At 71.3% G+C, this 226,645-nt stretch carries 196 protein-coding genes, 2 rRNA genes, 2 pseudogenes and 2 riboswitches (1 of these 202 cut by a window edge); of the genes and pseudogenes, 91 read left to right on the forward strand and 109 right to left on the reverse strand.

The annotated features are described in order from the left end of the window. The 3 genes from ABUW04_RS09070 to ABUW04_RS09080 all read left to right on the forward strand — a co-directional run. Nucleotides 1-80: ribosomal RNA gene (locus tag ABUW04_RS09070) — 23S ribosomal RNA — on the forward strand; the annotation flags it as partial. An 80-nt stretch (nt 81-160) separates the two neighbouring features. Beyond that, nucleotides 161-277, forward strand: a 5S ribosomal RNA gene (gene rrf / locus ABUW04_RS09075). 758 nt (nt 278-1,035) lie between these two features. Continuing rightward, the gene (locus ABUW04_RS09080) at nt 1,036-1,362 is read left to right on the forward strand and encodes a hypothetical protein (protein WP_380563929.1); all 327 of its coding nucleotides are present in this window, start codon (nt 1,036-1,038) and stop codon (nt 1,360-1,362) included. A gap of 116 nt (nt 1,363-1,478) precedes the next feature. On the opposite strand, the gene ABUW04_RS09085 is transcribed toward ABUW04_RS09080, so the two are convergent. The 6 genes from ABUW04_RS09085 to ABUW04_RS09110 form a co-directional block, all read right to left on the reverse strand. Beyond that, nucleotides 1,479-2,639, reverse strand: a complete 1,161-nt coding sequence (locus ABUW04_RS09085) for an FAD-dependent oxidoreductase (RefSeq protein ID WP_380563930.1) — start codon at nt 2,637-2,639, stop codon at nt 1,479-1,481. A 124-nt stretch (nt 2,640-2,763) separates the two neighbouring features. Next, nucleotides 2,764-3,627 (reverse strand): class I SAM-dependent methyltransferase, encoded by an 864-nt coding sequence (locus ABUW04_RS09090; RefSeq protein ID WP_380563931.1) that lies wholly within the window; start codon nt 3,625-3,627, stop codon nt 2,764-2,766. 7 nt (nt 3,628-3,634) lie between these two features. After that, complete coding sequence (locus tag ABUW04_RS09095; protein WP_380563932.1) at nt 3,635-3,982, reverse strand: VOC family protein; 348 nt, start codon at nt 3,980-3,982, stop codon at nt 3,635-3,637. A gap of 6 nt (nt 3,983-3,988) precedes the next feature. After that, nucleotides 3,989-4,168 (reverse strand): ribbon-helix-helix protein, CopG family, encoded by a 180-nt coding sequence (locus ABUW04_RS09100; RefSeq protein WP_030255477.1) that lies wholly within the window; start codon nt 4,166-4,168, stop codon nt 3,989-3,991. Between the two features lie 17 nt (nt 4,169-4,185). Next, nucleotides 4,186-4,737: a GNAT family N-acetyltransferase gene (locus tag ABUW04_RS09105; protein WP_380563933.1), complete on the reverse strand. Its 552-nt coding sequence runs from the start codon at nt 4,735-4,737 to the stop codon at nt 4,186-4,188. A 3-nt stretch (nt 4,738-4,740) separates the two neighbouring features. Next, nucleotides 4,741-6,081, reverse strand: a complete 1,341-nt coding sequence (locus ABUW04_RS09110) for a lysine N(6)-hydroxylase/L-ornithine N(5)-oxygenase family protein (RefSeq protein ID WP_380563934.1) — start codon at nt 6,079-6,081, stop codon at nt 4,741-4,743. A 95-nt stretch (nt 6,082-6,176) separates the two neighbouring features. On the opposite strand from ABUW04_RS09110, the gene ABUW04_RS09115 reads away from it, so the two are divergent. Both ABUW04_RS09115 and argB read left to right on the forward strand, forming a co-directional pair. Next, nucleotides 6,177-7,121: a methionyl-tRNA formyltransferase gene (locus ABUW04_RS09115; RefSeq protein WP_380563936.1), complete on the forward strand. Its 945-nt coding sequence runs from the start codon at nt 6,177-6,179 to the stop codon at nt 7,119-7,121. Then, nucleotides 7,118-7,963 (forward strand): acetylglutamate kinase, encoded by an 846-nt coding sequence (argB, locus tag ABUW04_RS09120; protein ID WP_380563937.1) that lies wholly within the window; start codon nt 7,118-7,120, stop codon nt 7,961-7,963. Before ABUW04_RS09115 ends, argB begins: the two co-directional genes overlap by 4 nt. 65 nt (nt 7,964-8,028) lie before the next feature. Here the strand turns inward: argB and ABUW04_RS09125 are convergent, their stop codons facing one another. The 3 genes from ABUW04_RS09125 to ABUW04_RS09135 are packed head-to-tail and all read right to left on the reverse strand — an operon-like array spanning nt 8,029 to nt 11,016. Beyond that, the gene (locus ABUW04_RS09125) at nt 8,029-8,910 is read right to left on the reverse strand and encodes an ABC transporter ATP-binding protein (RefSeq protein ID WP_380563939.1); all 882 of its coding nucleotides are present in this window, start codon (nt 8,908-8,910) and stop codon (nt 8,029-8,031) included. A 4-nt stretch (nt 8,911-8,914) separates the two neighbouring features. Next, nucleotides 8,915-9,988: a FecCD family ABC transporter permease gene (locus ABUW04_RS09130; RefSeq protein WP_380563940.1), complete on the reverse strand. Its 1,074-nt coding sequence runs from the start codon at nt 9,986-9,988 to the stop codon at nt 8,915-8,917. A 2-nt stretch (nt 9,989-9,990) separates the two neighbouring features. After that, complete coding sequence (locus ABUW04_RS09135; RefSeq protein WP_380563942.1) at nt 9,991-11,016, reverse strand: FecCD family ABC transporter permease; 1,026 nt, start codon at nt 11,014-11,016, stop codon at nt 9,991-9,993. Between the two features lie 186 nt (nt 11,017-11,202). On the opposite strand from ABUW04_RS09135, the gene ABUW04_RS09140 reads away from it, so the two are divergent. Both ABUW04_RS09140 and ABUW04_RS09145 read left to right on the forward strand, forming a co-directional pair. Continuing rightward, on the forward strand, nt 11,203-31,506 hold the full coding sequence (locus ABUW04_RS09140; RefSeq protein ID WP_380563944.1) for a non-ribosomal peptide synthase/polyketide synthase: 20,304 nt from the start codon (nt 11,203-11,205) through the stop codon (nt 31,504-31,506). A 40-nt stretch (nt 31,507-31,546) separates the two neighbouring features. After that, a complete protein-coding gene (locus ABUW04_RS09145; protein WP_380563945.1) occupies nt 31,547-31,759 on the forward strand; it encodes an MbtH family protein in 213 nt (70 codons plus the stop codon). A 76-nt stretch (nt 31,760-31,835) separates the two neighbouring features. On the opposite strand, the gene ABUW04_RS09150 is transcribed toward ABUW04_RS09145, so the two are convergent. The 4 genes from ABUW04_RS09150 to ABUW04_RS09165 form a co-directional block, all read right to left on the reverse strand. Further along, nucleotides 31,836-32,906, reverse strand: a complete 1,071-nt coding sequence (locus tag ABUW04_RS09150; protein ID WP_030255452.1) for an iron-siderophore ABC transporter substrate-binding protein — start codon at nt 32,904-32,906, stop codon at nt 31,836-31,838. A gap of 55 nt (nt 32,907-32,961) precedes the next feature. After that, a complete protein-coding gene (locus ABUW04_RS09155; RefSeq protein WP_380563946.1) occupies nt 32,962-34,740 on the reverse strand; it encodes an ABC transporter ATP-binding protein in 1,779 nt (592 codons plus the stop codon). Beyond that, a complete protein-coding gene (locus tag ABUW04_RS09160) occupies nt 34,737-36,425 on the reverse strand; it encodes an ABC transporter ATP-binding protein (protein WP_380563947.1) in 1,689 nt (562 codons plus the stop codon). Before ABUW04_RS09160 ends, ABUW04_RS09155 begins: the two co-directional genes overlap by 4 nt. Nucleotides 36,426-36,511: 86 nt before the next feature. Beyond that, complete coding sequence (locus tag ABUW04_RS09165; RefSeq protein WP_380563949.1) at nt 36,512-37,537, reverse strand: ArsR family transcriptional regulator; 1,026 nt, start codon at nt 37,535-37,537, stop codon at nt 36,512-36,514. Nucleotides 37,538-37,595: 58 nt separating this feature from the next. Between ABUW04_RS09165 and ABUW04_RS09170 the strand changes: the two genes are divergently transcribed. Further along, nucleotides 37,596-38,801 (forward strand): MFS transporter, encoded by a 1,206-nt coding sequence (locus ABUW04_RS09170; RefSeq protein WP_380563951.1) that lies wholly within the window; start codon nt 37,596-37,598, stop codon nt 38,799-38,801. Nucleotides 38,802-38,824: 23 nt separating this feature from the next. On the opposite strand, the gene ABUW04_RS09175 is transcribed toward ABUW04_RS09170, so the two are convergent. Then, a complete protein-coding gene (locus tag ABUW04_RS09175; RefSeq protein ID WP_380563953.1) occupies nt 38,825-39,979 on the reverse strand; it encodes a DUF5685 family protein in 1,155 nt (384 codons plus the stop codon). Between the two features lie 183 nt (nt 39,980-40,162). Between ABUW04_RS09175 and ABUW04_RS09180 the strand changes: the two genes are divergently transcribed. The 3 genes from ABUW04_RS09180 (at nt 40,163) to glnII (ending at nt 43,500) form a co-directional block, all read left to right on the forward strand. Next, a complete protein-coding gene (locus ABUW04_RS09180; RefSeq protein WP_380563954.1) occupies nt 40,163-40,837 on the forward strand; it encodes a YigZ family protein in 675 nt (224 codons plus the stop codon). Nucleotides 40,838-41,005: 168 nt separating this feature from the next. Further along, on the forward strand, nt 41,006-42,226 hold the full coding sequence (locus ABUW04_RS09185; RefSeq protein WP_380563955.1) for a beta-ketoacyl-[acyl-carrier-protein] synthase family protein: 1,221 nt from the start codon (nt 41,006-41,008) through the stop codon (nt 42,224-42,226). A gap of 251 nt (nt 42,227-42,477) precedes the next feature. After that, the gene (gene glnII, locus ABUW04_RS09190; protein ID WP_030255430.1) at nt 42,478-43,500 is read left to right on the forward strand and encodes a glutamine synthetase; all 1,023 of its coding nucleotides are present in this window, start codon (nt 42,478-42,480) and stop codon (nt 43,498-43,500) included. A 72-nt stretch (nt 43,501-43,572) separates the two neighbouring features. Here glnII and ABUW04_RS09195 read toward each other — a convergent pair whose 3' ends face one another. Next, complete coding sequence (locus ABUW04_RS09195) at nt 43,573-44,124, reverse strand: YceI family protein (RefSeq protein ID WP_380563957.1); 552 nt, start codon at nt 44,122-44,124, stop codon at nt 43,573-43,575. 98 nt (nt 44,125-44,222) lie between these two features. Here ABUW04_RS09195 and ABUW04_RS09200 point away from each other — a divergent pair, with 98 nt between their 5' ends. Further along, entirely contained in the window at nt 44,223-44,717 is a 495-nt protein-coding gene (locus ABUW04_RS09200) for a MarR family winged helix-turn-helix transcriptional regulator (protein ID WP_030255425.1), read from the forward strand. Between the two features lie 44 nt (nt 44,718-44,761). Here the strand turns inward: ABUW04_RS09200 and ABUW04_RS09205 are convergent, their stop codons facing one another. Next, nucleotides 44,762-46,312 carry an ATP-dependent DNA ligase gene (locus ABUW04_RS09205; RefSeq protein ID WP_380563958.1) on the reverse strand — a complete coding sequence of 517 codons (1,551 nt, stop codon included), beginning with the start codon at nt 46,310-46,312 and terminating at the stop codon, nt 44,762-44,764. Nucleotides 46,313-46,395: 83 nt separating this feature from the next. On the opposite strand from ABUW04_RS09205, the gene ABUW04_RS09210 reads away from it, so the two are divergent. After that, nucleotides 46,396-47,160, forward strand: coding sequence for a hypothetical protein (locus tag ABUW04_RS09210; RefSeq protein ID WP_380563959.1), 765 nt, complete (start codon nt 46,396-46,398; stop codon nt 47,158-47,160). Between the two features lie 29 nt (nt 47,161-47,189). Here ABUW04_RS09210 and ABUW04_RS09215 read toward each other — a convergent pair whose 3' ends face one another. The 3 genes from ABUW04_RS09215 to ABUW04_RS09225 form a co-directional block, all read right to left on the reverse strand. Beyond that, nucleotides 47,190-48,092 (reverse strand): ABC transporter permease, encoded by a 903-nt coding sequence (locus tag ABUW04_RS09215; RefSeq protein ID WP_380563960.1) that lies wholly within the window; start codon nt 48,090-48,092, stop codon nt 47,190-47,192. Further along, entirely contained in the window at nt 48,089-50,830 is a 2,742-nt protein-coding gene (locus ABUW04_RS09220; RefSeq protein WP_380563961.1) for an alpha/beta fold hydrolase, read from the reverse strand. The genes ABUW04_RS09215 and ABUW04_RS09220 overlap by 4 nt, the downstream gene beginning before the upstream one ends. Before the next feature lie 318 nt (nt 50,831-51,148). Further along, nucleotides 51,149-52,600 (reverse strand): cellulose binding domain-containing protein, encoded by a 1,452-nt coding sequence (locus tag ABUW04_RS09225; protein WP_380563963.1) that lies wholly within the window; start codon nt 52,598-52,600, stop codon nt 51,149-51,151. Nucleotides 52,601-52,955: 355 nt separating this feature from the next. On the opposite strand from ABUW04_RS09225, the gene ABUW04_RS09230 reads away from it, so the two are divergent. The 5 genes from ABUW04_RS09230 to ABUW04_RS09250 are packed head-to-tail and all read left to right on the forward strand — an operon-like array spanning nt 52,956 to nt 58,577. After that, nucleotides 52,956-54,281: an extracellular solute-binding protein gene (locus tag ABUW04_RS09230; RefSeq protein ID WP_380563965.1), complete on the forward strand. Its 1,326-nt coding sequence runs from the start codon at nt 52,956-52,958 to the stop codon at nt 54,279-54,281. Nucleotides 54,282-54,292: 11 nt separating this feature from the next. Then, nucleotides 54,293-55,255: a carbohydrate ABC transporter permease gene (locus ABUW04_RS09235; RefSeq protein ID WP_380563966.1), complete on the forward strand. Its 963-nt coding sequence runs from the start codon at nt 54,293-54,295 to the stop codon at nt 55,253-55,255. Next, nucleotides 55,252-56,091 (forward strand): carbohydrate ABC transporter permease, encoded by an 840-nt coding sequence (locus ABUW04_RS09240; RefSeq protein ID WP_380563968.1) that lies wholly within the window; start codon nt 55,252-55,254, stop codon nt 56,089-56,091. The genes ABUW04_RS09235 and ABUW04_RS09240 overlap by 4 nt, the downstream gene beginning before the upstream one ends. Before the next feature lie 60 nt (nt 56,092-56,151). Continuing rightward, nucleotides 56,152-57,744: a beta-N-acetylhexosaminidase gene (locus tag ABUW04_RS09245; RefSeq protein WP_380563969.1), complete on the forward strand. Its 1,593-nt coding sequence runs from the start codon at nt 56,152-56,154 to the stop codon at nt 57,742-57,744. Then, on the forward strand, nt 57,741-58,577 hold the full coding sequence (locus ABUW04_RS09250) for a GntR family transcriptional regulator (RefSeq protein ID WP_380563971.1): 837 nt from the start codon (nt 57,741-57,743) through the stop codon (nt 58,575-58,577). The genes ABUW04_RS09245 and ABUW04_RS09250 overlap by 4 nt, the downstream gene beginning before the upstream one ends. 33 nt (nt 58,578-58,610) lie before the next feature. On the opposite strand, the gene ABUW04_RS09255 is transcribed toward ABUW04_RS09250, so the two are convergent. Further along, complete coding sequence (locus ABUW04_RS09255) at nt 58,611-59,339, reverse strand: Clp protease N-terminal domain-containing protein (RefSeq protein ID WP_380563972.1); 729 nt, start codon at nt 59,337-59,339, stop codon at nt 58,611-58,613. Between the two features lie 131 nt (nt 59,340-59,470). On the opposite strand from ABUW04_RS09255, the gene ABUW04_RS09260 reads away from it, so the two are divergent. From ABUW04_RS09260 to ABUW04_RS09275, 4 genes are all read left to right on the forward strand, one after another. Next, a complete protein-coding gene (locus tag ABUW04_RS09260; RefSeq protein WP_030255392.1) occupies nt 59,471-61,225 on the forward strand; it encodes a cation:proton antiporter in 1,755 nt (584 codons plus the stop codon). Between the two features lie 118 nt (nt 61,226-61,343). After that, nucleotides 61,344-61,631 (forward strand): hypothetical protein, encoded by a 288-nt coding sequence (locus tag ABUW04_RS09265; protein ID WP_157623796.1) that lies wholly within the window; start codon nt 61,344-61,346, stop codon nt 61,629-61,631. Between the two features lie 93 nt (nt 61,632-61,724). Further along, nucleotides 61,725-62,747, forward strand: a complete 1,023-nt coding sequence (locus ABUW04_RS09270) for an ATP-binding cassette domain-containing protein (RefSeq protein ID WP_380563974.1) — start codon at nt 61,725-61,727, stop codon at nt 62,745-62,747. After that, the gene (locus ABUW04_RS09275; RefSeq protein WP_380563975.1) at nt 62,744-63,580 is read left to right on the forward strand and encodes an ABC transporter permease; all 837 of its coding nucleotides are present in this window, start codon (nt 62,744-62,746) and stop codon (nt 63,578-63,580) included. The genes ABUW04_RS09270 and ABUW04_RS09275 overlap by 4 nt, the downstream gene beginning before the upstream one ends. Here ABUW04_RS09275 and ABUW04_RS09280 read toward each other — a convergent pair. Next, nucleotides 63,564-66,938: an AfsR/SARP family transcriptional regulator gene (locus ABUW04_RS09280; RefSeq protein ID WP_380563977.1), complete on the reverse strand. Its 3,375-nt coding sequence runs from the start codon at nt 66,936-66,938 to the stop codon at nt 63,564-63,566. The genes ABUW04_RS09275 and ABUW04_RS09280 overlap by 17 nt on opposite strands. 199 nt (nt 66,939-67,137) lie before the next feature. On the opposite strand from ABUW04_RS09280, the gene ABUW04_RS09285 reads away from it, so the two are divergent. Together ABUW04_RS09285 and ABUW04_RS09290 are read left to right on the forward strand one after the other, a co-directional pair. Further along, complete coding sequence (locus tag ABUW04_RS09285) at nt 67,138-69,267, forward strand: hypothetical protein (RefSeq protein ID WP_380563979.1); 2,130 nt, start codon at nt 67,138-67,140, stop codon at nt 69,265-69,267. Nucleotides 69,268-69,411: 144 nt separating this feature from the next. Continuing rightward, entirely contained in the window at nt 69,412-70,137 is a 726-nt protein-coding gene (locus ABUW04_RS09290; protein ID WP_380563981.1) for an FAD binding domain-containing protein, read from the forward strand. A gap of 46 nt (nt 70,138-70,183) precedes the next feature. On the opposite strand, the gene ABUW04_RS09295 is transcribed toward ABUW04_RS09290, so the two are convergent. The 4 genes from ABUW04_RS09295 to ABUW04_RS09310 form a co-directional block, all read right to left on the reverse strand. Then, complete coding sequence (locus ABUW04_RS09295) at nt 70,184-70,561, reverse strand: YybH family protein (protein WP_380563982.1); 378 nt, start codon at nt 70,559-70,561, stop codon at nt 70,184-70,186. A gap of 50 nt (nt 70,562-70,611) precedes the next feature. Continuing rightward, nucleotides 70,612-71,394, reverse strand: coding sequence for an alpha/beta fold hydrolase (locus ABUW04_RS09300; RefSeq protein WP_380563984.1), 783 nt, complete (start codon nt 71,392-71,394; stop codon nt 70,612-70,614). Nucleotides 71,395-71,526: 132 nt separating this feature from the next. Then, nucleotides 71,527-72,423 (reverse strand): helix-turn-helix domain-containing protein, encoded by an 897-nt coding sequence (locus ABUW04_RS09305; RefSeq protein WP_380563985.1) that lies wholly within the window; start codon nt 72,421-72,423, stop codon nt 71,527-71,529. 387 nt (nt 72,424-72,810) lie between these two features. Then, on the reverse strand, nt 72,811-73,404 hold the full coding sequence (locus tag ABUW04_RS09310; protein WP_380563986.1) for a TetR/AcrR family transcriptional regulator: 594 nt from the start codon (nt 73,402-73,404) through the stop codon (nt 72,811-72,813). A gap of 163 nt (nt 73,405-73,567) precedes the next feature. On the opposite strand from ABUW04_RS09310, the gene ABUW04_RS09315 reads away from it, so the two are divergent. Beyond that, nucleotides 73,568-74,200: an NAD(P)-dependent oxidoreductase gene (locus ABUW04_RS09315; RefSeq protein WP_380563988.1), complete on the forward strand. Its 633-nt coding sequence runs from the start codon at nt 73,568-73,570 to the stop codon at nt 74,198-74,200. 67 nt (nt 74,201-74,267) lie between these two features. On the opposite strand, the gene ABUW04_RS09320 is transcribed toward ABUW04_RS09315, so the two are convergent. Then, nucleotides 74,268-74,663, reverse strand: coding sequence for a winged helix-turn-helix transcriptional regulator (locus ABUW04_RS09320; RefSeq protein ID WP_380563989.1), 396 nt, complete (start codon nt 74,661-74,663; stop codon nt 74,268-74,270). Between the two features lie 158 nt (nt 74,664-74,821). Between ABUW04_RS09320 and ABUW04_RS09325 the strand changes: the two genes are divergently transcribed. Beyond that, the gene (locus tag ABUW04_RS09325) at nt 74,822-75,553 is read left to right on the forward strand and encodes an alpha/beta fold hydrolase (protein WP_380564541.1); all 732 of its coding nucleotides are present in this window, start codon (nt 74,822-74,824) and stop codon (nt 75,551-75,553) included. Between the two features lie 171 nt (nt 75,554-75,724). Here the strand turns inward: ABUW04_RS09325 and ABUW04_RS09330 are convergent. Next, nucleotides 75,725-75,814, reverse strand: a pseudogene (locus ABUW04_RS09330) (hypothetical protein); the annotation flags it as partial. Between the two features lie 445 nt (nt 75,815-76,259). Between ABUW04_RS09330 and ABUW04_RS09335 the strand changes: the two are divergent. From ABUW04_RS09335 to ABUW04_RS09365, 7 genes and pseudogenes are all read left to right on the forward strand, one after another. Beyond that, on the forward strand, nt 76,260-76,631 hold the full coding sequence (locus tag ABUW04_RS09335) for a hypothetical protein (RefSeq protein WP_380563990.1): 372 nt from the start codon (nt 76,260-76,262) through the stop codon (nt 76,629-76,631). A gap of 212 nt (nt 76,632-76,843) precedes the next feature. Next, on the forward strand, nt 76,844-77,143 hold the full coding sequence (locus ABUW04_RS09340) for a transposase (protein WP_380563991.1): 300 nt from the start codon (nt 76,844-76,846) through the stop codon (nt 77,141-77,143). Further along, nucleotides 77,140-77,919 carry an IS3 family transposase gene (locus ABUW04_RS09345; protein ID WP_380563992.1) on the forward strand — a complete coding sequence of 260 codons (780 nt, stop codon included), beginning with the start codon at nt 77,140-77,142 and terminating at the stop codon, nt 77,917-77,919. The genes ABUW04_RS09340 and ABUW04_RS09345 overlap by 4 nt, the downstream gene beginning before the upstream one ends. Beyond that, on the forward strand, nt 77,810-79,183 hold the full coding sequence (locus ABUW04_RS09350) for an IS30 family transposase (RefSeq protein ID WP_380563994.1): 1,374 nt from the start codon (nt 77,810-77,812) through the stop codon (nt 79,181-79,183). The genes ABUW04_RS09345 and ABUW04_RS09350 overlap by 110 nt, the downstream gene beginning before the upstream one ends. Before the next feature lie 10 nt (nt 79,184-79,193). Then, nucleotides 79,194-79,463 (forward strand): annotated as a pseudogene (locus ABUW04_RS09355) (integrase core domain-containing protein); the annotation flags it as partial. 39 nt (nt 79,464-79,502) lie between these two features. After that, nucleotides 79,503-79,847, forward strand: coding sequence for a hypothetical protein (locus ABUW04_RS09360; protein WP_380563996.1), 345 nt, complete (start codon nt 79,503-79,505; stop codon nt 79,845-79,847). Nucleotides 79,848-81,584: 1,737 nt separating this feature from the next. After that, complete coding sequence (locus tag ABUW04_RS09365) at nt 81,585-82,187, forward strand: HNH endonuclease signature motif containing protein (protein ID WP_380564542.1); 603 nt, start codon at nt 81,585-81,587, stop codon at nt 82,185-82,187. A 251-nt stretch (nt 82,188-82,438) separates the two neighbouring features. Here the strand turns inward: ABUW04_RS09365 and ABUW04_RS09370 are convergent, their stop codons facing one another. The 4 genes from ABUW04_RS09370 to ABUW04_RS09385 all read right to left on the reverse strand — a co-directional run bounded on the left by ABUW04_RS09370 (nt 82,439) and on the right by ABUW04_RS09385 (nt 85,332). Continuing rightward, nucleotides 82,439-83,299 carry a hypothetical protein gene (locus tag ABUW04_RS09370; RefSeq protein ID WP_380563998.1) on the reverse strand — a complete coding sequence of 287 codons (861 nt, stop codon included), beginning with the start codon at nt 83,297-83,299 and terminating at the stop codon, nt 82,439-82,441. Then, a complete protein-coding gene (locus tag ABUW04_RS09375; protein ID WP_380563999.1) occupies nt 83,296-83,571 on the reverse strand; it encodes a hypothetical protein in 276 nt (91 codons plus the stop codon). The genes ABUW04_RS09370 and ABUW04_RS09375 overlap by 4 nt, the downstream gene beginning before the upstream one ends. Nucleotides 83,572-83,962: 391 nt before the next feature. Next, nucleotides 83,963-84,508 carry a transposase gene (locus ABUW04_RS09380; RefSeq protein WP_380564543.1) on the reverse strand — a complete coding sequence of 182 codons (546 nt, stop codon included), beginning with the start codon at nt 84,506-84,508 and terminating at the stop codon, nt 83,963-83,965. Continuing rightward, complete coding sequence (locus ABUW04_RS09385; protein ID WP_380564000.1) at nt 84,406-85,332, reverse strand: hypothetical protein; 927 nt, start codon at nt 85,330-85,332, stop codon at nt 84,406-84,408. Before ABUW04_RS09385 ends, ABUW04_RS09380 begins: the two co-directional genes overlap by 103 nt. A gap of 269 nt (nt 85,333-85,601) precedes the next feature. On the opposite strand from ABUW04_RS09385, the gene ABUW04_RS09390 reads away from it, so the two are divergent. Beyond that, nucleotides 85,602-85,961, forward strand: coding sequence for a hypothetical protein (locus ABUW04_RS09390; protein WP_380564001.1), 360 nt, complete (start codon nt 85,602-85,604; stop codon nt 85,959-85,961). 713 nt (nt 85,962-86,674) lie between these two features. On the opposite strand, the gene ABUW04_RS09395 is transcribed toward ABUW04_RS09390, so the two are convergent. After that, the gene (locus ABUW04_RS09395; protein ID WP_380564002.1) at nt 86,675-87,607 is read right to left on the reverse strand and encodes a LacI family DNA-binding transcriptional regulator; all 933 of its coding nucleotides are present in this window, start codon (nt 87,605-87,607) and stop codon (nt 86,675-86,677) included. Between the two features lie 457 nt (nt 87,608-88,064). On the opposite strand from ABUW04_RS09395, the gene ABUW04_RS09400 reads away from it, so the two are divergent. From ABUW04_RS09400 to ABUW04_RS09415, 4 genes are all read left to right on the forward strand, one after another. Further along, a complete protein-coding gene (locus ABUW04_RS09400; RefSeq protein ID WP_380564003.1) occupies nt 88,065-89,399 on the forward strand; it encodes an aminomethyl transferase family protein in 1,335 nt (444 codons plus the stop codon). A 111-nt stretch (nt 89,400-89,510) separates the two neighbouring features. Further along, on the forward strand, nt 89,511-90,377 hold the full coding sequence (locus ABUW04_RS09405; protein ID WP_380564004.1) for a methylenetetrahydrofolate reductase: 867 nt from the start codon (nt 89,511-89,513) through the stop codon (nt 90,375-90,377). Between the two features lies 1 nt (nt 90,378). Beyond that, on the forward strand, nt 90,379-91,281 hold the full coding sequence (purU, locus tag ABUW04_RS09410; protein ID WP_380564006.1) for a formyltetrahydrofolate deformylase: 903 nt from the start codon (nt 90,379-90,381) through the stop codon (nt 91,279-91,281). Nucleotides 91,282-91,343: 62 nt separating this feature from the next. After that, a complete protein-coding gene (locus ABUW04_RS09415; protein ID WP_380564007.1) occupies nt 91,344-92,324 on the forward strand; it encodes a bifunctional 5,10-methylenetetrahydrofolate dehydrogenase/5,10-methenyltetrahydrofolate cyclohydrolase in 981 nt (326 codons plus the stop codon). On the opposite strand, the gene ABUW04_RS09420 is transcribed toward ABUW04_RS09415, so the two are convergent. Then, on the reverse strand, nt 92,278-92,943 hold the full coding sequence (locus ABUW04_RS09420; RefSeq protein ID WP_380564008.1) for a response regulator: 666 nt from the start codon (nt 92,941-92,943) through the stop codon (nt 92,278-92,280). The genes ABUW04_RS09415 and ABUW04_RS09420 overlap by 47 nt on opposite strands. A 52-nt stretch (nt 92,944-92,995) precedes the next feature. Beyond that, the gene (locus tag ABUW04_RS09425; protein ID WP_380564009.1) at nt 92,996-94,216 is read right to left on the reverse strand and encodes a sensor histidine kinase; all 1,221 of its coding nucleotides are present in this window, start codon (nt 94,214-94,216) and stop codon (nt 92,996-92,998) included. A gap of 204 nt (nt 94,217-94,420) precedes the next feature. Between ABUW04_RS09425 and ABUW04_RS09430 the strand changes: the two genes are divergently transcribed. Continuing rightward, nucleotides 94,421-95,266, forward strand: a complete 846-nt coding sequence (locus ABUW04_RS09430) for an ABC transporter ATP-binding protein (protein WP_380564011.1) — start codon at nt 94,421-94,423, stop codon at nt 95,264-95,266. After that, a complete protein-coding gene (locus ABUW04_RS09435; RefSeq protein ID WP_380564012.1) occupies nt 95,263-96,321 on the forward strand; it encodes a transporter in 1,059 nt (352 codons plus the stop codon). Before ABUW04_RS09430 ends, ABUW04_RS09435 begins: the two co-directional genes overlap by 4 nt. Before the next feature lie 168 nt (nt 96,322-96,489). Here ABUW04_RS09435 and ABUW04_RS09440 read toward each other — a convergent pair whose 3' ends face one another. The 3 genes from ABUW04_RS09440 to ABUW04_RS09450 form a co-directional block, all read right to left on the reverse strand. After that, on the reverse strand, nt 96,490-97,425 hold the full coding sequence (locus ABUW04_RS09440) for a heavy metal-binding domain-containing protein (protein ID WP_380564014.1): 936 nt from the start codon (nt 97,423-97,425) through the stop codon (nt 96,490-96,492). A gap of 147 nt (nt 97,426-97,572) precedes the next feature. Then, entirely contained in the window at nt 97,573-98,148 is a 576-nt protein-coding gene (locus ABUW04_RS09445) for a TetR/AcrR family transcriptional regulator (RefSeq protein WP_380564015.1), read from the reverse strand. A 7-nt stretch (nt 98,149-98,155) separates the two neighbouring features. Then, nucleotides 98,156-98,848: a hypothetical protein gene (locus tag ABUW04_RS09450; RefSeq protein WP_380564017.1), complete on the reverse strand. Its 693-nt coding sequence runs from the start codon at nt 98,846-98,848 to the stop codon at nt 98,156-98,158. Between the two features lie 202 nt (nt 98,849-99,050). Between ABUW04_RS09450 and ABUW04_RS09455 the strand changes: the two genes are divergently transcribed. After that, complete coding sequence (locus ABUW04_RS09455) at nt 99,051-99,833, forward strand: VOC family protein (protein ID WP_380564018.1); 783 nt, start codon at nt 99,051-99,053, stop codon at nt 99,831-99,833. A 115-nt stretch (nt 99,834-99,948) separates the two neighbouring features. On the opposite strand, the gene ABUW04_RS09460 is transcribed toward ABUW04_RS09455, so the two are convergent. Continuing rightward, nucleotides 99,949-100,470 (reverse strand): hypothetical protein, encoded by a 522-nt coding sequence (locus ABUW04_RS09460; protein ID WP_380564019.1) that lies wholly within the window; start codon nt 100,468-100,470, stop codon nt 99,949-99,951. Nucleotides 100,471-100,504: 34 nt separating this feature from the next. Beyond that, on the reverse strand, nt 100,505-100,879 hold the full coding sequence (locus ABUW04_RS09465) for a hypothetical protein (RefSeq protein WP_030255261.1): 375 nt from the start codon (nt 100,877-100,879) through the stop codon (nt 100,505-100,507). 301 nt (nt 100,880-101,180) lie between these two features. On the opposite strand from ABUW04_RS09465, the gene ABUW04_RS09470 reads away from it, so the two are divergent. Continuing rightward, nucleotides 101,181-101,750: a carboxymuconolactone decarboxylase family protein gene (locus ABUW04_RS09470; RefSeq protein WP_380564021.1), complete on the forward strand. Its 570-nt coding sequence runs from the start codon at nt 101,181-101,183 to the stop codon at nt 101,748-101,750. Beyond that, nucleotides 101,743-102,567 (forward strand): helix-turn-helix domain-containing protein, encoded by an 825-nt coding sequence (locus ABUW04_RS09475; RefSeq protein ID WP_037595526.1) that lies wholly within the window; start codon nt 101,743-101,745, stop codon nt 102,565-102,567. Before ABUW04_RS09470 ends, ABUW04_RS09475 begins: the two co-directional genes overlap by 8 nt. A 35-nt stretch (nt 102,568-102,602) precedes the next feature. Here ABUW04_RS09475 and ABUW04_RS09480 read toward each other — a convergent pair whose 3' ends face one another. Continuing rightward, complete coding sequence (locus ABUW04_RS09480; RefSeq protein ID WP_380564023.1) at nt 102,603-103,232, reverse strand: hypothetical protein; 630 nt, start codon at nt 103,230-103,232, stop codon at nt 102,603-102,605. A 196-nt stretch (nt 103,233-103,428) separates the two neighbouring features. Beyond that, complete coding sequence (locus ABUW04_RS09485) at nt 103,429-104,166, reverse strand: glycoside hydrolase family 16 protein (RefSeq protein WP_380564024.1); 738 nt, start codon at nt 104,164-104,166, stop codon at nt 103,429-103,431. A gap of 336 nt (nt 104,167-104,502) precedes the next feature. Here ABUW04_RS09485 and ABUW04_RS09490 point away from each other — a divergent pair, with 336 nt between their 5' ends. Then, entirely contained in the window at nt 104,503-105,540 is a 1,038-nt protein-coding gene (locus ABUW04_RS09490) for a LacI family DNA-binding transcriptional regulator (protein ID WP_380564026.1), read from the forward strand. 51 nt (nt 105,541-105,591) lie between these two features. Here ABUW04_RS09490 and pflA read toward each other — a convergent pair whose 3' ends face one another. The 4 genes from pflA to ABUW04_RS09510 all read right to left on the reverse strand — a co-directional run bounded on the left by pflA (nt 105,592) and on the right by ABUW04_RS09510 (nt 111,829). Continuing rightward, nucleotides 105,592-106,404, reverse strand: a complete 813-nt coding sequence (gene pflA, locus ABUW04_RS09495; RefSeq protein ID WP_380564028.1) for a pyruvate formate-lyase-activating protein — start codon at nt 106,402-106,404, stop codon at nt 105,592-105,594. 9 nt (nt 106,405-106,413) lie between these two features. Beyond that, nucleotides 106,414-108,687, reverse strand: coding sequence for a formate C-acetyltransferase (gene pflB / locus ABUW04_RS09500; RefSeq protein WP_380564029.1), 2,274 nt, complete (start codon nt 108,685-108,687; stop codon nt 106,414-106,416). Between the two features lie 120 nt (nt 108,688-108,807). Further along, entirely contained in the window at nt 108,808-111,468 is a 2,661-nt protein-coding gene (gene adhE, locus ABUW04_RS09505) for a bifunctional acetaldehyde-CoA/alcohol dehydrogenase (RefSeq protein WP_380564031.1), read from the reverse strand. A gap of 133 nt (nt 111,469-111,601) precedes the next feature. Next, on the reverse strand, nt 111,602-111,829 hold the full coding sequence (locus tag ABUW04_RS09510; RefSeq protein WP_030255227.1) for a hypothetical protein: 228 nt from the start codon (nt 111,827-111,829) through the stop codon (nt 111,602-111,604). Between the two features lie 407 nt (nt 111,830-112,236). Here ABUW04_RS09510 and ABUW04_RS09515 point away from each other — a divergent pair, with 407 nt between their 5' ends. Then, a complete protein-coding gene (locus tag ABUW04_RS09515) occupies nt 112,237-113,478 on the forward strand; it encodes a S53 family peptidase (protein ID WP_380564033.1) in 1,242 nt (413 codons plus the stop codon). Between the two features lie 106 nt (nt 113,479-113,584). On the opposite strand, the gene ABUW04_RS09520 is transcribed toward ABUW04_RS09515, so the two are convergent. Next, a complete protein-coding gene (locus ABUW04_RS09520) occupies nt 113,585-114,265 on the reverse strand; it encodes a TetR/AcrR family transcriptional regulator (RefSeq protein ID WP_380564034.1) in 681 nt (226 codons plus the stop codon). Between the two features lie 119 nt (nt 114,266-114,384). Between ABUW04_RS09520 and ABUW04_RS09525 the strand changes: the two genes are divergently transcribed. Further along, a complete protein-coding gene (locus tag ABUW04_RS09525) occupies nt 114,385-114,942 on the forward strand; it encodes an NAD(P)H-dependent oxidoreductase (RefSeq protein WP_030255220.1) in 558 nt (185 codons plus the stop codon). A gap of 179 nt (nt 114,943-115,121) precedes the next feature. Here ABUW04_RS09525 and ABUW04_RS09530 read toward each other — a convergent pair whose 3' ends face one another. From ABUW04_RS09530 to ABUW04_RS09540, 3 genes are all read right to left on the reverse strand, one after another. After that, on the reverse strand, nt 115,122-115,943 hold the full coding sequence (locus tag ABUW04_RS09530) for a pentapeptide repeat-containing protein (RefSeq protein WP_380564036.1): 822 nt from the start codon (nt 115,941-115,943) through the stop codon (nt 115,122-115,124). A 106-nt stretch (nt 115,944-116,049) separates the two neighbouring features. Beyond that, nucleotides 116,050-116,349 carry a DUF6295 family protein gene (locus ABUW04_RS09535; protein ID WP_030255214.1) on the reverse strand — a complete coding sequence of 100 codons (300 nt, stop codon included), beginning with the start codon at nt 116,347-116,349 and terminating at the stop codon, nt 116,050-116,052. Between the two features lie 38 nt (nt 116,350-116,387). Next, nucleotides 116,388-117,149, reverse strand: coding sequence for a dienelactone hydrolase family protein (locus tag ABUW04_RS09540; RefSeq protein ID WP_380564038.1), 762 nt, complete (start codon nt 117,147-117,149; stop codon nt 116,388-116,390). A gap of 277 nt (nt 117,150-117,426) precedes the next feature. On the opposite strand from ABUW04_RS09540, the gene ABUW04_RS09545 reads away from it, so the two are divergent. The 5 genes from ABUW04_RS09545 (at nt 117,427) to ABUW04_RS09565 (ending at nt 122,087) form a co-directional block, all read left to right on the forward strand. Next, entirely contained in the window at nt 117,427-118,755 is a 1,329-nt protein-coding gene (locus ABUW04_RS09545) for an NAD(P)/FAD-dependent oxidoreductase (RefSeq protein WP_380564040.1), read from the forward strand. 37 nt (nt 118,756-118,792) lie between these two features. Beyond that, nucleotides 118,793-119,509 carry a DUF4232 domain-containing protein gene (locus ABUW04_RS09550; protein ID WP_380564042.1) on the forward strand — a complete coding sequence of 239 codons (717 nt, stop codon included), beginning with the start codon at nt 118,793-118,795 and terminating at the stop codon, nt 119,507-119,509. 5 nt (nt 119,510-119,514) lie between these two features. Beyond that, on the forward strand, nt 119,515-120,066 hold the full coding sequence (locus ABUW04_RS09555; RefSeq protein ID WP_380564043.1) for an SMI1/KNR4 family protein: 552 nt from the start codon (nt 119,515-119,517) through the stop codon (nt 120,064-120,066). 25 nt (nt 120,067-120,091) lie between these two features. Beyond that, nucleotides 120,092-121,534 carry a serine hydrolase domain-containing protein gene (locus tag ABUW04_RS09560; RefSeq protein WP_380564045.1) on the forward strand — a complete coding sequence of 481 codons (1,443 nt, stop codon included), beginning with the start codon at nt 120,092-120,094 and terminating at the stop codon, nt 121,532-121,534. A 232-nt stretch (nt 121,535-121,766) separates the two neighbouring features. After that, a complete protein-coding gene (locus ABUW04_RS09565; RefSeq protein ID WP_051725407.1) occupies nt 121,767-122,087 on the forward strand; it encodes a hypothetical protein in 321 nt (106 codons plus the stop codon). Between the two features lie 62 nt (nt 122,088-122,149). On the opposite strand, the gene egtD is transcribed toward ABUW04_RS09565, so the two are convergent. From egtD to ABUW04_RS09590, 5 genes are all read right to left on the reverse strand, one after another. Beyond that, nucleotides 122,150-123,145, reverse strand: a complete 996-nt coding sequence (gene egtD, locus ABUW04_RS09570; protein ID WP_380564046.1) for an L-histidine N(alpha)-methyltransferase — start codon at nt 123,143-123,145, stop codon at nt 122,150-122,152. A gap of 187 nt (nt 123,146-123,332) precedes the next feature. Then, nucleotides 123,333-123,455, reverse strand: coding sequence for a type B 50S ribosomal protein L36 (gene ykgO / locus ABUW04_RS09575; protein WP_030255193.1), 123 nt, complete (start codon nt 123,453-123,455; stop codon nt 123,333-123,335). A gap of 105 nt (nt 123,456-123,560) precedes the next feature. Then, nucleotides 123,561-123,914 (reverse strand): UBP-type zinc finger domain-containing protein, encoded by a 354-nt coding sequence (locus ABUW04_RS09580; RefSeq protein ID WP_030255191.1) that lies wholly within the window; start codon nt 123,912-123,914, stop codon nt 123,561-123,563. Next, complete coding sequence (locus tag ABUW04_RS09585) at nt 123,911-125,344, reverse strand: ATP-binding protein (protein WP_380564544.1); 1,434 nt, start codon at nt 125,342-125,344, stop codon at nt 123,911-123,913. Before ABUW04_RS09585 ends, ABUW04_RS09580 begins: the two co-directional genes overlap by 4 nt. Nucleotides 125,345-125,397: 53 nt before the next feature. Beyond that, nucleotides 125,398-127,083, reverse strand: coding sequence for an FAD-dependent oxidoreductase (locus ABUW04_RS09590; RefSeq protein ID WP_380564047.1), 1,686 nt, complete (start codon nt 127,081-127,083; stop codon nt 125,398-125,400). A gap of 267 nt (nt 127,084-127,350) precedes the next feature. Continuing rightward, a riboswitch (cyclic di-AMP (ydaO/yuaA leader) is annotated at nt 127,351-127,511 on the forward strand. 6 nt (nt 127,512-127,517) lie between these two features. On the opposite strand from ABUW04_RS09590, the gene ABUW04_RS09595 reads away from it, so the two are divergent. Continuing rightward, a complete protein-coding gene (locus ABUW04_RS09595) occupies nt 127,518-128,729 on the forward strand; it encodes a transglycosylase family protein (protein WP_063757518.1) in 1,212 nt (403 codons plus the stop codon). Between the two features lie 73 nt (nt 128,730-128,802). On the opposite strand, the gene mug is transcribed toward ABUW04_RS09595, so the two are convergent. Next, nucleotides 128,803-129,354: a G/U mismatch-specific DNA glycosylase gene (gene mug / locus ABUW04_RS09600; protein WP_380564049.1), complete on the reverse strand. Its 552-nt coding sequence runs from the start codon at nt 129,352-129,354 to the stop codon at nt 128,803-128,805. Nucleotides 129,355-129,461: 107 nt separating this feature from the next. Between mug and tap the strand changes: the two genes are divergently transcribed. Both tap and tpg read left to right on the forward strand, forming a co-directional pair. Continuing rightward, nucleotides 129,462-131,492 carry a telomere-associated protein Tap gene (gene tap, locus ABUW04_RS09605; protein ID WP_380564051.1) on the forward strand — a complete coding sequence of 677 codons (2,031 nt, stop codon included), beginning with the start codon at nt 129,462-129,464 and terminating at the stop codon, nt 131,490-131,492. Nucleotides 131,493-131,501: 9 nt separating this feature from the next. After that, nucleotides 131,502-132,056: a telomere-protecting terminal protein Tpg gene (tpg, locus tag ABUW04_RS09610; RefSeq protein WP_380564053.1), complete on the forward strand. Its 555-nt coding sequence runs from the start codon at nt 131,502-131,504 to the stop codon at nt 132,054-132,056. A gap of 45 nt (nt 132,057-132,101) precedes the next feature. On the opposite strand, the gene ABUW04_RS09615 is transcribed toward tpg, so the two are convergent. The 3 genes from ABUW04_RS09615 to ABUW04_RS09625 all read right to left on the reverse strand — a co-directional run bounded on the left by ABUW04_RS09615 (nt 132,102) and on the right by ABUW04_RS09625 (nt 134,916). Next, on the reverse strand, nt 132,102-133,424 hold the full coding sequence (locus tag ABUW04_RS09615; protein WP_380564055.1) for a M48 family metalloprotease: 1,323 nt from the start codon (nt 133,422-133,424) through the stop codon (nt 132,102-132,104). 122 nt (nt 133,425-133,546) lie between these two features. Beyond that, nucleotides 133,547-133,969 carry an organic hydroperoxide resistance protein gene (locus ABUW04_RS09620; protein ID WP_380564057.1) on the reverse strand — a complete coding sequence of 141 codons (423 nt, stop codon included), beginning with the start codon at nt 133,967-133,969 and terminating at the stop codon, nt 133,547-133,549. 23 nt (nt 133,970-133,992) lie between these two features. After that, a complete protein-coding gene (locus tag ABUW04_RS09625) occupies nt 133,993-134,916 on the reverse strand; it encodes a helix-turn-helix domain-containing protein (protein WP_380564058.1) in 924 nt (307 codons plus the stop codon). Between the two features lie 108 nt (nt 134,917-135,024). On the opposite strand from ABUW04_RS09625, the gene ABUW04_RS09630 reads away from it, so the two are divergent. Then, nucleotides 135,025-135,534 (forward strand): hypothetical protein, encoded by a 510-nt coding sequence (locus ABUW04_RS09630; protein ID WP_380564060.1) that lies wholly within the window; start codon nt 135,025-135,027, stop codon nt 135,532-135,534. 9 nt (nt 135,535-135,543) lie between these two features. Here ABUW04_RS09630 and ABUW04_RS09635 read toward each other — a convergent pair whose 3' ends face one another. Continuing rightward, nucleotides 135,544-136,776: a low temperature requirement protein A gene (locus ABUW04_RS09635; RefSeq protein ID WP_380564061.1), complete on the reverse strand. Its 1,233-nt coding sequence runs from the start codon at nt 136,774-136,776 to the stop codon at nt 135,544-135,546. Between the two features lie 148 nt (nt 136,777-136,924). On the opposite strand from ABUW04_RS09635, the gene ABUW04_RS09640 reads away from it, so the two are divergent. The 4 genes from ABUW04_RS09640 (at nt 136,925) to ABUW04_RS09655 (ending at nt 140,656) form a co-directional block, all read left to right on the forward strand. Next, nucleotides 136,925-137,404 carry a MarR family winged helix-turn-helix transcriptional regulator gene (locus tag ABUW04_RS09640; protein ID WP_030255155.1) on the forward strand — a complete coding sequence of 160 codons (480 nt, stop codon included), beginning with the start codon at nt 136,925-136,927 and terminating at the stop codon, nt 137,402-137,404. Then, nucleotides 137,401-138,933, forward strand: a complete 1,533-nt coding sequence (locus tag ABUW04_RS09645) for an MFS transporter (protein ID WP_380564062.1) — start codon at nt 137,401-137,403, stop codon at nt 138,931-138,933. The genes ABUW04_RS09640 and ABUW04_RS09645 overlap by 4 nt, the downstream gene beginning before the upstream one ends. Then, a complete protein-coding gene (locus ABUW04_RS09650) occupies nt 138,930-139,526 on the forward strand; it encodes a cysteine hydrolase family protein (RefSeq protein ID WP_380564064.1) in 597 nt (198 codons plus the stop codon). The genes ABUW04_RS09645 and ABUW04_RS09650 overlap by 4 nt, the downstream gene beginning before the upstream one ends. Before the next feature lie 134 nt (nt 139,527-139,660). Beyond that, nucleotides 139,661-140,656, forward strand: coding sequence for a S66 peptidase family protein (locus ABUW04_RS09655; RefSeq protein ID WP_380564065.1), 996 nt, complete (start codon nt 139,661-139,663; stop codon nt 140,654-140,656). Between the two features lie 35 nt (nt 140,657-140,691). On the opposite strand, the gene ABUW04_RS09660 is transcribed toward ABUW04_RS09655, so the two are convergent. Both ABUW04_RS09660 and ABUW04_RS09665 read right to left on the reverse strand, forming a co-directional pair. After that, the gene (locus ABUW04_RS09660; protein WP_030255144.1) at nt 140,692-141,069 is read right to left on the reverse strand and encodes a MerR family transcriptional regulator; all 378 of its coding nucleotides are present in this window, start codon (nt 141,067-141,069) and stop codon (nt 140,692-140,694) included. Nucleotides 141,070-141,095: 26 nt separating this feature from the next. Continuing rightward, complete coding sequence (locus ABUW04_RS09665; protein WP_380564067.1) at nt 141,096-142,121, reverse strand: MDR family NADP-dependent oxidoreductase; 1,026 nt, start codon at nt 142,119-142,121, stop codon at nt 141,096-141,098. Between the two features lie 126 nt (nt 142,122-142,247). Here ABUW04_RS09665 and ABUW04_RS09670 point away from each other — a divergent pair, with 126 nt between their 5' ends. Continuing rightward, entirely contained in the window at nt 142,248-142,775 is a 528-nt protein-coding gene (locus ABUW04_RS09670) for a hypothetical protein (RefSeq protein ID WP_380564069.1), read from the forward strand. A gap of 20 nt (nt 142,776-142,795) precedes the next feature. Here ABUW04_RS09670 and ABUW04_RS09675 read toward each other — a convergent pair whose 3' ends face one another. Beyond that, entirely contained in the window at nt 142,796-144,046 is a 1,251-nt protein-coding gene (locus ABUW04_RS09675) for an MFS transporter (RefSeq protein WP_380564070.1), read from the reverse strand. 153 nt (nt 144,047-144,199) lie between these two features. Here ABUW04_RS09675 and ABUW04_RS09680 point away from each other — a divergent pair, with 153 nt between their 5' ends. Next, a complete protein-coding gene (locus tag ABUW04_RS09680) occupies nt 144,200-145,123 on the forward strand; it encodes an LLM class F420-dependent oxidoreductase (RefSeq protein WP_380564072.1) in 924 nt (307 codons plus the stop codon). Nucleotides 145,124-145,217: 94 nt separating this feature from the next. Here the strand turns inward: ABUW04_RS09680 and ABUW04_RS09685 are convergent, their stop codons facing one another. From ABUW04_RS09685 to ABUW04_RS09695, 3 genes are all read right to left on the reverse strand, one after another. Continuing rightward, the gene (locus ABUW04_RS09685; protein WP_157623781.1) at nt 145,218-145,703 is read right to left on the reverse strand and encodes a hypothetical protein; all 486 of its coding nucleotides are present in this window, start codon (nt 145,701-145,703) and stop codon (nt 145,218-145,220) included. 60 nt (nt 145,704-145,763) lie between these two features. Then, a complete protein-coding gene (locus tag ABUW04_RS09690; protein ID WP_380564073.1) occupies nt 145,764-146,231 on the reverse strand; it encodes a GNAT family N-acetyltransferase in 468 nt (155 codons plus the stop codon). A 61-nt stretch (nt 146,232-146,292) separates the two neighbouring features. After that, nucleotides 146,293-146,877: a TetR/AcrR family transcriptional regulator gene (locus tag ABUW04_RS09695; protein WP_030255123.1), complete on the reverse strand. Its 585-nt coding sequence runs from the start codon at nt 146,875-146,877 to the stop codon at nt 146,293-146,295. Nucleotides 146,878-146,983: 106 nt separating this feature from the next. On the opposite strand from ABUW04_RS09695, the gene ABUW04_RS09700 reads away from it, so the two are divergent. Continuing rightward, on the forward strand, nt 146,984-147,685 hold the full coding sequence (locus ABUW04_RS09700) for an SDR family oxidoreductase (protein ID WP_380564074.1): 702 nt from the start codon (nt 146,984-146,986) through the stop codon (nt 147,683-147,685). A 61-nt stretch (nt 147,686-147,746) separates the two neighbouring features. Here the strand turns inward: ABUW04_RS09700 and ABUW04_RS09705 are convergent, their stop codons facing one another. Both ABUW04_RS09705 and ABUW04_RS09710 read right to left on the reverse strand, forming a co-directional pair. Beyond that, nucleotides 147,747-148,250, reverse strand: coding sequence for an FMN-binding protein (locus ABUW04_RS09705; protein WP_030255119.1), 504 nt, complete (start codon nt 148,248-148,250; stop codon nt 147,747-147,749). Between the two features lie 43 nt (nt 148,251-148,293). Beyond that, nucleotides 148,294-149,691 carry a ferredoxin reductase family protein gene (locus tag ABUW04_RS09710; RefSeq protein WP_380564076.1) on the reverse strand — a complete coding sequence of 466 codons (1,398 nt, stop codon included), beginning with the start codon at nt 149,689-149,691 and terminating at the stop codon, nt 148,294-148,296. Nucleotides 149,692-149,886: 195 nt separating this feature from the next. Between ABUW04_RS09710 and ABUW04_RS09715 the strand changes: the two genes are divergently transcribed. Beyond that, on the forward strand, nt 149,887-150,624 hold the full coding sequence (locus ABUW04_RS09715) for a response regulator transcription factor (RefSeq protein WP_030255114.1): 738 nt from the start codon (nt 149,887-149,889) through the stop codon (nt 150,622-150,624). Beyond that, entirely contained in the window at nt 150,621-152,078 is a 1,458-nt protein-coding gene (locus ABUW04_RS09720) for a sensor histidine kinase (protein ID WP_380564078.1), read from the forward strand. Before ABUW04_RS09715 ends, ABUW04_RS09720 begins: the two co-directional genes overlap by 4 nt. Here ABUW04_RS09720 and ABUW04_RS09725 read toward each other — a convergent pair. Then, nucleotides 152,066-152,839, reverse strand: a complete 774-nt coding sequence (locus ABUW04_RS09725) for an MBL fold metallo-hydrolase (RefSeq protein WP_380564079.1) — start codon at nt 152,837-152,839, stop codon at nt 152,066-152,068. The two genes, ABUW04_RS09720 and ABUW04_RS09725, sit on opposite strands and share 13 nt — an antisense overlap. Before the next feature lie 79 nt (nt 152,840-152,918). Between ABUW04_RS09725 and ABUW04_RS09730 the strand changes: the two genes are divergently transcribed. The 3 genes from ABUW04_RS09730 to ABUW04_RS09740 all read left to right on the forward strand — a co-directional run bounded on the left by ABUW04_RS09730 (nt 152,919) and on the right by ABUW04_RS09740 (nt 154,686). Next, nucleotides 152,919-153,530 (forward strand): ABATE domain-containing protein, encoded by a 612-nt coding sequence (locus tag ABUW04_RS09730; RefSeq protein WP_030255106.1) that lies wholly within the window; start codon nt 152,919-152,921, stop codon nt 153,528-153,530. Between the two features lie 80 nt (nt 153,531-153,610). Further along, complete coding sequence (locus tag ABUW04_RS09735; protein WP_380564081.1) at nt 153,611-154,174, forward strand: isochorismatase family protein; 564 nt, start codon at nt 153,611-153,613, stop codon at nt 154,172-154,174. Continuing rightward, on the forward strand, nt 154,171-154,686 hold the full coding sequence (locus ABUW04_RS09740) for a GyrI-like domain-containing protein (RefSeq protein WP_380564083.1): 516 nt from the start codon (nt 154,171-154,173) through the stop codon (nt 154,684-154,686). Before ABUW04_RS09735 ends, ABUW04_RS09740 begins: the two co-directional genes overlap by 4 nt. Nucleotides 154,687-154,700: 14 nt before the next feature. On the opposite strand, the gene pcp is transcribed toward ABUW04_RS09740, so the two are convergent. The 7 genes from pcp to ABUW04_RS09775 form a co-directional block, all read right to left on the reverse strand. Further along, a complete protein-coding gene (pcp, locus tag ABUW04_RS09745; RefSeq protein ID WP_380564084.1) occupies nt 154,701-155,294 on the reverse strand; it encodes a pyroglutamyl-peptidase I in 594 nt (197 codons plus the stop codon). 81 nt (nt 155,295-155,375) lie between these two features. After that, on the reverse strand, nt 155,376-157,052 hold the full coding sequence (locus ABUW04_RS09750; RefSeq protein WP_380564086.1) for a molybdopterin-dependent oxidoreductase: 1,677 nt from the start codon (nt 157,050-157,052) through the stop codon (nt 155,376-155,378). A gap of 265 nt (nt 157,053-157,317) precedes the next feature. After that, nucleotides 157,318-158,901 carry a glycerol-3-phosphate dehydrogenase/oxidase gene (locus ABUW04_RS09755; RefSeq protein ID WP_030255093.1) on the reverse strand — a complete coding sequence of 528 codons (1,584 nt, stop codon included), beginning with the start codon at nt 158,899-158,901 and terminating at the stop codon, nt 157,318-157,320. A gap of 142 nt (nt 158,902-159,043) precedes the next feature. Then, nucleotides 159,044-160,576 (reverse strand): glycerol kinase GlpK, encoded by a 1,533-nt coding sequence (gene glpK / locus ABUW04_RS09760; RefSeq protein ID WP_030255090.1) that lies wholly within the window; start codon nt 160,574-160,576, stop codon nt 159,044-159,046. Nucleotides 160,577-160,650: 74 nt separating this feature from the next. Beyond that, nucleotides 160,651-161,361, reverse strand: coding sequence for an MIP/aquaporin family protein (locus ABUW04_RS09765; protein ID WP_380564088.1), 711 nt, complete (start codon nt 161,359-161,361; stop codon nt 160,651-160,653). Nucleotides 161,362-161,599: 238 nt separating this feature from the next. Further along, the gene (locus ABUW04_RS09770; RefSeq protein WP_030255087.1) at nt 161,600-162,364 is read right to left on the reverse strand and encodes an IclR family transcriptional regulator; all 765 of its coding nucleotides are present in this window, start codon (nt 162,362-162,364) and stop codon (nt 161,600-161,602) included. 206 nt (nt 162,365-162,570) lie between these two features. Beyond that, nucleotides 162,571-164,358, reverse strand: a complete 1,788-nt coding sequence (locus ABUW04_RS09775; protein WP_380564545.1) for an ABC transporter ATP-binding protein — start codon at nt 164,356-164,358, stop codon at nt 162,571-162,573. A gap of 387 nt (nt 164,359-164,745) precedes the next feature. Here ABUW04_RS09775 and ABUW04_RS09780 point away from each other — a divergent pair, with 387 nt between their 5' ends. Then, a complete protein-coding gene (locus ABUW04_RS09780; protein WP_030255084.1) occupies nt 164,746-165,261 on the forward strand; it encodes a putative immunity protein in 516 nt (171 codons plus the stop codon). A gap of 29 nt (nt 165,262-165,290) precedes the next feature. Here ABUW04_RS09780 and sigJ read toward each other — a convergent pair whose 3' ends face one another. The 6 genes from sigJ to ABUW04_RS09810 all read right to left on the reverse strand — a co-directional run bounded on the left by sigJ (nt 165,291) and on the right by ABUW04_RS09810 (nt 172,738). After that, nucleotides 165,291-166,250, reverse strand: a complete 960-nt coding sequence (sigJ, locus tag ABUW04_RS09785; protein ID WP_380564090.1) for an RNA polymerase sigma factor SigJ — start codon at nt 166,248-166,250, stop codon at nt 165,291-165,293. Between the two features lie 134 nt (nt 166,251-166,384). Beyond that, a complete protein-coding gene (locus ABUW04_RS09790; protein ID WP_380564091.1) occupies nt 166,385-168,955 on the reverse strand; it encodes a DUF3616 domain-containing protein in 2,571 nt (856 codons plus the stop codon). A 165-nt stretch (nt 168,956-169,120) separates the two neighbouring features. Beyond that, nucleotides 169,121-169,765 carry a transglycosylase SLT domain-containing protein gene (locus ABUW04_RS09795; RefSeq protein WP_380564093.1) on the reverse strand — a complete coding sequence of 215 codons (645 nt, stop codon included), beginning with the start codon at nt 169,763-169,765 and terminating at the stop codon, nt 169,121-169,123. Nucleotides 169,766-170,290: 525 nt separating this feature from the next. Next, entirely contained in the window at nt 170,291-170,764 is a 474-nt protein-coding gene (locus ABUW04_RS09800; protein WP_380564095.1) for a carboxymuconolactone decarboxylase family protein, read from the reverse strand. Nucleotides 170,765-170,885: 121 nt separating this feature from the next. Further along, the gene (locus ABUW04_RS09805; protein WP_030255076.1) at nt 170,886-171,548 is read right to left on the reverse strand and encodes a response regulator; all 663 of its coding nucleotides are present in this window, start codon (nt 171,546-171,548) and stop codon (nt 170,886-170,888) included. After that, nucleotides 171,545-172,738: a sensor histidine kinase gene (locus ABUW04_RS09810; protein WP_380564097.1), complete on the reverse strand. Its 1,194-nt coding sequence runs from the start codon at nt 172,736-172,738 to the stop codon at nt 171,545-171,547. The genes ABUW04_RS09805 and ABUW04_RS09810 overlap by 4 nt, the downstream gene beginning before the upstream one ends. Nucleotides 172,739-173,008: 270 nt before the next feature. On the opposite strand from ABUW04_RS09810, the gene ABUW04_RS09815 reads away from it, so the two are divergent. Continuing rightward, nucleotides 173,009-173,737: a COG4705 family protein gene (locus tag ABUW04_RS09815; protein ID WP_380564098.1), complete on the forward strand. Its 729-nt coding sequence runs from the start codon at nt 173,009-173,011 to the stop codon at nt 173,735-173,737. On the opposite strand, the gene ABUW04_RS09820 is transcribed toward ABUW04_RS09815, so the two are convergent. Beyond that, nucleotides 173,682-174,314: a TetR/AcrR family transcriptional regulator gene (locus ABUW04_RS09820; protein ID WP_380564100.1), complete on the reverse strand. Its 633-nt coding sequence runs from the start codon at nt 174,312-174,314 to the stop codon at nt 173,682-173,684. The two genes, ABUW04_RS09815 and ABUW04_RS09820, sit on opposite strands and share 56 nt — an antisense overlap. 138 nt (nt 174,315-174,452) lie before the next feature. On the opposite strand from ABUW04_RS09820, the gene ABUW04_RS09825 reads away from it, so the two are divergent. Beyond that, on the forward strand, nt 174,453-174,977 hold the full coding sequence (locus ABUW04_RS09825; protein ID WP_380564101.1) for a cysteine hydrolase family protein: 525 nt from the start codon (nt 174,453-174,455) through the stop codon (nt 174,975-174,977). Between the two features lie 57 nt (nt 174,978-175,034). Then, a complete protein-coding gene (locus ABUW04_RS09830) occupies nt 175,035-176,447 on the forward strand; it encodes a CoA transferase (protein WP_380564102.1) in 1,413 nt (470 codons plus the stop codon). A 49-nt stretch (nt 176,448-176,496) separates the two neighbouring features. On the opposite strand, the gene ABUW04_RS09835 is transcribed toward ABUW04_RS09830, so the two are convergent. Next, nucleotides 176,497-177,750, reverse strand: a complete 1,254-nt coding sequence (locus tag ABUW04_RS09835; RefSeq protein ID WP_380564104.1) for an amidohydrolase — start codon at nt 177,748-177,750, stop codon at nt 176,497-176,499. Nucleotides 177,751-177,888: 138 nt separating this feature from the next. Beyond that, nucleotides 177,889-178,821, reverse strand: a complete 933-nt coding sequence (locus tag ABUW04_RS09840; RefSeq protein WP_030255057.1) for an SDR family oxidoreductase — start codon at nt 178,819-178,821, stop codon at nt 177,889-177,891. Between the two features lie 138 nt (nt 178,822-178,959). Here ABUW04_RS09840 and ABUW04_RS09845 point away from each other — a divergent pair, with 138 nt between their 5' ends. The 3 genes from ABUW04_RS09845 to ABUW04_RS09855 all read left to right on the forward strand — a co-directional run bounded on the left by ABUW04_RS09845 (nt 178,960) and on the right by ABUW04_RS09855 (nt 180,790). Next, complete coding sequence (locus ABUW04_RS09845) at nt 178,960-179,466, forward strand: sigma-70 family RNA polymerase sigma factor (protein ID WP_380564106.1); 507 nt, start codon at nt 178,960-178,962, stop codon at nt 179,464-179,466. After that, nucleotides 179,463-180,146, forward strand: coding sequence for a hypothetical protein (locus ABUW04_RS09850; protein WP_380564108.1), 684 nt, complete (start codon nt 179,463-179,465; stop codon nt 180,144-180,146). The genes ABUW04_RS09845 and ABUW04_RS09850 overlap by 4 nt, the downstream gene beginning before the upstream one ends. Before the next feature lie 77 nt (nt 180,147-180,223). Beyond that, the gene (locus ABUW04_RS09855; protein WP_380564109.1) at nt 180,224-180,790 is read left to right on the forward strand and encodes a TetR family transcriptional regulator; all 567 of its coding nucleotides are present in this window, start codon (nt 180,224-180,226) and stop codon (nt 180,788-180,790) included. A gap of 202 nt (nt 180,791-180,992) precedes the next feature. Here the strand turns inward: ABUW04_RS09855 and ABUW04_RS09860 are convergent, their stop codons facing one another. The 6 genes from ABUW04_RS09860 to ABUW04_RS09885 all read right to left on the reverse strand — a co-directional run bounded on the left by ABUW04_RS09860 (nt 180,993) and on the right by ABUW04_RS09885 (nt 184,988). After that, the gene (locus tag ABUW04_RS09860; protein WP_380564111.1) at nt 180,993-181,643 is read right to left on the reverse strand and encodes a hemerythrin domain-containing protein; all 651 of its coding nucleotides are present in this window, start codon (nt 181,641-181,643) and stop codon (nt 180,993-180,995) included. After that, nucleotides 181,640-182,512 (reverse strand): NAD(P)H-binding protein, encoded by an 873-nt coding sequence (locus ABUW04_RS09865; RefSeq protein ID WP_380564113.1) that lies wholly within the window; start codon nt 182,510-182,512, stop codon nt 181,640-181,642. The genes ABUW04_RS09860 and ABUW04_RS09865 overlap by 4 nt, the downstream gene beginning before the upstream one ends. A gap of 401 nt (nt 182,513-182,913) precedes the next feature. Beyond that, a complete protein-coding gene (locus tag ABUW04_RS09870) occupies nt 182,914-183,405 on the reverse strand; it encodes a MarR family winged helix-turn-helix transcriptional regulator (RefSeq protein WP_380564114.1) in 492 nt (163 codons plus the stop codon). A gap of 255 nt (nt 183,406-183,660) precedes the next feature. Beyond that, on the reverse strand, nt 183,661-183,882 hold the full coding sequence (locus tag ABUW04_RS09875) for a helix-turn-helix domain-containing protein (RefSeq protein ID WP_030255035.1): 222 nt from the start codon (nt 183,880-183,882) through the stop codon (nt 183,661-183,663). Then, nucleotides 183,882-184,367, reverse strand: a complete 486-nt coding sequence (locus ABUW04_RS09880; RefSeq protein WP_380564116.1) for a DUF2975 domain-containing protein — start codon at nt 184,365-184,367, stop codon at nt 183,882-183,884. The genes ABUW04_RS09875 and ABUW04_RS09880 overlap by 1 nt, the downstream gene beginning before the upstream one ends. 108 nt (nt 184,368-184,475) lie before the next feature. Continuing rightward, nucleotides 184,476-184,988 (reverse strand): hypothetical protein, encoded by a 513-nt coding sequence (locus tag ABUW04_RS09885; protein WP_030255029.1) that lies wholly within the window; start codon nt 184,986-184,988, stop codon nt 184,476-184,478. A 255-nt stretch (nt 184,989-185,243) separates the two neighbouring features. On the opposite strand from ABUW04_RS09885, the gene ABUW04_RS09890 reads away from it, so the two are divergent. After that, a complete protein-coding gene (locus ABUW04_RS09890; RefSeq protein WP_380564118.1) occupies nt 185,244-186,230 on the forward strand; it encodes an LCP family protein in 987 nt (328 codons plus the stop codon). Nucleotides 186,231-186,292: 62 nt separating this feature from the next. On the opposite strand, the gene ABUW04_RS09895 is transcribed toward ABUW04_RS09890, so the two are convergent. Continuing rightward, a complete protein-coding gene (locus ABUW04_RS09895; RefSeq protein WP_380564119.1) occupies nt 186,293-187,024 on the reverse strand; it encodes an SDR family NAD(P)-dependent oxidoreductase in 732 nt (243 codons plus the stop codon). Nucleotides 187,025-187,119: 95 nt separating this feature from the next. On the opposite strand from ABUW04_RS09895, the gene ABUW04_RS09900 reads away from it, so the two are divergent. After that, nucleotides 187,120-187,968: a LysR family transcriptional regulator gene (locus ABUW04_RS09900; RefSeq protein WP_380564120.1), complete on the forward strand. Its 849-nt coding sequence runs from the start codon at nt 187,120-187,122 to the stop codon at nt 187,966-187,968. Nucleotides 187,969-188,035: 67 nt separating this feature from the next. Here the strand turns inward: ABUW04_RS09900 and ABUW04_RS09905 are convergent, their stop codons facing one another. The 4 genes from ABUW04_RS09905 to ABUW04_RS09920 all read right to left on the reverse strand — a co-directional run bounded on the left by ABUW04_RS09905 (nt 188,036) and on the right by ABUW04_RS09920 (nt 193,871). After that, complete coding sequence (locus ABUW04_RS09905; RefSeq protein ID WP_380564122.1) at nt 188,036-188,680, reverse strand: hypothetical protein; 645 nt, start codon at nt 188,678-188,680, stop codon at nt 188,036-188,038. After that, a complete protein-coding gene (locus ABUW04_RS09910) occupies nt 188,677-189,258 on the reverse strand; it encodes an RNA polymerase sigma factor (RefSeq protein WP_380564123.1) in 582 nt (193 codons plus the stop codon). Before ABUW04_RS09910 ends, ABUW04_RS09905 begins: the two co-directional genes overlap by 4 nt. Nucleotides 189,259-189,390: 132 nt before the next feature. After that, complete coding sequence (locus tag ABUW04_RS09915) at nt 189,391-192,954, reverse strand: protein kinase domain-containing protein (RefSeq protein ID WP_380564125.1); 3,564 nt, start codon at nt 192,952-192,954, stop codon at nt 189,391-189,393. A 188-nt stretch (nt 192,955-193,142) separates the two neighbouring features. Beyond that, nucleotides 193,143-193,871: a 3-keto-5-aminohexanoate cleavage protein gene (locus tag ABUW04_RS09920; RefSeq protein WP_380564126.1), complete on the reverse strand. Its 729-nt coding sequence runs from the start codon at nt 193,869-193,871 to the stop codon at nt 193,143-193,145. Nucleotides 193,872-193,958: 87 nt separating this feature from the next. On the opposite strand from ABUW04_RS09920, the gene ABUW04_RS09925 reads away from it, so the two are divergent. Together ABUW04_RS09925 and ABUW04_RS09930 are read left to right on the forward strand one after the other, a co-directional pair. After that, nucleotides 193,959-194,351: a MerR family transcriptional regulator gene (locus ABUW04_RS09925; RefSeq protein WP_380564128.1), complete on the forward strand. Its 393-nt coding sequence runs from the start codon at nt 193,959-193,961 to the stop codon at nt 194,349-194,351. Nucleotides 194,352-194,444: 93 nt separating this feature from the next. After that, the gene (locus ABUW04_RS09930; protein WP_380564130.1) at nt 194,445-195,044 is read left to right on the forward strand and encodes an AAA family ATPase; all 600 of its coding nucleotides are present in this window, start codon (nt 194,445-194,447) and stop codon (nt 195,042-195,044) included. 68 nt (nt 195,045-195,112) lie between these two features. Here ABUW04_RS09930 and ABUW04_RS09935 read toward each other — a convergent pair whose 3' ends face one another. The 5 genes from ABUW04_RS09935 to ABUW04_RS09955 form a co-directional block, all read right to left on the reverse strand. Next, nucleotides 195,113-195,373, reverse strand: a complete 261-nt coding sequence (locus tag ABUW04_RS09935) for a CBU_0592 family membrane protein (RefSeq protein ID WP_380564132.1) — start codon at nt 195,371-195,373, stop codon at nt 195,113-195,115. Between the two features lie 17 nt (nt 195,374-195,390). Beyond that, nucleotides 195,391-195,457: riboswitch (guanidine-III (ykkC-III) riboswitch) on the reverse strand. A gap of 53 nt (nt 195,458-195,510) precedes the next feature. Further along, nucleotides 195,511-196,464 (reverse strand): alpha/beta hydrolase, encoded by a 954-nt coding sequence (locus ABUW04_RS09940; RefSeq protein WP_380564133.1) that lies wholly within the window; start codon nt 196,462-196,464, stop codon nt 195,511-195,513. 95 nt (nt 196,465-196,559) lie between these two features. Then, complete coding sequence (locus ABUW04_RS09945; protein ID WP_380564135.1) at nt 196,560-197,372, reverse strand: alpha/beta fold hydrolase; 813 nt, start codon at nt 197,370-197,372, stop codon at nt 196,560-196,562. A gap of 43 nt (nt 197,373-197,415) precedes the next feature. Next, the gene (locus tag ABUW04_RS09950; RefSeq protein ID WP_380564136.1) at nt 197,416-198,138 is read right to left on the reverse strand and encodes a glucose 1-dehydrogenase; all 723 of its coding nucleotides are present in this window, start codon (nt 198,136-198,138) and stop codon (nt 197,416-197,418) included. 133 nt (nt 198,139-198,271) lie between these two features. After that, the gene (locus ABUW04_RS09955; protein ID WP_380564138.1) at nt 198,272-198,991 is read right to left on the reverse strand and encodes a TetR/AcrR family transcriptional regulator C-terminal domain-containing protein; all 720 of its coding nucleotides are present in this window, start codon (nt 198,989-198,991) and stop codon (nt 198,272-198,274) included. A 67-nt stretch (nt 198,992-199,058) separates the two neighbouring features. Here ABUW04_RS09955 and ABUW04_RS09960 point away from each other — a divergent pair, with 67 nt between their 5' ends. The 10 genes from ABUW04_RS09960 to ABUW04_RS10005 all read left to right on the forward strand — a co-directional run bounded on the left by ABUW04_RS09960 (nt 199,059) and on the right by ABUW04_RS10005 (nt 211,936). Beyond that, complete coding sequence (locus tag ABUW04_RS09960) at nt 199,059-200,174, forward strand: oxygenase MpaB family protein (protein WP_380564140.1); 1,116 nt, start codon at nt 199,059-199,061, stop codon at nt 200,172-200,174. Between the two features lie 68 nt (nt 200,175-200,242). Then, nucleotides 200,243-201,676, forward strand: coding sequence for an aldehyde dehydrogenase (locus ABUW04_RS09965; RefSeq protein WP_380564141.1), 1,434 nt, complete (start codon nt 200,243-200,245; stop codon nt 201,674-201,676). An 80-nt stretch (nt 201,677-201,756) separates the two neighbouring features. Further along, nucleotides 201,757-203,409, forward strand: a complete 1,653-nt coding sequence (locus ABUW04_RS09970) for an MFS transporter (RefSeq protein WP_380564143.1) — start codon at nt 201,757-201,759, stop codon at nt 203,407-203,409. Between the two features lie 165 nt (nt 203,410-203,574). Continuing rightward, nucleotides 203,575-204,768: an amidohydrolase family protein gene (locus ABUW04_RS09975; RefSeq protein ID WP_380564144.1), complete on the forward strand. Its 1,194-nt coding sequence runs from the start codon at nt 203,575-203,577 to the stop codon at nt 204,766-204,768. A 36-nt stretch (nt 204,769-204,804) separates the two neighbouring features. Next, the gene (locus tag ABUW04_RS09980; protein ID WP_030254973.1) at nt 204,805-205,182 is read left to right on the forward strand and encodes a hypothetical protein; all 378 of its coding nucleotides are present in this window, start codon (nt 204,805-204,807) and stop codon (nt 205,180-205,182) included. Then, nucleotides 205,146-207,386 (forward strand): acyl-CoA dehydrogenase family protein, encoded by a 2,241-nt coding sequence (locus ABUW04_RS09985; RefSeq protein WP_380564146.1) that lies wholly within the window; start codon nt 205,146-205,148, stop codon nt 207,384-207,386. The genes ABUW04_RS09980 and ABUW04_RS09985 overlap by 37 nt, the downstream gene beginning before the upstream one ends. Further along, complete coding sequence (locus ABUW04_RS09990) at nt 207,383-208,489, forward strand: MBL fold metallo-hydrolase (RefSeq protein WP_380564148.1); 1,107 nt, start codon at nt 207,383-207,385, stop codon at nt 208,487-208,489. Before ABUW04_RS09985 ends, ABUW04_RS09990 begins: the two co-directional genes overlap by 4 nt. 62 nt (nt 208,490-208,551) lie before the next feature. Then, complete coding sequence (locus tag ABUW04_RS09995; protein WP_232242175.1) at nt 208,552-209,388, forward strand: amidohydrolase family protein; 837 nt, start codon at nt 208,552-208,554, stop codon at nt 209,386-209,388. Nucleotides 209,389-209,465: 77 nt separating this feature from the next. Continuing rightward, complete coding sequence (locus tag ABUW04_RS10000) at nt 209,466-211,181, forward strand: class I adenylate-forming enzyme family protein (RefSeq protein WP_380564150.1); 1,716 nt, start codon at nt 209,466-209,468, stop codon at nt 211,179-211,181. A gap of 122 nt (nt 211,182-211,303) precedes the next feature. After that, nucleotides 211,304-211,936, forward strand: a complete 633-nt coding sequence (locus ABUW04_RS10005) for a TetR/AcrR family transcriptional regulator (protein ID WP_380564152.1) — start codon at nt 211,304-211,306, stop codon at nt 211,934-211,936. Between the two features lie 83 nt (nt 211,937-212,019). Here ABUW04_RS10005 and ABUW04_RS10010 read toward each other — a convergent pair whose 3' ends face one another. The 4 genes from ABUW04_RS10010 to ABUW04_RS10025 form a co-directional block, all read right to left on the reverse strand. Further along, nucleotides 212,020-213,483, reverse strand: coding sequence for an MFS transporter (locus ABUW04_RS10010; RefSeq protein ID WP_380564153.1), 1,464 nt, complete (start codon nt 213,481-213,483; stop codon nt 212,020-212,022). Between the two features lie 118 nt (nt 213,484-213,601). Next, nucleotides 213,602-214,198: a TetR/AcrR family transcriptional regulator gene (locus tag ABUW04_RS10015; RefSeq protein ID WP_030254955.1), complete on the reverse strand. Its 597-nt coding sequence runs from the start codon at nt 214,196-214,198 to the stop codon at nt 213,602-213,604. A gap of 57 nt (nt 214,199-214,255) precedes the next feature. Next, a complete protein-coding gene (locus tag ABUW04_RS10020; protein ID WP_380564155.1) occupies nt 214,256-215,497 on the reverse strand; it encodes an amidohydrolase in 1,242 nt (413 codons plus the stop codon). Nucleotides 215,498-215,740: 243 nt separating this feature from the next. Beyond that, on the reverse strand, nt 215,741-216,490 hold the full coding sequence (locus ABUW04_RS10025) for an SDR family NAD(P)-dependent oxidoreductase (protein ID WP_030254952.1): 750 nt from the start codon (nt 216,488-216,490) through the stop codon (nt 215,741-215,743). Between the two features lie 153 nt (nt 216,491-216,643). On the opposite strand from ABUW04_RS10025, the gene ABUW04_RS10030 reads away from it, so the two are divergent. Beyond that, nucleotides 216,644-217,258, forward strand: coding sequence for a TetR/AcrR family transcriptional regulator (locus tag ABUW04_RS10030; protein WP_380564157.1), 615 nt, complete (start codon nt 216,644-216,646; stop codon nt 217,256-217,258). Nucleotides 217,259-217,449: 191 nt separating this feature from the next. Here the strand turns inward: ABUW04_RS10030 and ABUW04_RS10035 are convergent, their stop codons facing one another. Beyond that, nucleotides 217,450-218,709: a S53 family peptidase gene (locus ABUW04_RS10035; protein WP_380564159.1), complete on the reverse strand. Its 1,260-nt coding sequence runs from the start codon at nt 218,707-218,709 to the stop codon at nt 217,450-217,452. An 11-nt stretch (nt 218,710-218,720) separates the two neighbouring features. After that, entirely contained in the window at nt 218,721-220,709 is a 1,989-nt protein-coding gene (locus ABUW04_RS10040; protein ID WP_380564161.1) for a hypothetical protein, read from the reverse strand. Nucleotides 220,710-220,905: 196 nt separating this feature from the next. On the opposite strand from ABUW04_RS10040, the gene ABUW04_RS10045 reads away from it, so the two are divergent. Then, nucleotides 220,906-223,794 carry an ATP-binding protein gene (locus ABUW04_RS10045; protein WP_380564163.1) on the forward strand — a complete coding sequence of 963 codons (2,889 nt, stop codon included), beginning with the start codon at nt 220,906-220,908 and terminating at the stop codon, nt 223,792-223,794. Then, nucleotides 223,784-224,242: a hypothetical protein gene (locus tag ABUW04_RS10050; RefSeq protein WP_380564165.1), complete on the forward strand. Its 459-nt coding sequence runs from the start codon at nt 223,784-223,786 to the stop codon at nt 224,240-224,242. Before ABUW04_RS10045 ends, ABUW04_RS10050 begins: the two co-directional genes overlap by 11 nt. A gap of 85 nt (nt 224,243-224,327) precedes the next feature. Here ABUW04_RS10050 and ABUW04_RS10055 read toward each other — a convergent pair whose 3' ends face one another. From ABUW04_RS10055 to ABUW04_RS10065, 3 genes are all read right to left on the reverse strand, one after another. Beyond that, on the reverse strand, nt 224,328-225,446 hold the full coding sequence (locus ABUW04_RS10055) for a DUF2332 domain-containing protein (RefSeq protein WP_380564167.1): 1,119 nt from the start codon (nt 225,444-225,446) through the stop codon (nt 224,328-224,330). Nucleotides 225,447-225,508: 62 nt separating this feature from the next. Beyond that, a complete protein-coding gene (locus ABUW04_RS10060; RefSeq protein ID WP_380564169.1) occupies nt 225,509-225,865 on the reverse strand; it encodes a VOC family protein in 357 nt (118 codons plus the stop codon). A gap of 87 nt (nt 225,866-225,952) precedes the next feature. Then, on the reverse strand, nt 225,953-226,645 hold the 3' end of the coding sequence (locus tag ABUW04_RS10065; protein WP_380564171.1) for an aldehyde dehydrogenase family protein. It continues 1,344 nt past the right edge of the window; 693 of the gene's 2,037 nt are visible here — the last part of the coding sequence; its start codon lies beyond the right edge, outside the window — the gene reads right to left on this strand; the stop codon is at nt 225,953-225,955.

A 226,645-nucleotide genomic window follows, 5' to 3' on the forward strand; every position in this document is an offset into this window, starting at 1 on the left:
CGACTGGGTTGATAGGCCGGATGTGGAAGCCCTGTAAGGGGTGGAGCTGACCGGTACTAATAGGCCGAGGGCTTGTCCATAGTTGCTACGCGTCCACTGTGTTGTTCTGAAGAAACGACCCCCGCTTCCGGCGGCGATTTGGTTGATATCTTCATAGTGTTTCGGTGGTCATAGCGTGAGGGAAACGCCCGGTAACATCCCGAACCCGGAAGCTAAGCCTCACAGCGCCGATGGTACTGCAGGGGGGACCCTGTGGGAGAGTAGGACGCCGCCGAACAACCTTTAACAGGAAGCCCCCTGACCACCGGTCAGGGGGCTTCCTGCATTCCCCCGCCAGTGCGGTGGGGGAGGCCGGCCGCCGCAGGTGGGGGCGGCTGCTGTGGGTGGCTTACATGGCGCCACCGTTGCCGAATGGCACGCCCGTGGCTTGTTGCTGTTGCTCGGCTCCGCCTCGCGGGCCAACTACAGCGGGGGAGCAGGGCCGGTGCCGGGCACGGTTGCCGGGTGCGGGCGCGCAGAAACGGTTCTGCGGCCGGGTCTCGCGGGAACCGGGGTCGATTCTCGTACGTCGGGTCACTCGTGGTACGCCAGGACCGGGTTAAATAGGGCATTACGGCATGATCGAGTGACACCTTGTCCCGAAAGTGACCCCGGTTCAGTCCAGGGCCCGGCCGCAGAACCGTTTCTGCACGCCTCACCCCGCACCCACCCGCCGCCCGGCAACGGAGCCCTACCCACCACCCCCTGGCTCCTCGTAGTTGGCCGCGAGCGGAGCGAGCCACCCCAGCCACCAACACACCAACGCGCCCCATGGAAGTGATGGCGGATCACCGGGAGCGAACACGCACCGGCAACCCGGCCACAAGATGGGGGCTCGGCAGCCAAACAGATCCCGCACCACCACCCCCGCCCGCCGTGACCCTTGGCTGGCGCAGAAGAGTGGAGTGCGGTGGAAGTGGTGTGAGTTGCGCTGTGGTGTGGCAACGGATGTGGCTGTTCGGCCCTGTTCGAGGGCTGCTCAGCGAGAGGACTTCCATGCGTACCGGACGACTCGTCGGTGCCGGACTGGCAGGGGTGGCACTGACAGCCATCCTGGCCGGTCCCGCTCTGGCCGACAACCTTCCCGAGACCGTGTCCGCCACCGGTTCCCCGAGTGGCGTGACCGCCGTCTGTCCCCAGGGACTGCTGCCGGCTGACAACTGGACCATCACCAACGGCGATGGCACCCCGCTGGGCAAGGACCAGCGATGGACCTGGCGGACCTACGAGGGAGGTCGTGCTCTCACGGTCTGGATCGGCGGGTACCTCAACTCGCCGCCCCCGCCCCCGAGTATCACCTTGACGGTCTCCTGCACCTGCTGAGCAGTCGGCACCGCACTGGAGAGCGTGTCCTCGTCCGCCGTCGCGAAGTCGGTTCCGCGGCAGCGGCGGCAGGCGAGGACGCCGAGCGTGATCGCGCCGTCCGGACGTCCGGGTCTCTAGCGGGTCTCGTCGCGGAGCCGGTCGTACTGGGCGAACTGGTCGACCAGGGACTGCGGGGCGGTGTCGTCGAAGCACAGGACGAGATTGTCGGCGGACTCGGCGGCGAAGGCCTCGCTGCGCGGGAACAGCTTCTCCTCGTAGGCGGCGAGGGCCTGTTCGGTGTCGCCGGGGTGGGCGGCGAGGGCCAGGGCGAGTTCAGCCCCGTCGAACATGGCGAGGTTGGCGCCCTCGCCGGCGAAGGGGGACATCAGGTGGGCGGCGTCGCCCAGCAGGGTGACGCCGGGTGTCCGGTCCCAGCGGTGGCCCACCGGCAGGGCGTGGATCGGGCGGGGGATCAGTGCACCGTCCGCCTCGGAGACCAGGGAGCGCAGGCGCGGGTCCCAGTCTGCGAAGTGGGTCAGCAGTGCGGTCCTTGCGGCCCCCGCGTCGGTGAAGTCGACGGTGGCGGCCCAGTCCTCCGGCGCGGTGAGCGCGGCGTAGACGTGCAGGCTGCCGTCGGGCTCGTTGTGGGCGAGGAAGCCCTTGCCCGGGCCCAGGGCGAAGAGCATCCCGCCGCCGACGAGTTCGACGGCCTCGCGGTGCCGGGTGTTGGCGTCCTTCAGGTCGAACTCGACGAAGGACAGGCCCGAGTAGACGGGGGTGGCCTGGGAGACGAGGGGTCGGATCCGCGACCAGGCGCCGTCGGCGCCGATCAGCAGGTCGGTGGTGAACGTCGTCCCGTCGGCCAGGGTCACCTCGTGCCGGCCCGCGTCCAGGGGGCGGGCGGCGGTGATCTTGCTGCCCCAGTGGACGGTGCCCTCGGGCAGCGAGCCGAGCAGCAGGTTCCGGAGGTCGCCGCGCTCGACCTCGGGACGGGTGCCGTTGCCCTCGTCCTCCTCCTTGCGGAGCACCACGGCGTTCCGGTCCAGGATGCGCATGGCCTCGCCGCCGGGCAGTACCAGGGTCCGGAACTGCTGGTACAGGCCGGCGGCGTGCAGTGCGGCCTGGCCGGTGTCCTCGTGGATGTCCAGCATCCCGCCCTGGGCGCGGGCGGTGGCGGAGGCGTCGAGGTCGAACACGGCGGCCTCGACGCCGTGGGCGTGCAGGACGCTCGCCAGGGTCAGGCCGCCGAGTCCGGCGCCGACTACTGCGATGGGGTGGTGTGTGGTGGTGGTCATCGGCGGCTCCTGGATCGTGAGGTGGGTTCTTCGGCACCTGCTCTCATGAATCCAGGATGACGAACATGTTCGTTACGGTCAAGTTTCCCACGAACATGTTCGCCCAAAGAGGTGATCAGAGTGATCAGACCCTGGCCACCAGCAGTTCCTCGCCGCTGGAGGTGCCGAGCCCGTCCGTCCGGTCGGCGAAGTAGCGCTGGTTGAGCATGGCTGCCGAGATGTGCTCGGCTTCCTTGAAGCCGGCGGCCTCGGCCATGGCCAGGATGTCCGGCGGGGCGAAGAAGCTGAGGAACGGGGTTCCGGCGGCCCTGGCGCCTTCCGTCGCCGCTCGCATGCCGGCGCGCTTGTCCTCGTCGAGGAGGTCCGCGGGCAAGTGGAAGGTCATGGCCAGGGTGGAGCCCGGGGCCAGGGCGGCAAGCCGGCGCAGCATCGCCGCGTTGGCGTCCCTGGTGAGGTACAGGGCCACGCCGGCCGAGGCCACCACGGTGGGGCGGTCCGGGTCGAAGCCGGCGGCTGCCAGCTCGTCCCACCACGATGCGCCCGCCTCGAAGTCGACCGGCACCAGTCGGAGCCAGTCCGGGACGCCGTAGCCGAGTTCGTCCAGGCGTCGGCGCTTCCAGGCCTGGGGTTCGGGCTGGTCGACCTCGAACACCCTCAGTCGGGAGGCGATCTCGGGTCGGCGCTGGGCGAAGGTGTCCAGGCCGGCCCCCAGGATGACGTACTGGGTGACGCCGTGTCCGGTGGCCTGCTCCACCACCAGGTCCTCGATGAACCGGGCCCTGGCCACGATCGAGGCCCGGAACCAGCTGGTCCCGGTCGGATCCATGTCCCCGCGGCTGCGCCAGCCGTCGTCCGGGGCGACCAGTTGCAGGCCGATCTCGTCCTCGAGGACGTGCGGCGGTGCGTCGACCTGGACGTGCAGGGCCCGCCAGAGGGCCACCCGCACTGCGGTGTTGTCCGGTGCTGCGGTGCGTCGTTCGTCGGACATGGCGCGATCAGCCCTTGCCCGGGGCCTGAAGGCTCCACAGGCGTCCGTCCGGGTCGCGGACGGTCATCTCCCTGGTCCCGAAGTGGGTGTCCTCGAACGGGGTGACCACCTCGACGCCGGGGCCCGGCTGGAAGGCGTCCTCGTCGGTCACCTGCAGCACCAGCCGCGTTTCCGGCTCCTTGCTCTCCGGGACCTCGGCGATGAAGAGGTAGGGGCCGTCGCCGTTGCGCAACTGGCCGGAGTTGTGGCCGGTGTCGAACTCGAGCCGGTAGCCCAGCCCCTGGAAGAACTTGGCCGCCCTGCCCCAGTTGTGGGTCTCCAGGAACACGGCCTCGATGCCCTCGGTCGTCGTCATGTCGGCTCAGCTCTCCTTCTCGGACGTTGGCTCTGGCTCACTCGGGGCGTCGTCGAGGTAGGCGCGCAGCGCTGCGGCGACCAGCGCCGACAGCGACAGCTCCGATTCGATGGCCCGGTGCTTGACCTGCTTGATCAAGCCGATCGGCAAGTACACGTTGAACTGCTTCACATCCTCGTCGCCCACATGAGCATGCTAGCAAACTATCCGGCTAGTGGCAGGGTGAGGATGCGGGAATGCCGATCGGGGTCGAGGGCGGACGCCCAGAGCGGTGGGGCGGCGCTGGCCGGGACCTCCTGGAAGCCGGCCCGGAGGAAGACGCGGGCATGGCCGGTGGTGGCGGTGTAGACGGCGGGGAGGCGGTCGGCCTCGGCCCGGGCCAGGGCTCGGGCCAGTAGCAGCGACCCCAGGCCGGCGCCTTGGGCGCGGCGCAGGACGCAGAAGTTGTGCAGCACCCCGGCCGGGCGGCCGTTCACGCCGGCCTCGTCGGCCCCGCCCGCCCCGCCCGCCCCGCCGGCCTGGCCGGTGGCCCGACCGCGTGCCGCGGCCGGGTAGTGGCGCAGGGCCAGGCAGCCCTGGGGTGTGTTGCGGTCGTCCTCGGCGACCAGGAACTCGTGCGCGGTGGCGGTGTAGAGGCCCGGTGGGCGGTGGCGGAGTTCGCCGGAGCGCATGAAGGGTGTGGAGAGCAGGTAGAGCGTGTAGGCGTCGGCGGCCCGGGCCGGGCGGATCCGCCCGGCCGTCAGCGTGGTGCTCATCGCTCAGGCACGGCTCGCGGAGAGCTGCCGGGAGCGCAGCGATTCGAAGATCTCGCCGGCTCGGACCGCGGTGTTGGACAGGAGTGTCGAGGTGATGCCGTGGGTGTGCTCGGTGCCACCCTGGAGGTAGATGCCGGCGGTGGTGCCCGGTGCGAGTTCGGCCCGGTGGTCGCGGCCGACGCGGACCGCGTCGGCCTCGTCGCGCAGGCAGAGCTTGGCGGCGTCGCCGAGGAAGGTGGAGAGGTCCCGGGGCCGGTAGCCGGTGGCGTGCACCAGCAGGTCGGCGGAGAGCACCTCGCGGTCGCCGGTGGGCAGGAACTCCACGGTGACGTCCAGGCGGTCCTGAAGCTCGGTCACCTCCCGGATCCGGGAGACGTTGAGCATCCGAAGCCGTTCCCGGCCCTGTACCCGCTCCCGGTACCTGGTCGCGTAGAGGGACTCGATCAGTTCCTGGTCGACCACCGAGTAGTTGGTGCTGCGGTGGTAGTCGAACAGCGCCTGCTTCACCGCGGGCGGGGACTGGAAGTAGAGGTCCACCGCCTCGGGGTCGAAGATCCGGTTGGCGAAGGGGCTGTCGTCCGCCGGGGTGTAGCCGTACTTGGCGAAGACCGCGCACACCTCGGCCTGCGGGAAGCTGCGGTGCAGGTAGTCCACCGCCTCGGCGGCGCTCTGTCCGGCGCCGAGGACGACGGCCCGGCGCACCGCAGTGCTGGTCTCGGCCCGCTCGGCTCGCTCGGCCAACTCGGCCACGCGGGGCAGTAGTTCACTGGTGTGCCAGACCCGGTCCGAGCGGACCGTGCCGGGCGGCAGATGGGGTTCCAGGCCGACGGCGACGCACAGGTTGCGGGCCCTGCGGACCACGGTCCCGTTCCCCGGCGCGTCGGGATCGCGGCTGACCACGTCGAACCAGTGGACCTCCCCGTCGGGTCCGGTCACCGGTTCCACCGAGACCACCTCGGTGGAGTAGTCGACCAGGTGGGCGACGCGGGCGGCGGCCCAGTCGAAGTAGTCGTGGAACTCGATCCGCAGCGGGAAGAGGGTCTTCGCGTTGAGGAAGTCCACCAGCCGGCCCTGCTCGCGCAGGTAGCAGAGGAAGCTGTAGTCGCTGGTCGGGTTGCGCATGGTGACCAGGTCCTTCAGGAACGAGACCTGCATGGTCGCGTCGTCGATCAGCATGCCCCGGTGCCAGCCGAACCGGGGCTGCCGCTCCAGGAAGGCGGCCCGGATCCGCCGGTCCTCGGGGACGGCGGCGTTGTGCTCCTCGACTGCGATGGCCAGTGCGAGATTTGACGGGCCGAAACCGATGCCCAGGACGTCGTGGATCTCCGTGCGCGGAGTGTTCATTGCGTGGTGCCTCCCTTGACCAGCGACAGACTAAGTAAGGTTAGGCTTACCTTGCAACATTGCCTCTGCACCACTGCCCTCCGAGAGGAACTTCCATGCGGGTCGTCATGTTCGGTTATCAGACCTGGGGCCACCGGACACTCCAGGCCCTGCTGGAGTCGGAGCACCAGGTGGTCCTCGCCGTCACCCATCCGCGCAGCGACCATGCGTACGAGCGGATCTGGAGCGACTCGGTGGCCGAACTGGCTGAGAAGCACGGGGTTCCGGTGCTGCTGTGCAGCCGCCCTGACGACGCGTTGCTGGCGGCCGTACGCGAGGCCGAGCCCGATCTGATCGTGGCCAACAACTGGCGCACCCTGCTGCCGCCGGAGATCTTCGACCTGCCCCGGCACGGCACCCTCAACGTCCATGACTCGCTGCTGCCGGCCTACGCCGGCTTCTCGCCGCTGATCTGGGCGCTGATCAACGGCGAGCGGGAGGTCGGGCTGACCGCGCACCGGATGAACGCCGAACTCGACGCCGGGGACGTGCTGTTGCAGCATGCGGTGCCGGTTAGCCCGGAGGACACGGTGACCGACCTGTTCCACCGCACGGTGGACCTGATCGGCCCGCTGGTGCGGGAGTCGCTGGACCTGATCGACTCGGGGCGGGCGCAGTGGACCGCCCAGGACCGCAGCCGGGCCAGCTTCTTCCACAAGCGCTCGGAGGAGGACAGCCGGATCGACTGGAGCTGGCCGGCCGAGTCCATCCAGCGCCTGGTCCGGGCCCAGTCCGACCCGTACCCCAACGCCTTCGCCTACCACCGCGGGGAGCGGATCCGGATCGTCGCGGCCGAGGTGTCGCAGGCCTGCTACGGCGGCACGCCGGGGCGGATCTTCATCAGGGAGGGCGACGGCGTGGTCGTCGTCGCCGGGGCTGAGGCCCGCAGCGGGCGGCTGCGCGGCCTCGCCGTCACCCGGGTGCGTACCGAGGACGGTACGGAGCACGCGGCCACCGACTACTTCCGCACCATGGGCGGCTACCTGACCGCGCGTCCGTGACGGCCGCACGCACCGTGGTCGTCAAGTACGGCGGCCACGCCATGACCGAGCCGGCGCTGCGGCGGGCCTTCGCCCGGGACGTGGTGCGGTTGCGGGAGGAGGGGCTGCGGCCGGTGGTGGTGCACGGCGGCGGCCCGCAGATCGGCGCGGAGCTGGACCGGCGGGGCATCAAGACGCCGTTCCTGAACGGCCTGCGGGTCACCGGCCCCTCGGCGCTGGACGTAGTCCGGATGGTGCTGGCCGGACGGGTACAGCCGGAGCTGGTCGGCCTGCTCAACGAGCACGGGCCCTACGCGGTCGGGCTCAGCGGGGAGGACGCACGCACCCTGACCGCGGAGCGGCGGTACGCCGAGGTGGCGGGGGAGCGGGTGGACCTCGGGCTGGTCGGCGATGTGGCTCGGGTCGACACCGCGCTGCTGGAACTGCTGCTGGACCACGGCCACATCCCGGTGCTCTCCTCGCTGGGGCGCGGCGAGGACGGCCAGGTCTACAACGTGAACGCCGACACGGCCGCGGGCGCGGTTGCGGCGGCGCTGCGGGCGGAGACGCTGGTGGTGCTCACCGACGTCCCCGGCCTGTATGCGGACTGGCCGCGGAGCGAGCGGGTGGTGGACCGGATCGGCGCGGGGGAGCTGGAGTTGATGCTGCCGGGGCTGAGTGGGGGGATGGGACCCAAGATGGAGGCGTGCCTGCGGGCGGTCCGCGCGGGGGTGCGGTCCGCACGGGTCCTGGACGGACGGTCACCGCACGCCCTCATGGCCGGGCTGGCCGGGAGCGCCGGTGCGGCGGGCACAGCGGGCGCGGCGGGTGTGGGGACGACGGTGCTGCCGGACGAGCGGTAGCCAGTGGGTTGAGGGTGACGGGCCCGTCAGCGTTGTGCCGGCGGCCCGTCACCTGTGCTTGCGGGTCAGCCCGTCGCTGTGGCGGGAGCGGGAGCAGGGGCGTGGTGGCGGCCCATGGGGATGACCATGGGGGTGCCGCTGACCGGGTCCTGGGCGACCTGGCAGCGGAGGCCGAAGACCTCCTCCACCGTCTCGGCGGTGATCACCTCGGCCGGTTCGCCCTGGGCGACGATCCGGCCGGACTTCATCGCGATGATGTGGTCGGCGTAGCGGCAGGCCTGGTTGAGGTCGTGCAGCACCATCACCACCGTCCGGTGCTCGTTCCGGTTGAGGTCGGTGACCAGGTCGAGCACGTCGATCTGGTGGGCCAGGTCCAGGTAGGTGGTGGGCTCGTCCAGCAGCAGCACCGGGGTGCCCTGGGCCACCGCCATGGCGATCCAGGCGCGTTGGCGCTGGCCGCCGGAGAGTTCGTCGACCGGGCGGTCGGCCAGCTCGGTCATCCCGGTGGCGGCCAGTGCCGCGTGCACGGCCAGCTCGTCGGCCCGGGACCACTGCCGCCACCAGGTCTGGTGCGGGGAGCGGCCGCGGTTCACCAGGTCGAGCACGGTCATCCCCTCCGGGGTCACCGGCCCCTGCGGCAGCATGCCCAGGCGCTGGGCCAGTTCCCGGGTCGGGATCGACTGCAGCACCCGGCCGTCCAGCTCGACCGTTCCCCGACGCGGCGTCAGCAGCCGTGCCAGTGCCCGGAGCAGGGTGGACTTGCCGCAGGCGTTGGCGCCGACGATGGCGGTCACCTGCCCAGGCGGGATGGCGAGGTCGAGGTCGCTGACGATCTGCCGGTCGTCGTAGGCCAGGTGCAGCGAACGCACCGTCAACTCCGGGTGGGCGGGGCTCTTCGTGCGTTCCGTGCGGTCCGGGCGTTCGGTGGCAGCGGGGGGCGTGGGCATGGGTTCAGCCTCCAGATCCGGCGCGGTTCGCGCGGGTGAGCAGCCAGAGCAGGACCGGCGCGCCGATGACGCCGGTGACGATCCCGACCGGCAGCTCGGTGCCGGGGATCACCTCGCGTGCGACCAGGTCGCCGACGAGGACCATCAGTGCCCCGGTGAGTCCCGAGGCGAGGGTGGGCGGCCAGGCGGTGCCGGCCAGCCGCTGGGCGGTCTGCGGTGCGGCCAGGGCCACGAAGGCGATCGGGCCGGCGGCCGCGGTGCCGAAGGCGATCAGGCCGACGCCGGTGACCAGGACGGCCAGCCGGACCGTCTGCACCCGGGTGCCCAGCCCGGCGGCGACGTCGTCGCCCAGCTGCAGCGTGCGCAGTTGACGGCCCAGCAGCAGCGACACGGGCAGCAGGACGAGCAGGGCCAGGGCGAGCGGGCGGGCCTGGTCCCAGGTGCGGCCGTTGAGGTTGCCGACCAGCCAGCCGATCGACTCGGACGCCTGGAACCTGCTGCCGTTGGCGACCAGGTAGTCGGTGGCGCTGGAGCAGATCCAGGACACCCCGATGCCGATCAGGATGATCCGGTAGCCGGTGCTGCCGCGCTTCCAGGAGAGCAGGTAGACGATCAGGGCGGTGCCCAGCGCGCCGAGCAGGCCCAGGGTCTGGGCGCTGACGTGGCTGTCCCAGCCCCAGACGATGCCGGCCACCACGGCGGTGCCCGCGCCCTCGGTCAGGCCGATCATGTCCGGGCTGGCCAGCGGGTTGCGGGTCATCGTCTGGAAGAGCGCGCCGGAGATCCCGAAGGCGGTGCCGACCAGCAGTCCCACCACCGCCCGTGGCAGCCGCAGGTCGCGGACCACCAGCAGGGTGCCCGGATCGCCCTTGTCGACCAGCGCCTTGACCACGCCGAGCAGGCTGACCGGGTAGTCCCCGATGGAGACGCCCCAGCAGAAGACCAGGAAGACAGCGACGGCGAGTCCGGCGCTGACGGCGATCAGCCGCGGTCGCAGCAGGGCGGAGACGGGCGGCACGGCCAGTCGCAGCGCGCGTACCCGTGGTGCGGCGGCGGAGTTCGCGGTGGGGAGGGTCATGGTCAGATCTCCGCGAGTCGGCGTCGGCGTACCAGGGCGATGAAGAAGGGGCCGCCGATGAAGGCGACGATGATGCCGGCCTGGACCTCGATGGGGCGTTCGATCAGCCGGCCGACGATGTCGGCCAGGAGTAGCAGACAGGGGGCCAGTACCGCGGAGATCGGCAGCAGCCAGCGGTGGTCCGGGCCGAGGCCGGCCTGCTGGGCCACGATCCTGGCCGCGTGCGGGACCACCAGGCCGAGGAAGACCACCGGACCGATCACCGCCACCGCGCCGCCCGCCAGCAGCACGATCGCGACGACGCCCTGGAAGCGCACCAGGCCGAGCCGGCGTCCGAGCGAGGCCGCCACGTCGTCGCCCAGCGCCAGGCTGTTGAGCGCGGGCGCGCAGCTCAGCGCGAGCAGTGTGCCGAGGGCGAGGAAGGGCAGGAAGTGCAGCACGGTGGAGCCGGTGGCGGTCCCCAGTGAGCCGGCCGACCAGAACCGGTAGCGGTCCAGGGCGTCCGGGTCGGTGAGCACCACGGCGCTGGTGAGTGAGGACAGCAGTGCGGTGACGGCCACACCCGCCAGGGCCAGTTTGACCGGTGTCAGTCCGCTGCGGCCGGTGCGGCCCAGCAGGTAGACCACGAGGCTGGCGGCCATCGCGCCGGCGAAGGCGAACCAGATGTAGCCGAGCAGCGAGCCGAGCCCGAACAGTTCGATGGCCAGCACGATCGCGAAGGACGCGCCGGCGCTGACCCCGAGGATGCCGGGGTCGGCCAGCGGGTTGCGGGTCAGTGCCTGCATCAGCGCGCCGGACAGGCCCAGTGCCGCTCCCGCGGTCAGGCCGAGGGCGGTGCGCGGGACCCGCGCCGACCAGACGATGTCGTGCACGTCCTGGTCGGGCGGATGGCCGAGCAGGGTCCTGGCGACCTCGATCGGCGGGATGCTCCGGGCGCCAAGTGACAGCGACAGCAGACAGATTGCCAGCAGAGCGGTGCCGAGCAGGGCCACGAGCAGGGTGGGGCGAAGCGCCGCACTCCGGGTCACCGGCGGGCCTCCTTGGGGGTGCCGTCAGGGGAATAGCTTTTTAGGTTAGGCACACCTTAGCTTGATCGCCCTGGAGGGTTCTAAGTTAGGTAATCCTTACCTTAGTATGGCGACTGATCGTCCGGCTTCGCGCCGGTTCCGCACGTCCTGAGAGGCACGGTCGACTCGGTGTCCGGTATCCAAGAAGTGACGGCGTATGAGGGCTCCGACGCGGCCCCCCTTCCCGAGGAAGGGCTGCTGACCTGGCCCGAGCTCTTCGCCGAACAGGTACGGCTGCGGCCGGACGCCGTGGCGCTGGTCTTCGAGGACGTCGAGCTCAGCTATGCCGAGCTGGACCGACGGGCCAACCGGCTCGCCCATGCGCTGATCGCCCGTGGCGCCGGCCCCGAGCGGGTGGTGGCGCTGGCGCTGCCCCGATCGGCCGAGCTGATCGTCGCCGAGGTGGCCGTGCTGAAGTCCGGCGCCGCCTACCTGCCGCTGGACACCGACTACCCGGCCGAGCGGATCGGCTACATGCTGGCTGACGCCGCGCCGATCTGCCTGGTCGGCACCGTCGAGACGGTGGACGGGATCGGCGCGCCGGACGGCATGGCGGTGCTGGCGCTCGACACCGACGAGACCGAGCGGGAGTTGACGGGCCGTCCGAGCCACGACCCGACCGCGGGCGACCGTGGCGTACTGGCGCTCGACAACGCCGCCTATGTGATCTACACCTCCGGATCCACCGGCCGGCCCAAGGGCGTGGTGCTCTCCCACGCCGGGGTGGCCAAGCTGGTGGCCACCCAGAGCGAGCGGTTCGGGATCGGCCCGGACAGCAGGGTGCTGCAGTTCGCCTCGCCCAGCTTCGACGTCGCCTTCTGGGACCTGTGCCTGGGGTTGCTCTCCGGCGGCCGGCTGGTGGTGGTCCCGTCCGAGCGGCGGGTGCCGGGCGCCCCGCTGGCCGACTACGCGCGCGAACACGGCGTCACCTTCATGATCCTGCCCCCGGCACTGCTCGCGGCGATGCCGGCCGACGTCGAACTTCCGCCCACCGCAACGCTGCTGGCCGGCACCGAGCGGGTCTCGCCGGAACTGGTGAGCCGCTACGCCCGGGGCCGGATGATGTTCAACGCCTACGGCCCCACCGAGGCGACCACCAACTCCACCCTGGGCCTGTGCGACCCGGACATCCCGGCCGGCTCCATCGTGCCCATCGGCGTGCCCGACCCGGGAACCTGGGCCCATGTGCTGGACGACCGGCTGGAGCGGGTCCCGGTCGGCGAGCCGGGGGAGCTCTACCTCGGCGGGTACGGGCTCGCGCGCGGCTACCTCGGCCGTCCGGACCTGACCGCCGAACGCTTCGTGGCCGACCGCTTCGGAGCGCCCGGCGCCCGGCTCTACCGCACCGGTGACCTGGTGCGCTGGAACGCCGAGGGCAGGCTGGAGTTCCTGGGCCGGGCCGACGCCCAGGTCAAGATCCGGGGCTTCCGGATCGAGCCCGGCGAGATCGAGTCCGCGCTGCGCCGCCACCCGGCCGTGGACCAGGTCGCGGTGGTGGTCCGCGAGGACCGCCCCGGCGACCGGCGGCTGGCCGCCTACGTCGTCCCCGCGCTGACGGTCCGGCCGGGAGCGGGACAGGCGGGAGAGGAGCTGACGGGAGCGGGCGAGCCCGGGCAGGATGCCGCCGAACAGGTCGAGGACTGGAAGGAACTACACGAACTGCTCTACGCCGCCGCCGGTTCCGAGGGATTCCAGGAGAACTTCGCCGGCTGGAACAGCATGTACGACGGCCTGCCCATCCCGGTCGCGGAGATGCGCGAGTGGCGCGACACCACCATCGCCGCCATCCAGGAGCTGAAGCCGCGCCGGGTGCTGGAGATCGGCGTCGGCAGCGGGCTGATCCTGTCCCGGATCGCCCCCGACTGCACCGAGTACTGGGGCACCGACCTGTCCGAGCAGGCCGTCAGCGCCCTGCGCACCCAGGTCGACGCGGTGCCCGCACTCAAGGACCGGGTACGGCTGGAGGCCCGTCCGGCAGACGACCTCGTCGGGCTGCCGGCCGGGCACTTCGACACCGTCGTCATCAACTCCGTGGCCCAGTACTTCCCCAGCGCCGAGTACCTGGCCGCGGTGGTGCGCGCGGCCGGTGCGCTGCTGGCCCCCGGCGGCAGCCTGTTCGTCGGCGATGTCCGCAACCACCGGCTGCTGGACTGCCTGCGCGCCGCCGTGGAGACCCGGCGGCAGAGCGAACCGGTGGACGCGGCGGCGCTGCGGGACGCCGTCGAGCGCTCCACGGCCTGGGAGGGCGAGCTGCTGCTCGACCCCGACTTCTTCGCGGCGCTGGAGGGCTTCGACGCCGAGATCCGGGTCAAGCGCGGCGACCACCACAACGAGCTGACCCGCTACCGCTACGACGTGGTGCTGCGCAGGGCGGGCGACGCGCCTGCGCCAGCGCCGGAGTTGGAGCCGGAGACCCGGCTGGACTGGGCCGAACTGGGCTCGCTGGCGGCGCTCGACGACCGGTTGGCGGCGGACGGCCGTCCGGCCCGTCTCCGGGTCACCGCCCTGCCCAACGCCCGCTTGACGGCCGACCTCGCCGACCTGGCCGCGGTGCGGGACGGTGTCCGCCGCCCCGGCGCGGTCGGGGTGGATCCGGAGGAACTGCACGCACTGGGAGCCCGGCACGGCTACCAGGTGGCCGTGACCTGGAACGGTTCGGCCGAGGACGGCAGCCTCGACGCGGTGCTGGTCGCCGGGGGGCTTCCGCTCGGCGCGGTCTACCTCCCGTCCGGGGCGGAGCGGCGGGCGCCTACGGCCAACCGGCCGGTGCCGTTCCGCGACGTCAACGCGCTGATGCGGCGGCTGCGTTCGTTCGCGGCCGAGTCACTGCCGGACTACATGGTGCCCAGCGCCCTGGTTCCGGTGCTGCGGATTCCGGTGACGCCCAGCGGCAAGATCGACCCGGCCGCCCTGCCGGTCCCCGACTACGCCGCCCTCAGCGCCGGCCGGGCCCCGCGGGACGAGCGCGAGGAACTGCTCTGCGCGGCCTACGCGGAGGTGCTCGGTCTGCCCGCCGTCTCCATCGACGACGACTTCTTCGCCCTGGGCGGCGACAGCATCGTCGCCGTCCGGCTGCTGATCCGGGTGCGTGAGGCAGGGCTGCGGATCAGCTCGCGCGAGGTGTTCCGGCACCGCACGGTCGCCGCGCTGGCCGAGGTCGCGGTGGTGCACCAGGAGACCGCAGTCGACGACGCGCCGCTGATCCGGGTCTCGGACGCCGAGCTGGCCGAGCTGCAGGGCGCAGACCCGCTGACGGTACGGGAGTTGCTGCCGCTGGGGCCGCTGCAGCAGGGCTTCTGGTTCCACTCGCAGCTGGACGGACCGGAGCGGGACGCCTATGTGGTGCAGCAGGTCCTGGAGCTGGGCGGGCCGGTCGATCCGGCCGCGCTGCGCCGGGCCGCCCAGGGGCTGCTGGACCGCCATGCGCCGCTGCGGGCCGGATTCCGGCAGACCGCCGAGGGCCGGGCGGTGCAGATCGTCCCCGGTCCGCTGGAGCTCCCCTGGCGCGAGGTGGACCTCTCCGCGCAGGACGCCGAGGTGCAGCGGTCGCTGGCCGACGCCGTGGCCGCCGACGAGCGGGCGGCCCGCTTCGACCTCGCCCGTCCGCCGCTGCTGCGCTGCGCGCTGATCGGGCTCGGGGACGGACACAGCCGCCTGGTGCTGACGTTCCATCACATCATCGCCGACGGCTGGTCACTTCCGGTGCTGCACCAGGAGTTGCTGGCCGGATACGGCAGTGACGGTTACGGCAGCGGCAACGGCAACGGCAACGGCTACGGCAGCGGGGCGGCCGAGCTGCCCGCCCCCGCCCCCTACCGGGACTACCTGCGGCACGTCGCCGGCGCCGACCAGGACGCGGCGCGGGCGGCCTGGCGCACCGCACTGGCCGGGTTGGAGGAGCCCACCCGGCTGGTGGCCACCGCCCCGGACGGCAGCGCACCCCGGCCGGGACAGGTGCGGGTCGAGCTCTCCGAGCGGCTGACCGCCGCGCTCTCGGCCCGGGCGCGCGAGCACGGGGTCACCCTGGGCACCGTGGTCCAGAGCGCCTGGGGCCTGCTGCTGGGGCGGTTGACCGGTAGTCAGGACGTGGTGTTCGGCACCACCGTCTCCGGGCGTGACGCGGCCGTCCGCGGCATCGAGTCGATGGTCGGCCTGTTCATCAACACCCTGCCGACCCGGTTCGCCTGGCAGCCCGCCGACCGGTTGGCGGACCTGCTCGGACGGCTCCAGGAGCAGCAGACGCAGCTGCTGGAGCACCAGCACCTCGGCCTCGCCGAGATCCAGCGGGTGGCCGGACCGGCCGGCGTCGGCGAACTCTTCGACACCCTGGTGGTCTTCGAGAACTACCCGACCGGGAGCGGCCTCACCGACCCCTCCGGCGCGGTGCGGATCACCGGCCACGAGTTCCACGACACCGTGCACTACCCGCTGGCCCTGATCGTCAAGCCCGGTGCCCGGCTGGACCTGCGGCTGAAGCACCACGCCCAGCGCATCGACGCGGAGGCCGTGCGGCGGATCGCCGACCGGCTGACCCTGGTGCTGGAGGCGCTGGCCGCCGACCCCCGGGCGCTGGTCGCCGACCTGGACCTGCTCAGCGCGCAGGAGCGGGCCCAGGGGCAGCTGCTCGGCACCGAGCAGCCGGTCCCCGGCACCACCCTGACCGCCGCCATCGCCGACCAGGTGCGCCGCACCCCGGACGCCACGGCGGTGCTCTTCGAGGACAGCACCGTCAGCTACCGCGAACTGGACGCCCGTGCCGAGGCGCTGGCACAGCGGCTGGTCGCGCGCGGCGCCGGACCGGAGACGGTCGTGGCGGTCGCGGTGCCACGCTCGACGGAGCTGATGACGGCCCTGCTCGGGGTACTGAAGTCCGGGGCCGCGTACCTGCCGGTGGACACGGACTACCCGGCCGACCGGGTCGCCCACATGCTCGCGGACTCCGGGGCGAGCGTCGTACTGGCCACCGCCGCCACCGCCGCGCTGCTGCCCCAGGATTCCGGACGCGCGCTGCTGCTGGTGGAGGAGAGCGAAACGGTCCAGGCCCGGCCACTGCCGGTGGCCGGCCTGGACCACCCCGCCTACCTGATCTACACCTCCGGCTCCACCGGCCGTCCCAAGGGCGTGGTGGTCACCCACCGCGCCATCGTCAACCGGCTCGCCTGGATGCAGGGCGAGTACGGCCTGACGGCCGAGGACCGGGTGCTGCAGAAGACCCCCTCCAGCTTCGACGTCAGCGTCTGGGAGTTCTTCTGGCCGCTGTGCCAGGGCGCGGCCGTCGTCCTGGCCCGGCCGGACGGCCACCGCGACCCCGCCTACCTGGCCGGGCTGATCCGCGAACGGGCGGTCACCACCCTGCACTTCGTCCCGTCCATGCTGGAGGCCTTCCTGCAGTCGGAGGAGATCACCGCCGACCCCGGCTGGGCCCGCAGCCTGCGCCGGGTGTTCAGCAGCGGCGAGGCCCTTCCGGCGGCGGCAGCGGGGCGCTGGCGCGAACTGACCGCCGTCCCGCTGCACAACCTCTACGGTCCCACCGAGGCCGCGGTGGACGTCACCCACCACGCCTACGACGGCGCGGCCGGGACGACGGTGCCGATCGGGCGCCCGGTCTGGAACACCGGACTGCGGGTGCTGGACTCCTGCCTGCGCCCGGTGCCGGCCGGGGTCCCTGGCGAGCTGTACCTGACCGGCGTCCAGCTGGCCCGCGGCTACCACGCGCGGCCCGCACTGACCGCCGAGCGCTTCACCGCCGACCCGTACGGTCCGGCGGGCAGCCGGATGTACCGCACCGGGGACCTGGTGCGGCTTGGTGCGGACGGCGCGGTCGAGTACCTGGGCCGGACCGACCGGCAGGTCAAGCTGCGCGGCAACCGGATCGAGCCGGGCGAGGTCGAGGCCGCGCTGACCCGGCTGCCCGAGGTGGCGCAGGCCGCCGTGGCGGTGGTGGGCACCCAGCTGGTCGCCTATCTGGTCCCGGCCGCCGGCCCGTTGGACCTGACGGCTGTTCAGAACGCTTTGGCGGCTGAGCTGTCGGCTGCGCTGCTGCCCGGCGCCTATGTGCTGCTGGAGGCGCTGCCGCTGACGCCGAGCGGCAAGCTGGACCGGGCCGCGCTGCCCGCACCGCAGTCGGTGCGCGCCGAGCTGCGCGCGCCGCGTGACGGGCGCGAGCAGGCGCTGACCGAGATCTTCGCGGCCGTGCTGAAGCTGGAGCAGGTCGGTATCGACGACGACTTCTTCCTGCTCGGCGGCGACAGCATCAGCTCCATCGGCGTCTCCAGCCGGGCCCGTCGGGCCGGCCTGGCGCTGAGCCCGCGCGAGGTCTTCGAGCACCGCACCCCCGCCGCGCTGGCGGCGGTCGCGGGCGCGGTGGCGGAGCCGGATTCCGGGGCGTCGTCCTTCGGCTTCGAGCTGAGCGAGGAGGAGGCCTCGCGGGTCCGTGCGACCAGCCCGGGCCCGGTGGCGGACGTCTGGCCGCTGGCCCCGTTGCAGGAGGGCCTGTTCTTCCACGCCACCTACGACGCGACCGCCGTGGACGTCTACACCGCCCATGAGTCCTTCGACTTCGCCACCCCGCTGGACGCCGGGCGGCTGCGTACCGCCGCCCGGCTGCTGCTGGCCCGCAACCCCAGTCTGGGCGCCGGGTTCACCAGCGACGGGCTGAGCCGCCCGGTGCAGTTCATCACCGCCGGCCTGGAGCCGCCGTTCCAGGAGGTCGACCTCTCCGGGTCGCCGGCCGAGGAGCAGCAGGCCCGCCTGGACGCCCTGATGGACGAGGAGCGCACCCGCCGCTTCGACCTGGCCCGCCCGCCGCTGTTCCGGCTGCTGCTGGTCCGTCTCGGCGCCGGGCGCGGGGACCGGCTGGTGATCGGCCGTCATCTGCTGCTGTGGGACGGCTGGTCCGCCTGGCTGTTCCTGGACCAGCTGTTCGCGCTCTACCAGAACGGCGGGGACGAGTCCGTCCTTCCGCGTCCCGGCTCCTACCGCTCCTACCTGACCTGGCTGGAGGCCCAGGACAGCGCCGAGGCCACCCGCGCCTGGCGCTCGGCCCTGGCCGGCCTGGAGGAGCCCACCCTGCTCGCGGCCGCCGACGCGGGCCTGGAGCCGGACATCCCGGAGAGCCTGGAGACCTGCCTGCCGGACCGGTCGGCGGACTGGCTGCGCACGGAGGCGCGCCGGCACGGCCTGACCATGAACACCGTGCTCACCGCCGCCTGGGGCCTCACCCTGGCCGCCGCGACCGGGCGCACCGACGTGGTCTTCGGCACCGCGGTGGCCGGGCGGCCCAGCGAGGTGCCCGACGTCGAGAACGTCATCGGGATGTTCCTGAACACCGTCCCGGCCCGGATCGCCTACGACCCGGCCGAGTCGGTACTGGAGCTGGCCCGCCGGATCCAGGACGAGCGGCTGGCGCTGATGCCGTACGAGTACCTGGGCCTGGGCGTGCTGCAGGCCGAGACCGGCCACCGGCGGCTGTTCGACACCCTATTCGTGCTGCGCGACGCCGACACCGGGGACCGGCTGGCCGAACTGAAGCAGCGTCATGGCGCCACCGCCGTCTCCAACATCGACGCCACCCACTACCCGGTCACCCTGATCGTGACACCGGGCGAGCGGATCAGGATCACCCTGGCCCACCGGCCCGACGCGGTCCCACGCGAACAGGCCCAGGCGCTGCTGGACCGCTTCACCACCCTGCTGGACCGGTTCACCCGGCAGCTGGACGGGCAGGTGGCGGCCCTGGACCCGCTGCTGCCGGCCGAACGCGCCGCACTGCGGCAGGAGTGGGCCGCCGGCCGGGTCCCGGCGCCGGAGCTGACCATCGCCGAACTGCTGGCCGAGCAGGCCGCGCACACCCCGGACGCCGTCGCGCTGGTCTTCGGCGACGAGAGGCTGACCTACGCGAAACTGGACGACGCCGTCAACCGGACGGCCCGGCTGCTGCTGGACCGGGGCGCCGGGCCGGAGCGGATCGTCGCGCTGGGGCTGCGCCGGTCGATCGAGACGGTGGTGGCGCTGTTCGCGGTGCTGCGCACCGGCGCTGCCTACCTGCCGCTGGAGCTGGACCATCCGGACGACCGGCTCGCCGGGATGCTGGACGACGCCCGCCCCGCGCTGCTGCTGGCGGAGTCGGCGGTGGCCGGGCGCCTGGCGCTGGCCGTGCCGGGGACGCGGCGGGTGCTGCTGGACGACGCCGCGGTCCGGGCCGAACTGGACCGGCTTTCCGGGGCGCCGATCACCGAGGAGGAGTGCCCGCGGTTCAGCCTGGAGCACCCCGCCTACGTCATCTACACCTCGGGCTCCACCGGCCGTCCCAAGGGCGTGGTCACGCCCTACCGCGGCCTGACCAATATGCAGCTCAACCACCAGCGGGAGATCTTCGACCCGGCCGTCGCCTCGGCCGGTGGCCGGCGGCTGCGGATCGCGCACACCGTCTCCTTCGCCTTCGACATGTCCTGGGAGGAGCTGCTCTGGCTGGTGGAGGGCCACCAGGTGCACATCTGCGACGAGGAGCTGCGCCGCGACGCCGAGGCCCTGGTCGACTACTGTGCGACGCACTTCATCGACGTCGTCAACGTCACGCCGACCTATGCCCATCTGCTGCTGGAGCAGGGCCTGCTGGACGCCCCGGGGCACCGGCCGCCGCTGGTGCTGCTGGGCGGCGAGGCGGTGTCCGAGGCGGTCTGGAACCGGCTCAGGGACACCGAGGGCACCTACGGCTATAACCTCTACGGTCCGACCGAGTACACCATCAACACCCTGGGCGCCGGCACCGGTGACAGCGCCACCCCCACCGTGGGCCGGGCCATCCGGGGCACCCGGGCGCTGATCCTGGACCAGTGGCTGCGACCGGTCCCCGACGGTGTGCCGGGGGAGCTCTACATCGCCGGGGTGGGGCTGGCCCGGGGCTATCTGAACCGCGCCGACCTGACCGCCGAGCGCTTCGTCGCCGACCCGCACGGTCTGCCGGGGGAGCGGATGTACCGCACCGGCGACCTGGTGCGCCGCCGCGCCGACGGCAACCTGGACTTCCTGGGCCGTACCGACGACCAGGTGAAGATCCGTGGCTACCGGGTCGAGCTGGGCGAGATCGAGAGCGCCCTCAACCGGCTGCCGGAGGTGGCCCAGGCGGCCGTGGTCGCCGCTGACGACAGCTCGGTTCCCGGGGCCCGCCGACTGATCGGATACCTGGTGCCCGACGTGGGTGCGGACCGCGCCGGGCTGGTGCCCCGGGTCAGGGAGGAGCTGCGGCGGCAGCTGCCCGACTACATGGTCCCGGCGGCCTTCGTCACCCTGGACCGGCTGCCGGTGAACGCCAACGGCAAGCTGGACGTGCGCGCGCTGCCGCAGCCGGAGCCCTCGGTGGCGCTGGGCGGCGGTCGCGGGCCGGAGACGGTGGCCGAGGAGGTGCTCTGCGGGCTGTTCGCCGAGGTGCTGGGACTGCCCCGGGTCGGCGCCGAGGACGGCTTCTTCGACCTGGGCGGGCACTCCCTGCTCGCCACCCGGCTGATCGGCCGGGCCCGCACCGCGCTCGGGGCCGAGCTGGCGATCCGCGACCTGTTCGAGGCCCCCACCCCCGCACTGCTGGCGCTGCGCGCCGAGGCCCCGGGCCGGCCGGCGCGTCCGGCGGTCACGGCGCTCGCCGACCGCCCCGAGCTCGTGCCGCTCTCACCGGCGCAGCGGCGGCTGTGGCTGGCCGAGCAGTTCGGCGCCGGGGACGCCTACCACTTCCCGCTGGTCTTCCGGCTGCGCGGGAGCTTGGACCTGGAGGCGTTGCGGCAGGGGCTGGCCGATGTGACGGAGCGTCATGAGGCCCTGCGTACGGTGGTGGTGGAGCAGGGCGGTGAGCTGTACCAGCAGGTTGCTTCGGGCGTTGAAGTGCCGTTCCGGGTCCATGGCTGCCGGGAGGGCGAAGTCGCCGGGCGTATCGACGAGTTGACGGCCCTGCCGTTCGACCTGGGGCGCGGGCTGCCGCTGCGCTGCGATGTGTTGATGGTGAATCAGGACGACCAGGTGGTCGTCATCGTGCTGCACCACATCGCCACCGACGAGTGGTCCGACCGTCCGTTCCTGGCCGACCTGGGCACCGCCTACCGCGCCCGCGCGGCGGCTGGGGCCCCGGAGTGGGCGCCGTTGCCGGTGCAGTACGCCGACTACACCCTCTGGCAGCGGCGGCTGCTCGACGCCGACGGTGCCCGGCAGCTCGACTACTGGCGGCAGGCCCTCGCCGGGCTGCCGGAGGAGTTGGCGCTGCCGCTGGATCGACCGCGTCCGGCCGAGCCGACCGGTCTCGGTGGCGCGGTGGAGGTGGAGCTGCCCGCCGCGACTGCCGGCGCCCTGCGCGAACTGGCCACCGCGACCGGCACCAGCATGTTCATGCTGTTCCACGCCGCGGTCGCCGCCCTGCTGCACCGGCTCGGTGCGGGGGAGGACATTCCCGTCGGTGCGCCGATCGCCGGACGGACCGACAGCGCGCTGGACGACCTGGTGGGCTTCTTCGTCAACACCTTGGTGCTGCGCACCGACCTGTCCGGCGATCCGGGCTTCGGCGAACTGCTGGCCCGGGTCAGGGAGGCTGACCTGGCCGCCTTCGACCACCAGGACCTGCCCTTCGACCAGCTGGTGGAGGTGGTCAACCCGCCCCGGCTGCCGGGGCGCAACCCGCTGTTCCAGGTGATGGCCGGCTACCACTACCGCCCGGAGGGCGAGCCGCAGCTGCTGGACCTGCCCACCGAATGGCTGCCGACGCAGAGCGGCAGCGCCAAGTTCGACCTGGACTTCACCTTCGTCGACCACGCCGCCGAGAACCGGATCACGCTGCTGCTCAAGTACAGCGCCGAACTCTTCGACCGGAGCACGGTCTCGGGCATGGCCGCCCGGTGCGTCCGGCTGCTGCAGGAGGCGGCAGTTGCCCCTGATCGTCCGCTGCGGGAGCTGGAGCTGCTGGACCCGGCCGAGCGGACGTTGGTGCTGGAGGGTTGGAACGACAGCGACCACGCCGTTCCGGCGGTGACGCTGCCTGAGTTGTTCCGGGAGCAGGTGGCCCGGACGCCGGATGCTCTGGCGTTGGTCTTCGGTGATGAGCGGTTGAGCTATGCCGAGTTGGATGCGCGGGTGGAGGTAACCGCTCGGGTGCTGGCGGGGCTGGGTGCTGGTCCTGAGCGGACGGTGGCGGTGTCGTTGCCGCGTTCGATCGAGCTGGTGGTGGCGCTGCTGGCGGTGCATCGTGCGGGGGCTGCCTATCTGCCGTTGGATCCGGAGTATCCGGCCGAGCGGCTGGCGTTCATGCTGGCTGACGCCCGTCCGGTGTGCGTGGTCCGGGAGGGGTTGCCGGAGGGTTCGTTCGGTGAGTTGCCGTCTGCCTATGACCCGCGTGATCCGGCGTATGTGATCTACACGTCGGGGTCGACCGGGCGTCCGAAGGGCGTCGTGGTTCCGCACGGGGGTATCGCGAACCGGCTGTTGTGGATGCAGGCCGAGTACGAGCTGACGGCTGCGGACCGGGTGTTGCAGAAGACGCCGTCCAGCTTCGACGTCAGCGTCTGGGAGTTCTTCTGGCCGCTGATCACCGGCGCCGCCCTGGTGCTGGCCCGACCGGACGGGCATCGGGACCCCGAGTACCTCGCCGGGCTGATCCAGGACGAAGGCGTCTCGACGGTGCACTTCGTGCCGTCGATGCTGCGGGCCTTCCTGGACGAGCCGACCGCCGCCGGATGCACCGGCCTGCGCCGGGTGCTGTGCAGCGGCGAGGCACTGCCGGCCGAACTGGCGGACCGCTGCCTCGCGTTGCTCCCGGCTGAGTTGCACAACCTCTACGGGCCGACCGAGGCGTCGGTGGACGTCACCGCCGTGCGGGTGCGCCCTGGCGGCAGGCAGGTGCCGATCGGGCGGCCGGTGTGGAACACCAGGGCGTATGTGCTGGACGCCGGGCTGCGTCCGGTGCCGCCGGGCATGGCCGGCGAGTTGTACCTGGCCGGCGCCCAGCTTGCCCGGGGGTATCTGGGCCGGCCCGGACTGACCGCGGAGCGCTTCTGCGCCGACCCGTTCGGGCCGCCCGGGGCGCGGATGTACCGCACGGGCGACCTGGCGCGCTGGAACAGCGAGGGGGTGCTGGAGTTCCTGGGCCGCGCAGACGACCAGGTGAAGCTGCGCGGCTTCCGGATCGAACTGGGTGAGATCGAAGCGGTGCTGGGCCGGCACGAGACGGTGCGGCAGGTGGCCGTGGCCGTGCACGAGCAGCGGCTGGTCGCCTACGTGGTGCCGGGTTCGGCCGACTTGGCGGCACTTCGGGCCCATGCGCGGGCGGTGCTGCCAGAGCACATGATTCCCGCCGCCTTCACTGCCCTGGACGTACTGCCGTTGACGCCCAGCGGGAAGCTCGACCGCAAGGCCCTGCCCGCACCGGACTTCACCGCGGAATCGACGACGGCACTGCCGCGCTCTCCGCGCGAGGAGCTGCTGGCGGGACTGTTCGCCGACGTCCTGGGGCTGGAGCGGGTCGGGATCCATGACGACTTCTTCGCCCTGGGCGGGCATTCGCTGCTGGCGATGCGGCTGGTCAGCCGGGTCCGCACGGTGCTGGACGCGGAGTTGGCCCTGCGCGCGGTGTTCGAGGCCCCCACGGTGGCCCGGCTCGCGGCCCGGTTGACGGGCGGCGGGCGCAGCACTCCGCTGCCCGCCCTGCTCCCGACGGAGGACCGTCCTGAGCTGCTGCCGTTGTCCTCGGCCCAGCAACGGCTTTGGGTGCTGCACCAGTTGGAGGGCCGGACGCCGACCTACAACCTTCCGGCGGCCTGGCGGCTGGTGGGCGAGCTCGACCGCGACGCTCTGACGGCCGCCGTCCATGACGTGATGATCCGTCATGAGAGCCTGCGCACCGTCTTCCCGACCCGGGACGGGCGGGCGTACCAACTCGTCCTGGACCCGGAGCAGCTGCCCGGAGTCGTCCACGTCGAGCAGGTGGACGAGCAGGACCTTGCGGGGCGACTCGCCGAGGCTGCTGCGCAGGGCTTCGAGCTGGACCGGGAGCCTCCCCTGCGTGCGCATGTGCTGTGCACCTCGGGGCAGGAGCAGGTACTGCTGCTGGTGGTCCATCACATCGCCACCGACGAGTGGTCGGACCGGCCGCTCTGGCGCGACCTGGCCATCGCCTACCGGGCCCGGATCGAGGGGCGGACTCCGGAGTGGGCTGCGCTGCCGGTCCAGTACGCCGACTATGCGCTCTGGCAGCGGGAGGCCCTGGGCGAGGCCGTCGAGGCAGATCAACTCGCCTACTGGCAGCAGGTACTGGCTGGAATCCCGGACGAGCTGGCGCTGCCGGCCGACCGTCCGCGTCCGCTGGAGAGCAGCCACCGGGGCGGGGCGGTCGGGCTGACGCTGAGCCCCGAGCTGGCCGGCGCCCTGCGGGCGCTGGCCCGGGAGCGGTCCGTCAGTATGTTCATGCTGGTCCAGGCTGCCGTGGCGGCGCTGCTGCACCGGCTGGGCGCGGGGGAGGACATCCCCCTGGGCGCGCCGATCTCCGGGCGCAGCGACGAGAAGCTGGAGGAACTGGTCGGCTTCTTCGTCAACACGCTGGTGCTGCGCACCGACCTGTCCGGCGCACCGTCCTTCGGCGAACTGCTGGCCCGGGTGCGGGAGACCGACCTCGCGGCCTACGAGCACCAGTCGCTGCCGTTCGAGCGGCTGGTGGAGGCGGTCAACCCGCCGCGCTCGCTGGCGCGGCACCCGCTGTTCCAGGTGATGGTGGTCCACCTCGCGGCTCCGGGCGGTGTCCCGGATCTGCCGGGGCTGTCCGCCGCTCCCGAGCCGCTGGACCAGCACACCGCCAAGTTCGACCTCAGCTTCGACTTCGTGGAGCAGGGTCCGGACGGCGGCATGCAGAGCTGGATCGAGTACAGCGCCGACCTCTTCGACCACAGCACGGTCGAACGGCTTGCGCAGCGGCTGCTGCGACTGCTGGAGCAGGTCGCGGAGGCCCCCGACGTCCCGCTGCGCGAGATCGAACTGCTGGACGGCTCCGAGCGCGACCAGGTGCTGGGTGAGTGGAACGAGACCGACCACGCCGTGCCGGCGGTGACGCTGCCGGAGCTGTTCCGGGAGCAGGTGGCTCGGACGCCTGACGCGTTGGCGTTGGTCTTCGGGGATGAGCGGCTGAGCTACGCCGAGTTGGATGTGCGGGTGGAGCGGACCGCTCGGGTGCTGGCCGGGCTCGGGGCGGGTCCTGAGCGCACGGTGGCGGTGTCGCTGCCCCGGTCGGTGGAGCTGGTGGTGGCGCTGCTGGCGGTGCACCGCGCCGGGGCCGCCTACCTGCCGCTGGACCCGGACTACCCGGCCGACCGGCTGGCCTACATGCTGGCGGACGCGCAGCCGGTCTGCGTGATCGAGGACCGGCTGCCGGTGGGACCGTCCGGCGAGCTGCCGACCGGCTACCACCCGAGCCACCCCGCCTACGTTATCTACACCTCGGGGTCCACAGGTCGGCCCAAGGGCGTGGTGGTACCGCACCAGGGCATCGCCAACCGGCTGTTGTGGATGCAGGCGGAGTACGGGCTGACGGCTGAGGACCGGGTGTTGCAGAAGACGCCGTCCAGCTTCGACGTGTCGGTCTGGGAGTTCTTCTGGCCGCTGATCACCGGCGCCGCCCTGGTGCTGGCCCGACCCGAGGGCCACAAGGACCCCGCCTACCTGGCCCGGTTGGTCCAGGACGAGTCCATCACCACCTGCCACTTCGTGCCGTCGATGCTGCGGGCCTTCCTGGACGAGCCGACCGCCGCCGGCGCCACCGGCCTGCGCCGGGTGCTGTGCAGCGGCGAGGCGCTGCCGGCCGAACTGGCCGTGCGTTTCCATGCCCTGGTGCCAGGGGTCGAGCTGCACAACCTCTACGGGCCGACCGAGGCGTCGGTCGACGTGACCGCGACGGCCGTGCTCCCCGGCAGCAGCCGGGTGTCGATCGGGCGGCCGGTGTGGAACACCCGCGCCTATGTGCTGGACGATGCGCTGCGCCCGGTTCCGCCGGGCTGCACGGGTCAGCTCTACCTCGCCGGGGTCCAGTTGGCGCGCGGCTACCTCAACCGTCCTTCGCTGAGCGCCGAACGCTTCGTCGCCGACCCCTTCGGCGCACCCGGCGCGCGGATGTACCGCACCGGCGACCTGGCGCGCTGGGACGGCGGCGGGGAGCTGGAGTTCCTGGGCCGTGCCGACGACCAGGTGAAGCTGCGCGGCTTCCGGATCGAGCTGGGCGAGATCGAGTCAGTGCTGAGCAGCCATCAGAGTGTGGCCCACGCCGTCGTGGTGGCGCGTGAGGGCCGTCTGGTCGGCTACGTCGTGCCGGCTGCGGGCGAACCCGCGCCGGAGCCGGCCGCGCTTCGGGCCCGTACCGCCGCGGAGCTCCCGGAGCACATGGTGCCCGCCGCCCTCATCGTCCTGGGGGCGCTGCCGCTCACCCCGAACGGCAAGCTGGACCGCAGGGCGCTGCCCGCGCCCGACTTCGCCGCCGGAACCACCGACACCCAGCCGCGCACCGCGCGCGAGGCCCTGCTGTGCGAGCTGTTCGCCGCCGTGCTGGGCCTGGAGCGGGTGGGGGTCGAGGACGACCTCTTCGCTCTGGGCGGGGACAGCATCGTGGCCATGCAGCTGGTCGGTCGGGCCCGGGCGGCCGGTCTGGCCTTCACCCCCCGCGATGTGTTCAGGCACAAGTCGGCTGCGGGTCTGGCCGCCGTCGCCGGGGAGGTGTCGGGCGTCGCTCCGGCCGCCGATGCCGCGCTGCTCGACCTCACCGAGGCCGAGCTGGCGGAGCTGGGCGCCGACCCGGCGGTGGCCGAGCTGCTGCCGCTGACGCCGCTTCAGGCCGGTCTGCTGTTCCACGCCTCCTTCGACTCGGGCGCGGAGGGGCCGGACGTCTACACCGTCCAGATCAGCCATGACCTGGACGGTCCGCTGGACCCGGCCGCGCTGCGCGCGGCCGGTCAGGCACTGCTGGACCGGCACGCCAACCTCCGGGCGGGCTTCCGCTACCTGTCCTCCGGTCGTCCGGTTGCTCTGGTGCCGCGCACGGTCACGCTGCCCTGGCGTGAGCTGGACCTCTCGGGTCTGGACCCGGAGCAGTTCGAGGTGCGCTGGAGCGACCTGCTGGCCCAGGAGCGCCGCCGCTTCGACCCGGCGGTGCCCCCGCTGCTGCGGCTGCTGCTGGTCCGCTGCGGACCCGAGCGGCACCGGCTGGTCCTGTCGCACCAGCACCTGCTGCTGGACGGCTGGTCGCTGCCGCAGCTGATGGACGAGCTGGCCGAGCTCTACGCCGGACGCGCGCCGCAGCCGGTCGCCCCCTACCGCGACTACCTGGCCTGGCTGGCGGCCCAGGACGCTACCGCGTCCGCCGACGCCTGGGACAAGGCCCTGGACGGGCTGGAGGAGCCGACCCATCTGGTCCCCGCCGATCCCGAGCGGGCCCCGGCGGTGCCGCAGACCCGCACCCTGCTGCTGACACCGGAGCTGACCGGCGCGGTCACCGCTGTCGCCCGCTCGCGCGGGCTGACCGTCAACACGCTGGTCCAGGGCGCCTGGGGGCTGCTGCTGACCCGACTCACCGGCCGGAGCGACGTGGTCTTCGGCGCGACCGTCTCCGGGCGGCCGGCCGAGCTGGAGGGTGCGGAGTCGATGATCGGACTGTTCATCAACACCGTGCCGGTGCGGGCGAGGATCGACGAGAGCGAGTCGCTGGCCGCGTTCCTGGACCGGCTGCAGGACCAGCAGTCGCAGCTGATCCCCCATCAGTACCTCGGCCTGTCCGACATCCAGCGGCGGGCCGCACTGGGCGACCTCTTCGACACCCTGGTCGTGTTCGAGTCCTACCCCGGCGGTGAGGGACCCGGCCTCGGGGCGGAGCAGGGGCTGCGCAGCAGCGTCCGGGACCACCGGGACGCCACCCACTACCCGCTGGCCTGGGCGGTGGAGCCCGGGGAGCGGCTGTCGCTGACGGCCGAGTACCGGTCCGACCTGTTCGACGCGGCCACCATCGATCGGATCACGGCCGCGATGGTCCGGCTGTTCGAGGCCATGACCACCGACCTGGAGCAGCCGCTGGCCCGGGTGGACATCCTCGACCCGGCCGAGCGCCGTGCCGTCCTGCAGGACTGGAACGACACCGCCCTGCCGGTCGGTGCCGATGCGCCGGGGACGGTCCCGGCGCTGTTCGAGGCGCAGGTGGCCGCCGGTCCGGAGGCCGTGGCGCTGGTCTGCGGTCCGGTCTCGCTGACCTTCGCCGAGCTCAACGGCCGGGCCAACCGGCTGGCCCGGCTGCTGGTCGAGCGCGGCGCCGGCCCCGAGCGGATCGTCGCACTGGCCCTGCCGCGCACCGAGGACTACCTGGTCGCGCTGCTGGCCGTACTCAAGGCCGGCGCCGCCTACCTGCCGCTGGACCCGGACCTGCCGGCCGAGCGGATGCTCGCCATGCTGGACGACACCGCGCCGCGGCTGCTGCTGACGACCGATCGGCTGGCCCCCGGGCTGCCGCAGAGCGCGGTACCCGTGCTGCTCCTGGACGCGGGATCGACCCGGCAGCAGCTGGACGCTTTCCCTGCCGGGAACCTGCCGCAAGGACCCGACCCGCGGCATCCGGCGTACGTCATCCACACCTCCGGCTCCACCGGGCGCCCCAAGGGCGTGGTGGTCTGCCACAGCAGCGTCGCCAACCTGTTCCGCAGCCACCGCCGCACCCTGCACGACCCGGCCAAGCGCCGCACCGGCCGGCAGCGGCTGCGGATCGGGCACGCCTGGTCCTTCTCCTTCGACGCCTCCTGGCAGCCGCAGCTGTGGTTGCTGGACGGGCACGCCCTGCACATCCTGGACGACGAGACCCGGCGCGACCCGGAGCTGACCGCGGCTGCGATCCGGGACCAGGGGTTGGACTTCATCGAGGTCACCCCCTCGTTCCTGGGCCAGCTCGCCGACAGCGGTCTGATCCAGGACGGCGAGTGCCCGTTGGCGGCGGTCGGCGTCGGCGGCGAGGCGGTGCCGGACGCGCTCTGGCGCCGGCTCGGCGCACTGCCCGGCACCGAGGCGTTCAACCTTTACGGGCCCACCGAGGCCACCGTGGACGCGCTGGTCGCCCGGGTGGGCGACAGCGAGCACCCGCTGGTGGGCCGGCCGGTCGGCAACACCCGCGCCTACGTCCTGGACGCGGCGCTGCGGCCGGTGCCGCCGGGCGTCAGCGGCGAGCTGTACCTGGCCGGCGCCGGGCTGGCCCGGGGGTACCTGGGTCGGCCGGACCTGACCTCCGAGCGTTTCGTCGCCGACCCGTTCGGGGCGCTGCACGGCGACCCCGGCTCCCGGATGTACCGCACCGGCGACCTGGCCCGCTGGAACGGGCAGGGACAGCTGGACTACCTGGGCCGCGCCGACGACCAGGTGAAGCTGCGCGGCTTCCGGATCGAGCTGGCCGAGATCGAGGCCGTGCTGGCCCGGCACCGGGACGTCGCCCAGGTGGTGGTGGTCGCCCGTGAGGACCGGCCCCGGGTCAAGCAGCTGGTCGCCTACGCGGTCCCGGCGGAGGGTGCGGGCGGGCTGGACCCGGCCTCGCTGCGGGCGGCCGCGGCCGCCGCGCTGCCCGACTACATGGTCCCGGCGGCGGTGGTGGTCCTGGACGCGCTGCCGCTGCTGTCCAACGGCAAGCTGAACCGCCGGGCGCTGCCGGCGCCTGACTTCGGCGCCGACGGCTCGTCCGGGGGCCGTGAGCCTCAGGGCGAGCTGGAACAGCTCCTGTGCGGGGTCTTCGCCGAAGTGCTCGGCCTGCCGGACTGCGGGGCCGACCAGGACTTCTTCGCCCTGGGCGGGGACAGCATCGTGGCCATGCAACTGGTCAGCCGGGCCCGGGCGGGCGGACTGCGGATCACCCCGCGCCAGGTCTTCCAGCTGCGGACGGTGGAGGCGCTGGCCGGGGTCGCGCTCCGGTCGGCCGTCGCGGTGGCCGGGGACCGGGCGCACGACCGGGGCACCGGTCTGCTGCCGATCACCCCGATCATGCACGCGCTGCGCGAGCAGGGCGGCCCGTTCCAGGGCTACCACCAGGTCGCGCTGGTGCAGACACCCTCCGGGCTGGACCGTGCCGGGCTGTTGACGGTGCTTCAGGGGCTGGCCGACCACCACGACATGCTGCGGGCCCGGCTGGAGCGGATCCCCTCGGGGAGCTGCGTCGGCGGCGCGGGCGCGGAGCAGTGGTGGCTGCAGGTCCCCGCGCCCGGCGCGGTGGACGCGGCGTCCTGGCTGGTCGAGGTGGACGCCGCGGGCGCCGACGAGGCCGGGCTGCGCGCGCTGGTCGCCGAGCACGCCCGGGCGGCCCGGGACCGGTTGGACCCGGAGTCCGGCCGCATGGTCCGGGCGGTCTGGTTCGACGCGGGCCCCGGGGCATCCGGACGGCTGCTGCTGATGGTCCATCACCTGGTGGTGGACGGCGTCTCCTGGCGGGTGCTGCTGCCCGACCTGGAGACGGCCTGGCGGGACGTCACGGCGGGCCGGCAGGTGACCCTGCCCCCGGTCGGGTTCTCCTTCCGCCGCTGGGCCGAACTGCTGGAGCGGCGCGCCGTCGACCCGGTCGCCGAGGACGAACTGCCGCTGTGGAGCTCGATCCTGGACGACGCCGACCCGCTCCCGCTGCCCCGGCCGCTCGACCCGGCCCTGGACACCGTCGGCACCGAGCGGCAGCTCACCCTGACCCTGCCGCCGGCCCGTACCGCGCCGCTGCTCAGCCGGGTGCCGGCCGCCTTCGGCGCGACCGTCAACGATGTGATGCTCACCGCCCTGGCCCTGGCCGTCGCGGACTGGCGCACCCGGCAGGACCCGCAGGACCGGGCCACCGCCGTGCTGGTGGACCTGGAGGGGCACGGCCGCGAGGAGGAGCTGGCCGGGGACGCGGACCTGTCGCGCACCGTCGGCTGGTTCACCAGCGTGGTCCCGGTCCGCCTGGACGTCGGCGCGGTCGACCTGGCCGGTGCGCTGTCCGGTGGCCCGGAGCTGGACCGCGCGCTGGAGCGGGTCAGCGGGCACCTGGCGGCACTGCCCGCCTCCGGCCTGCACCACGGGCTGCTGCGCCACCTCAACCCGGTGGCCGGCCGCGAGCTGGCCGAACTCGGCACCCCCGGGATCGAGTTCAACTACATGGGCCGCTTCGGCCACCCGGAGGCCACCGACTGGTCCTACGCGCCCGAGGGCGATGCCGCGGACCTGGACGGCGACCCCGGGATGCCGCTCTCGCACGCCCTGACCGTGAACGCGCTGACCGAGGACCGGCCCGAGGGGCCCGAGCTGGCGGCGCACTGGTCCTTCGCCGCGGGCCTGCTGTCCGAGGCGGCGGTCAGGGACCTGGCCGAGACCTGGTTCCGGGCGCTGGAGGCCCTGGTGGACCGGGCCGAGGCGCTGGAGCGCACCAACCCCCGTACGAACCCCCCTACGAACCTTCCTTCCTGAACAGAGCTCAACCCGCAACCCCTGCAAGGAGAGAACCACGATGAGCAACAGCAACCCCTTCGAGAACCCCGACGGCGTCTACACGGTCCTGGTCAACGACGAGGGCCAGCACAGCCTGTGGCCCGACTTCGTCGACGTCCCGGCGGGCTGGACGGTGGCCCACGGGCCGGCCGCCCGCCCGGAGTGCCTGGAGTACATCGAGGCCAACTGGACCGACCTGCGGCCCAAGAGCCTGGTGCGGCAGGACGGTTGACCCGAGAACGGCGAAGGGGCCGGCCCGCGAAGTCGATTCGCGGGTCGGCCCCTTCGGCGTACTGCGGTGGGCGGGATCAGGAGGTCGGGGTGACCACCTTGGTCGCCGGGTTGCCGTCCACGGCCTCGGACAGCATCGGCACCAGCCGCTCCAGGGTGTAGGGCAGGCTCAGCACCGAGACGAAGGAGGTCGCGTTGCCGAAGTCGCTGCTGCTGGGGACGAACACCTCGCGGCCCTGCTTGACCACCGCCAGGTCGCCGTAGAGCTTGTTGGCGTGCAGCGCGGCCTCGTCCTTGGCCGGGTCGTCCACCAGCCAGACGATGGCGTCGGTGTTCAGCAGGTCGGTGCGCTCGTTGCTGATGTTGTCGCCGAACTGGTTGCCGATGACCTTGTCCAGGGTCGCGGGCAGCTTGAAGCCGAGCGAGGTGAGCATGCGCGAACGCGGGTCCTCGCTGCCGTAGACGAAGAAGCCCTGGTACGGCGTGGCCATCACGGCGGTCTTCCCGGCGAACTCCGGGTGCGCCTTGGCGGCCGCGGCGAAGTCGGCGTCGACGCCCGAGACCAGGGTCTTGGCCTCGGTGGCCTTGCCCAGCGCCTGGCCGATGATCTCGGTCTGCTGCTGCCAGGGGACCCCGTAGTCGTTGTAGCCCTTGGGTGCGGCGACCACCGGGGCGATCTTGGACAGGGTCTTGTACTGGGCGTCCGTCAGGCCCGCGTACACCGCCAGGATCAGGTCCGGGTGCAGCGCGGCGATCTGCTCGGCATTGGGCCCGGTGCCGGGGTCCTTCAGCACGGTCGGCAGCGCGGCACTGCCCAGCTTGGCGGTGGCCCAGGGGCCGATGGCGCCCTTGTACGCGCCGAGCCACTCGGTGGTGGCCACCGGTACCTGACCCAGCGCCAGCACCGCGTCCTGGTCGGTCAGTCCGACCGTGACGATGCGCTTGGGTGCGGCCTTGACGGTGGTGCTGCCGAACTTGTTGGCGATGGTCACCGGGAAGGCCGAGCCCGCGGTGGCACTGGCCTTGGCGTCGCCGGCCGAGGCGGTGGTCTCGCCGGTGCTGGAGCCGCAGGCGGTGGCGGCGCCGAGCAGGACCAGGCCGGAGGCCAGTGCGGTGGCGGTGCGGGTGCCTCTCGGGAAGGAGCGCATGAGTCATGTCCTTTGGTTCGCTGTGGTGATGCCGTGGAGGGAAGGTCTGTTGGGGTCAGTGGGTGGTGCCGGTGCGGGTCCCCGACCAGGCCGCCCACAGGTCGGCGTAGCGGCCGCCCGCGCTGCTGAGCCGGTCGTGGGTGCCGCTCTCGACGATCCGGCCGCCGTCCATGACGACGATCCGGTCCGCGGTTGCGGCCTGGCTGAGCCGGTGCGCCACGATCAGCGCGGTGCGGCCCTGCAGCGCTTGTGTGGTGGCGGCCTCCAGCAGGAGGGCTCCGGCGCTGCCGGCCTCCGCGGTGGCCTCGTCCAGCACGGCGACCGGCGGGTCGGCCAGGATCAGCCGGGCCAGTGCCAACTGCTGGGCCTGGGTGGGGGTGAGGCGGTGGCCGCCCTCGCCGACCACGGTCCGCAGCGCCTCGGGCAGCGCCTCGGCCCAGGCCAGTGCGCCCACCTTGTCCAGGGCGGCGCGCAGTTGGGGTTCGCCCGCGTCGGGGCGGGCCAGCCGGAGGTCGTCCGCCAGGGGTCCGGCGAAGACGTGCACCTCCTGGGTGACCAGTCCGACCGGGAGGCTGTGCGGGTCGCTGTCGTTGAGGGCGGTGGCGAGACGGACGGTGCCGCTGGTCGGGCTGTGGATGCCGGCGATCAGGGCGGCCAGGGTGCTCTTGCCGGCGCCGCTCTCGCCGACCAGGGCCACCTTCTCGCCGCGGCGCAGGGTGAGGTCGATGCCGTGCAGCACCGGCCGGCCGGGGGCGTAGGCGTGGCCGAGGGCGGTCACCTCGACGGCGGTGTCGGTGCCGGTGCCGGAAGCGGAAGGAAGCGGCGGGTCCTGATGGTCCGCCAGATCGGTGACGCCGACCAGCCGGGCCAGCCCCGCCCCGGCCGACTGCATGTCGTCCAGCAGCACCAGCGCCGCGTTGACCGGGTCGAAGAGGCTGTGGAAGTACAGGGCCGCGGCCGTGGCCACGCCGATGCTCGCGGAGCCGTCCCGTACCAGCAGCAGGCCGGTGAGCAGCACGGCGGCCAGTCCGACGTACTCGGCGACGTGCAGCCGGCTGTAGAAGCCCAGGATCAGCCGCACCCCGCGCATGGTGATCTGCACCGCGGCCCAGGAGCGCTGCTCCATCCGTTCGGTGTGCGCCGCCTCCAGCCGGAAGGCCCGGATGGTGGCCGCTGCCCCGACGGTGTCCAGCAGTTCCTGCTGCTGGGCGCCGGTGGCGATGCGCTCGGAGGCGTAGAGCGGTACGGCCCGGCGCAGGTACCAGCGGGCGGTGGCCGCCTGGATCGGCACGGCCAGCAGCGCCGCCAGCAGAAAGCGCCAGTCCAGCAGCGCGAGCGCGCCCAGGGTCAGCACGATCGCCAGCGCCGAGCGGACCAGCTCCGGCAGGGCGGTGCGGACGGCCTCGGCCACCCGGGAGACGTCCCCGGTGACCCTGGCGGTGAGATCGCCGGAGCCGGCCTGCTCCAACTGCTGCTGCGGCAGCCGCAGCGCCCGTTCGACGAAGTCCTCGCGCAGTGCGGCCAGTACGGTCTCGCCGAGCCGGGCGGTCAGTGAGCGGCCGAGCGCGGTGGTGGCGCCCTGCACCACGGCGACCAGCACCAGCAGCACGGCCGGGGGGGTCAGGGCGCCGGGGCCGCGGTGGTCGGCGACCAGGTCGACGATGTGGCCCAGCAGCGGCTGGGTGAGCAGTCCCACGGCGGTGGCGCCGGTCATGGTGGCGAGTCCGGCGAGGGCCAGTGCTCCGCGCGGGCGCAGCAGGCGCCGGACCGCGGCCAGGGTCTGCGCCGGGTCGGCGGTGGGCAGCAGTTCCCTGGTCCGGTCGGTGCCGCTCATGCCAGAACCGCCGCGCAGTAGCCGGACTGACGCTGGATCAGTTCCAGGTGCGGGCCGGTGTCGGCGACCCGTCCGTGCTCGATCAGCACCACCCGGTCGGCAACCGCCAGCAGTGCCGGGCTGGTGGTGATCAGCACGGTGGTGCGGCCGTGGCGCAGGGTGCGCAGGCCGTCGGCGATCGCGGCCTCGGTGACCGCGTCGACCGCGGTGGTCGGGTCGTGCAGCACCAGGACCTCGCGGTCGGCGGCCAGGGCCCGGGCCAGCGCCACCCGTTGGCGCTGGCCGCCGGAGAGCGAGCGGCCGCGTTCACTGACCGGGGTGTCGTAGCCCTGGGCCAGGGCGGCGGCGACCTCGTCGGCGCCGGCCGCGGCGGTGATCGGGGCGAGATCGGTCGACGGGTCGGCGGCGGCTGCGACGTTGTCGTGCAGGGTGCCCGCGAAGAGGTCGGCGTCGTGGTCGGCGACCAGCACGAGCGAGCGCAGTTCGGCCGGGTCCAGGGCGGTCAGCGGTATCCCGTCCAGCTCGACCGCTCCGGTGCCGGGGTCCTGCCGCCGGGCCAGGCACTGGATCAGCGCGGTGGCGTCCGCGGGGTCGGCCACGGCGACGCCCAGCAGTTCGCCGGGGGCGATGTCCAGGTCCAGGCCGCGCAGGCTGCCGTGGCCGACGCCGCGCAGCCGGATGCCGCCGCGCACCGGTGCGGCCGGGGGCAGCGGCTCGGCGGTGGTGATCTCCGGTGCGGCGGACAGGACTTCGGCGATCCGGCGGGCCGAGGCGCGGCCCTGGGCCAGGTCGGCGTTGACCCAGGTGAGCGTCTCCAGCGGGCCGAGCAGGAACATCGCCAGGCCGACGGCCGAGACCAACTGGCCCAGGCTGATGCTTCCTTCGGCGGCCAGCCGGCCGCCGACCAGGGCGATCACCGCGATGAAGACCCCGGTCAGGGCGAGCACCAGGCCGTTCTGCAGCGCCTGGGCGCGGGTGGCGCGCAGTGTCGCGGCCAGTGAGTCGCGGCTGGTGCGGCGGTAGCGTTCGACGGCGGCGGGCACCGCGCCGAGGCCCTTGAGCACCCGCAGCCCGGCGACCAGGTCGGCGGCGACGCCGGAGGCGTCCGCGGCCCGCTCCTGCTCGGTCTCGCTGCGCTGCTCCAAGGGCTTGCTGAGCAGATGGCCCAGCGCGGTCATCGCGGGCGTGCCGAGCAGGACCACCAGGCCCAGCGGCAGGGAGGTGCGCAGCAGTACGGCCGCGGCGACCACCAGGCCCATCAGTGCCGAGATGCCGAACACCAGCCCGGTGTTGACGGCGCCGACGCGCCGGGCGTCCTCGGTGGCCAGGGTGGCCAGTGCCCCGGGCAGCCGGCCGTTCTCGGCGCCGCCGGCCGGGTGCAGCACCCGCCGGACCAGGTCCATCCGCAGCCGGTGGCCCGCCTGCTCGGCGGCGCGCTCCCCGGCCCGGGCGCCGAAGCGGAAACTGAAGGAGAGTCCGACGTAGACCGCGGCGAGCACCACCAGCCAGCCGAGCAGTGCCGTCAGGCTGCCGCGGGCCACCGCACGGTCGACGACCACGCCGATCAGCACCGGCACCATCGCCTCGCCGGCCTGGTGCCCGGCCCCGAGCACCGCCCCGGTCACCACGTCGCGCAACTCGCCGCTGACCGCCCGGCCCAGTACCGCCCGTCCGGAAACGCGCACCCTCACCCCTCCGCACAGCTCGGCAGCATGGAAACAAAGGTGAGGCTAACCTAAGTTACCTGCCGTAGCCAGCTCGCCCGGGGGCGTCAGGTCTCGCGGCCCCCCGAGGCCGACACCAGCGACTCCCCGGCGCCGGACCGGTAGTAGAGGACCGAGCGGCCGGACCGCCTGCGCCGCACCAGCCCCGCGTCGTGCAGCACCCTGAGGTGCCGGCCGACCGAACCCAGGCCCTGTCCGGTCAGGGCGACCAGCTGGGTGGTGCTCTTGGGCGTCGCCAGCAGCACCAGCACCGCGGCCCGTCCGGGACCGAGCAGGGCGGCCAGCGCCCGGGGCGCCGGGTCCGGCCGTCCGGCCTCGGCCAGGGCGCCCGAGCACGGGTAGACCACGGCGTAGCGGTGGTGCGGCAGCGGGGCCGGCGGATCCCCCTCCACGCCGTCGGCCGGCTTGGGGGACCAGGAGACCCAGCCCTGACGCGGCGTCACCGGTACGAACAGCAGCTGCGCTCCGGAGATGTCCCGAGGCGGGTAGTCATGGACGTTGACCTGCAGCCGGCCGTTGCCCAGCCAGCGCATACCCCGCCGCATGGCGTCGAAGGCCCCGGCCCAGCCGCCCTGGCTCAGCTCGGCGGTGCGCGCCACGATGTCCGCCTCCAGCACCCGCCGGCGCTGCGGCCAGTACGGCAGCACGGTCTCGGTCCACACCCACTCCAGCAGGCCGGCGGCGCGGTGCGGAAGATCGGCGCGGTGCAGTTCGGGCGGGAGCGGGCCGCCCAGCGAGACGGTCAGATTGGTCCTGGCGACCTCGGGGGAGGCCTCGCGCACCCGCGCCACCTCCTGCTCGAAGGCGGGATCGGGTGCCGCCCCGGGGGCGGGGGTCAGGAAGTCCGCGATCCAGCTGCGGCCCAGGGCGGACCGGATCAGCAGCGCGGTGACCGGGTCGGCGGCCAGGCGCCGCCGGTAGGCGGCCAGGTGCGCGTCCAGCCAGGCCCGCTCGCCGGGATGCGCGGCGGTCCCCCGCTCCAGCGCCTTCAGGCTCGCGGTGGCCTCGGCCAGCGGGGACAGCACGAACCTGCTGCCCGCCAGGGTGTCCGCGTCGACCTGCCACCAGCCCATGGTTTCGCCTCCGCGCGAAACTCTAACGCCCCCGAACAGCACCACCGGAGACTGCGGCATGCGCACCTACCAGGAGCTCTTCCGCACCCCCGAGTTCACCCCCTTCTTCCTGGCCTCGGCGGCCGGGATCGGCGCCTCCACGGTCAGCGGGCTGGCCCGGGGCACGCTGGTCTTCGGCGCCACCGGCTCGCCGCTGCTCTCCTCGCTGGCCATGTTCGGACCCTCGCTGGCCCAACTGGTCGGAGCGGCAACCCTGCTGTCGGCCGCCGACCGGCTGCCGCCCCGGGCGGCGATGAGCGGCCTGACGCTGCTGCTGGCCCTGGCCACCGCCGCGCAGGCGGTTCCCGGTCTGCCGGTGTGGGCCGTCTTCGCTCTGCTCGCCGGACAGGGGCTGGTCTCCTCGCTCGGCGGCGGGGTCCGCTACGGGCTGCTCAACGAGATCGTCGACCGGGACGGCTACCTGCTCGGCCGCTCGCTGCTCAACATGGCCACCGGCACCCTGCAGATCTGCGGCTACGCCGTCGGCGGGCTGCTGATCGCCGGGATGTCGCCACGCGGCACGCTGCTGGTCGGCGCCGCCCTCTACACCTGCGCGGCGCTGGTGTCGCGGCTCGGCCTCGGCGCCCGGCCCGCACGCTCCGGCGGGCGGCCCTCGGTCACCGAGACCTGGCGGACCAACGCCCGGCTCTGGTCCGCGAAGCCGCGCCGCTACGTCTACCTGGCGCTGTGGGTGCCGAACGGGTTGATCGTCGGCGCCGAGTCGCTCTTCGTGCCGTACGCTCCGGGCCGCTCCGGACTGCTGTTCGCCTTCGCCGCGTTGGGCATGCTGGCGGGGGACACGCTCACCGGCCGCTTCGTCCCGGCATGGTGGCGCGAGCGGCTCGGGGCGCCGATGCGGCTGCTGCTGGCCGTCCCCTACCTGGTGTTCGCCCTGCGGCCCTCGCTGCCGTTCGCGCTGGTGGCGGTGCTGCTGGCCTCGGTGGGCTACGCGGCCAGCCTGCTGCTGCAGGAGCGGCTGATGGCGCTGGTGCCGCAGGAACTGAGCGGACACGCCCTGGGGCTGCACTCCTCGGGGATGCTCGCCATGCAGGGCGTGGGCGCGGCCCTGGCCGGGGCGGTCGCCACCAGGACCTCGCCGGCGACGGCGATGTCACTGATGGCGGCGGCTTCCGTGGCCGTCACCCTGTGCCTGGCACCGGGGCTGCGGGGCCCGGTCCGGCCCGAAGAGCGGCAGCCCGAGGTGCCGGTGGCTCAGCACTCCTGAGGGGCAGCGTCACTGACGGAGTATCAGCAGCCGCCGCAGTCGCAGCACTCACAGCACTCGCAGCACTCCAGCGCCTCACAGCAGTCCCCGTCGCAGCAGTCCACGTCGCTGCAGGGGCCCTGGCGACGACGACCGTTGCAAGGGTCCTCGTAGTCCTCGCGGCAGCAGGCCTGGCAGGTGCAGCAGAGCAGGGCCCACATCGCGCAGCCGGCCACCGGGTTGCGGCGGCGCGGCGGGGGCGGCGGCGGGACGTCGAAGGGGCCGCGCGGACCGGCCGGGCCGTAGGGGGCGGCCGGACCGAAGGAGCCCTGGGCGCCGGCGCCCGCGTGGGCGAAGGTGCGGCGCACCGCGGCGGCGGTCTCATGGGCCAGCAGCCGGTGGGCCAGCGTGCCGTCGCTGAACTCCAGGTCGCGCAGCGCCAACCGGATGCCGTGCACGGCGTCGTCGCACAGCCGCCGGGCCTCGTCGGTGCTGGTGCCGGTGGCGAGCAGCGGGTTCCAGGCGCCGGTGGCCCGGTCCTCGGCCAGGTCCTCGACGGCGTCCAGCAGATGGGCCAGCCGGCCGAAGAGCCGGCCGATCTCGGCCAGCGGGGCGCGGTTGCCGGGGCGGCCCGCGAGCACGGCGGTGTGCTCCAGCGCCAGCGAGGTCGCGTGCTCGGTCGGCGCCGTCACCAGCAGCACCGAACTGCCGGGCAGGGCGGCGCGTTCCAGCGTCCCCTGCTGGGCCAGGGTGTCGAAGAGCAGGCCGGTGTCGAAGCCGAGGCTGCTGCCGCCGCTGCGGCTCTGCCGTCCCCAGCGCTCGGCCACCCCGCCGGCCGCGAGCGCCACCGGGCGCCGGGCGTAGGCGCCGTCGCCGTCCTCGACATGGTCGCGGACCTTGGCCGAGGCCAGCGCCAGCGACACCGCGGCGGCCAGCCTTGCCCCCTCGCCCCGGGCCACCGAGGCGGTGCGCATCCCGCGCAGCGGACAGGGGCCCGCCTTGCGGCGTCCGCCGACCGGATCGTCGCTCTGCGCCTCGACCAGCACCGAGACGATCAGCCCGTCGTAGTTGGTGGCGGTCCGGGCCAGCTGGCCGTGGTCGTCGCGCAGGGCCAGGCACAGCCCGCACAGGTGGGCGGTCCAGGACTGGTGCAGCGCCTCGGTGAGCCGGTGGCGGCAGGGCCTGATGATTCCGAACATCCGCGCGTGGGGGCCTTTCCGAGAGACGAGGGACATCCGCCTGACGGCGTACCAGGGGAGCCTAGTGCGAGCCGTGTTCGAGAGGCAGGGAGACCGCTGATCTGCCCGCCCCCGCCTCGGTGCTCGTCCGGGCCGCGCGCCGGCCGAAGCGGCGGGTCCGCTCAAGGCGGTTACGCTGGGCCGATGACGGCGCAGCAGATCCCCTACCTGACCGTCTCGACGCCGGACGGGCCGGTCGTGCACGAGACCGAGGTCAAGAAGTCGCGCTTCCTGTGCTCCCTGCTGCGGGTGCAGGACGAGGCCGAGGCGCAGGCGTTCGTCGCCTCGGTGCGCCGGCAGTACTGGGACGCGCGGCACAACTGCACCGCCTTCGTGATCGGGGACCGGCCGCGCCGCGAGCGCTCCAACGACGACGGCGAGCCGGCCGGCACGGCGGGGGCGCCGATGCTGGAGGTGCTGCGCCGGCGCGGGCTGACCGACACGGTGGCGGTGGTGACCCGGTACTTCGGCGGGGTGCTGCTGGGCGCGGGCGGCCTGGTGCGCGCCTACGGCGGTGCGGTGTCGGCGGCGCTGGACCAGGCCGTGGTGGTGGAGCGGCGGCTGGTGGCCCTGCTGGCCGTGGGCGTGGACCACCAGCGCGCCGGGCGGTTGGAGAACGACCTGCGCGCCGCCGGGCACCTGGTCCGGGAGGCCGTCTACACCGGGTCGGGGGTCCGCTTCGAGATCGGGGTGCCGGCCGGGGAGGTGGCGGCTTTCGAGGCCTGGCTGGCGGCGGCGAGCGCGGGCGCCGCCGAGTTGGAGCCGATCGGGACCGAGCGCGTCGACGTGCCCTGGGGCGGGGTCCGGCCCTCCCGCTGATGGTTGTGGGGACTCCACAAGGTCGGCAAGGTCAACTCGGTGCGCTGTGGCGCCCCTGCGCGGCTCGATCATCGTGACAGTGTGGAGGTATGCAGCAGAGGCCGCAGTGCTGACGGCTCGTCGGCACAGTGCAGCCTTCGTTTGTTTCCTACTGACGGGAGTGCGGCGATGGCGATGGGGACGATCGAGGTCGCGGTGACCGGACTGGGTGCCAGCACCCCGCTGGGCGGGGACATGGCCGGTACCTGGGAGGCGATGCTCGCCGGACGCTCCGGGACGTCCGTGATCGCCGAGGACTGGGCCGCGGCGCTGCCGGTGCGGATCGCCGCGCCGCTCGCCGTCGAGCCGACCGAGTCCCTGTCCAGGGTCGAGGCCAGGCGGCTGGACCGGTGCGAGCAGCTCGCCCTGGTCAGTGCCCGCGAGGCGTGGGCGCACGCCGGGCGGCCCGAGGTGGATCCGGAGCGCCTGGCCGTGGTGATCGGCACCGGCACCGGCGGCGCCCGCTCCCTGCTGGCCCAGGACGACCTGCTGGAGCAGTTCGGGCCGCGCAAGGTGTCCCCGTACGCGGTGCCGATGCTGATGCCCAACGGTCCGGCCGCCTGGGTCAGCATCGACCTCGGCGCGCTGGGCGGGGCCCGTACCCCGGTCAGTGCCTGCTCCTCGGGGGCGGAGGCGATCGCCATGGGCCTGGACCTGATCCGGCTGGGCCGGGCCGACGTGGTGGTGGCCGGCGGCACCGAGGCCTGCCTGGCCCCGCTGCCGCTGGCCGGGTTCGCGCAGATGACGGCGCTGTCGACGCGCAACGAGGACCCCGGCGCGGCCTCGCGCCCGTTCGACCTGGACCGGGACGGCTTCGTGATGGGGGAGGGCGCGGCGGTCCTGGTCCTGGAGCGCGCGGACCTGGCCCGGGCCCGGTCGGCCCGGGTGCACGCCCTGCTGGCCGGGGCGGGCGTCACCTCCAGCGCGGTCCACATCACCGCCTCGGACCGGTACGGCCAGGTCCGGGCCATCGGGCAGGCCCTGGCCGACGGCGGCCTGGGGCCGCTGGACATCGGGATGGTGCACGCCCATGCCACCTCGACCCCGGCCGGGGACCTGGTCGAGGCGGAGGCGGTGGCCGACGCTGTCGGCACCCACCCGGTGGTCACCGCGACCAAGTCGATGACGGGTCATCTGCTCGGTGCCTCCGGCGCGCTGGGCGCCGCGGTGGCGGTGCTGTCGCTGCGCGAGGGCGCCACCCCGGCGATCCGCAACCTGGACCGGCCCGACCCGGAGGTCAAGCTCGACCTGGTCCGCGGCAACCGCCGCCGGGGCGTCTGGGAGGCGGCGCTGGCCAACTCCTTCGGCTTCGGCGGGCACAACGTCACACTCGCCTTCACCCGCGCCTGAGCCGCGCCCTCACCCGCGTCTGAGCTGCTACGACGTGCACGATCCGCCCGTTTCTGCCGGGTTCGGACGTTCTGTTCATGTGAGTTGTGGCACTAACCAGCCCGGTTAACCTGCTGTTCACACATGGGCAACAGGAGGGAAATTGCGGCCTGTGAGTCTCGGGCGCAGAAAAACAGCGGACCTCCTCAGCGTCGCGGAGCACCGCAACGCGTCACCGCATCGTTCCCACCCCACCGCGAGGAATGCCGCCCGTGAGCTTCAAGGCTGAGTACATCTGGATCGACGGCACCGAGCCGACCGCCAAGCTTCGTTCGAAGACGCGTGTCCTGGCCGACGGTGCAGAGCTGCCCACCTGGGGCTTCGACGGCTCCAGCACCAACCAGGCCGAGGGCCACGCGTCCGACCGTGTGCTCAAGCCGGTGTTCTCCTGCCCGGACCCGATCCGCGGTGGCGACAACGTGCTGGTGCTGTGCGAGGTCTTCAACATCGACGGCAGCGACCACGAGTCCAACACCCGCGCGCTGCTGCGCCCCATCGCCGAGCAGTTCGCGGCGCAGGAGGCCATCTTCGGCATCGAGCAGGAGTACAACTTCTTCAAGGACGGCCGTCCCTTCGGCTTCCCGGTCAACGGCTACCCGGCCGCCCAGGGCGGCTACTACTGCGGCGTCGGCGCCGACGAGGTCTTCGGTCGCGAGATCGTCGAGCTGCACCTGGACCGCTGCATCGAGGCCGGCCTGGCCATCTGCGGCATCAACGCCGAGGTCATGCCCGGCCAGTGGGAGTTCCAGATCGGCCCGGTCGACGCGCTGACCGTCTCGGACCACCTGTGGGTGGCCCGCTGGCTGCTCTACCGCACCGCCGAGGAGTTCGACGTCGCGGTGACCATCGACGCCAAGCCGGTGAAGGGCGACTGGAACGGCGCCGGGGCGCACACCAACTTCTCCACCAAGGCGATGCGCGAGGGCTACGCCGCGATCATCACCGCGTGCGAGTCGCTGGGCGCCGACCAGGAGAAGGTGCTGGAGCACGTCAAGCAGTACGGCCACGGCATCGAGGACCGTCTCACCGGCAAGCACGAGACCGCCCCGTGGAACGTCTACAGCTACGGCGTCTCTGACCGCGGCGCCTCGGTGCGCATCCCGTGGCAGGTCGAGGTCGAGCAGAAGGGCTACATCGAGGACCGTCGCCCCAACGCGAACGTGGACCCGTACGTGGTGACCCGCCTGCTGGTCAACACCTGCTGCACCGCGCTGGAGAAGGCCGACCAGGTCTGATCCGCAGCTGAGCCCAGAACACGCAGCGCCCGCCGGGACTCCCGGCGGGCGCTGCGTGCTGAATCCTGTCGATCAGGCGTTCTTGACCAGCGAGACCTCGAACTCCAGCACGACCTTGTCGCTGACCAGGACGCCGCCGGTCTCCAGCGGGGCGTTCCAGGTGATGCCGTAGTCCTTGCGGCTGATGGTGTGCGAGCCCTCGAAGCCCAGGCGCTTGTTGCCGAACGGGTCGGTCGCCGCGCCCTCGAACTCGAAGTCGATGGTGATCGGGTGGCTGACGCCCTTGATGGTGAGGTCGCCGCTCAGCTTGGCGTTGTTCTCGTCGACCAGCTGGGCACTGGTGGAGCGGAAGGTGATCTCCGGGTAGTTGTCCAGGTCGAGGAAGTCATTGGTGCGCAGGTGGCCGTCGCGGTCGGCGTTGCGAGTGTCGATGCTGTCGACCTTGATGGCGAGCTCAGCGGTGGACTGCTCGGGCTTCTCGGCGTCGATCACGACGGTGCCGGTGAACTCGTTGAAGGAACCGCGGACCTTGGTGACCATCGCATGCCGGGCGACGAAGCCGATGCGGGTGTGCGCCGGGTCGATGGTGTAGGTGCCGGACAGCTCGGGGGTGATGGCGGCCATGTTGCGCTCCTCGATCGTTGTTCGTCAGTGGTTGATGTGTCACCTTGATAGTGGCGCAGGATGGATGATGTGTCAACCAAGAGAGGTAAGGTGGTTTCATGAACGACATCGACACCGCTGCTGAGCCGCGCTGGCTGAACGACACCGAGCAGCACGCCTGGCGCAGTTTCCTGCGGATGCAGGCCCAGCTCACCACCCGGCTGGGCCGCGAGCTGCAGGCCGAGTCCGACCTCTCCATCGCAGACTACGACGTACTGGTGCATCTGACAGATCTGGAGGGCGGACGGCGCCGGATCCTCGAACTGGCCAGGGAACTGGACTGGGAGAAGAGCCGGATGTCGCACCACCTGGCCCGGATGGCCAAGCGCGGACTGATAGCCCGCGAGGAGTGCGAGGCCGACGGACGCGGCGCCTTCATCGCGATCACCCCGCAGGGGCAGGCCGCGATCGAGGCGGCGGCCCCGCGCCATGTGGAGACGGTCCGCCGGCTGGTGTTCGACGCGCTCACCAGCGAGCAGGTCGCCGCACTGGGCGCGGTCTCCGACCGGATCCTGGAGCAGCTGGGCACCCCCGCGCCGAGCTGCGAGGACTGAGGGCCGGTGCTGCTGCCTTCGGGCCGAGGGCCGGCCGCGGCCGGTCACAGCCCTTCGGCCGCGAGCTCCCGGACGGCGGCGACGGTGTCGGCGTCGGCCGGGCCCTTGTCCTCGCGGTAGCGCAGCACCCGGGCGAAGCGCAGGGTCAGCCCGGCCGGGTAGCGGGGGCTGCGCTGCACCCCGTCGAAGGCGATCTCGACCACCAGCTCGGGCCGGACGTGGACCACCCAGTCGTCCCGGCGGACCTCGCGGAGCAGCAGCTCACGGGTCTGGAAGGCGAGGATCTCGTCGGTGAGGCCCTTGAAGGTCTTGCCGAGCATCACCCATTCGCCGGTACCCGGCGGCAGTCCCTCGGCGCCGTCGGCCCGCGCGCCCAGGTGCAGGTTGCTCAGCCAGCCGCTGCGGCGGCCGCTGCCCCACTCGGCGGCCAGCACCACCAGGTCCAGGGTGTGCCGGGGCTTGACCTTGATCCAGCCGGCCCCGCGCCGCCCGGCCGCGTAGGGCGCGTCGGGATCCTTGACGACGACTCCCTCGTGGCCGTGGGCCAGCGCGTCCCGGAAGAAGGCGTGCGCGGCCCCGTCGTCGCCGGTGAGCAGCCGGGGCACGCGCAGCTCCGCCGGCACGGTCGCCGCCAGCGCCTCGACGCGGCGCTGGGCGGGCTGGTCCAGCAGGTCGGCGCCGTCCAGGTGCAGCAGGTCGAAGAAGAAGACGCTGAGCGGGACCTCCTCGCGCAGCGCCGCCGCGTCCTTGCGGGAGGCGGTGCGCGCGGCGGTGACCTGGAACGGCCGGGGACGGCCGTCCGGGCCCAGCGCCACCGCCTCGCCGTCCAGGACGGCCGAGCGCAGCGGGAGGGCCCGCACCGCCTCGACGACCTCGGGCACCCGGGCGGTGATGTCGTCCAGGCTGCGGGTGTAGACGCCGACCTGGTCGCCGTCGCGGTGCACCTGCACCCGGATGCCGTCCAGCTTCCACTCCAGCGCGGCCGGCCTGACCCGCTCCAGGGCGGAGCCGACGTCCGGCGCCGAGGCCGCCAGCATCGGGCGGACCGGGCGGCCCAGTTCCAGGCCGAAGGCCCGAAGGGCGGGCGATCCGCCGGTGATCGCCGCGTCGGCGACCGCCGCCGCCGACCCCCGGAACATCAGCGCCCGGCGCACATCCGTCACCGGCACCCCGGCGGCCTTGGCGACGGCGTCGCCCATCACCGCGTCCAGCGCGCCCTGCCGCAGGTCCCCGCCGAGCACCCCGCGCAGGAAGGCCTGCTCCTCGGCCGTGGCGCGGGAGAACAGGTCGGTCAGCAGCTGCTGCCGGGCGGCCTGGGAGCCGGGCCCGTGCACCTCGGCGATCTGCTGCAGGATCCGCTCGGTCTCGGCGACGCCCAACTGCGGGCGCTCCGCGGCGGCGGGCAGGTCGCGCAGCGCCGCCGGTCCGACGCCGACCCGCATCCGGCGCGACTCGCCGGACAGCAGCACCACCGCCGCGTGCAGGTCGGCCCGGTCCAGCCCGCGGAGCAGGTCGGCGAGCAGGGCGACCTTGGCGTTGCGGGCCGGCTCCGCAGCGGTGGCGTGCGAGACCGCGGCTACCTGCTGAAGCTGCATGGGGTCATTCTGGCCCGGCGCGGCCGGGGGCGCCCGCGGGCTGCCCGCGGGCAGTCCTCGATCATGATCTGCATGATGGACGCATGGGCGATTGGTGGTACCGCAACATCACGGAGCCCGGCAAGCTGCCGCTGCTGCTGGCACTGGCCTCGTTCATCATCACCTTCCTGGTCACCCGGCTGATCACCCGACTGATCCGGGCCGGCCGGGGCCCGTTCCGGGACATCACCCCGGGCGGGGTGCACATCCACCACGCGGTGCCCGGGCTGGTGCTGACCGTCGTCGGCGGGTTCGGCGCGGTCGCCACGGATCTGCACAGCGCCTCGGCGAGCGTGTGCGCGGTGGTCTTCGGCGTCGGCGCCGGCCTGGTGCTCGACGAGTTCGCGCTGATCGTGCACCTGGACGACGTCTACTGGAGCGAGGAGGGCCGGCGCAGCGTGGAGGTGGTGGTGCTGGCGGCGGCGCTGGGCGGGCTGGTGGCGCTGGGCTTCTCGCCGCTGGGCGTGGACGACCTGTCCGGCCAGCAGGCCGGCGACCGCAGTTCGGTGGTCACCACGCTGGTGGTCAACTTCCTGCTGGTGGTCCTCGCGCTGCTCAAGGGCAAGCTGCGGATGGCGCTGATCGGCGTGCTGGTGCCCTTCGTGGCCCTGTTCGGGGCGGTACGGCTGGCGCAGCCCGGGTCGTACTGGGAGCGCCGCTTCTACCGGCGGCGCCCCCGCGCGCGGGCCAGGGCCCGGCTGCGTGCCTACCGGCACGCGCGGCGCTGGTCCCGGTTGGGGCGCCGGTTCAACGAACTGGTCGGCGGCGCCCCGACCGGGGAGCCGGCCCGGAGCGACCGGCCGGGCTGAGCCGGTTCCAGGTTGTCAGGACGCCGGGCTCAGGACACGACGTCCTTGGCGCGGAAGTGGCGGAAGGCCAGGGCGAACAGCACCAGGGCGTAGCTCACCGAGACCGAGACGCCCTTGGCCATGCCGCTCCACTGCGGATCGGTCTGCAGCAGGTCGGCCCAGGAGTAGGCCCAGTAGGTGGGCAGGAAGTCGCGGACGCTGCCCAGGGCGCTGATCGCGCCCAGGATGTTGCCCAGGATGGTCAGGCCCAGGGCGCCGCCGACCGCGCCCAGCGGCGCGTCGGTGACCGTGGAGAGCCAGAACGCCAGCGCCGCGGTGACCAGTTGGCTCAGCAGGATGAATCCGATCGCGACCAGCAGCCGCACCACGGCGGTACTCGTGGGCAGCGATCCGCCGGCCGGCAGCTGCAGCGGCTTCCAGCCGTAGGCGGCGGTGCCAGCAGCCAGGGCGACCAGCGGGACCAGCAGGGTGGCGACGGTGCTGAAGGCCAGAGCCACCGTCAGCTTGCTGACCAGCAGCCGGGTCCGCGGTACCGGTGCGGCCAGCAGGTAGCGCAGCGAGGACCAGCCGGCCTCCGAGGCCACCGTGTCGCCGAAGAACAGCGCGACCGGCACCACCAGGAAGAAGCCCGAGGACAGGAACAGGCAGGTCGCGGTGAAGTTGGCGCCCGAGGCGGTGGCGACGGTGAGCAGCCCGTTCTGGTTGCGTTCACCGCCGGGGCTGCCGCCGACCTGGAAGGCGATCAGGATGATCAGCGGCAGCAGCACCACCAGCGCGCCCATCGCGAGGGTGCGGCGCCGGCGCAGCTGGCGGACCGCCTCCACCCGCAGCGGCAGGGTGCTGCGCGCGGTGCTGCGATTCTTGAAAGGCCCGTGCGCGGTGGCCGGGGAGCCCGAGGGCGGGCCCGACGGGGCGTCAGTGAGCGTGCTCATCGGGCTGCTCCTCCGATCAGGGTGAGGAACGCGTCCTCCAGGCGGCGGTGCGGGCCGAGGCTCTGCACCGGGATCTCCAGTCGGACCAGGTCGACGGTCAGCTCGGCGGCGGTGGCCCCGTCCAGCCGTACCAGCAGGCCTTCGGCGACCGGCTCGGCCGAGGCCACCCCCGGCAGCGCCGCCACCTTGCCGACCAGGTCGGGGTCGAGCGGCTGCTCCGTGCCGACCAGCAGGGTGTCCGCGGAGCCGACGATCTCGGCGACCGGTCCGGCCTGGGCCAGCTGCCCGTGGTCCATCACCACCAGGTGGGTGCAGGTCTGTTCGACCTCGGCGAGCAGATGGCTGGAGACGATGACGGTGCGTCCGGCCGCGGCGTAGCCGACGATCACGTCGCGCATCTCGCGGATCTGCGGCGGGTCCAGTCCGTTCAGCGGCTCGTCCAGGATCAGCAGGTCGGGCAGGCCCAGCATGGCCTGGGCGATGGCCAGCCGCTGCCGCATGCCCTGCGAGTAGGTCCGCACCGCGCGTTCCACGGCGTCGCCGAGCCCGGCGATGGCCAGTGCCTCGTCCAGGTGGGCGTCCTCGGCGGGGCGTCCGGTGGCCTGCCAGTACAGCTCCAGGTTGGCCAGTCCGGACAGGTGCGGCAGGAAGCCGGGGCCCTCGACGAACGCGCCGACCCGGGAGAGCACCGGCGCGCCCGGACGGATCGGCTGCCCGAAGACCCGGATCTCGCCGCTGTCCGGGCTGATCAGGCCCATCAGCATGCGCAGGGTGGTGGTCTTGCCGGCGCCGTTGGGGCCGAGCAGTCCCAGCACCTGGCCCGGCTCCACCTGGAAGGACAGGTCGCGCACGGCGTAGCGGTCGGCCGATCCGGCGTAACGCTTCGTCAGACCCTGGATCCGCAGCGGTACCAGCACCAGTTCCGGGTCGGCGGCCGGCTGCCCGGCCCGGCGGCGTAGGCGTCCGGTGCGACGGTTGCGCCCGGTGAGCAGCAGCGCCGCCGCGACCACCAGCGCCAGCAGCGGCAGGCCCCAGACCCACCAGGGCAGCGGGGAGGCGGCGGTGCTGAGCGCCGGGTCGGTGGGCACGCTCAGGTCGTTGCCCAGCAGCGACACGGTGTAGGAGGCGGGCGCGGCGGGGGAGGCGTAGGCCAGGTCGGTGGAGGACAGCACCAGCTCCAGCCGGTGCCCGGCCGGGACCTGGTGGTCCACGGTGGGCAGGTGCACCAGCACGTCGGCGCCGGCCCTGGCGCCGGTCACCCGCAGCGGGGTGACCAGTTGCGAGGGCAGCACCTTGCTGCCGCCGGTGCCGGGGGCGACGTCGTAGAGCTTGGCGAACAGCACCGCGTCGTCGCTGTCGGCGCGGACGTGGATGCGTACGGTGGGGGAGCCGGTGATCCGCAGTGAGGTGGTCAGCGGTTGCGAGAGGAACTCGGCGGACTGGCCGGGGAAGTCCAGTGAGAGGCCGACGCCCAGGCCGGAGAGCTGGCTGAGCGAACCGATCCCGGGCAGCGCGGAGATGGCCGGCGGTGCGCCGCCCGGCGGGTTCTCGAAGGTCTGCGGCGGCCCGGAGAGCGAGACCGCGACCGGGGAGTTCTCCAGGCCGGGGTAGGAGTCGGCGCTGGCGCCCTGGAGGGTGACGGTGCCGCTGGTGCTGTCGACGCCGCCGCTGCGGCTGACCCGGAAGGCCGGGCCGGTGCCGACGGCGGTGTCGCGCTTGAGGTAGCGGTCGAACCAGGCCGAGGTGCGCTGTTCGATCCGGGCCGACTCCAGGTCGCCGCCGTCGTGGCCGCCGGCGATCCAGTCCACCGACACCGGGGCTCCGTTGGCCTTGATCGCGGCTGCGGCCTGGTCGGCCTGGTCCAGCGGGAACAGCGAGTCGGTCTGGCCCTGGACCAGCAGCGTCGGCACCTTGATCTGCTTGGCCACCGCCGAGGGGCTGCGCTGCTCCAGCAGTTGCTCGGCGGCCGCGTCCGGTTTCCCGGAGACGGCCACCCGCTGGTACATCGCGCACAGGTCCGCGGCGAAGCGGCCGCAGGTGGAGTCGTCGGTGGCGGTGATCCGGGGGCCGGCCTGGCCGGTCGTGGTGGTCGCGGACTGGTCGGTGGAGCCGGTGGTGAAGAAGATCCCGGCCCACAGCTTCTTGAACACGCCGTCGGGGAACAGCGCGTCGGACAGGTTCCAGTAGGTGATCTCCGGGGCGATGGCGTCGACCCGCTTGTCGTATCCGGCGGCCAGCAGGGCCACCGCGCCGCCGTAGGAGGCTCCGGCGATGCCGACCCGGGGGTCGCCGGGGGCGTCCAGTTGCACGTCGGGCTGCTTGGCCAGCCAGTCGATCAGGCCGCTGACGTCGGCGACCTCGCGCTGCGGGTCGTTCAGGCCGATGTCGCCGCCGGAGGCGCCGAATCCCCGTGCCGACCAGGTCATCACGGCGTAGCCCTGGCGGGCCATGGTCTGCGCCTCGCCGGTCAGGTCGTCCTTGTTGCCGCCGAAGCCGTGGGCCAGCAGGACGGCCGGGCGGCGGACGCCGGGGGAGCCGGAGGTGAAGTAGGAGGTGTCGATCCTCACCGTGGTGCTGCTGCCCGGCGACTCGGGCAGTGCCAGTACCTGGTCGGTGCGTTGCACCGGCGCGGGACCGTGGTCGGCGACGGCGGTCCAGGTGCCGGCTCCCACCAGCAGGGCTGCGGCGACCGCGCCCGCGAACAGTGCTCGCCGCGGGCGGAGCAGTCGGAATCCCATACGGGGGGTGCCTTTCGAAGGGGCGTCAGGAGCTCAGTGGGTCCGCGTTCGGCGGATCACTGCTGGGAGAACGATCCCAGACGCGCGCTGGTGCCCTTCGACCAGGAGGAACTGCGGGGGTGTCGGGCGGACCGCCGCGCAGCCCACGCGCGCCAGGAAGCGCGGGGCTGCACGGGGTGGTCGCCTCGGCCGTGAAGGCAGTCCTGATGACCACTGGTCAGATCACCTGGGGAGGCTGAGTACCAAGGTGACGTGACACCACGCGCAGTGTCAAGACCGCCTCGGCCGGCCTGCTCCCCGGGTGGTTCCGGGGCCGGGTCAGTTCGGCACGGTGTCCGTGAAGTGCGTGCCGGCCGCCTCGTAGGCGTTGACGGCGCTCTGGACGGTGGCCGGGGACTGGGCGCCGGAGGCGTTGTAGTAGACCCAGTTGACCTTCTCGTCCCAGGTGCGGGCGCCGGTGAAGGGCAGGTCGATGAACCACTCGTTGAAGTCGATGGTCATCTTCTCGCGCGGGTAGTACTTGCCGGTGCTGGAGAAGACCTGGGTGCCGTCGATGTAGTAGGTGACCGTGCCGCCTGCGACCGTTGCGACCAGGGTGTGCCAGCCCTGGAGGCTGCCGATGGTGTCGTTGGTGACCCGGTCGAAGGCGTCGGAGCTGTACCAGGAGGTGGTGTACATCGAGTTCGCCGGGCCGCCCCAGCCGCCGTTGGGCAGGTACTCGAAGTCGTCCTCGCTGTAGAGCGAGTCGTCCGGGGTGATGGTGTAGAAGGTCTCGTTGACGTGGTCGCCGTTGGCGCCGCTGGTGGGGGCGTCGTTGAAGTAGACCCGGGCGGCGTAGGTGCCCTCGAAGAACTTGCGCTGGGTGGTGTCGATCTCGGCCTGGGTGGTGCCGGCCGTGGTGCCGTCGGTGCTGGCCTGCAACTGCATCACCCGGCCGCCCTGGGCGGTGGAGTCGCTGGGGAAGCTGATGGCGTTGGCGGACCAGGTGTTGGCAACGCCGGGGCCGCCGGAGCCGGTGCGCACCGTCCAGTCGTGTGCGGCCAGGGCGGGGTCACTGGGGCCGGTGTAGTGGAAGTCGTCGAACAGGGTGGCGCCGGAGGGCGGGGTGGTGGAGCCGCCACCGCCGGTGGGCGTCGGGGTGGGGGTGGGGGTGGGGCTGGAGGTCGGACCGCCGCCGCCGGCCGGTTCGGTGCCCCAGACCAGGGCGCCGCTGCGGTAGGCGGTCACCGTGCTGGACGCGGTGTAGGAGGTGTCGGCTCCGTTGAAGGAGTAGTCGTTCGCCTGGTTCACGTTCTGCCAGTCGCTGCGGTAGAGCCGCAGCTGCAGGTCGCCGGTGCTGGCGCCGGGGGCCAGCGATCCGGCCCCGGCGCCGAAGCTGATCTGCAGGTAGTGGTCGGCGGTGGCGCTCGGTGTGGCCAGTGCGGCGACCGTGCCGGTGACGTTGGAGCAGCTCACCACGGCCCAGGCGCAGGCGAAGGTGTACGAGGAGGCGCCGTCGGCGGTGAAGTAGTAACGCAGTGTCACCTGGCTCAGCGGGACGGCGGCGGTCGAGTTGTTGACGACCTGGAACCAGGGCTCGGCCTCGTCGGCGCTGGCCCCGGTGGTGGTCTTGTACAGCACCGACAGTGCGGGGGAGTCGGCGTGTGCGGGGTGCACGGTCGGGTACAGCGCGGTGGCCGCGCAGACCAGTGCGGCGGCGCCGGCCAGCAGCGCCCTGCGGGTCCGGCGGCGGAGGTCGAACGGTGTGCGGTGGGGGTGGACGTGCTCCATCGGTGCTCCTCGGGAGATGGGAGGTGCGAACGCGGCACGCCGTACGGAGTCCGCGCGCCAGGAAGCGCGGATCCCGTACGGCCCGGTGCAGCCGGCACAGCCCCGTCGGGCTGACCACTGGTCATTAACTGCTTGCCGGTTGACGTACAAGGTGGGGCCTTGTCCTGCGACTGTCAAGGGCCTGATGGGTGCTAAGGCCTTGGAAATACTGGTCTCCGCAGGTCGGAGCGGACATTTCTCCGCGGGGTATTGACATGACCAATGGTCACCTGGGAGCGTCTGCGCTCATCAGCCGACGAGCCGGGCCCGCCACGGTGCGGGCCCCGGTGCGGCGACGTTTCCCGAGGAGGATTCCGTGCACAAGAGAGCCCTGTCCGCGCTTGCCTGCGGTGCTGTGCTGGCCCTGTCCGTGACCGCCTGCGGCAGCAGCGGCGGTAGTACCGGCACCGGGGCCACCGGTTCGGCCGGCTCCTCCGGAGCCGCCTCCGCCGCCGGGAAGACGATCACGGTCTGGTACATGGACGGCGACCTGAGCACCAAGGCCACCGACGCCGTCAACGCGGCCTTCGAGAAGGCCACCGGCGCCAAGGTGAAGGTGCAGATCCAGGAGTGGGACAACATCAACACCAAGATCAGCACCGCGCTGGCGCAGGACAACCCGCCGGACGTGCTGGAGATAGGCAACACCGACGTCCCGCTGTTCGCGGCCAACGGCGCGCTGAGCGACATCACCTCGGACAAGGCCGACCTGTCGGCGGGTCAGACCTGGCTGTCGGGCCTGGCCGACCCGGCCACCGTGGACGGCAAGCTCTACGCGGTGCCGCTGTTCGCCGGCAACCGCGCCGTGGTCTACAACAAGACCATCTGGTCCAAGGCCGGGGTGACCGCGCCGCCGACCACCATGGCCGAGTTCACCGCGGACCTGGCCAAGATCAAGGCGGCCAACCACGCCGCGGACTTCTCCCCCTTCTACTTCCCCGGCGAGTACTGGTACGGCGCGCTGCAGTTCGTCTGGGACGCCGGCGGCCAACTGGCCACCCAGAGCGGCGGCAAGTGGACCGGGGCGCTGGAGTCGCCCGCCGCCCAGCAGGGCCTGCAGGCCTGGAAGGCCTTCCAGAACACCTACTCCAGCGCGGCCTCACGCAACGTCGACACCACCGCGCCGGACCAGCGGGCGCTGTTCGCCGGCGGCAAGACCGCCACCATCCTGGACACCAGCATCAACACCGTGCTCAAGGACAACCCGGCGCTGAAGGGGCAGTTGGGCACCTTCCCGTTCCCGAGCGCCACCGCCGGCAAGACCCAGCCGGTCTTCCTGGGCGGCTCCGACCTGGCGGTGGCGACCAAGAGCCCCAACCAGGCGCTGGCGCTGGCCTACCTCAAGGCCGCCTCCAGCCCGGCCGTGCAGACCAGCGCCATCGTCGGCATCGACGCCTGGACCCCGGTGTCCACCCAGCTCATCGACTCCACCAAGGGCTCGCTGCCGGACACCTCCGCCGCCTTCTTCGAGGCCGCCAAGACCAGCGTCGGCACCCCGGCCACCCCGGGCTGGGCCACCATCGAGAGCGACAAGTCGATCAACACCTTCTTCGCCGACATCGCCACCGGGCGCAAGACCACCGCCCAGGCGGCCAAGGACTTCGACACCCACCTCGACCAGGCCCTGAACGCCTCCCAGTGACGATGACGACCTTGATCAAGGCACCGAGGAAGCGCGCCGCTGCCCCCCAGGGGGCGGCGGTCCCGCCGCGGCGCCGGCCGCGCCGGCGCGGCCGCGCCCTGCCCTACCTGCTGCTGGTGCCCGCCGCCGCCGTACTCGGCCTGGTCCTGGGCTACCCGCTGGTGCGGGTGGTGGTCATCTCCTTCCAGGACTACGGGCTGCGCGCCCTGTTCACCGGCAGGATCACCTGGGCCGGCTGGGCCAACTACCGCACTGTCGTGGACGACGCCCAGTTCGTCCCGGTGCTGCTGCGCACCGTCGGGTTCTGCGCCGCGCTGGTGGCCGGGACGCTGCTGATCGGACTCGCCGCCGCGCTGATGATGGAGCGGCTGGGGCCGCGGATGCGCACCGCGGTGACGCTGTGCCTGATCGCCGCCTGGGCGGTGCCCAACGTGGCCTCCAGCCTGGTCTGGCAGTGGCTGTTCCAGCCCGTCTACGGGGTCGTCAACTGGATGCTGACGCAGACCCACTTGTTCGGCGACCTCACCCAGCGGGACTGGTCGGGATCCACCTACAGCGCCTTCCTGCTGGTCTGGCTGCTGGTGGTGTGGCAGTCGGTGCCGTTCGTGGCGCTGACGCTGTACGCCGGCCTCTCGCAGATCCCGCGCACCTACTACGAGGCCGCCGCGCTGGACGGAGCCGGCCCGGTGACGGTGTTCCGGGTGATCACCCTGCCGTTCCTGCGGCCGATCCTGGGCCTGGTCACCATCCTGTCGGTGATCTGGGACTTCAACGTCTTCAACCAGCTCTGGATCCTCACCAGGGGCGGCCCCAACCAGAGCACCACCACGCTGCCGATCTGGTCCTTCACCAAGGCCTTCAGCAGCAACTCGTTCGGGCAGGGCGCGGCCGTCGCGGTGGTCTCGGTGCTGCTGCTGCTCGCCGCCAGCGCCCTCTACGTGCGCCGACTGGTGCGGTCAGGAGAAGACCTGTGAGCCTCCCCACCGCGGTACGGGCCCGCCGGATCGGGCTGAACACCGCAGCCGTGCTGTTCTGCGCGGTGTGGATCTTCCCGGTCTACTGGATGGTCAACACCGCCTTCAAGCCCTACGGCGACATCCTCAAGCCCACCCCGGGCTTCCTGCCCTTCCCCTTCAGCCTGTCCAACTTCGACGACGCGGTGCACAAGTCGGGCTTCCTGACCGACCTGGCCAACAGCGCCGTGGTCACCTGCTCGGTGGTGCTGCTGGCCATCGTGGTGGCGTTCCTGGCGGCCACCGCATTGACCCGGTTCCGCTTCTTCGGCCGGCGCAGCTTCCTGGTCGGGGTGCTGATCGTGCAGATGGTGCCGACCCCGGCACTGCTGATCCCGATCTTCCTCAGCCTGAAGAGCGCCCACATGCTCAACAGCCTGTTCGGCCTGACCCTCACCTACCTGGCGCTGGTGCTGCCGTTCACCATCTGGGTGCTGCGCGGCTTCCTGCAGGGCATCCCGGTCGAGCTGGAGGAGGCGGCGATGGTCGACGGCGCCAGCCGGATGCGGATCATCCGCACGATCCTGCTGCCGCTGGTGCTGCCCGGCGTGATCGCCACCAGCGTCTTCGCCTTCATCACCGCCTGGAACGACTACCTGTTCGCCTATGTGCTGATGAAGGACCAGAGCCACTACACCTTGCCGGTGTGGCTGGTCTCCTTCAGCACCAGCGCCGGCACCGACTACGGCGGCCTGATCGCCGCCTCCACCCTGTTCGCCCTGCCGGTGGTGGTGTTCTTCATGCTCATCCAGCGCCGGCTGGTGGCCGGCATGACCGCAGGAGCCGTCAAGGACTGACCCCCACCCCGCCGCTCTCCCACCCGCTCATCCGCACGTCCGGCATCATGAAGGGCCACCGTGATCATCCCCCGCCCCCGCGAGCTCACCCCCCGTCCGGGCACCCTCCCCGTCGGCCCCGACCTCCACCTGTCCGCAGGCCCGGGCGCCGAGCAGGCCGCCGGGCTGCTGGCCGAGTACCTGGGCCTGCCGGACGCACCGACCGGGCCGGGACCACGGCTCCGGCTGGAACTGGTCCCGGACCACCCGGCCACCGCGGAGCAGTCCGCACTCGGCCCGCAGGGCTACCTGCTGGAGATCCGCCCCGACGGCGCCACGCTCTCGGCACCGGCCGAAGCCGGGCTGCTCTCCGGGATCCAGACGCTGCGTCAGCTGCTGCCCCCCGAGGCGCTGGACCCGGAGCGGCCCCTCGGCGCGGACGGCCACTGGCCCTGCCTGACCATCAGGGACAGCCCGCGGCTGCCCTGGCGCGGCTTCATGCTCGACGTGGTCCGGCACTTCTTCCCGCTGTCCTACCTGCTCGAACTGGTCGACGAGCTGGCCCTGCTGAAGTTCAACGTGCTGCAGTTGCACCTCACCGACGACCAGGGCTGGCGCTTCGAGGTCGACGGCCTGCCCCGGCTCACCGAGGTCGGCGCCTGGCGCACCGAGACCCAGGTCGGCCCGCCCGGATCCGGGCTGGCCGACAACACCCCGCATGGCGGCTACTACACCCGCGCCGAACTGCAGCAGCTGGTGGCCTTCGCGGCCCGGCGCGGGATCACCGTGGTCCCCGAGATCGAGATGCCCGGACACGTCCGCGCCGCGCTGGCCGCCTACCCCGAGTACGGCAACCACCCCGAGCACCGGCTGCCGGTGTGGACCCAACGCGGCATCAGCGAGGACATCCTGTCGGTGGACGACAAGACCCTGGCCTTCTGCCGGCAGATCCTGGACACCGTGGTGCAGGTCTTCCCGTCCCGGCACGTCCACATCGGCGGCGAGGAGTGCCCCACCGTCCAGTGGGAGCAGAGCGAGGCGGCCCGCGAGCGCGCCCGCGAACTGGGCCTGGCCCATCCGGCCCAGCTCCGCGGCTGGTTCCTGGGCCGGATGCAGGAGCACCTGGCCGGACACGGCCGGCGCACCGTGTGCTGGGACGAGACCGGCCACGCCGCCGGCGAACCCCCGGCCGGGATGGTCCTCGGCGCCTGGCGCGACCCGGTGCACGGGGTGCTCGCGGTCGGCCGCGGCCACCAGGTGGTGATGGGGCCGCACCGCTCCACCTACCTCGACTACCCGCAGCGGGACCATCCGCACGAGCCGCACGGCCAGCCCGGCGAGATCGTCGGCCTCGACGACGTGCTGCGCTTCGACCCGCTGGCCGCGGACCTGCAGCCGGGCGGACTGCCGGTCGCCGATCCGGCGCAGGACGAACTCCCCGGCGTGCTGGGGGTGCAGGGCTCGCTGTGGACCGAGTACGTGGCCACCCCGGCGCACGCCCGCTACCTGCTCTACCCCCGGCTGTGCGGGATCGCCGAGGTCGCCTGGCGGCCCGGACCGCACGACCGCGAGTCGCTGCTGGAGCGGGCCGCGACGCACCGGCGCAGGGTCGCCGCGCTGCTCTCGGCGGGCGGTACGCACACTCCCCGAATGATTGGGACGATAGAGGCGTGACCAGTACCGACAGCAGCACTGACAGCGGCATCGACAGCGGCACCGACAGCGCCGTCGCCGCCCCGGCGGCTCCATCGGCCGCAGCGGCCTCGGCGGCCCATCCGGCCCGGAAGCTGCCCACCGCCAAGCGCGACCGGGTCCGCCGGCACCTGCTCGACGTCATCGAGCGCTCCGGGCCGGGCACCAGCCTGGCCCCCGAGCGCGACCTGGCCACCCAGCTCGGGGTGTCCCGGCCCACGGTCAGGGCCGCCGTCGAGGAGCTGACCCGCAGCGGGCTGCTGGTGCGCCAGCAGGGTAAGGGCACCTTCACCAGCCCGCACAAGGTCACCCAGGAGATGTCCGGCACCACCACCAACGCGCTGGCGGTGCCGCCCGCCGAGGGCGACTGGACCAGCCGGGTGATCCGCTTCACCGTCGCCCCGGCCGGACCGCCGCGTGCGGCCCGGCTGGGCATCGGCCCGGACGAGCCGGTGCTGCGGATCACCCGGGTGCGCGACGTGGACGACGAGCCGATGTCCATCGAGCAGCTGGAACTGCCGGCCGCCATCGTCCCCGGGCTGGCACCCGAGGACATGGAGAGCGGCAACTTCTACCGGCTGCTGCGCGAGCGCTTCGACGTGGTCGTCGCCGACGCGGTGCAGACCCTGGAACCCGCGGTCACCAACCCGGAGCAGGCCGAGCTGCTCGACGTCCCGGTCTACGCCCCGATCCTGCAGGTGGAGCGGACCACCCGGGACACCACCGGACGCATCGTCGAGTTCGCCCACGCGGTCTACCGCGGCGACCGCTACCGGATCACCTCCAAGCTGCGCTTCGACGCCTCCTCGGGCTGAGCCGGCGCGCCGGTACTTCGGGAGCGACCGGCTTCAGGGGGCCGCCGGGTAGCCGGCCAGTGCCTCGGCGACGGAGGTCTCGACGGCGGCGCGGTCGATGCCCAGGCCGCTGAGCACGCCGTTGCCGTCCTCCTGGTCCAGCAGGGCCAGCAGGATGTGCTCGGTGCCGATGTAGTTGTGGCCCAGGCGCAGGGCCTGGCGGAAGGTCAGTTCCAGGGCCTTCTTCCCCTGGGCGTCGTAGGGGATGAGGTCGGGCACCGGCCCGCCGGGCGCTGGCAGCGAGGCCGTCGCGGCCTCGCGGAGCGCTTCCAGCGTCACGCCCTGGGCCAGTACGGCCTTGGCGGCCAGTGCCTCCGGTTCGCTCAGCAGCCCCAGTACCAGGTGGCCGGTGCCGATGGTGTCGTTGCCGGCTGCGCGGGCCTCGTTCTGGGAGGCCATCACCACGTTCCTGGCCCGGGTGGTGTAGCGGCTGAAGCCCTGGCTCGGGTCCAGGTCGGCGGCGTCCGAGGCCTTGGGGACGAAGCGCTTCTGGGCTGCCTGCCGGGTGACCCCCATGCTGCGGCCGATGTCGGTCCAGGAGGCTCCGGAGCGCCGGGCCTGGTCCACGAAATGGCCGATGAGGTGGTCGGCGACCTCGCCGAGGTGGTCGGCGGCGATGACCGCGTCGGAGAGCTGGTCGAGTACGTCCGGGTGGACCTTCCTGATGGCCTGGATCAGGTCGTCCAGCCGGACCTGGTTCGTCATTCCCACGGGTTCCGTCATGTGACAACCGTAGGTTGACAGTGCGAGGACTGTCAACCCGTGGTTGTCACTCGGCCGCTCGGTCGCTCGGGGGTTCACCCCGATGGCTGTTCGGCGCGGCGCAGCGATCTTCACCGCACCAAGCTGGGGACATGACGTCCGATCAGGTCTTCACGGGGGTCGGGCTCATCGCCGTCCTGGCCGTCGGTTCGCAGGTGCTCGCGGCACGGCTGCGGCTGCCGGGGATCATCCTGCTGCTGCCGGCCGGGTTCGTCGCCGGCGCGCTGACCGACGACGTGCACCCGGACCTGCTGGTCGGCACCGCGTTCTCGCCGCTGGTCTCGCTGGCGGTGGCGGTCATCCTCTACGACGCCGGCCTGGAACTGGACGTACGCCGGCTGACCGGCGGTGCCCGGCGCACCGTGGTCCGGCTGATCTGGATCGGCACCCTGCTGACCTGGCCGATCGCCGCCGTGGTGGCGGCCCCGCTGCTGGACATCTCGGCCAAGGCCGCCGCCATGCTCGGGGTGATCCTGATCGTCTCCGGGCCCACCGTGGTGGGACCGCTGCTGAGCTTCGTGCGCCCGGGCGAGGGGCTGCGCCGGATCCTGGTCTGGGAGGGCTCGCTGATCGACGGCGTCGGCGGCGTGCTGGGCGCGCTGGTGTTCGCGGCGCTGGAGTCCGGGCACCGGGTCACCCTGGCCGCGGCGGTGCTGCAGACCCTGGGCAGCGCCGGCGTCGGGCTGGCCGGCGGGGCGCTGGGAGCGGCGGTGCTGTGGCTGCTGCTGCGCCACCTCGGGCTGGGCGAGACCCTGGGCACCACCGCGCAGCTGGCCGTGGTGATCGGGGTGGCGGCCGGCTGCAACGTGCTGCGCGACGACGCGGGGCTGATCGCGGCCATCGTCATGGGCGTGGCCATGGCCACCCTGCCCGGGCTGGACCTGCCGGTGCGGCGCCCGTTCTTCGAGACGCTGGTGTCGCTGACCATCGGCGTGCTGTTCGTGTCCATCTCGGCGACGGTCACCCCGGCGTCGCTGCGTCATGTGGTGCTGCCGGCGCTGGGGCTGACGGCGGTGCTGGTCCTGGTGGCCCGTCCGCTGGTGGCGGCGCTGTCCACGCTCGGCGGCGACCAGAGCCGGGGCGAACGCGCCTTCCTGGGCTGGATGGCGCCGCGCGGCATCGTCGCGGCCTCCACCGCCTCCACCTTCTCGGCCACGCTGGTGCAGAAGGGCGTCGGCGGCGCCGACCGGATCCTGCCGGCCACCTTCGTGGTCATCGTCGCCACGGTGCTGGTCTACGGGCTGACCGCGGTCCCGGTCGCGCGCCGGCTGGGCGTGACCGGCTCCACCCGCTCGCGGCCGCTGCTGGTCGGCGGCGATCCCTGGGTCACCGACCTGGGCCGGGCGCTGCACGGGCTGGGGCTTGACGTGCTGATGTGGGCGGGCGAGCCGGAGGAGCGCACCCGGATCACCGAGGCGGGGCTGGAGCTGGCGCCGGGGGAGCTGCTGGCCACCGCCGCAGGCGAGGGGGCCGAACTGGAGGGGATCACCTCGGTGCTGCTGCTCACCGGCGAGGACGACTTCAACGCCCTGGCCGCGACGCTGCTGCGCAGCGAGAGCGGCCCCGAGGTCTACCGGCTGGTCGAGCGGGGTGAGGGGCGGGGGGTGGTGGCGCCGTTCATGAGCGGGGAGGCGCTGTTCGCGCCGGGGCTCTCGGGCCACGCCCTGGCCGGCCGGCACCGCTCGGGGGAGACCATCCAGGTCCGCCCGGCGGAGCTGGCGCTGGAACCGGACCACGACCTGCTGTTCACCGTGGACCGGACCGGCCGGCTGTGGCCGGCCACCACCCGGCCCGGCACCGGGCAGCGCCCCGACGGCCACACGGTCTCGCTGGGACCGGCCCGCTGAGCGCCGCCGGGTACCGGGCAGCCCCTGTGTGCGGGGCAGCCACCACGTACGGGGGATCCTCGGCCGCGCCCGCCCGTGTCTGCGGCGATTCCCCGGCACCGACGGGCAGGGTGGGCCGGTGACCCGTCTCGTGTGCACCGCCTCGGTCCTCGCGCTGGGCCTGTCGCTGCTGACCCTGGCGGGCTGCGGCAGTCCGGTCCCGGCCCACACCATGGCGGCCGGAGCCAGGACCTGCCTGACGCTGCCGGTGGCCCTGCCGCCCGCGCACCGCCCGACCGACTGGGCCCAGCGCCCGGCCCGCCGCCGCGCCCCGCGCCCCCGCCCGTCGCTGACCACCCCGCCCACCCACCCGGTCCGGCAGCCCGCCCCGGTGGCGCCGCTGCTGCCCGCGCCGCTGCTGCCCTAGCCGGACCGGCCGTGTCAGCGATATGTCAGCGGAGCCGGGCCGCTGTCGGCGGGATGTAGGCGGCCTGTCGGCGGGGTCCGGCACCTTGGCGGCATGACGCGAATCGACAAGCACCCCGAATCCGGCCGCCCGGTGGCCGTGTCCGTGCGGGGACTGGTCAAGCACTACGGTGCGACCAAGGCCCTGGACGGCGTGGACCTGGATGTGCACGAGGGCACCGTCCTCGGGGTCCTCGGCCCGAACGGCGCCGGCAAGACCACCCTGGTGCGCTGCCTGTCCACCCTGATCACGCCGGACGCCGGCCGGGCCGTGGTGGCCGGGTACGACGTGGCGAAGCAGCCCCGGCAGCTGCGCCGGGTGATCGGCCTCACCGGCCAGTACGCCTCGGTGGACGAGAAGCTCTCCGGCCGCGAGAACCTCTACCTCATCGGCCGACTGCTGGACCTGTCCAGCAAGGAGGCCCGCTCCCGCGCCGACGCGCTGCTGGAGCGGTTCTCCCTCACCGACGCCGCCACCCGCCCGGCCCGCACCTACTCCGGCGGCATGCGCCGCCGCCTGGACCTGGCCGCCTCGATGATCGGCCGCCCGCACGTGCTGTACCTGGACGAGCCCACCACCGGCCTGGACCCGCGCACCCGCAACGAGGTGTGGACCGAGGTCAAGGGCATGGTCCGGGACGGCGTGACGGTGCTGCTCACCACCCAGTACATGGAGGAGGCCGAGCAGTTGGCCTCCGAGCTGACCGTCATCGACCGCGGCAGGGTCGTCGCCAGCGGCGGCACCGACGAGCTCAAGGCCAGGGTCGGCGGCCGCACCCTGCGGGTCCGCCCGGCCGACCCGCTGGAACTGCGCCCGCTGGCCGACGCCCTGGACGGGCTGCGCCTGACCGGCTCCGCCACTGCCGCCGTCGACACCGAGACCGGCGAGGTGCTGGTGCCGATCGTCAGCGACGAGCAGCTGACCACCGTGGTCGGCGCGGTCACCGCGCGCGGTCTGACCATCGGCTCGATCACCACCGAACTGCCCAGCCTGGACGAAGTGTTCCTGTCCCTGACCGGCCAGAAGGCGTCCGCACCGCAGGACGTCAGGCCCGTACTCGAGGAGGTCGCGGTATGAGTGCCGCCGTTCTCACCACCCCGGCCCCCACCATCACCATCGAGGCCGACCCGAAGATCGGCCTGCGCGGCCATCTGCGCCACACCGGCGCGCTGATCCGCCGCAACCTGCTGTGGATCAAGCAGGACCCCGAGTCGATGATGGACGCGGTCCTGATGCCGGTCATCTTCACGCTGCTGTTCGTCTACGTCTTCGGCGGCTCGATCGGGCAGGCGCTCGGCGGCGGCCACGGGGCGTACGTCCAGTACGTGATCCCCGGCATGATCGCGATGATGAGCATGAACATCGCCCAGGGCGTCGGCACCGGCTTCAACGAGGACTTCAACAAGGGCATCATGGACCGCTTCCGGTCGCTGCCCATCGGCCGGGGCTCGGTCCTGGTCGCGAAGATCGCCGTGGAGCTGCTGCGGCTGCTGGTCGCCATCACCGTGGTGATGGCCATCGCGCTGCTGGTGGGCTTCCACGTCAACGGCCACTGGGGCGGCCTGCTGGCGTTGGTGGGACTGACCGCGCTGTTCGGCTCCTCCATCATGTGGATCTTCCTGGTGCTCGGCGTGACCATGAAGAACGCCCAGTCCGTGCAGGGCGTGGGCTTCCTGGTGATGATGCCGCTGCAGTTCGGCTCGTCGATCTTCGCGCCGACCGGCTCGATGCCGGGCTGGCTGGAGAACTTCACCAAGTACAACCCGATGTCCGGACTGGCCGACGCCGCCCGCGGGATGATGACCGGCGGCCCGGTTGCCCACGGCCTGACCATGACGCTGGCCTGGAGCGTGGGTCTGACGGTGGTCATGGCGCCGATCGCGATCCGCAAGTTCACCCAGAAGAGCTGACCTGTGCGTGCAGCAGGGCGGCGGCCTCCTCCACGGTGAGGCCGCCGCCCTCGGCGTAGGCGGCCTGGTAGGCCGCCTCGTCCAGCGGGGCCCGCGCCTCGGCCTCGGCCTCGGCGCGCCAGTGCCGCTCGGACGCGGACCGGACGTGAGCGTCCGGCAGCGCCGCGTCGGAGGCGCCGACGAGGTGTGCGGCGAGCACCGCGCTGCCCCGGTCGCCGCGCTGGACCAGGGCCCGGGCCGCGATCAGCAGGTGCAGCGCCCGCAGATGCGGCATCACCATCGCGGTCAGCGGGTCGTCGCCGAAGGAGAGGGCGTGCGCCGCATGCTCCAGGGCGGAGCCGGTGCGCCGGTCGACGACGTCGAGCATCGCCTCCATCCCCGCGATCATGCCCTGGACGAACGGGGCGCTGTGGGTCCTGGCGTCGATCCGCAGCAGCGCCAGCTGCTCGCGCGCCTCGACGGTCCGGCCGGTCTCGCCGAGGTGGACCACCAGCAGCATCCGGGCGGCCGGCCGCGCCTCGTTGGTGGACCGCCGGGACACCTCCAGGGTCTCCCGCAGCAGCTGCTCGCCGCGCTGCCCCTCGCCCTGCGCGATCAGCACCTGGCCGAGCCGCACCTGCAGGATCGTGGCCTGGGAGTGGGCCCCCATCGCCTCGGCGACCTCACGGGCCCGCAGGTAGTCGGCGGTGGCCTCGGCGAACCGGCCGAGCTTCTCGTGCGCCTCGCCGCGGACCGACAGCCCCTCGGCGACACCCCATTCGTCGCCGATCCGGGCGAACAGCTCGATCGCCTCGTCCGCGTCGCCGACGGCGTCCTGGGCCCATTCGCTGCGGTTGGCCAGGATGTTGGCGCGCAGCTGCAGCACCAGGGCCAGCTCCCACTCGTACCCGAGTTCGCGGCAGGTGCGCACGGTCAGCTCGGTCAGGTCCTGCAGGCGGTCCGGGCGGCCCGACATCAGCACCGCGAAGTACCAGACGTTGCCGGGCGGGCGGCAGGCCTGCGGCAGGTCGGCGCGGTAGGTGTCGATGATGGCGTTCAGCCGGGCCCGGCCCTGCTCGGACTGCCACGAGTCGGTCTCCAGGTCCATGTGGACCAGCCGGTACAGGTGCACCTGGCGCCGGGCCTCCTCCAGCAGCTCGCCGCTCAGCGGCGGCGGCACGTCGGTGCAGCGCTGCAGCAGCGGCGGCGCGGGCCGCACCGGGCCGGCGAACGGGTCCGGGCCCAGCTCGCAGGTGGCCAGGACCCAGGTCCGGGCGTCGGCGTTCAGGTCGCGCATCTGCCAGAACCAGCTCAGCGACAGGACCAGGCTGATCGCCTCCTGCTCGTCGCCGGCGTCGATGGCACGGCGCAGCGCGGTGCGCAGGTTCTCGTAGTCGCCTTCGAGCCGGGCCAGGGCGGCGCGCTGACCGCGGCCGCGCAGCAGCGGGTCGGTGGTGCGGGCGAGTTCCCGGTAGTGGGTCAGGTGCGCCCGCTCGGCGTCGGCGCGCTCGCCGCTCTCGTCCAGCCGGTCGCCGGCGTACTCGGCGACGGTCTCCAGCAGCCGGTAGCGCATGCCCGCCCCGTTGTCCTCGGGCACGGCGACCACCAGCGACTTGTCGACCAGTGAGGCCAGCAGGTCCAGTGTCTCGGGACCGCACACGGCCTCGGCGGCGGCCAGGTCGCAGCCGCCCCGGAAGACCGACAGCCAGGCCAGCACGGTCCGCTCGGAGCCGTCCAGCAGGTCCCAGGACCAGTCCACGACCGCGCGCAGGGTCTGCTGCCGGGGCAGCGCGGTGCGCGCGCCCGAGGTGAGCAGCCGGAACCGGTCGTCGAGCCGGTCGGCGATCTGCCGGGGCGTCAGCATCCGCAGCCGGGCCGCGGCCAGTTCGATGGCCAGCGGCAGCCCGTCCAGGCGGCGGCAGATCTCGGCGACGGCCTCCGGGTCCTGGTCCGGGCTGAAGCCGGGGCGCACGGCGGCGCCGCGCTGACCGAACAGCAGCTGCGCGTACGGCTCCGGCAGCGGCTCCACCGGGTACAGCAACTCGCCCGGTACGCCCAGTGGTTCGCGGCTGGTGGCCAGGACGGTCAGCCCCGGGCAGCGGGTCAGCAGGGTCTGGGCCAGGTCGGCGGCGGCGCCGACGACATGCTCGCAGTTGTCGAGGATGAGCAGCATCCGGCGCTCGGCGCAGTGCTCGACCAGGCGGACCAGCGGGTCGTCGCCGTGCCGGTCGGACACCGCGCGCAACTCCTCGGCGCCGGCCCCGTGCAGCACGGTCTCGCGGGCGCCGAGCGCACCGACCACGGCCTCCGGGACGGCGGACGGGTCCTTCACCGGGGCCAGTTCGGCGAACCAGACGCCGTCCGGTGCCGCCGCGGTGCCGCCGAGCGCCTCGGCGGCCTCCTGCGAGAGCCGGGTCTTGCCCGCGCCCCCGGGGCCCAGCAGGGTGACCAGCCGGAACCGGGTCAGGTCGGTGCGGATGGCGTCGATGTCGCAGCCGCGGCCGACGAAGGAGGTGATCCGGGCCCGCAGATTGCCCGCGGTGCGGGCCGCAGTGGCCGGGCCGGGGGCGGTCTCCGGCGCCGGGGCGGGCCGGGTCCCCGGTCGGGTCTCAGGCTCGGCCGCCGCGGTTTCGGGTTCAGGTTTGGGTTCGGTCGGCGACAGCAGTTCGGCGTACAGGGCCCGCAGTTCGGGGCCCGGGTCGGTGCCGAGCTGGTCGGCGAGGGTGCGCCGCACCTGCTCGTAGCCGACCAGCGCCTCGGCCACCCGGCCCGCGTCGCGCAGGGCGCGCAGCCGCTGGGCCTGGAGCGGTTCGTCCAGCGGATGCGCGTCGCACAGGGCGGCGAGCTCGGGCAGCACCGTGCCGGTGCGGCCCAGCGCAAGCAGCGCCGCGAAGCGGGTCCGGCGCGCGTCCAGGTGCCGGCTGTCCCAGCGGGCGGCCTGGGCCTGCCGGTCCGGCAGGTCGGCCAGGGCCGGCCCCTGCCACAGGGCGAGCGCGTCGTCGAGCACGTCGGCGGCCTTGGCCGGGTTGCCGTCGGCCAGGGCGCGGGCGCCGTCCGCGGCGAGCCGGTCGAAGCGGAACAGGTCGACCTGGTCGGCGGCGGCAGCGAGCCGGTAGCCGCCCTCGACCGAGACGACGGCGTCCTGACCGAGCGCCCGTCGCAGCCGCCCCACCAGCGCCTGCAGTGCGCCCGCGGCGTCGGCGGGCGGGTCCGCGCCCCACACCTCGTCGATCAGCACGGCGACGGGCACGGTGCGCTCCGGCCGCAGCGCGAGCACGGCGAGCAGGGCACGCAGCCGCGCCCCGCCGACCGGGACGGCCGTGCCGTCGTCGCGGAACGCCTGCGTGGTGCCGAGAATGCGGTAGCGCACGGATCCCATTGTCCCCGGTGCGCCCGGGGGCAGGTACCACCGTCCGGTGCGGCCGCGTCGAGCGCCCGCGGACGCCGCTGCCAAGAAGTGTTATCGCAGCGGCGGCCGGGCGCCCTCCACAGTCATGAGCGAGAGCACACAGAGTCGACCATCTGCCGCTGATCCACACCGTCGCGCGTCGAAGCGCAGGCCGCGCCGGGCGCACCGGATGCGGTACCGGATCCCGCTGCCGGCCGCGATCGTCGCGGCCCTGGCCGTGATCGCCGCGCTGATTGCGGCCCCGTTCCTGACGGCGGGCGCCGCGACGCAGGCCGCCGCGGCCACCCCGCTGTGGTCCACACAGCTCAAGTGGGACAACAACGGCACCGCGTGGTCGCAGGCCAGCTTCGCCGCGCTCAAGGCCAAGGGCCTGACCACCGCCGCGATCGACATGCCGTGGAACACCGTCGAGCCGGCGCAGGGCACGTTCAACTACACCGAACTGGACCAGGAACTGGCCAACGCCGCCGCCGCCGGAATCCGCCTGGTGCCCATCTTCTGGTACTCCGGGTGGAGCGGCAGCCCCGCGTCCTGGGTCACCAGCCACGAGGTGTCCGACACCGGTGCGCAGAGCGCCACCCCGGCCTGGTGGGACCCCACCGACGAGCCGGCCTACCTCACCTACGTCACCAGCACGGTCAAGCACATCGCCGGTGAGGCGGGATACGGTGGCAGCGTCCTGGACTACGGACGACTGGACTCGTTCTGGGACAGCACCGTCAGCGGCACCGTCGACGGCTGGGCCCAGGCCGACATCAATGAGTTCCACAACGTCTACCTGCCGCAGACCTACAGCAGCATCAGCGCGTTCAACACCGCGAACAAGACCTCGTACACCGCGTTCTCGCAGGTCCCGGCGGCCAAGTCGGGCCAGGCCCTGGCCAGTGTCGACCAGCTGTTCCGGCTGTGGAGCGTGCAGCAGGTCTACGGACAACTGGCCGCCGACGTGCGCGCGGTGACCGCGAACACCCCGCTCTACTACTACTTCGGCGGCCACGTGGGGAACTTCGCGACCTACGAGAACGCTCCGGAGGGGCTGTTCGTCCTCGCCAAGAAGTACAACGTCACCATCATCCAGGACTGTTCGGGATCCTCGGGCATCGACCTGCTCTTCGCCGGCCTCGCCCGCGCCTACGGGGTCACCGTCGCAACGGAATGGACCGCGCCGAGCGACAGCACCCAACTGGCTGCCCAGGGCGTGCAGTGGATCAGCAACTACGGCCTGATGCTGCCCGAAGGCGGCGGCACGGACTTCTTCATCCACGACGGCACCCAGAAGGACACCGTCGTCTACCCGATCTACACCGACTGGCTGCCGAACATCAAGAGCCTGTCGGGGTCCTACCCGCAACAGCCGGTCGCCGTGTACCTGGACGACTCCCTGGCCTACGGCAACACCTCCGGCGGAGCCCTGGGTGCACCGGAGGACGACATCGCCGCCGCATGGCACCAGTACCAGGGCGGCTTCAGCGTCGTCACCAGCGAGGAGGTCGCCACCGGGATCGTCAAGCTCGCGCAGTACCAGGCGATCCTGCCGATCAACGGCGTGGACGCGAACCTGACCGCCTACAAGAACGCCGGCGGCACCCTGCTGACGGCCGCCTCGCAGCTGTCCCAGCACGCCCCCGCCTACGCGACGCTGGCCAACAGCGGCATCGTGCAGGTCGTCCCGGTCGTCTCGGCCGCCAAGAACAGTGCGCAGCTCACCATCGCCGACATCAACTCCAGCACTGCCTACACCAACGCGATCACCATCAACCCGGCCGGCCTCGGCCTGGCCGCAGGCAGCTACCACCTGGTCAACGCCGCAGGCACCGTGATTCCGCAGAAGGCGGTCACCGGTGGCATCTGCGCCGCCGCCGGCCTCACGGCTGCCTCGCTGACCAAGTGGTCGGTGGTCGCCGGAGCCGTGCCGTCGGGCACCGCCGCGCCCGCCAACTGCGGCGGCACCGCCCCGACGTGCGGCCAGCTGACCGCCAATCAGCAGCTGACTCCGGGCCAGTCGCTGGCCTCCTGCAACGGCAGCTACAGCCTGGACCTTCAGGGCGACGGCAACCTCGTGCTGTACCGCAGCGGCACCGCGCTCTGGTCCTCGGGCACGGCCAACTCGGCCGCGAGCCAGGCGATCATGCAGGGCGACGGCAACCTCGTCCTCCGCAACAGCGCCGGCACGAGCCTGTGGTCCAGCCGGACCAGCGGCAACACCGGCGCCTACCTCGCGGTCCAGAACGACGGCAACGCCGTGATCTACAGCGCGACCGGAACCGCCCTGTGGTCTACCGGAACCGCCGGGAAGTAGCGCCACCGGAGCCGGCCCGACCCCTCGCGGAGTCGGGCCGGGTCTGCGCGGCTGAGTCGACATCTCGCGCCCTGTACGCGGTGCGGCCCGGACCGCAAGAATGGCCGTGCGCCGTCCGACTCCGATGAGAGCAGGTGTGCCTCCGTGCTGCTGCGTCTGCCCACGACGTTGACCGAAGCCCTGGAGTGCGTCGCCGAGGGCGCGGTGCCCGTCGGCGGGGCGACGCTGGTGTGGGCCGAGTGGCAGCGGGACGGGTTCCCTGCACAGGCGGTGTCGCTGCGCAGTCTTCCGCAGGCCAATGTGCTCGGGCGCGAGGCGGTCGGCGCAGCCGTGGTCCTGCACCGCATCGACGAGCGCGTGCCGGACGTCCTGCGACTCGCCGCCCAGCAGGTCGGGACAGGTGCGGTGCGGCGGACGGCAACGGTGGGCGGAAACCTGGTCGGCAGCGCGCTGCGCTGCCTGTTACCGGCCGCTCTCGTGCTGGACGCCCGTGCCATGGTGCTGGCGCCCGAGGGCGCCTACGAGACCGACCTCGGCACGCTCGTGGCGAAGCACCCGATGCTGCTCGGGCTGCGCTGGACCGAACCCACGGCCAGCGGCTACCGCAAGTTCGCCGGCGAGGCAGGCGGTCCGCCGCCTGCCGTCGTCGCCACCGCGGTCCACACGCCGGAGGCCGGCCCGCCGCGGCTGCGGATCGCCGTCCGTGAGGGCTACCAGGTGCACAGCGAGAGCACGGTCTGCGACGGCGGTGCGGACCAGGTCGCGGAGGCCCTCGTCCGCACGCCGATCGGCGACCTCCTGTCGCGGCCGGTCCTGGCCGCGGTCCGGGAAGAGGTCGCCGACGTCCTCAGGCGTGCGAACGCGGACTGATCGAGCGGCGGCGGCCGCAGGCGCATGTCCGGCCGCTGGTGGATGCTCAGGCGGTACCGAGGGGGTTGAGGACTGCCATGCGCCAGCCTCCGTCCTGGCCGCGCCGGGCGACGTTGGCGGTGGTGCCGGTGGCCTTCTTCCGGTTGCCGTCGGGGGTGGTGACCTCCATGGTCCACTCCTCGGTGATGAAGGCGATGTCGTCGCCGGCGACGACGCGCGACGGGCCGTTGGACAGCTGGGCGTTGCCGGCGATCGAACCGGCCGTGTAGTCGCGCAGCGCCTGACCGGTCACGGTCTCACCGGTGACGGTACGCATGACGGCACCGGGTGCGAGCAGGCTCAGGACCTCGTCGAGATCCCCGGAGTTCATGGCCTTCTCGAAGGCCGGGGGGAGCTGCGCCGGGTCGGTGATGGGAGTCGACATGGTCGTTCCTTCCGGAAAATGTCGGATAGCTGAACGGGACTGATGGAGCGTCAGGCGGACCGGCGGAGGAAGCCGGCCAGTGCCGGGTTGACGCGGTCGGGGTGGGTGAGGTTCGGGGTGTGTCCGGCCCCGGTCACGGTGACCAGTTCCTTGGCAGCGGGGAGCTGTTGGGCCAGTGCCTGGCCCAACGGGTAGGGGATCGGCTGGTCCGCGTCGCCGTGGACGACCAGAGCCGGTATCGCGATCTCACCCAGCCGGTCGGTGATGTCGTCCGCGCCCATCAGCACCTGCACCGCGTCGGCGAGCCGCTCGCGGGGCTGTGCCTTCCACTTCGTCAGCCACTGATCGTGGATCACGGGTTGTCCCAGCAGCATCCCCAGCAGCACCGGGGCCACTGCCTCCGGACCCGCTGCGCGGAATCCCTCCGACACGCCGCGCATCTGCGCGAGCGCCTCGGCCGGCCAGGCGACCGATGTCGTGTCGATCAGCGCCAGGGCCTTGACCCGCTCAGGCGCCAGCAGAGCGGCCCGCATCGACAGGAAGCCACCCTGCGAATGCCCCACCAGCGCCGCCTGCTGCAGGCCCAGGTGGTCCAGCAGCCCGATCAGGTCGGCAGCGGAGTCCCAGTAGCTGTGGGTCTTTCCGTCGTCCTCGGTCCGGCCGTGCAGCCGCTCGTCCCACCCGATGACCCGGAAGTCCCGCTCCAGGGACCGGACCTGATGCACCCACATCTCACGGTCCATGAGGTTGCCGTGGCTGAGGACCACGGCCGGGCCCGCACCTCCGCTGTCCTCGAAGTAGAGGCGGGCACCGTTGACATCCGCGTACGGCATGGTTGTTTTCTCCCTTGCTCCCGGTAGCACCACGGCTTCGTGCTTCAACAATGCGCGATGCGATGCGGTGCGGGCGAGGTGCGCAGGGGACCCACCATGGTCAAAAGTGGACTCGTCCCGGCGGGTGGGCCCTCAGCGTTCGGTGGCGCGGAATGCCCCGGGAGTGGCGCCCACCGTGCGCTCGAAGAACTTCCCGAAGTTGGTGGGCTCGGTGAAACCCAGCATGCGTCCGACGGAGGCGACCGGGAGGCCGGTGTGGACCAGCAGCCGCTTGGCCTCCAGGGCGACACGGTCGTCGATGAGATCCTTCGCGGTACGGCCCGTCGCGGCCAGACACGCGCGGGTGAGCGTCCGCGGCGAGTAACCGAGGCGCGCGGCGTACTGGGCGGCACTGCGCCGGGTGGCGAACGCGCGTTCCAGCTCGCCGCGGAAGGCCCGGAACACCTCGCCCCCCGCCGCCGGACTCCAGGCACCGGGTTGCGGCAGCCGCGCGATGCGCAGCAGCAGCGCGGCGAGGAGCTGCCGCAGTAGTTCCACGGTGAGTTCGGCCTGCGCGGCGTCCTGCTCGTCCAGCGTGGCGTATTCCGCCGCTATCTCGGCCACCGCCACCGACACGGCGCGGTACTCCAGCGCGGACAGGGAGAACGCGGCCGGGCTGAGCCCCTCGTCGATGACGGCCGCAGCGGCGGGCACCGGCGGCGGAAAGGCGGGCGTGAACACCACCAGAGTCGCATCGAGATCCGCGATGCCCCCCTGCGGGCCGGCAGGGAAACGCTGCACCTGGCCGGGGCGTACATGCAGCAGAGTCCCCGGGCCGCACGGGTATCCCACAAAGTCGATCAACGCGGTGCCCTCGCCACCGGTGACCAGGGTCAGCTGGTGGAAGTCCGGACGGCTGGGCGCTCCCGCGACACTCGGCACCAGCCGCTCACGCAGCGTCGCGAAGGACATAACCTCCAGCCCCAGCCGGGGCTGATCCGGATTGTCATAGCTGACGTCGACAACGTCCGGGCTTCCAGAACCAGCCATCCACCCATGATCGCAGCTGTCGGCGCTCTGTTCGGAGACAGGGGTCCGGCGGGTCGGGCCCCTTCCGACTGCGGTGAGTCCTTCCGCAGCGAAGATCGCGCGGCCTGCGCGAGATGGCGGAGTTCATCATCTCCCGGCTCGGCACCGCGGCCCTGGCCGCCGGACTGGAGATGGGCGCGGCCGAGGAGCCTTCCCCCCTGCACCGCGTTCTGGACCCGCCGCCCGGGCGACATGGCGCCGATCTTCGAACCTGCCTAGGCCCGGGGGCGAGTTGCCCAAGGACTACGACGAGGCGCCGACAGCGCGCGGCGACTGACGTGCGGCGCCCAGCAGAGACCGGCTGCGGGACCAGGTGGCCGGTCCGCGGGCCGCCGGCAACGCGCCGGGTCAGGCCGGGTCGGCCACGCGTGCCCCGGGGCGGTTGCCGGCGGCGAAGCCGGCCAGCATCAGGGTCAGCCAGCGCTCGCGCGCGGCGGGCGGCGCGTCGGCCGGGGCGGTGTGCAGCAGTAGGAAGACGTCCTCGATCGTGATGTCGGGGTGCATGTCCCCGTCGGCCTGGGCACGGGCGACCAGGTTGCGTCCGGCGTCGGTGGCGCGCTGGAGACGGTCACCGGTGAAGCGGTACTCCTGCGCCATCCGGTCGGCGGCGGCGCGGATCGCACGGTCGCACGAGGCGTGCTCGACATACCGGCCTGCCAGTGCCCGGAACTCGGCCATGGCCCCGGCTTCACCGCGTTCCACACGAACCCAGGCGTCCTCCGTCAGCTGCGCCAGTTCATCGACCGCGCCGCTGAGCACGGCGTCGATCAACGCCGCCTTGTCCGGGAAATGCCGATACAGCGTGCCCGCGGCTACCCCTGCGGCCTCGGCGATGGCGTCGGTGGGGACCTCGGCTCCGTACTGGGTGATCAGGTCCCGGGCGCTGTCGAGGATCTTCTTGCGGTTGCGCAGCGCATCCGCGCGCAGCGGCCTGTCCTGCATCGTCCCTGCTTCCCGTCCTGGTGGTGTTCCTCGGTCCATCATGCCGTTTGCCAAAACCTGAGCGCCCGCTCACTATAAAGGTGGGCGCACGCTCACTATGACTGCCCGCGCTCCCAGCCGCCTCGCCGTGAGGCGCACGCACGCAGAGGAAGAGACCGGAACCATGCAGCTCACCGTTCTCGGGGCCACCGGCCCCACCGGCCAGCAGGTCGTCCAGCAGGCCCTGGCCGCGGGCCACCGCATCACCGCCCTGGTCCGCGACCCGGACCGGCTGCCGCAGCGCGAGGATGACCGGGTCACCGTCGTCGTCGGCGACGCCACCTCCCGCACGGACGTGGAGAAGGCGCTGCACGGCAGCGACGCACTGATCTCGGCCCTGGGCCCCGGCAAGGACTTCAAGTCCACCCTTGCCACCCAGTCCGCCGGCCCCGTCCTCGAAGCGGCAGCCACCGCGGGCGTGCAGCGCCTGGTCTGGCTCTCCGCCCTCGGCGCGGGCACAAGCGGCCAGCGCCAGTCCCGCGTCCAGGCCAGCGCCTCCAAGCTGCTCATGAGCAAGCTCATGGCCGACAAGGGCACCGCCGACGACACCATCGCCCGCAGCGCCCTCGCCTGGACCATCGCCCTGCCCGTCATGCTCGGCAACGGCTCCGCCACCGGCACGTACAAGGCCCTCCCGCTGGACGGCGGCACCACCCGCATCGGCGGAAAGCTCAGCCGCGCCGACCTCGCCGACGCCCTCCTCGCTGCCGCCACCACGAACAAGTGGACCCGCCAGCGCATCATCCTCACCCACTGACCCCCGTCGGGGCGGGTGCCCACCGAAAGACGGACTCAGCACCCGCCCGACCATGGGTGAAAACGGGTCAGGTGGGTGGGGTGTCTGGGCGGGCGTCGTACACGGCGCGGGCGGCGTCGATGTGCGTCAGGTGCGTGATGCTCCACTCCAACAGGGGTGCGGTGGCGTCGCGGAGGGTCCTGCCCATCGGAGTGAGTTCGTAACTGACGTGCGGCGGCATGACGTTGCGGACGGTCCGTGTAAGGATCCCGTCGCGTTCCAGGCCGCGCAGGGTGACGGTGAGCATACGCTGGCTGATCCCGTCGACGGCCCGCTTGAGTTCGGTGAAGCGGCGCGGCCCCTGGCTGAGGTTGCGCACGATCAGCAGCGACCACTTGTCGCCGACGATGCCGAGCACTTCACGGGCCTGGCACGGGTCCTGCGACCGTGCCGGCCGCGACTCGCCGCCCGCTGTGACGCTCATGGTTACCTCCAGAGAACCGGGGCACCGAAATGTGCCTTATTGATCAGGGTGCGGCCGGTGGAGCACGATGATTTCAGTTCCTGAAGAGTACCGAGGCACAGACAGGAACCGTAATAGTGCCGCCCTTCCACACCCTGAAGAGGAAGAAGATTCCCCTCATCTCGACTTTTCTGCTGATACACGGCGCCTGGCACAACGGCCGGTGCTGGGAGCGGGTGGTCCCGCTGCTGGAGTCGGCCGGACACCGCGTGTTCGCACCTTCGCTCACCGGCTACGGCGACAAGGCGCACCTGCTCGGTCCCGAGGTGGGGCTCGACACGCACGTCGAAGACGTCGTGAAGCTGATCCACGAGGAGGACCTGACCGAGGTGGTGCTCGTGGGTCACAGCTACGCGGGGCTGGTCGTCGCGTCCGTGGCCAACGAGATACCGGAACGGATCGCGCACCTGGTGTACCTCGACGCGATGGTCCCGGAGCACGGCGAGACCGCCGTCGACGTGCAGCCCATGACCCAGCACCTGATCGACCTGGCCGCCAAGTCCGATAACGCCTGGCGCATCCCGCCGCTGCCCGAGATGCCTGCGCCTCTTGGCCTGTTCGGAGTCACCGACGCGGCGGACGTCGCATGGCTGCGTGCGACGCTCTCCGACCATCCAGTGCGCTGCCTGCGGCAACCGGTCCGGCTGGACAACCCTGCTGCGCAGTCGGTTCCGCGCACGCACATCCACTGCGTCGGCGCAGAGCCGGAAGGCATCGTGCGGCGGCCCGTCCCCGCAACACAGCCCAACGGCTCCCCGGCACGGATACGGGAACTGCCAACCGGGCACGACTGCATGATCACCATGCCGGCGGACCTGAGCGAACTGCTGCTTGAATCCACCCGTCGGTAGCGTGCGGGCCGCGACTGCGGCCGCCTGTGACGCGAAGCAGGTCCAGTTTCCCCGCTTCCGGTCGCTGCGGTGTAGGTGACCATGCGCAGGTCTGCGCCGGGGACGATGAGGACGAAGCAGGATGTCGCCGATCTCGGGGTGCCGGATCGTCTTGCGGTCCGTGGTGTGCTGGGCGGCGGCCGTCGGTGCGGCCCAGTGATGGGCGAAGGCATCGGAGGCTTCTCGCAGATCCCGCACGAGACGGTCGAGCTGGGCGTCCATGGCGTCCGGTCATCCCGTGGCGGTGAGACTGGTGCGCAAGGTTCCCGTTGGCGTAGCCCGTCTGGAGGACCTTGAGGAGCACGGCCCGAGCGCCGCGGTGTGGACCGCCCTGGACGGCCGGGATGAGCCGTGCGGATGGATGGAGCTGTGGCCGGTGGTGGTGGCCGGATAGCCCTGGCCGGCCACCACCGCGTGTCACCGTCGGTCTCGGGGACCGCTTGGGACGCGCATTCCGCGCCGCCGCGGCGGCAGCCAGGGGCTTGAGCGCTGCGCGGGTCTGTTGGGCTTGGTTCGGCGGTGCCATCATGCAGCGGTGGATACGGTTCGCTTTCGGCTGCCCACGGGGCGGCGGGTAGGCGCATATGTTTTGGCGGGCGTGTGTGCCGCTGTGGCTGTCGTCTTGGTGGTTGTGATCCTCCGTGAGTCCCTCGGAAATGACCCCTGGGTGGACACTGCCGTTGCTGTCGCCGTGTACGGGGGTTTCCCCGGGGGCTTGGCCTTGTTCGCGGCCCTCTACGGCTCGGCTCACACGGTGTTGAACGACAAGGGCATCAGGAGCGTGTTCATCCGTCGCCGTCGGATCGCATGGTCGCAGGTGGAAAGGATCTCGGTCCGAAGCACGGCGAACTACGGGGGCAAGCTGCGACGAGTGCAGATCTTCCGGAAGGGCGGGCGGCGCTGCTTCACGATGTGGACGCCGCAGGACCTGGTCGGCAACAATCCTGAGTTCGATGCCCAGGCCGAGCAGATCAAGTGGTACTGGACGATGGCCCAGGGCCAGGCACCCAGCGCGTTCCTACCGGGTTCGCAACAGTGACCACGCGCCTCCGCCCGGCTGCCCGTCGCTCGCTCCGGTAGTGGTGGCGAGGGTTGCCACGCCCGGCGGCAGCTGGGACTAAACGTGGACCACCTCGGACTCGGCTCACGGCGGCACGGCCCTGCGATCCGAGCATCCGTGAGGTTGGTTCGCTTTGACGGACATCCGAGATCAGGGGTCACGGCCCCGGAGGGATGTCCATCATGGAAGGCATGGGGAAGAAGAAGCCTCGGCCGCGGCGGTCGTTCACGCCGCAGTTCAAGGCCGACATCGTCGAGCGCTGCCGGCGCGGGGACCGCACCGTCGGTCAGGTGGCCAAGGACTTCGACCTGACCGAGACCGCGGTGCGGGACTGGGTCAAGCAGGCCCAGGTCGACGCCGGCGAGCGCGAGGGCCTGACCAACGGCGAGCAGGAGGAGCTGGCGGCTCTGCGGCGAGAGAACCGCCGCCTGCGCGAGGACGTGGAGATCCTGCGGCGCGCGACAGCTTTCTTCGCAGCGGGGACCCGGTGAACGTTCACCCGTTCATCGAGGCGGAGAAGCAGCAGGGCCACAACGTCAAACGCGCGTGTGAGCTCCTGGAGGTCTCCCGGACCGCCTTCTACGCACGCCGCAGCGGGACTATCGGCCCGCGCCGGGCCCGCGACCTGGAACTGACCCAGGAGATCAGCGCCGTCCACGCCCAGTCACATGGCACCTACGGAGCCCCGCGCGTCCACACGGTCCTGCAGCGCCAGGGTCAGCGGTGCGGCCGTCGACGCGTCGCCCGTCTGATGCGCCAGGCCGGACTGCAGGGTGCCCACCGTCGCCGACGCCCGGTCACTACCGTCCCCGATACGGGGGCCTCCAGGCGTCCGGACCTGATCAACCGCCAGTTCACCCCCGACGCGACCGCGTTGAACCAGCGCTGGTGTGGCGACATCACCTACATCCCCACCGACGAGGGCTGGCTCTACCTGACTACCGTCATCGACATCGCCTCCCGCAGGATCGTCGGCTGGGCCACCGCCGACCACCTGCGCACCGAACTGGTCGCCGAAGCTCTGCAAGCAGCCCACCTGCAACGACGCCCGCCCCACGGCGTGATCTTCCACGCCGATCGCGGCTGTCAGGGCGGATTCAACCGATCGTCGCAACACCTCGTGTTCGGAGGTGTTGATGGGTCGGCCAGCAGGGTGGATGCAGGCGTTGACGGGCAGGTCTCCGATGAAGTCGCCGGGGGCGCCTGCGCATCGGCGGGAGGTGGAACGCCAGTTCTGGCGGGAGATCGCCAAGGGGTTGCTCGCTGAGGAGGCGGCAGCTGCGGTCGGCGTGTCGCAGGCTGTGGGCGGGCGCTGGTTCCGGCACGGTGGCGGCATGCCGCCGATGGATCTCGCCCCGCAGTCCGGCCGATACCTGTCCTTTCACGAGCGTGAAGAGATCGCGCTGCTCAAAGCGCAGGGCATCGGAGTCCGGGAGAGCGCACGACGCCTGGGCCGGGATCCGGCGACGATATCGCGGGAGCTGCGGCGCAACGCCGCGACCCGTGGGGGCCGGCTGGACTACCGGGCCTCGGTCGCACAGTGGAAGGCCGACCTGGTGGCCCAGCGTCCGAAACCGGCGAAACTGACCGTGAACGATCGGTTGCGGGACTACGTGCAGGAACGACTCGCGGGCGAGGTCGGCCATCCCGGCGGGGAGGCACTGGGGCCGCAGGCCGTGCCGTGGAAGGGGCGGAACAAGCCGCACCGCGGCGACCGCCGATGGGCCACGGCCTGGAGCCCGGAACAGATCGCGAACCGGCTGAAGGTCGACTTCCCCGACGACGAGTCCATGCGGATCAGCCACGAGGCCATCTACCAGGCCCTGTTCATCGAAGGCCGCGGAGCGCTCGAGCGCGAACTCGTCATGCGCCTGCGCACCGGCAGGGCCTTGCGGGTTCCCCGGGCCCGAGCGAAGCGGAAGGCATGGGCTCATGTCACGCCCGACGTGCTGATCGGCGAGCGGCCAGCCGAGGCCGATGGCAGGGCCGTGCCCGGGCACTGGGAAGGCGACCTGGTGATCGGGCTGGAGCGGTCGGCGATCGGTACCCTGGTCGAGCGCACGACCCGGTTCACGGTGCTGGTCCACCTGCCCCGCCAGGACGGCTACGGCGTCGTCCCCCGTACCAAGAACGGGCCGCCCCTGGCCGGATACGGCGCCGTGACCATGAAGGACGCACTGGCGGCGACAATAGCCACCCTTCCCGAGCAGATATGGCGGTCACTGACGTGGGACCGGGGCAAGGAACTGTCGGCACACGCCCAGCTCACGGCCGAGACCGGTGTCGCGGTCTACTTCGCCGACCCGCACAGTCCCTGGCAGCGCGGCACCAACGAGAACACCAACGGACTGCTGCGACAGTACTTCCCAAAGGGCACCGACCTGTCCCGGTGGACAGCCGAGGAGATCAAGGCAGTCGCCGCCACACTCAACAGCCGACCCCGCAAGAGCCTCGGCTGGAAGACACCCGCTGAAGCCCTCGACGATCACCTACGATCGCTCCAACAAGCCGGCGTTGCGTCCACTGGTTGAACCTGGTCAGTACACGAGCCGGGCGCTGGCCGAACGCGCCGGGCAACTCGGCGTGCGGCTGTCGGTCGGGCGCACCGGACAGTGCTGGGATAACGCCCTGGCCGAGGCGTTCTTCTCCACCCTCAAGCGTGAACTGATCAGCACCCGCAGCTGGCCCACCCGGGCCGCAACCCACAACGCGATCTTCGACTTCATCGAGGGCTGGTTCAACCTGCACCGGCTCCACAGCAGCCTGGGCTACCTCAGCCCCAACGACTACGAAGCCCTTCAAGCAGCCTGAACAACACAACGAACCTGTCCGTCAAAACGGAGCAAGCTCATGGAGTACGAGCGGCACAAGGCCAAGCTCGACCAGTTGGTCACCGACTACGCCACCGATCTGCTCACTCGACAGCAGTTCACCCTTGCCAAGGGCATTGCCGAAGCCGGAGTGCAGGAAGCGCGGGAGGCCCTGGATCAGCACCAGGACGATTACCCGTTGTCGAGCGTGCCGAGTGACCAGACGCTCCGCGAGACCTGGGAGTCCGCCGGGCTGGAGTGGCGACGCAGCGTCATCCGGCTGGTGGTGGAGCGCGTCATCATCCACCCCGGGCACCTGGGTTACATGAAGTGGCATGGCTATCGCTTCAACCCTGACCACATTGAGATTGTGTGGAAGGTCTAGGCAGCGCGTTCGTACTGCTCAGCGCGGCGGGCCTCCTCCGTCGCCTGAGCGACGCGCACCAACTCGGCGAGTGCCGCCACGGTGTCCGGGTCTGTCACCTTCTCCGGAAGCCCCTGCTTCGTGCGGGACAGTTGTACCCATGTAGCAATGTCAGGCTCGGACAAGGGCGTCACCTGCATACGCCCCGATGTTGGTGATGGGGGCCGCTGTTGTCTTCATGGGTACAACTGTCGGGCACCTTCACGCTCACGCGTGGCAACGCGGTGGCAAAACGATCAATACTGGCATCGTTGGGATTCCGGGCAGCAGTTCCGGATCGTGATGAGTATGACCGACTGGATTCCTTGCCTGAGGCATGCAAAGGGCGCGCTCACACGCGGCTACTCTGGAATCTAGGCACCTAATGCTGCGACCTTTCAAACGGAACTACTGCCAACGTATGCCGTACGAGTGAAGACGCTTCGGGCGTTCAACCCGTTGTACATAGTCGACATAGCCAGGGATGTTAAAGGATCGCTCAAATTGAAGGGCCCCAACGGTCCTGGCCTCTCGTCTCGTACGATCAACAATAACGCCCTGCACGCCCTTCTCTCCAGGGTCCTCTGCATCAGCAAATCGAGTGATTGTCACTAGCGACCGTGCGGTAATTTTTCCGCTTCCACCCCAATGGAAAGGCTCCATTGGCCGCAGGTCATCCTCAAATGTCTGACTCAGCTTGAACTCTTCAACCTCCCCTCGCGATAGCGGACGTCCGAAATAGACAAAAGTATGGCCGACTCCATTTCTCTCTGGCCGCATGGAGCTAAAAGCCACAAAGTTCGGATTATCCACCGCCGGGGTGGTCACATTACCGGCACTAGCGAAACCAGTCCATAGTTCAGTAAATTGAACGATGCGAACTCCATTGCGGCGCGCTCGCACTGCGACACTTCTCGAATATATGTATCTGCGATGATTTCCAACACGCTCTATTGTCAGCTCGTGAACCAGGGACAAGTATTCGATAGGAATTGGATCGTACATCCAAGTTAAGAATAACCAAAGCGCAGCGCCTGCACTCACTGCGATCCCGCACGTAATTACGACGCCAGCTGACCCTCGTGTATGGCTGGCAGCAACCCATCCAACTCCTGCGCCTACCATGCCGACTATGAGGATGACGGCGTTAATCGTCGCCGAGAGCTCACGCAGCGTCTTCGCTGCATTGCTACCCAAAAGGGTGCTCAATATTTCTCCCGACTATAAGCGTTACAACTTCAGGCGATCCGGCTCCAGATGGTCCCATGAGATTGCAAGCCACGGCTATAGGATGAGTTACAAGGGAAGCGACGTAGTACGAGAGTGAAAGATGAGGCCTAGGCAGACAACCGAGTTGGGGGCGCTTCACGCCAACCGTGGCGTTGCCCTTGACCCCACCGTTGACGCTGACCTTCGACATCGAGAGGCCGGCGGATGGGCAGAGCTCTCGCTACACCGTGACCTACGACGGCCAGGCCGCCTACAGCAACTGCTGTTGAGCCACGCTGAGTGTGTGTCAGCTTCCCTCACGCTGCAACGGGCTGGTGTAAGCCCGTTGCACTACCAAACTCAATGCCGGAAGTCGGCCGACGGGTAGCTGTGTCGAGTGTGCTGTCCTCCGCTCTCCTTGGGCCCTGTCGCCCCCGGTCGTAGCATGGCGGGGTGGCCACTTTTGCGCGCCCGGATACGCCCAAGTACCTTGCCAAGCTCACATACCGAATGCTGGGTGATCGCTGCCTTCGATGCGGCCTGGAGCGCCCCTTGGAGGTGGCGCACATCATTGAGTGGCCGCGATGCTTCGCTATTGCTGGCGAGGAGATCGACGGTCAGAAGCCCCCACGAGAGTGGCACTATGGTGAAGCCGTTCGCCACTTTCACCACCTCGGCAACATGTTGCCCTTGTGCTCCAACTGCCACACCCTTTTCGATGGCAAGCAGTACCCCGAGGTGACCGAAGAGCAGATCAGAGCCCTCCGGGATGCGGTCGTAAAGAAGCCAGAGACCTTGCTTCGGCTCATAGAATTCATCGGTGAGGAGCTTTCCGGTCGGCCCGGTCGCTGCACTCATAATGTCGACGGGAAGCGGAAACACTCACATGCGGTCGACGTCACCGCCTGCACTTGGCCCCTCATTTGGCTCTCCGAGAGCTACAAGCTGGGCACTATAACCGATAACCCCAACTTGCTCATCGAGCCATCCGGTGGTGGGTATCACTATCATGCGAGCCTTGATACCGGCACGATTAGCTTGTGTTCGGCAAGGGTCAGCGATTGTCGTCCTGGGGCTCGAATTTTGCATCGAAACCGTCGGGCACGCGGGTAGAGTATGCCCCCGCTGACAGGCCAGACTCCAACTGCTCTCCCTTTATTCGCCGTACGGCGTGCGCCTCGCCCAAACTACGGCATCTACCGAGCTAGGACGAAGCAGCGTTGGGCCGCCGTCACGTTAGGCGTAAGCCCCGTCGGCCCAGTACATTATTCGGTTTTGGCCGGCCTCTCGGCGCAGCCTATGGCCAAGGCGAAGGCTGGGCCAGCCTAGGGCAGTTGCGCAGGCTAAAGGCGACCCACTGTCAATTAATTGAAATTCTCCACGTAGCCAAATCCGTGGGCCTTGAATACCACTTTGTACTTTGACAACGGCGAGGCCGCGCTTAATTCGAAGTCTTTAGTCGCATTCTTCACAAGGTAGTTGTCGTCCTTGATGGCGTAGGTCTTCTGAACTCCATTTGCAATATATGTAACCTGGAAGTAGTAATCACAGTAGGACGCGTTGGCGCTTGGCTTCACGGTGATGTTAAAGGTATCGCCAGCTTTCAGGGGCACGGATTGCTGGATGAATAGGCCACCAGCGCTTGTTTTGAGCGTTGGATAGTGCTCATCGAGATCAAGGGACGCAATGGTGCCCTCCACTGGCGCCGCGCCGCCCAAGGGTTCGTACCAGGCTGCCGTGAGCGGCGGCTCGCGCTTCACAATTATGGGTTTGATGTCCTCAATAGTTGCGAGGGTGCCCCCGGCATTTGTGATCGAGAGCTTATAGGCGTCCCTCACTCTGACCAAATGCGCTCTGCTCCAGAAGCTCACATAGCTGGCATCGCGCGTTTGACCCTGCAAAGTATCAAGATATTTGGAGTATTCAGACTCTGTTGGAATGTAGTCAGAGACGCTTTCCCCACCATCCTGACGGTACGTGATGCTGGACTTCAGATCTGCAGGGCTTGGCGATTCACTGACTGGTGGTTGAGGCTGGTGCAGTGATGCGTCAAAGTGGGCGAACACTAGGGCGGCCACCGTAAACGAGAGGACAGCTGCAACTACGAGTATCGTTGCTTGACCGCCTGATAACCCAACGAAGATGTTCCCATGAGGTGCCACGTTCCCATCAATCGACCCATTGAACTGATTCTCAACAGATTCGGATGGCTTCCTTTTGCTCACGGCTGCTTCTTTCGACGCTTCGGCTGATTTACATAAATCTTGCCGTGCGGTGCAACATTCCCCTTAATATTTCCATTGATCTGGGTTTCGATTGTTGCAGCCGTCTTTTTCGACATCTCTGGTGTCGCGGTTGATTCGCTAGATGAAGCCGATTCTCGCCCCGCCCACCAGGCGCCGGAGGCCAGCACAGCGGAGGAACTTACCGTCGCAGCTGCCGCAGCGAGTACATACCGGTTCACGTCCTCGGTGTGCACCCAGTCCCAGGCGATCAAGCGTGCGAATAGTAGCGTCAAGACGAAGGTTGCTACCGTGGCCGCATTTGTGACAATCCACTTAGTTGATCTACTCATACTGTTCCCCCTGGCCCAGTCTAAGTCTGGCACGGAGGCGTCTGGCGAGTCAGTGCGTTTAGGAAAGATCAGGCATCCATTGACAATATGGATCATGCTGAAATTTTCCAGCAACCTACTCGGCTGCAGCGTTAGCTGCCGTCAACTCGTCCTCCAACACCCACACGAACGCCACCCCGCCCTTGGGGAACACCCACCCCGGGAAGCTCACCTCAACGGATGGAGTCGGGTCGCTGGCGAGTAGCCCCGAGATGCGTGTCGGCGACGGGTGAATCGTGGTTCTGACCCACTTTCAGGATGTTGTTGGTGATCTTCAGCAGTTGAGGCTTTGGCAGAGCCGGTGGAAGGGGGTGCTTGATCGGTGTTGGCGGTCTGGGCGCTGGCTGAGGCGTATGACGTTGGTGCCTGCTGCGGTCAGGACGTGTTGGACGTGGGTCTTCTCAGTGCCGCGGTAGCGGCAGGTCCGTAGGCCGTGGGCGTGGACGGTCTCGGAGACCGTGGCCTCGCAGCCGGCTCGCAGTGCGAAGCGCTCCCGCCATTCGTGCGTGGTCTGCTCTTGTCGGACCCGGGTCTGGATCTCCTGCTGGGCCTGAGGAAGCAGGAAGATGTGGCGGCCCTTGCCGTCGATGGTGCCGGTGCAGCTGAGTCGGTCGTCGCACTCCCGGCAGGCCTTGCGCGGGAAGAGCACGGACAGTCGTGCATGGCCGTCGCCGGGGGTGGGTTTCCAAGGTGGGCTGGTGATGCCGTGGGGGCAGGTCAGGGTGCCTGCCAGTCGATATGGAAGTCCTGCTTGGTGAAGCCGGCGTGTTCGCCTGCGCGGGGGTCGTCGCGAACCGGGCCCAGGAGGGTGATGTTCCAGTGCTGGGCGGCGTGGTGGATGCTGTCGGGGCTGGTGTAGCCGCGGTCGACGACGTGCTCGACGGGCTGGAAGCCCTGGCCGGTCAGGCCTGCGTGGATGAGGTCGAGGGCGTCGATGTCCTGCTCGGTGGCCGCTTCGGGAGCAGCGCCATTGAGGCCGGCGAGCGGCTCGAAGTACCAGGCATCCGTCACACTGAGGTCTTGGCGCAGCTCTCGGTACTCGTCCAGATCGGACACACAGGCGAACCGCATGGTCGAACTGGTCGGGGTAACGCGGTACTCCCACCGGATGGTGGCGACGAACATGGAGTCACCAGTGGACGGGTCGCCCTCCCACGGAGCCAGGTCGGCCGACACCCGGGCGTCGTAGAAGCGCTCCGGCGACCGAACCACCTGCTCCCGGAGATCGGTGTAGGAGTCGGCGGCCAACTCGGGATCGCCCAACTGGATCGTCAGGCAGTTGGTGATGATGCGGTCGAGGGTCTCCGGAGAGGAGACGTTCGTCAGGGCCTCTGGCGCAAAGGCGAAGCCGTCGACCACGGCGTCCCGGATGGCCGGGGCTTCCTCTTTGAGTACCTTGCGGAGCCGTTCATTAGCGCGTTCCTCGGCGTCCGCCTGGTTGATGTACTCGAACAGGATGGCGATGAGGCCTGTGGTGAAGAGCGCCGAGCCGACGTCGCCGATGGGCAGGTTCAACACCCACGAGCCGTACAGGTGGCCACTCACCCAGTGCGCCAGCACCAGTAAGCCGATACCCGCCACGGTCGAGACGGTGGCGAGGAGAGCGAGCTTCGTGCGGTAGAGGCGCTGTAACGGGCTTTGCATATCGCACTAATTATACCAAATGACCAATTTGACTTTCCATTAACTGACGGCTGAAGTCCCAGCGCCCCGGCTTCAGGAAAGCCAACTGGCGTGGCCGGCGGCGCAGCATCGCTCAAGGGTCAACTGCACGGTGCCCTCCCATGGGAGCCGGTTGTAGTTGAGCGGATCGGCTGCGCGCATCCGGACATTGACCTAACGTGCCTAGATCGACACAATCTGTTACGTGGGCCTCTGGTGTGGCCCGGGCCGGGGGGCTCTACATGGGATGCATGGCGACGGCACTTACCTTCGTTTTTGGCATCGTTGGCACCTGGATTCTCATCTTCTATGGGGCAGCCCAACACGACGTAGCGAGCATCATCTTCGGTGCCTTCCTCATCATCCTGGCAATCTGCTCGGGCGTTGTCGCAGCAGAAGCCCAGGGGAAGGTGGCCCGCCACAACGAACACCGCCGCCAAGCTGCCCTCCGCGCTGGCTGGCGAGAGTGCCGCTTTTGCGCTGGTACCGGCATCGTCACCACGTACGAGTGGAGGCGCAACGGCCCCGAACCGTTTCACCGATCTTGCCGCACCTGTAACCAGTACGGCTGGTTTTCTCCCAGCGGGCCGCCTGGAACACCGCCCTACTGAAGTCGGCAACTGTCCAATGCCGATGGTCACTTCAGGCAAGGCCCGGATGCCCGGTGAAGAGCTCGCAGCCTGCGGTTTGCCGCTCATGCTCACACGTGACGACCATGCAGCGGTCTCGACCCCAACGCTTCGGAGTCGAGACCGCTCGTACCGCAGGCGCGTTAGCGTCCAGCGCCACTACGGAGACCGCCCGACTTGTCGGTCTGCTTGCCGCCACCACCCGTTCCACCGCCGCCACCGCCAGTACCGGCCGTGGAGTTGGTCATGTTGGATTCGGTCATCTCGTTCACCTCCTCGACAGGGCCGAGCAACGGGTTCGAGCCGCGTTGGTACACGTCTGCACCGCTCGGACGCGGCCCTTGCTCCTGTGGTTGTTGGGGTCTACGTCGACGTGTGGTGACGATAGTCGGGGCAGCGAACACCAGGCATGCGGTGGCCGTATCGGACACCCCGACCCGTATGCGCCGCGCGCATCGGCCCAGCTGGAGCGCCGGGGCGCGCACGAGCTCGATCGCGCGTACCCATCGCTAAACTGACAACTCCCCTGTTGGGCTTGGGTAGGGCGCGCTCGCCTGAACCGCTTCAGGACAGTGCCCGCCGCCCAGGAACTCGACCAGCGGGCCGCGGCCCTCGCCTGATCTGGATCCGCCCGCCCCACGCTCAGTTGCAGCAACCGATCGTGCCCGGCGGAGGCTTCCGCCTTGCCCTCGGGGTCAGGCTGATCCGCGGGCGAGCACGCGGGCGGGGGTGCTGGGAAGGCCGGTGTCGTCCAGGCCCAGAGCGGCGCGGGCGGAGCGCCGTCCGTGGGCTTCGGCGTCGATGTGGACGGTGGTGAGGGCCGGGGTGGTGAGGCTGCCGTACTCGGTGTCGTCGAAGCCCATCACGGCGATCTGCCCCGGGATGTCGATGCCGAGGTCGTGCAGGGAGGCGAGGGCGCGCAGGGCCACGCGGTCATCGAAGGCGGCGATGGCGGTGACCTGTGGGTGGGCCTGGAGAAAGGCCTGGACTGCGGTCTGCTGTCCGGTGCGGGGGAGGGGAACGACGAAGGGCTGGATGGGGGGTAGGTCCAGTCCGCGCGCGGCTTCGGCTGCGAACTGCTCGCGTACGGCGATGAGTGGGGAGTCGGTGTCGGGGAGGGCGAGCGCGATGTGGCGGTGGCCGGCCTGGGCGAGGTAGCGGATCTGCAGGGCGGCGTGGGCGGCCAGGCCGTCGTTCCACCCGCCGCCCTGGTCCTCCAGGGCGTGTCCGCTGAGGTAGGCCTCGCCGAAGCGCAGGACGGCGCGGGGCACGATGGTGTCCAGGATCTGCTGGGTGGCCTGGGGGGCCGCGTGGCCGTGGCGCACCAGCAGGACGTGGTCGTGGGCGGCGAGTTCGTCGTCGAGTCCGCGGATGTAGCTCTGGCAGTAGTTGCCTTCGAGCTCTCGGTCCAGGTTGAGCACGACGATCCGTGAGGTGCCCTCGCGCAGGGCGCGGGCCAGGCCGTGGGGCACGTATCCGAGCTCATGGGCGGCCCGTCGGACCCGGTCGCGGGTACTGGCGGGGAAGCTCTGCCTGGGGTCGTCGTTGAGGACGAAGCTGGCGGTCGCGCGTGAGACGCCGCTGGCTGCGGCGACGTCCTTGAGTGTGACCCGCTTGCGACCGTCCATGAGTCACTCCCCGCAGCGATTGCCGCGCCGGGCGGCGCGAGCAGGCCTTGTGGATTCTAAGGCGAACCGCGGCGCAGGTGGTGCGCGGCTGACCCGGGCCCCGGTGTTCGTTGCCGGGAGACCGCGCTGAGGCGTCCTGCGCTTTGCACGCTTAGGTTGCGCACGGCGCGGCCTCCGGCTCCTCCAGGGGCGGAGGACGTCCGCGCGGGGTTGTATCTGCGCAGTTCAGGGGTTCAGGGCTGGGAGCTGCCGATGCGCGGTGGGCTTCCTTGTAGCAGCTCGGCGCTCAGGGGACGGCGGGGTGCGCCGCAAACACGTGTCATCCGATCACTGGATCGATCTAGTGATCCGTGGGTAACGTGCTCGCAATCAACCCCGGTCAACCGGTCGACTTGCTCTCTGCCTATTACTAGATCGATCTAGTCGAATGATCGCACTGACTGAAGGAGCCGCACGCATGACCACTCCCAGCCTCCAGGACGGGATCGACAAGGCCGGATCGCCGGTCGCGCTGCTGTGGAAGCCGGGCGCCGCCCCCTGGACCCCCGAGGTCGTCGAGCGCGAGTACGCCGGCTGGCGCCAGGAGCAGGCCGCCTGGCACCGGGGCGTGGCGCTGCTCAACCTCTCGCACCACATGTTCGACCTGTTCATCGAGGGTCCGGACGCGCTGCGGCTGCTGAGCGAGACCGGCTCGAACAGCTTCGAGGACTTCGCCGTCGGCCAGGCCAAGCAGTTCGTGCCGGTGACCGCGAACGGGCACATCGTCACCGACGGCATCCTGGCACGCGACGGCGAGCAGTCCTTCACCCTCAGCGGCGTCCCGGCCGCCCAGCACTGGGTGCAGTACCACGGCGAGAGGAACGGCTACGACGTCTCGTTCCGCACCGACCCGTCCTCGGCGTTCCGCAAGGGCGGGGACCCGGTGCTGTTCCGCTACCAGGTCCAGGGGCCGCTGGCGGCCGAGCTGATCGAGCGGGTCTTCGGCGGACCGCTGCCCAAGACCAGGTTCTTCCACTCCAGCCCGGTCGAGCTGGACGGCCGCCGCTTCCGCGCGCTGCGGCACGGCATGGCCGGCCAGGCCGGGTTCGAGTTCATCGGCCCCTGGGAGCACGGGCAGTACGTGCAGGACGCGCTGCTGCGCGAGGGCGAGCCGCTGGGCCTGGTGCGGGTGGGCGCGCTGGCCTACACCACGCCCAGTGTGGAGAGCGGCTGGGTCCCCTCCCCGGTGCCCGGCATCTACACCGACCCCGAGCTGCTGGAATACCGGCGCCAGCTGGCGCTGTTCGGCATCGAGGGCCAGCGCCCGCTGAACGGCAGCTACTTCTCCCCGGACATCGAGGACTACTACTGCACGCCCTACGACCTCGGCTACGGCAAGGTCGTGTCCTTCAACCACGACTTCATCGGCCGCGAGGCGCTGCAGAGGGCCGCCGCCCAGCCGCACCGCGCCAAGGTCACCCTGGTCCTCGACCCCGGGGAGGTGCGCCGGGTGCTGGGGCAGGACCCGGGTTTCGTGCTGACCTACTCGCGCCACCGCATCGAGCACCAGGGCCGGTTGGTCGGGGTCACCATGCAGACCGCCTCCATCGACCCGGTCGGCACCGTGCTGGGCCTGTCGCTGGTCGACAGCCCGTACGCAACGCCGGGTACGCAGGTCGAGGTCGTCTGGGGCCAGCACCCCGGCGGCGGAACCGCGCCCGAGGCCGACCTCGGGTTCCCGCGCATCCGCGCCACCGTCCAGGCGGCCCCGTTCAACCAGCACGCCCGCACCCTGTACCGCCACAACGCCTGAGCAGCGCGCCGCCCGCCCCCGCCGCACCGGGAGCGGGCCCGGCCCGGCCGCCCGCCTCCCCTGTCGCCGTCCGGGCCGCCGCGCGCGGCAGACACCGAAACGAGGAATCCGATGAACCCCGGCACCCCGCTGTCCGAGACCCTGGCCCCGCCGCTGATGGACGACTTCTCGCTGGAGATGACCGGCAAGGACGTGGCCGGACTCGAACAGGCCCGCACCGCCATCCCGGCCGGCACCCGGATCAACGTCACCTTCCTGGGCAACGAGGACCTGGCCATGCGCCGCGAGGCCGCCCGCGCCGTGCGGCGCCTGGGCTTCGTGCCCGTCCCGCACATCTCCGCGCGCCGCCTGGCCTCGCGCGCCGCCTTCGAGGAGTTCCTGGCCGCCCTCGAGGCCGACGGCACCAGCGGGGAGGTGTTCGCGGTCGGCGGCGACCCGGCCACCCCCCACGGCCCCTACCCCGATGCCCTGTCGCTGATCCGCTCCGGACTGCTGCCGCAGTACGGCGTGCGCAGCGTGGGCATCAGCGGCTACCCCGAGGGCCATCCCGCGATCGCGGACTCCGCCCTGTGGGCGGCTCTTGAGGACAAGTCCGCAGCGCTGCGTGAGGAGCGGATGAGCGGCAGTGTGATCACGCAGTTCGGGTTCGACGTGGACCCGGTGCTGGACTGGCTGGAGGAACTGCGCGAGCGCGGCATCGACCTGCCGGTGCGCATCGGGGTGCCCGGCCCGGCCGGGGTGCGCCGGCTGATGGGCTACGCGGCCCGCTTCGGGGTGGGCACCAGCGCCTCGATCGCCAGGAAGTACGGGTTCTCACTGACCAACCTGATGGGCACGACCGGCCCCGACCGGTTCCTGCGCGCCCTGACCCGGCGTCACGACCAGCGCCGCCACGGCCGGGTCAGTGTGCACCTCTACACCTTCGGCGGCCTGGAGGCGACCTCCGCCTGGGCCGCCCGCTTCAGCAAGGAAGGCTGAGATGACCCTCACTCAGGAAACCCCCGCCCGCCCCCGTCAGGCGGCCGGGGCCAACACGGCCACCCTCATCGTCCAGGGCCCGGACCGCACCGGCCTGGTCGCCGCGGTCGCCTCCACGCTGGCCCTGCACGGCGCCAACATCCTGGCCCTGGACCAGTACTCCGACGACCCGTACGGCGGCGCATTCTTCCAGCGCACCGTGTTCGGACTGGAGAACCTGCCGGCCGCCCTGCCCCGGCTGCGCGAGGACCTGGACACCCAGGTCGCCGCCGCCTCCGGACTGAGCTTCACGCTGCGCGACACCTCCGTGCCCAAGCGCGTGGCCATCTTCGCCTCCAAGTCCGACCACTGCCTGCTGGACCTGCTGTGGCGGCACCGACGTGGTGAGCTGCCAGTGACCGTGGCCATGGTCGTCTCCAACCACCCCGACGTCGCCGAGGAGGTCCGCGGCTTCGGCATCCCCTTCTTCCACGTGCCCTCCGCCGGACCCGACAAGTCCGCGGCCGAAGCCCAGCACCTGCGCCTGGTGCGCGACAACGTCGACTTCATCGTCCTGGCCCGCTACATGCAGATCCTGTCAGCGGACTTCATCGAGCAGGCGGGCGTGCCCATCATCAACATCCACCACTCGTTCCTGCCCGCGTTCATCGGCGCCGGCCCCTACGCCAAGGCCAAGGAACGCGGCGTCAAGCTCGTCGGCGCCACCGCCCACTACGTGACCGCCGACCTGGACGAGGGACCCATCATCGAACAGGACGTCGTCCGCGTCACCCACGCCCAGAGCACCGCCGACCTGATGCGGCGCGGCGCGGACGTCGAGCGGGCCGTGCTGTCGCGCGCCGTGCTGTGGCACGCCGAGGACCGCGTCATCCGCCACGGCAACCACACCATCGTCTTCACCTGAGCCGGCGCCCCGCGCCGGCGCGGACCGCTCGCCACGAACAGAGAAGGAGGCGTCCCGCCACCATGACCACCACCATCGACGGCCGCAAGGTCGCGCAGCGGATCCGAACCGGCGTGGCCGAGGACGTGGCCCGCGCTGCCAGGCTCGGCGGCCCGGTACCGGGACTGGCGACCATCCTGGTCGGGGACGACCCGGCCAGCACCGTCTACGTGGCGGCCAAGCGCCGCGCCGTCCGCGAGGCGGGCATGCGCGACTTCCACCGCTCGCTGCCCGCGACCAGCACCCACGACCAGGTCGCGGCCGTCATCGACGAACTGGCCCTGGACCCGGAGGTCTCCGGCATCCTGCTGCAACTCCCGCTCCCCGGCGCACTGGACGCCGCCGCCCTGATCGACCGCATCCCGGTGGGCAAGGACGTCGACGGCCTGACCACCGCCAGCGCCGGACTGCTGACCCGCGGCCGGTTCGGTCTGCGCCCCTGCACCCCCAGCGGCGTGATCGAACTCCTGGACGCCGCCCGGGTCCCCCTGCGCGGCGCGCACGCAGCCGTGGTCGGCTGGGGCGAACTGGTCGGCCGCCCCATGGCGCAACTCCTGCTGCGCCGTGGCGCGACGGTGACCGTCGCCCACGAGCACACCCCCGACCTCGCCGCGGTCACCCGCCCCGCCGACGTCCTCGTGGTGGCCACCGGGGTGCTCGGCCTGATCGGCCCCGAACACGTCAAGCCCGGAGCAGCAGTCATCGACGTCGGCATCCACCGCACCGACCGGGGCCTGAGAGGAGACGTGCGCACCGCCGAACTCGACGGCATCGCCGGATGCATCACCCCGGTACCCGGCGGCGTGGGACCCATGACCATCGCGATGCTGATGGTCAACACCCTGCAGGCCGCCCGGTGGGCGGCAGACCCCGGCACACCCCCCGGCACACCGCCCAGCACACCCTCACCACCTCCACGGCCCTGCCCGCCTGACCGCCCGGTTCGGGCACAGCACATCACCCCGACCGGGGCCGCACCAGGCCGGCGTCATAGGCGGCTATGACGAGCTGAGCCCGGTCGCGCGCGCCGAGCTTCATGAGCAGGCGGCCGATGTGGGTCTTGGCGGTGGACAGACTGACGTGGAGCCGGTCGGCGATCTCGGTGTTGGACAGGCCCAGGCCGATGAGGGTCAGCACTTCGCGCTCGCGCTCCGTGGTCTCGTGGAGCGCCGCTGATGGTGGCCGCCCGGCCTCGGGACTTCGGGTGAACTCCTCAATGAGCCTGCGGGTCACGGCCGGGGCGAGCAGTGCTTCGCCGGCCGCGACGACGCGAATCGCGGCGAGCAGGTCGCCCGGCGGAGTGTCCTTGAGGAGGAAGCCGCTGGCGCCGGCGCGCAAGGCGGCGAAGACGTACTCGTCGATGCCGAACGTGGTCAGGATCAGGATTCTGACTCCCGTGGTACCCGGTGACGACATGATCCGCCGGGTCGCCTCGATGCCGTCGAGATCCGGCATTCGGATGTCCATCAGGACGACGTCGGGCCGCTCGCTTCCGGCGAGCCGGACGGCTTCGGCTCCCGTTGCCGCTTCCCCGACGGCGGTGAGGTCGGCGGCGGTGTCGACCAGGATGCGGAAACTGCCGCGGACGAGTGCCTGGTCGTCGGCGACGAGTACGCGGATCACCTGGCCAGGGCTCCCGGACGGATGACCGACCTCGGGAACGGCGCCTCGCCGGTCACGCCGCCGTACCCGACGCAGGTGACGGACCGGAACGGTGCAGCGGGCCCGAACCGTCCGTCAGCCCCGACCCGCGCAGCGAGAACCGCGCAGCGACCCGGAATCCGCGCTCCGGCCCCGGACCGGCCTCGAACTCGCCTCCGTACATGCCCACCCGCTCCCTCATCCCCACGAGGCCGTGGCCCGGCCCCTGGATGCCGCTGTTGCCGCGCATTCCGCGTCCGCAGTCCGTCACTTCAAGCGCCAGTGCATCGTCCGCATACGTCACCGTGACCCGGCAGTCGCCGGCCGCGGCGTGCTTGATGACATTGGTGACGGCCTCCTGGATCACCCGGTAGGCCGCGAGGTCGATCCCGGCGGACAGGTGCGGCCGACTACCCCTGACGCACAGGGCGACCCGAACGCCGGCTTCGGCCGCCCGCTCGACCAGCGCCTTCAGATCCTCGAGCCCGGGAGCGGGCCCGAGCCTGTCACCCTGGTCGTCGGCGCGGAGCACCCCCAGCATGGCCCGCATCTCGGCCAGTGCGTTCCGACTGATCCCCTCGATCGACGCCAGAGCACGGGGCGCCTCCTCCGGCCGCTCGGCGACGACGAAGTTCGCGACCCCCGCCTGCACCGCGATCAGGCTCAACGTGTGCGCGACGACGTCGTGCAGCTCCCGCGCGATCTGCAGCCGGTCCTCCACCAGCATCGCCCGCGCGCGCCGCTCCGCGAGATCCTGCATCCCGGCCGAGTAGGCCCGCTGCTGCCGGACCAGCAACCCCGTCAGCCAGGCGCCACTGATCAGTACCGCGTTCGCGCCGAGATAGCCGTAGCCGTTCGGGAACGGATGCGCGGCGACGAAGCCGATCGTCGTCACGGCCACTGTCCCGATCAGCAGCAGCAGCGCCTTGCGTCGCGGGAACCGCAGCGGGACGAGGTAGACGACAAAGGCGATCGCGACAGCCGGCTGCTCAGGCAGATAGCTCCGCACCATGACAGCCACCCACGCGACGACGACCACGGCCAGCACCGTCCGCGGCCAGATCCTCCGCAGAGCGGCAGGGAGCATCGCGGCGGTGACCAGTGCGGAGTCCAGGACCTGAGAGCCCACCAGACCGCTCGCCCCTCGGAACGTCGTCCGGTAGAGGAAGGTGAGGAACAGGACGGCCACGCAGTCGACCGCGACCCAGTGCGCGGGTGTCAGGCGCTTCAGCAGCGGCGCATGCAGCGGGTCCATGCCCAGACGATAACTCCCGTATCCGCCATGCGAGTCGTACCTGGGTACAACCCGCCCCGTGGTACCTGCGGCCAGCTCAGGGCCTTGAACACTGCCCCGTGGTCGGACGCTGTCCCGAAGCGCCGACGGCACCGTTGGAGCCATGAGAGACATCCGGATCCCGCACCGCCGAACCGATCGCAAGCGATCATGACCCCCGTCCTCGTGGCCGACGCGCTCAGCAAGCGCTACCGCACGACCTGGGCACTCACCGACTGCAACCTGTCCATCCCGGCCGGCCACGTCGTCGGCCTGGTCGGGCCGAACGGCGCCGGAAAGTCGACGCTGCTGAACCTGGCCGTCGGGCTGACCCCGCCGACCTCGGGCAGTGTCGAGGTCCTCGGCAGACGTCCCGGGTCGTCTCGCGCCCAGCTCGCACGAGTCGGCTTCGTCGCACAGAATCCCTCGCTCTACACAGCGCTCTCGGTTGCCGACCACCTCAAGCTCGGGGCCAGGCTCAACCGGACCTGGGACGCGCCGTACGCGCAGCGACGGATCGACAGGCTCGGCGTGGACCCCGGCCGGAGTGCCGGGGAACTGTCCGGCGGGCAGCTCGCCCAGCTCGCCCTGACGATGGCGATCGCCAAGCGGCCCGAACTGCTGATCCTCGACGAGCCGGTGGCCAGCCTCGACCCGCTGGCCCGCCGGGACTTCCTGACGGAGCTGGCCGACGCGGTGGGCGAAGCCGACATGAGCGTCATCCTCTCCTCGCACCTGATCACCGATCTGGAGCGGGTGTGCGACTACCTCATCGTGCTGACGTCCGCGCGCGTGCAGGTCGCCGGACCGGTGAAGGAACTGCTCGCCGGGCACCGCGTCGTAGCCCCTCCGGACGACGCCGATGATCGGCGGAGCCCGTCCGTCATCAGCATCGGCGAACTGGCCGACCGCGCTGCGCAGGACCCCGCGTGGAGCGCACCGCAACCGAGCCTGGAAGACCTCGTCCTGGCGTACCTGAGCCGCGACCCAACCCCTGGTGGCAACCGGACCGTTCTGGAGGCACGGCAATGATCTGGCTCACCTGGCGCCAATTCCGCACGCAGGCCATGGTGGCGCTCGGCGTCCTCGCAGGTGTCGCGGTCCTCTTCTGCCTCACCGGCCAGAATCTGCACCAGATCTTCGACTCCAGCGGGATCGCCACCTGCCGTACCGCTGACGCGTGTTCCGCGGCACAATCGGCGTTCCTGGACCGAGTGAAGGGCGACAGCCTCTACCCGGTCCTCTATTTCGCCGGTATCGGCGGCAGCTACCTCGCGCTGGCCGCCATGGGGATGTTCTGGGGCGCTCCGCTCATCGCCCGCGAACTGGAGGCCGGGACGTTCCGCCTGACCTGGAACCAGAGCACCACCCGCACACGCTGGCTGGCCGTCAAGCTGGGTGTCACCACGCTCACCGGCATGGCTGCCGCGGGGCTCTGCAGCTGGCTGATCACCTGGTGGTCCGGGCCCATCGACAGGGCAGACGCCATGCCGGGCTACAACACACAGGCGATCCCGAACCGGTTCAACCCCCTGATCTTCGGCGCGCGGGACGTCCTGCCGGTGGGCTGCGCCGCGTTCGCCCTCGTCCTCGGCATCACCATCGGACTGCTCGTGCGCCGGACCCTGCCCGCGATGGCCGTCACCTTCGCGGTATTCGTAGCCGCCCTGGTCGTGCTGCCCATCACCGTCTGGCCGCACATCGCTACGCCGCAACACACCGTCACCGCGCTCCGGACGAGCGGGGGACCGGGCACGCACTACGACCAGGAGGGCAGTCGCATGTCAGTGAGCATGGAGGTCAACATCCCTGGAGCCTGGGTCCTCTCGACGCAGACCGTGGACCCGGCCGGACGCCCGTTCACCGGACCGGTGACCCCGGCCTGCGCGGCGACGAACGCGACACCGCAGGCATGCTTCGCATCGATCGACCGGCTGAACCTGCGTCAAGTGGTGACGTACCAGCCTGCCAGCCGCTACTGGCGGTTCCAATGGTCCGAGACGGCTGCCTACCTGGTGCTCGCCGGGATCATGACAGCGTTCTGCATCCGGCGCATCCGTCTGTCGGAGGCGCGTCCGGCCCAGTAGTCTCACCCGCTGTCTTCGGGGATGGACACGGCACGGCACACCAGACCGAGGCACTACCGCCAGGCGCTCGCGGAAGCCGACCCGCGGGAACCGTCGGTACGGTCCCGCTCGGATGCGGAACTCACCCTGCACGAGGGACTGGTGCGGTGGTGTTGTCCTGGGGCTACGTCAGCGGTCTGCCGCCCGGCCCAGGCGCCGGCGAAGGGCGCCGTCGTCGTTCAACGGCATGACCGTCAGGGTGCGCGGCCGGGCCGGTGTAGTGGTGAAGCGTGCGATCGTGGTGCCGACCAGGGTGCTCTCCGCCAGGTGATCGCGCTTCCCTTTGTCCCCGGTTCTGCTCACGCAGCTCTCCTCCCAGACCCGTAGGTCGGCGCTGGACAGGATGATGCCGTCGCCGCCGTGGCGCGCGCCGTGACGGCGCAGCTGCCGTCGGGCGTCGGCGCGAACGACTCTGACCAGCCGCGTCCATCCGTCCATCTGCTGATTGGCCCATGAGTCGGCCATCTCCCGGGTCGCAGAGTTGTCGTGGCGCACCCCGATCGAGGTGGCGACGAGCAGGTCCACCGGCACCCATCCGGCGCCAAGGAGCTTGGCGAAGCCCAGCCCGTCCAGATGGGAGGTGAACGGGCGGGGCGGCCGCACCGGTCCGGCCGCCCGCACCGCGGTACCGATCACCTGGAACTCCTGGCAGTTCGCAGCGGCCGGGAACGGGGCCATCGTCAGCTGAGCCGCCACCACGCCGTCACCGCCCAGCGCGACGCACTCGGCGTTCATGCGCGCCAGTGCGGTACGCCGGGCCGCGTCGTACGCCTGCACCAGAGCGGCACACGGTGCCCCGCCACCCGACAACGCGACCGGAGCCACACTGAAGGCATCGCCCTGATCGGTGTATCCGCAAGCGAGGTACCCCGGATACGGGCCGGCACGGTCGATGTGAACGACCGTCGACCCCATCACCTGACCCACCGGCTCGAAGCCGACCGACCTGATCGCGGCGAATTCCCCCGCCGACAGCGCCGACGACCATGCACCACCGGACCCGCCCCGGGCCACTCGCGCCGCAGCCACCGGCGGCAACCCGGCCCCATCCCACGACAGCGACACCCGTCCCCCCACCCCTGCCCCAGCCAGCCCCCGGAGCCTACGCCCAGCAGCGCAGGCCGTACACCGTGGAGCCTCTGCACCTTCCACAACGGCCGCCGAAGCCCGACCAGGTTCGATCCATGGCGCGGTGGGACGGCAGGGACGGACTCAGCCGGCCGCGGACCAGTGCCGGAAGGCGGCGTCCAGACCGTCGACCAGGCGGGCGAAGCTGGTGTCGACGGACTGGGCCAGGCCGAAGCCACCGGCGGTCTCCAGGCTGGTGAAGCCGTGGAGGGTGGCGCGCAGGGCGCGGACGGCGTCGACGGCGTCCGCGCCCTCGATGCCGTATCCCTTGAGGACCGAGGCGAGGACGGTGACTGCGGCGACACCTGCCTGGGCGTGCTCGGTGTCGTCGGGGGCCGGGGCGGCCACTCCGGCGGCGGCCAGGCCGGGGTGGGCGGTGGCGAAGGCGCGGTAGGCGTGGGCCACGGCGTGCAGGGCGTCCCGACCGGCCAGGCCGGCCGCGGCCATCGCCATGGCGGCGGTCAGCTCGCGGACGGCATGGACGGCGAGGTCGCGTCTGACCGCGTCCAGGCCCTCGACATGCTTGTAGAGGCCGGGAAGAGAGACGCCGCAGCGCTTGGCGACGGCGGCCAGAGTCAGCCGTTCCAAGCCGTTCTCGTCGGCGACGGCGGCCGCCTCCGCGGTGATGCGGAGGCGGTTGAGACCGGGGCGTGGGGGCACCTGCGGATCACCGCGCCTTGCGGGGGAGACTGATGCCGGTGCTGGTCACCCAGAGCATCAGCAGCGGCAGGGAGAGGTAGGCGAGCGAGGTCAAGCCGCCGAGCAGCAGCAGGTAGCCGATGCCGGATCCGGCGATGGTCAAGGCCAGTGCGTAGCCGGGCAGGCGCAGCCAGGTGGCAGCGACACCGGACCGGGACAGTGAGGCGCCGGCCAGCGCGAGCACGGCAAGGACGAGCATCTTCACACCGTCCATCCTATTGACCAGTTCGAACAGCAGATGTGCCTCCCCGGTCGCGCCGCGCGGAACCGAGGAGAGCACCAGGACCAGCCCCAGCACGCACTGCACGGTCGAGATCGCCGCAGCCGAGGCGGCAGCGACCGCGGTGGTCCGCGCGGCGCGCAGCAGCCCGGCCCGACGGGCCGCCCGCGCCAGCGCCAGGCCGACCACGGCCAGCCCCAGGGCCGGGAGCCCCTCGGAGAGCAGGTACTGCGCCGTCGCGCCGACCTTCTGCGCGCCGTAGGCGGCCGCAATCTGCTGCCCGTCCGCCGTCGCGCTGACGTTGCCGGGCCCGACCGACAGTGCGGCGATCCAGGAGAGCGAATAGGCGACACCGACGACCGCAAGGGCCGTGGGGCGGTACCGCGGTCGGACGGCCGTCCCGGTGGTGGCGGCGGGAGTGGGGACGTTGATCGTGGTCATGACTGGCTGCTCCTCGAAGTTGGTTAACCTCACTCGCTATAAGTTAGTGGCATTAACCACGAAGTGCAAGGGGCTCTGCACCCCACTGGGGACGACACAGCGTGGTCGCTCTCGATTCCCCAATTCGTGGTGGTGTGTCGGGTAGGCCGACATCGTGCCGGGCGAAAGGGTGGTACGAGTCCCCGATTCACAAGGAGCGCGCATGCCCGAAGTCACCACCCCCTACCCGACCGGCACCCCGTGCTGGGTGGACCTGATGGCGAAGGACCAGCACGCGGCGTTGGACTTCTACCGCGACCTGCTCGGCTGGCAGGGACAGCCCGGCCCGGAAGAGTTCGGCGGGTACGCGGTCTGCGAGCTGAACGGTAAAGCCGTAGCAGGGATCGGCCCGGTGATGGCGCCCGAGGGAATGCCGGAGCCCCCGACCGTGTGGACCAGCTACCTGGCCACCACGGACGCCCAGGCCACCCAGGACGCGATCGTCTCGGCCGGCGGCACGGTGCTCGTCCCGACCATGGACGTCGGCAACCTGGGCCGGATGACGGTGGCCGCCGACCCGCAGGGTGCGGTGTTCGGTGTGTGGCAGCCCGGTGAGTTCTTCGGCGCGCAGGTGGTCAACGAAGCCGGCGCGCTGACCTGGAACGAGCTGCACACCAGCGACGTACAGGCCGCCACCGCGTTCTACCGCGAGGCATTCGGGATCGAGATCGCGCCGCTGAACGGCGCCGACTCCTACTGGGAGTTGCGGGTCGGCGACCGCGCCGTCGGCGGTGTCACCCTGCTGGCCAATGACCCGCCCGGCACGCCGGCGCACTGGCTGACGTACTTCGCCGTCGACGACGTGGACTCGACCGTGGACGCGCTGGTCAAGCGAGGCGGCACGGTGCTGGCGCCCCCGTTCGACATGATGGCCGGCCGGATGACGGTGGTCGCCGACCCGCAGGGCGCCCCGTTCGCCATGATCAAGCCCCAGCCCATGGCCTAGGCATTGCACGGCCCGCCCGAAATCCGGGCGGGCCGGTCGGCGGGCACTCCTCGCCGGCGGAGCGCGCCATCGACGGGCGGGGGAGGTCGTGGCCGACGCCCCGAGATGTCACCGTTCAGAGGTTCTTCATGCTGTCGATGATCCGCTGGAGCGTAGCCGTGGGAAGCCCTGCTCGGCGCGGGGGAGCGGTCTCGGTCTCGGTCCGCTTGCGCCGTGGCAGCGTGGCGGCGCGCTGGCGTGCGAGCAGGGCGGGGAGCGCGAGGACGATGTCGGGGAGCGCCATCCTCGCCAGTGCCAGGTTCGCCTCGGCGCGCAGCAGCGTCACCTGGACAAAGGCGTGACCACCGGTGGGAACGGGTGTGGTCTGCATGAGCGAGGTGTAGTGCCGGCCGGTCAGGACCAGTTCTTCCGGCGGTTCCCCTGCCCGTGCGTAGGCGAGGCTGCTGCGCGCTGTCAGTTGGGCCAGTCCTTCGGGCGCCTTGGGGTGTCGGGCGCTCAGCGTGTTGTCCCCGCTGAGGTCCCCCAGCAGTGCGGCTGCGCTTCCCGGGATGCGCAGGGCCCGGTCCAGCGCCTCGGCGAGCGAGGTGACGGGCCCGGCTTCGGCGTGTGGCTGCCAGACGGCGAGGGATGCGCCCACGGTTCAGTTCCTGGTCGGTGTACGGGCGTTGGGGTCAGAGGGCGAGATTGTCCTCGATCTGACGCAGCCTCAGGCGGGCCAGGGCCAGGTTGGCGCGGTTCCGGTCCAGAGCCAGGTAGAGGAAGTGGCCCTGGCTGCCCTGCTTGGTGAGTGGTCGGATGAGGTGGTACTGGCTGGTGAGGGTGATCAGGATGTCCTCGATGCCCTCGTGGTGCAGGTTGAGCATCTCCAGGGTGCGCAGCTTGGCGCGCACGACTTCGGTGTTGCCGGCGGCTGCGACGCTGAGGTCCAGGCCGGTGCCGCCTCCCTCGAATCCCAGCGCCATCCCGCTGGTGTAGTCGACGACTGCGACGCCGATCGCTCCGTCGATCGCCATGGCTTCTTTGAGCGCGATATCGATGTTCGGCATGGCGACGACTCTAGGGAGATCCCACAAACGGACTGACTGAATGTCGGAAGTCTTTGGGTTCTGATCGGCTTTGATGAATGTGCCATGGACGTATGCGCTTGTCATATGCAGGCCCATCGCCCTGGGCGTCACACGCCACCAGCCTGGCAGCTCGACACGTCAGTCGGGACCGGGTTCGACCTCCGCGCGGGGAAGGAGCCGCTCGGCACACCGGACGGCAGCAGGTCCTGGATACACGTTGCACGTCCGCTTACCTGACAGGGAATTGGTTCCACACCGCGAGCGGCGCAATCTTGAACCCATGACCGACTTCCAGATCCACACCGTCCGCACCGCCCCCGCACAAGCGCAGCAGGCGCTGGCCGTCCTCGACGACGCGTTCGGGTTCGTTCCCAACGGGGCCGGCCTGATGGCCAACTCCCCGACGCTGCTGAACACCTTCCTGTCGGCCTTCAGCCACTTTCGCGGTGCCGGCACCTTCACTCCGGCCGAACGGCAGGTCCTGCTGCTCTCCAACGCAGTCGCCAACACCTGCGCGTGGGCGGTGGCCTTCCACTCGCTGGAGGCGCTGGCGGACGGGGTCGAGCTCGCCACGGTCCAAGCCCTGCGCAAGGGGGACCTGCCCGCCGACCCGCGCATGGCAGCGCTCTCCACCCTCACCACCACGCTCATCGCCCGCCGCGGCCACCTCGACGACACGCAGACGGCGGCCTTCCTCGCAGCCGGCTTCACCCGGTCACAACTGCTCGAGGTGGTGACCGGTGTGGCAATCTCGACGATGACCAACCACACCGCCAATCTCGCCCACCCCCCGCTGGAAGCACCAGTGCAGCCCCACGCATGGACCGAGGCACACGTGAGCGATGTCTGACATCGGCCCCCTGCTCAAGCACTGGCGCAACGCCCGGCGACTGAGTCAACTCACGCTGGCCTCCCAGGCATCCGTCTCCACCCGACACCTGTGCTTCCTGGAGACCGGCCGGGCCCGACCAAGCCGCGCCATGGTGCTGCGCCTCGCCGACGTCCTCGACGTACCGCTACGCGAACGCAACACCCTGCTGCTCAGCGCGGGTTTCTCCCCCGAATTCCAGGAGTCCCCGCTGGCCGCACCCGCGCTGAGCGCGGTGAGCAACGCCCTGGAGGCGATCCTGGCCCAGCAAGAGCCCTTCCCCGCCCTGGTGATGGACAGGAACTGGGACATCCAGCACACCAATACCGCCGCCCGCAGGTTCTTCGCCTACCTCCACGACAACCAGGAAGGCACGCCGCCCGGGCCACCCAACGTGCTGCGCCGCATGTTTCACCCCGATGGAATCCGGCGACACATCTCCAACTGGAACGAGGTCGCCGAGGCCCTGATCCGGCGTGTCCGGCGGGAAGCGATCGGCGGCGTCACCGACCAGCACGCACAACGCATCCTCGACGAGGTGCTCGACTATCCCGGGGTGCCCCCGTCACTTCGGACCCTGGACCCGGCCACCCCGCAGTTGCCGATCGTGCCCGTCCGCTACGCCCGCGCCGGCCGCCGGTTCGACTACTTCTCCACCGTCACCACCCTGGGCACGCCGCAGGACGTCACCCTCCAGGAACTGCGCATCGAGTGCTTCTTCCCCATGGACGACCAGACTCGTGCACAAGCGCAGCAACTGGCCGAACTGGCGGACGAGACAGGCCGATCACCAGGGTGAGGTCGGCTCCACCGATATCGTCATGCCCCACCGGTTCATTCGCCGTCGGCGTCCAAGCGCTCTGCCGGCCCGGTGCTCGGACGGCGTGTCAGGCAGGCGGTCTGCAGCTTCGACGCCCGGGTCCGCTTCCAGTCGAGCTCCCAGCCGTGCGGCGCGGCCAGTTCCTCGACGAGGCCGAGTCCGGCGCCGCGGTAGACGGGTGGGGTCAGTTCCAGTTGGTCGGGCAGGAGCGGCGCAGGGTTGAGCTGCTTGCCCTTGGCGGCGGCCTTGGTCTCGGCCTTCGTGCGGCTCTTCGCCTCCGCAGCGCGCTTCCTCTCTGCCTTCTCGGTGCCCTCGCCCAGCGCCTCCTGGACCCGCTTTGCCCAGTCGTCGCGACTGCCGTCGCGCTCCAGCCGGTACTGGCGACGGGTCAGCACGACGTAACCGCCGATCCTGATCTGGGTGCCCCTGCCGCCACCGCCCAGTCCCCCTACGTCCCCGCCTCCGGCCGCCGAGGCCCAGAGCATCAGGCCGACCACGGCGAGGATCAGTGCGGCCCCGACCAGCAAGTATGTCCACTGGAACCAGAACTGCCACCACAGCCCGCTTCGCGAGCGCGGCGGCAGCGGCCCCGTCTCGCTCTCGTCGGGCCGCAGCGGTTCTGCGGATATGTCGAAGAGTCCCACGGTTCCCCCTGACCTGGTGCGTCCGCACTGTCGGCGCACACCCTATCGAGGGAGTCCGCGGCTACCTGCTTGCTCGCCCTACTGGACGGGCGACACCCACCGGATCGCTCCCGGCATGACGCTGATCAACGCGGGCACGCACTTCATCGCTCCGGTCGTCGGTTTCATGCGTGGATTCTCTCGGGGGCGCGCCGGGTCAGGGGTAGTAGGGGGTGTAGGTGACGGCACTGACCTTCAGGTAGCGCGCCCCGTCGGCGGTGGCCCAGGTGGAGGAGTCGGGGTTGCCGGGCCAGTCGCCGCCGACGGCGGTGTCGATGATGAAGTGCATGCCGACACCGGACGCGGTGCTGTACCACTTGGTGCCGGTGAAGACGCCGTCGACCCAGAAGTCGATGTGGTCGGGCCACCAGGTGAACGAGTAGGTGTGGAAGGCGTTGGTCCAGCCGCTGGAGTTGTTGGCCGCCCACTGGGTCTGGTTGTTGCCGGCGTCGTGGAAGGTCTGGTAGGCGGTGTTGGGCTTGGAGCCGATGATCTCGGCGGCGTCCATCTCGGGCAGCCAGGGGTTGAGGTAGGCGCCCCAGACCGCGGGGAGCAGGCCGTCGCCGTTGGGCATGCTGGCGGTGAAGCTGTAAGTGCCGTAGCCGTAGAGGGCCTTGGACTCCACGCGGCCGGAGTCGTACACGCCGCCGCCCGCGTTGTAGGTCTTGATCATCAGGGTGGAGCCGTCGTACCAGACGCAGCTGGGTGTGTAGGTCTCCAGCTCGTTGTTGTCCGTCCAGCGGCCGGAGACGACGTTCCAGAAGCTGAGGGAGTTCAGGCTCACCGGGGTGCCCCAGGAGCTGGCGTGGGCCGGGACGGCGGTCAGCGCCGTCAGCAGACAGGTGGCCAGGGCCGCTGTCAGCAGCCTGGCGGGCCTGAGAAGGGTCAGGGGCATGGTGGTACCTCCCGATACTGCGGGCCGAAGGGTGGTTCGGACGGTGGTGCAACTGACCTGCCCTGTCATGGAAGCGCTTCCATGATCGAAGCCTCACGAGATTCGGGAGCTCATTGCCATCCAGCTGCCGAATTGAACTGTCCATATGGAGGCTGGCCAGGGGCTCTGCGCCAAGTAGCTGGAAGCGCTTCCAGTTTTTATGATGATTGACTGGGGGTGATGCCATGTCAAGAGTGTCAACACTGGAAGGTGGCGGCAGCTTCAGCTGGAAGCGCTACCATCAGCGCTTCCGCGCGGTGCGGGCACTCAACGGTTTGGTGGAGGGGCAAGGAACGCATGCAGGCATCTCCCCGCAGGCAGCCCACATTGGACGAGGTCGCTGCGCGGGCGGGGGTCTCGCGCACCGCGGCCTCCCGGGCGATCAACGACGACCCCCATGTCAGCCACGCCAAGCGCGAGGCGGTGCGGCGCGCGGTCCAGGAACTGGGCTACGTCCCCAACTCGACCGCCCGCTCCCTGGCCACACGGCGGGTGGGCGCTGTCGTACTCGCCGTCTCCAGCGACGAGCCCACGCTGTTCGCCGACCCGTTCTTCGCCGAAGTCACCCTCGGAGTCAGCTCCTTCCTGGAGCAGACCGACCTGGAACTGATCCTGCTGCTGGCCCACACGCCCCGCGGCACCGAACGTCTGCGGCGCATCCTGGCCGCCCGCCGCGCCGACGGGCTGATGCTGATGGCCGTGCGCGGCGAGGACCCGCTGGGGCGCCTGGCCGAGCAGACGGAACTGCCCGTGGTCTTCGGTGGTCTGCCGCTGCACGGCACGCCCCGTTGGTACGTGGATCCCGACAACCGCGGGGGCGGCCGCCTGGCCGCGGAGCACCTGGCGCGCAGCGGCCGGCAGCGCATTGCGATGATCACGGGGCAGGTGGACCTGCAGGCGTCCGTTGCCCGTGAACAAGGCTTCCGCGAGGCGCTGACCCTGGCAGGGCTCCCACTGCTGGCAGTAGAGGCCGGGGACTTCACCCTGCGCGGCGGCGAGAGTGCCATGGAGCGCCTCCTGGCGGCGCACCCGGACCTGGATGCCGTCTTCGCAGCCGGCGACGGTATGGCCCTGGGCGCGCTGCGCACCCTGCGGCACCGTGGCCTGCGTGCCCCTCAGGACGTGGCCGTGGTCGGGTTCGACGACCTGGCCAGTGCCCCCTACGCCGATCCGCCGCTGACGACGGTTCGTCAGCCGGTGCGCTCCCTGGGCCGCGAGATGGCGCGCATGCTCGTCGACGTCATCGACGGCCGCGACCCGGGTTCGCTGATCCTTCCCACCCGACTCACCGTCCGCGAGAGCGCCCCCGGGGCCGATGTCGACCAGGCCCAGTAGTGCAGCAAGGGTCGAGCCGCCGTCGCCCGCCGACGATGCGGTCGGGCCCGTTCAGACTGCGCTGAGGCCCTCCGCGGCGAAGATCGCGCGGGCCGCGGCGACCTGGGCCGGGGTGGGGGAGGGGGTGTCGGTCAGCGGGAAGCGCTGGCCCAGGGCCTCGTACTTGGCGGCGCCGAGCTTGTGGAAGGGCAGTACGTCGACGCGGGAGACGTTGCCGAGCGAGGCGGTGAACGCGGCGACGCCGGCGACGTTGTCCTCGGGGTCGGTCAGGCCGGGGACCAGGACGAAGCGGACCCAGACCTGCTTGCCCAGGTCGGCCAGGCGGCGGGCGAAGTCCAGGGTGGGCTGCAGCGGACGGCCGGTCACCCGGCGGTAGAGGTCGCGGTCCCAGGACTTGATGTCCAGCAGCACCAGGTCGGTGTCGTTCAGCAGCGAGCCGGTGGCCCGGCTGCCCAGGAAGCCGCTGGTGTCCAGCGCGGTGTGCAGGCCCAGTTCGTGCTTCCAGCGGTGCAGCAGTTCGCCGGCCATGACCGGCTGCAGCAGTGGTTCGCCGCCGCTGAGGGTGGCGCCGCCGCCGGCCGCGCGGATGAAGTCGCGGTACTTGGCGGCCTCGGCGACGATCTCCTCGGCGGAGCTGCGCCGGCCGTTGCGCATCCTCTTGGTGTCGGGGTTGTGGCAGTACAGGCAGTCCAGCGGGCAGCCGGACAGGAAGGTGACGAACCGGGTGCCCGGTCCGTCCACTCCGGTGGAAAGGTCCCAGGAGTGGACGGAGCCGGTCACCGACCGCCTGGTGGCGGCCCCGGCCGCCGTCGCCGCTGGTGAGGCGACGGCCGGTACAGGGAGCAGGAGGGTGTGGGTGGTCATGACGGGACCTCAGATCTCGCCGTGGAAGGTGCGGTTGAGCACGTCCAGCTGCTGCTCGCGGGTCAGTCGGACGAAGTTGACGGCGTATCCGCTGACCCGGATGGTCAGCTGCGGGTACTCCTCGGGGTGCTCCATGGCGTCCAGCAGGGTCGCCCGGTTCAGCACGTTGACGTTCATGTGGAAGCCGTCGGCCGCGGTGTAGCCGTCCAGCACGCCGGCCAGGTTGCGGATCCGCTCCTCGGGGGTGCGGCCCAGGCCGTCCGGGGTGACCGTGTTGGTCAGCGAGATGCCGTCCTCGGCCTCGGAGTAGGGCAGTTTGGCCACCGACAGGGCCGAGGCGACGTAGCCGTGGGTGTCGCGGCCGTTCATCGGGTTGGCGCCGGGGGAGAAGGGCTCGCCGGCGCGGCGGCCGTCGGGGGTGTTGCCGGTCTTCTTGCCGTAGACCACGTTGGAGGTGATGGTCAGCACCGACTGGGTGTGCTCGGAGTCGCGGTAGGCCGGGTGCCTGCGCACCTTGCGCATGAACTCCTCGACCAGCCACACCGCGATGGCGTCGGCCCGGTCGTCGTTGTTGCCGTAGGCCGGGTAGTCGCCCTCGACCAGGTAGTCGGTCACCAGGCCGCTGTCGTCGCGGACCGGGGTGACCTGGGCGTACCGGATCGCGGACAGCGAGTCGGCGGCCACCGAGAGCCCGGCGATGCCGCAGGCCAGGGTGCGCTTGACGTCCCGGTCGTGCAGCGCCATCTCCAGGCGCTCGTAGGCGTACTTGTCGTGCATGTAGTGGATGACGTTCAGCGCGTGGACGTAGACCTCGGCCAGCCACTCCATCTGGGTGTCGTAGGCGGCCATCACCTCGTCGTAGTCCAGCGGACCGGTCCCGGTCAGGGCCCCGCCGGCCGGGCCGACCTGGGCGCCGGACTTCTCGTCGCGGCCGCCGTTGATGGCGTAGAGCAGGGTCTTGGCCAGGTTCACCCGGGCGCCGAAGAACTGCATCTGCTTGCCGACCGGCATCGCCGAGACGCAGCAGGCGATGGCGGTGTCGTCGCCGAAGCGCGGGCGCAGCAGTTCGTCCGACTCGTACTGGACGCTGGAGGTGTCGATGGAGACCTGGGCGCAGAACTCCTTGAAGCCCTGCGGCAGGCGCTGGGACCACAGCACGGTCATGTTGGGCTCGGGGGCCGGGCCCAGGTTGTAGAGGGTCTGCAGGTAGCGGAAGGAGGTGCGGGTGACCAGCGGGCGGCCGTCTTCGCCGATGCCGCCGATGGACTCGGTCACCCAGGTCGGGTCGCCGGAGAACAGCTCGTCGTAGTCGGGGGTGCGCAGGAAGCGGACGATGCGCAGCTTGATGATGAAGTCGTCGATGATCTCCTGGGCCTGAGCCTCCGTCAGCTCGCCTGCCTCGATGTCGCGTTGCAGATAGACGTCGAGGAAGGTGGAGGTGCGGCCGAGCGACATGGCGGCGCCGTTCTGCTCCTTGACCGCGGCCAGGTAGCCGAAGTAGAGCCACTGCACCGCCTCGCGGCCGTTGCCGGCCGGGCCGGAGATGTCGTGGCCGTAGGCGGCGGCCATCTGCTTGAGCTCGCCCAGGGCGCGGATCTGCTCGGCCAGCTCCTCGCGCAGCCGGATCGTCTCCTCGATCGAACGGCCGCCCGCGGGCAGGGCGTTGAGCTCCTCCTTCTCCGCCCGCTTGGCCTCGACCAGCCGGTCCACGCCGTACAGGGCGACCCGGCGGTAGTCGCCGATGATCCGGCCGCGGCCGTAGGCGTCCGGCAGCCCGGTGACGATGCCGGCCTTGCGGGCGGCCCGGATCTCGGGGGTGTAGGCGTCGAACACGCCGGCGTTGTGGGTCTTGCGGTACTCGGTGAAGACCCGCTCCAGCTGCGGGTCGACCGGGTAGCCGTAGGTCTCCAGGGCGCCGGCCACCATCCGCCAGCCGCCGTTGGGCATGATCGCGCGCTTCAGCGGGGCATCGGTCTGCAGCCCGACCACCAGCTCGCGGTCCCGGTCGATCCAGCCGGGGGCGTGCGCGGTGATGGTGGACGGGGTCGTCGCGTCCACGTCCAGTACGCCCTTGCGGCGCTCCTCCGGGAACAGGTCGGTGATCTTCTTCCAGACCGAGCTGGTCCGCTCGGTGGGTCCGGCCAGGAAGGCCGCGTCGCCCTGGTAGGGGGTGTAGTTCTGCTGGATGAAGTCACGCACGTCGACGCTGTCGCGCCACAGTCCGCCGCGGAACCCCTTCCAGGCGGCGTCCAGGGGAGTCGACACGGTGCTTGCGGTGGTCATGATGCTGCTCCTTCGTCCCGGTACCTCAATTGTGAATCTGTTCACAAGCCTGGGGGGAGAAGAGAAGGTCCCCAGGATCGGGGACCTTCGTCCTGTCTCCGGTCGGGCCTCTCGCCCCGGTCAGGCCCTGGTGCCGTAGTAGGCCTGGCGCATCAGCTGCTGCATGTCGGCCAGCATCGGCATCCGCGGGTTGGCGGGCGCGCACTGGTCCTCGTAGGCGTTCATCGCCTGCTGCGGCAGCGCCGCGGTGAAGGCCGCCTCGTCCACCCCGGCCTCGGCGAAGGAGCGCGGGATGCCGACCCGCTCGCGCAGCTCCTCGACCGCGGTGGCCAGCGACTCCACGCCCTGCTCCGGGGTGGCGGCCGGCAGCCCGAGCACCGTCGCGATCTGCTGGAACCGCTCGGGGGCCGCGTAGCTCTGGTACTTGGGCCAGGAGGTGACCTTGCCGGGGGCCGATCCGTTGTAGCGGATCACATGCGGCAGCAGCAGCGCGTTGGTGCGTCCGTGGGCGACGTGGAAGGTGGCGCCCAGGGTGTGCGCCATGGCGTGGACCAGGCCCAGGAAGGCCGAGCCGAAGGCCATGCCGGCGATGGTCCCGGCGTTGTGCATCTTCTCCCTGGCCACCGGGTCGTCGGGGCCGTGGTTGACCGCGCGCTCCAGGTTCTCGAAGACCAGCCGGATCGCCTGCAGCGCCAGGCCGTCGGTGAAGTCGTTGGCGTAGACCGACACATAGGTCTCGATGGAGTGGGTCAGCGCGTCGAAGCCGGAGTCGGCGGTGACCGACCTGGGCATCTCGGTGGTCAGCGCCGGGTCGCAGATGGCCACGCTCGGGGTGAGCGCGTAGTCGGCGAGCGGGTACTTCTGGCCGGTGGCGGTGTCGGTGATCACCGCGAACGGGGTGACCTCGCTGCCGGTGCCCGAGGTGGTGGGGATGCACACCAGCTTGGCCTTCTCGCCCAGGTCGGGGAAGGTGAAGGCGCGCTTGCGGATGTCGAAGAACTTCTCCTTGAGGTCCGCGAACACGGTCTGCGGGTGCTCGTACATCAGCCACATCACCTTGGCCGCGTCCATCGGCGAGCCGCCGCCCAGGGCGATGATGGTGTCCGGGCGGAAGGCCCGCATCAGCTCCGCGCCGCGCTCGACCGTCTCGATGCTGGGGTTGGGCTCGACGAAGTCGACCACCTGCACCTCCACCGGTTCGCGGCGGCGGGCCAGCATCTCCTGAACCCGTGCCAGATTCCCGATCTGACGCATCGTCGGGTCGGTGACGATCACCGCTCGGCGCACGCCGCGCATATCGGCCAGGTATTTGATCGAGTTGCGCTCGAAAAAGACCTTGGGCGGGATCTTGAACCACTGCATATTGGTGTTGCGCCGGCCGATCCGCTTGATGTTCACCAGATTCAGTGCGGTGACGTTCCCGGACACCGAGTTGTGGCCGTAGGAGCCGCAGCCCAGGGTCAGCGAGGGCATGAAGGCGTTGTAGACGTCGCCGATGCCGCCCTGGGAGCTGGGGGCGTTCCAGATCACCCGGCAGGCCTTGACCGCGTGCCCGAACTCCTCGGCGAAGGCGGCGTCCTCGGTGTGCACGGCGGCGCTGTGGCCCAGGCCGTGGAACTCCACCATCCGCTCGGCCAGCCGCAGCCCCTCGGCGCGGTCGGCGGCGCGCAGCACGGCCAGCACCGGGCACAGCTTCTCCCGGGTCAGCGGCTCGCCCTCGCCCACGAAGTCGGCCTCGGCCAGGATGACCGAGGTGTCCTCGGGCACGCTGAAGCCGGCCGCCTCGGCGATCCTGGCCGGCGCCATGCCCACCACGGCGGGGTTCAGCCGGGCGCCGGAGCAGGCGGTGCCGTTGCCGACGCCGAAGATGTACGACTCCAGCAGCGCCTTCTCGGCGGCGTCGGCGACGTACGCCTTGAGCTTGCGGAACTCGTCGAGCGCGGCGTCGTAGACCTCGTCGTCCAGGATCACGGCCTGCTCGGAGGCGCAGATCATGCCGTTGTCGAAGGACTTGGACAGCACGATGTCGTTGACGGCGCGCTTGAGGTCGGCGCTCTTCTCGACGTAGGCGGGGACGTTGCCCGCGCCCACGCCCAGGGCCGGCTTGCCGCACGAGTAGGCGGCCTTGACCATGGCGTTGCCGCCGGTGGCCAGGATCGTGGCGACGCCGTCGTGGTTCATCAGCGCGGCGGTGGCCTCCATCGAGGGCCGCTCGATCCACTGGATGCAGTGCTCGGGGGCGCCGGCGGCCACGGCCGCGTCGCGCACCACCCGGGCGGCCTCGGCCGAGCAGTCCTGCGCGGAGGGGTGGAAGCCGAAGACGATCGGGTTGCGGGTCTTCAGGGCGATCAGCGCCTTGAAGATGGTGGTGGAGGTCGGGTTGGTGACCGGGGTGACCCCGGCGGCCACGCCGACGGGTTCGGCGATCTCCACGATCCCGTCGATCTCGTCGCGGCGCACCACGCCGACGGTCTTCATGTCCGCCATGGAGTGGGTGACGTGTTCGCAGGCGAAGATGTTCTTGACGGCCTTGTCCTCGAACACCCCGCGCCCGGTCTCCTCGACCGCCATCACGGCCAGCCGGGTGTGCTGGGAGAGCGCGGCCAGCGACGCCTTCCTGACGATGTGGTCGACCTGTTCCTGGGTGAATGCGCCGTACTCGGTGAGGGCCTTCTGCGCGGCGCCGACCAGTGCGTCGACGGCCAGGGCCGGCTCGGAGGGGGCCGGCGCGGAGGGGGCCGACCCGGTGGGGGCGGGTGCGGCCGGTGCTGACTCAGTCATTGCAGATCACCTCAGGGATGCCGTTCGACATTGGTCTATACCTCTAAGGTGCGCTTGCTCCCGGTAAGCGCACCACGGGCCAATGTCGGCTCCTGGCGGGACCTATGTCCTGGCAGCCGGTGTGCCGGGCGGGCTACGTCCCGGGATACCAGGCCAGGGCGTGCGCCTCGGCGAGGGTGTCCCGGACCTGGATCCGGTACCTGACAGCCTGGGCCGGATCGTTCTCCACCAGCGCGGCCGCGGCCAGCGCCGCCGCCGAGGTCGCCCAGGCCAGTAGTCGGACCGCGTCCTGGCGGGAACTGTCGCTCAGGGTGGCGTCCGGAAGATCGGCCGCGTGTTTGGCCAGCAGGATGGAAAGCACGCGCAGATGAGTGCGGGTGGCACTCGGGCTGGGTAGGGGGTCTGGTGCGTGACGGCCCACGGCGGTCTCCTGGGAAAATTGACGTGTACTCTGCCTATCCTTTCGCATATGCGATAGGCACGTGCAGGAACTGAAGAGAAAGTGTGCAAGCGATCAGAATTTTCTGGGGGATCTTGAGTTCCCCTGCTGAACGCTTTGTGCTGCCTTCGAGTTGACGGCGGATCGGCCGTCCTGCGCCCTGGTGTTTCGGTGATGTTTCCGAAGTAGTTGTCAGGAAGTTGAGAGCCCGCTAGGTCTTGTCTGAGCACGGACACCTCACCTAACGTACTCGCAGTTGCCACCCCGGACCGGGGAGGCAAGCTCTCCCGCACGCCCCCGGGCACACCCCCATCTCTGGAGGCAGTACGTTGCGTACCATCCCGAACTCCCGCTCCTCCCGGCGCGTCGCGCTCCCGCTGCTCGGCTCGACGGCCCTCGCCGTGGCCGGCCTGCTCGGCGCCGCCCCCGCCGGAGCCGCCACCGCGCAGTCCTCCCACACCAGTTGGGTGCGGTCCTGCGCCGTGATCCACACCGCGGGTCAGATGGCCTGTAACGCCCTCAGGGTCACCAGCACCACCGAGCACGTCAACGCGCTCGGCATCACCCCCGACGCCACCCCCTCCGGCTTCGGCCCCAGCAGCCTGCTGAGCGCCTACAACCTGCCGGCCAACGGGGGCGCGGGCCAGACCGTCGCCATCGTCGACGCCTACAACGACCCCAACGCCGCCTCCGACATGGCCGTCTACCGCTCCCAGTACGGGCTGCCGGCCTGCACCGTGGCCAGCGGCTGCTTCAAGCAGGTCAGCCAGACCGGCAGCACCACCTCGCTGCCCTCCAACAACTCCGGCTGGGCCGGCGAGATCTCGCTGGACCTGGACATGGTCTCGGCGATCGCCCCCAACGCCAAGATCATCCTGGTCGAGGCGAGCAGCGCGTCGATGGCCAACCTCGGCAAGTCCGTCAACGAGGCGGTGGCGCTGGGCGCCAAGTTCGTCTCCAACAGCTACGGCGGCTCGGAGTCCAGCTCCGACACCTCCTACGACAGCAGCTACTTCAACCACCCGGGCGTGGCCATCACCGTCAGCTCCGGCGACTCGGGCTACGGCGTCGAGTACCCGGCGGCGTCCAAGTACGTCACCGCGGTCGGCGGCACCTCGCTGAAGACGGCCTCCAACTCCCGCGGCTGGACCGAGAGCGTGTGGTCCACCAGCAGCACCGAGGGCGCCGGCTCCGGCTGCTCCAAGTACGACGCCAAGCCGACCTGGCAGACCGACACCGGCTGCTCCAAGCGCACCGTCGCCGACGTCTCGGCGGTCGCCGACCCGGCCACCGGTGTCGCGGTGTACGAGACCTACGGCGCCTCCGGCTGGGTGGTCTACGGCGGCACCAGCGTCGCCTCGCCGCTGATCGCCGCGGTGTTCGCCGACGCGGGCACCCCGAGCGCCAGCTACCCGGCGGCCGACCTCTACGCCCACACCTCGTCGCTGAACGACGTGACCACCGGCAGCACCACCAGCTGCTCCCCGGCCTACCTGTGCACCGCGGAGACCGGCTACGACGGCCCGACCGGTCTGGGCACCCCCAACGGCCTGACCGCCTTCACCGGCTGACGCACCGTCACTGAACAACCCCCACCGGCAGGGCCGGGTCGCGGCGCCGAGCGCCCCGACCCGGCCCTGCCGTCATCCGGCCACAGCGCTCATCCGGCCACAGCGCTCAGCGGGACGGGCTCAGCGGAGCCACCGCCCGGGCCACCAGCTCCCGCCAGCCGGCCTCCAGCCGTTCCAGGGACATGCCGCGCTGCGTGCGCAGGTGGTTGACCAGGGCCGGGTCCAGATAGCCGGCCAGGGTCTGGGCCACCAGCTCGACATCGCCCACCGCGCCGGCCTGCCGCAGCAGCATCGCCACATGGGTGACCCGCAGCACGCCGCCGGGGACGGTGTAGCGCCGACTCGCGCAGGCGTCCGCGGCCAGGTAGAGGTCCATGCTGCAGAGCAGATGGCGGATGGTGGCCGCGCCGAAGGCGTCCAGCCGCTCCAGCGGCTCGGCGCCCGGGCCCAGCGGCGGCGGGCCGAGCAGGTAGCCGCGCTGGTACTCCTCCTCGGCGTGCTCCAGCAGCGCCAGCATCAGACCCTCGCGGTCCCCGAAGCGCCGGAACAACGTGCCCTTGCCCACGCAGGCCGCGTCGGCCACGGCCTCCATGGTCACGTTCTGGGCGCCGTGCTCGCGCACCAGCTGGGTCGCCGCGTCCAGCAGTCGGATCCGGTTGCGGGCGGCGTCGGCGCGCTCCCGCGGCGCCTGCCCCAGGACGGGCAGCTCGGTGCGGCGGGGCTCGGCGGAACAGGGCGACGGCATCTCGGCGGGGTGCTGGGTGGGGTGGGGGAGCTGCGCGGTCATACCCCTAACGATAGACCCGATCCAGGAAAAGTGGACTCAGGTCCGGTTTCCGTGCTACCACTGTACCGGACCACAGTCCACTTCCGGTGGACGCCCTGCCCAACCTTCAGGAGCACGTCATGTCTGTTCGCGTACTCGCCCTCGTCGGCAGCCTCCGCGCCGGTTCGCACAACCGTCAGCTTGCCGAGGCCGCGGTCAAGCACGCCCCTGAGGGCGTCGAGGTCGTCATCTTCGAGGGTCTTGCCGACGTCCCCTTCTACAACGAGGACCTCGACGTCGAGGGCTCGGTCCCCGCCGCCGCCACCGCGCTGCGCGAGGCCGCCGCCCAGGCCGACGCCTTCCTCTTCTTCTCCCCCGAGTACAACGGCACCATCACCGCCGTGCTGAAGAACGCCATCGACTGGCTGTCCCGCCCCTACGGCGCCGGCGCCCTTAGCAGCAAGCCCACCGCCGTGGTCGGCACCGCCTACGGCCAGTTCGGCGGCGTCTGGGCCCAGGACGAGGCCCGCAAGGCGCTCGGCATCGCCGGTGCCAACGTGCTGGCCGACGCCAAGCTCTCCATCCCCGGCTCCGTGGTGCGCTTCGCCGAGCTGCACCCGCAGGACGACGCCGAGGTCGTCGAGCAGCTCCCCGTGGTCGTGGCCCAGCTCGCCGAGGCCACCGCGGTCTCGGCCTGATCTACGCCGATCGGGCGCTCACGCGCCCCGGGCCCCGGCGGGCCCGGTTCCGCAGCACGCGGACCGGGGCCGCCGGGGCCCTTCGCCGTTCCGGGTGCTGGGTGCTGGGCGCCCGGCGTGGGGTGCCGGGCGCGGGGTGCTGACGGGTGCGACTGCCGCCGCGCCCGCCGGCGCGAGGATCACCAGTGCGCCGGGCGCCGCATCGTCGCCGGGAGGACCGTCGCGTCGTCGCCCCTGGCCGCGTCCAGCTGCGCCTGCACCAGGAACAGCGCCCCGGTCAGATCCGCACCGCGCAGGTCCGCGTCCCGGAAGTCGGCACCGATGACATCGGCGGACCGCAGATCCGCGCCACGCAGGTCGGCCCCGACCAGCAGCGCCCCGCGCAGATTGGCCCCGCGCAGGCCGGCCCCCTTCAGCTTCGCCCCGATCAGGTCCGCCCCACGGTGGTCCCGCCCGCGCCCCGGCACGGCGGCCCGCACGAGTTCACTCGCCCGGAGCAGCAGCGGGTTGACGCTGCCTCGGATCGCGGTCACGTCCAGCCCCGGCAGGGTGTCCGCGGCGCCCAGGGTGAGCTGCTCGGTCGTCGCGAAGGCGGCCCGCAGCTCGGCGTGGACGGGGGCGGCCGCCGGCCAGGCCAGCGCCTCCGCCAGGTACCGCAGCAGCTCGTGCAGGTCGCGCATGACCGGGAACACCGCGAACATCCGCCGGGCCGCCCCCGGGTCCTGCCGCCAGTCCCGCCCCAGGAAGGTGACCTGGGAGACCTTCTGGCCCGCGCCGAAGCAGTCGTAGACGGTGCAGCCCTTGAAGCCCTGCTCCCGCAGCCGGGTGTGGATGCCGCAGTGGAAGTCGTCGTTCAGATTGGGGCAGGCCCGGCCGGCACCCTTGTCGATCGCGAAGTCCGCCGAACGCGCGAACGCGGGCACGACGCAGCAGAGCGCGAAGCAACTGCCGCAGTCGGCCCGCAGTTCGGCGGGGTCAACGGTTCCTGACGCTGCTGACACGGTGCGGTCACTCCGGGGACGGGACGGGGACGGGGTGGGGGCGTGGACGGGGCGGGCGCCCACCCCGCACTCTAACCGCAGCCCGGCACGCCGACCGCAGCCCGGCCTACCCCTGGGCGGCCGGGACCGGGTGCCCTCCGTTGATCGAGGCCAGACCGGGCGGGGCCGAGGCCAGCGCCGCACGCAGGGCCTCGATCAGCGCCAGCGCGCCCTCCTCGGTCAGCTCCACCGCGACGCGCGCGGAGGGGCCCAGGTCCGGGTTGAGGAAGTCGACGTTGACGGTGTGTTCGTAGGGGGCGTGCTGCGGGTGGTCGACATAGACCATGGCCCGGGTCAGCGGGAAGTAGCCGCCGGCGCCCTTGCCGCTGCCGGTGATGTCGACCTGTTCGGTCAGATAGGTGCACATGCCGGTGTCTCCGTTGTCTGCGTACGGTGGGTGGGGGGTCAGGCAGCGGTGGAGCCGGCGCCGGCGAGGTTGCGTCCGAAGAAGTCCAGGACCAGCTTCCAGCCCTCCACCGCCGCCGCGGGGCGGTAGGAGGGGCGCTCCACGGCGAAGAAGGCGTGCCCGGCCTCCTCGAAGGTGTGGAACTCGTACTCCTTGCCGTACTTGCGCAGCAATCCCTCCAACTCCTGGGTGGCGGCGGGGGAGGGGTGCTGGTCCTCGGCGCCGAACAGCCCCAGCAGCGGGCAGGACAGGTGCTCGGAGAGGTGTCCGATCGGGCCGGTGCGCAGCGGGAAGCCCTCCGGGGTGGGCTCGATGACGAACGCCCCGTAGCAGTCCACGGCGGCCTGCAGGTCCAGGCTGCACCCGGCCAGGAACGCCTGACGGCCGCCCGAGCAGTAGCCGATCACGCCGACGTTGCCGTTGCTGTTCGGCAGCCCGCGGAGGTAGGCCGCAGCCCCGGCCACGTCCCCGACCAGCCGCTCGTCCGGCACCCCGCCGAGCGAGCGGGCGGTGGCCGCGGCGTCGTCGGGGTCCACTCCGGGGGCCTCCCGGGTGTAGAGGTTGGGACAGACGGCGTTGTACCCCTCGGCCGCGAAGCGCCGCACGATCTCCTTGCTGCCCCGGTCGTACCCGGGCATGTGGTGGAGCACCACAACCCCGCCGAGCGGACCCGGCTGCAGCGGCCTGGCCGCGTAGGCCTCGATCGCGTGGCCGTCGGCACCGTTGATGGTGACGGTCTCCGCCAACACTGCGTCGTACATGGTTGCGCCATGCCTCTCTGAACGTCGTCCCGATGACTGACCCCCGTCGTTCGTTGAGTATGCCAACCGAACCTGCGAGTCCATCGCGACCCGGCGCGTGGCCCCGCTGCCTGTCAGCCCTTCGCCCCGTCGTGGCGTCGCTCCGTCGCCCCGCGATTCCGCGATCCTGCGACATGCGACCTCACGACATGTGACCGGACGAACGGCCATGCCGCGCGGGCGCGCTGTACTGCCGCCAGACTGGGACCTCCGGACCGATCCCGAGGGGGAGGAACCCATGTCACGTCCCAAAGTCCTGGTCATAGGCGGCGGGTTTGCCGGGGTGGAGTGCCTGCACCGGCTTGAACACCGGCTCAAGCCGGCGGAGGCCGAACTCGTCCTGGTCACCCCCACCGACTACGAGCTCTACCTGCCGCTGCTGCCGCACGTCGCCGCCGGGGTGCTCACCCCGCAGTCGGTCGCGGTGTCGCTGCGCCGCAGACTGCGCCGGACCGAGGTGATGCCCGGCATCGCCATCGGCGTGGACACCGCGGCCCGGTCCGTCACCGTCCGCAACCGGACCGGGGACCTGCGCGAACTGTCATACGACTACCTGGTCCTGGCGGCCGGCAGCACCACCCGCACCTTCGACATCCCGGGGCTGAAGGAGCACGCCTTCGGCATGAAGACGCTGGCGCAGGCCGCCTACCTGCGCGACCACGTGATCGAGCAGCTCGACCTGGCGGCGGTCGCCACCGACCCGGCCGAACGCGAGGCGCGGATGCGCTTCGTGGTGGTCGGCGGCGGCTACGCGGGCACCGAGACCGCGGCCTGCCTGCAGCGGCTCACCGCCGCCGCGGCGGCGCGCTTCCCACGGCTGGACCCAGGACTGCTGTCCTGGCACCTGGTGGACGTCGCCCCCAAGCTGCTGCCGGAGCTGGGCGACCGACTCGGGGCCAATGCCATGGCCACGCTGCGCCGGCGCGGCATCGAGTTCTCCCTGAACACCTCGGTCGGCGCGGTCACGGCCGACTCGGTGACACTGACCGACGGCCGGGTGCTGCCCACCCGGACCCTGGTCTGGACGGCCGGTGTGGTCGCCAGCCCGCTGGTCGGCACGCTGGACGCGGGCACCGTCCGCGGGCGGCTGACGACCACGCCCGAACTGGTGGTCCCCGGCGCGCCCGGGGTGTTCGCGGTGGGCGACGCCGCCGCGGTGCCGGACCTCGCCGTCGGCGGTGACGCGATCACCCCGCCGACCGCGCAGCACTCCCAGCGCCAGGGCAAGGCCGTGGCCGTCAACGTGGAGGCGCAGCTGCGCGGCACCGCGATGAAGCCCTACCGCCACCGGGACCTGGGCCTGGTGGTCGACCTGGGCGGAACCGACGCGGTCTCCCGGCCGCTGGGCATCAGCCTCTCGGGCCTCCCGGCGCAGGTGGTGGCCCGCGGCTACCACGTGATGGCGCTGCCCACGGTCACCGCGCGGACCCGGGTCCTGGTGAACTGGGCGCTGAACTCGGTGACCGGCGACGACTTCGTCCGCACCGGCTTCCAGCAGGGGCGCCCGGCCACCCTGCAGGACTTCGAGCACACCGATGTGTACGCGGCAGGAGTGACTCGGAAGTAGGCGAACCGCCATGGGTGTGATCCACGTCTCATTCGATATGAGAACACAGACACGCCTGCTCGTGGTCGTCACGGCCGGCGTGGCCCTGGCCGCGTCGGCCTGCACCAGCTCCCCGACGCCCCGCTCCACGCCGTCCGGATCCACCCCGTCCGCTACCGCGCCGTCCACCACCGCCGCGTCCACCGGCACGCCGTCCACCGGCACGACGGCGGCCGCACCCTCCAGCGCGCCCGCATCCACCCCACCGGCAACCACGACCACGGCAGCGGCCCCGGTCGGCACCACCGCTCCCGCCACCGTCACCCAAGGCGTCCCCGCCTGCACCGGCGGCCAGATCAAGGTCACCCCCGGCCAGTGGGGCGGCGCCACCGGACACATCGGCGGAGCAGTGCTTTTCCGCAACACCTCCCGCTCGACCTGCTCGCTCTACGGCTACCCGGGCGTCGCCGGACTCGACTCGGCCGGACGGCAGGAGGTCCAGGCCACCCGTGTCCCCAGGGGCTTCATCGGCGGCCTGCCCACCCCCACCTCGCACCCCACCACGGTGGTCCTCGCCCCGGGCGCGGTCGCCTCCGCGGTGATCGAGGGCGTCGACGTCCCCAGCGGCAACGCCACCAGCTGCCCCAACTACCCGTCCATCCTGGTGACCCCACCCGGCACCCGCAGCTCCACCCACCTCGCCCTCGCCGTCCCCGGCTGCGGCGGCATCCAGGTCCACCCGGTAGTCCCCGGCACCTCGGGCGGTCAGCTCTGACGTCCGTGCCGTCCGCGCCTGCGAGTCATCGGACGCTTCACAGAATTGCGTTCGCCCAGGAGATCGCGAAGCTGGAGGCGGAGTTGGGCTTCCGACTGCATCCCGAGCTGAAGGGACTGCTGCGCCTGCACAACGGGACCGACCGGTCGGCGGTTCCCGGATCCTTTCTGCCGCTGAGTCATCGCCTGATCGGCACAGGCGAGATCACCGACATGCACCGGATCCTGGTCGACATGGGATGGCACGGACCCGATTCTCCTTGGGACCAGGACTATCTCAACGGGCACCCGCACCAGTGGGTGCCGTTCGCCGTTCCCCTCGATGGCGGCGTCGCCTTCGTGGATCACCGGCCAGGACCGACCTACGGCCATGTCTTCGAGCTCGGCGTAGGCTCCGGCGACATCGACGCGACCTTGTGGGCCACGAGCCTTGCCGAGTTGTTCGACGCTCTGGCCGATGCTGTTGAGCACACCGTGACATTCCTGCATTACCGTCCCCGACTTGAGGGGTCCTCGGCAGACGGCGCCCTGCTTACCTGGGACGTAGTCACCGGATGAAACAGATCAATCGGGAGGTGACCGCGTGACGGGGGCATGGGACGGGCTCGACGAGTTGTGCACGCAGGTGCTGGCCGAGCATGGTTGTGCGTCGGTCTCCGTCGCAGTGGTCGAGCGCGGTGAGCTGACGCTCGCCCGCGCCTACGGGCAGGCGGATGTGACCAACCGGCGGCCGGCCACTCCGGAGACGGTCTACGGGCTCGCCTCCGTGACCAAGGCGTTCACCGCCACAGCCGTCTGCCTGGCCGCCGACGAGGGCCTGTTGGACCTCGACCTGCCGATTCCCGGCAGCTACCGGTGGACCGCGCCGACGCCGCGTCAGCTGCTCCAACACCGTGGTGGGTTCCCGGCGTTCTACAACTTCCACTACGGCGACGGGCCCACGCCGATCGACATCGACCCCTACCGCACGCTCTTCCGGGAGCCTGGAACCGATTTCGAGTACTCCAACATCGGTTACCGCGAGCTGGGCAGGCTGCTGGAGACCGCGACAGGCCAGGAGTTGGGCGCCTACCTACGCGAACGGATCGTCGAGCCGCTGGGCCTGAGCAGCTTCGGCTACGGCCCGGTGTATGACGGGACGTCGCCCGTCGCGCAGCGCTACTCCGCCGACGGTCGTGCATACGCCGCCTGCCACAGCGGACACTCCGCGGCGGGTGCGGGCTGGGCGACCGCCGGCGATGTCGCGCTCTTCGCCCAGGCCGCCTCCCGCCTTCTGCAACCCGCCACGGTCGCGGCCATGTACGACGCTGTGCCGATCAACGAGCACCTCGGTTATGGCTTCGGCAGGATCGTCTCCCACGGCGCCGGACCGATGGTCCGCAGCCACGGCGGTGGCATGGGCGGCATCGCCGCGATGATGATCGAGATCCCCGAGCACGAACTCTCCGCCGCCGTGCTGGCCAACTCCACCGACAAGGCGGCCCGTGACGCCGTCGTCGACCATCTGATGGCCGTTCTGTCGCCCGGTTTCCACAGAGACCAGATCAACCCGATCACCGACCCCAACCGTCCGATGGCGCTGGCGCAGGGCGACTGGGCCGGGGAGATCGGCACGGCGGAGGGGGACATCCCGTTGCGGATCCGGATCCTGGCGGACCGTCAGGTGGAGGTTCGGCTGGCGGACGGCCTGCCGGTCACCGCATCGGCCACCGCCTCCCGGCGTTGGGACCTGCGCGCGGCTGTCCCGATGCAACTGCCCACCGCAGACGCCCGGGTGAACAGCCCCAGCCTCGCCCTCGAACTGCGCTCCGAGCAGAACCAGTTGGTGGGCCGTGCCACGGCATTCAAGGACGGCGACCGGAACGGTTGGCTGGGCGCCTACCTGGTCCACCCCTGCGTGCTGCGCCCCCCACTGAGTGTGAGCTGCCTGACGAGCCGTGCTGTGTCAGTGGTCTGCGGCGACCTGCAGCTGTGGGGGGAACGGCATGCCCATGTCCCTCTGGGCGGCGTTGTTCCCTGCTCCTGACATCCGATCAGCGTGGTCATCCCTTCCGGTGAGGAACGGCAGCGAGATCGTTTTCTGATCCTCATCGAGTGTCGGTGGCTACTGTGTGCGGGCGAGGTCATGAATAAACAAGTGACACTGAAGTTCCAGCTGCTGTCATTGTCAGGTCATGCCCGCTAGGAACCGGCGCTTGCAGCGTCATCTGTCATGGCCCTTGAGCACGTCCGACATCAGTAATGCACTGGAGTCGCGCATGGCTCAGATCAGCAGGGTGTGGTTCGACACCGATCTCAGCCATGACGACCTCGTCCTGCGCATTGCCTGGGTTCCGCAGCTGACTTCCAACTACGGTGGATCCGGGTTGCCCAGCTCCATGATCGGTCTCCAGGTCCGCGTCCTTCCGGTCAGCCCGACCGAACGCGCTGCCACCCGTGAGATTCTGCGGCGCGTGGCGCTGCCTCAACTCGACGCCTGGGCCGCACAGGCACTGTGTGCCGATGAGACATGGCGGCTGATGCGACACCACCGATGCTGGTACGTCGCCGATGGTCAGCTCACCCACCAGGACGGGTGATTCACTCAGCCCATCGCCGCCGCACCGCTCACGTCCGGCTCCGCTCGAGTTCGAGTGGACAACTACTGGTTGGGCGCCGCCAGGAGGAGGGCGAAGCGGGCGGTCGGGTCGGTCCACCAGTGGTGGACGGTGAGGCCGTGGGCGTGGAGTTCGGTGGTGAGGGTGTCGCGGCGGAACTTGTGGGCCCGTTGGGTGCGGATGTGCTCGCCTGCGGCGAGGTCGAGGGAGATGTCGAGGTCCGGGATGGTGACGGTCTGGGGGGTGCGGGCCCGCAGGCGCATCTCCATGCGCTCCGGTTCGGGTTCCCACAGGGCGACGTGGTCGAAGGCGTCAGGGTCGAAGTCGGCACCGAGTTCGCGGTTGAGGACGTGCAGCACGTTCCTGTTGAAGTCGGCGCTGACGCCGGTGGTGTCGTCGTAGGCCCGGACCAGCAGGTCCGGGCTCTTCACCAGGTCCGCGCCCAGGAGCAGGTGGTCGTCGCTGCCGAGCGTGCCGGCCAGGGTTCGGTAGAAGGAGCGCCGTTCGTCGGGGTCGAAGGCGCCGATGGTGCTGCCGAGGAAGCTCAGCAGGCGCGGACCGGGCTCGGCGGGGTCGGCGGCGGTGGCGGCGGGCAGGCCGGTGTCGTAGTCGGCCACCGTGGCGGTCACGTCGAGGCCGGGGTAGTCGCGGCAGATCGCCTGGCCCGCCTCCTTCACCGCGCTGGCGCTGACGTCGAGGGGGGCGTAGCGCCGCAGGGTTCCGCCTGCGGTCAGGGCGTCCAGCAGCAGTCGGGTCTTGCGGGAGGAGCCGGAGCCCAGCTCGATCAGGGTGGTGGCGCGGGTGATCGCGGCTATCTCGGTGGCCCGCTGGGTCAGGATCTCCTGCTCGGCCCGGGTCGGGTAGTAGTCCGGGAGCCTGGTGATCTGCTCGAAGAGGTCGCTGCCGCGCTTGTCGTAGAGCCACTTCGCCGGAAGGGTGCGCGGTACGGCGCTCAGGCCGGTGCGGACGTCCTGGTGCAGGGTGCGGGTGAAGTAGTCGGCGGGCAGTCGGTCGTCGACGGTGAGGCGGCTCTCGGTCATGGGGCGCGGGGTCCTAGCGGTCGGAGCGGGTGGCCGGCGTGGTGCGCCAGGGTATCCCCGGGTCGTTGCGGCAGTGTGAAGATCACGGCAGCAGGAAGCCCCGGCGTCCGGACGGACGTCGGGGCTGGACCGGCGGCGGTGGGGCGGGGGAGTCGTGGGCCGGAGTAGTGACCCGCGCGGCTCCCGGTCAGCCCTGGCGGGCCTTGTAGCGGGGGTCGCGGCGGTTGATGACGAAGACGCGGCCGCGGCGGCGGACTACCTGCGCGCCCGGCTTGGCCTTCAGCGAGCGAAGCGACTGGCGGACCTTCATGGGCGGTTCCTCTCCTCGTGCTGTGCCCATGTCAACGAGGATGGGGGTTCCCGTATTCCGCCGCCCGCCCCACCGGCGGGGACCGTCCCTGCCGGTGCAGGGTCCCTACCGGTGCAGGTGCTGCTGCCAGTCCCGGGGCACCCGGCCGGCCGGGCCGGGGGTGGGCTGGTCGAGGGGGTGGTGGTCGGGGGTGGCCAGGGCCGGGCCGCTCTCGTAGAACTGCTCGTCCGGGTAGCTCCAGAACCAGTCCTCGCCCGGTTCGAAGCTGGTGATCACCGGATGGCCTGCGGCGGCCGCGTGTGCGCTGGCGTGCTGCGAGGGCGAGCTGTCGCAGCAGCCGATGTGGCCGCACTGCGCGCAGCGGCGCAGGTGGAACCACCATCCGCCGGCGGCGTCGCACTCTGCGCAGCCGGCACCGCTGGGCGCCGCGGTCGGGTCGATCGCCGGAGTGTCGGTCATGTGGCAGCTTCTTCCTGGTCGGGATCGTGTGCGGTCAGCGGCAGCGCCACCCGGAACAGGGTGTCGCCCGGTACGGATTCGACCCTAAGGTCCCCGTGGTGGCGGTGCACGACGATCCGCCAGGAGATGTCGAGGCCGAGGCCGGTGCCCTCGCCGACCGGCTTGCTGGTGAAGAAGGGCTCGAAGATCCGGCCCTGGATGTCCGGGGGCACCCCGGGGCCGGTGTCGCGGAAGCCGACCACCGCCTGGTCGTGCTCCACCCGGGTGCTGATGGTCAGCGTGCCGTGCCCGGCCATGGCGTACAGGGCGTTGTCGATCAGGTTGGTCCACACCTGGTTGAGCTCCGCGGCGAAGGCTGGGACCCGGGGCAGCGAGCGGTCGTAGTCGCGCACCACGGTGACGCCGGGGCCGATCTTGCCGCCCATGATGACCAGGGTGCTCTCCAGCAGCTCGTGCAGGTCGACCTGCTGGTAGGGGGCGCGGTCCAGCTGGGAGTACTGCCGGGCGGCGCCCACCAGCGAGGAGATCCGCGAGGACGCCGCCTCGATCTCGGACAGCAGCAGCTCGGTCTCCACGCCCTGGACCAGCCAGCTCAGTGCCTTCGGCAGGTACTCGGCGCCGACGGCCGCCTCGACCTGCTCCAGCCAGTCGGAGTCCAGGCCGGCCTGGACCAGCACCGGGGCCAGCTCCCAGCCCTCGGCCACGTCGTGGTCGTCCAGCCAGTCGGTGAGGGCGTCCTCGCGGTCGGAGGCCTCCAGCGGGCCCAGCACCGGCTGCCCGGCGGCGGCCCGCACCGCGTCGTCCTGCAGGTGCACCAGTTTGTCCAGCGCCGCGCCCTTGTCGGAGCTGGCGGCCAGCTCGCCGAGGGCGCCGCGCATCTGCGCGACCCGCTCCCGCAGGGCCGCGGTGGCGCGGACCGCCGCCGCGGCGGGGTTGTTCAGCTCATGGGTGAGCCCGGCCGACAGGGTGCCCAGCGCCAGCAGCCGCTCGCGCTGGCCGACCGCCTGCTGCAGCGTCTTTGTGCCGAAGAAGAGGCCCTCCAGCAGGTGTTCGGCCATGGGGAACCAGTCGTGCATCAGCGAGGCGAAGTCGTGGGCCGACAGCACGAAGAACCGAGAGGGCACGACCACCCGCATCGAGTTCACGTACACCTGCGGCACCTGCTCGCCCAGGTAGGCCTGGAAGGCGCCGGAGTAGACGCCGGGGCTGGAGCTGCGGTTGACCTCGATGTCGTCGGGGCCGACCCTGCGGGAGAGCACCACGGTGCCCTCGACCATGACGTAGAAGCAGGTCGCCGGCTCGCCCTCGGCGTACACCGGGCCGGGCTCGAACGTCTCGACCCGGCCCACCCGGCACAGCCAGGCCAACTGGTCGAAGGTCAGCTTCTCGAACAGGAACAGCGAGCGCAGCTCCTCCGGCGAACAGTTCACCCCGCTGACCCCGCCCGTCCCGCCGGTCCCGCCGGTCCCGCCGGTCCCGCCGGTCACAGCTTGTCCAGGTAACGGTGGACGAACATGACCGCCATCGAGCCCTCGCCGACCGCCGAGGCGACCCGCTTCGCGGACTCCGAGCGGACGTCGCCGGCCACGAACACACCGGGCACGCTGGTCTCCAGATGGTGCGGCGGACGCTCCAGCGGCCAGCCGCCGGAGCGCTGCCCGGCCTCGCCCAGGTCGGGTCCGGCCAGGATGAAGCCGTGGTCGTCGCGCACCACCACCCCGTCCAGCCAGTCGGTCATCGGCACCGCACCGATGAAGACGAACAGCCACTGCGCGTCGACCTCCTCGGTGTCGCCGGTCGTGGTGTCGCGCAGGGTCAGCCGTTCGAGGTGGTCCTCGCCGTGGGCGGCGACGACCTCGGTGTGGGTGCGGACCGTGATCATCGGGTCGGCCTCGACCTGCTGGATCAGGTAGTGCGACATGGAGGCGGTCAGCGAGTCGCCGCGCACCAGCATGGTCACCGACTTGGCGCCCCGGGACAGGAAGACCGCGGCCTGCCCGGCCGAGTTGGCGCCGCCGACGATGTAGACGTCCTGGCCGGCGCAGCCGACCGTCTCGGTCAGTGCGGAGCCGTAGAAGATGCCGCAGCCGATCAGCTCCTCCATACCGGGGGCGGCCAGCTGCCGGTAGGCGACGCCGGTGGCCAGGATGACGGTGTGGGCGGCGATGACGCTGCCGTCCGCGAAGCGGACCGTGCGGGCCGAGCCGCAGACCTCGAAGCCGGTCACCTCGCGGGCGGTCAGGATCTCGGCGCCGAACTTGACGGCCTGGCGGCGGGCCCGGCCGGCCAGCTGGGCGCCGGAGACCCCGTCCGGGAAGCCCAGGTAGTTCTCGATCCGGGAGCTCTGCCCGGCCTGGCCGCCGGTGGCGGTGCGCTCGATCAGGACGGTGCGCAGGCCCTCGGAGGCGCCGTAGACGGCCGCGCCCAGGCCGGCCGGGCCGCCGCCGATGACGATGAGGTCGTAGAAGTCGGCGGCGGGCGTGGTGGACAGGCCGACCCGCTGGGCCACCTCCTCGTTGCTGGGCTCCACCAGTGCGCCGCCGTCCGGGGTGATCACCACCGGCAGCCGTTCCCCGTCCTCACCGGCGGCCGCCAGCAGGTGTCTGCCCTCGGCCTCGGTGACCGAGTACCAGCGGTAGGGGACCTGGTTGCGGGCCAGGAACTCGCGGACCTCTGAGGAGCGGGCCGACCACCGGTGTCCGACCACCTTGATCTCGTGCACCTCGGGCGGGTCAGTGGCCTGCCAGGCCTTGAGCAGGCTGTCCAGCACCGGGTAGAGCTTCTCCTCGGGCGGGTCCCAGGGCTTGAGCAGGTAGTTGTCGAGGTCCACCACATTGATGGCGTCGATGGCCGCGCCGGTGTCCGCGTAGGCGGTCAGCAGCACCCGGCGGGCCTGGGGGTAGATGTCCATGGCCGCTTCCAGGAACTCGATGCCGTTCATCTCCGGCATCCGGTGGTCGGCCAGCAGCACCGCGACCGGTTCGCCGCGCAGCTTCATCTCCCGCAGCGCCTCCAGCGCCGAGGGGCCCGACTCGGCCCGTACGATGCGATGGTCCTCGCCGTAGCGACGGCGCAGGTCCCTGGCGACCGCCCGGGACACCGACGGGTCGTCGTCCACGGTCACGATCACCGGTCGTCTGGTGCTCTCCGGTCCGGTTGTCGTCGGCATCGCGGCTCCGCCCTGTCGTCGGATGTGCCCCGGCCCGCAGGTTGTCCCAGGGCCCGGTTCCTACGCTATCCGCTCGGGCGCGGCTGATCCTGGCGTCGTGTGAGCAGGTGCGGCGAATGGGGTCCGGAACCTGTGAATCATGGAACCGGGGCGTGACGGATCCCACAGTCTGTTGTGGTTTCAATCAAGGTCTGCCTACCTTTCTGGCATTCGCACTTAAGCGGAACCAACAACTCCGGAACGCCGAGTCCTGCCGCCGGAGGAGTTGCGACCCACATACCGCACCACGGCAGGAGCGGGGGAACCAGGTAAGTCGCCGCGCCGACGCTCGTCGTCGACGCGGCTTGGGGTGAAGCCGTGCTGCGCACGGCCGGGCAACTCCAGCCCGAATCCGACAGCTCACCTCGTAGGCGTGGGAGAGGAAACGCTGCTTCATGCTGTCCGTCCACGGGCGTCACCGCGCCACGAAGACCCGACGCACCACCGCCCAGCGCCTCATCGCCGCCACCGGCCTGGCTGGCGTCGGCCTGGCCGTCCCGCTGGTCACCGCCACCACCGCCTCCGCCGCGACCGTCTCCACCTGGGACAAGGTCGCCCAGTGCGAGAGTTCGGGCGACTGGTCCATCAACACCGGCAACGGCTACTACGGCGGTCTGCAGTTCTCGGCGTCCACCTGGGCCGCCTACGGCGGCACCCAGTACGCCTCCACCGCCGACCAGGCCACCAAGGACCAGCAGATCGCGGTCGCCGAGAAGGTCCTGGCCTCGCAGGGCCCGACCGCCTGGCCGGTCTGCGGGCCGCAGGCCGGTCTCACCCAGGGCGGCGCCGCCGCCTCGGTGGACACCTCGTCCTCCTCCAGCTCCTCGTCGAGCTCCTCCTCGGACTCGTCCAGCAGCTCCTCCTCGGACTCGTCCTCGTCCAGCTCCGCGTCCACCGACTCCTCGTCCTCGGACTCGTCCTCCTCGACCACCGCGAGCAGCGGCAGCTACACCGTCGTCGCCGGCGACTGGCTGTCGACCATCGCGGCCAAGGAGAACGTCTCCGGCGGCTGGCAGCGCCTCTACGCGCTGAACCGCTCGGTGCTCACCTCGGGCCCCGACGTGATCTACCCGGGCCAGAAGCTGACCCTGGGCAGCTCCTCGGCCTCGTCCTCCAGCAGCAGCTCGGACTCGGCCACTGACGCTTCGGCCACCACGTCCAGCAGCGATTCGAGCAGCTCCTCGTCCAGCAGCTCCTCCTCGAGCAGCACCACCGCGAGCGACGCCTCCTCCAGCTCCTCCAGCACCGGGATGGCCGCGGCCGCCTCCTTCGCCCTGTCGAAGGTCGGCGAGTCCTACGTCTACGGCGGCACCAGCGACGCCGGCTGGGACTGCTCCGGTCTGGTCCAGGCCGCCCTGGCCAAGGCCGGCATCTCCGCCCCCCGCACCAGCGAGGAGCAGGCCGCCGCCAGCACCCGGGTCTCCCTGGACTCGCTCCAGGTCGGCGACCTGCTGTTCTGGTCCAGCGACGGCACCGCGTCCGGCGCCTACCACGTGGCGATCTACGTCGGCAACGGCGAGTACGTCGAGGCCGCCAACCCCAGCTCCGGCGTGAAGACCGACACCATCAGCAACTGGGCCCCCGACTTCGCGGGCCGCATCAGCTGACGCAGCACCACCCTCTCCACCCCTCAGGGGCGCGGCCGACCCGGCCGTGCCCCTGAGGGCGTTCCGGGTGCGGTCACCCTGGGAACTCGCCCACGCTCAGCCGCAGTTCGCGGAAGCGGTCGGCGATGGCGGCCAGGGTGTAGTGGGCGTTGAGGCCGCTGGGATTGGGCAGCACCCAGACGGCTGTTCCGCCGAGGGATGCGGGCTGCGGGCCGACCACGGCCTTGGGGGCGTCGAAGGCCACCCGGTAGGCACCGATGCCGAGGACGGCCAGTGCCTGGGGGCGCAGCCGCTCCACGCGCTCGCGCAGTGCCAGGCCGCCGTCCCGGTACTCCTCGGCGGTCAGTTCGTCGGCCCTGGCGGTGGTGCGGTCGACGACATTGGTGATGCCCAGACCGAAGGCCAGCAGTTCCTCCTGCTCCTCCGGCTGTAGCCGGCGCGGGGTGAAGCCGCTGAGGTGCAGCGCGGGCCAGAAGCGGTTGCCGGGGCGGGCGAAGTGGTGGCCGGTGGCTCCGGACCACAGTCCCGGGTTGATCCCGCAGAACAGCACCCGCAGTCCGGGGGCGATCACGTCGGGGATGGTCAGGTCGGGGGCGGCGGCGAGCTGCTCGGCGGTGGGCTTCACGCACGACAGTCTGCACGCTGCGGCAGCGGTCCGTGGAACGGCCCCTCCGCTGCGTTAGCATCCAGGTGCGCCGCCAGCCGGCCGCCAGCCGAAGGAGATTCCGCACCATGCCCGACCAGCCGGACCCGCTGATCGCGGGCGTCGACGCCCTGCTGGCCGCGGTGCAGTCGGGCCAGGTCCTGCCGGCCCCCGAGGAGCGGGTGCGGCTGCGGCGGGCTGCCGGGCTCACCGAGGCCGCGGTGGCGCAGGCGCTGCGGACCCGTCCGGCGTCGGTGCAGGCCTGGGAGGAGGGCCGCAGCGAGCCGTCGGGCGACAAGCGGGAGGCCTACCGGCGGTTGTTGGAGGGCCTGGCGGAGCGGTTCCCGGCTCCGGCCGAACCAGCGGCCGGCGCGCAGGGGCCTGCGTCTGTCGTCGTTCTCGCTCCCGCACGCCCCCAGCCGACGACCGCGCGCCGTGCCCCGGCCCCGTCGGCCGCCGCCGAGGAGCCGGGTGAGCGTCGCTTTGCCAACGGTCCGCTGCTGGTCCTGGACGGCGACGGGACCGCCTACGGCATCGGCGGTCTGGTCCTGGACTGCCCGGCCCGTACCCTTCCCGCGCTGGTGGAGTGGGCCCTGGAACAGGCGCAGATCGGCTCCCCCCGGCTGCACCGCTCCGGCCGGGACGGCGACCCGCTGGTCGTGCTCACCGCTGCTGTCGCCGAATCGTTGGGACTGCCGCCGGAGTTGGCCGACCGACGCGGTCTGCGGCTGCCCGACAACCACCCCGTCATCAAACAACTCTCCAAGGCCAAATGGCAGTTGACGAAGCGTGGGTTCGGGCCCTGGGCCCGGATCTACCGCCCTGCCGAGGGCGGTCGGCGCCGGTGCGTCCAGCTCGCGGTACTGCCCTGGGAGGCGCTGGACACCCGCGCCTGGAACGACGCCGCCACCCTGCCGCCGCCCGAACTCGCCCAGGTGCTCGGCGACTACGCGACCCGGGTGATCACCCCGCGCGGCTCCACCGCTGTCTCCGGCCTGGAGTTGATGTCCGCGCTGCGCCCGCCCACCCGAGCGGTGCGCGGGGAGGACGGCGTCTGGCAGTCGGGACCGGTCCCCGGCTCGCTCGCGACCGCGGTCGACCCGGCCCCGCCCGAGGCCCCGGACGAGCACCCGGTCGCGGTGGGCCGGGCCGAGGGCGAGGTCCTCGACGAGGAGGCCTACGAGTGGATCCGGGACCCGGAACTGCTCACCGACGCCGAGTGCGCGCTGCCCTGGGCGGTGGGCGTGGACGTCAACATGGCCTTCGCCGCCGCCGCCAACCGGCTCAACCTGGGCCTGGGCGCCCCGGTCCACGTCCAGCAGCCGGCGTTCGACAAGACGCTGCCCGGGTCCTGGTTCGTCGACCTCTCGCACATCTCCTTCGACCCCCGGCTGCCCAACCCGTTCACCCCCGACGGCGAGCAGCCGCAGGGTCCGGCCTGGTACGCCACCCCGACCGTCGCCTACGCGGTCGAACTCGGGCACGACGTCCGCCCGTTGGAGGGATGGCTGCGCCCGGAGCACGGCCCCTACCTGGACCCCTGGTACCAGCGGCTGCGGGACGCCTACCTGGCCACCATGGTCGAACTGGGCGTCACCTCGGGGATGGAACCGGCCGAGTTCCTGTCCGCGATGGAGCAGCACAAGCAGCACGACCCGGGGCGGGCCGCGGTGCTGTCCGCGATCAAAGCCACCGTGAAGGGCGGTATCGGCAAGCTGCGTGAGCGTCCCCAGGGCGCCCGGCACCGGCCCGGCGAGCGCTGGCCCGCGCTGGAGCGGCCGACCTGGCGCCCCGACATCCGGGCCGCGGTGATCTCGGCCGCGCGGATCAACATGCACCGCAAGATGCTGGCGCTGGCCACCAAGGCCGACCTCTACCCGGTCGCGGTGCTCTCCGACTGCGCGGTCTACCCCTCCCCGGGGCCCTCGCCGCTGGACGTGCTGCCGTACGACCCGGCCACCGGCAAGCCGATGCCGGGCGGGTTCCGACTGGGCGTCAGCCCGGGCATGGTCAAGCACGAGGGCAGCCAGTCCTTCCTCTGGGCGGCCCAACTCCTGGACCAGGCGCACAATCCGGCCCGGCACATCAAGGGCACCGACGCCGCCGCAGGCGGGGAGTAGGACACCGCCATGGGGACGATCGGCGACAGCCTGGACCGTGCGGCCGAGGACACCTTCACCCGGAAGCCGCCGGTCTCCACCGCGGCCCGGGTCGGCTTCCTGGTCAAGCAGTTGGGCACGACCAGGGCCACGGCCCAACTACTGGGCGTCTCCCAGCGCTCCGTCGAGCGCTACCTCAAGGGCACCCGCAGGCATCCGCCGCAGGCCATCGCCACCCGGATCGACGCCGAGGTGAAGCGCCGCTGGCAGCCGCTGATCCGCAAGCGCGCCGTCAGGCGGGCGGTCGACACCGGAGGCATCACGGTGGAGACCCGCGCCCGCTTCGGCTTCACGGCCGCCCCGGGTTCCACCGACGACCCCCGCCTGCGCCGGATCACCGAACACCTGCCCCCCTCCTACGCCCAACAGCTCTTCGACGCCCACGCGTCGGGAGCCACCGAGCAGCAGTTGGCCGCGATCGTCGCCCAGGGCCTCCAGGAGATGTACTTCAAGGACCGCGGCCGCCGCGCCCAGGGCCTGGTCGTCGACCTGAACACGATCGACTACCTGGACCTGTCGTACTGAGGCACCCATCCCATTGCTCGCGCACTCACCTCGGCTCAGCTCACCTCAGCTCAGGGCGTGGGCGATCGCGGTGCGTGCGGCGGCCAGTTCGTTCTCGATCGCGGCAACCTCGTCGGCGCCGACGGCGACCGTGGGTTCGCTCGGCGGCAGTTGTTGTACATAGGTGAGACGCAGGTGTGTCGGCGGGTGGGTGGAGTCCACCGCAGAGTCGTCGAGTTGGGACACCAGCAGCCGTCGGGCCCGCTCGCTGGGTGGAACGGACGCAAGGTGCTCCCGCAGTTCGGTCCAGAGGTCCTTGGTCTCGCGTCGGTCCGGCCCCCTGCTGTCACGGCGGCTGCGGGGCAGGGAGGCCGTGCTCATCCTGCGCTTCTGCCGCACGTGCTCGACGACGCTGCCCATGGTCAGCGCCTGCAGGAGTTCGGCGGTGCAGTCCGGGCCGGCGACGCGCGCCGAGAGCGCGTCGGCCAGGTACTCGGCGCGCCGTCCGGACAGCAGGGTGAGCCGGGTCAGCACGCGATGGGCAAGCAGGGTGAGTTCGGCGAAGACGGCCAGTAGGGCTCGGGCGACCATCTCGCCGAGACTGGCGATTCCGCTCTGGGCGCTGGCGCGCCCGCGTCCGGGGACGACCATGCGGCGTCCGGGCCGAAAGAGGTAGTACCACTCCCGTAGCGAGGCCAGGGCAGTGCCGACCCACAGCCCCTGCCGGGAGTCGCCGTTGGCGCCGTGGCCCAGTTCGTGCCCGAGCAGGGCCAGACGCTGGCCCGGGGTGAGGACCTCCCAGAGCGGCAGGCCCAGGGACAGCATCACCCGCCTGCGCGCCCCGGTCCTGAGATAGGAGGCGTTGTACGAGCCGTTTACGACGATCACCGAGGGTGCTGCGGTGCCCAGTTCCGCGGCGACGCGTTCGGTCAGCGCATACAGGCGCGGGGCCGCGGCCGGGTCCAGGGTGAGCATGCTCCTCCGCGCCTTGCGGTTCGGCCCCAGCCGGGGACGCTGATGGACGGCGAGCAGGAGCGCCAACACGCCCAGCCCGCGCGCCACCCAGCTGGGATAGAAGAGCAGCCAGACACCGCCGACTGCCAGTGCAAGCGTGACGAGGTGGACCAGTCCGGCCATCGCGAAGGCACCGATCCTGGCCATGCTCAGTGCCCGGTGGGTTGAGGGGTCAGCGGTGACCTTGCGGTAGAGGCGTTCCTCGGCCTGGGTGTTGAGCTTGCGCAGGAGCCGGTCGGTCCGCCCTTTGGCCTGGTTGCCGCCGGGGTTGGCGTTCCAGCCGCAGGACGGGCACCACTGGACGAAGCGTGGATCGCTGGTGAGATCCGAGCCGCAGGATCTGCAGCTGACACGGGGTGTGCTGGTGGTGGTCACAGACGGGGATCATGCCGTACGGCTCGTCGAGGCCCGCGTTCGGCCCGGGGTTCGAGACCTGGCCTGTGGGCGACCCGTAGGCCGCCCACAGGCCGCCCGCACGGCGCGGGTTCGGTCCGGGATCAGATGGTCGCCGTGAGGGTGACCGGGATGTTCCCGCGGGTGGCGTTGGAGTACGGGCAGACCTGGTGGGTGGTCTGCACCAGCTGGTCGGCGGTGGCCTGGTCCAGGCCGGGCAGGTGTGCGGCGAGCGCGACCTCCAGGGAGAAGCCGCCGTCGTCCAGGGTGACCAGGCTCACCGTGGACCGGACGGTCGACTCGCCCAGCTTCAGCTTCTGCTGAGCCGCTATCAGGCGCATCCCGTTGTGGAAGCAGGCGGCGTAGCCGGCCGCGAAGAGCTGCTCGGGGTTGGTCCGGTCGCCGCCCGGGCCGCCCATCTCCCTGGGGACCGCGAGGAGTTCGTCGAGCACCCCGTCGTCGGTGCGGACCTCGCCGTTGCGGCCGTCGCCGGTGGAGAGGGCTTCGGTGGTGTAGAGCGTGGACATGGGGTCTCCATTCACAGGTGTTCTCAGAGGTGTTCGGAAAGGGTGGTCGGGTGGTCGGTGGCCGGACGGGGGTGCGGGTCCGGGTCCGGGGCGGTGGCCTGGGCGAGGAGGGTCAGTGCGGTCTGCGAGGCCGAGCCCGCCGCGGCCGTGACCGCGACCAGCCGCTGTCCCTGCTCGTCGGGGACCTGCACGGCCTGCTGGGTGACGTCGATCGGGCCGACCAGCGGGTGCCGCATCCGGTAGTCCGCCAGGTCCCAGGCGCGGACCCGGTGTTCGGACCACAGGTCGGTGAACTCCGGGCTGTGCATCACCAGTTCGCCGATGAGGGCGGCCAGCAGCGGGTCGTCGGGATAGCGGCCGACGGCCAGTCGCAGTCTGCCCACCGCGTCCCTGGCCTTCTTCGGCCAGTCCTCGTACAGCTCACGGGTGTGGGCGTCCCGGAAGACCAGTCGCGCGGTGTTGGGACGCCGGGCCGGGTCGTCCGGGCTGCTCGGGTCGAGGTGTCCGGCGAAGAGCGCGTGCCCGGTGCGGTTCCACGCCAGTACGTCGCTGCGTCGGCCGAGGACGATCACCGGGGTGTCCCCGAAGGCGTCGATCAGCCGCCGGGTCGCCTCGCTGACGTGCTCGGGCGCCGGGGCCCTGCGGGCCCGGTCCCGGCCGGCCATCCGGCCCACGCCGGCCAGGTCGTACAGGTGGCGGTGCTCGGTCTCGTCCAGGCGCAGCGCCCGGGCGAGCGCATCCAGCACCTCCACGGAGGCGTTGAGGGAGAGACCCTGCTCCAGCCGGGTGTAGTAGGACTCGCTCACCCCCGCCAACCGGGCCAGCTCGTCCCGGCGCAGACCCGGCACCCGCCGCCGCTCGTCGAACTCGCGCAACCCGACGTCCGACGGCTTCAGCAGCGCCCGACGGGTCCTCAGGAACCGTCCCAACTGCGACTTGCTCTTCATGGGTTCGAGTATGGGCAGGGGCGGCGGGGCGTGCCTGCCCCTGTCAGTGCCAGGCAGCTCCGGTATAAGTGATCACAGGGATGCCTTGCTCGGGCGAGGGATGAGGGGGTGGCCACGATCGAGGCGGCGGGGAACCTCTACGCGTATCGGGTGCGGGGGTGTGGGCGCAGTGGTGTGGTGCTGTGGATCGGTGGCCGGGGCGACGATCCCGACCAGGTGCTGGCGCTGCCGGCGGCCGGTGGGCGGCGACTCCCGGTGTTTGTGACGGTTCGGCAGGCGCGGATGTATGTGCGCCGCCGTGGACGAGTGTTGGGCACCCCTGGTGTCAACACGCTGGAACTCCGGCGTGTCCAGCACTGGTCGGCGGATCCGGTGCGCCGGCAGACGCCGCCGGGTGCGGTACTGGAGGCCTGGAACTTCTTCGAGGATCTGGCCCGGGGACTGGGCTCGGCCCATCGACTGCCACGGCAGGGGCCGGTGCACGACGCGGCCTATCGCAAGCTGTTCGAGGGCGAGTGCTCCGCATGGTCATCTGATGAGCGCCGGGCCGCCCTGGAAGTGGTCCGGGCGGGTGTGGAACTGTGGGACTTCTGCCCGGTGATCGTCAAGCCGCGCTGAGGCAGTCGCTCAGGACGTCGGGTCGGCGGCGGGTTCCGTGTCGTCGGTGTCGTCGGACAGGCGTTTGACCACGGCGAGGGTCCAGGGGATGCCGAAGAGGAGGGCGAGGGCGATGCCGAGCACGAGTGGGGCCGGGCGGGCGGCGCCGACGACCAGGCAGAGGACGGCTGCGGCGACGCAGGTGCGGGACAGGGGGCGGTAGAGCCCTTGGGTCGTGCGCCAGATCTGGAGCGAGGAGGCCAGCACCATCGTCATGCAGAGCACGACGGCGGCGCCGGCGCAGAGGACCCAGGCGGTGGCGGCGGGGGTGCGGCTCTCGTGGGCGTACTCGACCAGGTCGACCATCGCGGCGCCCATGGCGGCCACCGCGGCGGTGAGCGGCAGGTGGACCAGCATCCACTGCAGGGTGCTCGCACGGGTGGGCCTCGGCAGCCGGTGGCCGGCGAAGTCGAAGTAGGTCCACCAGGAGCCGAAACCGACGACGACGGCGACCAGCCCGACGGCCAGGGTCAGCGCGTTGGAGGTCTCGTGGGCCAGTCCCTCGACCACCCCGGTCACGTTCTCGCCCAGCACGATGATGATGAACAGGCCGAACCGCTCGGCGAGGGCGTCGGTGACGCTGAGCGCGACCGCCCGTTCCGGGATGGACCTGCCGATCACGACCGTGAAGCCCACCAGGTAGGCGACGGCCAGCAGGCCCCAGGTCAGCACGCGCGGGCCCGCCGGCAGGACGGCACTGGCCCCCAGGACGGCGGCGCAGACGGCCGTGCCGGTCACGAACAGCATGCTGGGACGGCGGTACTCGGGGCTGTCGCCGCGCGCGGCGAGCAGCCAGAGCAGGGCCAGCACCGCGAAGAGCACCCCGGCGTCCACGGCGAAGGCGAATCCGCGTGCGCCGCCCGCGTCGGGGATGAAGGCGCCCAGCGGTACCAGCACCAGGATCTGCAGCAGGAACATGATCCGGCCGCGGGCGTCCTCGCGGCCGTGCAGTTCGTGGTGCAGGCTGCCGTTCAGCCAGGCGATCCACACCAGCGTGAACACCGCGGCGAACAGGCCCAGGCCGTGCCAGTCCAGGTCCCCGGCCAGGTGCTGGGCCGCCTGGGCCACCAGCACGACCACGACCAGGTCGTAGAAGAGTTCCAGCGGGCCGACCACGCGCTCGCGCGGCTGCTCGCCGTGGGCGCGCGGGGGCTGCCACAGCTGTCGGCGCAGTCGGGCCCACTGCTCCTGTCGCGAGGTCATTCCCGCAGCGTAGAGGGCTGGCGGAGGAAGGGTGCGGATCTGGATCGCAGGCGTGCCGTGGCGTGCCGCGGCGCACCGAACGGGCGCCGTCGCAGAAAACTCATCAAGAAACTTGGCAAAGTTACTTGAGTAGTTTTACGGTGGGGTCATGAACACGAAGCCCCGGCCGCAGCAGCCCACCCCGTCCGCTGCGACCGCACAGCGTCTGCAGGACGCGATGACTCGGCTGCGGGCACGTCTGCGTGCGGAGTCCGGGCAGAACGCGACCGGCCTGACCCTCTCGCAGCTCGGCATCCTGTCGGGCGTCGTACGCGAGGGCCCGGTCACCGCGGCCCGGCTCGCCGCGCTGGAGCACGTCAGCGCGCAGGCCGTCACCCAGAGCCTGGCGGTGCTCAAGGAAGCCGGCCTGGTCCACAGCGAGCCCGACCCGCTGGACGGCCGCAAGAAGCTGGTCAGCGCCGACACCTCCGCGACCGAGCTGATCGACCGGATCCTGGCGGGCCGCGCCTCGTTCCTGGCGCGCGCCATCGACCAGGTGGTCGCCCCCGAGGAACGCCAGGACCTGGCCAGGGCCATCGAGCTGCTGGAGCGGCTCGCCGAGGCGGACCTGAGCGGCGGCGGCATATGAGCGTCGCCGTCAGCCAGGGTGACGCCACGACCCGCGATCCCGGGCAGCAGCCCTTCGCCTGGCCCTTCACCACCCCGCTCTACGTGGGCTCGGCCCTCAACCCGATCAACAGCTCGATCATCGCCACCGCCCTGGTGCCCATCGCCGCCCAGCTGCACGTCGCGGTGGGCGCCACCGCCGTCCTGGTCTCCTCGCTGTACCTGGCCAGTGCCGTGGCCCAGCCCACCGCGGGCAAGCTGGCCGAGGTGCTCGGCCCGCGCCGGATCTTCCTGTCCGGCATCGTGCTGGTGCTGCTCGGCGGCCTGGTCGGCGGGGTCGGCCAGAACCTGGCGATGCTGACCGTCGCCCGGGTCCTGATCGGCATCGGCACCTCGGCCGCCTTCCCCTGCGCGATGGTGATGATCCGTCGCCGCGCCCAGCAGGCCGGGCTGGAGTCCCCGCCGGGCGGAGTGCTCGGCGGCCTCGCGATCGCCGGCATGGCGATGGCCGCGATCGGCCCGCCGATCGGCGGGCTGCTGGTCGGCGCCGCGGGCTGGCGCTGGGCCTTCTTCATCAACATCCCGATCACCGCGATCGCGCTGCTGATGGCCGTGCGCTGGCTGCCCGCGGACCCCGCCCTGGACCGCGCGGACAGCACCTTCCGCAGGGTCGCCGACCGGATCGACCTGACCGGCATCATCGGCTTCGCCGCGTCGATGACCGCACTGGTCGTCTTCCTGATGGGACTCCCCGGCATCAAGTGGGTCGCGCTCGTCGTCTTCGTCGTCGCCGCGGTACCCACCGTGGTGTGGGAACTGCGCAGGACCGACCCGTTCTTCGACTTCCGCGAACTCGCCGCCAACGGCGCCCTGGCCCGCACCTACCTGCGCCAGGCTCTCACCCTGCTCGGCGTCTACACCGTGATGTACGGGATGACGGAGTGGATGGAGGCCGCACACGGGTTCTCGACGGTGACGTCGGGACTGCTGCTGCTGCCGATGGGCGCGGTCTCCGCACTGCTCTCGCGCCCGCTCGCCAGCCGCAACCTGGTGCGCGGACCGCTGCTGGCCGCGGCGCTGACCATGGTGCTCGGCTCGGGCGGGATCGTGCTGCTCAGCTCGCACAGCCCGGCCATCGCCATCGTCCTGGTCTCGCTGATCTTCGGGGTGACGTCGGCCGCCACCACCGTCGGCAACCAGACCGCGCTCTACCTCTCGTCGCCGCCCGAGCGGATCGGGACCGCCTCCGGGCTGTTCCGGACCTTCGGCTACCTCGGCACCATCACCTCCGCCGTGATCGGCAGCATCGTCTTCCGCAACGGCGCCAGCGACCACGGCCTGCACACCCTCGGCCTGGTCCTGGTCGCCGCCGGCGTCGCCGTGCTGCTGCTGACCGTCCTCGACCGCCGGCTGATGGCCCGCAAGGCGGACCGGAAGACCGGCGCCCCGGACCCCACCGACACCCCCGACCCCACTGACCCCACCGACCCCCCTGAGAGCGCCGCGAACGCAGCGGCGACGGCAATCACCCGCAAGGAGAACCACGCATGACCACCCCTGCCCTCCCCGAGATCGACCCCAAGCGGACCGCTCTGCTGGCGATGGACTTCCAGAACGGGATCGTCGCGTTCGTCCCGGAGCCCGACGCGCTCGTCGAGCGGGTCAAGGGCGCGATCGCCGACGTCCGCGCCGCCGGTGGCACCATCGGCTACGTCCGCGTCGCCTTCACCGAGGACGACTGGGCGGCGGTCCCGGAGACCAACAAGACCTTCAGCGGGGTCGCCGCGGCGAAGATGATGCACCACGAGGACGACGCCACCCAGATCGACGCGCGGATCGCCCCCGAGGACGGCGACATCGTCGTCCGCAAGATCCGCTTCGGCTCGGTCTCCACCACCGACCTCCACGAGCAGCTGCAGGACCGGGGCATCGACACCCTGATCCTGTCCGGCATCAGCACCGGCGGGGTCGTCCTGTCCACGCTGATCGACACCGCCGACCGCGACTACCGCGTCTACGTCCTGACCGACGGCGTCGCCGACCCGCACCCGGAGGTCAACCGGATCCTGGTCAACGAGGTCTTCCCGTCCCGCGCCCACCTGATCGACACGGCCCGGCTGCGCGAGCTGCTCACGTTCGCCTGACCCGGCGTCACTGCCGCTCCGGGGCGATGCGATGGGGCCTGTGCCCCGTCGTGTCGCCCCGTTCCCGTACCCCAGCCGCTGGGCCCCGCGAAAGTCGGGTGACCTTGCCCCGAGGCACCGGCAACACTGGCGCCATGACTGGTTCCGCACTGCCTCACCTGCTTCGGCCGCGTGCCCTGCGCCCCGGGGATCTCGTCGTCATCGCGTCGCTGTCCGGGCCGCTGCCGGCCGCCTACGAGCCCAACGTCGAGCAGACGGTGGTGGTGCTCGAACGGATGGGATTCCGCGTGCGTCGCGCTCCGCTCCTGGAAGTCGGGCGCAGCCACTGGTGGAGTGCCGCCACGCCGGCTGAGATCGCCGGGGAGCTCAACGGACTCCTGCGCGACCCCGAGGTGCGCGCGATCATCGCCAGCGACGGCGGGCAGACGGCGCTCGGCTACCTCGACCTGATCGACGTCGAGGCGATCAGGGCCGACCCCAAGCCGATCCTCGGCTACAGCGACATCTCGCTGCTGCACCTCGTGCTGTACGCGCGCACGGGTCTGGTCGGGTTCCATGCCGACATGGCCGTCCCCGGCTTCGGCGGACACTGGCAGTCCGCACCCGCAGCGCGCCGGGCGGAACTGGAGAAGCTCTACTCCGGGTTGCTGACCAGCACCCAGGCGATCGGCGCGTTGCCGTCGAGCCCGTCGTGGGAGTGCTGGCGGCCCGGTCGGGTCGAAGGCCGGCTGATCGGCGGGGTGATCAACCGCATCGTCCTGGCGCAGGCGACGCGTTTCGCGATTCCGCTGGATTGGTTCGACGGCTCGGTGCTGTTCTGGGAGGAGATGGGCGGCCTGGCCTCGTACGTGTGGAGCTACCTGCAGGTGATGCGGCACAGCGGCATCCTCGATCGGATCTCCGGCATGGTCGTGGGCGTTCCGCGCGAGATCAACGGAATTGAACCCGGCGCGTCCCCGACCCTGCCCGAGATCGTCCTCGACGTCCTCGGCGACCGTGACATCCCGGTCCTGGGCAACGTCGAGATCGGGCACGCCGGGCCCAACCTGCCGATGCCGGTCGGGGTGCGCGTCGGCCTGGACGCGCAGAAGCGGACGTTGTCGCTGCTCGAACCGGCGATGGGGCAGTGAGCCGGCGGCCGCCCTCCGTCGCTGAGCGGCCCGGGTCAGGCGTCCCCGAAGGCACGTTGGGCGAGGTTCGCGCGTAGGGCGGCAAGTCGGCCGATCTCGGCGTCCAGGGCGGCGAGTCTGCGGCCGACGACGCCGAACTCGGCGGCCGGGGTGCCGGGTTCGCCGGACCCGCAGCGCGGCGGCGGGTCCTGTTCGAGCAGGTGCAGACGGTCCGCGGAGGCGCGCAGGTCCTCGACGGTGAGACCCAGGGACAGCAGTTCGCGGATCACCCGGACCCGGGCGATCTCGGCGGGCCCGTACTCGCGCTGGCCGGAGGCCGTGCGCAGCGGCGGGGGCAGCAGTCCACGCTGCTCGTAGAACCGCAGTGCCCTGGGCGTGGTGCCGGTCGCCGCTGCCGCCTCACCGATCCGCATCCGGCCCCGCCTCCCGTACCGCGCCGCTAGAGTTCCACGACGACCGCCCCGAAGTGCCTGCCCTCGATCATCTCCTGCAACGCCAGCGGTGCGCGATCGATGCCCGCGATCCGTGCGTACGGGAAGCTGATCTCCCCGGTCCGCAGCCAGCCGCCGAAGCGCCCGCGCCACTCCGCCTCCACACCGGGGTGGTCCGCGCCGCTGTACCCGCGGAGCGAGACGCCCCTGACGACAAGGCGGTAGCTGTCGATCTCCACCGGAGCGCTGCCGCCGGCCCGTTGTGCCGACATCTGCCCGGACATGGCCCCGACCAGGGCGAACCGGGCGCCCTGGCGGGCCGCGCCGACGGCCGCGGTCAGCTGCTCGCCGCCGACGGTGTCCACCAGCACGTCGATGCCCTCGGGCGCCGCCTTCGCCAACTGGTCTGCGACCGGCCCGGATCCGCGCAGCACCACCGCGTCGTAGCCGAGCTCGGAGACCAGCCGCTCGGCCTTGTGCGGCGAGCCGGTGCTGCCGATCACCCGTCCGGCGCCCAGCAGCCGGGCGATCTGACCGGCCATCGACCCCACCGCCCCGGCCGCACCGGTGACCAGGACGGTGTCGCCGGGCCGGACCCCGGCCAGGCGGGTCAGCGCTCCGTAGGCGGCCGAACCGGGGGAGAGGTACGCGACCGGATCGGGGAGCATGCCGTCCAGAGGAGTGCACTCGCCGTCGCTCACCAGGGCGTACTCCCGCCAGCCGAGCATATGGACGACCTGGTCACCGACGCGCAGCGGACTACCGGCCGGCGCGGCCACGACCTCGCCCACGGCCGGCCCGAACAGCGGGTCGCCGCTGAGCAGTTGCGGCAGCGGCAGGCCGTCGACCTCCCCGCCGATCAGGGTCCGCAGTCCGGGGAAGACCACGAAGTACCGGTTCCGGACCAGGACCTGACCGCTCGTCGGCTCGGGAAGCGGCGCCGTGACGACGGCGAAGTGCTCCGGCGCGGGCAGCCCCTTCGGGACGGCGGCGAGACGGACCTCGCGGGCGGTGCGGGGCAGCGTGGCATTCATGGTCGGCCCTTCCGGGTGGACGAGGGGCAGCGGGACGGTGGGTGCTCGCCGCCGGGTGCAGTGACGCTAACCTCTGACCCGCACGTCAGAGTCAAGCCCCGTCGACCGGCACCAAGGGAGTCCTTCATGGCTGACGCGCCCCGGCCGCTGCTCCTGATCGATGTGGACGGACCGCTCAATCCGTACGCCGCGAAGCCGACGCGCCGCCCCAAGGGCTACCGGGCGCACCGGATGCGTCCCACCGGCTGGGACGATCCGGGCCTCAAGCCCCTGCGGGTGTGGCTGAACCCGGCGCACGGGCCCGCGTTGACGGCGCTGCCGTACCAGCTCGTGTGGTGCACCACCTGGCAGGCCGAGGCCAACGTCTGGATAGGGCCGCAGTTGGGACTGCCGGTGCTGGAGCACGTCTCGTTCGAGGACGTGCGACGTCCGACCGTGGACGACGGAACCTACTTCAAGACCCATGAGGTCGTCCGTTGGGCCGCCGGCCGGCCGTTCGCCTGGGTCGACGACGAGGTGACCGACGCGGACCGGGAGTATGTCGCCGACGTCCACCCCGGTCCGGCACTGCTGCTGACGATCAACCCGCGAATCGGCCTGCTGCCCGCCGACTTCGAGCAGCTGGGGGAATGGGCCGAGTCCCCGAGGGAATGAGGAAGGCCCGGCAGGGGAGATCAGCGGACCGGTAGCGAGGTCTCGTCGGCGGTGGGGGCTGCTTCTGCCGCGATGTGACGGGGCATCAGCAGCGCTGCGGCGGCGGAGGCGGCGACGGTGAGGGCGGCCAGGTCCATGGTGGGGCCGATGCCGATCTGCTGGCCGAGGACGGATCCGGCGAGCATGCCGACCAGGGTGGCCGCTGCCTGCGCCATGCCGTAGGCGGAGCTGACCCGGCCGAGCAGGTGGTCGGGGGTCTGCCGGGCGATGGAGGTGTCGACGGTGACCAGGAAGCAGACGGCCGGGGGACCGATCAGGGTGAACAGGAACAGGTCCCAGGCGGTGTCGTGGGTGTTGAAGGTGGCGGCGAACACCGCGGCCAGGGCGGCCAGGCTGCCGATGACGACGGTTCGGGGCGGGAAGCGGGTGGTGACGGACCTGCTGAGCGGGGCGCCGGCCAGGTAGCCGACCCCGAGGGCGGCGAACAGCCAGCCCAGGGTGCCGGCGGCGGCGTGCAGGACCGCGCCGATGTAGGGCACGAGCAGGGCGGTCAGGGCCGCGTTGCCCAGGAAGAACACGGCGGCCACAGCGAACAGGACCGGAAGCCCGGGGGTCGAGCGGACGCGGGCCGCACCGGCCCGCAGCTCTCCGGTGAAACGCTGCAGCGCGGTCCCGGAGCGGCGCCGGGGTCCTGCGGCAGCGGTGCGGTGGCCGATCGCGGTGATCAGGACCGCTGACGCCAGGTAGCTCACGGCGTCCAGGGCCACCACCGGGGCGAAGCCGACCAAGGCGTAGAGGGCGCCCCCGAGCGGGCCGCCGAGCAGTTGCACGGTGCCGGAGACCAGCGCGGCCAGCGAGTTCGCCGCGCCCAGCTGCGGACCTCGGCCGACCAGGACCGGCAGCAGGGCCTTGCGGGCGGGGGTGAAGAACTGACTGAGGCTCGCCTCGCCGAGCAGGGCCAGGTAGATCAGCCAGACCTGGTCGGGGCGGTGGACCAGGAGCATCAGCGCGACCGCCGCGGCCCGCAGCAGGTCGGCGGTGAGCATGGTGCGCCGCCGGTCCCAGCGGTCCGCGAACACCCCGGCCACCGGCCCGAGCAGCAGCGCCGGCACCGTCCCGGCGGCCAGCGACAGGCCGGTGGCCAGCGTCGATCCGGTCAGCCGGAGGACGTAGAAGGGCGCGGCGACCAGCAGCAGCCAGTCCCCGAGGCTGGACAGCAGCTGACCGGTCGCCAGCAGGCGGTAGTCACGGATCCGCAGGACACCGAACATGGACCACCCACCCCATCGGTTGGCACTCTCGATGCGAGAGTGCCAACCGATGGGTATCAGTCCGTCCCGTCGTCGGGCAAGAGGTCGGTGGCTGACACATGATTGTCATGCAGGAGCGGAATGTGCCGGCTGCCACCGGTAGTTCGAGCCGGTATGACAGTGGGAGTAGCACTCGCCGCGCCGGACGCGGCCAACCAGATCGACGCCACCGTGCGGCTGGCCGAGGAGGCCGCAGCCGCGGGACTGCGGTCCGCCTGGTTCGGGCAGACCTTTGGCGCGGACTCGCCCCAACTCGCGGCGCTCGTGGGCCGCGCCGTGCCGGAGCTGCAGGTGGGCACGTCCGCGATCCCGGTCTTCGGACGCCACCCGCTGCTGGTGTCCAGCCAGGCCCAGACCGCCCAGGCGGCCACACACGGCCGCTACCACCTCGGACTGGCGCTCGGCACCAAAGCCCTGACCGAGGCCGCCTTCGGCATCCCCTACCAGCGTCCGATCGCAAGGCTCCGTGAATTCCTGGTCGCACTGCGGCAGTTGATCGAAACGGGCAGCGCCGACTTCCACGGTGAGCTGCTCACCGCGACCACGCCGCTGCCGGCCCGGGTGCCTGGAGCCGAAGGCGGCGTCCCGCTGCTGGTCGCCGCCATGGGGCCGCAGGCCCTGCGGGCCAGCGGCGAGTTGGCGGACGGGATCCTGCCCTATCTGGCCGGGCCCCGGGCCCTGGCGGAGCACATCGTGCCGGCCGTCACCAAGGCGGCGGAGGCGGCAGGGCGTCCGGCGCCCCGGATCGTGGCGCTGGTGTCCGGCGTGGTGACCGACGACGCCGACGCGGTGCGCGAGACGTTCGCCGAACGGCTCGCGTTCTACGAGCGGATCCCGTCCTACGCACGGGTCATCGAGCTCTCCGGCGCCGAACGGGCCGCCGACGTCGCCGTCATCGGCGACGAGAAGAGCGTGGCCGCCGAGGTGCGGCGCTACCGGGACGCCGGCGCGACGGAGGTGGTGTTCTCCGGGACGGAGATCGCAGGCGCCGCGGAGCGCCGCCGGACCTGGGAACTCTTGGGGCAGTTGGCGCAGTGAGCAGCACAGGACCGAGGGCCCCGGCCGCAGTTGCGGTCTCCGGGGCCCTCGGTACCGTCAGGCGGGTGCCGTCACGCGCTCGGCGTCAGACAGGTCAGACGGTCTTGGCGGCGTCCTGGCCGGTGGCCTGGCCGGGAACGCTGCCGTCGAAGACGGTCGCCTGCGGGAACGCAGCGATCAGCTGGTCCAGCTCGGCGCGCCAGTAGCGGTGCACGTTGAGCCGGGTGGGCTTGGAGCCCTGGGTCAGCTCCACGTACAGGGAGCTCCAGACCGAAGCCCGCTTGATCCGGCTGACCGGGAAGGCGGCCCGCGGGAACACCGCGACGACGTCGCCGGGACGGTTGGTCCAACGGCTGGCCGAGTTGACCACGATCGAGGTGTTGGTCAGCGTCAGGAAGTAGAACTTGCGCGTGAATGCGACGATCACGCCGACCAGTGGAATCTCGTCGAATATGGCGTTGAGCCAGGGACTTGGCCCCGTCTCGGTGTGCACGCAGGCGATGAAGGTCTCTCCGGGCGGGGCGGCCTGGGAGAGCTTCTCGATGACCTGAGCCTTCATCTTGGCCCGGCGAATCGCCATGGTTCCCCGTCTCTCTATGGTGTTGTCGCACCGTGCACGTCACGGTGGGGTGCGCAGAGATTAGCAGTTCCCGAGGGGCCCCTCGAACGGCAGTGCTCGGGTGAAGACGACCATGGTCCGGCCAGGGCCGTTGTAGTCCTCCTCGACGCGTGCGTCGAAGCCGAGCGTGCGGTGGAAGGCGATCGAGCCGGTGTTGGCGACCGAGGTGATGGCCTTCAGCCGGTCGGCGCCCTGGCGCTGCGCCGCGTCGGCGAACGCGGCGTACAGGCTCCGTCCGAGCCCGCTGCCGCGGGTGTCGTCGCGGGTGGCGATCAGGTGCACGTAGCCGACGCCGGCTGGGGTGACGAAGCCGATCAGGTAGCCCCGGATCCCGTCCTCGGCGCGGGCGACCAGGCAGGTCGAGCCGAACTCCTGCACCAGCGCCAGCTGGTGCAGCGGGCGTAGGTCGCGCTCGCCCCAGTAGCGGGGGTGGTCGGCGAGGACCTGCAGGATGTCGGTGACCCGGGCGGGCTCGATCTGTGCGTGCATGGCGGCCATCCTGCCCGACGGCTCGTGCCCCGTCGGCGCCCGCCCCGGTTCTGACCTGCCGTCAGACCACCCCGGCCGCGTCCAGCAGCACGGTCGCCGTCGCGGTGGCCAGGCCGTCCAGGGGATGGCCCTGGACCACGGTGCGGGCGCCGGCGCCGTCGAAGACGATGGTCAGCTGGCGGGCCAGGGTCTCCGGGTCGGACGCGCCGGCGCGGGCGGCCTGGGCGTGGAAGAAGGCGGTGAGCTGCTGCTTGAAGCCGCGGGCGACCACGCTGGCGGGATGGTCCGGGTCCTTGAGCTCGGTCGCGGTGGAGACGAACGGGCAGCCCTGGTACTCGGGGCCCGCCGAGAGCTGGTCCAGCCGCTCGAACACGTGCAGGACCTGTGCCCGGGGCGGCCGGGAGTCGTCCGCGGGCGGGAGCAGCAGGGCCTGGTAGCCGGGTCCGCTGCGTTCCAGGCTCGCCGCGAGCACCTCGTCCTTGCTCCCGAACAGCTGGTACATGGAGCGCTTGGAGACGCCGGCGGCCTTGCACAGGGCATCGACGCCGATGTTCACGCCGTCGCGGTAGAAGAGCCCGGCGGCGGCGTCGAGCAGGCGCTCGCGGGGCGTGGGGCGGGCGGGTGTGCGGGGCGCGGACGTGGTCATGGGTACGAGGGTACGCCGGGTGGTGACAAGAGGAAACCGATCGGTGTACGTTGATGAAAACCGATCGGTTTCCAACGGCCGGCGGACTCATCCAGGGAGAACACCCATGACTGCGATCTCAGGCGCGACCGTGCTCGTCACCGGCGGAAGCCGGGGCATCGGCAAGGCACTGGTCGAGGAGCTGTACGCACGCGGCGCCAAGAAGGTCTACGCCACCGCCCGCGACGCCTCCACCGTCCGCAACTCCGACGCCGTCCCGCTGGCCCTGGAGGTGACCGACCCCGCCTCGGTGGCGGCCGCCGCCGTACAGGCCCAGGACGTCACCATCCTGATCAACAACGCCGGTCGGGCGGTGAACGCGTCCTTCCTGGACTCCCCGGTCGACGACGTCCGCACCGAGTTCGAGACCAACTTCTACGGCCCGCTGCTCACCGCCCGCGCCTTCGTGCCGATCATCGAGCGCAACGGCGGCGGCCACCTGCTGAACGTCCACTCGGTGCTGTCGTGGGTGGCACTGGCCGGCTCCTACAGCGCCTCCAAGGCGGCCGTCTGGTCGCAGACCAACTCGCTGCGCCTGGATCTGCTGCCGCGCGGGATCCAGGTGACCGGCCTGCACGTCGGCTACGTCGACACCGACCTGGTCGCGCACGTCGACGCCCCGAAGACCGCGCCGGCCGAGGTCGCCCGGCAGGCCCTGGACGGCATCGAGGCCAACGCCGCCGAGGTGCTGGTCGACGAGGTGTCGCGGCAGGTGAAGCGGGGTCTGTCCGGCGACCTGGGCGCGCTGTACCCGCAGCTCGCGGGGTGAGCCGGGTGAGCGGGGCGAGCCGGGTGGTGGGCCGGGGCCGGGGCCGGACCCCGGCCGCGGCTCACTTGGCGGCGTCGAGCGCGCTCTGCAGCGAACCGATGTAGCCCTCGCTGGTGTAGCTGGCGCCGGAGACCGCGTCGATGTTGGCGCTCTGCGCGGCCAGCGCCTCCTGGGTCAGGATCGGGATGGCCTGGGAGTTGATCTCCTGGTCGCGGGGGTTGCCGTCGGGCTCCTGGACCACGTCGATCGCCGTGATCTTCGAGCCGTTGAAGGTGACCTTGACCTGGACCGGGCCCCAACGGGTGTCCACCGAGCCGCCGGTGATGGTGCGCACGCCGGTGCTCTTGGCGGCGCCGCCGGTCGAGGAGGCGCTCGGCGAGGACCCGGACGGCGAGCCCGACGAGGACCCGGCCCCGGTGCCGGTCCCGGACCCCGTGCCGCTGGAGTCCTGCTCGGGAGCGGTGACCGCGGGGACGGCTACGGCCACCGTGTGGTGCGGCTTGGCGGCCAGGAGCAGCACCACGCCCAGGGCGGTGCCTCCAGCGGTCAGTACGGTGCGACGCATTCGGGACGTCCCTCCTGTGGCTCGGTGCGGCGGTGCGGCGGGGTCAGAACTCGAACGACTCGTGGTGGATCCGGCCGCGCGGGACGCCCGCCGTCTCCAGGGTCTCGTGCGCGGTGCGGGTCATCCCCTCCGGGCCGCACAGGAACACGTCGTGCTCGCGCAGGTCCGGCAGCATCCCCAGCAGGGTCCTGGCCTGCAGCGGCTCGCCGATCTCGGCGCGGCTGCCGACCAGGTAGTGGAGCCTGGCGCCGCGCGCCCTGGCGATGGACTCCAGTTCGGCGCGGAAGACCAGGTCGTCCTCCCGGCTGGCCCGGTAGACCAGGGTCAGTTCGCCGCGCCGGGCCGGGAGGGACTCGAACAGGGCCCGCAGCGGGGTGATCCCCACCCCGGCCGCCAGCAGCAGCACCTTGCCCCGGCGTCCGGGGCGCCGCTCCGCGGTGAAGGCGCCGTACGGCCCCTCGGCGAAGACCCGGGTGCCGGGGCGCAGCCGGGCCAGGGCCGCGCTGTGGCCGCCCAGGTCCTTGACCGTGATCCGTAGGTAGTCGGGGTTGGGCGGCGCGGACAGCGAGTAGGGGTTGCCGGCCAGCAGCAGCCCGCGCTGCGCGAAGCGCCAGCGGAAGAACTGGCCGGACCGGGTGGCCCGGGCCAGCTCGTCCAGGCGGCGCCCGGTGATGAAGACCGAGTGCACCCCCGGGGCCTCCGGGCGGACCTCGGCGACCCGCAGCCGGTGCCGGAACGCCAGCAGGGTGGGGACGGCGAAGCGGAACCACAGGATCAGTGCCGCCGCGCCGAGGTAGAGGCCGTACCAGGCCACCTTGGCCTTGGTCGACAGCACGAACTCGGCGCCGTTGGCCAGCTGGTGGAAGAAGGTCAGGAAGATGGCCACATAGGTGGCCAGGTGCAGGTAGTACCAGGTCTCGTAGCTGAGCCTGCGCCGGGCGGCCCGGGCCGAGACGGCGCCGACGCCCAGCAGCAGCAGGGTGCCGATGGTGGCCTTCAGCATGTCCGGGTAGTGGAAGACCAGTTGGGCGGTCTGGTGGACCAGCCCGTTGTGGTCGGTCAGTGCGTAGCCCCAGATGATCAGCAGTACGTGGGCGACGACCAGGCCCACCATGTAGCGGCCGCCCATCGCGTGCCAGCGGGCCAGCCGGTCGCTGCCCAGGGTCCGGTCGAGCAGCGGTATTCGCGCCATCAGCACCACCAGCACCGGGGCCGCGTACCCGGCGAGCAGGCCGCAGAGCCGTCCGGCGTTGGTGATCCAGGCGGCGGGGGAGACCACCGAGGCGGTGTTGCTCCACCACAGGAACACCACGACCAGCGCTCCCAGGCCGATGGCGGCCAGCAGCGCGGGCGCCAGCAGCGCGGCCCGGTCGCCGCGCGGGGACGCGGGCGATCCGCGGCGCGCGTCGGCGCTGCGGTGCGCTCCGACGGTGCTCGTCATGGGTCTCCTCTGCCGGTACTGGTCTGCCGGGTACTGATGGTCGGTACTGCCGCCCGGTGGGGCGCGGTACCTCACCCTGACACCGGTCCTTCTGAGTTCCCTCTGAAACTTCCGGTCTCCGCCGCAGGTCACAGGCAATCCACAGGAGCGTCGGCGGCCGCGGCTGCATCCCGCGGGGGTGCATCATGTGATGCTATGTCTCCTGATTCCGCCCGCCGTCCCCAGGTCGGACCTGCCGGACCCCCGCGTGCGCTGGTGGTCGACGACGAGCCGGATCTGACCGAGGTGGTGGCCCAGGCCCTGGTCTACGACGGCTGGGAGGTCAGGACCGCCGCCGACGGCGCCGAGGCCGTCGCGGTGGCCGGGGCGTTCCGCCCGGACGCCGTGGTGCTGGACGTGATGCTGCCGGACTTCGACGGTCTGGAGGTGCTGCGGCGGATGCGCGCCGAGGCCCCCGGGGTCTGCGTGCTGTTCCTCACAGCCAGGGACGCGGTGGACGACCGGATCGCCGGTATCACCGCGGGCGGGGACGACTACGTCACCAAGCCGTTCAGCCTGGAGGAGGTCGTCGCCCGGCTGCGCGGGCTGCTGCGCCGGGCCGGCACCGACCCGTGGTCGGAGAGCGACCGGGGCGAGCGGCTGGCCCTGGCGGACCTGGAGCTGTTCGAGGGCACGCGGGAGGTCCGGCGCGCGGGCGCGCCGGTGGAGCTGAGCCGGACCGAGTTCGAGCTGCTGCGGTACCTGCTGGCCAATCCGCGCCGGGTGCTGAGCAAGGCGCAGATCCTGGAGGCGGTCTGGTCCTACGACTTCGGCGGCCAGGCGCACGTGGTGGAGCTCTACATCAGCTATCTGCGCAAGAAGGTGGACAGCGGGCACGCGCCGCTGATCCACACCGTGCGCGGCGTCGGCTACGTGCTGCGGGAGCCCAGGTGAGCTGGGTCCGGGGCCGGCTGCCGCGGTCGCTGCGGGCCCGGCTGATCAGCGGACTGCTGGTGCTGCTCGCGCTGGCCTGCGCCGCGGTCGGGATCGCCACCGCGCTGGCGCTGCACAGCTTCCTGGTCTCCAAGGTGGACGACCAGCTGCTGCAGTCCGGGGTCCGCTACGCGCAGAGCCTGGAGCATCCCGACGCCGGCGGGATGGCGGGGGACACCCGGGCCCAGTCGGTGGGCACCTTCGGGGCCCGGCTGGCGGGCGGGAAGCTGACCCAGGCCGCCATCGTCGACGGCGACGCGGACGACGCCGACGCCAGCGCCGACGCGGTCACCCTGTCCGCCGCCGAACTGGCCGCGGTCCGAGCGCTGCCGGTCGACGGCAGCATCCACGACCTGGACCTGCACGCCGACGGCTACTACCGGGCCAGGGCGGTGGCCGGCCGGGACAACGACATCCTGATCACCGGGATGCCGCTGGCGGGCGTGGAAGGGGCGGTGCACCGGCTGGAGATGGTCGAGGTGACGGTCTTCGCCATCGCGCTGGGAGCGACCGGCATCGCCGGAGCGCTGTGGGTGCGGCTGTCGCTGCGTCCGCTGGACCGGGTCGCCGCGACGGCGGTGCGGGTCACCGAACTCCCGCTGGAGAGCGGCGCGGTGGCACTGCCGCAGCGCCTCCCGGACAACGATCCGGGCACCGAGGTGGGGCAGGTGGGCGCCGCGTTCAACCGGATGCTTGGCCATGTCGAGACCGCGCTGGCCAGCCGGCACTCCTCAGAGGAGCGGCTGCGCAGTTTCGCCGCCGACGCCGGGCACGAGCTGCGGACGCCGCTGGCCGCCATCCGCGGCCACGCGGAACTGGCACGGCTGCACCCGCAGCCGCAGGCGCCCGAGGTGGCCCGGGCGCTGACCCGGATCCAGGCGGAGTCGGTGCGGATGGGCGCGATCGTCGACGACCTGCTGCTGCTGGCCCGGCTGGACGCGGGACGGCCGCTGGCCCGCGCTGAGCTGGACCTGACCCTGCTGGTGATCGACGCGGTGTCCGACGCCCAGGTCGCCGGGCCGGGGCAGCAGTGGGTGCTGGACCTGCCGGAGACCCCGGTGCTGGTCACCGGCGACCGGGACCGGCTGCACCAGGCGGTGGGCAACCTGCTGTCCAACGCCCGCCAACACACCCCGGCCGGCAGCACCGTGCGGGTGCGGCTGTCCCGTACTCCGGAGCGGGTCCGGCTGACGGTGGCCGACGACGGACCCGGCATCCCCGAGTCGCTGCAGCCGACCCTGTTCGAGCGCTTCACCCGCGGCGGCGGCGGCCGGTCCAGGACCGACGGCGGCAGCGGCCTGGGCCTGGCCATCGCGCAGGCGGTGGTCTCGGCGCACCACGGGAGCCTGACCGTGAGCAGCCGTCCGGGGTGCACCGAGTTCCGCCTGGACCTGCCGGAGGGTCAGCCCAGCTGAACGCGGTCCAGCAGCCCGGCGGCGGTGAACGCCTTGACCAACTCGTCCCGGCCCTCGGTGAAGTGGGCCCAGCTGTCGAAGTGCACCGGTACCACCCGACGTGCGCCGAGGATGCCGGCGGCCTCGGCCGCCTGGACGCTGTCCAGGGTCAGCAGCGCGCCGTCGAACAGCACGGTACGGGCGGCCCCGGCGAACAGGACGGCGGTGTCCACCGGCCCGAAGCGCCCGGCGATCTCCTGCACCAGGGCGAGTGACGCGTTGTCACCGCTGACGTAGACACTGGGCAGGTCGGCCGACGTCAGCACGAAGCCGACGACCTCGCCGCTGATCGGCTCGCAGCCCTCCGGTCCGTGCTGGGCGGGCGTGGCCGTGACGGTGAGGGTGCCGCCGTCGGGGCGGGGGAGTTCCACCGACTCCCAGGGGGCGAGACCGCGGGCGGTGCCGCCGAGGCGGCCCGCGCCGCTGCGGGTGGTCAGCACCAGCGGGACGTCGGCGAGCAGGGCCCGGCCGGAGCGGTCGAGGTTGTCGGGGTGCTCGTCGTGGGAGAGCAGCACCGCGTCGAGGGGGCCCAGGTCGGCCGGGTCGATGGCGGCCGGCGCGGTCTTGGTCAGGCCGGGGCCGCCGCCGGGCCGGCGGTACTCGCCCGGGGCGTCGAAGGCCGGGTCGGTGAGCAGCCTGAGCCCGCCGTACTCGATGAGGGCGGTGGGGCCTCCGAAGACGCTGACGGGGATCTGTTCACCGGTCGTACGGGTGTCGCCCATGACATTTCCTCACGGTTGAAGGCTCTGATTTCCGTGAGATGAAGCTAACCGATTCTCACGGAGGAGCGCAAGGTTTAACATGAGATCCATGACGGAGAACGAGGCCGCACCATCCGACCGGTCCGTGCCGCCCGCACCGGGGGCCGACCGCTACCTCGCCCTGGACTTCGCCAACAGCGACCTGGCGCTGCCCGGCGGCCGGTCCCTGGACCTGCTCGGCACACCCGAAGCCGCCACCCGGTGGCTGATCGAACGCGGACTCGCCTCGGACGACGCCAGGCTGCAGGAGGTCTGCGCGCGGCGGCTGCGCGACCTCCGCGAGCAGGTGGGAGCACTGATCGCGACCCGGATCGACGCACTCCCGGCGCCGCCGGAGGCACTGCGCGCCGTCAATGACGCATTGACCCGCGCCCCCGCCGCCTCGCTGCTGGCCTGGGACCGGACCCAGGGCCTGCACCGCGCCCAGGCCCACCCGGCCGACCAGGTCGCCGACCACGCCCTGGCAGTCCTCGCCGCCGACGCGGCCGACCTGCTCACCAGCCCCGACGCCGACCTGCTCGCCGCCTGCGGCTCGCCCCCCTGCCGGCGCTACCTGCTGCGCACCCACGGCCGCCGCCACTGGTGCTCGGTCCGCTGCGGCGACCGCGCCCGCGCGGCCCGCGCCTACGCCCGGCGCACCGCCACGCCCTGAGACTGCCGCCCGTTGTCAGTGGCCCGGTCTAGGGTGGTCGAAACCCGAGCAGGTGCAGCCGAGAGCAGGGGGACACCACCATGACCACACTGGAGAACCGGCCGAACACCGCGCTTGTCGTCATCGACGTGCAGAGCGGCGTCCTCCAGGGCAACTACGAGCGCGACGCCGTGGTCGCCAACATCGGCGCGCTGGTCGACAAGGCACGGCGCGAGCAAGTACCGGTGGTCTGGGTCCAACAGACCGACGAGCGGCTGACGCGGGGCAGCGACCCGTGGCGGATCGTCGCCGAACTGACCCCGGACGAGGCCGAGCCGAAGGTCGAGAAGTACTACGCCGACTCCTTCGAGGAGACCACCCTGGAGAGCGTGCTGTCCGAACGGGGCATCGGCCGGCTGATCGTGGTCGGCGCGCAGACCGACGAGTGCATCCGCTCGACCCTGCACGGCGCCATCGTCCGGGGCTACGACGCCACCCTGGTCAGCGACGCGCACACGACCGAGGACCAGACCGAGTGGGGCGCGCCGCCGCCGGAACTGGTCATCGCCCACACCAACCTCTACTGGACCCACCACGAGGCTCCGGGCCGCACCGCCGGCACCGTCGTGGCCAAGGACGTCGACTTCGCCGGCACGGCGTCATGACCACCACGCCCGCGGCGCATGAGCCGCCGAGAATCGTCGAACGCCCGGCCCAGCCCTACGCCGCCGTCCGCTCCACCGTCACCATGGCGAACGTCGGGACCATCGCGCACCGCATCCCGGAGGTCTTCGCCCGGCTGGGCGCCCTCGGCATCGCCCCCGCTGGACCACCGTTCCTCAAGTACAACGTGATCGACATGGAGGGGGAACTGGAGATCGAGGCCGGCGTCCCGGTCGCCGAACCGGTACCGGCCTCCGGCGACCTGCTGCCGGGCGTGCTGCCCGCAGGCCGCTACGCCACCTTCACCCACGTCGGCAGCCCCGACCAACTCGTCGGCGCCAACGCCCTCCTGCTGGACTGGGCGGCCGCAGCCGGCCTGCGCTGGGACACGACTCCGGGCGAGGAAGGCGAGCGGTGGGGCTGCCGGCTGGAAAGCTACCGAACCGACCCCCGAGAACAGCCCGACACCACCAAATGGGAGACCGACCTGTTCTTCCGCCTGGCCGACGGCTAGCGCCGGCGCTGCGGTCAGGCCAGCGCGGCCGCGACCACGGCGCGCAGGCCGTTGGCGGCGTCGGCCACTGCCATGGACGGCTGGTTGCCGGCGGGGACCTGCTGCGGGGCGTACGGCACGTGGACGAAGCCGCCGCGCAGGGTGGGGCGTTCGGTGGCGATCAGGTGCGCGAGCGTGTAGGCGATGTGGTTGCAGACGTACGTACCGGCGCTGTTGGAGACGGAGGCCGGCAGCCCTGCCGCGCGCACCGCCGCGACGCACTCCTTGACCGGCAGTGAGCTGAAGTAGGCCGCCGGGCCCGAGGGTTCGATCGGCTCGTCGACCGGCTGCCGGCCCGCGTTGTCCGGAATCCGTGCGTCGTCGAGGTTGACCGCGACCCGCTCCAGCTCGATGCCGACCGTGCCGCCGGCCTGCCCGACACACACGACCAGGTCCGGATCGGTGCGCTCAACCGCTGCCAGCAGTTGCTTGGCTGCGGAGTCGAAGGTGCAGTCGAGCAGTACGGCGGTGACACCGGGGTCGTCGGCGAGCAGGCTGACGGCGGCCCACGAGGGATTGATGTCCTCGCCGCCGAAGGGCTCGAAACCGGTGAGCAGGATGCGGGTCATGAGGGCCTTTCAGGGCGCGAGGCTGGGTGCCGGGATCATACGGATGATTCGTACCCATTGCCATTGCCACTGCCTGTCGGCTCAGGCGACCTTGACGGTCACGCTGTGGAACCCGGTCGCGCCGTTGGGCCGGGGTACGGCCTTCTGCTCGGTCTGGACGTAGCCGGTGCGGTCGGTAGCACGCACCTCCAGACGGTGCGAGCCGGAGGTGGCCGGCCACTGCCAGACCCACTGGCGCCAGGTGTCGATGGTGTCCTGGGCAGCCAGGTCGGCGGTGTGCCAGGCGCCGCCGTCCACGCGAACCTCCACCTTGGCGATGCCCTTGTGCTGGGCCCAGGCGACGCCGGCCACCGCCACCTTCCCGGCGGTGAGCTTGCCGGAGCTCTTGGGGGTGTCGATGCGCGACTCGGTCTTGATCGGGGCCTGCGCGGACCAGCCGCGCTTGGACCAGTAGGCGTCGAAGTCGGTGAACTTGGCCAGCTCCAGGTCGGTCACCCACTTGCAGGCCGAGACGTAGCCGTACAGGCCCGGGACGACCATGCGGACCGGGAAGCCGTGGGCGAAGGGCAGCGGTTCGCCGTTCATCCCGACGGCGAGCATGGCGTCACGGCCGTCCATCACCGCCTCCACCGGGGTGCCGATGGTCATGCCGTCCACCGAGCGGGCGACGAGCTGGTCGGCCGGTCCCCCCTTGGACGGGGGCACGACCCCGGCCTGCCGCAGCAGCGGCGCCAGCGGTACGCCGGTCCACCGGGCGTTGCCGATGTAGGAGCCGCCGACCTCGTCGGAGACGCACATCACGGTGATGTCGCGGTCGATGACGCCGCGGGCCACCAACTCCTTGTAGCCGATGGTCAGTTCCTTGGTGACGCCGGTCCCGTGGATCCGCAGTTGCCAGGTGTTGGCGTCCACGGTCGGGACCACCAGGGCGGTGTCGACCCGGTAGAAGGACGGGTTGGGGGTGATGAAGGGGCTGAGCCCGGGGACCTTGAGGTCCACGCCCACCGGCGCCGCGCTGGTCGTGGCGCGCGGGGTGGGGATGCTGACCGCGGCGCGTGAGGCGGCGGCCTGCTCGGAGCCCGCGGCGTTCAGCTTGCTGCCCAGCAGTCCGGCCCCGGCGGACACTGCCGAGGCGGACAGCGCCAGCACCACGAAGCCGCGGCGGTCGAAGGTGGTGTCCGCGGCCGGGCTCCCGCCTCCCAGCGGTGGCTCGCCCAGCGCGTCGTCCTGCCAGGGCGCGGCGGGCCGCGCGGCCAGCCGTCCGGCGAGCAGGTACAGCACGGCCGCGCCGACGACGGCGCCGACCACCGAGGGCAGCGCGTCATAGTGCTGCGCGTCGGGGCGCGACATCGCCGAGACCGCTCCGAGCAGGCCGAAGGCGAGCACGCCGGCCGAGCCGACCCGGCGCCACCGCAGCGCCAGCAGCCCGAGCCCCAGCGCGAACAGCGCCAGCAGGACCAGGATGCCCAGCTGCAGCATCAGCTTGTCGTTGGTCCCGAAGTTGCGGACCGCGTAGTCCTTCAGCGCCCCGGGCGTCCGGTCGATGACCGACTCGCCCACCGCCGTCACCGGGCTGGCCTGCGGACGCACGGCCACCGCCGCCAGTTCGGCGACCGCCAGCGAGGCGAAGGCGGCCACCAGCCCGCTGAGCGCGCCGAACAGGGCCCGCAGCCAGCGGCCGCCGCGCTGCGGGCCGGCGGGGCGTGGTGTCCGCCTGGCGCTGTGGGCCCCGTGGGACGCTCTGGTTGTGTAGGTCATCCGCTCACATCTCCGATGCATGGCGGGACGGGTGCGTCCTGCCGGTCCGGCTGTGTCTGGTGCGCGTATCCATGACACTGCGTCGGAGGGCCCTTTGAGGGGCTGGAGCTGCTTACGGAAGTCCTACGGACCGGTGGTGACGTACGGTCAGGCGGGCGGCCGCCATGCGGAACGGGCGGGTGACTGTACGTCACCCGCCCGTTCGCCTCCTGCTGCTCCCCTCCCGCGCAGGAGGCCGGTCCAGCCGCCCGGACCAGAGGCCCCGTCAGTCCACGTGGTGCGCGGCCAGGTAGGCCTCCACCTCGGCGCGGACCTCGGGGGTGTCCAGGCCGCGCACGACCATGGTGGTGCGCCGGCGCAGCACGTCGTCGGGGGTCTGTGCCCACTCGTGGGCGGCCGCGTAGGCGACCTGGGCCCAGACGTCGGGGCCGTCGGGGTGGATGGGGCGGCCCAGTTCGGGGTTGTCGGCGATCAGTTGGGCGATCTCGAAGGACAGCGTGCCGTAGTGGGTGGCCAGGTTGCGGGCCACCAGCGGGTCGATCCTGGTGCCCGGCTCGCGGTCGACCAGCAGCCGGTGCGCGACCGCGTTGGGGCTGGCGACGCCGGGCAGCGGCACGGTGCGCGGGATCGCCGAGATGTCCTCGGCCAGACCGGTGCCGGAGACGTGCGCCAGCTTGTCCAGCACCACCCGGCCGATGTGGCGGTAGGTGGTCCACTTGCCGCCGGCCACCGACAGCATGCCGCCGCGGCCCTCGGTGACCACGGTCTCCCGCTTGGCCGCCGCGGTCTGCCCGGGGCCGCCGGGCAGCACCCGCAGGCCCGCGAAGGAGTAGGTGATCAGGTCGCGGTCCAGGTGCTCGTCCCTGATCGCGTGTCCGGCCTCGCCCAGGATCTGGTCGATGTCGGCGTCGGTGGCCCGCACGTCGGCCGGGTCGCCGGTGTACTCCTCGTCGGTGGTGCCCAGCAGGACGTGGTCCTCCCAGGGGATGGCGAAGGAGACCCGGTACTTGTCGATGGGTATGGTCAGCGCGGCGTGCCAGGGGGCGCGGCGCTTGACCACCACGTGGGCGCCCTTGGACAGCCGGATGCTGGGCGCGGAGCCGGCGTCCTCCATGGTGCGCAGGTGGTCTACCCAGGGGCCGGTGGCGTTGAGCACCAGGCGGGCGTTGACGCCGAACTCGCTGCCGTCCAGGCGGTCCCGCAGGTCGGCGCCGGTGACCCGGCCGCCGGTGAAGCGCAGCCCGGTGACCTCGGCGTGGTTGAGCACCACGGCGCCGGAGTCGACCGCGGCGCGCACGGTCATCACCGCGACCCGGGAGTCGTTCATCTGGTGGTCGCCGTAGACGGCCACCGAGCGCAGCCCCTCCGCCTTCAGCGCGGGGACCTGCTGCAGGGCGTGCGCGGGGGTGGAGACGCGGCCCATGCCGTCGCGGAACGCGGAGAGCGCCGAGTAGAGGAAGACGCCGGCGCCGAGCTTGGGGGCGCTGTGCGGGCCGCCCTTGTAGACCGGCACGAAGAAGGTGAGCGGGTTGACCAGGTGCGGGGCGACGTCGGTGGCCAGGGCCCGGCGCTCCTTGTGGTTCTCCGCGACCAGCTTCACCGCACCGGTCTGCAGGTAGCGCAGCCCGCCGTGGACCAGCTTGGAGGAGGCGCTGGAGGTGGCCCCGGCGAAGTCGCCGGCGTCGACCATGGCGACCTTCAGCCCGGACTGGGCGGCGGTCCAGGCGACCGCCGTACCGAGAATGCCGCCGCCGATGACCAGCAGGTCGTAGGTGGCGCTGCTGAGCAGGTGCCGCGACTGCGCGCGGCTGGCGGAGTGGTTGGCGCCCAGGGTCGGGATGGTGTTCATCAGCTGGTCCGGCGGGGCCGCGGGTTGGCGCGGGGCCTGCCGTGCTCCTCTCAAGGAAGGGTGTCTCAGAAGTGGTGCTCCGTCGGTACGGGGTGGGACGGCGCCCGTGGGTGTGGGGCCGTCCCACCCCGTACCGGTGCTGTTACGCCGAGGGCTGGTCCTCCTCGATCCAGCCCATGGTGCGTTCCACGGCCTTGAGCCAGTTCTTGTACTCGCGGTCGCGGGTGGCCTCGTCCATGCGCGGGGTCCACTCGGCGGCGCGGTGCCAGTTGGCCCGCAGGGTGTCCAGGTCCGGCCAGAAGCCGACGGCCAGGCCGGCCGCGTAGGCGGCGCCCAGGGCGGTGGTCTCGGCCACGAAGGGCCGCTCGACCGGGGCGTCCAGGACGTCGGCGATGTTCTGCATCAGCAGGTTGTTGCTGGTCATGCCGCCGTCGACCTTGAGCGCGGTGAGCGTGACGCCGGAGTCCTTGGCCATGGCGTCGACGACCTCGCGGGTCTGCCAGGCGGTGGCCTCCAGCACGGCGCGGGCCAGGTGGCCCTTGGTGACGTAGCGGGTCAGGCCGGTGATGACGCCGCGGGCGTCGGAGCGCCAGTACGGTGCGAACAGGCCGGAGAAGGCCGGGACGATGTAGGCGCCGCCGTTGTCCTGGACGGTGTTGGCCAGGGTCTCGATCTCGGCGGCGGTGGAGATGATGCCGAGCTGGTCGCGGAACCACTGCACCAGCGAGCCGGTGACCGCGATCGAGCCCTCCAGGGCGTAGACCGGCTTCTCGTTGCCGATCCGGTAGCCGACCGTGGTCAGCAGCCCGTGGTAGGAGTTGACGGCCTTCTCGCCGGTGTTGAGCAGCAGGAAGGTGCCGGTGCCGTAGGTGCTCTTGGCCTCGCCCTTGTCGAAGCAGGTCTGTCCGAACAGCGCGGCCTGCTGGTCGCCCAGTGCGGACGCGACCGGGACGCCCTCCAGCACGCCGACCGCGTGGCCGTAGACCTCGGCGGAGGAGCGGATCTCCGGCAGCACCGATGCCGGGACGCCCATCGACTCCAGGATCTTGGCGTCCCACTCCAGGGTGGCCAGGTTCATCAGCATGGTGCGCGAGGCGTTGGTGACGTCGGTGACGTGCACGCCGCCGTTGACGCCGCCGGTCAGGTTCCAGATGACCCAGCTGTCCATGGTGCCGAAGAGGATGTCGCCGGCCTCGGCGCGCTCGCGCAGCCCGTCCACGTTGTCCAGCAGCCAGCGGATCTTCGGGCCGGCGAAGTAGCTGGCCAGCGGGAGTCCGGTCTCGCGGCGGAAGCGGTCCTGGCCGACGTTGCGGCCCAGTTCCTTGCACAGCGCCTCGGTGCGGGTGTCCTGCCACACCAGGGCGTTGTGGACGGGTTCGCCGGTGTGGCGGTCCCACAGGATGGTGGTCTCGCGCTGGTTGGTGATCCCGATGGCGCGGATGTCCGCCTTGGTCAGGTCGGCCTTCTCCAGCGCGCCGGCGACCACGGACTGGACCCGGGTCCAGATCTCGGCGCCGTCGTGCTCCACCCAGCCGGGCTGGGGGAAGATCTGGCTGTGCTCCTGCTGGTCGACGGCGACGATGCGGCCGTCCGCGCCGAAGATGATGCAGCGGCTGGAGGTGGTGCCCTGGTCGATCGCGGCGATGTACTGGCCGCCATTGGACAGTGTGGTCACGGCTTGGTCCTCTGGGTCGGGGCGGGTGGGGAGCGGACGGGGTGCGGCAGGGGTACGGCGTGGGTGCGGCAGGGTCAGAAGGCGACGTTGTAGAGCAGGCCCGCGAGCGCTCCGCCGATCAGCGGGCCGGCCACCGGTATCCAGGCGTAGCCCCAGTCGGAGCCGCCCTTGTTGGGTATCGGCAGCAGGGAGTGGACGATGCGCGGGCCGAGGTCGCGGACCGGGTTGATGGCGTAGCCGGTGGGGCCGCCGAGCGAGAAGCCGATGCCGACCACGCCGAGGGCGGTGATCAGTACGCCCATGCCGGACAGGCCGAGACCCGGGGTCAGTCCCTCGGTGAGGATCAGGATGCAGAGCACCAGTGTGCCGATGATCTCGGTGACCAGGTTCTGGATCGGGTTACGGATCTCCGGGCCGGTGGAGAAGATGCCCAGGGTGGGCTCCTCGTTGGCCTGGAACTGGCCCAGGTAGGTCAGCCAGACCAGGAAGGCGCCGAGCATGGCGCCGAGGATCTGCCCGGCGAGGTAGACCGGGACCTGGCTCCATGCGCCGCTCTTGACGGCGATGGCCAGGGTGACCGCGGGGTTGAGGTGCGCGCCGGAGAGGTGGATCGAGACGTACGCCGCGATCATCACGGCGAATCCCCAGCCGAAGGCGATGGCGACCCAGCCGGCGCCGAACGCCTTGGATCTCTTGAGCGTCACGGCGGCGCAGACGCCGCCGCCGAGCAGGATCAGCAGGGCGGTGCCGATGAGCTCGCCTACGAAGATGTGGCCGTTGGACACAACGACTCCTTTGTCCGTGCCCCTGTGGGTGGGAGAGGGCCTGTGGTGCGGCTGCCGTGAACAATGTTCGACATTGTCGACCGCCATGCGGCAGTTTTCCCTCTGTCCGGGCTTACGTCAAGACCATCACCCATAGGCGAAAAAGCCTGCTAGACACCAATAAACCGGGACAAATTGCCCACGCGCAGGCCAACCCGTCCTGCCCTCAGGGCATCGGGTTCCGCTGGATCCCGCGGCCTCAGAACCGGGCCGCGCCCAGGTCACGGGAGATCGCCCGGGCCGCCTCGCGCACCGCAACGACCAGTTCCGGCCGGACCACGCCGGCCTCGCACACCCGCTCGACCGCGCCGCTGATGCACACCGCACCCACAGGATTGCGGCGGCGGTCCTGGATCAGCGCGCCGATCGAGGCCACGCCCGCCCAGGTCTCCTCGACCGCCGCGCTCCAGCCGCGCTCGCGGGTCAGCGCGCACTCCTCGTCGATGGCGGCGAGGTCGACCAGGGTCCGCGAGGTGAAGCTCTCGGGCGGGTAGTCGTCGAGCTCGCCGCGGGCCACCGGGTCGTGCGCCAGCAGCACCTTGCCCAGCGCGGTGCTGTGCAGCGGCTGCATGCTGCCGACCTCCAGCACCTGACGGCTGTCGTCGGGCCGGAAGACGTGATGGACGATCAGCACCCCGTGCTGGTGCAGCACTCCCAGGTAGACCGTCTCACCGCTGGCCCGGGCCAGGTCATCGGCCCAGACCAGGGCGCGGGCCCGCAATTCGTGCACATCCAGATAGCTCTGGCCCAGCCGCAGCAGTTCCGCGCCGAGCTGGTACTTGCCGCTCTCCGGGTCCTGCTCGACGAAGCCCTCCTGCTGGAGGGTGCGCAGGATTCCGTGCGCGGTGCCCTTGGCCAGGCCCAGGGAGGCTGACACCTCGGACAGGCCGAGTCGGCGCTCGCCCCCGGCGAGCAGCCGCAGAATGGCCGCCGCGCGCTCGAGCGACTGGATCGGGCCGGGCATCACACCTCCGCTCGGATGCGGTCGACAATGCAGAACGCCTATTGGTTATGTCGACCGCTAACTCTTCTTCCCAGAGTGTGCCACTCCCACGGCCGCTACTCCATATCGACCCGGCGAACCGGGTGGCCGAGGACCGGGACATCGGCCCCAGGAGGCCGCAAACCAACCGCGCCGGCTCCCCGCCAGGCCCGCCCCGGCCGGCGGGCTCAGCGCAGGTCGGCCTGGACCGGGGTGTCGCTCAGGAAGCCCCCGGACTGGTGCTGCCACAGCTTGGCGTAGGCGCCGTCCGCCTCCAGCAGCTCCTGGTGCGTACCCTGCTCGACGATCCGTCCCCGGTCCAGCACCACCAGCCGGTCCATGGTGGCCACCGTGCTCAGCCGGTGCGCCACCACCAGCGCGGTGCGCCCCTCCATCAGCCGCCACAGCGCCTCCTGGACCAGGATCTCGCTCTCCGAGTCCAGCGCGCTGGTCGCCTCGTCGAGCAGCAGGATCGGCGCGTCCCGCAGGATCGCCCGGGCCAGGGCGACCCGCTGGCGCTGTCCGCCGGACAGCTTGACGCCGCGTTCGCCGACCATGGTCCCGAAGCCCTCCGGCAGCGCGTCGGCGAACTCGGTGACATGCGCCGCCTCCGCCGCGCGGCGGATCTCCGCATCGGTGGCCTCCGGGCGGGCGAAGGCGATGTTGTCCCGCAGGGTGCGGTGGAACATCGCCGGCTCCTGCGGGACGTAGGCGATCAGGCTGCGCAGATCGGCCTGGCGCAGCCGGCTGATGTCCTGACCCCCGATCAGGATCCGGCCGGTGTCGATGTCGGTCATCCGCAGCAGCAGCCGGGTGAGCGTGGTCTTGCCGCCGCCCGAGCGGCCGACCAGGCCGATCCGCGAGCCGGCGGGCACGGCCAGGTCCAGCTCCTCGAACAGCGGCTCGGCGCCGGCGTGGGAGAAGGTCACCCGCTCGAAGCGGACGTCGGCGCCGGTACCGCCGCTCCCGCCGCCGGAGCGCAGCGGCTGCGGGGAGGGCGGGTCGAGCACGGTCGGCGCCGTCAGCAGCAGCTCGGTGAACTGCGCGGCCTCGGTCATCGAGCTCTCCAGCCGGCGGTAGATCTGGTTGAACTCGAACATGATCCGGGTCGCGTTGCTGTAGTAGGTGAAGGCGACCACGACCGACTCCACCCCGCGGCCGTGTCCGGCGAGCGCGACCGCCAGCAGCAGGCCCAGCGCGTTGGTCAGCACCGACATCGGCGCGACCAGCGTGTCGATGCGCAGATTGCCGTAGTCCCAGGACCGCAGCGACAGCCGCCGCGACTGCGCCACCCGGGACCGGTGCTCGGCGGCCTCGTGCTCCTCGGCGGCGAAGGCCCGGACCGTGTCCATGTTCATCAGGCTGTCGGCGACATGGCCCGAGACCCGGGCGATCGCCTCCTCGCGCTGGTCCACCAGGGCCTGGCGGCGCCGGATCAGCGGGAGCGCGCACAGCCCCGTCACCGCGATCATCGCCAGCAGGCCGACCACCAGCAGCGGCTGGTACTGCCACAGCACCACCGACCCGAACAGCAGCGGGACCAGGCTGCCCAGGACCGAGAAGGTCATCGTGTCGACGAACTCCTCGAAACGGGAGGCGAAGCTCAGGATCCGCTTGGTCAGCGAGCCGGCGAAGTTCTCGTGGAAGAACGCGGCGTCCTTGGCGAACAGCTCGTCCATGCCGATCACGTACAGGTGCTCGATGCCCAGGGCGTCCAGGCGGTTGATGAAGTGCATCCCGAACCGCCACAGCGTCTCCCCGAGTAACAGGACGCCGCCGAAGGCGAGCACATAGGGCAGCGTGGAGCCCACGCTGATCGCCTGGTCGCCGGCGATACGGGCCACCAGTTTGGCGACGACCAGCGGCGCGATGTAGTTGATGCCGATGTTGCCCAGCGCCGGCAGCAGCATCGCCGGCGCCGTGATCCACCGCCTGCGGGCCAACTCCCGTCCGTAGTACTTGAATGCGAGGAGCATCGAGCCCCTGCGCGGCGAGTCGTCGCGCGCTACGGGCGATTCCATCCCACTCCCCCCGAGGTGTCGAGCGGCGGCCCCGCGGGTGCCGCTCCGGGCAGCAGGGCATGCCTGTGAAGCCCTCGCACGAAGTCATGGCCGCGCACCGGCGCGGCTACGGGGGCCGGAACCGCAGTCTCCCGCGACGGCGCCCGGCCAGTCCAAGCGTTTTAGCTCTCGCTTCCCGCCCGCTCGGGGGTGTCGGCGTCCTCGCCGTCGCCGTCCGGCCCGTGGGCCGCCGTGCGTTCCGCCGGCCTGAGCACCTACCTTGAGTACAAGACCGTGACCCCCTCTGAGCACCCTGCCTGGTACGCCGTCGTCCTGCGCGCGCAGCCGATCCCCTGGAACGCCATGATCCTCCCTAGAGTTCGCGACCCCCGCTTCACCACCATCCGCCGTGGCGGGACGCTGACGGACTCCGACCATCAGCTCCTGGCCCTGTGGGCCGCCAGGTGTGCGGAGCACGTCCTGCACCTCTTCGAGTCGGTGCAGCCCGCGGACCCTCGGCCCCGCGAGGCGATCGAGCAGGTTCGGGCATGGGCCCGCGGCGAGATCAGGATGTCGCAGTCCCGCGCGGCGGGTGGCCATGCCATGGCTGCGGCAAGAGAGTTGGGCGGAGCAGCGCGCCACGCCGCCTTCGCTGCCGGCCAGGCGGCGGTGGTGGCGCATGTCGCCGCGCACGAGCTCGGCGCCGCAGCCTACGCGATCAAGGCCGTGCGTGCGGCGGCCCCCGCAGGGGAGGGCGAGAGGGCCGGCGGGCTCGAATGCCGTTGGCAGCGCGAGCAGCTCCCGGAGGCGATTCGCGAACTCGTCCTGGACGACCAGCGGTTGCGCAACGAGATCTGCTGGTCGGTCTTCGACTGTTGACGGGAGTGACGGGAGTGACGGTCTGAGCCTCAGTCGGCCGGCCAGTGGCGGAGCTTCTCGGGGTTGCGGACGCCCCAGATGCGTCGGATCCGGTCGCCCGCGATCTCGAACGCCAACACGGCCACCGTGGCGCCGTCCTGATGGGCCACCAGACCGGGCCGGCCATTGACCGTGCGCACCGCGAGGGAGAGCCCGGACTCCCGCTCGGCGCGGGCGGACAGGTCCACGAAGAAGCGGGCGATCTGCTCTGCGCCCTCGATCGGGTGCGGACTGGCCGTGGCCAGGCCGCCGCCGTCGCTGGTGGCGACGGCCTGGGGGTCGAGCAGGCCGATCAGGGCGTTGACGTCCTTGGCCTGCCAGGCCTGTTTGAAGTCCCGTACCAGGTCCGCCTGTCGGGCCGGGGCGGGTGCCGGGGCGGTGAGAGGGCCACGGGAATCGCGGATGCGGCGGCGGGCCGAGGAGGCCAACTGGCGGCAGGCCGCCGGAGAGCGGCCGACGATCTCGGCGACCTCGGCGAAGGAGTAGCGGAACACGTCGTGCAGGACCAGGGCGACGCGTTCGGCCGGGGTCATCGACTCCAGCACGACCAGGAAGGCCATGCTGATCGACTCGTCCAGGGTGACCCGGTCGGCCGGGTCGGCGGCGGTGCCGCCGCCGGACCAGCCGCTGATCCACTCCGGGCCGCCGGGCAGCGGCTCCGGAATCCACTCGCCCACGTACCTCTCCCGCCTGGCCCGCGCCGAGCCGAGCAGGTCCAGGCAGATCCGGCCGGCGACCGTGGTCAGCCAGGCGGCGGGGGTGCGGATCTCCTCCTGCCGCTCGGGGGACATCGCGTACCAGCGGGCGTAGGTCTCCTGCACGACGTCCTCGGCGTCGGCCAGCGAGCCGAGCAGCCGGTAGGCCATGCCGATCAGTCGGCGCCGCTCGCTCATGATCGCGTCCAGGCCCGGATCGGTCCCGTGCTCCTGCGGCTCGGATGGCGTGCTCATCGTCTCCTGGACTCCCTCGGTCTCGGCAGTGCTCACCGGTTCGACGGAACAGCACACCGAAGTGTGAGGCAGGCGCGGACGCCGGAACGCCCCGGGCGGTGTCCGGGGCGTTCCGTTGCCGTCGCGGTGCGGGACTACTTCCAGGTGACGGTATCGCCCAGGAACTTCATGTACTGCGCGGTCAGTCCGGACTTGGAGGTGTCGCCGTCGTTGTACCAGGCGGTGTCGCCGTCGTCCTGGATCAGGTAGAGCGAGCTGCCGGCGGCCAGCGGGTCCGGGACGGCGCCGATGCCCTCCCAGGCGCCCTCGGGCGTCGGCAGGGTGACCGTGTCCTTGACCGGGGCGTCGGCGGCGACGCCGTCCCAGGAGTAGAGCGCGGCTTCGTCGTTGTCGCCGTTGGCGGTGCCGGCCAGGATCACGTACTGGTTGTCGGCGTTCTTGCGGATGTCGCGGATGCCCAGGCCGCCCAGGTCCATCTGGACGGCGCTGCCGAAGGTGGCGGTGGTCGCCGCGCCGGTGACCAACTGGTCCAGGTTGGTGACCGGGACGACCAGGGCCTTGGTGCGGGCCGAGGTGCTCTCCAGCGGGGCGCGGAAGGCGAAGTAGGCGGTGCTGGTGGAGCCGGGGGCGAACTCCAGGCCCTCGACGTTGAAGGAGGAGGTGGTGTGCCCGCCGACGCCGTCGGCCGCGGAGGCCGCCAGGCCCAGCGTCTTGCCGTTGTCGGCGTCCCAGTTGATCATGTCGGTGCGAAGGCCGCTGTAGGCGCCGACGTAGCTGAGCGCGGTGGATGCGCCCGAGCCGGTGATGTCGGTGGCGAAGACGGTGCTGCGGGCCGGGGCCAGGTCGCCGCTGTCCTTGTTGCTCATCGATCCGGTCCAGTAGATCCGGTTGCCGACCTTGGCCGCGGCCTCGATGTCGATCTCGGTGTCGCCGTTGGGGAACTGTGAGGTGAAGTCGTAGGTCTTCACCGGCGCGGTGACGCCCTGCTGGTACAGGTAGAGGACGTCGGTCTCGTCGTCGCCGACGACGTAGTAGCCGCCGCCGACGTCGATCATCGCCGAGGCGTTGCCGATGCCGGAGTAGTAGTCGGCGGCCGGGTCGGCCGAGTCGGCGATGGAGGCGGCGTAGGCCAGCGTGGCCGTCTTGGTGCTGCCGTCGGTGGCGGTGGCCGTGACGGTGATGGTGGCGTAGCCGGCCTTGGCCGGGGTGACGGTCAGAGTGCGGGTCGCGCCGCTGCCGGAGAAGACCATGTTGGCGGTCGGGACCACGCTGGTGCTGGAGGACTTGGCGGTCAGCGTGACCGCGCTCGCGCCGTAGTAGGCGTCGCCGACGGTGACGGTCACGGTCGGGTTCCTGGTGTTGCTGACGGCGCCCAGCAGGGTGGCGGTGCTGAGGCTGATCGTCGGGGTCTTGCTGCCGGTGGGCGTGGCCGAGGCGCTGGCGGAGGCCGAGGCGCTGGCGCTGGCGCTGGGGGAGGTGCTGGCGCTCGCGGAGGCGGAGGCACTGGCGGACGCGGACGCGCTCGCGCTCGCCGAGGCGGAGGCGGTCGCGGAGGCGCTGGCCGTGCTGCCGGTGCTGGTGCCCGGGGCGAAGGCGACGCCGCGGAAGGCCTCCTTGGAGGCGGCGCTGGCCAGGGTCGTCACCGTTCCGGACATGGAGACGCCCGCGCCCTTGGAGTCGACGACCTTGGACAGCGTGCCGCTGGTCCCGGAGGAACCGCTGCCCGTCGCGTAGAGCACCGCCTGCCCGTTGACCACCGAGCCGGTGAGGTCCACGACATTGGACAGGCTCTTGCTGCCCTCGGCCGTCCAGACACCGCTGACCAGGCTGAACTTGTAGATCTTGCCGGCGCTGTTGTCCGAGACGTACATGGTGTCCGGGCTCGTGCCGCCGGAGAGGTTGAGCAGCACGTAGTTGTACGGGTCGCCGCTGCTCTCCGGGCTGCCGGGGAGGTTGGTCAGCGACTGGCCGGCCGTGGTCGGGGTGCTGCTGCCCACGGTGGAGACGCCGATGCCGTCCTTGCTGGAGGAGGCGTACAGCTGTCCGCCGACGACCTGGACCTCGCGCAGGTTCTCGTCCGTCAACTGGGTGAAGCTGCTGGACCCCAGGGTGCTGTAGCCGATGCCGCCGGCGGCGCCGGAGACCCAGATGCTGGTCCCGTCGGTGCTGGCCACGCCGCGGACGTTGTTGTCGTCGGCGAACTCGTTGAGCACGGTGGAGGTGTCGACACCGCCGTCGGCGCCGACCCGGGCGACGGTGACGTCGTCGGTGGTGGCGACGCTGTCCGTGCCCACTGCCTTGTGGTAGCCGGGGGCCATGAGGTAGCGGCCGTCGGCGGAGAGGGTGATCTCGCCCTCCGAGGCGGCGCTGCCCGAGGCCGTCAGTTCGTGGCTGCTGCCGCTGTCGCTCTTCGGCAGGGCGATGGACTGCACCAGCGCGCCGGCGGGGGAGTACTCGTCCAGGAAGACCGGCGCGGCGTTGTCGCTCAGCGAGGTGCTGCCGTCGCCGACGCGGTAGACGACCAGGTCGCCGGCGGCGAAGGTGGTGCTGGTGGTCGCGTTGGCGACGGCGGGCACGACGATCGCGCCGAGCACGAGCGCGCCGGCGACGGCGCCCCCGGCCAGGATCCGGCGGTTGAGCCGGGCGGAGGCGGGCGCCGGGGCAGTGGCCGGCCGGGCGGAGACGTGCGGAAGCTTGCCACTCATGGGGGCAGGGTGCCTTTCAGCGGGCAGGGTGGGGGGCGGTGAACGCCGTTACCCTGTCCACGCGGAGTGACATTCCCATGAACCTGACGCGTCGGCAGTACGTCACTCCGGCGCACAGAGTGGATCTTGAAATTTGCTGTGCGCCGCCCGTGAACTGGCGGATGGTCAGTATCCGGCCTTGGTGTAGGCGATGGTCTCGAAGCTGCCGTAGCGGTCGTTGGCGTAGCGGACCCCGGAGATGATCGAGTCGACCGGGTCCATGATGTCGGTGTGGCCCGGGAGCGCCCACTGCGCGAAGGTCGGCTTGATGGTCTGCAGCAGGCCGTAAGTGCCGCCGTACAGGCTCTCGTTGGAGTCCCAGTGGTTCTCGGCGTCCGGGTTGCCGGAGGACTCGGTCATGGCCCGGGCCTTGATCGACTCGGCGGAGGGGACGTGGTCGCCGTTGGCGGCGAGCACGGCACGGGCCTCGGCGATCCAGCCGTCCAGGGTGTCCGGGTAGCTGACCGTCTTCGAGGCCGTGCTGGTCGCGGCCTTGGCGGCGGGCTTGGCAGCCGTCTTGGCCGCAGCCTTGCTCGCCGGCTTGGCCGCGGCCTTGGACTGGGTCTTGGCCGCCGTGCTGGTCGCAGCCTTGGACCCGCTCGTGGCCGGGGTGCCGTGCTGGGCCGTCTGCTTGCCGCCGGTGGCGGTACCGGCAGCCACGGCTTGACCGCTGCCGGCCACGACCGTGCCGAGAGTGGCGGTGGTGGCGAGCACGAGGTATGCGGCGAGGCCAGCGGTCGGTCGGGCGGACAGGCGGACGTGGGAGGGCATGTCGCTCCAATGCTCGGACGGGGGAGCGGCACCGGGCAGCAGGCATGGCCGGCCCCGGAATCGGGACGGCGTGGTGCACGCACACTGCTGCAGGAGGCGGAAGGGGCTCAGCCGGCGCCGGAGAGCCGCCCTCGGACGGGCTTGGCAGCGCGGCTCACGGCCGACGCGGCGGCCGGGAACCGGCCGGGCTCTCATCACGGGCGACGGAAGCGCCCGTTTCCTCTCTTCCAAGGTCACATCCGACCGGCGGCGGCAACAGGGACCTTCGGCCCGCCACGCCGGGACCTTCCGGTGCCACCCCTGGCGCCGCAAGGGCTGCACGGCGGCGGTGTGGGGTGGCTCACGGAGGCGACTGAGGGCTTGGTCACACCCTGGTGCCCGGAGACGGCCCGGCTGTACCGGAAAGAGCGCCGGCCCAGCAGCCCGCCGGGCAGTAGCCCGGGTGCCGCGCCCGGTCGCTGGGCGGGCGCGGCGGGACCCGATCGCGGTGGGGGCGAGCGGGTCCGGTGCGGGTGCGGGCGCGGGTCAGCCGAACATGCCGACCTGGTAGTCGCCGGCCGGCTGCCGGACGATGACGTTCACCCGGTTGTAGGCGTTGATCAGGGCGATCAGCGACACCAGTGCGGTCAGCTGGTCCTCGTCGTAGTGCTTGGCGGCGTTGGCCCAGGCGTCGTCGGTGACGCCGCCGGCGGCGTCGGCGATCCGGGTGCCCTGTTCCGTCAGCTCCAGCGCGGCGCGCTCGGCGTCGGTGAAGACCGTGGCCTCGCGCCAGGCCGCGACCAGGTTGAGGCGCTGCGAGGTCTCCCCGGCGTGCTCCGCCTCCTTGGTGTGCATGTCGGTGCAGAAGCCGCAGCCGTTGATCTGGCTGGCGCGCAGCTTCACCAGCTCCTGGGTGGAGGTCGGCAGCGGCGAGTCGGCGATCACCTTCCCTGCCGAGTTGATGTACTTCAGGGCCTGGGCTCCGACGGGGTTGGCGAACAGGTTCAGTCGAGCGTCCATGGTGGCGAACTCCTCTGCTTTGCTCTGCGTTGGCTACACCCTTTCGACAGGACAGCCCGGCCGAATGTGACGTGGCCAGATGTGACCTGGGTCTCGCAGACCCCGGTCTCGCAGAGCCGGGTCAGTCGGCCTGGCCGCGCAGCTGGTGCTCGTAGGCGAAGATGACGGCCTGGACCCGGTCGCGGAGCTGCAGCTTGGCGAGGATGCGGGTGATGTGGGTCTTCACCGTGGCCTCGGTCAGGAACAGGCGGTCGGCGATCTCGGCATTGCTCAGGCCCGAGGCGATCAGGCGGAAGACCTCCTGCTCGCGCGGGGTCAGCTGGGCGAAGCGGGTGCTCGCCTGCTGGTCGCGGGGCCAGGGAGCGATCCGGGCGAAGCGGTCCACCAGGCCGCGGGTGATCCGCGGGGTGAGGACGGCCTCCCCGGAGGCGACGGCATGGATCGCCTCGCTCAGCACGGCCGGGACCACGTCCTTGAGCAGGAAGCCGCAGGCGCCCGCGCGCAGTCCGTCGAAGGCGTAGTCGTCCAGGTCGAAGGTGGTGAGGATGAGCACGCGTGAGGCCGTTTCCGCGGTGATCCGCCGGGTCGCCTCGATGCCGTCGGTGCCGGGCATGCGGACGTCCATGAGGACCACGTCGGGCCGGGTGCGCCGGGCCAGGTCGACTGCCTGGTCGCCGTTGGCGGCCTCACCGACGACGGTGATGCCCGGCATGGTGTTCAGGAGGGTGCGGAAGGCCATCCGCACCAGTGCCTGGTCGTCGGCGAGCAGGACCGAGACCGTCATCGCGCCTCCTCCAGTCCCAGTTCCCCGGTGACCGCCCAGCCGGTCGCGGTGGGACCGGCCCGCAGCTCGCCGTCGAACATTGCCACGCGTTCCCGCATCCCGGTCAGCCCGTTCCCGGCGCCGGTCGTGGGCGCCGGTGCGCCGGTGCCGCCGGACGTGCGCCGTCCGTCGTCGGTGACGGCGAAGCGGACCCGGTCGGTGCCCCAGTCCAGGACCACCTCGGCCTTCGACGCCTCGGGGGCGTGCTTGACCACGTTGGTGAGCGACTCCTGGACGATCCGGTAGAGCGTCGTCTGCGCGGCCGTGCTCAGGGTCTCCCTGCTGCCGGTCTCGGTCAGCCGGACGTCCAGACCGGTGCGGCGGGTCTCCTCGACCAGGCCCCGCAGTGCGTCCAGGTCCGGCTGCGGTGCGCGGTCCACGCCGTCGTCCGCCCGCAGCATGCCCAGCAGGCGGCGCATCCCGGCCAGGGACTGCCGTCCGGTGGACGCGGACTGCAGCATCTGGCCGCGGGCGGCCTCGGGGTCGGTGCGGGCGGTGGCCGCTGCCGCCTCGGACAGGGCGATGACGACCACCAGGCCGTGCGCGACGATGTCGTGCATCTCCCGGGCGATCCGGGTGCGCTCGGAGGCGGCGGCGAGCTGCTGCTGCTGGACCCGTTCCTGTTCCAGCCGTTGGGCGCGGTCCTCGACCGAGGCCAGGTAGCGGCGCTGGGCCCGCATGGTGGTGCCGAGCAGGAACACCGCGGCGGCGAGGCCGGTGAGGATGATCACTCCGTCGTTGACGCTGCCGGCCGGGGCGATCTGCACCGCCAGCAGCACCACCCCGACCTCGCTGGCCGCTGCGGCCGCCAGCGAGTACCGGGTGCTCCGGTGGGCGGCCACGGTGTAGAGCGCCACCAGGACGGCGAACGCGGGAACCGAGACGGATCCGAGCGCCACGGAGCCCAGCGCCGCCGCCCAGCAGAACCAGAAGACCGCCACGGGTGCGCGGTGCCGCAGCAGCAGCGGCCAGACCGTCGCCATCGCCAGCACCCAGCGCAGTGCGTCGGCGTGGTCGTACAGCAGTTCGTGGACCGAGGCGACGGTGCAGATCAACGGCGGCCCGGCCAGCATCGCCGGGACCAGCGCGGCCGGGGCGAGCGCCGGGCGCGACCGGGCGGCGGAGCGCAGGGCTGGGCTGAGGGAATTCACCGTTCCGAGCGTACCGGCGTTCTTCCGTCGTGCCGTCAGACAAAGGTCTTACACATTTCCGGGCAGCGCTCGGCCCGGGGCTGTGTCATCCAAAGGTCGTACAGCTGCCGGGAAATGATGACGATCGGCTGATCCCCAGGTCCGGGTCGGCTTCGTACGCTTCGGTGCACCCCGCCGGAGCCACGTCGAACCGCGGGCCGACAGAGGAGAAAAGCACTCATGAAACAAGGCACGGCAACGAAGGTTCCGGAAGTCACGCTCATTTTCTGGGTGGCGAAGCTGGGGACGACGGCATTCGGTGAGGCATTCTCCGACTACGTCTTCTTCAACGACTACATCGGCCGGAACGCGGCCATTCTGATGGCGATGGCGCTGCTGGCCGGCTGCCTGGTGGCGCAGGTGTCCACCAGGACGTACACCCCGGTCGTCTACTGGCTGACGGTGACCGCCGTGAGCATCTTCGGCACCATGTCGGCGGACTACCTGAACCAGGACCTGGGGATGCCGCTGTGGGGCTCCACGTTGATGCTGCTGGTGCTGCAGGCGCTGGTGTTCGCCGGCTGGTACCGCAGCCAGCGGACTCTGGACATGCACTCCATCAACACCCGTGCGCGCGAGATGTTCTACTGGCTGACCGTCATCTTCACCTTCGCGCTGGGAACGGCGGCCGGCGACTTCGTGGCCGGACCGCTCGGCCTGGGCACCCTGGCGTCGACCTTCGTGTTCCTCGCGGTCATCCTGGTGCCCGCTGCCGGGTACAAGTGGCTGCGGTTCAACGAGGTCTTCGCGTTCTGGTTCGCCTACACCATCACCCGTCCGCTGGGTGCGTCGTTCGCCGACTGGCTGGGAGTCCCGGCGCCCTACGGCGACGGCCTGCAGCTGGGGACCGGCCCGATGAGCCTGGCCACCGGGGCGGTCCTGGTCGCGGTGCTGGCGCTGGTCGTCACCCGGCACCGGTCCGAGACCGCCGGGCGGGGCTCGCTCCCCGAGCCGGGCTGACCGCGGGCGCGGCCCGCAGGCCGTCGCGGAGGATGGCCAGGGTGCGTCGGGGGTCGGTGACCCGGGTGGCCGGGTGGCGCAGGGCGAGCAGTACGCCCGACAGGACGGTCATCAGGTCCGCGGTGTCGATGTCGTCGCGGACGGTGCCGGACTGCTGGGCCGCAGCCAGCAGCCGGCCCATCTCGGCGCGCAGGTCCGCGGCAGAGCCGGCGACCGCGGTCCGGACCTCGACGCCGGCGCCGGCCAGGGCGTCGACCAGGTCGGCCTTGGCGGTCGCATCGGCGACGATGCGGTCCAGCATCAGGAACAGCGCCGCCCCGGGGTCGCCGCCGTCTTCGGGCAGGTCCCGGGCCTGGTCCACCAGGTGCCGCAGGCGCGCGTGGACGACGGCCTCGAACAGCGACTCCTTGGTCGGGAAGTGCCGGTAGAGGGTGCCGGGACCGACCCCGGCCCGGCGGGCGATCTCGTCCAGCGGGACGGCGAGCCCCTCGGCGGCGAAGGCCTGCCGGGCCACCTCCAGCAACCGTTCCCGGTTGCGGCGGGCATCGGCGCGCAGCGGTCTCTGCTCGGCCTGCACGTGGGTCTCCGTCCTGACGTCCGACTGATCGGGGTACAACCGGGGCGCTGTCTCCGATTATGCTAGCGTGACCGACCTAACCGGGGCGCACTCTCCGATTGAGCGCCCGGACGTCCTCGCCGAGGGAGAACAGACCGGATGACCATGGATGATCGGACCGCGCCGGCGCGGACGGCGTTCCTCGCGCTGGATTTCGCGACCTACATCGTGGAGAACTTCAGCCACGACGCCGACGTCGCGGCGAACGCCGCGAACGCACTGGCGTCGGCGCGGGGCGCGGGACTGCCGGTGTTCCACGTCGTCCACGAGGCAATGCTCGGTCAACTGCACCCGCTGCTGGGCCCGGTGGGCGACGAGCCGGTGCTGGGCAAGTCCACCATGGGGGCGTTCGCCAGCACCGACCTGGACGCCCGGCTGCGGGCGGCCGGCGTCGAACGGGTGGTCATCGCCGGTGTGGCGACCTCGGGCACGGTGCTGTCCACCGCCCGCTGGGCGTACGACACCGGCTACCAGGTCGCGGTCTGCGCCGACGCCTGCGCCGACCCCGACCCTCGGGTGCACGCCGCGCTGGTCGAGGAGTCCGCCTTCCCGGAGAGCTGGATCGGCCTGTGGCGCATCGCCCGGGTGCTGGACTCGACCGAGGTCGCCGATCTGGGCGAGTGACCGGGCGACCCGGGTCCCCGCGTCCGGCCGCCGTCCGCCGTCCGCCAGAATTGCGGCATGACGTGCACAGACGATGCCGCGACCGTTGACGCCTGGACCGCACTGGGAGGCCGCGCCGAGCTGGCGGCCGGGGTCTCCTACCAGGGAGCGGGCAACGTCCTGCCGGCCCGCCTACCCGTGCGTGAGCTGGCGCGGGCCTGCGTGGGGGTCTGCTCGCTGGCGGCGGCGGAGCTGCTGGCCGGGCGCAACGGGACTCCCGTTCCGGCGGTGCGGGTGAACGAGGGTGCGGTGGCGGCGGCGTTCGTCAGCGAACGTCATCTGCGGATCGAGGGCCGGGCCGCCGTGTCCTTCGCGCCGCTGTCCGGCTTCTGGCGCGCGGACGACGGCTGGGTGCGCACCCACGCCAACTACCCGCACCACCGCGCCCGCCTGTTGGACGCCCTGGGCATCCCGGACACCGGCGAGGACCAGGAGTTGGCACGGACGCTGGCGCGGACCCTGGCCTCGCGTCCCGCACACTCGGTCCAGGAGGACGTCTACGCCCGCGGCGGCCTGGCCGTCGCGGTGGCCCGGTCGGCCGAGGGCGGAGCCCAACTCTTGGACGACCGGCCACTGGTGACGACACATCGGACGTCTGGGGCGGACGGTGCGGCTCCCCGGGTGCTGCCACCGGGACCGTTGCCGGCGAGCGGGGTCCGGGTGCTCGACCTGACCCGGGTGATCGCGGGACCGGTCTCGACCCGCACGCTCGCCCTGCTCGGCGCGGACGTGCTGCGCGTCGACACGCCGTCGCTTCGCGAGGACGCGGACGCCCACACGGACACCGGGATGGGCAAGCGTTCCACGCTGCTGGACCTCACCGCGGCCCAGGAGCGGCGGACCTTCGAGACCCTGCTCGACACGGCGGACGTGGTGGTGACCGGCTACCGTCCCGGCGCGCTGGACCACCACGGGCTGTCCCCGGCGGCCCTGTTGGAGCGCCGCCCCGGCCTGATCGTCGCCCACCTCTCCGCCTGGGGCCGGTCGGGGCCGTGGTCGCAGCGGCGCGGCTTCGACAGCCTGGTCCAGGCCGCGAGCGGCATCGCGGCGATCGAGCGCGGTGACGGTGACGGAACGCCGGGCGGCGGAACTCCCGGGGTGCTGCCCGCCCAGGCACTGGACCACGGCACCGGCTATCTGCTCGCCGCCGCGGTGCTCCGTGCCTTGACTGAGCGTCAGCTGACCGGTGCGGGTGCTGAATTGCAGTTCTCGCTGGCAGGAACGGCGGCCTGGCTGGTGCGGGGGATCAAGAAGACGCCGGTGCCGGCGGGTGACCCGGACCCCGAACCCTGGCTGGCGGAGACGGATTCCGGCTACGGCCGGCTGAGGTACGCCCTCCCGCCCGTCAACTACGAGGGCGGACCCGGGACCTGGGCCCGGGCGTCGACCCGCTGGGGGAGCGACCTCCCGCGCTGGACCGGGACGGACTGACACCGGGCCTGGGCCCGGGGCTGGGCCCGGGTCAGGCTCAGGCTCAGGCTCAGGGTGTGTCGAGCCAGGTCAGCGCGGCCAGGGTGAGGGCCTCGACGCCGGTGCTGAGGGTGGGTTCGACCAGCGGCGCGAAGAAGGGCGAGTGGTTGCCGGGGATCTGGTCGAACCGGTCCTCCTGCATCGCGGTGATGACGGTCTCGGGGTCCAGTCCGCCCCAGAACCAGAAGACGGTCGGCACCTGGAGCGCCTCGCCGAACACGCCGACGTCCTCGCTCGCGTTCACCAGCGGCATGGTCTGGATCCGCTCCTCGCCGAAGTGCTCGGTGAAGGCGGCGATCGTGGTCTGCGTCGCGGTCGGATCGCTGACCAGCGCCGGGGTACTGCCGAACCAGGTCAGCGTCGGTTCGCTCACGGCGGCGCCGGCCGCGGACTCGGCGCGGACGATGCGCTCGACGGCGGCCCGGACCAGGTCGCGGGTCTGCGGGGTGTAGGTACGGATGTTGACGCCGAGTTCGGCGGAGTCGGGAATGATGTTGTCCTTGGTGCCCGCCTGCAGCCGGCCCACGGTGACCACGGCGGACTCGGCCGGCGGCACCTCGCGGGACACGATGCCCTGCAGCCGGGTGACCAGGTGAGCGGCCATCAGCACCGGGTCCACCGAGGCCTCCGGGCGGGAGCCGTGCGCACCGCGGCCGTGCAGGGTGATGCCGAGGGAGTCGGCGGCGGCCATCACCGGGCCGGTGCCGTAGCCGATGAAGCCTGCGGGCAGCGGCGCCACATGCTGTCCCAGCACGATCTGCGGTGCCGGGAACCGTTCGAACAGCCCGTCGTCGATCATGCCGCGGGCGCCGACGGCGAGTTCCTCGGCCGGCTGGAAGACCACCAGCAGCGTGCCGCGCCAGGACTCGCGCGCCCCGGCCAGCAGGGTTGCGGCGCCGATCAGACAGGCGGCGTGCATGTCGTGCCCGCAGGCGTGCATCACCGGGACGTCGCGGCCGTCGGGGTCCGTCCCGCGCGCCCGACTGGCGTAGGGCAGGCCGGTCTTCTCCTCCACCGGCAGGGCGTCGAAGTCGGCGCGCAGCATCACCACCGGGCCGTCCCCGTTGCGCACCACGCCGACCACGCCGGTGGTGCCGACCTGCTCGGCGACCTCGTCGACGCCGGCCTCGCGCAGACGCTGGGCGAGCAGGCCGGCCGTCCGGGTCTCCTGCAGCGACAGCTCCGGGTGCTGGTGCAGGTCCCGGTAGAAAGCGGCCAGGTCCTCGCGCAGGTCAGCGAGTCCCGCGATCACGGTCCGGTCCATGCTCCGCCTCCTTCGATCGGCTCCCGGCGGAACGTACCCGGCGCCGGCGCCGGCCTGGTGCCGGAGGGGAGGGTGTCCCCCGGATGCGCCGCGGATTCAGCAGGGTGGCGGAGCAGGGCCGGGGGACGGGTGTGTGGATCAGGCCTGCCGGTCGCCTTCGGGGGCGAAGTAGTGGCCCGCGTCGATGTCGGTGATCAGGTCGGGGTGGGTCGGCTCCCAGCCGAGCAGTTCGCGGGTGCGGGCGGCGGAGGTGAGGTTGTCCAGGCCGATGAAGGCGGCCATGAACTGGAAGTAGGCGGGTACCTCCTCGGCCGGGACGGCCTTCGCGGGGAGGTCCAGGTTGCGGGCGATGGCCTCGGCGATCTGTCGGGTCGGCACGCCCTCGTCGGCGACGGCGTGCAGCCTGGAGCCGGCCGGGGCCTGCTCCAGGGCGAGCCGGAACAGTCGGGCGATGTCCAGGGTGTGGCCGGCGGGCCAGCGGTTGTCGCCGTCGCCGGGGTAGCCGGAGTAGCCGTTGGCGCGGGCGAAGCCGATCAGCGAGGGGGTGAAGCCGTGGTGGTCGAGGTCGCTGTGGACCAGCGGGGGAAGCCGCACGGCCGAGGAGCGCACCCCGCGCTCGGCCATCGCGATCACCGCGTTCTCGGTGTCTGTCCGGGGGCCGCCCGGAAGGGCGTCGGCCTCGGTGCCGGGCCGTCCGCTGATGCCGCCGAGGGCGAGCATCAGCGTGCCCGAGGCGATGACCAGGGGCTTGCCGGTACCGGAGCGGGCCAGTGCGTCGCTGATGGCCTCCACGGCGATCCGGTCGGCCTCCACGGCCTCGGCGAAGGCGCCGGTGCGCATCGCCTCGTGCTTGAAGGCGAGGTGGATGACGCCGTCCGCGGCCGTGGCGGCCTCGCGCAGACCGTCGAGGTCGTCCAGGTCACCGCGGCGGACCTCGGCGCCGAGTGCGGCGACCGCGGCGGCCGAGGAGTCGGAGCGGGCCAGGCCGACCACCCGGTGGCCGGCGGCGAGCAGTTCCGGGACGACCGCGGAGCCCAGGTGGCCGGAAGCACCGGTGACAAAGACATGCATGGGAGGAACCTCCGAAGAGCATCGATGACACTTGGTGTCATCACTCTACCCGTGATGACACCAAGTGTCATCACGGAATGGGTCCGTACCGTCGGTGAATGCTGTCAATGGATACTGCCGCTGATGCGTAGTAGGGGTGTGGACGAGAAACCAGAGGACGAGGATTTCGCGGCGTTCTACGAGCAGGCCAGGGCCGACTGCCTGCGCGCGGTCTATGCGGTGGTGGGCGAGTGGTCGCTGGCCGAGGACGTGACGGCGGAGGCGTTCGCCCGTGCCTACGCCTCCTGGCGCAAGGTCCGCGGGCACCCGGCGCCGCGCGCGTGGGTGGTGCGGACCGCGCTCAACACGCACGTCTCCTGGTGGCGGCGGCGTCGCCGGGAGGTGGCGTGGGACCCCTCGCACGATGCCGAGGACCGCACGCCGGAACACCTCCAGGTCGATCGGCACGTCATGCAGGCGCTCAAGACCTTGTCCGGCCGCCAACGAGAAGTCGTCGTTCTGCGGATCTTCCTCGACCTCGACACCAGGACCACCGCCCGTGTCCTCGGGGTCACGCCCGGCACGGTCATGACCCACCTTTCCAGGGCGCTCGCCGCGCTAGGCACCGCGCTCGCCCCCACTACACGGCAGGAGCCGGCGAAATGATCGAAGAGTTCGAAGAGCACGACGGCGGCGTCTCCGAAGCGGCCCTGATCGGCCTGGTGGGCTCCGCCTTCGACGAGGGCCGCCGTGGACGTGAGGTCCAGGACGTCCTGGCCCGCGGCCGGGCGTTGCGGCGCCGCAGGCGCGCCATGCCCGCCCTCGGAGCCCTGGGTGTCGCCGCTGCTTCGGTGAGCCTGGTCGTCGCGTTGACCGGACCGAATGGGGCGGGCAGCACGGCTGGTGCGGGATCCGGGCAGTCCCTGACCGCCGACGGCGCGGTCGTGAACGTGGACGAGGCCGGATTCTCGGTCCACACGGACGCGAAGACCGGCGAGGTCACCGTGACCCTGCACCAGCTGTTCGACGAGTCCGAGCTGCAGGCTCTGCTCGCCAAGGCCGGTGTACCCACGGCGTTCCACAACACCACGCTGCCCGCGGGCACTCCGGTGACGCCGCACGCGGCCTGCACCTGGACGGGAGCGCAGGTACTCGATCCGGGAGACGTCATCAGCAGTCCGCGCCAGGACGGCAACGATGCGGTCATCACGATCGACCCGTCGAGGATGCCCGCCCGCTCCGTTCTCGGCCTCGCCTACGCCACCATCGGGCAGGGCAACACCGCGGCGAGGGCGATCAGGACGACGCTGCTGTCCGGCGAGCCCACCGGCTGCACCACGACGTAGCGGGCACTCCCCGGAGGCGGCGTGAGCCAGGAATCCTCCTCCCATCAGGGAGAAGAGGATGTCCATATGATGGGCGCATGGGACGTTGGGAGCCGAACGCGCGAGGCCGCCTGGGGCGGGCCGCGATGGAGCTGTACGTGGAGCGCGGCTTCGACCAGACCACGATCGCGGACATCGCCGAACGCGCCGGCCTGACGAAACGCACCTTCTTCCGCCACTACGCCGACAAGCGCGACGTACTGTTCGCCGGGGCGGACCCGCTGCGGGACGTGGTGGTCCGCGCGATCACCGAGGCGCCGCCCGAACTGGCCCCGTTCGCGGCGGTCTCGTTCGGGATCGAGGCGGGGGCCGAGCTGATCCAGGAGCGGCCCGACGACGTGAGGATGCGTCAGGCCGTCATCGACGCCCATCCCGAGCTGCAGGAACGCGAGCTGGCCAAACTCGCCGCGCTGGTCGGGGACATGGCCGCGGCGCTGCACGGGCGCGGAGTCGGGGCCTGGCCCGCGCGCCTGGCCGCCGAAGCGGGCATGGCCGCGTTCCGGGTCGCCTTCGCCCGCTGGATCGCCGCTTCGGCCGAGGGGAAACTGACGCAGACCGTCCGGGAGTCGATGACGGAGCTGACAGCAACCGTAACGGGGGAGTGAGCGGGCCCGCTCGCATCGGTTGCCGGCGCGCCCTGCGGCCTGTCCGACCGTTGGTGTCGGACAGGCCCGTCGGCGGCATCCTCGGCGGCTGACGCTTCCGCGCCGGTCCGCTCCCGGCGGGTGCCTCCCTCGTGCTGCCGTTCCCGGTCCGACGGGCGGGGAACGGCAGCACGAGGTCGTCGGCCCTGCATCGCGGGGCGGCTCAGCCGCGGATCGCGGTGGTTTCGCGGGTGAACTGGCGGTGGCCGATCAGCCGGTAGGCCAGGCGCGCCGGGGCCGGTACGACCTGCAGGAACCTCTGCCGTTCTGCATCGTCGGCCTCCTCGGTGATGTGGCCGAGGATGACCAGCCGCCGCGTGAGCGGAATCGCGCTCATGCCGTGCTTGCCGAGCGCGTCCCATTCGCTCTGCGTCAGCGTGGCCGAGACGATCGGGAGAATCCTCTGCTCCTCCTCGGCCAGGTGATCGATCAGTGTCGGCATCGCGGCTTCGACGAGGGCTGCCATCCGCTCGCCGGCGGCGGCGTCAGCGCTCGCTGTCCACCAGGGCAGCTCCGCGCTGACGGCGGTGACGGCGGCGTCGACCTGTGCGTGCTGCGCGTCCATCCGGTCCATCAGTTCCGGGTCGAGCGCAGCCCTTTCGCGCAGCAGGGGAAAGAGCAGTTCGTCCTCGCCGGTGTGGTGGGTGTGCAGGAAGTGCAGCATCTCGCCGGCGTGCGCTCCGATGACTTTGGATCGCGCCGGGTCGTCGGCCGCGGAGCGGAACAGTCGGGGGAGCTGTCCGAACTCGCGCCGGATGACGCGGTGGATCAGGACCATCTCGTGGGTGTCGACGCCGGGCCCCGGGGCGCTCACCGCGACTCATCGATGGTGGCGGCCGCGGACTGGACGGCTTCGTGTGCGGTGGTTGCCGGTCGTCCGATGAGCTTGACCAGGTCGTCGGCGGCGGTGAACAGCTCTCCGCGGGCCAGGCCGGCGTCGGCGTCGGCGACGGCGGCGGCCATCTCCGGGGGCAGCCCGGCAGCGGTCAGGGTGGCGGTGTAGTCGGCCACCGGCATGTCCCGGTAGGCGACGTGGGTGCCGAGGACGTCGCTGATGGTGGCGGCGAGCTCGGTCAGGGTGAACGGTGTTCCGCCGAGCTCGTAGGTCGCTCCGAGGTGCCCGTCCTGGGTCAGCACCGCCGCGGCGGCGGCTGCGTAGTCGCGTCGGCCGGCTGCGCTGACGAGGCCGTCCTTGGCGCTGCCCAGCAAGGCGCGGTACTTGGTGATCATCGGGAGCTGGTCGGTGTAGTTCTCCAGGTACCACCCGTTGCGCAGGATGACGAACGCCGTGCCGCTGTCACGCAGGTAGTCCTCGGTGCGGCGGTGTTCGTCGGCGAGTGCCATCTCCGCGGTCGAGGCGTTGACGATGCTGGTGTACACGATCCGGGACACGCCCGCTCGGCGCGCCGCGTCGATGGCGTTGCGGTGGTTGTCGAACCGCTGCCCGACCGTTGTCGTCGAGACCAGCACCATCGCTTCGGCACCTGCGAACGCCTCGTCGAGGGTGGTCGGGTCGGCGAAGTCCGCGCGCCGCACCGTGACCCCGGTGCGGGCGAGGTCGGCGAGTCTGCCGACATCCCGGCCGGTGGCCACGATCTGCGCCGACGGCGTTCCGGCAGCGAGGAGTTGGTCCACGACGAGGCGGCCGAGGTGACCGGATGCTCCGGTGATGACGGTGGACATGTTGATTCCGTTCGTAGGGGTGCGGTGTGTGCATGACGGCGTGACTGGAGATCGCCGGTGTCCCGCAGCGGGGTGGCCAGCGGGATCCGCTGACGGGCCGGTGCGGTTGAGGCCGAAGGGCCTCAGTAGAGGTGTGGTGTCAGGACGCCGCGGGGCGCGGCGAGAGCATTCCGGGCATCGGTGAGGTCGTAGCGCGGGTCTGCGTGCGGCGGCCGCCCCTGGTGGGACGGAGCGCATCGGGGCTCAGCCGTTGGCGGCGGGCCGTGTGGTGACGGGTCCGACTCGTCCGGGCACCGTGCATCGTGGCAACCACCCGTCCATAGCAGAACATCGTCAGGATCATTGACCAAGTTAGTCAATGATCCTGACGATGTCAAGGTGGAGTCGGGCCCTGCTCGGGCCTACCGCGCGTAGGGGTCGGTGATCTCGCGGAGTTGATCCAGGATCTGGTGCAGCAGTGTGAAGTTGCGAGTGCCCAGGTAGGCCTTCCACTCCGCGTAGATCTCGTCGAGTGTCGCTGCGGCGATCCCGACCGCCCGTCGGCCGCGCTGCTCGATCACGATCAGCCTGGCGCGGCCGTCCGCGGGGTCGGGGGCGCGGCGGACATAGCCCAGACGTTCCAGTTGGTCGACCAGTACGCCGGCGCTCTGCTTGCTCATCTGCGCCTGATCGGCGAGGTCCGTGAGGCGCGAACCGTCCGGGGAGATGCGTTGGAACACCCGGCACTGCGCGAGGGTCCAGTCGTCGAACCCCGCATCCTGGAGGGCCCGGAAAATCCGGTCCTCGGTGTACCGGTACGGGATGAACAACGACACCCCTAGGTCAACCCGCTGTTCGTCGTCCATGCCACCCTCGGCCTCGTCGCCCACCTGATCCCACGAATTCCACACCATACGTCAACGGTGACGGGCCGGATCGTTGCCGACCCGGTGGCACCGACGCGGGCGCGGCGCCGTGCGTGCGGCGGTCCTCATGGCCAGCATAGTAAATATTCCTGACCAACTGGACGTCGGTCAGCCGCAACAGTTCGGCCAGCTCGGGGGTGGGCGAGGGAGGACGGGGTGCTGCGTTGAGAACGACTGCCACGCCCGGTTCACCCCTCCGGCATCACCATGCGGCGGGAAGCGTGAAGCCAAGCCCCGGTCGGGTCATTCGTCCGTGCTGTGCTCGGCCTCCCAGCGCAGCAGGTCGCCCGGTTGGCATTCGAGCACCTCGCAGAGCGCGGCGAGGGTCGCGAAGCGCACCGCCTTGGCGCGGCCGTTCTTGAGGACCGCCAGGTTGGCGGGGGTGATCCCGACCCGGTCCGCGAGCTCGCCCACCGACATCTTCCGCTTGGCCAGCATCACGTCGATGTCGACGGCGATCGGCATCAGATCACCTCGTCCAACTCGGCCCGCAGCTGCGCGGCTTCGCCGTCGCGCGCGACGGCCTGGGCGAGCAGCATCCGCAGCACGAGCACGATAAGCGCGACTCCCAGGATGGCCACGCCGACCCCGCCCATGATGAGGGAGACGCCCGGGTCGTCCCGCTGGCCCGGCGCATTGAGGATGGTGACCGCGAACCACACCAGGGCAGCCGCCACGATCGCGCCGATCACGACGTCCACGTAGTGGAAGGCGGCGTGGGAGAACACGGTTCCGTGTCGCACCATGGTCACCAGCCGCCATACGCAGACCAGGGCGAGCTGGGCGGACACCATGCCCAGGATCGTGGTCACCCGTAGCGCGGTCATCGTGAACGACCCACCATCCGGTTTGGTGGCCATCGCCAGCACCATCATTGCCTGCACGAACACGGTGCCGGTCAGCACCAGCCCGAGCACGGCACGCAGCGCGTGCACCGTCAGCTTTCCCATGAGCCGCCCTCCCATCGAGTTGCGATGGAAATCTATCGATTTTCGATAGGCAAGGCAAGGCGGCTCTTGGGGATCGGGTGCAGATGGCACCGAGGAACGGGCGTCTTGTCAGCGACGAGCGCGTAGCGGCCACGACAGGGTGACGCTGCCGCCTGCCGGCAGCGGGTGCCAGCGCGCGGCGAAGTCGTCCAGACGGGCCAGGATGCGCTCGACGAGCTGCGACTCCGTGACACCCGGCTCCATGGAGGAGAACCAGTCCGGCAGTTCCGAGCGCCGGCCCGTTCGGAACTGCCACAACGGCTCGCACAGGGAGGCCAGCGTCTCGGACCGGGCCATGTCGGCACGCTCGGCCCTGCCCGGCCGCCGCTTCGCTTCCTGACGCGCCTGACGCTTCCGGACGACAGGATCGGTCGCCCAGAAGATGTTGCTCTGCCCTGCTGCGATCCGGCCGAAGACACCGCCGGGCAGTCCCGCCTCGGCCTCGACGAGGAAGTGCACGGCGTCATGCGGCAGGTAGTCGTCATAGCCCGGCCCCTGCCGCGGCGCCAACTCCGGGCCTCGTTCCCGAATGACAGTCATCCGATAACGGCGCCCCGGCACCTTGGTGAACGTCACGTCCATGGCCGGCACGGTATCCACCACTGCCTGAAGATCGCATGCGATTTCCCTGTGGCGTGGCCGTGTTAGAGGACGCTGTCAATCATGTGATCTCGTAGTGAAGGCGCCGGGAATCATGTCGCTCGCGGGCACGCCGCACGTACGTTCGTCCCCCAACACCCCCGTAACGGACGGACGACACAGGTGTCTGACGGAGACAGCTCCCAGCCCGACCCTGAGCTGCGAGCGCGCAGGCACAGCCGCCGCACACTCAAAACAGTGATTGCCGGATTCTCCGCGGTACTGCTCGCCGTGGGCAGCGCGACCGCCTACGAGTACTGGCGCCTGGACCACAACATCAAGACCGTGGACATCTCCTCCGCACTGGACGACGGCGCCTCCGACGCCCCCTCCGCCTCCGCCTCGGCAAGCCCGACCATGCCCGGGACCACGGCCGCCACGGGCTCGATGAACATCCTGGTGCTCGGTTCCGACACCCGTTCGGGCAGCAACTCCTCCGTGGTGCACGACCACGCCGCGTCCGGCGCGCGCTCGGACACCGCGATGGTGGTCCATGTCAACGCCTCGCACACCAAGGCCACGATCGTCAGCATCCCGCGCGACACCCTGGTCTACCGCCCGTCCTGCACCACCTCGTCGGGCGCGACCACGTACCCGGTGTCCGGGGTGATGTTCAACACCGCGTACGCCGTGGGCGGACCGGTCTGCGCCATCAAGACGGTGCAGCACCTGACCGGCCTGAAGATCAACCACTACATCGAGGTGGACTTCTCCGGTCTGGCCGAGCTGGTCGACGCGCTGGGCGGGGTGACGGTGACGGTGGATCAGGACATCGACGACAGCTACAGCCACCTCAAGCTCAGCAAGGGCACCCACGTCCTCGACGGCACCCAGGCCGTCGCCTTCGCCCGCACCCGGCACGGCATCGGGGACGGCAGCGACCTCGGGCGGATCAAGCTGCAGCAGCAGTTGGTGAAGCAGCTGCTGAAGAAGATCCGTGGCCTGGACGCGTTCAGTGACCCCACTGAGCTCTACTCCCTGGTGGAGACGGCCACCAAGAGCCTGACGGTGGACACCAAGTTGGGGTCGGTGTCGAAGCTGGTGAACTTCGCGGTCGGGCTGGACAGGATCAAGACGGGTGACGTCACCACCGTCACCATGCCGGTGGCCGCCGCCCCCAGCGACCCCAACCGCCTCGTCGCCTCCATCGCGGCGGCCGGACTCTGGGCCTCCCTGGACTCCTGAAGGCGACGACACATCCCGTGATGCCGACCGGTTCTGACGGTCGGGCCGGGTGCTCCGAGGCATCACCAGGGCACTGTGCCCGCGTCGTCGAAGAACTGGCCGGTGGGGCCGTCGTCGGGCAGGGTCGCGAGCTTGACGGCGATCGCCGCGCCCTGCCCGGGGGTGCGCACACCGCGGAAGCCGTTGAGGTCGGTGGCCACGTAGCCGGGGCAGGCGAGGTTGATCAGGATGTTGGTACCGCTCAGCTCCCGGGCGTACTGGAGGGTGACAGCGTTCAGGAACGTCTTCGACGGCGCGTACGCCACCGCCACCGGGCCGGCCGTCTGCTCGGCGGTGGTTCCCGCCTGCCGGGTCAGCGAGCCGACGGTGCTGGACATGTTCACGATCCGCGGCGAGGCGGAGCGGCGCAGCAGCGGCAGCATGGCGTTGGTGACCCGGATGACGCCGATCACGTTGGTCTCCATGACCGTGCGGATGGTGGCGGGCTCGACCTGGGTGGGCTGCTGCGGCATCCCGCCGGTGATGGCGGCGTTGTTGACCAGCACGTCGAGGCGTCCGGCCTGGTCCTCGATCAGCCGTGCTGCGGCGGTCGCGCTCGCGTCGTCGCTCACGTCCAGCGGCACACCGAACGCGTCGACGCCGGCCGCGCGCAGCTTCTCCACGGCGGCCTCGCGGCGCCGGTCGTCGCGGGCGCCGACGCCGACACGCCAGCCGAGGGCACCCAGGCCCGCGGCGATCTCGTAACCGATTCCCTTGTTCGCGCCGGTGACCAGCGCGATTGTTCGTTCGCTCATGACGACCATGCTGCCGCCGGGTGCGGGCCGGGGTCCAACACCGATCGGGTGCGCGGCGATACCTGCCGGGTATTGATCCGCAGTACGGTGGCTGTATGGAGACCCGGGAACTGCGCTACTTCGTTGCCGTCGCTGAAGAGCTGCACTTCGGGCGCGCCGCGCAGCGGCTCGGGATCGCCCAGCCGCCGCTGTCGCGGGCGATCCAGCAGCTTGAACGCCGGCTCGGGGTGGCGCTGCTGGACCGGACCAGCCGCACCGTCGCGCTGACCGAGGCCGGTTCGGTGCTGCTGGTCGAGGCCCGCGCCGCCCTGGACGCGGTCGACGCCGCCGAGCGCCGGACCCGGCGCGCCGCCCTTGCCGCGACCGGCCGTCCCGGGCTGGTCCTGGTCACCAAGGCCAACGCGTCCAGTGAACTGCTGGCGAAACTGCTCGACGCCTACGCCGCCGAACCCGGCGCGGTCCCGGTCGACGTCATCCTGTGCGGCCCGGCCGAGCAGGCGCGACTGCTGCGCGAGGGCCGGGCCGACGTGGCGCTGCTGCACCGGCCGTTCGACTCCACCGCCGGGTTCCACACCGAGGAGCTCGGCACGGAGGGCCAGGTGGTGGTGCTGCCGGCCGGGCATCCGCTCACCGCCCGGTCCCATGTGCACCTGGCCGACGTCACCGGACTGCCCGGCCTGCCCCTGCCGCGCTGGCCCGCCCCCGACGGCAGCTACCCGCCCGGCCCCGGCCCGCAGGTCCGCGACCACGCGCAGCTGTTGCAACTGGTCGCGCTCGGACGGGCCTGCGCGGTCTCACCGGAGTCCTGCCGGGCCCAACTGCACAGCGACCTAGCCGCCGTGCCGGTGCTGGACGCGCCGCAGGTCACCACCGTCATCGCCTGGCCGGCGCACAGCCGCTCCCGGGCCGTCGCCGACCTCGTCCGGACCGCGACGCGGCTCTGACGCCGCGTCCGGACGCGTCACCCAACGGGGGACCGAGGGACCGAGGGGCTGTGGTGGATCGGTGGGATCAGCCTTCGCCGATGTCGACCTGCGACGCGGGGAAGCAGGTCGGCGTCTGCTCGGTCAGTAGGTAGGCCAGGCTCCCCACCGACCCGTGGACGGCGCCTGCCGGGGACTCGTCGACGACCAGCAGGGTGTCCCCGTGCGGAATCGCGCCGGGGTCGAGCAGCGCGACGCGGCCGTCGTCCGGATCCAGCGACATCACCGCACCGAGGCTGCCGGTGTCGACCGGGGTGACCTTGGTGTGGCACGAGGCCGACGGGGACAGCACGACAGCGGGCAGGCCCGCTCGTCGCAGCGCCACCTGGAGTCCGGACAGCTGGGTGCCGATGATCCTGAGGGCGACGATGTCGCCGGGACGGACCGTCACCGTGTAACCGACGTCGGCGAGCCCTGCCGTCGGGCTGCTGCCCACGGCCGGGGAGGTGGCCGGCGCGGCCTGGGGCGGCGCAGCGGGGCCGCCGGCGGCGTGGGTGCCCACGACGACCGCGGTGACGGCGGCGGCCAGCCCGAGCGAGGTGGCCGCGATCCGGCGGGTGTGCCGCGGCCGTACGGTGGCCGGGCCATGCGCGGGCAGGGCCGCGGCGCGGGCGGTCAGCTCGTCGCCGAGCTGCTGCTGGAAGTTGACGGGAGCGTACGTGGGAGCGTTCACGAGGCGGTCTCCAGGAGAGTGCTCAGGGACGACGGGTCGGCCGGCGGGGTGGCGCTCCGCAGCGCCTTGCGGGCCCGGTGCAGGCGCATCCGGGCGGTGGCGGTGCTGATGCCCAGCACCTGGGCGGCCTCCCTGGTGGACAGCCCGTCGACGGCCACCAGGTCCAGTACCGCGCGCAGCGATTCGGACAGGGCGGCGTGCCGGCCGGCCAGCTGCCGGGCGGTGCGGGCCGCGTCGATGCGCGCCTCGATCGCGGCGATGTCCTGCTCGACCAGCATCCGGCGGCCGGCGATCCTGGAGACGGCCTGCTGCTCCCGGGCGCTGCCGCGGAAATGCGCCGCCAGGACGTTGCGGGCGATGCCGTACAGCCAGGCGGCGGGCGCACCCCGCCGGGCGTCGTAGCTGTCCGCCTGTTCCAGCGCGGTCAGAAAGATGTCGGCGGTCAGATCGGCGGCCAGGTGGACGCTGTCGGTGCGCCGGGTGACGAAGCCGAGGATCGTGTCGAAGTTCTGCCGGTAGAACTCGGCGAACCCGGACGGGTCTCGCACGGGTGGGGCTGGCGGGTGCTCCGTGGGCACGGACGCTCCTTGCGACGAACGAGTACTGCCTTACATCTCTTCTTGGCTCCGGTGCCGGAAAGCGTCACATCGTCGAGGAACACCTCGAGGAGGGGTCCGCGGCTTCCGCGGTCGCACGGGAGGCGGCAAGCGTCAGCAGTCGTGGCGGTAGGGGACGTCGGGGATGTAGGTCTTCCATTCGGCCTTGGTCAGCGGGCCGGCCTCGGTGCAGAGCGAGTGGGCGAGGGCGGCCGGGGCGAGCGGGTAGCTGAAGAATCTGCCGTACTTGTCCACGGCGGTCAGCGCCGAGCCGTCCGGGGAGAAGGCGACGGCTTCGATGTCGCCGGTGGGTCCGGTGAGCGCCACTCCCAGCTGGGACCGGTTGCTGGTGTCCCAGACGGCGAACTGGAAGTCGGTGCCCTGCTGCTGCACCGCGGCCAGCAGGCGGCCGTCGGGGGAGACGGCGGTGTCCCCGGCCGGATCGAACGAAGGCTCGCTCGCCGTTCCTGTGTACAGCTCGTTCCCCTGCGGACGCAGGGTCGTCGCATTCCAGGTCTGCAGGGACGGCCGGGAGGCGCGCGGAAAGGTGTAGAGGGTCGTTCCGTCGTCGCTGAGCGCGTCGAAGTGCGTGTCCGGGGAGCCGGGGAGAAGGGTCTGCCCGGAGGGGAAGGAGACCCTCCCGAATGCGGGCGCGATGACGGATCGACCGTCGGGAGCGAAGAGCAGCGATCCCGGGTAGTCGGGATAGCCGAGGTGTGCGCTCGTCGAGCGGATCTGCTTCATCGTGTGCAGGTTCCAGAAGGCGAGCGTGTCGGTCCCGTCCTTCATGGTGACGAAGGCCGCGAGTGAGCTGCCGTCGGGGGAGAAGGCGAGCGACGTCACCGCCCCGCTGCGTCGGGCCGGGTCGAGGAGCGGGAAGGTGCCGAGGAGCGCGCCCCCCTGCTTGGACGGGTCCCAGACCTCGACGGTGGTGCCGCGCAGCACCGCCACCAGCCGGCCGTCCCGGCTGAGTTGGATCTGGTCCGGCGTCGTGGAGGTGGTAGCGGTCTGCGCCAGCGTCTCCACGCTGAAACGTCTGGTCCGCGACTGTGCCGACCAGATCTCCAGCCTGTTCTGGTGCAGGAGCGCAAAGGTGGAGCGGTCCGGGCTCACCGCGGCCTGGTCGACGTCGTTGTCGACGTCCCAGACGGGTTGTCCGGTGGCGGCGCTGACATCGAGGGACCGGACGAATCCGTCGAGTCCCACGCACTCCAACGTCCTGTCGTCGGCCGCGAAGCGGAAGAACGTGCCGGTGTAGCAGTCGTTCTGGTTGGTGGTGTAGGTCAGGACCGGATCGAGTTTCGGCGTGGTGGGATCGGTGTTCCAGACCGTTCCACCCTGCGTCAGGAACCGGCTGTTGTGGCTGAAGGAGAGCGGGTAGGGCGAGTACTGGTCGGCGCCGGTGAGGGTGCCGGAAGCGCCGTCCCGGGTCCGGGCGAAGAGGCTGACGGTGTTGCCGAGGGTGGCCACAGCTGCTGACTTGCCGTCAGGACTGAACGCCACCGCACCGGTTGAGCCAGCCGCCTGGAGGTTCATGTCGGGTACGGGGAGGCGCCTGTTGGCGAGGAGGTCGATCCAGGTGAACGGTTGACCGCCGCTCGGGACCGGCAGCGAGAGGACGCGCTCGTCCGGCGAGAACGATGTCTCCGAGATGGGAATCGTGGCACCGGCAGGGAGACTCGCGACAGTGCGTGCGGTGTGGATGTTCCGTACGGTCATCGTGGCCTTGATGTCGTTCGGCTCGATGACCAGGAAGTTGCCGTGCGGGCTGAGCATCAGCCAGGGCCAGTCCCCTTCCGCGCTCTTCGTGATGCTCAGCGCGGGCGCGACCTCCGCCGTGATGCCGTTTCTGACGGCGGCCACCCGGATGAATCGGACCAAGCCGTCGTCGCTGACCACGGCGGCCACTGTGCCGTCGGCGGACAGGATGACGTTCCGGACCTTCGCGGGTGCGGTGTAGCTGCTGATCCTGGCGCGGGTCCGGACGTCCCAGAAGTCCACGCGGTCCCCTTCGGCCGCGGCGAACGTCTGCCCGGTGCCGTCGAGGTCGTCCGCGCCGGCGATCGTCGGCGCCTCCAACTTGAAGGCGTCGTGCTCCAGTTCGTAGCGCACGGCGAGCAGGGCCGACCAGGCCTGCGGTGTCCCGCCCAACTGCTCGGCGGCGACCGCCAGGCGCCGGGCGAGCTGGGGGTCGGTGACACGCAGCGACAGCGCGAGGCCGGCCACCTGTGCGGAGGCGGCCTGGTCGCGCTGGGCGACGGTGGTCCGCCACTGGTCGAACGCGACCGCCGCGCCGGCGACCGCGACGACCAGCAGAAAGGCGAGGACGGCGCTGACCAGCATGCGCAGCCGACCGCGCCGGCGGCCCAGCTCCGCGGCGGCCTCCAGAAAGGCCTGCTCCGCCAGGTTCAGAGCGAGGTGGCGGCGCCCGGTCGCGGCCCAGTCGCGCATGCGGTCCAGCGTGCTCCCCTGGACCAGGTCGTTCCTGCGGCGGCCGTGCTCCGCCCAGGTCCTGGCCCCCTCCGTCAGTCGCTGATGGGTGCTCAGGCCCGAACGCTCGGCTTCCACCCAGTCGTGCAGACGCGGCCAGGACCGCAGCAGGGCGGCGGAGGAGAGCGTGGCGGTGTAGCCCTGCCAGACCAGGATCCCGGCGTCGGTGAAGGCGCGCAGCACCCAGTCCAGGACGTGCTCGGGGGTCCGGCCGTCGGAGAACTCGTTCCGGTGCGCCGAACGCAGGGTGTCCTCGGCGCGCTCCCCGGCTGCGACCAGACGCAGCATCACACCGGGGACGGCGTCCTGGGCGACGGCGTTCAGCCTGGAGAAGACGGCTTCCGCGACCTCGCCGCGGGAGGGGCCGGCGGAATCGCCCGGAGTGTCCTTGAACGAGCCGCCCGCGCCGGCCTCCCGGACCGCCGAGGCCAGGTCCGCGCGGCCGACCAGGGTCAGCAGCAACTGCTCGGCGCTGGGCCGCTGGTCCGGCTCCTGCGAGAGCGCGGCCCGGACCAGCGAGCGGAGCGGTTCGTCGAGGCCGGAGACGTCGGGCCGGTGAGTGGCGACCCGGTAGGCGATCTCCGCCATGTTCTCGCCGCCGAAGGCGTCCTGGCCCGTCGCGGCGAACAGCACGAGCGCGCCCCAGCCCCATACGTCGACCTTGCCGTCCCCGGGCGCCCCCCGGTACCGCTCGGGCGGCATGTAGCGCAGGGTGCCCATGGGCAGGCCGGAGGTGGCCGTGCCCTCCACGACCCGGGCGATACCGAAGTCGATCACACGCGGGCCGTCGGGGCCGAGCAGGATGTTCTCGGGCTTCAGATCCCGGTGCACCACCCCTGCGCGGTGGACGGCCACCAGCGCCGCCGCCATGCCGACGGCCAGCCGTCGCAGCTCCTGCGGTGCGTGCGGTCCGGCGGCGCGGATCGCCTGCCGAAGATTGGGGCCGGCCACGTACTCGCTGACGACGAAGGGGATCGGCCCGGCGAGGTCGGTGTACAGCAGCCGCGCCGTGCAGAACGGCTCGACACGCTGCCAGGCACGCAGTTCCCGGCGCAGCATCCCCCGGCTCGCGGGGTCCACGTCGTGAAGGACCTTGACGGCGACGCGCCGGCCGTCGGGGCCGTAGCCCTCGTACACAGCCCCCTGGCCACCTGCGCCGAGTCTGGCGTCGAGATAGAAGTCCCCCAACTGCCGAGGATCCCCTGGGAGTAGAGGTTCCCCCATGTCGCAGCCCCACATCCGTCGCGCTTGATCCGTTCCGGTCCTGCCCCATTCTGACGAGTTCACGTCGTAGATGGTTCCGGCGCGAACCTGTGAACGCGCAGCGAGGTGCGGGTGGGGCGCCGCCCTGGACGATCAGGTTGTCCCGCCCGCGCTCAGGCTCCGCGTGGGCGCAGGACGCTCTTCGCGGCCCGTACCAGAGCGGCATTGCCCTCCGGGGTCGAGCCGTCCGGCAGCACCAGGGTGTCCTCCAGGCCGATCCGGGTGTCCAGGCCCAGCCGGGCCGCGACCCGCAGCACCGGCCAGGCTCCGCCGTCCTCCCCGTGCAGCAGGATCGGAGCCGGCAGCCCCGGCCCCAGGAGGTCGATGAGCGATACGGCCGTGGCCGCCGCGGTGACCGGATCGGTGTCGGTGACCTCGGCGAGCACGCGCAGCACACGATGCGACAACCCCGAGGCGCGGAACCGGTGGGCCGCGCCGCCGTTGGAATAGATCCCCGCCTCGACCCCCACGCCGCGCGCCAGCAGCACCTCCGCGACCACTTCGGCGCCTTCCTCGTGCCAGTTCACCGACGCGTGGTCGGGCAGGACCGTCCAGGAACGGATGAGCCCCGCACGGCGCTCGGGGTCCGGCACCGCCCAGGCCCCGGTGGTGACCCCGACCTTCACCCCGGCCGGCACGGCAGCGCGCACCGCCGCGACGGCCCGCGCCACCGGTTCGGGCTCCAAGGAGTCGACGCCGTCGACGCCCTTGGGATGGAGGTGGACGTCTTCAGCCCCGGCGGCCACCGCCGCGGCCGCCTCCCGTGCCAACTGTTCGGGCGACACCGGAAGAGAGCAGCACTCGTCGGGGGTCCGCGCCCCGTTCAGGCAGACCTGCAGCATGCCCACGATCGTGCCAGACAGCACTCGTGCCAGACGTCATGGGTCTATGCTCCGACTTGAAGCGAGATTCAAGTCAAGGAGCGTTTCATGGCTCTGCTGGATATCGCCGAGGTGGCCGAACGGTCCGGGCTGGCACCGTCGGCGTTGCGGTACTACGAGCGGCGGGGGCTGATCGCCTCCGAGGGCCGCAACGGACTGCGCCGTACTTTCCGGTCCGAGGTGCTGGTGCGCCTGTCCCTGGTCGCGTGTGCCCGTGCCTCGGGTTTCACCCTCGCCGAGATCGCCCGGTTCGTGACCGCGACCCCCGACGACACCGAACTGCGCCTCCACTTGGCGGCCAAGGCCGAGCAGTTGGACGCCGAGATCGACCGGCTCACCCGGATGCGCGCCAGTCTGCGCCACGCCGCCGTCTGCACCCGCTCCCCCCTGGTCGAGTGCCCCGAGTTCAAGCAGGCCATCTCCGACGCCCCGGCTGCCTGACACCAACTCAGAGGGACGTGACTGCCAGCGTCCTACCCCATGCGGCCCCCGAGAGGGCGAAGCATGACCGACCCGGCGAGGCAAGGGGACTCGATGACCGTCGTTGAGAGTGCTGCCGTGGCGGTGTTGGTCAATGGGCTGCCGGGGGCGGGGAAGACGACCCTGAGCACCGAGCTGTCCCGGGTGCTGGGGCTTCCGCTGTTCAGCAAGGACGTGATCAAGGAAGTGCACGCGGACATCCTGGGCAGCCATGCGATCGGGTACTCCCAGCGGCAGTGGAACTCCGCCGTCGGGGCGGCCGCCAGCCAGACCATGTGGGCGTTGCTCGCGCACGCTCCGGCGGGAGCGGTCCTGGAGTCGAGCTGGCGTGCGGATGTCCGGGACCTGGTGCTGCAGGGCCTGAGCACGGCCAGGCATGCGCTGCCGGTGGAAGTCTGGTGCGAAGTGCCGATGGAGACGGCCCGGCACCGGTGCGCAGCGCGCCTGCCGCGGCACCCCATCCACGGGGAGCTCCCCGGTGACGCCGAGTGGGAGAGCTGGCGCGAACTGGCCCGACCACTCGCGGTGGGGCCACTGCTGTGCGTGGACACCAGCGTGCCCGTGGACATGTCCGCCGTCGCCGCCTGGATCGGCGCGCAGGTACACGCAGGACCTGCCGGACAGGCGAACGCCGCGCTGCCACCGCGGCCCTGACAGTCCCCGAACCTGCGAGCAATCCCTCTCGCGATCACGGAGGCCATCGGGTCCACCATCAGCACCGCTTAGCGGCCGGCGGTTCGGGACGTTCGGCGGTTGGCCGGCCTGCGGCTGAGCGCGGCCAGGGAGACCACCGCCCAGACGCCCTCCAGCAGCAGGAACCCCCACTGCCGCGTCACCGCGGCGTCGACTGCCAGCAGGCCCGACCCCAGCAGGTTAAGCAGCAGATAGCTGAGCGAACTCGGGTCCACCCGCCGGGCCTGGGCCAGCGCGAAGGGGATCAGTACCAGCACCGACCCGAGGATCTGCACCAACTGCTCGTTCATGACGGCACGCCTCCTACGAAGCGTCGTCTTGTCCCACCGGGTACGGCGCACCTCGTCCGGAAGCGGGCGTCATCCCTGCCCACCACCTCCATGTTCGCACACGGTGGGACGGTGGCTTGGCGGGGCCCGGCCTGCTGTCAATGGGTGAACGCCGTCGCCAGTGCGAGGGCTGCCTCCTGGCGGGCTTTTGCGCTGTCGTCGAAGGGGTGGCGGACGAACTCGTGGATCATCCCCGGGTATCGGGAGACCGCCGCCGGGACGCCGGCCTTCTCCAGGCGCTGTCCGTACTCCTCGCCTTCGTCGCGCAGTGCGTCGAATTCGGCGGTGATGATCAGTGCCGGCGGTAGACCGGTCAGGTCGGGTGCCAGCAGCGGGGAGACGCGGGGGTCCAGCTTCTGCTGTCCGTCCGTGAGGTAGTGGTCCATGAACCAGTGCTGGGCGGCGCGGCTGACGTTGCCGTACCTCCCTGCGAAGGCCTGGATGCTGTGGCTGGTCCTGCGGAAGTCGAGGTCCGGGTAGATCAGCAGTTGGAGGACCAGTGCCGGTCCACCGTTGTCGTGTGCGAGCCGTGCGACGACGGCCGCCAGGTTCCCGCCCGCGCTGTCGCCGCCGACGGCGATCCGTGCGGGGTCCGCTCCGAGGTCGCCGGCGTGTTCGGCGACCCATTCCGTGGCGGCGAGACAGGCCTCGGGAGCGGCGGGGAACCTGTGCTCGGGGGCCAGGGGGTAGTCCACCGAGACCACGACGCAGGTCGCGCCGTTGGTCAGGCCGCGGCACAGGCCGTCGTGGGTGTCCAGGTCGCCCATGACGAAACCGCCGCCGTGGAAGTACACCAGCACGGGGAAGGGGCCGGTGCCGCCGGGAGTGTAGATGCGCACCGGGATCGGACCGGCCGTGGTGACGATCCGTCGGTTCTCGACCGCCGCAACGGGTTCCGGCTCGCCCAGGAGGGCGATCTGGCGACGCCAGCCCTGGCGTACCTGTTCGGGGGTGAAGGTGTGCAGCTCGCCGATGTTCGCGGCGGCCAGGCGGTCCAGGTAGGCCTGGACCTGCGGGTGCGGGGAGCCGAGTGGTGCTGTCGTGTCGGTCATGGGTTCATGCTCCGACTTGAAGCGAGGTTCAAGTCAAGGAGCGGTCTCTTGGACCTGCTGGACATCGCCGAGGTGGCCGAACGGCCACGACGCGTTCATCCGCCGGCGTGGTCGAGCCGGCTCAGGAAGTCCGACACTCGGTCGAGCAGCACGTCCGGTTGTTGAAGGTGCAGGTCGTGGCGGGTACCCGGGATGCTCACGGCAGTGGTCTCCGGCCTGCGTCGGAGCATGCCGTCGACTTCGTCCAGCGGGATGAAACTGTGTTGGGCCAGCACGAGCAGGGTCGGACAGGTGACGCCTTCCCACTCTGCCCAGAAGTCCCGTTCATCCAGCTCCGCAATCGAGTCGACCATCATGTCCCGGTCGAAGCGCGGCCACCAGCCGTCGTCCCGCTGCTCCAGCCCGGCGGCCCAGCCCTCGCCGATGGCTCCGCCGCCCAGGAACTGGACGGCCGAATCCCTTGTTTTGAAGGGGAGTTGCCACGAGTCCAGCCAATTGCCGATATGGCTTGCGGCATCGGTGCTCGGACCACCCGCTCCGGACTCGACCAGTACCAGTCCGCGCACCCGGTCCGGTGCGGCGGCAGCGGCGAGCATCGCGGTGTGGCCGCCGAGCGACTGGCCGGCCAGAACCACCTTCTCCAGGTCGAGTTGATCGATCACCGCGATCACGTCGGCTGTACAGGCCGCGCGGGTGACCTCCCTCGGGCGGCGCTCACTGGCCCCGTGCCCGCGCTGGTCCAGGGCGACGATCCGGTGCTGTCCGCCGAGCCCCTCGGCCAGTCGGTCCCACTCGCCCGCATGACCCGCCAACCCGTGCAGCATCAGGACCGGCGGCCCGTCACCACCCCAGTCGCGGCAGACGAGTCGTACACCGTCTCGGACCACGACGCGTTCGGACCAGGCCATGTGGCACCCCCTCAGCAACCGGAACTACCCGTCCATCCTGCACTCACTGGGCCGTGAAGCCCCCGTCGACCACGAATTCGGAGCCGGTGGAGAAGCTGGATTCGTCGGAGGCCAGGTACAACACCAGGTTCGACACCTCGGAGGGATCGGCTGCCCGCCCCAGCGGGGTCGCCGCCGGGAGGCGGTCCGGCAGGCCGGTGATCATGGGAGTGCGGATGTAGCCGGGGTGTACCGAGTTGACGCGGATGCCCATCGGCCCCAGTTCGATCGCGGCTGCTTTGGTCATGCCGCGGACGGCGAACTTGGAGGCCGTGTACGCGAACGCCTGGGAGCCGACCAGCCCCGAGGTGGAGGAGACATTGATGATGGAGCCGCCTGCTGCCCTGCGCATGCTGGGCAGGACGGCCTTCATGCCCAGGAACACCGACACCTGGTTGACGTCGATGATGCGGCGGAAGTGCTCCTCGTCCGTGCCTTCGAGACCGGAGCCGCTGGAGATGCCGGCGTTGTTGACCAGGACGTCGACCGGCCCGAAGGCCTCCTCGGCCTCGCGAACGACTTCGTCCCAGCGGGACCCGTCGGTGACGTCGTGGGCCAGGAAGAGTGCCTTGGCGCCGAGCTCGTCGGCGAGCGCGGCGCCGTCGTCCTTGAGGACGTCGGAGATCACGACGCTTGCTCCTTCGGCGACGAAGCGACGCGCGTGTTCCGCCCCCATACCGCGTGCCCCGCCGGTGATGACCGCCACTTTGCCGTCGAGTCGAGCCATGATGCGTTCCTTCCCGTCCTACTGGCCTGCCCGGTGTGGCCGGCTTGTCCCGCCGATCACGCAACTAAATCCCGGTCGGGATTTATCCCAGGCTAGGCGGGGTCCACTGGACCGTCAAATGGAACGGTCGGCGTCAGCGGGGATCGGGGTCGGCTGCTGCTGCGCCCGCCAGGAAAATGTCGAGGGTGAACTCCAACTGCTGCCTGTCGTAGGTGTCTTCCGGCTGCCTGGCGATGCGGGACAGGTGCGGGAAGTGGTCGGCGTCCCGCTCGGCCAGGGCTGCCTGGAGGTAGTGCAGGCGGGTGGCAGTCCCTTCCTGGGCGGCGTCGATCACGTCGCGGGCGAACGCCAGGCAGATGTTCGTCAGGGCCGCCATGTAGCGCTGGGCCGTCGCCTGGTCGAAGCCCGCCTCGATGAGGCGCGCGAGTACGGCCTCCGTGCCGTCCAGGGTCTGCGCGGTCAGCGGTGAGCCCTGGGAGAGGTGGCGGGCGAGGCCGCCCACCGCGATGACGCCGTCGACCAGGCCGTAGGCGTAGATCCGGCTGGCGGTCTGCCAGTCCGCGTCGTCGGGGATCTGTACGTCCGTCGAGTTGGCGGCGAGCGCGTCGAGTGCCACGAGCGTGGCCAGTGCCTCGCGGTCGGGGACGTGGTTGTGGATCGCCTTGCGGTCCACGCCGAGGAGGTTGGCCACCGCCTGCATGGTCAGCCGCTCCGGCGGGAGGGTGCGAGCCGCATCCACGATCTGCTTCGGGCCGAGTCCGACGCTGTTGCCCCTTCCCCTGCGCGCGGGCGGCGTCTGTGATGCGGCGGAGCCGGCGGGTGCGGAACCCGCCGACGACTGTTGACGGCTCATGAAACCCATCTTACAGTGACGTAAATCCCGGTCGGGATTTAACTTGGCAGCAAGGAGGCAGCCGGCCATGGCCACCACTTCCGGGCTTCGCGGGCCCACGAGCAATGTGATCACGAAGGAGCAGGTCGCAGGCACCGAACGGCGCTGGCGGCGGTTCGGCGAGCCGGTTCCGGCAGGCGCGTCCGTTCGCGAGGACGGTTCGCCGGACTACGGACTCTTCGGGCCGGAGTCCATCGTGTGGAAGGTGATGCTGCACCCCGCGACGATCGTCTTCCAGTACCCGGCGCAGAGCGCGATCCAGTCCTCCTACCGGCCCATCCTGGCCGGCGTGCGCGACCACGACCCCATCTCGCGCGCCGCGCGCAAGGGCGAACTGAACCACTTCGGCATGTTCGAGCGCACTCAGCGGAACTCCGGCATGCACGCACCGATGTGGCTGGGGGACACCGAGACCGCCGAGCGCATGGCCAAGCACCTGCGCAACATCCACCAGAAGGTCGCCGGTGAGGTCATCGACGTCGGCGACCCGGAACTCGGCGGCTACGCGGCGGCCGGGCCCCGCGAGGCGATGTGGGCGGCCCTGACCGAGATGCACTCCATGCTGTGGGCCTACGAGGGGCTGGCCTTCAGGGACGGTCGGCCGCCGCACAGGCTCCCGCCGCACGAGCGCGACCAGTTCATGGCCGAGGCCGCGGCCTACTGCCGCCTCGTGGGGGCCGACGAGGAGGAGATCCCCACCTCGATCGCCGAGCTCGACGCGTTGTACGTGAAATACGGCCACCTGTTCGGGCCCACGGCCACCATGGCCGTGATCCCCGAGACCGGCGAGAACATCAACCTGCTGTACTTCGAGAACCTCCGGAAGAACTACCACAAGTCGCAGCGCGCGGTCGCGCGTTACAACGGCCCGATCAACCACACGCTGTTCCGGATGTGGGTCGGCGCGGTGGGCTCCGAGCAGTTGCGCGCCTGGATGGGGATGACACCGGAGCAGTCCCGGCGCGCCGTGCGCCGCACCAAGCTGTCGATGCCGCTGATCTGGCTCTTCCAGCGCGGGCCCGTCGAACGCCACTTCATGCGACTGATGTGGGGGCCGGACGGCGTGACGCTGATCAGGAGCGCCCGCGAGCAGGTCAAGAAGGCCAAGGCCGCTGCCAGGGCGCAGGCCAGGGCCGCGCGCTGAGCCCACGCGCGCACAGGAGCTGACCAGGGCTCAGTATCCAGCACCCCACCATGCTTCGGAGGAACTCCATGTACGGAAGCGGCAAGCTCTTCATCGGCGGCACCTGGGTCGAACCCGCCGGAACCGGCACGATCGACGTCGTGTCCCCGCACACCGAGGAGCGGATAGGCCAGGTGCCCGAGGGCACCAGCGGCGACATCGACAGGGCGGTGGCGGCCGCACGCGAGGCGTTCGACCACGGCCCGTGGCCGCGGATGAGCCCCACCGAGCGCGCGGCGGTCCTGGGCCGGCTGTCGGCGCTGTACGCCGAGCGTGTGCAGACCATGGCCGAACTGGTCACCGCCGAGATGGGATCCCCGGCCTGGTTCTCGCTCGGTGCCCAGGCCTTCATGCCCCAGATGGTGTTGCAGTACTACGTCGACCTCGCCGCCTCCTACCCGTGGGAGGAGGAGCGCCAGGGACTGCAGGGGCCGGTGACCGTCGTGCGCGAGCCGGTGGGCGTGGTCGCGGCCGTCGTGCCGTGGAACGTGCCCCAGTTCGCGCTGATGCTCAAACTCGCCCCGGCGCTGATCGCCGGCTGCACGGTCGTGGTCAAGCCGTCCCCGGAGACCCCGCTCGACTCCGTGCTGCTTGCCGAGTGGCTCACCGAGGCCGGCGTCCCGGCCGGGGTGGTCAACATCGTCCCTGCGGGACGGGAGGTCGGCGCGCACCTGGTCGCCCACCCCGGCGTCGACAAGGTGTCCTTCACCGGCTCCACCGCGGCCGGACGCCGGATCGCCGAGGTCTGCGGCCGCAGCCTCAAACGGGTGACCCTGGAACTGGGGGGCAAGTCAGCAGCGGTCTTCCTGGAGGACGCGGACCTGCCGGCTGCCGTCGGGGGGCTCATGGGCGCCTCCCTGGCCAACAGCGGACAGGTCTGCGCAGCGCAGACCCGCATCCTGCTGCCCCGTTCCCGCTACGACGAGTTCGCCGGCGCCGTGGCCGACATGGTCGGCGCCCTCAAGGTCGGCGACCCCTCCGCGGCCGACACGCTGATCGGCCCGCTGGCCTCGCGCGGCCACCGCGAGCGGGTCGAGGGCTACATCCGCCTGGGCCAGGAGGAGGGGGCGAAGGTGCTGGTCGGCGGCCTCAGCCGACCGCTCGATCGCGGGTGGTACGTCGCGCCGACGGTCTTCGCCGACGTCGACAACGGCATGCGCATCGCCCGCGAGGAGATCTTCGGTCCGGTCCTCACCCTGATCGCCTACGACGACGAGGAGGACGCCGTCCGTATCGCCAACGACAGCGAGTACGGGCTGGCCGGCTCGGTCTGGACCGCCGACCCGCAGCACGGCGTCGAGGTGGCCCGCCGCATCCGCACCGGCTCCTGCGGGGTGAACCTGTACAGCGTCGACCCGGCCACCCCGTTCGGCGGCTACAAGAACAGCGGCATCGGACGCGAGTTGGGCCCCGAGGGCCTGGACGCCTACCTGGAGCACAAGAGCATCCCCAGGAAGCAGTGACCGGACCGGCCGACCCGCGAGCCTCCCGCCACCCCATCGAGTCCTCGCCGCGCATCGCGGACGACAAGGAGTACTGAACCATGCCCAAGGAGCCTGAGAGATCACTTGAAAGCCACGCGGGACCCGACGACCGCCTGCCGGAGGCCTCCCGGCGACGGGTCTTCCTGATCGTCGCGGTGACCGTCCTGTTCGCGGAGACCGGGGTCCTGCAGTTCACCATGGTCAGCCCGGCCGTGCTCAGGATCGCGCCGAGCTTCCCCGGTGTCGGCGCCGACATCAGCTGGGTGAACACCGTCTTCGCCCTGACCGGCGCGGTGGCCGCTCCGCTGCTCGGCAAAGCCTCCGACCTGTGGGGCAAGAAGCGGATGATGACGGTCAGCGGCGTCCTGTTCGTCATCGGGTCGCTGGTCACCGCGCTGACCGCCAGTTGGGCCGCCTTCCTGGCCGGCCGGGTGCTGCAGGGGCTCTCCCTCGGCATCGGTGCCGTCGCCTACGGCCTCTTCCGCGACATCCTGCCGCGGCGGTACGTACCGACCGCCATCGGCATGCTCACCACCGGCTCGGGCGCCGGGGTCATCGCCGCCCCGCTGCTGAGCGGCTACCTGCTCGACCACTACAGCTGGCGGTCGCTGTTCTGGGTCATGACCCTGTACGGAATCGCGACCCTGGTCCTGCTCGTCCTGCTGGTACCGGAGTCCAACCACCGCTTCCGCCAACACCTGGACCTGCTCGGCGCGTTCGTCCTGGCTGCGGGACTGGCGCTGCTGCTCGTCTACCTCAGCAACGGGCACAACTGGGGCTGGACCGCCCCGGGCAGCCTCGCCTACCTGGCAGGAGGGCTGGTGCTGCTCGGCCTCTTCGTCCCCGTCGAACGGCGCGCCCCCTCACCGCTGATCGATCTGCACCTGCTCGGCGACCGCAGGGTGCTGGGCACGCTCGCGGTCACCTTCTGGGGCAGCGTGGCCGTCAGCGTCTGGGCCTACGCGGTGCCCCTGATGACCCAGACCCCCACCGCGGCCCAACTGACCGCCGGCGCACACGCACAGGCCGTCGCCTCAGGTCTGCCCAGCGCGACTGCCGCGCTGCTGCACGTCTCCTTCAGCGGCTCCCTCGCCTTCGCGGGAGGCCTCTCCCTGATCGGCTGCGCAGTGCACCAGATGGTGTGGCAGGGCGGTACGGCCCTGTTCGCCGGGCCTGCGGCCGGCTGGCTGGCAGGACGCCGAAGCATGCGCTTTCCCCTGCTGCTCGGCTTCGCGGCCTTCGCGTCAGCGGCCGTGCTCATGCTGGCGCTGCTTACGCACGGCATCTGGTTCTTCGCCCTGACCGGCGCGGTCTTCGGCCTCGGCTTCGGCGCCTACTACGCCATCACCCCGACCCTGATGATGGAGGCCGCGCCGCCGCGCCTGCAGGGCATCAGCGCCGGCATGTTCAGCGTGGCCGCCAACATCGGCCAGTCCATCGCCACCGCCACGGTGACCGCGGTGATCTGGGCCGACCCGCTGGTCATGAAAGTGACCCTGGGGCCGAAGTCCCTGGGCCAGGTCAATCTGACCGCCCAGTACTCCCTGATGACGCTCCGCACCGCACAGATCCTGATGTGGATCGTGCTGGGTGCAACGGTCGTCGCCTGCACCTGCACCCTGGTCCTCCGCCACGCCCGCGCGGCGGCGACCGGTGGCGCGGCCAGCGAGGAGCAGCACGCTCCGGAACAGGCCGGCGTCGTAGCCGCTTGACCGGCGTTGGTGAAACCCTGTTCATGGAACTGGACACTTCCGCGATGGCCATGTCCAAGTTTGCGGGCGTAGAGCAGTTTCCTGATCCTCTCTCAGGTCTTGTTCTTCGAGAAACCTCGTTCTATCTTGAAGGCGAGCCTCCCCTCACACGTATGGAGTCCCTTGATGGCGCACCAACTCCCGTTCCGCTTCTTCGACTGCGACAACCACTACTACGAGGCGCTGGACGCCTTCACCCGCCACCTCGAGCCCGAGTACCGCAAGCGGGCCATGCAGTGGGCCGAGATCGAGGGCAGGACCCGTCTGCTGGTCGCGGGCAGGGTGAACAAGTTCATCCCCAAGCCCACGTTCGACCCGGTCGCCGCGCCCGGGGTGATGGACGAGTACTTCCGCGGGCGCAACCCCAAGTCCGCCGACGTGAGCAAGCTGATGGGCGAACTGGGGCCGATACGCGGCGAGTACCGCGACCGCGACGCCCGGGTGGCGGTCATGGACGGGCAGGGCATGGACGCCTGCCTCATGCTGCCCACCCTCGGAGTCGGCATGGAGGTCGCCCTGGCCCATGACATCCCGGCGCTGACCGCCGCCTTCCGCGCCTTCAACCGCTGGCTGGCCGAGGACTGGGGCTTCGCCTACCGGAACCGCATCTTCGCGGCGCCCTACATCACCCTGGCCGACCCCGCCAATGCGGCGCGGGAGCTGGAGTGGGCCCTGGAGCGGGACGCGCGGTTCGTGGTGATGATCCCCGGCCCGGTGCAGACCGAGAGCGGCATGCGCGCACCCGCCGATCCCGTCTTCGACGACTTCTGGAAGCTCGCCGCCGACTCCGGGATCACGGTGGCCTACCACGGCGGTGAGACCCACTACGCCAAGTTCCTCGGGGAATGGGGGGAGCGGGACTTCACCGAGGCGTACCGGGCGTCGGCCTTCCGCGGCATCTCCTCTCCCGACCCCATGCAGGACACCATGGCCAGCCACCTCTCCCTGCACCTGTTCCACCGCTTCCCGAACCTGCGGATCGCCTCCATCGAGATCGGTTCCGCCTGGGTGTTCCACCTCTTCGAGAAGCTCAGCAAGTCCTACGGCCAGGTTCCGCACCTCTACCCCGAGGACCCGCGCGAGACCTTCAAGCGCCACGTGTGGGTCTCCCCGTTCTACGAGGACGAACTCGCCAGCCTGCTCCAACTGATCGGGCCCGGCCACATCCTCATGGGCTCCGACTGGCCCCACGTCGAGGGCCTGGCCGATCCCGCCTCCTACATCAAGGACCTCGAGAACTTCGACTACACACCGGAGCAGTGCGAGGCCGTCATGCGCACCAACGGCTGGGAGCTGGCCACCCGCCGCAGCCCCGCCTGACCGCGCGGACCTCCGGAACAAGCACAGGGAGCCACCGTGGTACAGCTGAGCAAGGCCAGCCTGATCGGCATCCTCATGGACAACGGCGAGGAGGACGCGGCCGTCCGGCTCGCCGTCTCGGACCTGCCAGAGGTCCTCGACATCGACGGGCACGCACGGCAGTTGGAGGCGGCGGGGCTGGCCAGGGAGGATCTGGACGCCCTGCTGCCGGCCACCGCCCACGGCCCCTTCGCCGCGCTGCGGGCGGCGTCACCCGACGCGTCCGCACGGAAGTCCGCGGCGGAGATGGAACAGACCGTCTCGCAGCGGTGGGCCGACCTCGTCTCCCAGTGGATACACCCGTCACCCGTCGAACCCGATTCCCCAGGGAGCAGCGCATGGCCCTCCCGGTCACCGAAGAGCACATCCAACTAGCCGATTCAGTAAGGGATTTCACTGCACATCACGCGAGCGTCGCCGAGACTCGGCTGCACCTGTCCCGGTATGCGGCCGGCGACCGCCCCAAGCACTGGGACGCGCTGGTTGCGCAGGGGCTGCACCGAATCCACATCGACGAGGCCGACGGCGGCGACGGCGGGTCGCTGGTGGACCTGGCCGTCGTGGTCGAGGAGACCGGGAGGGCCCTGCTGCCCGGCCCGTTCCTGCCCACCGTCACCGCGAGCGCCGCAGTCACGACGGCGGCCGCCGGCGTCAGGCGCAGCGAAGTGCTGCGGTGCTTCGCCGACGGCACCACCGGAGCGGTGGTCCTGCCCGGCAGCGGGGTCACGGCACGCCTGGGAGCACAGGGGTGGGTCCTGACCGGCCGCAGCACTCCCGTGCTCGGCCTGCTGTCGGCCGACCTGCTCCTCGTCGGCGCCGAGCGCGTCGACGACGCAGCCGGGGACGCCGTCTGGTTCGCCCTGCCGGTGCAGGCGCTGGCCGGTGCACTGCTGCCGGAGGAGGGCGTGGACCTCACCCGTGACCTGGGAAGACTCCGGTTGACGGACGCTCAGGTCGCAGCGGCGGACCTGGTCCCCGGACTGGACGCCGACCGGGTGCGCGCCGCGGTGACCGCCCTGTACGCCGCCGACGCCAGCGGCGTGGTCGCGCAGAGCCTGCGGACGGCGGTGGACCACGTCAAGGTCCGCGAGCAGTTCGGCCGTCCCGTCGGCTCGTTCCAGGCGGTCAAACACAAGGCAGCGCTGCTCCTGCTGGCGTCGGAACTGAGCGCCGCAGCCGCGTGGGACGCCGCCCGCAGCCTTGCCCAGGACGGTACGCAGTCGCGCCTGGCCGCTGCCGCCGCCGCGGTGGTCGGCCCCGGCCGCGCTGTCGACGCGGTCCTGGACGCGGTCACGCTGCTGGGCGGCATCGGCTTCACCTGGGAACACGACATCCACCTGTACTGGCGCCGTGCCATCAGCCTGAACGCCCTGACCGGACCGGTCCCAACCCGGGCGAGCGACCTGGGCGCACTGTCCCTGACCGCGGCCCGGGACTTCGACCTCGAACTGGAGGACGAGGACCCGGCATTCCGCGAGTGGGTCGCCGAGCAGCTCGACGCCGCGATGACCCTGCCCCCGAACCTGCCGCAGCGCCCCGGCGCCTGGCCCGCGTCCGGCACCGGACCGCGCCGCACCCTGCTGGCCGACACCGGCCTGGCAGCCCCGCACTGGCCCAGGCCCTACGGGCTGGACGCCTCGCCGGCCCAGCAGGCCGTCATCGCCCAGGAGTTCGCGAAGCGCGGCCTGGAACGGCCCTCGTCGGTCATCGGCGAGTGGGCGGTGCCCACCGTCCTGGCCCATGGCGAGGAGGAGCAGAAGAGACGGTTCGCCGTTCCCACCCTGCGCGGCGAGATGACGTGGTGCCAGTTGTTCAGCGAACCGGGCGCCGGCTCGGACCTCGCCTCGCTCAGCACCCGTGCCGTCCAGGACCGGGACCGCGGCGGCTGGGTGCTCAACGGCCAGAAGGTGTGGACCTCCTCGGCGCACGAGGCGGACTGGGGCATCTGCCTGGCCCGGAGCGATCCGCAGGCACCCAGGCACAAGGGTCTGAGCTGCTTCCTCGTGGACATGCACTCACCCGGGGTGGAGGTGCGCCCGCTGCGGCAGGCCACCGGAGAGGCGGAGTTCAACGAGGTCTTCCTGACCGACGTCTTCGTCCCCGACCAGTGCCTGCTTGGTCGGGCCGGCGAAGGCTGGAAGCTGACGGCCACTACGCTCGCCAACGAGCGCCTGACCATCGGCTCGGGCATGGGAGGCCGGGACGGTGCCGAGCGGCTGCGCGACGCGGTACGGAGCGGAACGCCGGCAGCGGACGCGCCGGCGGTGCTGGAGGCGCTCGGGTCGATCACAGCGACCCGGATCGCCCTGCATGCCCTCGGCCTCCGCTCCACGCTGCGCCGCCTGTCAGGACTGCAACCGGGCGCGGCTGCCAGCGTCCTGAAGGTGGGCAGCGCCCTGGCCGACCGTGCCGCCGCCGCGACCGGACTGCGACTGCTGGGCGCAGAGGGGGCCGTCGGCACCGACGCCCACGGCCTGGTACAGGGCGAACTCCAGCTGCCGAGCGTCCTGATCGGCGGCGGGACCGTGGAGATCCAGCTCAATGTGATAGCGGAGCGCATTCTGGGACTGCCCCGATGAGGTCTTCCCTCTACGGGCCCCGCGGGCGCCACGCCCCGACTCCGGTCGGCGACGGGGTGTGGCGCCTGCCGGTCCTCGTCGAGCGCAACACCCCGCCGGTCGTCAACGTGTACGCCCTGGCCTGCGCGGACCGGATCGTCCTGGTCGACGCGGGCTGGGACGAGGTGAGCCTGAGGACATTGCGGTCAGGCCTGGCAGCGCTCGGAGCAGGACTCGACGCCGTCGAAGGAGTACTGCTGACGCACGCTCACCCCGACCATGCCGGTCTGGCGCAGGCCCTGCAGCAGCAGACCGGGTGCTGGGTCGCCGCCCATCGTGCGGAGTGGGGCGCGTTCGAGGACGGGGGCGACGTCGGGAACCGCGGCGGCGCCCGTCCCTTGGGCATGCTGGACCGGCTCGGAGCCCCGGCGTCCACCGCCCAGGCCCTGGAGGCGAAGTTCGGTGGCATACCGCTGCTGCCCAGGCCTGTGCTGACCCCCCTGGACGACGGCCAGGCGGCCCCGACCCGGGGGCGCCGCATCCAGGCGGTGCGGACACCGGGGCACAGCCCCGGTCACCTGTGCTTCCTCGACGAGTCCGGAGTGCTGTTCGCCGGCGACCACCTCCTGCCCGGCCTGCGCCCCCGTCTGTACCTGGACGGCGATACGCCCCGTCAGGGCGCCGACGGCGAGGGCGCCGACGGCGAGGGCGCCGACGACGAGGGGCCCGATCCCGTCGGCGACTACCTGGCCTCTTTGGACCGGACGCAACCCCTGTCCGGCTCGCTCCTGCCCGGCCACGGCGAGCCCGTGGCCGACGCTGCGGCGCTGCACGAACGGGCGCGGGCGCACTACACGGGCCGAGGCGAGCAGATCCTGGCCGCCCTGCCGACGGACCGTCCGGTCAGCGCCTGGAAGGTCGCCGATCGGGTCCGGCAGACGGAGCGTCCCGGATCGCACCACTCCCAGGCGGCGCACTACCTCGCCGCCGTCGAAGCCTACGCGTTCCTCCGCCACTGGCAGCGGCTGGGACGGGTCGAGATGCGCGAGACCGTGGGCGAGCCTCCACGCTGGCGCGTCGCTCCCGGCGCGCCGCACCGCACAGGCGCCTTGCAGCAGGCGTGACCAGCCCCCCTTGCAGTACCCCCGAGAAAGGCACCGACATGCCGTTCCCCGCAGGAACACCCGTGATCGACACGATGATCGGCTTCCCGCACGACGGATGGGACCAGTACGACTTCATCCGCCGACAGACCAAGGACCGACAGTCCCGGGAGGAGTACCAGTTCCCGGTCGAGTACATGTTCAAGGACGTACCCAAGGACCTGCCCACCGACGACCCGGTCGCCTTCACCCTGCACGAGATGGACCGCTTCAACATCCGTTACGGCCTGACCGGAGTCGGCGACGAGACCTCCCACAAGGCCCTCGCCCAGCACCCCGACCGCTTCCTCGGCTCCTTCGAGATCGACCCGAACGCCGGCATGGACGGGATCCGCGCACTGGTGCGCGCCCACGAGGAGTTCGGCGTACGCGCAGCCGGCTGCTTCCCCGCAGGGGCGCTGCCGCAGGTCGCCATCAACGACAAGAAGATGTACCCCTACTACGCCAAGTGCGTGGAGCTGGGCATCCCGTTCTTCTGCTGCGCCGGGGTGCCCGGCCCGCGGCTGCGGATGGACCCCCAGCGCGTCGAGCTGATCGACGAGGTCATGTACGACTTCCCGGAGCTCGTCTTCGTCACCCGCCACGGCTGCGAGCCGTGGACCGACCTCGCGGTCAAGCTCCTGCTGAAGTGGCCCAACCTCTACTACTCCACCTCCGCCTTCGCCCCCCGCTACTACCCCAGGGCCGTGGTGGACTTCGCCAACACCCGCGGCGCCCACAAGATCCTCTACGCCGGCTACTTCCCGATGGGGCTGACGCTGGACCGCATCTTCGGCGAACTGCCCGCCGTGCCCTTCAAGGACGAGGTGTGGCCGCAGTTCCTGTACGGCAACGCCGCGCGCATCCTCGGCGTCAGCTGAGCGCCGGTCCCCGACCGCGGCCACCGCACGCGGGCCGCAATCCCCGCCCCTGACTCTCCCACCGTTGTGAGGGCTCCATGGACACGTCCCCATCCACCCTGAGGTGGCAGCTCCCGCCGCTCCCGGACCGCACACTCAAGGCCCTGACCGGCCCGGACGCCCCTTTCGCCCACCACGAGGAGGACGTGAACGGCCGCCGGGGGCAGGTTTTCACCCATCGCTTCCGCAGCCTGCCCGACCTGCTGAGGACGCGTGCCACCTCCCACGCCGACCACCCGTACCTCATCGACGGCGAACAGGTCGTCACCTACGCGCAGGCATGGCGGGCCGTCGGGGCCAGGGCCGCCGCCCTGGCCCGCCGAGGGGTGCGCACCGGGGACCGGGTAGCGCTGCTGGGCGCCAACCAGAGCGAGTACCTGCTCCACCTGTGGGCCGTCCTGCGCCTGGGAGCGGTGGCCGTGGGGCTGAACGGCTGGTGGACCGGCAGCGAACTGATGCAGGGAGTCGAACTGTCGCAGCCCCGTCTGCTCCTCGGGGACGCCCGCCGGATCGAGCGCCTTCCCCCGGCGGCCCGCGCGGCGGCACCGGTGGAACTGTTCGACGAGTTCGGAGCCCGGGCCGACCGCGAGGCGGACCGCACCCCGGCCCGTCCCGGGCCGGACGACGGCGAGACCGTCGCCGAGGACGCAGCCGCACTGCTGCTGTTCACCAGCGGCACGACCGGCCGCGCCAAAGGAGCGTTGATCTCGCACCGCAACATCGTGCACGCGGCGCAGGCCAACGCCATGAGCGGCACCCTCGGCGCCGTTGACGGAGCAGGCCGGAACCCCGCCGACGGTGCCGGCTCCACCATGACCGCGCTGGTCTCCTCCCCGCTGTTCCACGTCTCCGGCCTGATGATGGCCCTGGCGTCCGCCCCGTTCGCCGGCGGTGCCCTGGTGATGCCGCGACCGGGGCGCTGGGACCCGGAAACGCACCTCGATCTGATGGCCGAACACAAGGTCACCGTCTGGAACGGGGTGCCCGCCCAGTTCTGGCGACTCCTGGACACCCCGGGCTTCGACGCCGCGCGCCTTCCGGCTGTCGCCGTCCTGGGCACGGGCGGCGCGAACCTGCCCCCGCGGCTCACCTTCCTGCTGGGGCAGCGGTTCCCCCACGTACGCCTGGGCAACGGCTTCGGCATGACCGAGACCTTCGGCTCGGGCACCACCATCACCGGCGAGGAGCTGAGAGCGCACCCGTCCTCGGTCGGCGCCCCCGTACCGCTGGCCGAGCTGCAGGTCCGCGACGAGTCGGGCACGCCCGTGCCCGACGGCACGGTCGGCGAGATATGGCTGCGCAGCGGCTCCGTGTTCCTCGGCTACTGGCAGGATCCCCGTGCCACCGCCCGGGTGCTGGACGCGGAAGGCTGGTACCGCACCGGCGACTTCGGGCGGGTGGAGGGAGGTCGGCTGTACCTGGAGTCACGGCGCCAGGACCTGATCGTGCGCGCGGGCGAGAACATCTACCCGGTGGAGGTCGAGAACCGGCTGGTCGAGCACCCGTCAGTGGCAGACGTCGCAGTCGTCGGCGTGCCGCACGAGGTGTTGGGCCAGGAGGTGAAGGCCTGCATCGTGCTGCGTCCGGGAACAGGATGGGAGTCCGAGGGCGTGCGCGCGTGGGTGGGAGAGGCTCTCGCTGCATTCAAGGTGCCGGCGCACGTGGAGTTCCGTGACTCGCTTCCCTACTCGGCCACCGGAAAGGTCGTCAAGCGCCTGCTGGAGGATCAGGGGGACGCCGGCAATCGTGGGTGAACCGCATTTCTGCACGGGTGACCCGCTGCAGACCGCCCCCGCCGTGCAACTGCACTGTCACCGGGGGCGGTCTGCAGCTCCTGCGTGACGGGGGTGAAACGGTGTTGCCGTATCCTGGGCGCGTGCCTGATGAGCTGCTCTACGCCGACGCGACGTCGATGACCGCTGGGCAACTCGCCCGCCGCCAACGGATCGTCGAAGCCGTCCTGGACCTGTTGGAGACGACGGACCTGGAGAAGGTCGGCATGCGCGAGGTGGCGGAGCGCTCGCATGTGGCGCTCGGCACCACCTACCGCTACTTCGCCTCCAAGGAGCACCTGCTGGCGGCGGCCTGGGCGGAGTGGCACCGTCGCCTGACCCGGCAGGTGCTGGCCGAAACGGAGTCCGAGGACCGCAGTCGCGCCGGTGCGGAGGACCGCGTGGTGGCCTACATCCAGCGGCAGCTCCGCAGCTTCCAGCGCACCCCCAACTTCGCCAAGGTGGTGGTCTTCGTGTCGACGTGCCCGGACACGGCCACAAGCGAGGCGATCGACGAGCTGGACGTGGAGAACGAGAAGGTCATGCGGGTGCTCATGGGGGACATCCCGGAGGAGTACGCCCGCCCCGCCCGCGTAGCCATCGGGTCTACCCTGCTGGGTGCGCTGACCTCGTGGACCACCGGCCGCACGACGCTGATCCAGGCACGGCGGGGGGTGGAGGAGGTCGTCCGATTCGTCATGCGCGCGATTCCCGCAGCGGATCCCGACGCCTCCTGACCCCCCAACACCTGTGCGGCCGTCGCCGCGGAGGTCCCTGGTGCGTGGACGCCCGCGGCGACGGTCGGCGCGCAGCGCGGTGGTTACTCGGAGGAGAGGGCTTCGACCGGTCGCAGGCTGGTCTGCCCGGTGGTGACGGGGGCACGGCCGATGACGAGGGAGAGGCCCAGGCCCAGAAGGCAGATGACCGCGCAGCTGGTCCACACGATGACGTAGCCGTGCAGGTCGGACAGCTCGACGCCGGGGACGGGGAGCTTGAGGAGGTTGTGGTCGAGGACCGCGGCGAAGGCGGCTCCGGAGACCGAACCGGCCAGAGCCTTGAGGGTGTTGTAGATGCCGGTGCCGATGCCCGTCTGGTCGGCGGGCAGGTGGCCCATGATCTGGACCGGCAGCGCGCCGATGACCAGGCCGAGTCCCACACCGGCGAGGACGCCGGAGACCACGAACTGCCAGGGAGCGCTGTGGGCAAGGGCGATGAGGGCGTAGGAGGCGGTGAAGCCGGCGAAGCCGAGAGCGAGCGGGGTGCGGGCTCCCAGGACGCGCAGGAGGCGGGATGCGGCGCCGGCCGAGAGGAAGGCGGCGACGGTGGTGGGCAGCGCCATCAGGGAGAGGCGGAGCGTGTCGAAGCCGAACCCGAACCCGAACTGCTTCGGCGTGGCCATGAACGTGCTGCCGGCGGTCTGCGAGCCGAACATGGCGATGCCGATGACGAAGCTGAGTAGGTAGAGGGGTGCGAGGCGGCGTCCGGTGATGAGGCGGACGTCGATCAGCGGTTCGGCGGTGCGCAGTTCGGTCACTGTGAAGGCGGCGAGCGCGAGCACGGCCGCCGCGGCGAGTACGAGGACCGTTGCGCTGGTCCAGCCCCAGGCGCTGCCGCGACCCAGGGCCAGCAGACCGGTACCGAGCCCGGTACTGAGCAGGACGGTGCCGCTCCAGTCGATGTGGCTGCGGTTGCGGGTGACGGACTCGGGGATCAGCAGGAGCACCACGGGCAGGCACAGCAGGATCGCGACCGCGGGGAACCACATCATGGCGCGCGCGGTGGCCACGTGCTGCGAGAGCAGTCCGGTTCCGACCGCGCCGAGGGTACTGCCGAGGAAGACGGCCCCGACCAGCAGACCGATGCCGGTCCCGGCCTGCCTGCCCTGGACACGGTCGCGGACGATGGCGAAGTCTAGGGGCAGCCAGGCGGTGTAGAGGCCCTGCAGGGCACGGCCGACCAGGAGCAGGCCGAACGAGGTGGTGGTTGCGGCGAGGACGGAGCCGACGGCCACGGCAGCCATCGTGATCAGGATCATGCGTCGGTGGCCGTGGATGTCACCGAGCTTGGAGGCCAGCGGGACGGAGATGCCGGAGACCAGCAGCGGCAGGGTGTTGACCCAGCTGAGGGAGCCGGAGCTGATGTGCATCTGGGCGCCGATGAGCGGGACCAGGGTCGGGACGGAGCCCTGGAGGATGCCGCTGCACAGCTCGACGAAGACCAGGAAGCTGACAACGGCGAGTGCGGAACGGGCAGCCGTGGACGACGGGGGCGTTCTTTCGGGCATGGGTGCTCCACAGGAGGAGGCCGAAAGGCCGGAGGGGAAGGAGACCGGAGGAGAAGGAGAGGAGGGCGCGGCGCGACCGCCGGTGCGGGCCCCGGTGCGGGTGCCATGCCTGGTCAGGTCAGGTCAGGCGGGGGACGCTGCCGGAGAGGGCCATGTCGACGAGCTGCTCGACGAGGTGGTCGGTGATCGTGACGCCGCGCACGTTGTGGCGGTAGACGGCGAAACCGCTCCACAGATCCAGCAGGGCGTCGGTGTCGGTGTCCTGGGGGAGGTCGCCGCGCGCGACGACGCGGTCGAGGGCGTCCCTGGAGAGCAGGCGCCGAGGGCGGATCACGTGCTCCATGTAGCTGCGGCCGAGGGCGCGCTGGTCGGCGATGGACAGCTGGGCGGTGAATCCCAGGGGGAGCTCGTCCGCGGTGGCGTAGCGGCGTGCGTTGCGGGCGATGGCGAGCAGTTCGGCGCGCGAGTCCCCGGTCTCGTCCACGGGTAGCACCTCCGCCTGTGCGGCCAGGGCCTCGGCGGCGACTGCCGCCTTGTTCGGCCACCAGCGGTACAGCGACTTCTTCGACACCCCGGAGCGGCGGGCCAGGAGGTCCATCGTCAGCCCCGCGTACCCGCCCTCCTTCAGTACGGTGGTGGCCAGTTCCAGGGTGCGTCGGCGTGCTTCGAGGTCCGGTGGGCGTCCCCGACGTGCGGGCGGCCGCTCGTCGGTCATCGCTGCTGCCTCTCGTACCCGGTCCGCCCCCCTGGTGGTGGCCGGACCAGCATACGGTCAGGCTCTGTCGAGCCATGCCAGGGCCGCCGTCGTCATCAGGGCCACCCCGGAGGCGAGGGTGGGTTCCGGGTCCGGGGCGAAGCGGGGATGGTGGTTGGCGACGAGGTGACCTGCGGCGCGGTCGTCGGCGAACGTCGCGGGGTCGGAGCCGCCCCAGAACCAGTACACGGTCGGCGCGCCGACGAAGTCGCCGATCACGCCGGCGTCCTCGCTGGCGGGCACGGGCGGGAGTTCGGTCAGACGGTCCCGTCCGACGAGCGCGGCCAGGGCGTCGAGGGTGCGCGTGGTGGCGTCGGGGTCGCTGACCAGCACCGAGGTGCCGTGGGTCCAGGTCAGGTCGGGGTCCTTGAGCGCACCGGAGGCGGCGGCCTCGGCCCGGACCACCCGCTCGATCGAGGCCTTGAGCCGCGCGCGGATCTCGGGGGAGTACGAGCGGGTGTTGATGCCCAGCTCAGCGGTGTCGGGGATGACGTTGTCCTTGGTGCCGGCCTGGAGCCGGCCTACGGTGACCACCGCCTGGTCCTGCATGGACAGCTCGCGGGAGACGATGCCCTGCAGGCGGACCACCGTGCAGGCGGCCATCAGCACCGGGTCCAGCGCGTTCTCCGGGGAGGAGCCGTGCCCGCCGCGGCCGTACAGGACCACGTCCAGGGTGTCGCTGGCGGCCATCAGCGGTCCGGGCCGGTATCCGACCGTGCCCACCGGCATCGGGCTCACATGCTGGGCCAGCACGACCGCGGGGACGGGCACATGGTTGAACAGGCCCTCGCGCACCATCGCGGCGGCACCGCTGACGTTCTCCTCGGCAGGCTGGAAGACCGCGACCACCGTGCCGGACCACGACTGCCGTGCGGCGGTGAGCAGTTCGACCGCGCCGAGCAGGCAGGCGGTGTGCATGTCGTGGCCGCAGGCGTGCATGACCGGCACCTCCCGGCCGTACGGGTCCGTGGCGGTGGCCGTCGAGGCGTAGGGCAGGCCGGTCTCCTCGCGCACGGGAAGCGCGTCCATGTCGGCGCGGAGCATCACCACCGGGCCGGGGCCGTTGCGCAGGACGGCGGCGATGCCGGTGCCGGCGATCCCGGTACGCACGTCCCATCCCAGCGGTGCCAGGGCTTCGGCCACCTTCGCCGCGGTGCGGTGCTCCTGGAAGGACAGCTCGGGGTTGCGGTGCAGGTCGCGGTAGAACTCCCCGATCCTGGCGGCGCGTTCGGCATCCCACTGTGTCAGGGCGTCGTTCATGCGGTGACTCTCCTTGTCTCGCGGGCCGCCGATCCACCCGCAGGCAGGCCTGAACAGCGGTGCGAGGGCACCGCCAGGAACACGGGGAGGGCAGCCCGGCGAAGAACGGGCTGCGGCGACGCCGTCATCCTGGCGACTCGACACGCAAAGAGTCAATAGGGAAACTAATGGTCTCCTTTTGTTTTACGCGAGTGAAACGGCAGTGGCAGCGTGCTGAGCGCTCAGCTCGCCGTGCACCGGGGATCAGACCTGGTTGAGGCCGCCATCGACGTCGAGGTTGGATCCGGTGATGAAGCTGCTTCGGTCGGTGGCGAGGAAGAGGACTGCGTCGGCGATCTCCTCGGGGCGCCCCATCCGGCCGAGCGGGACCTGGCCGGCCAGGAAGGTCTTCAGGTCGGTGGCCTGCTCCTCGTCGGGGGCGAGGCCGGTGACTCCGGGGGTGTCGATCGGGCCGGGGGTGATGGAGTTGACCCGGATGCCGCGGACCTTGAGCTCGTTGGCCCAGGTGCGGGCGAAAGAGCGGACGGCGGCCTTGGAGGCGGCGTAGACCCCGAACGCCTCGGCGCCGGTGGTGGCGGTCGTGGAACTGGTCAGGATGACCGAGGCGCCGTCGTTGAGCAGTGGTAGCGCCTTCTGGACGGTGAAGAGCAGGCCGCGGACGTTGATGTCGAAGGTCTGGTCGAAGTGCTCCTCGGTGACCTGTTCGAGAGTGGTGAAGGAGCCGCCCCCGGCGTTGGCGAACAGTACGTCAATACGGCGGCCCTGGCCGCGCACGGTGTCGTAGAGGCGGTCCAGGTCCGCCAGGACCGCAACGTCCCCCTGCACCCCGGTTGCGCGGGCGCCGACGGCCTCGACCGCCGCATCCAGTTCCGGCTTGCGCCGTCCGGTGATGAACACCTGGGCCCCCTCGGCTGCCAGCCTCTTCGCAGCGGCCAGGCCGATGCCGGTGGTGCCGCCGGTGATGACTGCGGTCTTGCCTTCGAGCTGTCCCATGGTGGTTCGTCTCCTCAAGGTCTTGGCGTGGACGTGCGACCGGTCGAGTCTCTGATCTGCGAAAACTTATGTATCGATCGGTACTGAATAGACCGTAGCATGCCCTGGGCCTACTTGAGTACCGGACGGTACTGATATGGGTATGCTGGGGCTATGGACACCGGACAGCAGCAGGCAGTGATGGGCAGGCCGCGGGGCTTCGACGCCGAGCAGGCCCTGGAACGCGCGCTGCTGGTGTTCTGGGAGCACGGCTACGAGGGAGCCACCCTCACCGACCTGACCAAGGCCATGGGCATCACCCGCACCAGCATGTACGCGGCCTACGGCAACAAGGAGGAGCTCTTCCGCAAGGCCCTGGCTCGCTACACCCGGGGCCCGGCCGGGTACGTGGCCAAGGCACTGGAGCAGCCGACCGCAGAAGCGGTGGCCCGGGCCGTCCTGAACGGCGCCGTCCGGACCACCACCCGGCCCGACTGCCCGGCCGGGTGCCTGGGCGTCCAGGGCGCGCTGGCCGTCGGTGAGACAGCGCACAGTGCCCGCGACGCGTTGATCGCCTGGCGCCGGGACGGCGGGGAGGCCATCCGCTCACGCTTCGAGCAAGCCCTCGATGAGGGCGACCTGCCACCGGGCAGCGATCCAGCGCACCTGGCCCGCTACGTGACCACCCTCGCCTACGGCATCGCCGTCCAGGCAGCCGGCGGCGTCTGCCGCGACGACCTCCAGCAGGTCGCCGACAGCGCGCTGCTGAACTGGCCCCCCACCCCGTGACGCCCACCGGCACCGGAACACCGCCACGCCGTGGCGGGCGAGGCCCGTCGTGAGCAGACCCGCCCCTTCCAGCCGGTGAACGGTGAGATGCGACTGAGCGTTCTCCCGCTGCCGTGGTGCTTCGTTCCCAGCACCTCGGGCTCCGTGGACGTCGTCCACGGAGCCCGAGGCGTCGGTGCGCTGTCGACCTGTCAGAAGGCAGACAGACCGTTCGGCGATCCCATGCCGGTCGGGCCGTCGTACCCGGCGACACCGGTGCAGAGGTAGTCGCCCTCGCAGGATCCGTTCCTCCCGCCCACCACGTCGTTCAGGCCGGCCGCGGCGGACGGCGCGTAGAACGCCGAGGCGTTCGGGAACTTCGCGGGGTTGCCGGCCAGGCCGACCACCCCGGCGACGAAGGGGGAGGCGACGCTGGTGCCGCCGGTGACGACCCAGCCGGGGGCGCCGTCGTAGGGGTCGGAATCGTAGACGGCGGGGCCGGAGCTCGGATCGGCGTCCGCCGAGACGTCGGCGATCATGCGTCCCGGGCAGTCCGGGTCGGTCTGCCACGTCGGCTTGTCGATCCAGGCCGAGCAGCCGCTGCCGGCGCCGGACCACGCCGTCTCGCTCCAGCCGCGCGCGCTGGAGTCCCTGGTCAGCGACGTTCCTCCGACGGCGATCACCGAGCTGTACGCGGCCGGGATGATGGGGATGCCGTAGCCGCTGTCGCCGGAGGAGGCGAAGATCGCCACTCCGGGATGGGCGTAGTCTCCGGCGAACGCCTGGATGCCGTTGCCCTCGGTTGCGCCGTAGCTGTTGGACACCTCGGTCGCCCCGAGCCGGACCGCGGTATCCACGGAGGCGGCCAGGTTCCGTGAGTAGGCGTCGTCGGACTCCACCAGCAGGATGTGGCACTGCGGGCAAGCGGCGGACACCATGTCGACGTCCAGCGCGATCTCGATGCCCCAGCCCTGATCCGCCGGCAGCGGCGAGGCGGTTCCGGACTGGTTCACCTTCCTGAAGCAGCCGTTGGCGGTGGTGCAGGCGGGCAGGCCGTAGCTGGAGCGGTAGACGGCGAGGTCCGCCTCGGCGCTCGCGTCGTCACCGGCGTCGACGATCGCCACGGTCTGGTTCGCGCCCCCGGTGGCCGGCAGCTTGTAGGCCGCCTGCAGGTCGGCCGGGCCGAAGCCGGCCGGCAGCGCCGACGCTTGGCCGGTGACGGCGGCAGCCGCCCTCCCGCGCACGCCCAGGCCCCCGTGCACATCCGTGCGGACCTCGGCCAGACAGCGCTCGAACCCGGCCTTCGCCGCGCCGCACACGTCACGGACAGCGGACGAGGCGGTGTGCGCGGATTCCACGGGTCCCGCGTAGGCCGTCGAGAACGGGGCTGCCATCGACGCGGTCGCTGTCAGGGCCGCCAGGCCCACCGCGGCAGCCCCGAGTCGGAACCGGGGTCTGGTTGTCAGTCTCATGATCGCTCCCGTCAGCCGATGGTGTAGGCGTTGGTGATGGTCTGGGTGATGGAGCCGCCGATCGAGTCGGTCGCGGTGATCCGCAGCGACGGCATGCTTCCCTTGGCCCCGGTGTTGGGCCAGACGGCCAGGTAGTGGTTGCGGACGGTGGGAACGGTGGCAGCCGACTTCCAGGTGGAGCCGCCGTCGAAGGACACCTCGACCTTCGCCGAGGTGGCCGGGGCCTGCGAACCCTGCCCGTCGTAGCTCTCGTGACCCACCGTCAGGTTCAGCACCGACACGGCGTGGCCGGTGTTGCTGCCATCCGTGTTCAGCTGGTAGTTCAGGTCCAACATCGGGAGGATCCTGCACGAGGCCGGATCGCCGCCCCCCTCGTAGCAGGAGTCAGCCGGCGGCAGCGTCAAATGCGGGTCGCCGGCCGGGTTGTAGACGAAGGTCAGGTCCGTGTGGGTCTTCGTGGCCTGTGACACCGAGCTGATCCCGCTCGCGTCCACGTCGAACACCGCCCGGTAGGTGTCGGTCTGCTGCGGGATGTCGTTCAACCACGCACCCACACCGGGTTCCTGGTCGATCTGCCGGCCGTCCCGATAGACCACGAAGTTCTCGACGGTCGGGTTGGGGTAACCGAAGGGGACTTCGTAGTAGCCCGGAGTCTCAGGTTCACTGTCAGTGAAGTCGCCGTTGAAGGCGATGCCCATCGTGGTGCCGGCCACGCAGGAGTAGCAGAGACTGGGACCGCTGAACCGGCCCACCTGCGGGCCCAGCGGTCCGTGTCCCCAGGTGCGCCACACCTGCTGCCCTGCGGCGAAGCTCGGCACGTCGCCGGCCTGCAAGCCGGCGAACCCCTCGTCCGGCGCCCTGCCCAGCTCCGCGAAGTAGCTCTGGAGCCAGGAGAAACCGCTGGGCAGAGGTGCGGTGACGTAGTCGGTGAGCCTCTCGGGCACGGTCACCGGATAGTAGGCGAACATGCCTCCGAGCTGATCGCTGCGCATGCCTATCTCGTACAGGGCGGTGTGGGCGGTGTTGGAGGCGTCGGTGTCGAACGTGTAGTGGAGCGAGGCCAACCCGCTCGCCGTCACTGGGAACCTCTCGTTGGCGGGGACATCGGCGGCCTGCGGGAAGACGAGGTCATAGCGGTAGCGTGAGCCGGCACCCGCCGGACTCTCCCCGTCCCAGACCACCTGGGAGCCGAGCTTCCCGATCGCCGGCGCGCCCTGCGGGGAGACGAAGACGTTGCCTGAGGCGACGGCCTGGATCGGGACCGCGTTGCCGACGGCGTCGGTGCGGATCACATTCAGCGTCACATTGTCCGACTTCGCCGGACGCGGTGTGGCCGCCGAGACCTGCGCGGTAGCGGCGCGCTCGTCGGCGGTGACCGTGGTGACGCCACTGGAGTCCGGTACCACCAGGTCGTCCTGCAGCACCAGACGCACCCCGGTGGGATTCCCGCTCGCGTCGTACTCGGCGAAACCGGTGTAGATCGCGTAGTTCCCCACCGGCACGGCCACTCGGGCCACCCCGCCGATGTCCGGGACCACCGCCGCGAACTTCGCCCTCGAGTCGACGTTCATCACGAAGCTCAGGGCGTTCTGCGCTGGTGCCGAGGTCAAGTCGTTGGCATTGATCTGGACGATGTGCAGCGGGTACCCCGCCGGCGTCTGGGACGCCTGCGTCGCGGGCGATGCCGCGGAACGGGACAACTGCGGCACGTCGTACTGCTCCGGATCGAGCGACGCGACGTGGGACAGCGCGGAGGCCGGGATGACGTAGTCATGCCCGCTGCCAGGATCGAACTTCAGGAACGGCACGGTGCGGCCATCGTGCCCGACCACGTCGTACGACCGGCTTCCGCTAGCTCCCTGATAGATGACACGGTCACCGCCCGGCAGGGTGATGCTCGACGTCGCAACCGCGTCCGGGCGCGGCACTCCGGCCGGCGGCGGGACGCTCGCCGTCGGCGTAGCGTAGGCCGGCGCGCCACCGGCCACGGGAGCCGTCATGACTCCGGCCGCGCAGACCAGCGCGAGGCAGGCCCTACCGCGGCCACTCCTTCGCAGTCGTCGGATCGACATTGATGGCAGTGCTCTCACCGGCAATACCTCCTGAAGCGTGTGAACTGCACAGGGAATGCGTCAGCGTTCCGCCGGCTTGCCGCATGCGGCAGCACACGCCGACATATGGGAACCCAACTGCCCGGTGGTGTTCCTGGTGCCGTCCGATTCCTGTTCGTCAGCGGAACACCTGTGGTTCGCCCGCTGTCAGCCTATGGACGCGCCCTTGTCGCCGACCATGATGAGCCGGATGATGCTTTCCGGCGGAATACCAGGCAGTTTCCGCAGCAGGGCTGATCTCCTTGGGCGCGCTGCGGGCGGAGGGACGAGGATGACACCGGGGTCGCTGGGCGGTGACCTCCGTGCCCTCCGCCGGGGCAAGGGCCTGTCCATCGAGGAGCTGGCGACGCGCGCGGGCGTGAGTGTGCGCGCGATCAGCGAGATCGAGCGCGGGCGGACCCGGCGGCCGCATCCGAGCACGATGCGTCGCATCTCCGGGGCGCTCGGTGTCGAGCAGATGACACAGAATCAGTTCCCCGCAGGCGTTGGTGCGGCGTCCGGCGCCGGTAGTGGTAGTGACAACTCGACGGGTGTGTATGCCGGAGGCGCCCGCTTTCAGTTGCCGGCCGCGACACGCTTGTTCGCCGGCCGTTCGCGTGAGACGGCGCAGTTGACGGCGGCGGCCACCGCATCGGATTCCGCGGGCTGGCTGGTGATCGCCGCCGTGGACGGGATGGCCGGGATCGGCAAGAGCGCGTTGGCGATCCACGCCGCGCACCAGCTGAAGGACCGCTACGGCGACGGCCAGCTGTTCGTGGATCTGCACGCCCACTCGGCCGGTTGGGAGCCGATGTCCCCGGCCGATGCCCTGGAGGCGCTGCTGCGGTCCCTGGGCGTGCCGGCGCAGGCGATCCCGCCCGGGGTGGAGGCGCGCGCAGCCCTGTACCGGTCCCGAATGGCCGGCACCCGCACGTTGATCCTGCTCGACAACGCCGTTGACGCCGCCCAGGTTCGACCGCTGCTTCCGGGTGAGGCCGGTTGCCTGGTCCTGATCACCTCCCGGACCCGCCTGACCGGGTTGGACGACGCGCACACGCTGACCCTGGACGTGCTCGACATCGACCAGGCCGCGACGCTGCTGCGTCAGGTCGCCGGGCCGCAGCGGATCAGCGCCGACCAGACCGACGCCGTCGCCGAGTTGGTGGAGCTGTGCGGACGGCTCCCGTTGGCGTTGCGGATCGTCGGAGCGCGACTGCGCCACCGCCCGGCCCTGCGCGTCCCGGACCTGGTCGCACATCTACGGGATGCGACCGACCGGCTCGCCCACCTGCGCGACACCGATCGCGACCTGACCGCGGTCTTCGCCACCTCCTACGACCGGCTGCCCGAGGCGGAGCAGTACCTGTTCCGCCTGCTCGGCCACCTTCCCGGCGACGACATCGATGCGTACGCTGCCGCGAATCTGGCCGACCTGGGCGACGTGCGTACCGCAGAGCACCTGCTGGAGTCATTGCTCGACCACAACCTGCTGCTGCAGCACCAGGCCGGCCGCTACCGGCTGCACGACCTTGTGCGCGCCTACGCCCGCACGCTGTCAGGACAGCAGGCACGACAGCAGGCACCCGGCGGACAAGACCCCGCCGCGACCCGACTGCTGGACTACTACCAGCACACCGCCTGGTGCGCGCAGGCACTCGTGACCTCGACTCCACGGCTCCCGGTCCAGGGACCCGCGCCGAAGGTCGCTCCCACGCTGACCGACCGAAGCTCCGCCTGGACCTGGCTGCGCACCGAACGCTCCAACCTGCTGGCCGCGTTCGGCCACGCCGCCGCCCACGACGGGCTGCGGGCCGTGCGGCTCGCGGGCGCGATGGCCACCCTGCTGGCTGCCGACGGCCCCTGGGACGAAGCGATCACCGTGCACTCCACAGCCACCGACCTGGCCGAACGACTGGGACTGCCCGCTGTCCTGGGTACCGCGCTGACCGACCTGGCCTATCTGCGGGCGCTGACGGGAGACTTCACCGGCGCGGCCTCCGACTTGGAAGCCGCGCTGCACCACTGCGAACGGGCCGGCGGGCACCTCGGGCACGCCAACGCGTTGACCCTGCTGGCACAAGTCAGCGCGTTCACCGGCCGGCGCGCCATGGCGGAACAGCACCTTCACCACGCGATCGAGCGGTACGGGCAACTGGACGAGCACCTCGGACTGGCCAACGCCCATGTCCAACGAGGAACCGTCTACCGGCTCAACGGCGACTACCCAGCAGCCGAACGCGACCTCCACACCGCCCTCGCCGCCTACCAGGCCCTCGGCGACCAGGAGGGGCAGGCCACCGCCCTGTCCAACCTCGGCGTGGTCCACGAAACCACCGGTGACTACACCACGGCCACCCGCCATCAACAACAGGCCCTGCACCTGCACCGCGGAGCCGGCAACCGGATCGGTCAAGCCAGAGCATTCCTGGGGCTGGGACAGGCCTGTGCCCACGCCGGCGACCACCCTGCCGCCATCGACGCGGCACGGCGAGCGCTCGAACTCTTCCGCGACCTCGCCGACCCCAATGGCCAGGCCAACGCATGGGGCAACCTCGGATACTTCAAGCGTCTCGCCGGCCGCCCGGAAGACGGGCTCCCGGATCTCCAGAAGGCCCTCGACATCTTCCGCCGGATCGGCGCCCGGGGAAACGAAGCCTGGGCTCTGGACCTCTACGCCGGGACCGTCGCCGCAACGGGCGATCACCTCCGTGCCCTGGAGCTCTACCGCGATGTCCTGAACCTGGCCCGCCAGACCCGTATGGCCGCCGTCGAAGCCGGCGCCCACGCCGGCATCGGGCAGTGCTACCAGCAGCTCGGAAGAATCGAGGAAAGCGACACGCACCTCAGACAAGCCCTCGACATCTTCCAGCAACTCGGTCTGAAGACCCAGATCGCACATATGCAAGCGCACCTGCAGCGAAAGGCCGCCGACCGAACCCGAGCCACACGGAATCGCGCGGAACGCGGGTCGTTAGGATCGGGGGATGGCTCGTAGTGACAAGAGGGCACGGCGTCTCGTGGTCGAGGGGGAGGGCTTCCTCTGGAGCTTGAGCCACCATCACCGCACCCTGGGCGACGGCCGGTACGAGGACTGCTGCGAGACACTCGTCATCCGCCGGCCCAGAACGACGGGGCGTCTCCGTATCGCCTTCCGGGCGGGCCCCGATCGGCTTGTCCCGGACGGGTACCTGATGCCGTCCGGGGCGGTCGGCATGGACCTCGGTAGGACCTTGAACCTCCACGAGCCGGGCACTGTCAGGGCGCTGCTCGACGCAGCCCTGAACCGCGGTTGGCGACCCGACGCTCCCGCCACCGAGGAGATCGACGGCTGGAGCATCTTCGACGCAGCGCACCGGTACCGGGCGGACTGCAACCGATCCATCGCAAGGGAGACGCCGACGCATGCAAACGCCTCCATCCCCGCCTGGGGTGGAGCGGACTGACGGATCGTCCATCCGCCGCCGAGACACTGCGGCTGATCCGCAGCGCGGGCCGCCGTCGCGTCGCCGCAGCGGCCCAGCTGAGTCTCTACCGGGCAAAGCGCCCTTCTTCGTCGCCTTCGAGTCGACTGGAGTCGTCGGGATCGGCCTGGAGTGTCTCGACCCAGCGCAGGTGGCCCTCGACCACGGCGAGGGTGTGGTCGTCGCCGTCGGGGTCGCGCAGGCGCAGTGCCGGGCCGATGCGGTCGCGGCGCGAAGCCGCGGGCCGAGGATCCGGGTCGGGGCCGTCCTCGACGCAGAGCCACCACAGCGGGCCGGCTGTGCCGACGGCGGTGATCGCCGCGTCGAACGCGGCGCGCCGATCCAGCGGCACGTGCAGACGGGTCGCGGAGTGGAAGACCACGCGCGGCTCGCCCGGCGGTAGGTCCGCTGCCAGCGCGGGCAGCACGTCGACGGCGTCACCGCGCAGCACCTGCGGCGGGTCCGCGGCGACCACGTCGAGCGCCGCGGCGAGCAGCCTGCGCTGGTCCAGGTTCTCCGGCCAGACCAGGGCCTCGAGCCAGCGGCGGTCCGCCTGCGCCCGCACGTCGACCGGGTTCAGGTCGACGCCGTGGACACTGGCCGTCGCGGGCAGCACGTCCAGGTCGGGGAGGGTGTCCGGGCCGTGCAGTGCGGCGACCAGCTGCACCGGGGAGGCCGGGTCGCCGTAGCGGCGGCCGCCGAGGGTGTAGCCGTAGCGGTCGAAGCGCAGGTTCAGGCCGGCGCTGGTGCCGACCTCGATCAGGTGAACCGGCGCGTCGGTGTGCCGGGCGATCTCGGCCAGCCCGATGCGCAGGCCCAGGGCCCGCTGCACGTGGTTGGTCTGGACGAGCCGGGTGCTGATCAGCCCGGTCAGCTCGGTCTCGTGACGCAGACAGAAGTCCAGCAGGGCGGGCCCGGCCGCCTCGTCCGGGGCGAGCGCGTCAGGGCCCGCCACCGAGGGGTAGTAGCGGGCGAGTTGATGCTCCGCGCCCGCCAGTAGCAGTTGGTGCACCGCGCCGAAGAACAGGAAGGTCGGGTACTGCCCGGCCCGGCCCCGCGCGGCCAGGGCGAGCAGCCGTTCCTCGGCGGCGACCGTACGGCTGAGCGCGCGGTACAGCGGGGAGGAGGTGAACTCGTCCGGCTCGGCGAACGCCTCCCGGATGACGTCGATGGTCCTCTCGGTCATAGCCGGAACCTGGCCTTCATCCGGGGTTGGAGCGCGGGCATCGGCGGTTCGCCCCCGGTCGTTCAGGGCGTGGCGGCTTCGTGCAGTTCGATGGCGTTTCCCGCTGGATCGGCCAGAAATGCCTGACGGGCGCTGCCGACAGGCACCGGATCGCTCACCCGCAGGCCGGCGGCGCGCAGTTCGGCGACGGTGGCGTCCAGGTCATCGACGAGTACGGCGAAGTGCTGGCCGCGGGCGGGAGGCGGATCGCCTGGTAGGAGATGAACCTGCTGCCCTCCGGCGTCGAGCCAGGCGCCGGGGCCGATGGAGTCGGGGCGGTCGGTGCGGACGGACAAGCCGAGCACACGGGTGTAGAAGTCGAGGGCCGCGTCGAGATCCGAGACGATGACCGATACGTGGTGGATCGCTGCCACCTTCACGCAGTCTCTCCCTGTTGGGTCGTTCCGGTCGGAAGGGTCAGCGTACCGACCCGATCCGACCGTACGGTATGCCGCAGAGACGAACCGTCAGGCGATGGGCTTGTCCAGGACGGCCTTCAGGTGGCTGAAGGTGTCGATGGAGTACTCGCCGTGGTAGCGGCCCATGCCGCTCTCGCCCACGCCGCCGAAGGGGAGTTCGGGTACGGCCAGGTGCGCGACGGTGAGGCCGAAGACCAGACCGCCGGAGGAGGTCTCCTCGGTCAGGCGCTGCTTGGTCTCTTCCGATTCGGTGAAGGCGTACAGGGCGAGCGGCTTGTCCCGCTCGTTGATGAAGGCGATCGCTGCGTCGAGGTCGGGTACGGCGACGATCGGCAGGACCGGGCCGAAGATCTCCGCCTGCATCACCGGGGCCTCGGGCGAGACGTCGGCCAGGACGGTCGGTGCGAGGTAGCGGCTCGCCCGGTCGTGGGTGCCGCCGGTGACGATCCGTCCGTCGGCCAGCAGCGCGGTGAGCCGGTCGTGGTGGCGCTCGTTGACGATCCGTCCGTACTCGCTGTTGGTCGCCGGGTTCTCCCCGTACAACGCCCTTACTGCGGTGACCAGTTCGGCTTCCAGCGCGGCGGCGGTGGCGCCGATGGCGAGTACGTAGTCGGGGGCGACGCAGGTCTGGCCGGCGTTCTGGAACCGGCCGCGGGCGATCCGCTGGGCGGTGACCGCCAGGTCCGCGCCCGGCTCGACCACGGCGGGGCTCTTGCCGCCCAGCTCCAGGGTGACCGGGGT

Origin of the sequence: Streptacidiphilus jeojiensis, assembly GCF_042510965.1 — a bacterium.
Lineage (GTDB): Bacteria > Actinomycetota > Actinomycetes > Streptomycetales > Streptomycetaceae > Streptacidiphilus > Streptacidiphilus jeojiensis.

Excerpts from the sequence above, each read along its gene's own strand:
- ABUW04_RS09275 (WP_380563975.1), top strand. The coding sequence starts at position 62,744 with ATGAGTGCCGCCGTTCTCACCACCCCGGCCCCCACCATCACCATCGAG.
- ABUW04_RS09525 (WP_030255220.1), top strand. The coding sequence starts at position 114,385 with ATGTCTGTTCGCGTACTCGCCCTCGTCGGCAGCCTCCGCGCCGGTTCG.
- ABUW04_RS09675 (WP_380564070.1), bottom strand. The coding sequence starts at position 144,046 with ATGTTCGGTGTCCTGCGGATCCGTGACTACCGCCTGCTGGCGACCGGT.
- ABUW04_RS09220 (WP_380563961.1), bottom strand. The coding sequence starts at position 50,830 with ATGGGATTCCGACTGCTCCGCCCGCGGCGAGCACTGTTCGCGGGCGCG.
- ABUW04_RS09115 (WP_380563936.1), top strand. The coding sequence starts at position 6,177 with ATGCGGGTCGTCATGTTCGGTTATCAGACCTGGGGCCACCGGACACTC.
- ABUW04_RS09985 (WP_380564146.1), top strand. The coding sequence starts at position 205,146 with ATGGCCCTCCCGGTCACCGAAGAGCACATCCAACTAGCCGATTCAGTA.
- ykgO (WP_030255193.1), bottom strand. The coding sequence starts at position 123,455 with ATGAAGGTCCGCCAGTCGCTTCGCTCGCTGAAGGCCAAGCCGGGCGCG.
- ABUW04_RS09090 (WP_380563931.1), bottom strand. The coding sequence starts at position 3,627 with ATGTCCGACGAACGACGCACCGCAGCACCGGACAACACCGCAGTGCGG.
- ABUW04_RS09310 (WP_380563986.1), bottom strand. The coding sequence starts at position 73,404 with ATGCAGGACAGGCCGCTGCGCGCGGATGCGCTGCGCAACCGCAAGAAG.
- ABUW04_RS09170 (WP_380563951.1), top strand. The coding sequence starts at position 37,596 with ATGCGCACCTACCAGGAGCTCTTCCGCACCCCCGAGTTCACCCCCTTC.
- ABUW04_RS09955 (WP_380564138.1), bottom strand. The coding sequence starts at position 198,991 with ATGAGCCGTCAACAGTCGTCGGCGGGTTCCGCACCCGCCGGCTCCGCC.
- ABUW04_RS09550 (WP_380564042.1), top strand. The coding sequence starts at position 118,793 with ATGAGAACACAGACACGCCTGCTCGTGGTCGTCACGGCCGGCGTGGCC.
- ABUW04_RS10055 (WP_380564167.1), bottom strand. The coding sequence starts at position 225,446 with ATGACCGAGAGGACCATCGACGTCATCCGGGAGGCGTTCGCCGAGCCG.
- ABUW04_RS09225 (WP_380563963.1), bottom strand. The coding sequence starts at position 52,600 with ATGGAGCACGTCCACCCCCACCGCACACCGTTCGACCTCCGCCGCCGG.
- ABUW04_RS09870 (WP_380564114.1), bottom strand. The coding sequence starts at position 183,405 with ATGGTGTGGAATTCGTGGGATCAGGTGGGCGACGAGGCCGAGGGTGGC.
- ABUW04_RS09145 (WP_380563945.1), top strand. The coding sequence starts at position 31,547 with ATGAGCAACAGCAACCCCTTCGAGAACCCCGACGGCGTCTACACGGTC.
- ABUW04_RS09475 (WP_037595526.1), top strand. The coding sequence starts at position 101,743 with ATGTCTGACATCGGCCCCCTGCTCAAGCACTGGCGCAACGCCCGGCGA.
- ABUW04_RS09545 (WP_380564040.1), top strand. The coding sequence starts at position 117,427 with ATGTCACGTCCCAAAGTCCTGGTCATAGGCGGCGGGTTTGCCGGGGTG.
- ABUW04_RS09400 (WP_380564003.1), top strand. The coding sequence starts at position 88,065 with ATGACCACTCCCAGCCTCCAGGACGGGATCGACAAGGCCGGATCGCCG.
- ABUW04_RS09305 (WP_380563985.1), bottom strand. The coding sequence starts at position 72,423 with ATGGCTGGTTCTGGAAGCCCGGACGTTGTCGACGTCAGCTATGACAAT.
- ABUW04_RS09080 (WP_380563929.1), top strand. The coding sequence starts at position 1,036 with ATGCGTACCGGACGACTCGTCGGTGCCGGACTGGCAGGGGTGGCACTG.
- ABUW04_RS09670 (WP_380564069.1), top strand. The coding sequence starts at position 142,248 with ATGGCTGACGCGCCCCGGCCGCTGCTCCTGATCGATGTGGACGGACCG.
- ABUW04_RS09285 (WP_380563979.1), top strand. The coding sequence starts at position 67,138 with ATGCGGTACCGGATCCCGCTGCCGGCCGCGATCGTCGCGGCCCTGGCC.
- purU (WP_380564006.1), top strand. The coding sequence starts at position 90,379 with ATGACCCTCACTCAGGAAACCCCCGCCCGCCCCCGTCAGGCGGCCGGG.
- ABUW04_RS09455 (WP_380564018.1), top strand. The coding sequence starts at position 99,051 with ATGCCCGAAGTCACCACCCCCTACCCGACCGGCACCCCGTGCTGGGTG.
- ABUW04_RS09855 (WP_380564109.1), top strand. The coding sequence starts at position 180,224 with ATGGGACGTTGGGAGCCGAACGCGCGAGGCCGCCTGGGGCGGGCCGCG.
- ABUW04_RS09130 (WP_380563940.1), bottom strand. The coding sequence starts at position 9,988 with ATGACCCTCCCCACCGCGAACTCCGCCGCCGCACCACGGGTACGCGCG.
- ABUW04_RS09180 (WP_380563954.1), top strand. The coding sequence starts at position 40,163 with ATGACGGCGCAGCAGATCCCCTACCTGACCGTCTCGACGCCGGACGGG.
- ABUW04_RS09270 (WP_380563974.1), top strand. The coding sequence starts at position 61,725 with ATGACGCGAATCGACAAGCACCCCGAATCCGGCCGCCCGGTGGCCGTG.
- ABUW04_RS09465 (WP_030255261.1), bottom strand. The coding sequence starts at position 100,879 with ATGCCGAACATCGATATCGCGCTCAAAGAAGCCATGGCGATCGACGGA.
- ABUW04_RS09645 (WP_380564062.1), top strand. The coding sequence starts at position 137,401 with ATGAGCGTCGCCGTCAGCCAGGGTGACGCCACGACCCGCGATCCCGGG.
- ABUW04_RS09775 (WP_380564545.1), bottom strand. The coding sequence starts at position 164,358 with ATGCTCCTCGCATTCAAGTACTACGGACGGGAGTTGGCCCGCAGGCGG.
- ABUW04_RS09210 (WP_380563959.1), top strand. The coding sequence starts at position 46,396 with ATGGGCGATTGGTGGTACCGCAACATCACGGAGCCCGGCAAGCTGCCG.
- ABUW04_RS10040 (WP_380564161.1), bottom strand. The coding sequence starts at position 220,709 with ATGACGGCTCCCGTGGCCGGTGGCGCGCCGGCCTACGCTACGCCGACG.
- ABUW04_RS09795 (WP_380564093.1), bottom strand. The coding sequence starts at position 169,765 with ATGCCCTCCCACGTCCGCCTGTCCGCCCGACCGACCGCTGGCCTCGCC.
- ABUW04_RS09300 (WP_380563984.1), bottom strand. The coding sequence starts at position 71,394 with ATGCCGTACGCGGATGTCAACGGTGCCCGCCTCTACTTCGAGGACAGC.
- ABUW04_RS09520 (WP_380564034.1), bottom strand. The coding sequence starts at position 114,265 with ATGACCGCGCAGCTCCCCCACCCCACCCAGCACCCCGCCGAGATGCCG.
- ABUW04_RS09875 (WP_030255035.1), bottom strand. The coding sequence starts at position 183,882 with ATGCCGATCGCCGTCGACATCGACGTGATGCTGGCCAAGCGGAAGATG.
- ABUW04_RS09665 (WP_380564067.1), bottom strand. The coding sequence starts at position 142,121 with ATGAATGCCACGCTGCCCCGCACCGCCCGCGAGGTCCGTCTCGCCGCC.
- ABUW04_RS09705 (WP_030255119.1), bottom strand. The coding sequence starts at position 148,250 with ATGCGTCGCACCGTACTGACCGCTGGAGGCACCGCCCTGGGCGTGGTG.
- ABUW04_RS09535 (WP_030255214.1), bottom strand. The coding sequence starts at position 116,349 with ATGTGCACCTATCTGACCGAACAGGTCGACATCACCGGCAGCGGCAAG.
- ABUW04_RS09295 (WP_380563982.1), bottom strand. The coding sequence starts at position 70,561 with ATGTCGACTCCCATCACCGACCCGGCGCAGCTCCCCCCGGCCTTCGAG.
- ABUW04_RS09540 (WP_380564038.1), bottom strand. The coding sequence starts at position 117,149 with ATGTACGACGCAGTGTTGGCGGAGACCGTCACCATCAACGGTGCCGAC.
- ABUW04_RS09580 (WP_030255191.1), bottom strand. The coding sequence starts at position 123,914 with ATGACCGACACTCCGGCGATCGACCCGACCGCGGCGCCCAGCGGTGCC.
- sigJ (WP_380564090.1), bottom strand. The coding sequence starts at position 166,250 with ATGAGCACGCCATCCGAGCCGCAGGAGCACGGGACCGATCCGGGCCTG.
- ABUW04_RS09385 (WP_380564000.1), bottom strand. The coding sequence starts at position 85,332 with ATGCAAAGCCCGTTACAGCGCCTCTACCGCACGAAGCTCGCTCTCCTC.
- ABUW04_RS09280 (WP_380563977.1), bottom strand. The coding sequence starts at position 66,938 with ATGGGATCCGTGCGCTACCGCATTCTCGGCACCACGCAGGCGTTCCGC.
- ABUW04_RS09095 (WP_380563932.1), bottom strand. The coding sequence starts at position 3,982 with ATGACGACGACCGAGGGCATCGAGGCCGTGTTCCTGGAGACCCACAAC.
- ABUW04_RS09730 (WP_030255106.1), top strand. The coding sequence starts at position 152,919 with ATGAGATCCATGACGGAGAACGAGGCCGCACCATCCGACCGGTCCGTG.
- ABUW04_RS09470 (WP_380564021.1), top strand. The coding sequence starts at position 101,181 with ATGACCGACTTCCAGATCCACACCGTCCGCACCGCCCCCGCACAAGCG.
- ABUW04_RS09725 (WP_380564079.1), bottom strand. The coding sequence starts at position 152,839 with ATGGGCGACACCCGTACGACCGGTGAACAGATCCCCGTCAGCGTCTTC.
- ABUW04_RS09800 (WP_380564095.1), bottom strand. The coding sequence starts at position 170,764 with ATGGACGCTCGACTGAACCTGTTCGCCAACCCCGTCGGAGCCCAGGCC.
- ABUW04_RS09840 (WP_030255057.1), bottom strand. The coding sequence starts at position 178,821 with ATGCATGTCTTTGTCACCGGTGCTTCCGGCCACCTGGGCTCCGCGGTC.
- ABUW04_RS09195 (WP_380563957.1), bottom strand. The coding sequence starts at position 44,124 with ATGGCCGCCATCACCCCCGAGCTGTCCGGCACCTACACCATCGACCCG.
- ABUW04_RS09390 (WP_380564001.1), top strand. The coding sequence starts at position 85,602 with ATGGCGACGGCACTTACCTTCGTTTTTGGCATCGTTGGCACCTGGATT.
- ABUW04_RS09205 (WP_380563958.1), bottom strand. The coding sequence starts at position 46,312 with ATGCAGCTTCAGCAGGTAGCCGCGGTCTCGCACGCCACCGCTGCGGAG.
- ABUW04_RS09835 (WP_380564104.1), bottom strand. The coding sequence starts at position 177,750 with ATGGACCGGACCGTGATCGCGGGACTCGCTGACCTGCGCGAGGACCTG.
- ABUW04_RS10035 (WP_380564159.1), bottom strand. The coding sequence starts at position 218,709 with ATGAGACTGACAACCAGACCCCGGTTCCGACTCGGGGCTGCCGCGGTG.
- ABUW04_RS09175 (WP_380563953.1), bottom strand. The coding sequence starts at position 39,979 with ATGTTCGGAATCATCAGGCCCTGCCGCCACCGGCTCACCGAGGCGCTG.
- ABUW04_RS09680 (WP_380564072.1), top strand. The coding sequence starts at position 144,200 with ATGACAGTGGGAGTAGCACTCGCCGCGCCGGACGCGGCCAACCAGATC.
- ABUW04_RS09365 (WP_380564542.1), top strand. The coding sequence starts at position 81,585 with ATGCTGGGTGATCGCTGCCTTCGATGCGGCCTGGAGCGCCCCTTGGAG.
- ABUW04_RS09940 (WP_380564133.1), bottom strand. The coding sequence starts at position 196,464 with ATGACCGACACGACAGCACCACTCGGCTCCCCGCACCCGCAGGTCCAG.
- ABUW04_RS09635 (WP_380564061.1), bottom strand. The coding sequence starts at position 136,776 with ATGACCTCGCGACAGGAGCAGTGGGCCCGACTGCGCCGACAGCTGTGG.
- ABUW04_RS09085 (WP_380563930.1), bottom strand. The coding sequence starts at position 2,639 with ATGACCACCACCACACACCACCCCATCGCAGTAGTCGGCGCCGGACTC.
- ABUW04_RS09340 (WP_380563991.1), top strand. The coding sequence starts at position 76,844 with ATGGGGAAGAAGAAGCCTCGGCCGCGGCGGTCGTTCACGCCGCAGTTC.
- ABUW04_RS09415 (WP_380564007.1), top strand. The coding sequence starts at position 91,344 with ATGACCACCACCATCGACGGCCGCAAGGTCGCGCAGCGGATCCGAACC.
- ABUW04_RS09790 (WP_380564091.1), bottom strand. The coding sequence starts at position 168,955 with ATGAGTGGCAAGCTTCCGCACGTCTCCGCCCGGCCGGCCACTGCCCCG.
- ABUW04_RS09965 (WP_380564141.1), top strand. The coding sequence starts at position 200,243 with ATGTACGGAAGCGGCAAGCTCTTCATCGGCGGCACCTGGGTCGAACCC.
- ABUW04_RS09425 (WP_380564009.1), bottom strand. The coding sequence starts at position 94,216 with ATGGACCCGCTGCATGCGCCGCTGCTGAAGCGCCTGACACCCGCGCAC.
- ABUW04_RS09360 (WP_380563996.1), top strand. The coding sequence starts at position 79,503 with ATGGAGTACGAGCGGCACAAGGCCAAGCTCGACCAGTTGGTCACCGAC.
- ABUW04_RS09685 (WP_157623781.1), bottom strand. The coding sequence starts at position 145,703 with ATGGCGATTCGCCGGGCCAAGATGAAGGCTCAGGTCATCGAGAAGCTC.
- ABUW04_RS09185 (WP_380563955.1), top strand. The coding sequence starts at position 41,006 with ATGGCGATGGGGACGATCGAGGTCGCGGTGACCGGACTGGGTGCCAGC.
- ABUW04_RS09885 (WP_030255029.1), bottom strand. The coding sequence starts at position 184,988 with ATGGACGTGACGTTCACCAAGGTGCCGGGGCGCCGTTATCGGATGACT.
- ABUW04_RS09200 (WP_030255425.1), top strand. The coding sequence starts at position 44,223 with ATGAACGACATCGACACCGCTGCTGAGCCGCGCTGGCTGAACGACACC.
- ABUW04_RS09320 (WP_380563989.1), bottom strand. The coding sequence starts at position 74,663 with ATGAGCGTCACAGCGGGCGGCGAGTCGCGGCCGGCACGGTCGCAGGAC.
- ABUW04_RS09650 (WP_380564064.1), top strand. The coding sequence starts at position 138,930 with ATGACCACCCCTGCCCTCCCCGAGATCGACCCCAAGCGGACCGCTCTG.
- ABUW04_RS09660 (WP_030255144.1), bottom strand. The coding sequence starts at position 141,069 with ATGCGGATCGGTGAGGCGGCAGCGGCGACCGGCACCACGCCCAGGGCA.
- ABUW04_RS09590 (WP_380564047.1), bottom strand. The coding sequence starts at position 127,083 with ATGCCGACGACAACCGGACCGGAGAGCACCAGACGACCGGTGATCGTG.
- ABUW04_RS09620 (WP_380564057.1), bottom strand. The coding sequence starts at position 133,969 with ATGTCCACGCTCTACACCACCGAAGCCCTCTCCACCGGCGACGGCCGC.
- ABUW04_RS09450 (WP_380564017.1), bottom strand. The coding sequence starts at position 98,848 with ATGACCACGATCAACGTCCCCACTCCCGCCGCCACCACCGGGACGGCC.
- ABUW04_RS09920 (WP_380564126.1), bottom strand. The coding sequence starts at position 193,871 with ATGCTGCAGGTCTGCCTGAACGGGGCGCGGACCCCCGACGAGTGCTGC.
- ABUW04_RS10030 (WP_380564157.1), top strand. The coding sequence starts at position 216,644 with ATGGACACCGGACAGCAGCAGGCAGTGATGGGCAGGCCGCGGGGCTTC.
- ABUW04_RS10025 (WP_030254952.1), bottom strand. The coding sequence starts at position 216,490 with ATGGGACAGCTCGAAGGCAAGACCGCAGTCATCACCGGCGGCACCACC.
- ABUW04_RS09695 (WP_030255123.1), bottom strand. The coding sequence starts at position 146,877 with ATGACCACGTCCGCGCCCCGCACACCCGCCCGCCCCACGCCCCGCGAG.
- ABUW04_RS09975 (WP_380564144.1), top strand. The coding sequence starts at position 203,575 with ATGGCGCACCAACTCCCGTTCCGCTTCTTCGACTGCGACAACCACTAC.
- ABUW04_RS09565 (WP_051725407.1), top strand. The coding sequence starts at position 121,767 with ATGGCTCAGATCAGCAGGGTGTGGTTCGACACCGATCTCAGCCATGAC.
- ABUW04_RS09395 (WP_380564002.1), bottom strand. The coding sequence starts at position 87,607 with ATGGACGGTCGCAAGCGGGTCACACTCAAGGACGTCGCCGCAGCCAGC.
- ABUW04_RS09105 (WP_380563933.1), bottom strand. The coding sequence starts at position 4,737 with ATGAGCACCACGCTGACGGCCGGGCGGATCCGCCCGGCCCGGGCCGCC.
- ABUW04_RS09110 (WP_380563934.1), bottom strand. The coding sequence starts at position 6,081 with ATGAACACTCCGCGCACGGAGATCCACGACGTCCTGGGCATCGGTTTC.
- ABUW04_RS10050 (WP_380564165.1), top strand. The coding sequence starts at position 223,784 with ATGGCTCGTAGTGACAAGAGGGCACGGCGTCTCGTGGTCGAGGGGGAG.
- ABUW04_RS09690 (WP_380564073.1), bottom strand. The coding sequence starts at position 146,231 with ATGCACGCACAGATCGAGCCCGCCCGGGTCACCGACATCCTGCAGGTC.
- ABUW04_RS09165 (WP_380563949.1), bottom strand. The coding sequence starts at position 37,537 with ATGGGCTGGTGGCAGGTCGACGCGGACACCCTGGCGGGCAGCAGGTTC.
- pflB (WP_380564029.1), bottom strand. The coding sequence starts at position 108,687 with ATGACCACCGCAAGCACCGTGTCGACTCCCCTGGACGCCGCCTGGAAG.
- ABUW04_RS09880 (WP_380564116.1), bottom strand. The coding sequence starts at position 184,367 with ATGGGAAAGCTGACGGTGCACGCGCTGCGTGCCGTGCTCGGGCTGGTG.
- ABUW04_RS09150 (WP_030255452.1), bottom strand. The coding sequence starts at position 32,906 with ATGCGCTCCTTCCCGAGAGGCACCCGCACCGCCACCGCACTGGCCTCC.
- ABUW04_RS09755 (WP_030255093.1), bottom strand. The coding sequence starts at position 158,901 with ATGAACACCATCCCGACCCTGGGCGCCAACCACTCCGCCAGCCGCGCG.
- ABUW04_RS09625 (WP_380564058.1), bottom strand. The coding sequence starts at position 134,916 with ATGAAGAGCAAGTCGCAGTTGGGACGGTTCCTGAGGACCCGTCGGGCG.
- ABUW04_RS09895 (WP_380564119.1), bottom strand. The coding sequence starts at position 187,024 with ATGAGCGAACGAACAATCGCGCTGGTCACCGGCGCGAACAAGGGAATC.
- ABUW04_RS09655 (WP_380564065.1), top strand. The coding sequence starts at position 139,661 with ATGACTGGTTCCGCACTGCCTCACCTGCTTCGGCCGCGTGCCCTGCGC.
- ABUW04_RS09930 (WP_380564130.1), top strand. The coding sequence starts at position 194,445 with ATGACCGTCGTTGAGAGTGCTGCCGTGGCGGTGTTGGTCAATGGGCTG.
- ABUW04_RS09830 (WP_380564102.1), top strand. The coding sequence starts at position 175,035 with ATGACGTGCACAGACGATGCCGCGACCGTTGACGCCTGGACCGCACTG.
- ABUW04_RS09935 (WP_380564132.1), bottom strand. The coding sequence starts at position 195,373 with ATGAACGAGCAGTTGGTGCAGATCCTCGGGTCGGTGCTGGTACTGATC.
- ABUW04_RS09970 (WP_380564143.1), top strand. The coding sequence starts at position 201,757 with ATGCCCAAGGAGCCTGAGAGATCACTTGAAAGCCACGCGGGACCCGAC.
- ABUW04_RS09770 (WP_030255087.1), bottom strand. The coding sequence starts at position 162,364 with ATGCCCGGCCCGATCCAGTCGCTCGAGCGCGCGGCGGCCATTCTGCGG.
- ABUW04_RS09780 (WP_030255084.1), top strand. The coding sequence starts at position 164,746 with ATGATCCTCCCTAGAGTTCGCGACCCCCGCTTCACCACCATCCGCCGT.
- ABUW04_RS09925 (WP_380564128.1), top strand. The coding sequence starts at position 193,959 with ATGGCTCTGCTGGATATCGCCGAGGTGGCCGAACGGTCCGGGCTGGCA.
- ABUW04_RS09255 (WP_380563972.1), bottom strand. The coding sequence starts at position 59,339 with ATGACGGAACCCGTGGGAATGACGAACCAGGTCCGGCTGGACGACCTG.
- ABUW04_RS09735 (WP_380564081.1), top strand. The coding sequence starts at position 153,611 with ATGACCACACTGGAGAACCGGCCGAACACCGCGCTTGTCGTCATCGAC.
- ABUW04_RS09315 (WP_380563988.1), top strand. The coding sequence starts at position 73,568 with ATGCAGCTCACCGTTCTCGGGGCCACCGGCCCCACCGGCCAGCAGGTC.
- ABUW04_RS09805 (WP_030255076.1), bottom strand. The coding sequence starts at position 171,548 with ATGACGGTCTCGGTCCTGCTCGCCGACGACCAGGCACTGGTGCGGATG.
- pflA (WP_380564028.1), bottom strand. The coding sequence starts at position 106,404 with ATGACCACCCACACCCTCCTGCTCCCTGTACCGGCCGTCGCCTCACCA.
- pcp (WP_380564084.1), bottom strand. The coding sequence starts at position 155,294 with ATGACCCGCATCCTGCTCACCGGTTTCGAGCCCTTCGGCGGCGAGGAC.
- ABUW04_RS10020 (WP_380564155.1), bottom strand. The coding sequence starts at position 215,497 with ATGAACGACGCCCTGACACAGTGGGATGCCGAACGCGCCGCCAGGATC.
- ABUW04_RS09405 (WP_380564004.1), top strand. The coding sequence starts at position 89,511 with ATGAACCCCGGCACCCCGCTGTCCGAGACCCTGGCCCCGCCGCTGATG.
- ABUW04_RS09485 (WP_380564024.1), bottom strand. The coding sequence starts at position 104,166 with ATGCCCCTGACCCTTCTCAGGCCCGCCAGGCTGCTGACAGCGGCCCTG.
- adhE (WP_380564031.1), bottom strand. The coding sequence starts at position 111,468 with ATGACTGAGTCAGCACCGGCCGCACCCGCCCCCACCGGGTCGGCCCCC.
- ABUW04_RS09435 (WP_380564012.1), top strand. The coding sequence starts at position 95,263 with ATGATCTGGCTCACCTGGCGCCAATTCCGCACGCAGGCCATGGTGGCG.
- ABUW04_RS09960 (WP_380564140.1), top strand. The coding sequence starts at position 199,059 with ATGGCCACCACTTCCGGGCTTCGCGGGCCCACGAGCAATGTGATCACG.
- ABUW04_RS09865 (WP_380564113.1), bottom strand. The coding sequence starts at position 182,512 with ATGTCCACCGTCATCACCGGAGCATCCGGTCACCTCGGCCGCCTCGTC.
- tap (WP_380564051.1), top strand. The coding sequence starts at position 129,462 with ATGCCCGACCAGCCGGACCCGCTGATCGCGGGCGTCGACGCCCTGCTG.
- ABUW04_RS09825 (WP_380564101.1), top strand. The coding sequence starts at position 174,453 with ATGACCATGGATGATCGGACCGCGCCGGCGCGGACGGCGTTCCTCGCG.
- ABUW04_RS09990 (WP_380564148.1), top strand. The coding sequence starts at position 207,383 with ATGAGGTCTTCCCTCTACGGGCCCCGCGGGCGCCACGCCCCGACTCCG.
- egtD (WP_380564046.1), bottom strand. The coding sequence starts at position 123,145 with ATGACCGAGAGCCGCCTCACCGTCGACGACCGACTGCCCGCCGACTAC.
- ABUW04_RS09950 (WP_380564136.1), bottom strand. The coding sequence starts at position 198,138 with ATGGCTCGACTCGACGGCAAAGTGGCGGTCATCACCGGCGGGGCACGC.
- ABUW04_RS09640 (WP_030255155.1), top strand. The coding sequence starts at position 136,925 with ATGAACACGAAGCCCCGGCCGCAGCAGCCCACCCCGTCCGCTGCGACC.
- ABUW04_RS09215 (WP_380563960.1), bottom strand. The coding sequence starts at position 48,092 with ATGAGCACGCTCACTGACGCCCCGTCGGGCCCGCCCTCGGGCTCCCCG.
- ABUW04_RS09155 (WP_380563946.1), bottom strand. The coding sequence starts at position 34,740 with ATGAGCGGCACCGACCGGACCAGGGAACTGCTGCCCACCGCCGACCCG.
- ABUW04_RS09595 (WP_063757518.1), top strand. The coding sequence starts at position 127,518 with ATGCTGTCCGTCCACGGGCGTCACCGCGCCACGAAGACCCGACGCACC.
- ABUW04_RS09900 (WP_380564120.1), top strand. The coding sequence starts at position 187,120 with ATGGAGACCCGGGAACTGCGCTACTTCGTTGCCGTCGCTGAAGAGCTG.
- ABUW04_RS09715 (WP_030255114.1), top strand. The coding sequence starts at position 149,887 with ATGTCTCCTGATTCCGCCCGCCGTCCCCAGGTCGGACCTGCCGGACCC.
- ABUW04_RS09700 (WP_380564074.1), top strand. The coding sequence starts at position 146,984 with ATGACTGCGATCTCAGGCGCGACCGTGCTCGTCACCGGCGGAAGCCGG.
- tpg (WP_380564053.1), top strand. The coding sequence starts at position 131,502 with ATGGGGACGATCGGCGACAGCCTGGACCGTGCGGCCGAGGACACCTTC.
- ABUW04_RS09490 (WP_380564026.1), top strand. The coding sequence starts at position 104,503 with ATGCAGGCATCTCCCCGCAGGCAGCCCACATTGGACGAGGTCGCTGCG.
- ABUW04_RS09710 (WP_380564076.1), bottom strand. The coding sequence starts at position 149,691 with ATGACGAGCACCGTCGGAGCGCACCGCAGCGCCGACGCGCGCCGCGGA.
- ABUW04_RS09750 (WP_380564086.1), bottom strand. The coding sequence starts at position 157,052 with ATGACCTACACAACCAGAGCGTCCCACGGGGCCCACAGCGCCAGGCGG.
- ABUW04_RS10015 (WP_030254955.1), bottom strand. The coding sequence starts at position 214,198 with ATGACCGACGAGCGGCCGCCCGCACGTCGGGGACGCCCACCGGACCTC.
- ABUW04_RS09125 (WP_380563939.1), bottom strand. The coding sequence starts at position 8,910 with ATGCCCACGCCCCCCGCTGCCACCGAACGCCCGGACCGCACGGAACGC.
- ABUW04_RS09850 (WP_380564108.1), top strand. The coding sequence starts at position 179,463 with ATGATCGAAGAGTTCGAAGAGCACGACGGCGGCGTCTCCGAAGCGGCC.
- ABUW04_RS10010 (WP_380564153.1), bottom strand. The coding sequence starts at position 213,483 with ATGCCCGAAAGAACGCCCCCGTCGTCCACGGCTGCCCGTTCCGCACTC.
- ABUW04_RS09740 (WP_380564083.1), top strand. The coding sequence starts at position 154,171 with ATGACCACCACGCCCGCGGCGCATGAGCCGCCGAGAATCGTCGAACGC.
- ABUW04_RS09945 (WP_380564135.1), bottom strand. The coding sequence starts at position 197,372 with ATGGCCTGGTCCGAACGCGTCGTGGTCCGAGACGGTGTACGACTCGTC.
- ABUW04_RS10000 (WP_380564150.1), top strand. The coding sequence starts at position 209,466 with ATGGACACGTCCCCATCCACCCTGAGGTGGCAGCTCCCGCCGCTCCCG.
- ABUW04_RS09260 (WP_030255392.1), top strand. The coding sequence starts at position 59,471 with ATGACGTCCGATCAGGTCTTCACGGGGGTCGGGCTCATCGCCGTCCTG.
- ABUW04_RS09350 (WP_380563994.1), top strand. The coding sequence starts at position 77,810 with ATGCAGGCGTTGACGGGCAGGTCTCCGATGAAGTCGCCGGGGGCGCCT.